Source organism: Pseudomonas sp. KH_040, from assembly GCF_057839305.1.
Genome location: NZ_CM174487.1, coordinates 5,259,183 through 5,489,868, shown reverse-complemented (window position 1 = coordinate 5,489,868; position 230,686 = coordinate 5,259,183). Strand labels below are relative to the sequence as shown.

The following is a 230,686-nucleotide window of genomic DNA, read 5'->3' as shown; positions in this document are numbered from 1 at the left end:
TTGTTGATCTCTTCGGCTACATCAAACTCATTTCGTATGATCTCTATAACTTTTGTGATGTCATTGTTATAAAGGCAAACTACTCTGGCACCAGCAAAGTCATCAATCTGATTGAAAGGATCTGGATAGCTTTTGCGAGTCAACTTTTCAAGAAAGCTGTTGAGCGTCTTAGCTCTCGATCCTAAAAACGAAGTTTCTATGGACGCTTGAGTCACCTTCTTTTTCAAGATGTATTCAACTTCGGCGCAGAGTTGTTCGAACTCAGGCTTCGCATCTAGAAAGCTTTTGATGAGGGCTGGATTCTTCGTCCACATGTCGTCTGTGTGGTTCGAAAGCGTTGACGAAATTGTTTTCTCCGCTTTGGCGCTAGCGGGGGCCTTCCTTGCCATGATCATTCTCCTCAACAGCATCAAATGACGCAGGTTGGCGTGGATACGCCATTTTTACGTCAGACGAAAAAAAAGGCCTTGCTAAGCAAGACCTTTCTTAATTTTGGTGCCCCGAGGGAGACTCGAACTCCCACTCCTTTCGAAAACGGATTTTGAATCCGCCGCGTCTACCAATTCCGCCATCAGGGCTCAATGGCGGCGAAGTATAGAGATGAGATTACCGTCGGTCAATCAGGTACATAGAGAATTTTCGATATTTCCGCTAGACTTTCCGGCCCTGCTAGACGAACCCCATCATGCGTGTTGCTGACTTTACTTTCGAACTCCCTGATTCGCTGATCGCCCGCCACCCTTTGGCCGAGCGTCGCGGTAGTCGCCTGCTGACCCTTGACGGGCCGAGCGGCGCCCTCGCACACCGTCAATTCACTGATTTGCTTGAGCATTTGCACCCGGGCGATTTGATGGTGTTCAACAATACCCGGGTGATTCCGGCGCGGCTGTTCGGGCAGAAAGCGTCCGGCGGCAAGCTGGAAATCCTCGTTGAGCGGGTGCTCGATACGCACCGCGTGCTGGCCCATGTGCGCTCCAGCAAGTCGCCGAAGCCGGGTTCGAAGATTCTTATCGACGGCGGTGGCGAAGCCGAAATGCTCGCGCGTCACGATGCGTTGTTCGAGCTGGGCTTCGCTGAAGAAGTACTGCCGCTGCTCGATCGCGTCGGGCACATGCCGTTGCCTCCTTATATAGACCGCCCGGACGAAGGCTCGGATCGCGAGCGTTATCAGACCGTGTACGCCGAGAAACTCGGTGCGGTGGCGGCGCCGACGGCCGGGCTGCATTTCGATCAGTCGCTGATGGAAGCGATTGCGGCCAAGGGCGTCGAGACCGCGTTTGTCACGTTGCACGTGGGCGCGGGGACGTTCCAGCCGGTGCGCGTCGAGAAGCTTGAAGATCACCACATGCACACCGAGTGGCTGGAAGTCGGCCAGGATGTGGTCGATGCAGTCGCAGCGTGCCGTGCGCGCGGTGGTCGGGTGATTGCGGTCGGTACTACCAGCGTGCGCTCGCTGGAAAGCGCCGCGCGCGATGGCGTGCTCAAGCCGTTCAGTGGCGACACCGATATCTTTATCTTCCCGGGCCGGCCGTTCCATGTGGTCGACGCCCTGGTGACCAATTTCCATTTGCCGGAATCGACGCTGCTGATGCTGGTTTCGGCATTTGCCGGTTATCCCGAGACCATGGCTGCCTACAAGGCTGCCGTCGACAACGGTTACCGCTTTTTCAGCTACGGTGATGCGATGTTCATCACCCGTAATCCCGCACCTACTGCCCCTAAAGAAACCGGCCCAGAGGAAACAGAATGAGTCGCGAATGTCGCATGTCCTTTGAACTTCTGGCCACCGATGGCAAGGCCCGACGTGGTCGTCTGACCTTCCCGCGTGGCACCGTCGAGACCCCGGCGTTCATGCCGGTGGGCACTTACGGCACGGTCAAGGGCATGTTGCCGCGTGACATCGTTGCCACCGGCGCAGAAATCATTCTCGGCAACACCTTCCACCTGTGGCTGCGTCCTGGCACTCAAGTGATCAAGGAACACGGCGACCTGCACGATTTCATGCAGTGGAAAGGCCCGATCCTCACCGACTCCGGTGGCTTCCAGGTGTTCAGCCTCGGCGCGATGCGCAAAATCAAGGAGGAGGGCGTGACCTTCGCCTCCCCGGTCGACGGCGCCAAAGTGTTCATGGGCCCGGAAGAATCGATGCAGGTGCAGCGCGATCTCGGTTCCGACATCGTGATGATTTTCGATGAATGCACGCCGTATCCTGCTGATGAAGACGTCGCGCGCGTATCGATGGAATTGTCGCTGCGCTGGGCTCAGCGCTCGAAAAATGCTCACGGTGAAAACACCGCTGCATTGTTCGGCATCGTTCAGGGCGGCATGCACCAGGATCTGCGCATGCGCTCGCTGGAAGGCCTCGACAAAATCGGCTTCGATGGCCTGGCCATTGGCGGTCTGTCGGTGGGCGAGCCGAAGCACGAGATGATCAAAGTGCTGGATTATCTGCCGGGCATGATGCCGGCTGACAAACCTCGTTACCTTATGGGCGTTGGCAAACCGGAAGATCTGGTTGAGGGTGTGCGCCGCGGTGTGGACATGTTCGATTGCGTGATGCCAACCCGTAATGCCCGCAATGGGCATCTGTTCATTGATACAGGCGTGCTGAAGATCCGTAACGCGTTCCATCGCCATGATGAATCGCCGCTGGATCCGACCTGCGATTGCTATACCTGCCAGAACTTCTCCCGCGCTTATCTGCATCACCTGGACAAGTGCGGCGAAATGCTGGGAAGCATGCTCAATACCATCCATAACTTGCGCCATTATCAGGTGCTGATGGCTGGTTTGCGCGAGGCTATTCAACAGGGTACATTGGCCGCCTTTGTCGATGCCTTCTACGCCAAACGCGGGCTCCCCGTTCCGCCTTTGGACTGAGTTTTCTGACCCCAAGATTCAACATTTGCAACTGGAGTGCTAAATGAGCTTTTTTATCTCTAACGCCATGGCTGACGCGGCTGCACCGGCTGCTGCCGGCCCAATGGGCGGCGGTTTCGAGTGGATTTTCCTGGTCGGCTTCCTGGTCATCTTCTACCTGATGATCTGGCGTCCACAGGCCAAGCGCGCCAAAGAGCAGAAGAACCTGCTGAGCAGCCTGCAGAAGGGCGACGAAGTGGTCACCACCGGCGGCATCGCTGGCAAGATCACCAAAGTGGCCGATGACTTCGTGGTTCTGGAAGTTTCCGACACCGTGGAAATGAAGTTCCAGAAAGGCGCCATCGCCGCCACGCTGCCAAAAGGCACGCTGAAAGCGATCTGAAGCAACAACTTCTACTCAATCGACGGGGCGCGCAAGGCGCCCCGCGTTTATAACGGGCGGCGTGATGCTGAACAAATATCCTCTGTGGAAATACATTCTGATCCTGGCGGTGCTGGCGATCGGTCTGATTTATTCCGCTCCGAATCTATACCCCGATGACCCGGCCATTCAGGTCAGCGGTGCAAGCACTGCGCTGCAAGTCAATCAGGCTGATCTGGATCGTGTGAGCACTGCGCTCAAGGAGTCCGGGATCAACGTCAAGGCAGCCACGCTGGCCGCCAACGGCAAGGGCGGTCTGATCCGTCTGAGCAAGGCTGAAGACCAGCTGCCGGCCAAAGACGTTGTGCGCAAGGCATTGGGTGATGACTACGTTGTCGCGCTGAACCTGGCACAGACCACCCCGCAATGGCTGCGCAACCTGGGCGCGCACCCGATGAAGCTGGGTCTGGACTTGTCCGGTGGTGTGCACTTCCTGCTGGAAGTGGACATGGACAAAGCCCTCGATGCACGCCTGAAAGTCTACGAAGGCGACGTCAAGAGCCTGCTGCGCAAAGAGAAGCTGCGCTATCGCAGTCTGCCGCAACTGGGCGGTGCCATTCAGTTGGGCTTCAGTGATGAAGACTCCCGCGAACAGGCCCGTGCACTGATCCGCAAGAACTTCAACGATTTCGACATTGTTCCGGCCGACCTCAACGGTCAACCGGTGCTGCGTCTGGCGATGACCCCGGCCAAGCTGGCGGAAATCCGTGAATACTCCATCAAGCAGAACTTGACCACGGTACGTAACCGCGTCAACGAGCTGGGTGTTGCCGAACCGATCGTTCAGCGTCAGGGCGCCAACCGCATCGTGGTTGAGCTGCCGGGCGTGCAGGACACTGCCGAAGCCAAGCGTATTCTCGGCAAGACGGCCAACCTTGAGTTCCGTCTGGCTGCTGAGCCGGGTGCTTCGAAAGCCACCTCCGAAACCTTTGAGTTCCGTGAAGGCAATCGTCCGCCAGCACAGATCGAACGTGGTCTGATCATCACCGGTGACCAGGTCACCGACGCCAAAGCCGGTTTCGGCGAGCACGGCACGCCTGAAGTGAACATCCGTCTGGATGGTCATGGTGGTGAGTTGATGAGCCGCGCTACTCGTTCGAACGTCGGTCGCAGCATGGCGGTGATCTTCATCGAACAGCGTCCGGTCACCACTTACACCAAGCAAGTGGTCGATGGCGTCGAGAAAGACGTTGCGGTGCAAACGTTCAAAGAAGAGAAGAAGATCATCAGCCTGGCGACCATTCAGTCGCCGCTGGGTGCTCAGTTCCGCATCACTGGCCTGAACGGTCAGGGCGAATCGTCCGAACTGGCGCTGCTGCTGCGTGCCGGTGGTCTGGCCGCACCGATGTACTTCGCTGAAGAGCGCACCATCGGCCCGAGCCTGGGTGCTGACAACATCACCAAAGGTATCGATGCGTCGCTGTGGGGCATGCTGTTCGTGTCGCTGTTCATCATCGCCATCTACCGCTTCTTCGGCATCATCGCTACCGTTGCTTTGGCGGTGAACATGGTGCTGCTGCTGGCCCTGATGTCGCTGCTGGGTGCAACGCTGACCCTGCCGGGTATCGCCGGTATCGTGCTGACCATGGGTATGGCGGTCGACGCCAACGTGCTGATCTTCTCGCGGATTCGTGAAGAGATCGCCGCCGGCATGACTGTGCAGCGTGCAATCAACGAAGGCTTCGGCCGGGCATTCACCGCGATTCTCGACGCCAACCTGACCACCTTGTTGGTCGGCGGGATTCTCTTTGCCATGGGCACAGGCCCGGTCAAAGGTTTCGCAGTGACCATGTCCCTCGGGATCTTTACCTCGATGTTCACGGCCATCATGGTGACCCGCGCAATGGTCAACCTGATCTTCGGCGGACGTGACTTCAAGAAGTTGTGGATTTAAGGGGCTGCCATGTTACGTACAATCAACTTCATGGGCGTTCGCAACTTCGCGTTCGGCGTCACAGTGTTTCTCACGTTGCTGGCTATGTTCAGTGTCGCTACCAAGGGCATGAACTGGGGTCTGGACTTCACCGGCGGTACGCTCATCGAGCTGACCTACGAGCGTCCGGCCGACGTTACCAAGGTGCGTGAGCAGCTGGCGACGTCGGGTTACCACGAAGCAATCGTGCAGAGCTTCGGTGCGACTACCGATCTGCTGGTGCGCATGCCGGGTGAAGACCCGCAACTGGGCCATCAGGTGGCGGAAGCGCTGCTGAAGGTCGGCGGCGACAACCCGGCAACGGTCAAGCGTGTCGAGTTCGTCGGCCCGCAGGTCGGTGAAGAGCTGCGCGACCAGGGCGGCCTCGGCATGTTGCTGGCGCTCGGCGGCATCCTGATCTACCTGGCTTTCCGCTTTCAGTGGAAGTTCGCGGTCGGCGCCATCGTTTCGCTGATCCACGACGTGATCGTGACCATTGGTATCCTGTCGTACTTCCAGATCACTTTCGATCTGACTGTACTGGCGGCGGTGCTGGCGATCATCGGTTACTCGCTGAACGACACCATCGTGGTATTCGACCGGGTTCGTGAGAACTTCCGTGTCCTGCGCAAGGCAACGCTGATCGAGAACATCAACATCTCGACCACGCAAACCCTGCTGCGCACCATGGCGACGTCAATCTCCACCTTGCTGGCGATTGCGGCGCTGCTGTTCTTCGGCGGTGACAACCTGTTCGGCTTCTCGATCGCGCTGTTTATCGGCGTACTGGCGGGTACCTACTCGTCGATCTACATCGCTAACGTGGTGCTGATCTGGCTGAACCTGACCACTGAGGATCTGATTCCTCCGGCCAACACCGAGAAGGAAGTCGACGACCGTCCATAACGGCCATCGTTTTCCCGGCTGTCAGCCCAAGAAAGGCGCGAGTTGAACTCGCGCCTTTTTTTATGCTCCAAGGCTGGGAGAAGCGCGGGCGCGTCCCGCATGTGATGGTCAGGAGGTTCATGTGAACAAGTCGTTGCTGGTTGGTGCGGTATTGGGTGCTGTCGGTGTGACTGCCGGGGGTGCTGTTGCCACCTACAGCCTGGTTAAAAGCGGCCCTGAGTATGCGCAAGTATTGGCCGTTGAACCGGTTAAAACACAGATCAAGACTCCACGTGAAGTGTGCAAGGACGTGACAGTGACTCGTCAGGCACCGGTAAAAGATCAACACCAGATTGCCGGTACCGTCGTCGGTGCGCTGGCAGGTGGTTTGCTGGGTAATCAGATTGGCGGCGGCACCGGCAAGAAAATTGCCACGGTAGCCGGCGCGGTCGGTGGCGGTTATGCGGGTAACAAGGTGCAGGAAGGCATGCAGGAGCGTGACACCTACACCACCACGCAAACCCGCTGCAACACAGTCAATGACATCAGCGACAAAGTCGTCGGTTACGACGTGCGTTACTCGCTCGATGGCAAGGAAGGCAAAGTGCGGATGGATCGCGATCCGGGCAACCAGATTCCGGTCGACAAGGAAGGCAAGCTGATTCTGTCGCAGAATGAGCCGGCTCAGTAAAGAGCGACTGTTTTAAAAAGAAGCACCCTGCGGGGTGCTTTTTTGTGCCCGCCATTTAGGCTGCACAACAAATCGCCTGTAGGAGGGAGCCTGCATTGGTCCCGTGGTGTGGCAGGTGACGAATTCCAGGCATAAAAAAAGCACCCCGACGGGTGCTTTTTTCGTTTCGCGTGAAGCTTAGCGCTTCAGCGAAGCCGGCAGGTGCGGCTGGATCGCCGTCAGGACTGCCTTGAAGCATTTGGTGTTGCCGGCAACGATATGACCTTTTTCAAGGAAGTCGTGACCGCCGGTGAAGTCGCTCACCAGGCCGCCAGCTTCTTGAATCAGCAGGGCGCCTGCAGCCATGTCCCACTCGGACAGACCCGATTCCCAGAAGGCGTCGAAACGACCGGCAGCAACATACGCCAGATCCAGGCTCGCCGAGCCGGCGCGGCGGATGCCGGCAGTCTGGCCAACCAGGGCGCGGAACATGCCCAGGTAGTTGTCGAGGTTGTCCATCTGATCGTCACGGAACGGGAAACCGGTACCCAGCAGGGCGCCGTCGAGGCTGGTGCGACCGCTGACGCGCAGGCGACGACCGTTCAGTTGAGCGCCGCGACCACGGCTGGCGGTGAATTCTTCCTGACGAACCGGGTCCAGAACCACTGCGTGTTCCAGGCGACCGCGGTATTTGCAGGCGATGCTGACGGCGAAGTGCGGAATGCCACGCAGGAAGTTGGTGGTGCCGTCCAGTGGATCGATGATCCACAGGTACTCTTCGCCTTCGATGCCGGTACCGGCGTGCAGGCCGGTCTCTTCACCCTGGATCGAGTGATTCGGGTAAGCCTTGCGCAGGGCGTCGATGATTTTCTGTTCAGCGGCGCGATCGACCTCGGATACATAATCCTTGGCGTCTTTTTCGTCGACCTTGATGGTATCCAGGCGCTCGATGGAGCGGAAGATCAGTTCACTGGCGCTGCGGGCGGCGCGCAGCGCGATATTCAGCATGGGCTGCATGGATGTGTCACCTAAGGTTGTTAAAGAAAGCCGCGCATTCTATCAGAACTTTTCTTCAGGTGAAGGACGCTGTTCGCTTTCATAGCTTAACGGTAGGCTGTTCTGTAAGATTTGCACCCCTTTCCTGTGTCCGAGAGCGCCTCCCTTGCTGCAGAACATTCGTGTCGTCCTGGTCAATACCAGCCACCCCGGCAACATCGGCGGGGCCGCGCGCGCCATGAAAAACATGGGTCTGTCGCGACTGGTGCTGGTCGAACCGCGGGTCTTCCCGCACCACGAAGCCGACGCTCGTGCTTCCGGTGCCGGTGACATCCTTGAAAATGCGCAAGTCGTCGCCACTTTGGAAGACGCCTTGGTCGGCTGCAATCTGGTGCTCGGCACCAGCGCCCGTGACCGGCGTATTCCTTGGCCGCTGCTGGATCCGCGCGAGTGCGGCACCAAAGTGGTCGAGGAAGCCGGGCAGGGCGCTGAAATCGCCCTGGTGTTCGGTCGCGAAGATTCCGGCCTGACCAATGAGGAGCTGCAGCGATGTCACTTTCACGTGCACATCCCCTCCGACCCTGAGTTCAGTTCGCTGAACCTTGGCGCGGCGGTGCAGGTGTTGAGCTACGAAGTGCGCATGGCTTGGCTGGCCGCCCAAGGTCAGCCGAGCAAGATCGAGAAAGAAGAAGTGGCTTCGGTGAAAAGTGCCGAGCTGGCGACCATGGATGAGCTGGAGCGATTCTATGAGCATCTGGAGCAGACGCTGGTCGCCATCGAATTTCTCGATCCGGAAAAACCACGGCACTTGATGGCGCGCCTGCGCCGGTTGTACGGACGCAGCTCGGTGAGCCGGGCGGAAATGAATATTTTGCGTGGCATTCTCACGGAAACCCAGAAGGCGGCCCGTGGCGAGCTTCTTAAGCGGAAGGACTAAATGATGTTTGAGCGTTTGCGTGAAGATATCCAGAGCGTATTCCATCGAGACCCGGCGGCGCGTAACGCTTTTGAAGTCCTGACCTGCTACCCCGGCATGCATGCGATCTGGATTCATCGATTGGCCGGCATGCTGTGGCGCAACGAACTGAAATGGCTGGCGCGGCTGGTGTCGAACTTCGGTCGCTGGTTGACCGGGATCGAGATTCATCCGGGCGCCAAGGTCGGTCGACGCTTCTTTATCGACCACGGCATGGGCATCGTTATTGGTGAAACCGCCGAGATTGGCGATGACGTGACCATTTATCAGGGCGTGACCCTGGGTGGCACAAGCTGGAACAAAGGCAAACGCCACCCGACGTTGGGTGATGGTGTGGTTGTCGGTGCGGGCGCCAAGGTGCTTGGTCCGTTCACCGTCGGCGCCGGTGCCAAGGTTGGTTCCAATGCCGTGGTGACCAAGGAAGTACCGCCGGGCGCCACTGTTGTCGGTATTCCTGGACGCATCATCGTCAAGTCCGACGAAGAGCAGGATGCCAAGCGCAAGGCCATGGCCGAGAAGATCGGTTTCGATGCCTACGGCGTCAGCGAAGACATGCCTGACCCGGTGGCGCGCGCCATCGGTCAGTTGCTCGATCACCTGCAAGCGGTGGACGGACGGCTGGAAGGGATGTGCGGCGCGCTGAAGGATCTGGGCAGCAATTACTGTGCGAAAGATCTGCCTGAGCTGCGTGACGAAGACTTCGCCTGCGTCAAAGGCAAAGACGAGTCCAAGGCCAGCTAACGCCCCCTGTAGGAGCTGCCGAAGGCTGCGATCTTCTGATCTTGCCTTTCATAAGATCAAAAGATCGCAGCCTTCGGCAGCTCCTACACAGGCATCCGTCAACCGGTGTGCCATTAGGCCGCAGAGCCTGCTATCATTCGCGCGCTCTTTTGCGGGTAATCCTGACTAAAGTACTAGGTCTTAAAGTTGACTTAAATACTCGGGAATTGCATACTCGCCCCATTCTGAACTCCGTGGTAACTGTCCATGCGACTGACTACAAAAGGCCGATACGCCGTGACCGCCATGCTTGACCTGGCGTTGCACGCGCAGCACGGGCCCGTGTCCCTGGCCGATATCTCCGAGCGCCAAGGCATCTCCCTGTCCTACCTCGAACAGCTGTTCGCCAAGCTGCGCCGCAGCAACCTGGTTTCCAGCGTTCGCGGCCCGGGTGGCGGCTACCAATTGTCCCGCGACATGCAGGGCATTCAGGTCGCCCAGGTGATCGATGCAGTAAACGAATCGGTCGATGCCACCAAATGCCAGGGCCAAGGCGATTGCCATTCCGGCGACACGTGCCTGACCCATCATCTGTGGTGCGATTTGAGCCTGCAGATTCACGAATTTCTAAGTGGTATCAGCTTGGCTGATCTTGTGACTCGCCGTGAGGTGCAAGAAGTAGCCCAGCGTCAGGACCAGCGCCGTTGCAACAGCAAGGCGCCACGCCTGGACAAGATTGAAGCGTCCGCCGTCGAATGACAGCCAAAGAGCTAGCGGCACGCCAGCCCTGATTTAGGAGATAGTCCATGAAATTGCCGATTTACCTTGATTACTCTGCGACCACCCCGGTTGATCCGCGTGTTGCGCAAAAAATGAGTGAATGCCTGCTGGTCGACGGAAACTTCGGTAACCCGGCGTCCCGTTCCCACGTGTTCGGCTGGAAGGCTGAAGAATCGGTCGAAAACGCCCGTCGTCAGGTGGCTGATCTGGTCAACGCCGACCCGCGCGAAATCGTCTGGACTTCCGGTGCCACCGAATCCGACAACCTGGCAATCAAGGGTGCGGCGCATTTCTACGGTTCCAAGGGCAAGCACCTGATCACCTCCAAGATCGAGCACAAGGCTGTCCTCGACACCATGCGCCAACTGGAGCGTGAAGGTTTCGAGGTCACCTACCTCGAGCCGACCGAAGACGGTCTGATCACCCCGGCCATGATTGAAGCGGCATTGCGCGAAGACACCATTCTGGTCTCCGTGATGCACGTGAACAACGAAATCGGCACCGTCAACGACATCGCAGCGATCGGCGAAATGCTCCGCGCCAAGGGCGTTCTGTTCCACGTCGACGCCGCTCAGTCCACTGGCAAGGTCGAGATCGACCTGCAGAAGCTGAAAGTCGACATGATGTCGTTCTCCGCCCATAAAACCTACGGCCCTAAAGGCATCGGCGCGCTGTACGTCAGCCGCAAGCCGCGTGTGCGCATCGAAGCGACCATGCACGGCGGCGGTCACGAGCGTGGCATGCGTTCCGGTACCCTGGCGACCCACCAGATCGTCGGCATGGGTGAAGCGTTCCGCGTAGCCAAAGAAGACATGGCGGCCGAAAACGTCCGTATCAAAGCCTTGAGCGACCGTTTCTACAAGCAGGTCGAGCATCTGGAAGAGCTGTACGTCAACGGCAGCCTGACCGCCCGCGTTCCGCACAACCTGAACCTGAGCTTCAACTACGTTGAAGGCGAGTCGCTGATCATGGCGCTCAAGGATCTCGCGGTATCGTCCGGTTCGGCGTGCACCTCGGCGTCGCTGGAGCCTTCGTACGTACTGCGCGCCCTGGGCCGCAACGACGAACTGGCACACAGCTCGATCCGCTTCACCTTCGGCCGTTTCACCACCGAAGAAGAAATCGACTACGCCGCGCAGAAAGTCTGCGAGGCCGTTACCAAGCTGCGCGCTCTGTCGCCGCTGTGGGACATGTACAAAGACGGCGTCGATATCTCGAAAATCGAGTGGGCGGCACACTAAATATAGAAGCCGCCAGATACAGATCCTGTAGCGACGCGGCAGTTTACGCAGCGCAGTTGCAGGGTCTCAAGAGCGGCCCTGATGAGTGAGGATTGAGAATCATGGCTTACAGCGAAAAGGTCATCGACCACTACGAAAACCCGCGCAACGTCGGCAAGATGAACGCGGAAGATCCTGATGTCGGCACCGGCATGGTCGGCGCTCCGGCGTGCGGCGACGTGATGCGTCTGCAAATCAAGGTCAACGACGCCGGCATCATCGAAGATGCCAAGTTCAAGACCTACGGCTGCGGTTCGGCTATCGCTTCCAGCTCCCTCGCCACCGAGTGGATGAAGGGCAAGACCCTGGACGAAGCAGAAACCATCAAGAACACTCAGCTGGCCGAAGAACTGGCCCTGCCGCCAGTGAAGATTCACTGCTCGGTACTGGCTGAAGACGCTATCAAAGCGGCTGTTCGCGATTACAAGCAGAAGAAAGGCTTGATCTGACTTTCTGGATTTGGCGACGAGTAAGGAGTCACCGATGGCTATCAGCATGACAGAAGCGGCTGCTCGACACGTGCGGCGCTCCCTCGACGGGCGCGGCAAAGGTGAAGGGATTCGTCTGGGTGTTCGCACCACAGGCTGTTCCGGCCTTGCCTACGTGCTGGAGTTTGTCGACGAGGTGGTTGCAGAGGATCAGGTGTTCGAGAGTCACGGCGAAAAAGTGATCATCGACCCGAAAAGCCTGGCTTACCTGGACGGCACCGAGCTCGATTTCGTCAAGGAAGGGTTGAACGAAGGCTTCAAGTTCAACAACCCCAACGTACGCGGTGAATGTGGCTGCGGCGAAAGCTTCAACATCTGAGGCTTGTCGTGGGTATTCCTTGTCATTTCGCTTTATTCGAGCTGCAACCGGGTTTCCGTCTGGATCTCGAGCAGTTGGCCACGCGCTATCGTGAGTTGGCGCGCGGCGTTCATCCTGACCGCTTTGCCGACGCTTCCGAGCGTGAGCAGCGGTCGGCACTCGAGCAGTCTGCGCGGCTCAACGACGCCTATCAGACGCTCAAGAGTCCGGCCCAGCGCGCACGCTACCTGCTGACCATCAGCGGGCATGAAGTGCCAATGGAAGTCACGGTCCACGACCCCGAGTTTCTTCTGCAGCAGATGCAATGGCGCGAAGAGCTCGAAGACCTCCAGGACAGTGCCGATCTCGACGGCGTCGCAGTGTTCAAGCGGCGCCTGAAAGTGGCTCAGGAAGAACTCAATGAAAGCTTCGCAGCCTGTTGGGATGATGCAGCGCAACGTGAGCAGGCCGAGCGCCTGATGCGGCGCATGCAGTTCCTCGACAAGCTCACCTACGAAGTGCGCCAGTTAGAAGAGCGCCTCGACGATTAACCCAGTGCCGCTCCGGTCGCACGCCTGATATACAGATAAGTCCTGATCACGATGGCCCTACTGCAGATCGCCGAACCCGGCCAAAGTCCTCAACCGCACCAGCGTCGTCTGGCTGTGGGGATCGACTTGGGCACTACCAATTCGCTGGTCGCTGCGTTGCGCAGTGGTCTTTCCGAGCCGTTGGCTGACGCAAACGGGCAGGTCATCCTGCCGTCCGCTGTGCGTTACCACGCCGATCGCGTCGAAGTCGGTGAGTCGGCCAAACTGGCTGCCGCTTCCGATCCTTTGAACACCGTGCTGTCGGTCAAGCGCTTGATGGGTCGTGGTCTGTCCGACGTCAAGCAATTGGGCGAGCAACTGCCATACCGCTTTGTCGGTGGCGAATCGCATATGCCGTTCATCGACACCGTGCAAGGCCCGAAAAGCCCGGTCGAAGTCTCCGCCGATATCCTCAAGGTCCTGCGTCAGCGCGCTGAAGCAACCTTGGGTGGCGAGTTGGTGGGTGCGGTGATCACCGTTCCTGCTTACTTCGACGATGCTCAGCGCCAAGCCACCAAGGATGCGGCGAAACTCGCCGGTCTGAACGTGCTGCGTCTGCTCAATGAGCCGACCGCTGCCGCTGTGGCGTACGGTCTGGATCAACACGCTGAAGGCCTGGTCGCTATTTATGACCTGGGCGGCGGCACCTTCGATATTTCCATTCTGCGTCTGACTGGCGGTGTTTTTGAAGTGCTGGCCACTGGCGGCGACAGCGCGCTGGGCGGCGATGACTTCGATCACGCGATTGCCGGATGGATCATCGAGAACGCGGGCTTGTCCGCCGATCTCGATCCGGGCGCACAACGCAATCTGCTGCAAACCGCTTGCGCGGCCAAAGAAGCCCTGACCGATGCGTCCAGCGTTGAAGTGGCCTATGGCGACTGGAAAGCACCGCTGACCCGCGAAGCCTTCGATGCGCTGATCGAGCCAATGGTCGCGCGCAGTCTGAAAGCCTGCCGCCGCGCCGTTCGCGACTCCGGCATCGAGCTGGAAGACGTGCACGCCGTGGTCATGGTCGGTGGTTCGACTCGCGTGCCGCGTGTTCGCGAAGCCGTTGCCGAAGCCTTCGGTCGTCAGCCTTTGACCGAAATCGATCCGGATCAAGTGGTGGCCATCGGTGCCGCGATCCAGGCCGATACCCTGGCTGGCAACAAGCGCGATGGCGGTGAACTGCTGCTGCTCGACGTGATTCCGCTGTCCCTGGGGTTGGAAACCATGGGCGGTCTGATGGAAAAGGTGATTCCACGTAACACCACCATTCCCGTCGCTCGCGCACAAGATTTTACGACTTATAAAGACGGCCAGTCGGCCATGGCGATCCACGTCCTGCAGGGTGAGCGCGAGCTGATCAGCGACTGCCGCTCGCTGGCGCGCTTCGAATTGCGCGGTATCCCGGCGATGGTCGCCGGTGCAGCGAAGATTCGCGTGACCTTCCAGGTCGATGCCGACGGTCTGCTCAGCGTTTCCGCCCGTGAACTGGGTTCAGGCGTTGAGGCAAGCATTCAGGTCAAACCGTCCTACGGTCTGACCGACGGCGAAATCGCCAAAATGCTCAAGGATTCGTTCCAGCACGCCAATGACGACAAGGTCGCCCGCGTTCTGCGTGAGCAGCAGGTCGATGCCCAGCGTCTGATCGAAGCGGTGCAGGGCGCTCTGGAGGCGGATGGCGAGCGTTTGCTCGACGCCGAAGAGCGCATGGTTATCGACCTGCAGCTGCAGGAATTGGCCGAACTGATGAAAGGTACCGATGGTTATGCCATCGAGCAGCAGACCAAGCGTCTGTCGCAAGTGACCGATGCTTTTGCTGCCCGCCGCATGGATCTGACGGTGAAAGCCGCTCTGTCGGGGCGCAATCTGAATGAAATCGAGGATATCTGATGCCGCAGGTCATTTTTCTGCCCCACGAGAAGTTCTGCCCTGAAGGCATGGTTGTAGAGGCTGCGCCCGGCACATCGATTCTCGAACTGGCCCACGAACACCACATCGAGATGGAAAGCGCTTGCGGCGGTGTCTGCGCTTGCACCACCTGCCACTGCATCATCCGCGAGGGTTTCGACTCGATGGAAGAGGCCGACGAGCTGGAAGAAGACTTCCTCGATCGCGCCTGGGGTCTGGAAGCGCAATCGCGTCTGGCTTGCCAGGCTATCGTTGGTGAAGAAGACATCACCGTCGAAATTCCGAAATATTCGCTTAACCATGCGGCCGAAGCGCCGCACTGACTGGTAAGACTGTCATGAGCTACGGTTGGAATGATGTTCAACGTATTGCAGAAGAATTGGCCGAGGCCTATGACGGCGTCGATCCGTATTCTGTAGGTTTTGTCCGTCTGCAGCAGATGATCCTGGATCTGCCTGACTTCGATAGCACTTCTGGCCGTGTCGGCGAGAAGGTGCTGGAAGCGGTTCAGGAGCTCTGGGCCAAAGAATTGGACTGATCGTCTCGCAGGTTAGGCAATACCCAAGAACCCGCGTATAATTCGCGGGTTTAATTTTTCGCAAATTACCGTTTCTGGAGTTACACCATGGCTGTTCAACGCACTTTCTCCATCATCAAGCCTGACGCTGTTGCAAAAAACGTCATCGGCGAAATCACCACTCGTTTCGAAAAAGCCGGCCTGCGCGTTGTAGCTTCGAAACTGAAGCAACTGTCCAAAGCTGAAGCTGAAGGCTTCTACGCTGAGCACAGCGCTCGTGGTTTCTTCGGCGACCTGGTTGCTTTCATGATCTCCGGTCCTGTTGTTGTTCAGGTTCTGGAAGGCGAAAACGCTATCGCTCTGAACCGTGAGCTGATGGGCGCTACCAACCCTAAAGAAGCTGCTGCCGGCACCATCCGCGCTGACTTCGCTGATTCCATCGACGCCAACGCTGTTCACGGTTCGGACTCCGAAGCCGCAGCTGCTCGTGAAATCTCGTACTTCTTCGCAGCTACTGAAGTAACCACTCGCTAAGCATTGGCTTAAGAGTGAAGGTGAATCCATGACTACATCGACTGTAAAAACCAACCTGCTGGGTCTGACTCAACAGGAAATGGAAAAATTCTTCGACTCAATCGGGGAGAAGCGTTTCCGTGCCGGTCAGGTAATGAAATGGATTCACCATTTTGGTGTCGATGATTTCGACGCCATGACGAACGTCAGCAAGGCCTTGCGCGACAAGCTCAAGGTTATTGCTGAGGTCCGTGGTCCGGAAGTGGTCAGCGAGGACATCTCCAGCGACGGCACCCGTAAGTGGGTGGTGCGCGTGGCGTCCGGCAGCTGCGTCGAGACCGTGTACATTCCCCAGGGCAAACGCGGCACTTTGTGCGTTTCGTCCCAGGCAGGCTGTGCCCTGGATTGCAGTTTCTGCTCCACCGGCAAGCAAGGCTTCAATAGCAACCTCACCGCCGCCGAAGTCATCGGCCAGGTGTGGATTGCCAACAAATCCTTTGGCAGTGTCCCGGCAACCGTCGACCGTGCCATCACCAACGTGGTGATGATGGGCATGGGTGAGCCATTGCTGAACTTCGACAACGTCGTCGCCGCCATGCATCTGATGATGGATGACCTCGGCTACGGGATCTCCAAGCGCCGCGTGACCCTGTCCACGTCGGGTGTGGTGCCGATGATCGATGAGCTGGCCAAGCACATCGACGTGTCCCTGGCGTTGTCCCTGCACGCACCAAATGACGCATTGCGTAACCAATTGGTGCCGATCAACAAGAAATATCCGCTTAAGATGCTGCTCGAGTCGTGCCAGCGCTACATGTCGTCTCTGGGCGAGAAACGTGTGCTGACCATCGAGTACACCTTGCTCAAGGACATCAACGACAAGGTCGAGCACGCGGTGGAAATGATCGCGCTGCTGAAAGATATCCCGTGCAAGATCAACCTGATTCCGTTCAACCCGTTCCCGCATTCCGGGTACGAGCGGCCGAGCAACAACGCGATCCGTCGTTTCCAGGATCAGTTGCATCAGGCCGGTTTCAACGTCACTGTGCGCACCACCCGTGGTGAAGACATCGACGCTGCATGTGGTCAATTGGTAGGGCAGGTGCTGGATCGCACCCGTCGCAGCGAACGTTACATCGCCGTGCGTGAGTTGAGCGCCGACAGCGATCTGGCACAGAACGCCGCGAATACTAACTAAGAGAGGATCTCTATGTCCCTGCGCTTTGCGCTGCTGTTGCTGTTGGCCAGCCTGTGTGCTGGTTGTGTCCTTTCGGGTGACTACAACCCGATGAAGACCAGCAAGGGCCGCGATGAAGCGCGGGCTGCCTACGTGCAGCTGGGGCTGGGATACTTGCAGCAAGGTATGACTGAACGGGCCAAGGTGCCGCTGAAAAAGGCGCTGGAAATCGACGGCTCCGATCCGGATGCCAATGCGGCCCTCGGTTTGGTGTTTCAGTCCGAAATGGAACCTGAGCTGGCCGACGAACACTTCCGCAAGGCCTTGTCCTCCCGTCCCGCCGATGCGCGCATCCTCAACAACTACGGCAGTTTTCTCTACGAACAACAGCGTTATAAAGAAGCCTACGAGCGTTTTGAACAGGCTGCGGCCGATACCCTGTATCCTGAGCGTTCGCGTGTGTTCGAAAACCTCGGCATGACGGCCGCAAAGCTCGGTCAGCGTGATCTGGCGCAGCAGCAACTGGAAAAGGCGCTGCGTTTGAACCGCCAACAACCGCGTGCATTGCTGGAAATGGCTGAGTTGTCCTTCGAAGACAGGCATTATGTGCCCGCGCGTGACTATTACGACCGATTCAGCCTGCTGACCGAACAAAATGCACGTAGTCTATTGCTCGGCGTTCGGCTGGCAAAAGTGTTTGAAGATCGCGACAAGGCCGCCAGTTATGGCCTGCAATTAAAACGACTCTATCCCGGTACGCCGGAATATCAGCAATACCTGTCGGAGCAATGATGAAAGCGGCGCATCCCGAAGTTGTAGCAGCGAATCGCGTTAACCCCGGTGAGACCCTGCGCCAGGCCCGCGAAAGCAATGGCTGGTCGCTGGCCGAAGTGGCCCTCAAGCTCAACCTCACCGTGACTTCCCTGAGCAATCTTGAAGCCGGCGCTTTCGACAAGCTGCCGGGGCATACCTTCGCTCGCGGTTACATTCGCGCCTATGCCAAATTGCTCGGCATGGACCAGACCGTGCTGGTTCAGCAATTCGACCAGTCCACTGGCACCGACTCCCAGGGCAGCAACGTTCACGCCCTTGGTCGTATCGAAGAGCCTGTACGGGTTTCCCACACTATTTTGCGTATTGTCAGCCTGCTGTTGCTGATTGCGGTCATCGGCGGCGGTTTCGTCTGGTGGCAGGATCAGACGTCGCTGCGCACCAAGGACCTGACGTCCCTGGCGCCTGAGCACGTTGAAGTCGAGGGCGCTGACGGTACGACCCAGATTCACCCGATCGACGAGCCGGAAGATCAGGCTGTCGAGGAGAACCAGTCCGACAGCTCGACTGCGCTGGCATTGCCTCAGTCTGAAACCACTGCTGAATCGACTGGCGCAGAAGCTGCTGCCCCGGCAACTGCTCCAGCGGCACCGGTTGCACCGGCTGTAACGCCGACCGCTCCGGTTCATACGCCAGCCCCGGTTGTCGCCAATCCGGCCACTCCTGCGCCAACCGTTCCAGCTACCCCAGCACCAACCGTTACCGCTCCAGTCGTTGCTGCTACACCGGCACCAGCCGCAGAAGCGGCCGCTCCGGTGGCCGGCGATGGTCAGGTACAACTGCAGTTCAGCGCCGATTGCTGGGCGCAAGTCACCGATGGCCGTGGCAAAGTACTGTTCAGTGGTCTGAAGCATAAAGGCGATAATGTGACCGTCAGCGGCAAGCCGCCGCTCGCCGTGCGTCTGGGCGTTGCCCGTGCTGCACAGGTCAGCTACAACGGCCAGCCGGTCGATATCGCTCCGTTCACCAGTGGCGAGACTGCTCGCCTGAAGTTGGGTCAATAAGTCATGCACGGCGAATCTCCAATCAAACGTCGCGTTTCGCGCAAGATCTGGGTCGGCAACGTACCGGTGGGCGGCGACGCGCCGATCGCGGTGCAGAGCATGACCAACAGCGACACCAATGACGTCGCCGCCACTGTTGCGCAAATCAACCGTCTGGAAGCTGCTGGCGTCGACATCGTCCGCGTCTCGGTGCCGGACATGGACGCCGCCGAGGCGTTCGGCAAGATCAAGCAACTGGTCAAAGTGCCGCTGGTTGCCGACATCCACTTCGATTACAAGATCGCCTTGCGCGTAGCCGAGTTGGGCGTGGACTGCCTGCGCATCAACCCGGGCAACATCGGTCGTGAAGACCGTGTTCGCGCGGTCGTCGATGCAGCGCGTGATCGCGGCATTCCGATCCGCATCGGCGTCAACGCCGGTTCCCTGGAAAAAGACCTGCAAAAGAAATACGGCGAGCCGACCCCGGCTGCGCTGGTCGAATCTGCTTTGCGTCACGTTGAACACCTCGAACGCCTGAATTTCCAGGACTTCAAGGTCAGCGTGAAAGCCTCCGACGTGTTCATGGCCGTCGAAGCCTACCGCTTGCTGGCGAAAGAAATCGTTCAACCGCTGCACCTGGGCATCACCGAAGCCGGTGGATTGCGTTCGGGCACAGTGAAATCCGCCGTGGGCCTAGGTATGCTGCTCGCCGAGGGGATTGGCGATACTATCCGCATCTCGCTGGCGGCCGACCCGGTCGAGGAAGTGAAGGTCGGTTACGACATTCTCAAGTCTTTGCATCTGCGTTCCCGTGGCATCAACTTCATCGCCTGCCCGAGCTGCTCGCGGCAGAACTTCGATGTGGTGAAAACCATGAACGAGCTGGAAGGGCGTCTTGAAGACCTGCTGGTGCCGCTGGATGTCGCGGTGATCGGTTGTGTGGTCAACGGCCCCGGCGAAGCCAAGGAAGCCCATATCGGCTTGACCGGCGGCACGCCAAACCTGATTTACATCGACGGCAAGCCGTCGCAGAAACTGACGAATGACAATCTGGTGGACGAGCTGGAAAAGCTGATCCGCCAGAAAGCGGCCGAAAAGGTCGAAGCTGACGCTGCGGTTATTGCGCGCGGCTGAGCCTGACTGAAGCGCCGAACGAATTTAAGGATTTAAAGTGAGCAAGTCTCTGCAAGCCATTCGTGGCATGAACGACATCCTGCCCGAACAGACCCCGCTGTGGCGTTATTTCGAGGGCACTGTTGCGCGTCTGCTGGATAACTACGGTTACAAGCAGATCCGCATGCCGATCGTCGAGTTCACCGAGCTGTTCAAGCGCTCGATCGGTGAAGTGACCGATATCGTCGAAAAAGAGATGTACACCTTCGAAGACCGCAACGGCGACTCTCTGACCTTGCGTCCGGAAGGCACCGCTGCATGCGTGCGTGCAGTGCTTGAGCACGGCATCACCGGCGGTGGCCAGGTGCAGAAACTCTGGTACATCGGCCCGATGTTCCGCCACGAGCGTCCGCAGAAAGGTCGTTATCGCCAGTTCCACCAGATCGGCCTGGAGGTGTTCAACCTCGACGGTCCGGACATCGACGCCGAGCTGATCATCATGACCTGGCGCCTGTGGGGCGAGCTGGGTATTCGTGATGCGGTCAAACTCGAACTCAACAGTCTGGGCACCAGCGAGTCCCGTGGGCGTTATCGTGAAGCGCTGGTCGAGTACCTCTCGGCGCATCATGACAAGCTCGATGAAGACAGCCAGCGTCGCCTGAAAACCAACCCGCTGCGCGTGCTCGACACGAAAAATGCCGACACTCAAGCGGTACTGGTCGATGCGCCGAAGATGGCCGACTACCTCGATGACGAATCCCGTACGCACTTCGAAGGTTTGAAAGCGCGTCTGGATGCTGTCGGCATTCCATATGTGCTCAACCCGAAGCTGGTGCGTGGCCTCGACTACTACAGCAAAACCGTTTTCGAATGGGTCACCGACAAGCTCGGCGCCCAGGGCACTGTCTGCGCTGGCGGCCGTTACGACGGGCTGGTCGAGCAGATGGGCGGCAAGCCGACCACCGGCGTTGGTTTCGCCATGGGCATCGAGCGTCTGGTGCTGATGCTGGAAACCCTGGAGCAGATCCCGGAAGAAATCTCCCGTCAGGTTGATGTCTATCTGTGTGCCTTCGGTGAAGAAGCCGAGCTGGCTGGTCTGGCTCTGGCTGAACGTGTTCGCGATCAACTTCCAAACCTGCGTCTGCAAGTCAATGCCGGCGCTGGCAGCTTCAAAAGCCAATTCAAGAAGGCCGACAAGAGCGGTGCGCTGTACGCACTGATCCTCGGTGACGACGAAATGGCCCAGCAAGTGGTAGGTTTCAAACCCCTGCGTGGCCAGGGCGAACAACAAAGCATTGCCTGGGATGCGCTCGCCGCTCACCTGGCCACCTGCGTCGTGCAGGGTTGAAGCTGTCCAAACAGCCGATTTAGCGATTAAGGAGTATTGGGGTGTCGAGTACCGAAGACGAACAGTTGGCGGATTTGAAGGACTGGTGGACACGCAACGGCAAACCTCTGGTCACCGGCGGCCTGTTGGCGCTGGTCATCGTGTTCGGCTGGCAGGCTTATCACAAGTATCAGAGCAACCAGTCGCAAGGCGCCTCGGTGCTCTATCAGCAACTGCTGGAAACCACGCTGACGCCTGACGGCAAGCCTGATGCCGCCCGCGTTGCGGACCTGGCCGGTAAGCTCAACAGCGAATTCGGCGGTTCTGCCTACGCGCAGTACGGCAGCCTGTTCGTCGCCAAAGTGGCGGTCGACAGCGGCAAGCTGGACGACGCCGCGACCGAACTGAAAGCCATCGTCGACAAACCGGCCAACCCGGCGCTGGGCGAGATCGCCCGTCAGCGTCTGGCGCAGGTACTCGGCGCGCAAAACAAGGCTGAAGACGGCCTGAAACTGCTCGACGGCGATGCCGACAAAGCATTCCTGGCCACTCGCGAAGAACTCAAGGGCGACCTGCTGGTGCAGCTGGGCCGCACCGATGACGCGAACAAGGCGTATCAAAAAGCCAAGGCGGCACTGTCGGATGAAGCGGCGGTCGGTGGCCTTCAAATCAAGCTCGACGACCTGGCCAAAGGGGATGCGTGACGTGATCCGTTGGAAGCATGCAGCATTGCTGGCTCTGGCCCTTCTGGCCGCGGGTTGCAGCAGCAACAGCAAAAAAGAATTGCCACCGGCTGAACTGACCGACTTCAAAGAAGAAGTGGTCCTGCACAAGCAGTGGAGTCGTTCGATCGGTGACGGTCAGGGCGAAACCTACAACATGCTGGTGCCGGCGATCGACGGTGACACCATCTACGCCGCCGATGTAACTGGCGTGGTGATGGCCATGGATCGCGGCAATGGCGATGTGAAGTGGAAGCAGGATCTTGAGCTGCCCGTCTCCGGCGCCGTGGGCGTGGGTTACGGTCTGGTTCTGATCGGTACGCTGCGCGGCGAAGTCGTTGCTCTGGACACCAGCAACGGTGAAGAGAAGTGGCGTGCTCGCGTCAACAGCGAGGTTCTCGCGCCGCCGGCCAACAATGGCGACGTCGTGGTCGTGCAGACTCAGGACGATCGTCTGATCGGTCTGGATGCATCGACCGGTACTCAGCGCTGGGTGTATGACAGCACGCCGGCCGTACTGACCCTGCGTGGCACCAGTGCTCCGCTGGTCACCAACCGCCTCGCGGTGGCTGGCCTGTCGACCGGTAAAGTGGTCGCTCTGGACATTTCCAACGGCGTGCCGGTCTGGGAACAACGCATTGCGATTCCACAAGGTCGTTCGGAGCTGGAGCGCGTAGTCGACATCGACGGCGGTCTGCTGCTGTCCGGCGGTACGCTGTACGTTGCCAGCTACCAGGGTCGCGTGGCGGCACTGGACCTGGAAAGCGGTCGTCAACTCTGGCAGCGCGATGCGTCGAGCTACGCCGGTATCGCTCAGGGTTTCGGCAGCGTTTACGTAAGCCTGTCCTCGGGCACCGTTGAAGGCGTCGACGAACGTTCGACCACAGCATTGTGGAGCAACGATTCGCTGGCCCGCCGTCAACTGTCGGCTCCGGAAGTGTTCTCCAGCTATGTTGCAGTGGGTGACCTGGAAGGTTATCTGCACCTGCTGAGTCAGGTTGACGGTCGTTTCGTCGGCCGCGAGCGCATCGACAGCGACGGCCTGCGTGCCCGTCCGCTGGTGGTGGGTGACACGATTTATGTATATGGCAACAGCGGCAAACTGGAAGCCCTGACCATCAAGTAACAACTATGCTTGGGGTTAAACCCCCAGGCGGCCCCGGATTCATGGGGCTTGCAGCGCTAACAGGCGTTGCCCCGAGCACCAGCCGCTGCCTCGCAGCGGCTTTTGTATTTTCTGAAATAACGAAGTGGAGAGCCGCATGGTTCCCGTAATCGCCCTGGTGGGCCGACCGAACGTCGGCAAGTCCACCTTGTTCAACCGCCTGACCAGGACTCGTGACGCCATCGTCGGCGACTTGTCCGGTCTGACCCGTGATCGCCAGTACGGTGAGGCCAAGTGGCAAGGGCGTTCCTACATTCTGGTCGACACCGGCGGTATCTCCGGTGACGAGCACGGTATGGACGAAAAAATGGCCGAGCAGTCGCTGCTGGCCATTGAAGAAGCAGACGTTGTGCTGTTCCTGGTAGATGCCAAGGCCGGCTTCACCGCCGCCGACCAGATGATCGCCGAACACCTGCGCAAACGTAACAAGCGTTCCTACGTGGTTGCCAACAAGGTCGACAACATCGACCCGGAAATGGCCCGCGCTGAATTCGCTCCGCTGGGTATGGGCCACGCGATCCCGATCGCCGGTGCTCACGGCCGTGGCATCACCCAGATGCTGGAAATCGCCCTGGGTGATTTCCCGAGAGACGAAGAAGAGCCGGAAGAAGGCGAGGAAGAGATCGTTGCCGAAGGCGAGGAAGCCAAGCGCATTCCTGGCCCAAGCGAAAAAGACGGGATCAAGATCGCCATCATCGGTCGTCCGAACGTCGGCAAGTCGACCTTGGTCAACCGCATGCTCGGTGAAGACCGGGTTATCGTTTATGACCAGCCCGGCACCACGCGTGACAGTATCTACATTCCGTTCGAGCGCAATGAAGAGAAGTACACGCTGATCGACACCGCTGGTGTGCGCAAGCGCGGCAAGATCCACGAAGAAGTCGAAAAATTCTCCGTGGTCAAAACCCTGCAAGCGATCAAAGACGCCAACGTAGTGATCTTCGTGATGGACGCCCGCGAAGGTGTGGTCGATCACGACCTCAACCTGCTCGGTTTTGCCATCGAATCGGGTCGCGCGCTGGTGATCGCGATCAACAAGTGGGACGGCATGACGCCGAGCGAGCGCGACTACGTCAAGGTCGAGCTGCAGCGTCGTCTGTTCTTTGTTGACTACGCCGACATCCACTTCATCTCGGCCCTGCACGGCACTGGCGTGGGCAACCTCTACGCTTCGGTGCAGAACTCGTTCAAGTCGGCGGTCACCCGCTGGCCGACCAACCGTCTGACCCAGATTCTCGAAGACGCGGTTGGCGAGCACGCGCCGCCGATGGTCAACAACCGCCGGATCAAGCTGCGTTACGCTCACTTGGGTGGTGCGAACCCGCCGATCATCGTGATCCACGGTAACCAGATCGAGAAAGTGCCGAAGTCGTATGTGCGTTATCTCGAGAACACCTACCGTCGTGTGCTGAAGCTGGTCGGTACGCCGATCCGCATCGAGTTCAAGGGCGGCGAGAACCCGTACGAAGGCAACAAGACCACGCTGACCGACCGCCAGGTCAACAAGAAGCGTCGCTTGATGTCGCACCACAAAAAAGCTGACAAGAAGCGCCGCGACAAGAAATAAGGTCGCTGGCTGTTGATCGTTCCCATGCTTCGCGTGGGAATGTATTCCGTGACGCTCTGCGTCACATAAGCGGCGGACGCAGAGCGTCCAAGGCTGCATTCCCACGCAGAGCGTGGGAACGATCAACGTGAGAGAAGGGTGCCATCCGGCGCCCTTTTTTTATGGGCGCCGGATGGGCTATCCTCGGGCTCTCCCGCGCCGTCGTCAGAGCCGGGTGTTGAGCAGGGAACCCCCGATGATCACCAGTAAGCTGCCGAATGTCGGCATCACGATTTTCACGCAGATGTCTCAGCTCGCCGCGCAAACCGGCGCGATCAACCTGTCTCAGGGTTTTCCTGATTTTGACGGCCCGCAGGCGTTGCGTGATGCGGTCGGTCGACACATCGCCAGTGGTCACAACCAGTATTCGCCGATGACTGGCCTGCCGGCGCTGCGCGAGCAGATTGCGGCGAAAATCGCTCGCAGCTATGGCGTGCAGGTCAATGCCGACAGCGAAGTGACCGTGACACCGGGCGCGACCCAGGCGATCTTCTGTGCGATTCAGGCGGTTATCCACAGCGGCGACGAAGTCATCGTGTTCGATCCGTGCTACGACAGCTACGAGCCGGCCACAGAGTTGGCGGGCGGTCGTTGCGTGCATGTGCAGTTGAACCCGGACGACTTCTCTATCGATTTCGACAAACTTGCAGCGGCCCTGAGCCCGCGCACGAAAATGATCGTCATCAACACCCCGCACAACCCGAGCGGCGCATTGATCAGCCGTGCCGAGCTGGATCAACTGGCGGCATTGATCCGTGGTCGCGACATTTATCTGATCAGCGACGAAGTCTACGAACACCTGGTATTTGACGGCGTACCCCACGTTAGCGTGCTCGCCCATGAAGAGTTGTATCAACGCGCCTTCGTGGTCAGTTCGTTCGGCAAGACCTACCACGTCACTGGCTGGAAAACCGGTTACGTCGTCGCGCCGCCAGCGCTGACGGCCGAGCTGCGCAAGGTGCACCAGTACGTCAGTTTCTGCGGCGTTACGCCGTTGCAATACGCGCTAGCCGATTACATGGCTGAACACCCGGAGCACGTCGAAGAGTTGCCGGGTTTCTATCAGGCCAAGCGCGATCTGTTCTGCGATCTGCTGGCGCCGTCGCGCTTCAGTTTTACCCGAGTCACCGGCACCTATTTTCAACTGGTCGATTATTCGCAGATTCGCCCCGACCTGAACGACGTCGAGATGGCCATGTGGATGACCCGCGAGCACGGCGTGGCGAGTATTCCGGTGTCGGTCTTCTATCAGAATCCACCCGAAGGCCAGCGCCTGGTGCGTCTGTGCTTCGCCAAACGCGAGGAGACGCTGCGTGAAGCGGCGGCGAAACTATGCGTGATCTGAGTGCGTTACCCGATCTCAACCTGGCGCTGATCCAGACCAGCCTGGCCTGGCATGACCGCCAGGCCAACCTCGAGCATTTCGAGCTGTTGCTGGAGCAGGCGCGCGGGGCGGATCTGATCATCCTGCCGGAAATGTTCACCACCGGATTCTCCATGGAATCCGAAACCCTCGCGGAAGCTGAGAACGGCCCGACCAGCAAATGGCTGCGGGTTCAGGCGGCGAAGCTTAATGCAGTCATTACCGGCAGCGTGATCATTCAGGCCGGCGACGGCAGCCATCGCAATCGCCTGCTGTGGGCGCGGCCGGACGGTGAAGTGCTGCATTACGACAAACGTCACCTGTTCCGCATGGCCGGCGAGCACAACCATTACACCCCTGGCGAACGTCAGGTGCAGTTCGAACTCAAGGGCTGGCGTATCCGTCCGCTGATTTGTTACGACCTGCGCTTTCCGGTGTGGAGCCGCGATGCGCAGGACACTGATCTATTGCTGTACACCGCCAACTGGCCGGGGGCGCGACGGTTGCACTGGAACCGACTGTTGCCTGCTCGGGCGATCGAGAACCTCTGCTATGTGGTGGCGGTGAACCGCGTTGGCACCGACGGCAAGGGCTTCGCGTATACCGGAGACAGTCAGGTGCTGGATTTCCAGGGGGAAACCTTGCTGGCGGCGGGGGAGGCGGATGGTGTGTTCAAGGCTGTGCTGGAAGCGGCTCCGCTCGCGGCGTATCGCGAGCGTTTCCCGGCGAATCTGGATGCCGACACCTTCGAGTTCACCTGAAAAGCAAAAGATCGCAGCCTTCGGCAGCTCCTACATGGCGTACGACATCACAATGTAGGAGCTGCCGAAGGCTGCGATCTTTTGCTCTTCAACAAAAAGGCCCCGGAGTTCGCACTCCGGGGCCTTTTGCATTTCAGCGGTCAATTACGCCGCTTTCGCCTCAGGCTGGCTCAGCGAACGGTTCAGCGCGCTGAACAGCGCCTTGAAGCTGGCCGTGGTGATGTTTTCATCGATACCCACGCCGTGCACTGCACGTTCGCCGTTCACACGCAGTTCGATGTACGCCGCTGCCTTGGCGTTGGTGCCCGCGCCGATGGCGTGCTCGTTGTAGTCCATGATCTCCACCGGAATCGGCAGGCCGGCGACCAGTGCTTCCAGCGCACCGTTGCCTTTGCCGCGCCAGTGCAGGTTGGTTTCGCCCTGACCTTTGCTGGCCACTTCCACTTCGACGGCGCTGTTGCCGTTTTCTTCCTGCAGGCGATGGCTGACCAGCGCGTAAGGGGTGTTGGCTTGCAGGTATTCGCTGATCAACAGCGAGTGGATCTGCTTGGCGGTCATCTCCAGACCGAGACGGTCGGTTTCACGCTGCACGACCTGGCTGAATTCGATCTGCATGCGACGTGGCAGGCTGATGCCGTATTCCTGCTCCAGCAAGTAGGCGATGCCCCCCTTGCCCGATTGGCTGTTGACGCGAATCACTGCCTCGTAGCTGCGACCGATATCGGCCGGGTCGATCGGCAAGTACGGGACTTCCCAAAGCGCGTCTGGTTTCTGCTGGGAGAAGCCCTTGCGGATCGCATCCTGGTGCGAGCCGGAGAACGCGGTGTGCACCAGGTCGCCAACGTACGGGTGACGCGGGTGAACCTGAATCTGGTTGCACTCCTCGACCACTTTGCGCACGCCGTCGATGTCGGAGAAGTCCAGCTGCGGGTCGAGACCCTGGGTGTACATGTTCAGTGCGACGGTGACGAGGTCGACGTTACCGGTACGCTCGCCGTTGCCGAACAGGCAGCCTTCGACGCGATCGGCGCCGGCCATCAGGCCCAGTTCGGTAGCCGCAACGCCAGTGCCACGGTCGTTGTGGGTGTGCAGGCTGATGATCACGCTGTCACGACGGTTGATGTTGCGGCCGAACCACTCGATCTGGTCGGCATAGACGTTCGGGGTTGCGCACTCAACGGTGGCGGGCAGGTTGAGGATCATCTTGTGCTCAGGCGTCGGGTTCCACACCTCGATCACCGCGTCACAGACTTCCTTGGCGAATTCCAGCTCGGTGGCGCTGAAAGTTTCCGGCGAGTATTCGAAGGTCCACTCGGTGTCCGGCTGCATCGCCGCGTATTTGACGAACAGCTTGGCCGCGTTCACCGCGATGGCCTTGATGCCGTCCTTGTCCTGGTTGAAGACGATGCGACGGAAAGAAGGTGAAGTGGCGTTGTAAAGGTGAACGATGGCTTTCTTCGCGCCGCGCAGCGATTCGAAGGTGCGCTCGATCAAGTCTTCACGGCCCTGGGTCAGCACCTGAATGGTGGTGTCGTCCGGGATGTGGCCTTCTTCGATCAGGGTACGCACGAAGTCGAAGTCGGTTTGCGAAGCGGCCGGGAACGACGCTTCGATTTCCTTCACGCCGACTTGCACGAGGGTTTTCCAGAAGCGCAGCTTCTTCACCGCGTCCATCGGTTCGATCAGCGACTGGTTGCCGTCGCGCAGGTCGGAGCTGCACCAGATCGGCGCGGTGTCGATGGTTTTCGACGGCCAGGTGCGATCTGGCAGGTTGATGACAGGAAACGCGCGGTATTTCGAAGACGGATCTTTGAGCATGCTCATCGGGAAATTCCTTATTGTCTGGGCCGAAAAGAGGCGGCCTGCCGGTGTTACGAATGTTCTGGGAAAAGCGTGGGACGAGACGCAGCGATTCAGCCTGGCAGTCGTGCGCTGACAAGGCACAGGCTGCGGTGCTGGCGAAGCTGAATGAGGGTGTGAGAGGTTTTCATGCCTTCAACCCTAACCGCGAGGGGAGAGGATGGCAAGCAGTCGGAAAAAATTGAGAGGAATACTCGGAAAGAGAGTTTTGGCGGGATTTTATTGCGCTGGAGATCGCTGATCGTTGTGATATTTGCGCGAGGTTTGATTGGGGCGCAATCGGGGGTGATGGGGTCTCAGGGGTGTTTGAATACAGCATAAGCCGCCATCGCGAGCAGGCTCACTCCTACAGTTGATCGTGTTCACAACACCAGTCCAATGTAGGAGTGAGCCTGCTCGCGATGAGGCCTTAAGCTTCGCTCTATTTTTTAAGGTTGAAACGCACCAATGAAAATCGCCGGATCCACCCGCGCATCATTCAGGCTGACATTCCAGTGCATGTGCGGCCCGGTCGCGCGGCCGGTCATGCCAACTTTGCCCACCACAGCGCCCCGCGCCAATTGATCGCCAACCTTCACATCAATCTTCGACATGTGGCAGAACATGCTGATAAAGCCTTGCCCATGGTCGACAAACACTGTGTTGCCGTTGAAGAAGTAATTGCCGGTGAGGATCACCTTGCCCGCCGCCGGGGTCTTGATCGGCGTGCCCGCCGGCACCGCGAAGTCGAGGCCGGCATGCGGATTGCGCTCTTCACCATTGAAGAAACGACGCACGCCAAACTTGCTCGACAGCGGCCCGTTGACCGGTTTGTCCAGCAACAGATTGCTCGGCGTGTTCGGGCTGAAGCTGCGGTAGGCCTTGATCTGCTCGGCCAGTTCACCTTCGATACGCTTGAGGTTCGACTGGTCCGGATTGACTTGCTGCTTGTTCTTCAGGGTGATGCGCTGTTCCGGGTATTTCTTGTTGCCCACGGTGAACGGCAGATTGCGCCCGCCGCTGCTGATCTGTTGCGCGCCCGGCTTCACAGTCAACGGCACGCCGACAATCGCCAGCCAGTTGTTCTGCTCTTTCACCACCAGCACCGGTTTGCCTTGATACGTGGCTTTCGGTGCCTGCGCGGCTGAGCCGAGATCAACCACTGCCACGCCACCCGGCACCGGTTTGTTCAGCAGCCGGGTGATGTAACTGTCAGCGTGGGCATTGAAAGTCAGGCAGAGCAGAAACAGTGGAGCCAGAAAACGCGACATTGATCAGTCCAGTAAAGAGAGGGTGACAGGCGTCAGGTGATTGTCCTCGACGCGCACTTGCAGTTCGCCTTCGCCGAGTTTGGCTTTGAGACGCTGGCCGGTGTGGGTTTGCGCGGCGTTGCGGATCGCCTGGCCGCGCTCATCCAGCAGAATGCTGTAACCACGCCCGAGCGTTGCCAGCGGGCTGACCACATGCAGCGTCTGCATTTGGCTGTGCAGTTGCAGGCGACGGTTTTTCAGGCCTTCGCGCATGGCCCGGGGCAGACGTTCGGCGAGGCTGTCGAGGCGCTGACGCAACATCGCCAGTTGCCGTCCCGGATGTTGCCCGGCGAGGCGGGTTTCCAGGCGGATCAAGCGTTCGCGGCGAGTGTTGAGATGACGCTCGAAAGCGCGGCGCATGCGCATGTCCAGATCATCCAGACGCTGAGCCTGCTGGCGCAGACGTTCGCCGGGATGACGCAAGCGACGGGCCATACCTTCCAGGCGCAGGCGATCACGCATCAAGCGATCGCGCATACGCATCACCAAGCGGCGATGCAGGCTTTCGACCTGACGGATCAAGTGACTGGAATCGGGCGCGAGCAACTCAGCGGCGGCGGACGGCGTCGGTGCGCGCACGTCAGCGACAAAGTCACTGATCGACACATCGGTTTCGTGACCGACGGCGCTGACAATTGGCGTCACGCAGGCATCGACGGCGCGGGCCACGGCTTCTTCGTTGAAGCACCAGAGGTCCTCCAACGAGCCGCCGCCACGGGCGAGGATCAGCGCGTCGAAGCCACGGGCATCGGCCATTTTCAACGCACGGACGATTTGCGCGGTAGCTTCGCGGCCCTGTACGGCAGTCGGAATCAGCGTCAGTTGCACCTGCGGCGCACGCCGGCGGAACACGCTGATGATGTCGCGAATCACCGCGCCAGTGGGTGAACTGATGATACCGATGCGCTGCGGATGCGCCGGCAGCGGCACTTTGCGTTCGGCACTGAACAGACCTTCGGCGCTGAGCTTTTCCTTCAACGCATCGAAAGCCAGGCGCAGCGCGCCGTCACCGGCCGGTTCGACGGTGTCGAGGATCAGTTGATAGTCGCCACGGCCTTCAAACAACGAAACCTTGCCACGCACCTTCACCGCCAGGCCGTCCTTCAATGCCTGACGCACTCGCGCGGCGTTCTGCCGGAACAGCGCGCAACGCACCTGCGCGCCGCTGTCCTTGAGGGTGAAGTAGATGTGACCGGACGCCGGGCGGGCGAGGTTGGAAATTTCGCCTTCGACCCAGATGTTGCTGAACACGTCTTCGAGCAACACCCGCGCGCGGCCGTTGAGTTGGCTGACGGTCAGGACTTCACGGTCCAGGCCAAGTCTTGCAAAGGGATCTTTAATCATGGGGCGCAGTTTAAAGCTAATTTCCAATGCAATACACGATCCCCTGTAGGAGTTGCCGAAGGCTGCGATCTTTTGATCTTTCTTTTGGCGGTCAAGATCAAAAGATCGCAGCCTCGTTTCACTCATCAGCTCCTACAGGGGATTGGTGAACGCCTTGATAAAGTGTTGGATCAGCGGGGTGGGATCCTGTCGATAGGCGAGGGCGACGGTGCTGTGGCAGTCGGGATCGGCCAGTGGCAGAAAGCGTACACCGCTCGGGGCGATGTCCTGCATCGATTCCGGCAGCAGGGCGATGCCGAAACCGGCCTGGATCAACTGCAATTGCGTGGTCTTGCGCGACATCACCCGCGCCGCTTTCGGGAAGAAACCCTGACGCATACACAGGTCGGCACACAGGTAACTCAAGCCACCGCGTTGCGGGTGCGGAATGGAGATGAACGCTTCGTCCTTCAGTTGTGCCAAATCGACACGTTCAGCGTCGGCCAATCGATGATCCATCGGTACCGCCAGCAGCAACCGTTCAGTAAACAGCGGGACAATCTGAATACCTTCGCGCTGGCGCAACACGGGCAGGCGCAGCAGGCCGATATCGAGGCGTCCTTCGGCCAACTCTTCCAGTTGCGCCTCGGAAGACAACTTGCCGATATCCAGTGACACGCCAGGCTGTTGCTGCAGATACGCACCGATTTCACCGAGCAAACGTCCGCTGATCGACACGGTGCTGGAGTGGCTGAGGCGCAATGTGCCGAGCTGACCGTTACCGACTTCAGTGGCCATGGCACTGGCCTTGCTCAACTCATTGAGCAGATTTCTGGCGCGCGGCAAAAACGCCTCGCCTGCCGCTGTCAGGCGAGGCTGGCGCGCGGTTCGTTCGAACAGTGGTGTTTGCAGCCGCGTCTCCATGTCCTTGATCTGCCGGCTCAGCGCCGATTGCGCAACAAACAACCGTTCGGCTGCCGAACTGAAGCTGCCGCACTCAGCGATTTCGACGAAGTAACGCAGTTGACGGGTTGAAAGCATCAGGCATGCCTTTTTGAGATGGGTGAGCGACTTTTAAGATATTAGTCGCAACCCTCGGCGCTGGCTAAAGTCATCTCAGGCTTATTAAGGAAGCAGATCAATGAGCGTGGCCGGGTTGTTGAGTGAGTGGACATGGGGCACCGGCGGCTGGGCGGTGATCGGGCTGGGGATCGCCCTGGCCTATATCGTGTTCGGCATTGCCGGGTTTGGCACGGCGCTGGTGGCGGGGCCGATTCTGATTCTGTTCATGCCGTTGTCGAAAATCGTGCCGTTGCTGGTGCTGCTGGATTTTGTTGCGGCGTTCGGCAATCTGCTGCCGTCGCGGCGGGATGTGGCCAAACCCGAGTTGCTGCGGCTGCTGCCGTGTATGGCAGTCGGTTGCACGCTGGGGGTGATTTTTCTGCTCAACCTCAAATCCGATGTATTGCTGTTGTTGATGGGGCTGTTTATCAGCGCCTATGCGATTTACAGCTTGTGGGTGAAGGCGCGGCCAACGCAATTGTCGGCGGCATGGGCGGTGCCGATGGGGACGGTGGGCGGGTTGTTTGGGGCGCTGTTTGGCAGTGGCGGGTTTCTTTATGCGATCTATCTGAATAGTCGGCTGCCGAAGGATGCGGCGCGGGCTACGCAAAGTGCGTTGATCAGTTGCAGCACGGTGGTGCGTTTGAGCCTGTTTGCTATCGCCGGTGTATATGCCGAGCTACCCTTGTTGATGCTGGCGCTGTGTCTGTTGCCGGCCATGGCGCTGGGGTTGTGGATCGGGCGGCGATTGACCATGCGCCTGTCGCGCGAGGCGTTTGTGCGATTGGTGACGTGGCTGGTGCTGGCGAGCGGGCTCGCATTGATCGGACGCTACCTCAGCACTTGACCGGATTTCGTCAGGGATTAAGCTGCCGGCCGCACTGACGCCATCGCGGGCAAGCCCGCTCCCACAGGTTTCTCTGGTGTACACAACATTTGTGACCGAACGAGATCCCTGTGGGAGCGGGCTTGCCCGCGATGGCGGCGGAGTGAGCACCGCAGAATTTCCATTTGACGTCGCAGGCTGCACCATGAATTCGCAAAGCATCATCGTCCCGAAAATCTCCACCCTGCCGGTCCACGAACCCCGGGCGCGGGCGATCGTGCGCTGGCTGGTGCGCAAGAACATCATCAAGGAAGAGCTGACCACCTGTGGCCGCACCGGTAACCGCATGGCTTACGCGATTGCCGATGGCGCCCGTGCTGTGGTCCTGCACCCGCAAGCCTTGCCATTCGGTGAGCCGATCAACGGGCTGGAGATCGTCACCAAGCGCTGCATCTACACGCCGGCCAAGGGCTTCCTCGAAGAAGCTGGTTGCGCCGAGTGCCGTCGTGAAGTCGGCGAAGCACTGTTCGAAAGCCTTGAAGACTGGTTCCCGGGCCGCACCGACAACTTCACTTGCCCGGAATGCGGGCACGAAGATGACATCAACGGTTTTCTGTTTTTGCAGGAATGCGCGTTCTCCAACCTTGGTTTCATCTTCAATAACTGGCTGGAGGCGGGCTTCAAGCAAAGCTTTATCGATGAGTTCGCCGATTGGCTCGATCAACCTGTCTCTTGGGTCAAGGTGGAGCTGTAGGGGCGGGGATTTCCCGTACATCAGCAACATTGATATTAAGCTGAGTTTTACATTGAACAGCAGGGGGTGTCTGACTATAATGGCGCGCTTCCATTTTCCCGCTCGGGAGCCCCCGCGATGCTGCGTATCAGCCAAGAAGCTCTGACATTCGACGACATTCTCTTAGTGCCTGGTTATTCCGAGGTACTTCCTAACGAAGTCAGTCTCAAGACCCGCCTTACCCGTGGCATCGAGCTGAACATTCCTCTGGTTTCTGCTGCAATGGACACCGTCACTGAAGCCCGTCTGGCAATCGCCATGGCTCAGGAAGGTGGCATCGGCATTATCCACAAGAACATGACCATCGAGCAGCAAGCTGCCGAAGTGCGTAAGGTCAAGAAGTTCGAAGCCGGCGTCGTCAAGGATCCGATCACCATCGAGGCTGATGCCACGGTTCGTGATCTGTTCGAATTGACCCGCATGCACAACATTTCCGGCGTTCCGGTTCTGCACGATGGCGACCTGGTCGGCATCGTCACTTCCCGTGACGTACGTTTCGAAAGCCGTCTGGAAGCCACCGTCCGTGAAGTGATGACGCCCAAAGAGCGTCTGGTCACGATCAAGGAAGGCGCGAGCAAGGACGAAGCACGCGAACTGCTGCACAAGCACCGCATCGAGCGCGTGCTGATCGTCGACGACAAATTCGCCCTCAAAGGCATGATGACCGTCAACGATATCGAAAAAGCCAAAGCCTACCCGCTGGCCAGCAAGGACGATCAAGGTCGTCTGCGCGTGGGCGCTGCTGTCGGTACCGGTAAAGACACCGGTGACCGCGTCGCAGCCCTGGTCAACGCTGGTGTGGACGTCGTGGTAGTCGATACCGCACACGGTCACTCCAAAGGCGTGATCGACCGTGTTCGCTGGGTCAAAGAGAACTTCCCTGAAGTGCAGGTGATCGGCGGCAACATCGCCACCGGCGCCGCTGCCAAGGCTCTGGCCGAAGCAGGCGCTGACGCAGTCAAGGTCGGTATCGGCCCTGGCTCGATCTGCACCACCCGTATCGTCGCCGGTGTCGGCGTCCCACAAATCAGTGCTATCGCCAACGTTGCCGCTGCCCTTGAAGGCACTGGCGTTCCGTTGATCGCCGACGGCGGCATCCGTTTCTCCGGTGACCTGTCCAAGGCCATCGTCGCCGGTGCTTCCTGCGTGATGATGGGCTCGATGTTCGCCGGTACTGAAGAAGCGCCGGGCGAGATCGAACTGTTCCAGGGCCGTTCGTACAAGGCGTATCGCGGCATGGGTTCGCTGGGCGCCATGTCCCAGGCTCAAGGCTCCTCCGACCGTTACTTCCAGGACTCCTCGGCAGGCGCCGAGAAACTCGTTCCGGAAGGCATCGAAGGCCGTGTTCCTTACAAAGGCACCCTGAGCGCGATCATTCACCAGTTGATGGGCGGTCTGCGTTCCTCGATGGGTTACACCGGCAGCGCCAACATCGAAGAAATGCGCACCAAGCCTGAATTCGTGCGGATCACCGGCGCTGGCATGGCCGAATCCCACGTTCACGACGTGCAGATCACCAAAGAAGCGCCAAACTACCGCGTAGGTTGAGCCTTCAAGCAATAAAGTAAGCAACCGGGGCTGTTTGATTCAGCCCCGAGTTGTTTCTGAATCACGACTGTTTCTGAACGACTTAAACGAGACTGAATCATGGCCCTCGATATTCACGCTCACCGCATCCTGATCCTCGACTTCGGTTCGCAATACACCCAACTGATTGCCCGCCGCGTGCGTGAAATCGGTGTGTACTGCGAACTGCACCCGTTCGACATGGACGAAGATGCGATCCGCGAATTCGCTCCTAAAGGCGTCATCCTCGCCGGCGGCCCCGAGTCCGTGCACGTCGCCGACAGCCCGCGTTGCCCACAGGCCGTGTTTGACCTGGGCGTACCGGTTTTCGGTATCTGCTACGGCATGCAGACCATGGCCGAGCAACTGGGCGGCAAGGTTGAAGGTTCCGAACTGCGTGAGTTCGGTTACGCCCGCGTTGACGTGGTTGGCAAGAGCCGCCTGCTCGACGGCATCGAAGACCACATCGACGCTGACGGCCTGTTCGGCCTCGACGTGTGGATGAGCCACGGTGACAAGGTCACCAAGATGCCGCAAGACTTCCACATCCTCGCCAGCACCCCAAGCTGCCCGATCGCCGGTATGTTCAACGACGACCGTGGCTACTACGGCGTGCAGTTCCACCCGGAAGTGACCCACACCAAACAGGGCGGTCGTATCCTGTCGCGCTTCGTCCTCGACATCTGCGGCTGTGAAGCCCTGTGGACGCCGTCGAAGATCGCTGAAGACGCCATCGCCAACATCCGCGCACAAGTCGGCACCGACAACGTGCTGCTGGGTCTGTCCGGCGGCGTTGACTCCTCGGTTGTTGCTGCGCTGCTGCACAAAGCCATCGGCGACCAACTGACCTGCGTCTTCGTCGACAACGGCCTGCTGCGTCTGCACGAAGGCGAGCAAGTGATGGCCATGTTCGCCGAGAACATGGGCGTCAAAGTGATCCGCGCCAACGCTGAAGAGCAGTTCCTCAACAACCTGGCCGGCGAAGCCGACCCGGAGAAGAAGCGCAAAATCATCGGTCGCACCTTCATCGACGTCTTTGATGCCCAGTCGAACAAACTGGAAAACATCAAGTACCTCGCTCAGGGCACCATCTACCCGGACGTGATCGAGTCGGCTGGCGCGAAAAGCGGCAAGGCCCACGTGATCAAGTCGCACCACAATGTGGGCGGCCTGCCGGAAGAGATGAACCTGAAACTGGTCGAGCCACTGCGCGAACTGTTCAAGGACGAAGTCCGTCGTCTGGGCCTGGAACTGGGCCTGCCGTACGACATGGTCTACCGTCACCCGTTCCCGGGCCCGGGCCTGGGCGTGCGCATCCTCGGTGAAGTGAAGAAGGAATACGCCGACCTGCTGCGTCGTGCCGACCACATCTTCATCGAAGAACTGCGCAAAGCCGACTGGTACCACAAAGTCAGCCAGGCGTTCGTGGTGTTCCAGCCAGTGAAATCGGTTGGCGTTGTTGGCGATGGCCGTCGTTACGCTTGGGTGGTTGCCCTGCGTGCCGTGGAAACCATCGACTTCATGACCGCGCGTTGGGCTCACCTGCCTTACGAACTGCTGGAAACCGTCTCCGGCCGCATCATCAATGAAATCGAAGGCATCTCCCGCGTCACTTACGACGTGTCGAGCAAGCCGCCGGCGACCATTGAGTGGGAGTGATCCCGCTGCAGGTTGATTAACGAAAAACCCTTGGCCTGAAGCCAAGGGTTTTTTCGTTTCATACCCTGAAAACAGTCAGCTGGGCAAGCGACTTTGCAGGGTCAAGCCGATCTCTATCAAGCGCTGGGATAACGCGCCGAGGTCACGGAACATGATGCCGCTGATCCGCGGCATCGTCTGTGCCCAGATGTAAACCTGACCGTCCCTTCTGCGATTCACCATTGTTCGAACAATATTGCTGGCACTGTCGCGACGCACGAGTGTGTATGCATTTTGCGTTTTCTCGAACATGAACATGCCGTTGCGATTCAGCAGTGTGTTCACTGTTGCCTCAGTCCATTGCGGCACAGGTGCTGCGATCTGCAAGCGCAGATCAGCGTATAAGACGTCGGAGGAGTTGCGCGTCGTTGCCCCGTTATCAAACGGACCTCGAGCGACTTCCAGTCCCGGGTCGACTCTGATGTCCACCACTTCGGTGGACGCCACTTCTTCGATCCGTAAACCGATGCCGCCTCTGAGTTCGCTGATGCCTGGCAGATTTCTGAAGGTATTGGTGTTCGTTGCGTCGACCAGGGCAACCCATTTCCCTGGTTTGTTGAGGAGATCGTCACCCCACATGATTTGATTGGCGAGCCGGGCGTGGATCATCTGCTCTTCGATCGAAGTCAGCGGTACCTTCAACTTGTAACTGTGCGCGACTTCAAGCCCATGGGGCCGGATGCCATTGGCCTGAGCAGCCTTGATCAGTTCAAGGATGTTGAATCGTTCATCAGGGTCGGTACCCAGGCTGGACAAGTAGCCTCGAAGATCCTCTGACATCTCTCCCGAGCGGTAAAAGTCATTGAGATCTTCCTGGGCAAAATCACTCAGCAAGCCACGTACGTATAGTGTGCGGATATGCCGTGAAAACGTCGGCATGTTTTCGATCATGAAACGCATACTGGCGATGCGATCAAGTGTTTCGCCGACGACCAGCCCATCGGTATTGGCAAAGATGCGATCAATCAACTCAGCGGCCTGCATCTCGGCGTCGATTTGCGGGATGACTGGTCGTGCGGGCAGGTTGGTCCAGTTCAGTTCTGAGTAATACTCTTTGGCCTCGTTTAGCATGGACGTGCGTCTGTCGCGGAAATAGGCTGCATACGTATCGGTAGTTGATGATTTACCCTGGTTTGCACTGGCAAGCTCGACGGAAGTCTCGGGCAAGTTCATTGCCCATCTTTTCATTTTCGCCAAGTCCATTCCGATGATGTCGTTGAGAGGAGTAACCAGGCGCAACGGCCGCGCAACCGGTGAAACCGGTTCGACGAGGGGAAGCTCCGCGGACGGCGTGGCCGGATCCGGGGCCGAGGACGAGGTCAGGTCAGTGTCCAGGAAACACGCCTTGCCCACGCATTGGCCTCCTCCCCTGAGACGCAGCGCGGGTATGCGTTCCCACTTGCCGCTACTACCGAAGCGTACGGGTAACGAGTACGCGAATTGATTGGGGCGTTCGGGATTGACAATGGCCCAGTTGCCACTGTCTTCAGAGTCGGCAAAGTAGCGCACGTAGTACGTGGCACCCTCCATTTCGATGGCATGGCCCGGCTCCTTGTCCAGGCGGTAAATACCCTCATATTTGCCTGGCGCTGCTTCTACAGAACGCTGTGCCAGTAACTCGTTGCATCGATATTTGGCAGGAGTCTTTGGAAAAGACGAACCCTGGCGCGCAGCAGCCGTGGCCAACTGCTGGCTGGATGCGAGGGTCGTCTCGATGGGGATTTCGTTTGCCAGCTCAACGGCCGCCTCTGGATCAACCGCCGTGACTGGCGGTAGATCCCGAGGCGGCAAGAATGGTGGTTCAGGCGAAGTGAGCTCGATCAACCCGCGCATTTCTTCAGCTTCAGCAAACTCCACCTGTGGGCCCACTTCAAGTTGTGGGCCAGTGCTGATCAGAAACGGAATGTTGAACACAATGTCGATCGCGTTGAGCACTGCGCCAGTAACACCGGCCTTGCGTTCGGTTGGCGTAGTGCCGTTGATGGCCTGATCGATGTTCAATCCCATGTTCGCGATGCTCGCGCCAATCAAAGGCAACGCCACAGGCCAGCCCACTGCTGCCATCGGACCGAATACTTTCAGACCGGCACTCAAATAACCGATCCAGAGTTTTTTGCGCAGGGCACTGTTGGAAGTGAGCGCCAGATGCGCCTCGGCAACCATGCTCGTGCGTGTCGACTCGCTCAACCAAGTGAATGCGTCACCGCTGATCGCGACGTTGCTGCGATTGATCATTCGGTGATCGCTGTGGCCCCAGGTGCTCACCAGACGGTTCATCAGGTCGGTGAGGTTTTCGGTCATGTGATTGCGCTCAGCCAGCGGGAAATGCTTGAGAAAGGCCGTGCGCTTGTCCTCTGAATTCATCTGCTCAAGCATCCACCAGTGCAGATCCGTTTCATTGTCCATCAAGAGGAATGACTGGGCTTCGCCTGGCAAGTAAAGGGTCTGCCTGCCACTGTCTTCCACCAGACGCAGCGCATTGGAGGCTACCTGGCCATCGAGATCCAGTGCCCGCACTTCAGCACCGACCGGGTGTAGCGCTTGCAGCATTTGCAAGGTGACGGGCCAGGTGACGGGCCCGATAACCGAGGCGACGACGCGTTGGAAATCAGTTCCGTCAAGGTCACCTTGTTGCAGCGCCTGCACCGCCAGGCTGAGAAAGTTGCACTTTGCCAAGGCGCGGAAGTTATCCGACGAGGTTTGCCAGAATGTCGTCAGTTGACCTGTGTAGCGCGCGCTGAAGTCGACGTCCCAGAACGCTTTCAGAACATCGCTGCCAAGCAACCGTACTTCATTGCTCTGATTGAAGTTTTCCGCCTCCGGGCCATCCGAATAGAAGCCGCAGTAAAGGCCAAGCAGGTCTGCGTTGTCTTGATCAGTCGCACGAAAGCGATGGATCACCAACTGCGTGAGGGTGAGCGTTTCGTAAGGCTTTTCGAGCAAATGTTCCCAACCCGTGAAGGTCAGCGCGCTGCTCTGCGCCGTTTTGAAACGGTGGAAGTAAACCCGGTCGGGATCGAGGCCGGACAGGCCTTTGTCCGCCAGGAGTTCGTTGGCGACTTGCCGGGCTGCGTCGAGCAGACTCGGGCAAGTCTGCACGATCGTCGTGGCAATCGCTTTGAGGGCAGTTTTGTCCGCTGCGTTTGGCAGGAGACGTCGTTCGGGGGAGGTCATGCGTTCTTCATCCTTGAGAAACAAAAACCGAGCATGACCGATTGGTGCAAGGGCAGTGCACTACCCGGCTATCGCATATTGCCCACTATTGATAATGGAGTCGGAGTGATGGAGGAGGACTGTCTGCAGGGCGTCCTCCAGGCGTTAGCTGGCTTCACGAACGCATGGAAGGTTGATGAAAAATGCCAGTCAGTTCTGCTGACTGGCATTTTTTGTTGTCGGGCCTTCCATGCTCAGTTTTAACCGGAGAGCCTCAATCAGGAATCCGGCTACGCAATATCAGCCCGGTATCGGACAACCGTTGCGACATGTCTTTAAGGTCGGCGAACTCAATGTCATTCACCCGCTGCCACGCAGGTCGGTGGAGAGAGACCTTGCCGTCACTCAATCGAGATATCGGAGTGCGCTGGAGCATGCCCTGTTTGCTGCGGTGGATCAGGGTGTAGCTGTCGCCCGCTTTTTCGAACAGATACATGCCGCGCCGGTACAAAAGATTCTCCAGCGTCTCCTCGCTCCAGACCAGCTCGGGTGCCAGAACTTTCAAGCGCAAGTCGGCGCGAAGCAGATCCGGATTTCCTTGCCTGACAGTGCCACCGGGCGAGCTGCCGCGTGGCACTTCAATACCCGGATCGACATCCACACCCAGCTCTTCACCAATGCCGACTTCATCGATTCGCAGACCGATTGCTCCTTTCAATTCACTGATGCCCAGCAGTCCTCTGAAGGTATTGGTGTTGTGAGCATCCGTCACTACGATCCATTTTCCCGGGCTGTTGAGGTAGACGTCGCCGGTCATGATGTCGTTTGTCAGATAGGTGCTCATCATCTGCTCGTCGACGGAGGGCAGCGGGGTTTTCATTTTGTAGCTGGCGGCGCAGTCGATCGCCTGGACCCGAACGCCGTTCGCTCGCGCGACCTGGACCAGTTCCAGTGGGTTGAATCGACTGGCGGGATCGGTGCCCAGGCTGCTCAGGTAAGTGCGCAAATCAACGGTCATGTTGCCGCTGGTGAAGTAGCGGTTCAGCTCAACCTGAGCGAAGTCACTGAGCAGCCCGCGCATGTAGAGGGTTTTCGCGTGGCGGGCCAGTGCCGGCATGCTTTCAATCAGAAAACGCAGGCTGGCGATGCGATCAAGGGTTTCTCCCACCACTAGCCCTGAAGCACTTTCAAAAATGCCATCGACAAGATCGGCCAGCGGCATCAGACGGCTGATTTCGGGGATTGCCGGACGCGCAGGCTGGATGATCCACGGCAGATTCTTGAAAAAGCCTCGGGCCGAACTTTGCAGCAGCTTGCGTTTGCCGGCGGCATACAATTCGAACGGGTCATCCATGCCAAAACCGCCTTCTCCGTCGGGCTGCAACTGGGCATGGGTTTCGTTGAGGTTCAACGCCCAGCTTTTAATGGAACGGCGCACCGGCGGATCGATGTCGTAGGCGCTGGTTACAGGACGCGGGGGGCGCGATGTCGAGGGTTGCAGTTCTTCCGCCGGTGGAGCGGCCGCCTCGGGTGATACAGGTTCGAAGGTGTCGAGTTCGAGATCCGGGGTGCATTGTTTGCCCATGCACTGGCCGCCACCTTTGAGGCCCAGGGCTGGCATCCGCTCCCACTGCCCTTCGCCATTGAGGCGGATCGGCAAGGCGTGAACAAGCTGGTTGGGACGCTCCGGGTCAACGATTGCCCAGTCGCCACCGCCGCGAGAGTTGGCGAAGTAGCGGACATAGTACGGAGTGTCATTCATCAGAACGGCATAGGGCGGATCAGAGTCGAGACGGTACACGCCGTGGAATTTCCCGTATCCCTCGCCGAGTGCCGCGCCATCGAGCAGCTCGTTGCATTGATAGCGTTCGGGCACCGGGGGCGGTGGGGCGTTCTGCGCCGGAATCAGCGTCGTTTCATCGATATTTGGCACGGTGATGTCGAGATCGTCCGGCACCATGATCTGCAATGGGGGGGCGGCTTCGGCGGAGGGATTCAAGGCTTCGCTGTACTCGGCCATTTCTGCGGCCTCTGCCGCTTCTACCTCGGCGCCCACCTCCAGCATCGGCCCGGTGCCGATCAGCAATGGAAGATTGAATAACAGATTGATGCCACTCAATACCGCACCCAATACGCCCGCCTTGCGTTCGGCGTTGCTCTTGCCGTTCTGCGCCTGATCGATATTCAGGCCCATGCTGGCGATGGTCGCGCCTATGACCGGCAACGCCAGCGGCCAACCGACAGTGGCCATCGGTCCAAACACCTTGAGGCCTGCACTCAAGTAGCCGATCCACAGTTTTTTGCGCAGATCACCATTGGACGTCAGCGACAGGTGAGCTTCAGCAAACATCGCCTGACGTGTGGTGTCGCGCAGCCAGCTGAATGCATCATCGCTCAGCACCTGGTTTGTGCGGTTGATCAGGTGATGGTCGGCCCGGCCCCAGGTGGCCACCAGGCGATTCATCAGATCGGTAATGTTCTCGCTCATGTGCTGACGATCGGCGAGGGCAAAATGATTCAGGAAGGTCGCGCGGCGTTTTGCGTCGTTCAGCTGATCCAGAACCCACCAATGCAGGTCCGCCGGCGTTTCCTTGACCACGAAGGCTTCGGCTTCACTGGGCAGATAGATAATCTGCCGGCCGGCGGGGTCGACGATGCGCAGCAGCTGCGTGGCGACGTGCCCGTCAATGTCGAAGGCGCATACCTCCCCCGTTGCGGTGTGGCTCGTGTGCAGCATGCTCAGGGTGACCGGCCAGCTTACAGGCCCCACCACCGAGTCCATCAGCCATTGAAAGTCACTGCCGGTGAGCTGCCCAAGATCCAGGGCCTGCACCGCACGGCTAAGGAAATTGCACTTGGCCAATGTGCGGAAGTCGTCAGCGTGGCTGTTCCAGAAGTCCGTCAGAGTGGCGGTGTAGTGACCACTGAAATCGAGGCTCCAGAACGCGTTCAAGACCTCGTTGCCGTGCAGGCGCACCTGATTTTTCTCGTCGAAATTCTCGCCCTGCGGACCTTCGGTGTAGAAGCCGCCGTACAGATCGAGAAGATCAGCGTTGTCCTGGTCGGTGGTGCGAAAACGATGAATCACCAACTGTGTCAGGGTCATCGATTCGTAGGGTTTTTCGCGGATGTGCTCCCAGCCGGTAAACGAGCGGGTGCTGCTTTGGGCGGTCTTGAAACGGTGGAAATAAACCTGATCCGGATCAAGGCTCGACAAGCCTTTGGCTTCCAGCAGATCACGGGCCGCTTGATGGGCGGCGTCCTGCAGACCGGGGCAGTTCTGCACGACGGTATAGGCGATTCGCTTCAGCGCCGCTTTGTCTGCCGCGTTTGGCAGAGGACGTGGTTGGGTGGCGTACATGCTTTCTCCATCCTTGAGAAATGAGAGCCGAGCATGGCCGATTCGCTCAAGGGGAGTGCACTACATATGTACCGCACACGATCGTTGGAAATGTGTCGGGGTCAGCGCCGAGCCACGTCGGAAAAGTAGAACTTGTCGAGGGTGTGCCGCGATTCGGTGTACTCGAACTGCCGACCGTCCTGAAGAAAGGTCTGGTTGCTGACCACGATCACATGGCTCTGGCCGTCGAGGTCCAGGTGCAGTTGATCGTCCTTGCTGCGCGGCACGGCTTCGATGGTGCGTTGGGCGTAGGCAATCTGTAACTGCAATGTCTGTTCGATATGCGCATAGATCGACTGTTCGGCAATGTCGAGGGACAGGCCGGGAATCACTTCGCTGACAAAGTGGTTGATGTCGAGGATGACCCGTTTGCCGTCAATGCGCCGCACACGCTTGATACGGGTGATGAGGCTGCCGGGTTCGGCGTGGATGTGCTCGAGCAGGGCGCCTTCGAGCGGGATCTGGCTCAGCTCGACCACTTCGGTGCTGACGTCGTTGCCCAAGCGCGGGTAGGTCTCTTGAAAGCTGACGATGCCGCCGAGTTGAAACTCGATCGGGTTGGTCGAAAGCACGAAGGTGCCTTTGCCGTGGATTTTCTGCGCAAAGCCACGCTCTTGAAGTAATTCGATGGCCTTGCGCACCGTGCCACGGCTGGCCTGATAGCTGTCCATCAGTTCGGTTTCGGAAGGCAGGCGGGCGCCGCGCTCCAGGCGTTCAGTCGTGATGTTGGCCAGCAGATCGCTATAGATCTGGTTGTATTTGCTCATGGGTAGGCTCGGTGCCGACTGTGCTCAAAGCTTCGAACCTTAAGGCCAGGGTAGGGCTTTGTCCATGTGGACGATGGAAATCACCTTAGGGCTGAGTAGGAAAATTCGTCTTCGGTCTGGCAGGAACATACATAAACAAACTCGTCTGTACGAGTTGTTGCATTAACTCGTACAGACGAGTATTTTTCGCTTCGGCGTGCTGCCAATAACAACAATCCATAGCGGAAGAACTAGCATGAGCCACGACTACCCGAATATCGCCAGGCAATTGCTGCAAAGCCTCGGCGGCAGCGACAACCTCGAACAGGCCGCCCATTGCGTCACGCGGTTGCGACTGGCCCTGAAGGACCCGAGCCTGGTCGACACTGCCACGCTCAATCAGATCGATCTGGTCAAGGGCTCGTTCTTCACCGGTGGTTTGTATCAGGTGGTGATCGGTCCGGGCGAAGTGGAAAAGGTCTATGCCGAACTGCGTCGCCAGACCGGTCTCGCGGCGTCGACCATCGCTGACGTCAAACAGAAAAGCGCCGAAAAGATCAACGCCATGCAGCGTCTGGTGCGGGTGTTTTCCGATGTATTCATGCCGATCCTGCCAGCACTGATCATTGCCGGCCTGCTGATGGGCATCAACAATCTGCTCGGTGCCAAAGGCATGTTCATTGACGGGCAGACCCTGCTCGATGCCTACCCGAAACTCGACGGGTTGTGGAGCCTGATCAATCTGATGGCCAACACCTCGTTCGTGTTTTTGCCGGCGCTGGTGGGCTGGTCGGCGGCCAAACGTTTTGGCGGCAGCGAGATCCTCGGCATCGTGCTCGGCCTGATGCTGGTGCATCCGGATCTGCTCAACGCCTGGAACTATGGCAAGGCCGTGGCCGGGCTCGACGGGCAGCAGTTGCCGTACTTCGACATTCTCGGGCTGTTTCAGGTGGAAAAAGTCGGTTATCAGGGGCAGATCCTGCCGATTCTGCTGGCCGCCTACGTGATGAGCGTCATCGAAAAATGGCTGCGGGCGCGCGTGCCCAACGCCATTCAATTGCTCGTGGTGCCGATCACCACCATCGTCGTTACGGGCGTGCTGGCGCTGGCAGTGATCGGCCCGGTGACCCGCCACATCGGCATCTTCATCACCGAAGGGCTGGTCATGCTGTTTGATCTGGCCCCGATGGTCGGAGGCGCGATTTTCGGTCTGCTGTATGCGCCGCTGGTGATCACCGGCATGCACCACATGTTTCTCGCGGTCGATCTGCAATTGATCTCGACCCAGGGCGGCACCTTCATCTGGCCGATGATCGTCATGTCCAATCTCGCCCAAGGCAGCGCCGCCCTAGCGGTGTTCTGGATGACCCGTAATGCGCGGGACAAGAGCATGGCGTCGACCTCGGCGATTTCCGCCTACTTCGGGATCACCGAGCCGGCGATGTTCGGCGTAAACCTGCGCTACAAGTTTCCGTTCTACGCCGCGCTCACCGGCTCGGCGCTGGGCTGTGTGTTCCTGTCGCTGAACAAGGTTCAGGCCTCGGCCATCGGCGTCGGTGGTCTGCCGGGTTTCATCTCGATCATTCCGCAGTACATCCCGATGTTTGTGCTCGGGATGCTGATTGCCATGCTCGTGCCGTTTGTTCTGACCTGTGCATTGAGCATGAAGATTGTCCGCCCCGGTTATCGGGTTGCCTGAATCGATCTGTAGGAGCTGCCGAAGGCTGCGATCTTTTGATCTTGCCTCTCAAAATCAAAAGATCGCAGCCTTCGGCAGCTCCTACAGAGCTCGTAAAATTCAAGAGGGAAATGTGCCATGCAAGACTGGCAACGTTCGGTGATCTACCAGATCTATCCGAAGAGCTTTCATAGCCACGCCGGCAACCCGACAGGTGATCTGCTCGGTATCGTCGCCAAGCTCGATTACCTGCAGTGGCTGGGTGTCGACTGTTTGTGGATCACGCCATTTCTGCGTTCGCCGCAACGCGACAACGGCTATGACATCAGCGATTACTACGCCATCGATCCGAGCTACGGCAGCATGGCCGACTGCGAATTGCTGATCGCCGAAGCGGGCAAGCGCGGAATCAAGCTGATGCTCGACATCGTGGTCAATCACACCTCGATCGAACACGTATGGTTCCAGCAGGCGCGCAGCAGCCTCGACAACCCTTACCGTGATTTCTACATCTGGCGCGATCAGCCGAACAATTGGGAATCCAAATTCGGCGGTTCGGCCTGGGAGTACGAAGCCCAGACCGGTCAGTATTACTTGCACCTGTTCGACCACACCCAGGCCGACCTCAATTGGGACAACCCCAAGGTGCGCGCTGAAGTGTTCCGGATGATGCAGTTCTGGCGGGACAAGGGCGTGGGTGGTTTTCGTCTGGACGTGATCAATCTGATCTCCAAGCCGGAGGACTTTCCCGAAGACCGCAGCGATGGCCGGCGCTTTTATACCGACGGGCCGAATGTCCACGCGTACTTGCAGCAGATGCACCGCGAAGTCTTCGAGGGGCACGACCTGATCAATGTCGGCGAGATGTCATCGACCAGCCTCGAACACTGCATTCGTTATTCGAATCCGCAGTCTAAAGAGCTGTCGATGACCTTCAACTTTCATCACCTGAAAGTCGATTATCCGAACCTGCAGAAGTGGGTGCGCGCCGATTTCGATTTCCTCCAGCTCAAGGGGATTCTGTCCGACTGGCAGACCGGCATGCAGGCCGGTGGCGGCTGGAACGCGCTGTTCTGGTGTAACCACGATCAACCGCGAGTGGTCTCGCGTTTCGGCAATGACGGCGAGTATCGCGAACGCTCGGCGAAGATGCTCGGCACCGCGCTGCATTTTCTCCAGGGCACGCCGTTCGTGTATCAGGGCGAAGAGTTGGGCATGACCAATCCGGGGTTCGAATCGATCGAGCATTATCGCGACGTCGAGACGCTGAACATTTTTCGCCTCAAGCGCGAAGCCGGCAGCAGTGATGCCGACAACATGGCGGCAATCAAGCAGAAATCCCGTGATAACGGCCGTACGCCGATGCACTGGGACGCCGGGCCGAACGCCGGTTTCAGCAGTGTCGAGCCATGGATCGGAGTGCCGGCCAATGCCGCGCAGATCAACGTCGCCAGGCAGCTCGATGACCCCGATTCGGTACTCCATCACTACCGCAATCTGATCGCACTGCGTCGCCGCGAATCGTTGATGACCGAGGGGGTGTACCGACAATTACTGCCCGAACATCCACAAGTCTGGGCCTATGTACGTGAAGGCAGCGCCGAGCGTTTGTTGGTGGTGAACAACTTCTACGGGACAACCTGTGAAGTGGAATTGCCGGCGACGATCATCAGCGAGTCAATGAGCCAGCGCCCGTTGATCAGCAACTATCCGGACGGGCCGTTGCGCAAACGCCAGGTGACGTTACGGCCTTACGAGTCCTTCGTTCTGCACCTGATCGATCCCTGATCCTTAACTAAAAAAACAGCTTTCAAAAAAACACGCAGAGCATTGCGCGGGGGATTTCTGCGCGCCGAATTCATGCAACCAGACAATAAAAACAATGGGGTGGCTTATGAAAACAACAATAAATCGCAGCCTTGCAGTCGCAGGTTTTTGCCTGGCCTTACCGCCGACTTCACAAGCGCTGGAGTTTGGCGGCTATTTGCGCAGCGGCGTCGGCACGTCGGTCAACAGCAGCGGTCAGTCGTGCTTCCAGTTACCGGGGGCGCAGACCAAATATCGTCTGGGTAACGAATGCGAGCAATACGGTGAGTTGGAGTTGCGTCAGGATCTGTACACCCTCGACGACGGTTCGGTCCTGAGTGTCGATGGCATGGCTTCGCTGTATAACCGTTACGACCGCAGTCCCACATTCAAAGATGACAACGGCTCGATACGCTTGCCGCAGGCCTACGCACAGTGGTCGGCGATGCCCGCGCTCAATGGCGGTTCTCTGTGGGCCGGGCGCCGTTACTACAAGCGCAATGACATCCATATTTCCGACTTCTACTACTGGAACCAGAGCGCCACCGGGGGCGGGATCGAGGACGTATTGATCGGCGACCTGAAGTACAGCTACGCCTTTTCGCGCAAGGACAACCTGTACCAAAAGGACTACATCAATCGGCACGACTTCAACGTCGCCGGGTTCAAGACCAACCCTGGCGGTGAGCTGGAGTTCGGCTTGAGTTATATCGACAAACCCGACAGCCGCGATGCCCACCGGGGCTGGGCGATCACCACGCAACATGTGCAGACGGATTTCCTCGGCGGCAAGAACAAACTCGCGCTGCAATACGGTGAGGGGCCGGGCACCGGGCTGGGTTATACCGGCAACGTCAAACTGGACGACAGCAACAAAAGCTACCGGATCGTCGAATTTTTCGACTGGCAAGTGACGCCGCGTTTCGGTGGCCAGATTGCGGCGGTGTACCAGAAAGACATTCGTCCGGACGGTGTCGACCAGAACTGGATCTCTCTGGGTGTGCGTCCCGCCTACGCGCTCAGCGAACACTTCAAACTGGTCACCGAACTGGGCCACGATCAAGTTGAAGCCCCGGGTGGCACGCGCAAACTGAGCAAGTTCACGTTTGCCCCGACCTGGTCGCCCAAAGGCCCGGAGTTCTGGGCGCGACCCGAGGTGCGTCTGTATTACACGTACGCCACCTGGAACGAGGCGGCGAAACGTGCGGCCAACCAACTGGCCAAAGGCTCGGCACTCTCCGATACCGGCGCCTTCGGCAGTGCTCGTCACGGTGCGAATGTCGGATTTCAGGTCGAATACTGGTGGAAATAAGCGATGCTGATGGAGCGTCGCGCTCCATGGGCACTTCAAAGCATAAAAACTGCAGGTGACGTCATGGCCACACCCCAACCATTGCAACTGCTGGCTCCCTTGTCCGGTGTCCTGATGGCGCTTGAGCAAGTGCCCGATCCAGTGTTTTCCGGGCGCGTGATCGGCGACGGTCTGTGCATCGATCCGACCTCATCGACCTTGTGCGCGCCTTTGGCCGGGGTCATCAGCAACGTGCAGGTCAGCGGGCATGCGGTGAGCATCACCGATGAGCATGGCGTACAGGTGTTGATGCATATCGGCCTGGATACGGTGAACCTCGGCGGGCAAGGCTTCACCCGTCTGGTCGAAGAGGGGCAACGGGTTGCCGCCGGGCAGGCGCTGATCGAGTTCGACGCCGACTACATTGCCCGACATGCGCGCAGCCTGATGACGTTGATGTTGGTGGTCAGCGGTGAGCCGTTTACCTGGCTGGTCGCGTCGAGCGGGCGGGTCGAAACAGGTCAGCCGTTGCTTGAGCTTGTCAGCGCACAGGCGATCAGTGAAGAGACAGTCGCGGCAGACAGTCCAGCGCGGTTTTCACAGCCGTTGAAACTGCCCAATCCCAACGGTCTGCATGCGCGCCCGGCAGCGGTGTTCGCGCAAGCGGCAAAGGCTTTCGCGGCAAAGATTTACCTGCATAAACAGCAGGCTCAGGCCAACGCCAAGTCTCTGGTGGCGATCATGGCGTTGCAGACCGCGTTCGGCGACAGCGTGCAGCTCAGTGCGGTGGGCGAAGACGCTGACGCGGCAATCGATGCGCTGACCCGGTTGTTGGCCGAAGGCTGCGGTGAAACGGTGACGGCGGCGGCGCCTGTCGAGGTGGTGGAAACCGAGGTTCTGACTCTTCTGCGTGGCGTCTGTGCGTCACCCGGTTCGGCGTTGGGCCAAGTGGTGCAGATCAGCGAACCGGTGTTCGACGTCAGCGAGTTCGGCGGCGGAGCAGACCTGGAGCGTGTGGCTCTCGCCAATGCCCTGATCGAAGCGGATCTGGCCTTGCAGCATTTGCGCGACACCGCGACGGGTGAGGCTGAAGCCGAGATCTTCAAGGCGCATCAGGAACTGCTCGAAGACCCGGGCCTGCTCGATCAGGCCCAGGCATTGATCAGTGAGGGCAAAAGTGCGGCGTTCGCCTGGCGCGCGGCCACTGAAGAAACTGCGGCGATGTTTCGCCAACTGGGCAGTGCGTTGCTGGCCGAACGGGCGGCGGACCTGACCGATGTCGGACGTCGCGTCCTCAAGTTGCTACTGGGTATTGGCGAGCAGGCGCTGGAGTTGCCGCAAGGATGCATTCTGATCGCCGATCAACTGACGCCGTCGCAGACCGCCGGCATCGATACCAGCAAGGTGCTGGGCTTCGCTACGGTCGGGGGCGGCGCGACCAGTCACGTGGCGATTCTCGCCCGTGCCTGTGGTCTGCCATCGATCTGCGGGGTGCCGGTGCAGATGCTCGCGCTGAGTAACGGCACTCCAATATTGCTCGATGCCGACAAGGGTGAATTACATATACATCCCGACCCTGGGGTCGTCGGGCAGTGGCAGGCTCGATACGCACAACAGCGTCAACGCCATGAGCATGAACTGGCCAGCGCAACGCTTGCGGCACGGACCTGTGACGGCCATCACGTCGAGGTGTCGGCCAACGTCGCCTCGTTATTGGAAACCGAGCAGGCCATGGCCCTCGGCGGTGCGGGCGTCGGCCTGCTGCGTTCGGAGTTTCTCTATCTGGGCCGCAACCACGCGCCGAGCCACGACGAACAGGTCGCCACTTACAGCGCTATCGCTCGCTGTGTCGGGCCTGCGCACAATCTGGTGGTGCGCACCCTCGATGTCGGCGGCGACAAACCGCTGGCCTATGTGCCGATGGACAGCGAAACCAACCCTTTCCTTGGCGTGCGCGGCATTCGTTTGTGTCTGCAGCGTCCGCAGCTACTGCGGGAGCAGTTCCGGGCCATGCTCGGCTGCTGCGATCTGACGCGTTTGCACATCATGTTGCCGATGGTCACGCAACTGTCGGAGCTGCGTCTGGCGCGGCAGATGCTCGACGAGGAAATCCTCGCGCTAGGCCTGACGCAACGGCCGAAACTGGGGATCATGATCGAAGTGCCGGCGGCGGCGTTGATGGCGGATCTGTTTGCACCGCTGGTGGATTTCTTCTCGATTGGCACCAATGACCTGACGCAGTACACCCTGGCGATGGATCGCGATCACCCGCGTCTGGCCAGTCAGGCGGACAGTTTTCATCCCTCGATATTGCGCCTGATCGCCACGACCGTGAAGGCCGCACACGCCCATGGCAAATGGGTCGGCGTGTGCGGGGCGATGGCTTCGGAACGTCTGGCGGTGCCGCTGTTGCTGGGGTTGGGTGTGGATGAACTGTCGGTGAGTGTGCCGATGATTGCACCGGTCAAGGCAACGGTGCGCGAGCTGGAACTGGCGGATTGTCAGCTCATCGCGCAGCAGGTGCTCGGTCTGGAAAGTGCCGGGCAGGTGCGTGAGGCGTTGCAGCTGTTTCATGAGGCAACCGTCGATACTTTACGGGTTCTGGAGAACTGAACATGTTCGATCAATTGCAGAAGGCATTCTGGAAAGCCCTGACCCCGGATCTGGTGGTGGATACCCCCGCAGCGGCGGCCGAGCCGAGCGACGGATTGAGCAGCGACATTGTCGCGGCGCTGGGGGGTGTGGATAACCTCCAGTCCCAGCAACCGCTGGCGTTGACGCGGGTACGGGTGGTGTTGCGTGATGTGTCGCACATGGACCCGAACGCGTTGAGCGCCGCCGGTGTCGCGGGCGTGATGCCTTTGGCGGACGGCGTGGTGCACCTGATTACCGGGCTGCGATCTTAAGCCGGCAGGTGATGTGCGGCCTCAGGTCGCCCTTACTGTTTCTCAACCGCAGGTGTATCGTATTCGCCTTTTGCAGGCTTTCAGGGCCTGCTGCTGATACGTGAGGTAGTTGAGTTCATGTCCTTTACCCGTCGCCAAATCCTCGGTGGCCTGGCCGGTCTTGTTGTCGTTGGTGTCGGGGCGGGGGGCGCGTCGCGTTATTGGCTCGGCAAAATGGCCGACGCCGAGGCGGGCCATGACTATGAACTGATCGCCGCACCGCTGGACGTCGAATTGGTGCCGGGGCACAAGACCGAGGCCTGGGCATTCGGCCCGTCGGCGCCTGGCACCGAGTTGCGTGTACGCCAGGGTGAATGGCTGCGGGTACGTTTCATCAACCACTTGCCGGTGGCGACGACCATTCACTGGCACGGCATTCGTCTGCCGCTGGAAATGGACGGCGTGCCGTACGTGTCGCAGCTGCCGGTGTTGCCGGGCGAGTACTTCGACTATAAGTTCCGCGTGCCGGATGCCGGCAGTTACTGGTATCACCCGCACGTCAGCAGCAGCGAAGAGCTCGGGCGCGGGCTGGTCGGGCCGTTGATCATCGAAGAGCGCGAGCCGACCGGTTTCAAGTACGAAAAGACCTTGAGCCTGAAGAACTGGCACATCGATGACGAAGGCAATTTTGTCGAATTCAGTATTCCCCGTGAAGCGGCGCGTGGCGGTACGGCGGGGCGCTTGTCGACCATCAACGGTGTGCCGACCCCGGTGATCGAACTGCCGGCCGGGCAGATCACCCGGGTGCGTTTGCTCAACCTCGACAACACGCTGACTTATCGCATCAACATTCCCGGCGTCGAAGCGCAGATCTATGCGCTGGACGGCAACCCGATCGAACCGCGCCCGTTGGGCAAGGAATACTGGCTCGGCCCGGGGATGCGTATTTGTCTGGCGATCAAGGCGCCGGCGGCGGGCGAAGAATTGTCGCTGCGCAACGGTCCGGTACGTCTGGGCACCCTGCGTTCGGTGGCCAATACCGACGCGCCGAGCGACTGGCCAAAAGCGCTGCCGGCCAACCCGGTGGCAGAGCCGGACCTGGCCAATGCCGAGAAACTCAACTTCAATTTCGAATGGGTCGGCTCAGTGTCGGTCAACGTCGACAATGGCCGGCCGCCGAGCCTGTGGCAGATCAACGGCAAGGCCTGGGACATCACCGACAAGACCTGCGCTGACCGACCGATTGCCAGCCTGAAACTGGGGCAGAGTTACATCTTCGAATTGAAGAACATGACCCAGTATCAGCACCCGATCCACCTGCACGGCATGAGTTTCAAGGTGATCGCGTCGAACCGGCACAAGATTATTCCGTACTTCACCGACACCTATCTGCTGGGCAAGAACGAGCGCGCGCAAGTGGCGCTGGTGGCCGATAATCCGGGGGTGTGGATGTTCCATTGCCACGTGATCGACCACATGGAAACCGGCCTGATGGCCGCCATCGAGGTGAAGTGATGCGCCAGATTCGCCCCGCGGCCATCATCGACCGCAGCCGTGACCAAGACTTCATGCGTGAAGCGCTGACCCTCGCTGCACAAGGCGCAGCCCTCGGCGAAGTGCCGGTGGGGGCAGTGTTGGTGCAGGACGGCGAGATTATCGGGCGCGGCTTCAATTGCCCGATCAGCACCAGCGACCCGAGTGCCCATGCAGAAATGGTCGCCATCCGTGCGGCGGCGCAGGCGGTGGATAACTATCGCCTGCCGGGTAGCACGCTGTATGTGACGCTGGAGCCGTGCAGTATGTGCGCAGGCTTGATCGTGCATTCGCGGGTGGCGCGGGTGGTGTATGGCGCGCTGGAGCCGAAGGCGGGGATTGTGCAGAGTCAGGGGCAGTTTTTTACCCAGGGTTTTCTCAACCATCGAGTGCTATATGAAGGCGGGGTTTTGGCCGAAGAGTGTGGCGCCGTGCTGACCGAATTCTTCCGTGCTCGCCGAGCAAAAAGCCCCTCACCCTAACCCTCTCCCAGAGGGAGAGGGGACTGACCGAGCTGGATGGGCGAGGTCCGTCGACCTGAGACTCCGAGTCGAACTCAAGTCTTGAAAAGCTCAACGATCAGCCCCCTCTCCTTGGGGAGAGGGGACTGACCGAGCTGGATGGGCGAGGTCCGTCGACCTGAGATTCCGAGTCGAACTCAAGTGTTGAAAAGCTCAATGATCAGCTCCCTCTCCTTGGGGAGAGGGCTGGGGTGAGGGGTGGGCTCACCGCGGTGATTGGTCGGATTACTTCTTCGCGACAATCACCGCGCGCATCGGCGCCGGCAATCCTTCGATGGTTTTGCTGTGGTCCTCGGGATCAAGGAAATCACTCAGCGACTGATACTTCATCCACTCAGTCCCGCGCTGTTCTTCCACCGTTGTCGTGCTCACATCCACGCAGCGAATATCGCTGAACCCGGCACGACGCAACCACAACTCCAGCGCCGGCACCGACGGCAGGAACCACACGTTACGCATCTGCGCGTAACGGTCTTCCGGCACCAGCACTTGATGCTTGTCGCCTTCCACCACCAACGTTTCCAGCACCAGTTCACCGCCCTTGACCAGGCAATCCTTCAGCGCCAGCAAGTGCTCGATCGGCGAGCGACGGTGATAGAACACGCCCATCGAAAACACGGTGTCGAAGCCTTCCAGGTTCGGCGGCAGGTCTTCGAACGGGAACGGCAGGTGCCAGGCATTCGGCTCGGACAGGTAACGCTGCACCGCCTGGAACTGGCAGAAGAACAGCCAGTTCGGGTCGACACCGATCACGCTGTTCGCGCCGGCGCCGAGCATGCGCCACATGTAGTAGCCGTTGCCGCAGCCGACATCGAGGATGCGTTTGCCTTTCAAATCCAGATGCGGGGCGACGCGCGACCATTTCCAGTCCGAGCGCCATTCAGTGTCGACGTGCACGCCGAACAGATCGAACGGCCCTTTGCGCCACGGCGACAAACCCATCAATGCAGTACGCATCTGCGCACGGGTTTCGTCGTCGCAATCGGTGTCGAGTTTCAGGCCATTGAGCAGATCGATTTCGCTCGGCTGAATTTTCGGCAAGGCATCCAGCGCACTTTGCCAGCGCTCCAGGTCGCCGTGACCTTTCTCCATTTTCTTGTCGAGTTGCGCCTGCAGGGTGTTGGCCCATTCGGCCAGCGGCGTGCCGGCCAGACGACGGGCGAGGGGGGACAGATCAATCATGGCAAGGCAATCAACGAGGCAAAGTTAAGACACTGGAACCACGGCACGACTTTCGAGAACCCGGCGGCCAACAGGCGTTCGCGGTGTTCTTCGAGGCTGTCGGGCTTCATGACGTTTTCGATGGCGCTGCGTTTCTGGGCAATCTCCAGTTCGCTGTAGCCGTTGGCGCGTTTGAAGGCGACGTGCAGATCGGTGAGCAGCGCGTGTTCTTCGGCATCGTTGAAGCGCAGCTTCTCCGAGAGGATCAGCGCGCCGCCCGGCAGCAGCGATTGGCGAATGCGCGAGAGCAACGCGGTACGCTGATCCGGGGCGATAAATTGCAGGGTGAAGTTCAGTGCCACCACCGAAGCAGGCTGAAAGTCGAGGGCGAGGATGTCGCCTTCAATCACTTCGACCGGCAGCAACTCCTGGAACATCGAATCCTGACCGTTGAGGTATTCGCGGCAGCGTTCGACCATCGCGGCAGAGTTATCCACAGCGATCACCCGGCAGCCGTCGGTGCGCACGTGACGACGCAAGGCCTGAGTCACTGCACCCAGCGATGAACCGAGGTCGTAGAGCACGCTGTTCGGCTGGGCGAACTGTGCGGCGAGCACACCGAGGTTTTCGACGATGGTCGGGTAACCCGGCACCGAGCGCTTGATCATGTCCGGGAACACCCGCACCACGTCTTCATTGAAGGCGAAGTCAGGCACCTGGGCCAAAGGCTTGGCGAAAATACGATCGGGTTCTTTGCTCACGGCGGTTCCGGCGGTGTAAATGGAAAGGCCGGCATTTTAGCCAAAAGGGCGCGGGGATGCTTGGGTTGTCTGATAAAGCGTTTTTTTTGCCAGTGATCGTTCCCACGCTCTGCGTGGGAATGCCGCCCCGGACGCTCCGCGTCCCTGCGCAAATGACGCAGAGCGTCACAGGATGCATTCCCACGCGGAGCGTGGGAACGATCAGATCCGTTTGGTCTGGGAGAAAGCGGAGGCCGCAATGCCCCACTGGCCCAGCCAGTAGCTGAGGATGATGACGTATGGCGCGGCGTGGAATGGCGATACGAAGCGATCAATACCGATCACGCTGTCCGAGAACACAAACGCCAGCGCACCGCCCGCCGCTAGCAACGCCGAGCGTTTCGGCACATCGGTGCCCAAACGGGCCAGTGCGCGCCAGAGCATCGCGCTGATCGCCGTGCCATAAACAATCACCGGCACCAGCAATGGCCCAAGACCGCTGGAAATCAGAAGACCTAGCAGCATCGCGCCAACACCGAGGGCGAGCACCAGCGGCAACACCGCCAGACGCTTGCAGTCACTCAGATAAGCCTTCAGATAAGCCAGATGCGCAACCAGAAACGCGCCGAGGCCAAACACGAACAGATCGCCCGGCCACGCCAGCAACACATCACCCAGCAACGAGAAAATCAGACCGAGACTGATCCAGCGCCGATAGTCACTGGGTGGCGCGTCGTGCAGCCAGCCGAGCAATGCCAGCACCGGCAACGGTTTGACCAACAAGCACAGCAACGCCGCATGGGTGCTGACACCGTAGAGAAACGTCACCGCGCCCATCAGCGCCAGAATCAGCCAGCCCACGATCAATTTACCGAAATGGCGCAGTCAAAGGTTTCCACTGGCAGCACTTCCGGTGCCCACGGTTGTTGTGAAGTCAGGCGCAGGCGCCCGGTGCCGGGGGCGAAGGCCTGGAAGCGCCAGGTCGATAAACCCGCTGCGCCGACCACGCCAGCGTCTTCCGGATTGCTGTAGACCTCGGGGCTAAGTGCACGCAGTACACCGCCAGCGGAATCCTGAATCGCCCAGCGATAACCCGTGGTCGGGTTGCTTGGCAGCATGATGATGAGGTTTTGCCCGTTAGTGAGCCGCACCGGGCATTCGCTTTGTTTTTCCACGGTCACGTTGTGTTTCGGTTGCGTGGCGCACGCGGCCAGCAATGAAAGGGCGAGGGGGAGAAACAGGCGAGTGGGGGACATAAGGTCAGTGGCTCCGGGTGTTCACGACGAACGGCGAGCATAACTGAAGATGAGACAAAGTGTGACAGTGCCAAGCCCTCGCCCTAGCCCTCTCCCAAAGGGAGAGGGGACTGACCGGGGGATATTGGTGAGGTACGCCGACCTGAACGTGCGTCAGCGAATCCATAATCGACCCGGTGTTTCAGGTCGGCGCATAGCGCAAGACCGCTCGGTTGGCTCCCTCTCCTGGGGGAGAGGGCTGGGGTGAGGGGCTACAGGCTACCGGTCAGAACAGGATCTTCGCCACATCGGCAAACTTCTTCGCAAAGTGCACCGTAATCCCTTCCTTCAGATAATCCGGCAATTCCTCAAAATTCCCCCGATTCGGCTCCGGCAAAATCAATTCGAAAATCTTCTGCCGCCGCGCCGCAATCACCTTCTCACGCACCCCGCCAATCGGCAGCACATGCCCGGTCAGGGTCAATTCGCCAGTCATCGCCACGCCTTTCTTCGGCGGTTGATTACGTGCAAGCGAGAGCAGGGCGCTGGCCATGGTCACGCCGGCGCTCGGGCCGTCCTTCGGTGTCGCGCCTTCCGGTACGTGCAGGTGGACGAAGGCTTCGTCGAAGAACTTCGCGTCACCGCCGAATTGCTTCAGATGCGAACTGACGTAGCTGTAGGCGATCTCTGCCGATTCCTTCATCACATCACCCAGTTGCCCGGTGAGCTTGAAGCCACGGTTAAGCGTGTGAATCCGCGTCGCTTCGATCGGCAAGGTCGCGCCGCCCATGCTGGTCCACGCCAGACCGGTAATCACGCCGGTGCCGGACAGCACTTGCTCGTTGCGGAACACCGGATGGCCGAGTGACGCTTCAAGGTCTTTCGGCCCGAGTTTGATCACCGCTTTCGGCTCGTCAATCAGCTTCATCACTGCTTTGCGCACCAGTTTGCCCATTTGCTTCTCGAGCTGGCGCACCCCGGCTTCACGGGCGTAACCGTCGATCAAGGCTTTGAGCGCGCTGTCGCTGATGCTCAGGCTGCCCTTGGACACGCCGGCCTTTTCCAGCAGTTTTGGCCACAGGTGACGCTTGGCGATGGCGACTTTTTCTTCGGTGATGTAGCCCGACAGACGAATCACTTCCATGCGGTCGAGCAACGGGCCGGGGATCGAATCGAGGGTGTTGGCGGTGCAGACGAACAGGACTTTCGACAGGTCCATGCGCAGGTCGAGGTAGTGGTCGAGGAATTCGACGTTCTGCTCCGGGTCGAGGGTTTCCAGCAGTGCCGAGGCCGGGTCGCCCTGGTAGCTCTGGCCCATCTTGTCGATCTCGTCGAGCATGATCACCGGGTTCATCACTTCGACGTCTTTCAACGCCTGCACCAGTTTGCCCGGCTGCGCGCCGATGTAGGTGCGACGGTGTCCCTTGATCTCGGCTTCGTCGCGCATACCGCCGAGGCTGAAGCGGTAGAACGGCCGGCCGAGGGATTCGGCGATGGATTTGCCGACGCTGGTTTTACCTACGCCCGGCGGGCCGACCAGCAGCACGATGGAACCGCTGATCTCGCCTTTATAAGCACCGACGGCGAGGAATTCGAGGATGCGGTCCTTGATGTCGTCCAGGCCCGCGTGGTGTTTGTCGAGAATTTTGCGCGCGTGCTTGAGGTCGAGTTTGTCCTCGCCGTACACGCCCCACGGCACCGAGGTCGCCCAGTCGAGGTAGTTGCGGGTGACCGCGTATTCCGGCGAACCGGTCTCAAGGATCGACAGCTTGTTCATTTCTTCTTCGAGGCGCTTCTGCACCTGCGCCGGCAGGACTTTGCCTTCGAGGCGTTGCTCGAACTGTTCGAGGTCGGCGCTGCGGTCGTCCTTGGTCAGGCCGAGTTCCTGCTGGATAACCTTGAGTTGTTCCTTGAGGAAGAACTCGCGCTGATGCTCGCCGATCTTGCGGTTAACTTCTGCCGAGATCTCTTTTTGCAGGCGCGCGACTTCGACTTCCTTGCGCAGCATCGGCAGGACTTTTTCCATGCGCTTGAGCATCGGCACGCAGTCGAGCACGCCTTGCAGTTCGGGGCCGGTGGCGGAGGTCAGGGCGGCGGCGAAGTCGGTCAGCGGCGACGGGTCGTTGGGGCTGAAGCGGTTGAGGTAGTTTTTCAGCTCTTCGCTGTACAGCGGGTTGAGCGGCAACAGCTCTTTGATCGCGTTGATCAGCGCCATGCCGTAGGCCTTGACCTCGTCGGTCGGCTCGGTGGGCTGGTGCGGGTATTCGACTTCGACCAGATACGGTGGGCGATGGTGTTTCAGCCAGGTCTTGATGCGTACGCGGCTGAGGCCTTGGGCGACGAATTGCAGTTTGCCGTTCTCGCGGCTGGCGTGGTGGACTTTGACCAGGGTGCCGTATTGCGGCAGGGCGCCGGTGTCGAAGTGGCGCGGGTCTTCCTGGGGCGTGTCCATGAAGAACAGGGCCAGGGAATGGTGTTCGGATTTACTGACCAGTTCGAGGGTTTCGGCCCAGGGTTCTTCGTTGACGATGACCGGCAGGACTTGGGCCGGGAAGAACGGGCGGTTGTGGATCGGGATGATGTAGACCTTGTCCGGCAGGTTCTGGCCGGGCAGGGCGAGGCCTTTGCCGCTGGAGGTGTGTTCGATGTGTTCGGCTTCGGTGTAGTCGTCGGGGTTTTCCGGGAATTCTTGCTGGTCGCTCATGGGGCACCTGCGCAATGGGGTATGGGTCTTAGATGGGGCAGGGTTTGGGTGGTTTCAATGGCGGGGGATGTTTCTGCTTGTGTGTTCAGGGTTTTGACAGGGTTCACGCTTTTGACTTGGCGGCCTTTGGGCCGACCATGCTCTTTGGGGTTTTGGGTGTATATCCGTTTCTTCGGTAACGGCGGCTTAGGGTTTCGCCCTGACGGCGACTCACTTTTTTGACAAACGCCTCAAAAAAGTAAGCAAAAAAACGCTTGCTCCTACGTGCGGCCCGCTCGCTGGGGCTCGGGGTTCCTTCGCTCCGGGATCGATCCGGGCGCAGCGCCTACGGTTTGCTTCGCTGCACCTCCTCTCGCTGTGTTTGGCTGCGCCAAACGGTCGCTGCGCTCCCACGCCCGGATCAATCCCGCCGCTCAGCCTTCCGACGTCGCCTGTGGATCAAGATCAAGATCAAGAGCAGGCGAGCTGACACTCGGCCTATTGAGTGGTGAAGAGCACGGCGCGCATGGCTTTGGTTTTTGTGGTGCTCTTGCCCCTCACCCCAGCCCTCTCCCTGTATGTACCGGAGACATGGTGGACAGGTGTTCGGAGACATGGTGGACACATTTTAATAGACACATTGCTTATCGCGAAGGAGATGGCCTGTGTCTTGGGAAGAGGTGTCCACCGTGCAGCTTCGTTCAGAATTCGTGCTGTTGGCTCGGCAAGAAGGGGCCAATGTTCGGCAGCTTTGCCGTCGATTCAATATCAGCCCAAGCACTGCCTACAAATGGCTCAACAGGTTTGAAAACCTCGGTGCTCAAGGGTTGATCGATCAGTCTCGACGACCGAAGACGTCACCCAAACGCTGCGCTGATGAGGTTGAGCAGCAGATTTTGACCGTGAGTCAGGAGTACGCCGCTTGGGGCGCTCGCAAGCTCAAGCGCGTGTTGGAAGACGACGGCAAAGTGATGCCCTCTGTCAGCACCGTGCATGCGGTTTTACAGCGTCATTCGCGCGTTGATCCAAAGGCTGCCGAGGTCAAACCGTTTATCCGGTTCGAGCACGAGGCGCCCAACGATCTTTGGCAGATCGACTTCAAAGGCCATATCAGCCTGAAACACGGACGTTGCCATCCGCTGACGATACTGGACGATCACTCACGGTTCTCACTGTGCATCGCTGCGTGCGCCAATGAGCAGCGCCGAACCGTCCAGGAGCAACTAATGCGGGCCTTTCGGCGCTACGGTCTGCCTCTGCGCATGACGATGGACAACGGTTCGCCATGGGGTGACCAGACCGGCGTTTATACCGCGCTGGAGGTCTGGCTGATGAGCCAGGGCATCAAGGTCGGCCACTCCCGACCTTATCACCCGCAAACCCAGGGAAAGCTGGAGCGCTTCCACCGCAGTCTGAAAAGGGAAGTCCTGCAAGGCCAACTCTTCATCGATCTGGACGATGCACAACGGGCGTTTGATATCTGGCGTGATATCTACAACCAGAAGCGCCCGCATCAAGCGCTGGACATGCAGGTTCCTGCTACTCGCTACAGCAGCAGCCCACGGGAATACCAGGAGCAACCAGCGGCACCTGAGTACGACGATGGGGATGTGGTCAGGAAGGTTCAGGTGAAAGGAGAGATCTACTGGAGGAACCGTGAATACTCAGTTGGAAAGGCTTTTCACGGGAGGTCAGTAGCTATCCGGGAAACGACGGAGGACGGCATCCACGATGTCTACTGGAGTAGACATCGTATCGCCCGAATCGACTTGAACTTGCAGATCGTGACGGCAGGTAAGAAGATCTAAAACCGTCCACTATGTCTCCGAACATGTGTCCACCATGTCTCCGGTACATACACTCCCGAGGGAGAGGGGGCCGATTTGTGGGCATTTCAGAATCTGAGTTCGACTCGATATTTCACGTCGGCGTAGCTCGCCCAAACACCTCCGTCAGTCCCCTCTCCCTCCGGGAGAGGGTTAGGGGAGGGGCTTTTGATTTTACGTTCTGCATTTGGGTACGGGGTTACCTGACCAAGGTCGTTACAAAGGCCAGGTCAGTTCCTGGAGCAGAAAGAACCCGTTGCAGGTGAGTTCACGTGTGTCATCCGTGTAGCGTGCCTTGCCGAAAAGTTCGAAGTCTTTGAAGTCATATCGGTAGAGGTTGGGGTTGAGCTTGGTGACTGCGATAGTTGAAGAGGACTCTGTTTTAAATTCATAAAACTGGATACCCCGGCCTGTAACGACTCTTTCAGAGTAGGCAGGTGTAGATGGCTTTAGCAGGTCGCGAAGTGAAACGGAAAAAGTTCGTTCGCTCGATAAGCCTTTTTTGTGACCGAAATCAAAGTAATACCCCCCTAACGGGTTGAATGACACAGAAGTGGCTTTGGTCCTGTAGCTGGTCAGATCTAAATACGTACCGCTGATAGTGCCTTTCACATCAATATCAAGAACACCGACGGCGAAGACTGCTGGGAATGCTTTTGAAGTTGTCATAGGGGGCTTCCTCGATTGATTGAGTTGGAGAAGGAAGTCTGAGAGAAACGGCATAACCTGTTAACTGTCATATCTGACAGGTTTTTATGCCTATTCGTGATGATGCCCTATGAGACGAGTTATATAGGACGCGCAAGATAATCCGGTGGCGGGGAGGGCCGCTTGCGAATGTGACCTGACAGCCGACCGTTTTCTAGCTAAATGCGCTCAATCCGACTATGGGCGAGCCTGCTCGCGGACGCGGTGTGTCAGGCACCGTAGATGTTGAATATGCTGACGCCTTCGCGAGCAAGCTCGCTCCCACAGGTTATTTCGGGTGCTTCTGAAATAGCGTGCACAAATAAGGCGATGCCTCTCGACAGTCATCTGCAATCTGACGGTTAACTCATAGATCAAAATTCATTGCGGTTTATTTCGAAGCGGTCTTGGGCCCCTGTAATTTCTGACAGTAGACACGTTGCCCGGTCGATCCGAGATTAACCAGGCGTCTTCAGGCAGGGCGGCGCATGCCGATTTACGGACTTAAAGGAATCCAGCCATGAGTTATACCGATACGAGTTACGAGGGCTGCACTATTCGCGAATACTCCCCTGACACCCCGGGTCTGCGTTATCGGGTGATCTATAGCGCGACGGATGAGAGTTTGTTGCTTGAGACTCGCAAACAGGCCGAGCAATTGATCATTGAGCGATTGCGGTTGATGAAAAACGGAGGGAAAGCTTCTTGAGTCAGCCGGGCTAACGCTCACCTGTGCAGGAGCAGCCTGCGGCAGCTCCTGCACCGGGTGGTTTGTCAGGTATTTGCGGGGATTTCGTGGTTATCCAGCACGCGGTTCACCGCCAGTTCGGCGAGCATGATGATCTGCTGAATGACCAGGATCGTGCGCCGCTGTGGCAGGTCGATGTAGGCGGCGATGTCGCTGGTCATGAGGCTGGCCTGGGCCAGTGATTCGCAGGCGTGGACCAGCAGGCTTTCGCTGTCCTGCTCGGGGGCGACCTGGAACATGGTGCTGGGTTTGTGGAAGCGCAGGGTTAAGGCGTTGGGTTTGAGGTAGTGGTCTAGGGCGCGTTCGGCGGCTTCGTGGAATTTCTTGGAATCGGGGGATTCGTAGGGCGAGGTGTCATCGGTTTCTGGCGGATTGGGTGTTGGCTTTTTCATGGTGACGCTCCGAATGATAAGTGGGGCTGTCACTCTCAATCACCGCGACGCGACGGAGGGTGGCAGCTGTACGCAGGTTCGCGGACCGAGCCATTCGGCAATCTCGGCATACCCAAAGGTATCCCGCGCACAGCCACCATCAAACCAAACTAAAAGCACCTGAGCGCTCCAGTTTGGGCCGGCGATTATGCATCAAATCGAATGAACTGCTCGGGCCGCGACGCCCGTTCGCTGAATTTGCAGCGACCCCCCGAGCCTATCCAGCCGATTTCCGAGGCACAACCGACGCGACTTGTCGGAAAACTCCGCGCCACTTTCAACGTCTGTAGGACGAGTACCTTTCCCACAGATCAACGCATTTCAACCTGTAGGAGCTGCCGAAGGCTGCGATCTTTTGATCTGGCTTTTAAAAAACGAAGTCAAAAGATCGCAGCCTTCGGCAGCTCCTACATGGGTGTTTGGCGTGCACAAAAAAGGCGATGCCCCTTGCGGGACATCGCCTTTATTTTTACCGCCGCTAAATCTTATTCCGGCAGTTTGTACGCAATCACGTAGTCACCCATTTTGGTGCCCAGCGAGCCGTGACCGCCGACAACCAGCAGCACGTATTGCTTGCCGTCCTTGCCGGTGTAGGTCATCGGAGTCGCTTGGCCACCTGCCGGCAGACGCGATTTCCACAGCTCTTTACCGCTGTTCACGTCGTACGCGCGCAGGTACTGGTCGAGGGTGCCGCTGAGGAAGCCGACGCCGCCAGCGGTGACCATCGAGCCACCCATGCTAGGCACGCCCAAGGTGAAGCCGATCGGAATTGGCGAGCTGTCGCGGCTGGTGCCGTTTTTGCGTTTCCACACGACTTTGCTGGTGGTCAGGTCGATACCGGCAACGTAACCCCAGGCCGGGGCCTGGCACGGTACGCCGAACGGCGACATGAACGGGTGCATGATCACCGCGTAAGGGGCGCCGGTATTTGGCTGCACGCCAGCGGTCTCGCTTTCGCGTTTGCTGCCGGCGGCGACTTGCTCGCGTGGCACCATTTTCGAAACGAAAGCCATGTAGTTCGGGCTGGTGAACAGCATTTGGCGAACCGGGTCGACCGAGACGCCGCCCCAGTTGAACACACCAACGTTACCCGGATAGATCAGGCTGCCCTGTTCCGATGGCGGGGTGTACTGGCCTTCATAACGCAGTTCCTTGAACTGGATGCGGCACAGCATCTGGTCGAACGGGCTCGCGCCCCACATGGCTTTTTCGGTCAGTTCCGGGGCCAGCAGGTTGAGGTCCGAACGGGCCTGGGTCGGTGCGGTGTGGTCGCCTTTCACGGCGCCTTGCGGTACCGGGATTTCCTTGATCGGAATGATCGGCGTGCCGTCACGACGGTCGAGGACGTACAGGCTGCCCTGCTTGGTCGGGGCGATCAGCGCAGGTTTCACGCCATCGGCGGTTTTCATGTCGAGCAGGGTTGGCTGGCTGCCAACGTCCATGTCCCACAGGTCGTGGTGAGTGAACTGGTAGTTCCAGCGCACTTTACCGGTGGCCAGGTCCAGGGCTACAACGCCGGCGCTGAATTTCTCGGCGCCCGGGGTGCGGTCAGCGCCCCACTGGTCTGGGGTCTGGTTGCCCAGTGGCAGGTAAACCATGCCGAGTTTTTCGTCGACACTGGCCAGCGACCACATGTTCGCCGAGTTGCGGCTGTAGGTTTCACCCGGTGCCAAAGGCTCGGTGGCGTCTGGCTTGTCGCTGTCCCAGTTCCATACGAGGTGACCGTCGCGCACGTCGAAAGCGCGGATCACGCCCGATGGCTCGTTGGTCGATTCGTTGTCGGTCACGTGACCGCCCATGATCACCAGATCACGAGTGATCGCGGCCGGCGAGGTGGAGTAGTAGCCGCCAGCGGTGAACGGGCCGATGCCTTGGGTCAGGTCAACCACGCCTTTGTTGCCGAAGCCTTCGCAGATTTTGCCGGTGTCGGCATTCAGTGCGATCAGGCGAGCATCAGCGGTTGGCAGGTACAGACGACGCGGGCAGGCCTGAGCAACGGCTTTGCCGGCTTCGGAAATCACCGCCGAGGCGGCGTTTTCAGTTTTCGCATAAGCAGCTTCGTCGTAGTACGACACGCCACGGCAAGTCATGTGGGCGAAGCCTTTGAAGCCGACCGGGCTCTTGATCTGCGGGTCGAAGCGCCACAGTTCTTTGCCGGTGTCCGGGTCCAGGGCCAACACTTTGCTGTGCGCGGTGCAGGCGTAGATCATGCCGTTGGCTTTCAGCGGGGTGTTTTCGTTGGTCAGCTCGACCGGGTCATCCGCGGTCGGCAGGTCGCCGGTCTGGATGCGCCAGGCTTCTTGCAGCTTGCCGACGTTGGCCGGGGTGATCTGCTTCAGCGGCGAGTAACGGTCACCGAACTCGGTACGGCCATAGGCCTGCCAGTCGCCATCAGGCATGGCTGGCGCAGTGCTGGTGGTGTCCGCCGTGTCGCGGCCCAGTTCGCCGAAGGTTTCGCCCGGGTGGGTGAACAGGCTGGCCAGAGCGGTAACGCCGGCCAGCACCACAGCGACGGTCAGACCGCCAGTGCCCATTGGCGCCGGGCCGTTCAGCAGCAGTGGACGACGGAACCACGGCAGCAACATCACGAAGCCGAGGACGAACCACAGGGCCAGACGTGGCACCAGCTGCCACCAGTCCAGACCGACTTCCCACAGCGCCCAAACGGTGCTGGCGAACAGAACGATGGCGTACAGGCCCAGCGCCGCGCGACGGCGCATCAGCATCAAAATGCCGGACAGCGCGATGCCGATACCGGCCAGCAGGTAGTACAGCGAGCCGCCGAGCATGCTCAGCTTGACCCCACCGGCCAACATGGCCAGGCCCATCAGTAGAAGCAGAATGCCGAGCAGGCTCGGTAGCAAACGGCCCCGACTCGAAGCACTTTCGGTGCTCATAGTGTGATTCTCCGTGACGTTTTATGTAGTCCCGCGCTGTAGTCACTTTAGATGACGATTTGGCACAGGCATGGTTCAGATAAAAACTTGTCTAGCTAACGAATTTTTCCGGATCCTTGTGGGAGCTGCGGTGCGACGATTCGACTTGCCAGCGATCGCGGTGCATCAGGCGACGTTGGTGTCGAATGTGAAATCGCTATCGCTGGCAAGCCAGCTCCCACAGGTTTCTTCAGTGTTTTCTAGAACGAGGACTGGATCTTGATCCCGCCGATCAGGGCGTCGTCGACGTCGTTCACGCCACCGGGGTGGCGGATGTATTGCAGGTTCGGGCGCACGGTCAGCCAGTTGGCTACGTGCACGCCGTAATACAGTTCGGCGCTGTATTCGGTGTCTTGCGGCGGCAGGAATGACGGATCGTCGTAGTCGTACACGGCGTTGGCGCGGTTGCTGGCTTCAGCATTTTTGCGGAAGGCCGGGTTGACGTGTACGCGGGCGAGGGCGAAACCGATGTCGTCCTTGGCGCGCGCATCGAACGGGCCTTTGTAGGTGATGCCGGCCTGGACGTAGTTGTCGATCGCGTTGGTTTTCTTGTCGTGCATCGTGCCGTTGGCGAACACGCTCAGGCCGCGCGAGTTGTCGCTGGCGACGCTGGTGATCTGCTGCTGAATACCCAGCCACACGCCGTGTTTGCTTGAGGCGCTGCGATAGGCTTCACCGCTCAGCGCTGCCGGCTGGCCTTGGCTGTCTTTATAGACGTCGCTGGCCTTGGCGTTGCTGTAGTAATAACCGGCGCGGTATTCGCCCGGCAGGCCGTTGAGTTTCGGCGTCCACACCAGTTCGATCGGCAGGATTGCGCCCTGGGTGCCGCTGCCGCTGAGTTTGAAGCCGTTGCCGCGATCGAGGTTCGACGGGTTCTGCTCGTAGGCGCCGACCTGTGCGTACAGCTCCGGGGTCAGGTGATATTTGACGCGCAGCGCCCATTGGCTGACCGGCCAGTTGTACCAGATGCCGCCGACCCAGTTGCCGACCTGCGAGCCGCAGAACGCCAGGTTCTGGAAGTCGCACGGAAAGCTGTTGAAGTCTTCGCCTTCGCCGAAACGGCCGACCTTGATGTCGAGTTTCTGATCGAAGAACTTCTGCTGGTACCACATCTGCGTCAGGCGTGTGGTCTGGCCACGGCCCCAGACTTCCTGGGCCGAGGTGAAACCACCGACGCGCGGATCGTTGATGCGGTCGTTGCTGATGTTGTTGCCGCTGCGTTTGGTGATGGTCAGTTGAAACTCGGCATCGTCCCAGCCGAGGATCTTTTGCAGGTCCAGGTGTGTGCCCAGGCCAAACTGATCGCTGTAACGCGCGGTGCGGTCATGGTCGTAGCCACCGTGCAGGTTGCTGCCCATTTCGCCGGTGTAATCGAGCTTGAAATCGTAGCCTTTTTCCGAGAGTTCGGTGCGCGTGCCGTTCCAGTCACCGAGCATGTACGGTGATTCACTGTCGAACGCGGGCGCCGCTTGCACGCAGCTGGCGAGGCCGAGGGCGGTACAGCCGCCAAGGGTGCGCAGGGTTAAGATAGCGCTGTCTCGGGAGAAGGAAAAATCGGGCATGGCTAAGTCTTTTTTTGGTGTTTTCGGGGTGCGAGCTGAGTGCTTCAATAAGTCGCAGGCAGTGAAGCGATTCAGCGGAAGGGCGGCAGGATAATGATCTGTTACAAAAACACAAAGGCCTTTTGTGAACATGCAGCGTTTCAGATTCGGTAACAGTGCGGCAAACGGGCGCATTGTCGGCCGGTTCGCAGCCTGCGATCTTTTCAGGTTGGCCTACATTTGAAGGTAGGCCTTCCACCCGATCACCCCCTCGGCTAAGGTGCGCGGCTTCTGCATTTTCACTTCGCCCAAAGGCCTGGCATGAACGAACAAACCCCCGATCCGCTGCACGGCGTCACCCTTGAACAGATTCTCAATGCGCTGGTGAGCCATTACGAATGGTCGGGGCTGGCCGAGCGCATTGATATTCGCTGCTTCAAGAGTGATCCGAGCATCAAGTCGAGCCTGACGTTTCTGCGCAAAACCCCGTGGGCGCGGGAGAAGGTCGAGCGCCTGTACGTTAAGTTGATGCGCACCAAGCGACCGCTCTGAAATGGACGCCGGTTGTTGGCGTCGTCGCCTGATCACCTGCGCAGCCGTGTTGGGCTGGGTGGGATTGGGCATTCAGCTTTACCTGATTTTCTTCGCGCGTTTAAGCGTTGGCGCGAGCCTGTTGGGCGGCGTGGTGAGCTTTTTCAGCTATTTCACGATTTTGACCAATACGCTGGTGGCGACGGTGCTGACCTGCGCGGTGACCGCTCGCGAATCCGCTGCGCGCCGCTGGTTTTTGCTGCCGTGGGTCAGCAGTGGGATTGCCGTGAGCATTGCTGTGGTCGGACTGGCCTACAGCATTCTGCTGCGGCATTTGTGGCATCCCGAAGGTTGGCAATTTATTGCCGATGAACTGCTGCACGACGTGATGCCGCTGCTGTTTCTGGGATATTGGTGGTTGTGTGTACCGAAAGGTACCTTGCGGTTGTGGCATCTGCCGGTGTGGCTGATTTATCCGCTGGTGTATTTCATCTACGCGCTGCTGCGCGGGCATTTGCTCGGCGCGTATGCGTATCCGTTCATTGATGTGGCGGTGTTGGGTTATCCACAGGTGCTGATCAATGCCGGGGGGATTTTGGTGGGATTTGTGCTGATTGGGTTGTTGGTCATTGGCATGGACCGATTACGGCGATGAAAATCAAAAGATCGCAGCCTTCGGCAGCTCCTACAGGTGTACGCATTCCAATGTAGGAGCTGCCGAAGGCTGCGATCTTTTGATCTGGGAATTTACTCCTCTTCGGAGGTGCCTTCGGCGCGCCAGTAGCCGACGGCTTTGATCAGTTGCTCATCCAGCCCGTGCTCATCGATCAGCACCCGGCGGATCTGCCGTGAAACTTTCGTTTCTGTGGCTACCCACGCATACAGATTGCCCTTGGGCACCTGCAACTGCTTCACCGTACTCAGCAGGTTGTCCTTGCCACCTTCACGCAACACCCAGATCACATTGACCTGCGCTGCGCTTTCCAGCACTTGCTGCTCGGCGCCGTTTTCCACTTCGATCACCACCAACGCCTTGCGATTGGCCGCCAGGCCTTCGAGGCGGCGGGCGATGGCGGGCAGGGCGGTTTCATCGCCGATCAGCAGGTAGCTGTCGAAAATGTCCGGCACGATCATCGAGCCGCGCGGCCCGCCGATGTGCAGGAACTGCCCCGGTGTGGCTTGCTCCGCCCAGGTCGACGCAGGGCCGTCACCGTGCAGAACGAAATCGATGTCCAACTCCAGCGTGTCGAGATCATAGCGACGCGGTGTGTAGTCGCGCATTTGCGGTTTCGGCCCATCGTCCTTGCCGGCGCCGAGCACCATCGTCTCCAGCGCGGCGGCTTGTTCGGCGTTCTGCGGGAACAGCAGTTTGACGTGATCGTCGGTGCCCAGGCTGATGAACCCGGCCAGCTCCGGTCCGCCGAGGGTGATGCGGCGCATACGCGGCGTCAGGTCGACCACGCGCAGGACTTCCAGCTTGCGGCGTTTGATTTCGTGCATCACGCGGTGAATGGTTTGGGTATCGACTGCAGTCATTCGGCTTTCTCCGGGGCAGGTTGAACGGCAGGGCCGTCGACGATGGCTTTGGCGGTGTCGTTGAGCAGGTCACGCACGCGCAGGACTTCTTCGGCGCTCCAGCGGCCGTGGTGCATCTGCAGGGCATGGCGCAGGTTGTGCACGGCTTCATGGATTTCCGGCGGCCGATCATGGCCGCGCAGCGAGCGTTTGCTCACATCGATGCGCATACGCACACCGTCCAGCGCCACGGCTTGCTCGCTTAAAGACAAACGACCGGCGTCGGTGGCGCTGTAGCGTTTTTTGCCGCCCTCGGCGTCGCCGGTGATCAACTCGCTTTCTTCGAGAAAGGTCAGGGTCGGGTAGATCACGCCGGGACTGGGGCTGTAGGCGCCGTCGAACATGCCTTCGATCTGGCGGATCAGGTCGTAGCCGTGGCACGGCTGTTCGGCGACCAGCGCCAGCAGCAGCAATTTCAGGTCACCGGGGGCGAACACCCGAGGGCCTCGGCCGCCGCGCTCGCGCCCGGGGCGCTTTTCGAAGCCGTCACGGCCGTCGCCGTGTTCGCGATGGGGGGAATGATGGTCTCTCATTTCTTTCTTCTCTCGTCGTGTTTAGATACAACTTAAGATATATCTTGGAGAGTGTGCAAGACGTTTTTCCCCGAGAAAGGGCGTCGCCTGACGAGCGGCAGATCCGATTCGGGCGCAAGCAGCGAATCTCGGCCGGTTGTCGGAAACGATAACTTGAAAGTTAAAGTCATCGCTCTATTGTGTGTAGAGTATATGTTATAAATTGCACTAAGTTGCCGTGCTGTCAGGGTAAAGTTGCTGTATGGTTTTTTTACTGAAACTGTCTGTAGGGTGAAACTTACAGTCAATGTTTTGAATATCTGTTTTATGTTCTTTTTTCTTGCGGGTCATGGGGTTGTTTAACTACGCGGTTGTCGGAAGTTGCCTGCTTACTTCCAAGAGTTAACAGTCGATGATGCTTCGGCATTGAAAGTTCAAGTTGACCTGGCTCAACTCGGGCAGCGACTCGGGCAGTGATTGTCTTGAACTTTCAATGTTCATCCCCCTATCAAGAAAACAGGTACATAACGATGTTCAAGAAACTCGCAATCGCCGCTCCACTGGCTCTCCTGGCACTGGGTTCGACTGGCGCATTCGCCGCTGGTGAAGCGTCGCACTCGATCAGCCTTGTCGCGCATGTGCCGACCAACGGTTTCTATGTAGTGCCGACCGATCCGGACCTGGTCAACAAAGACCAGGACATGAGCTACCAGCCGAGCACCGGGAAAATGCGCGACGTCAATGGGTTCTTCGATGTGCGCAACAACAACGGTTCGGTACACGCCAGCCTGGAAAGCCAGCCGAAGCTGGTCGCTGGCAATACCTCGATCGACCTGCAAGTCATGCTTAACAACAAGGAACTGACCCTCACCCCGCAAATGGTTGTGGGTGAATCGGAGTCGGACGTCAACTACCGCGCACCGCTGAAAATCAGCGCGGTGGGCAGCAACTTCGTGCCGGGGGATTACACCGGCTCCGTGGCGATGATCTTTGATGCCGTGCCACCGGTTGCTGGCAACTGATCGCATTGATCAGGCACTAAGGCGCGCTTTTAACAGTGGCGCTAACCGACGGGGCAGATAGCAGTGTTTGTCCCGTCGGACTTTCCTTGTTTGTAAATCAGAGTACGAGTTCATGTTCCCGATGACACCCATCGCGGCTGCGCTTGCGCTGTTGTTTTGTGCCAGCGCAGCCGTGGCGTCCAACTCCACCGGTACCACGCCCCGCAGTCTGCTGGCGCAGGCCAAGGGTTTGCCGGCGGATTTCGAAGAGCATTTCTTTGATGTGCCTCTGGCGGTACGGGTCGAAGTCGATCAGCAACCGCTGGGTGAGGCCATGGTGGTGTTGTCGCACGATGATCGCATCACCCTGCTCGAATTCACTGACACCAGCGATAACCGTCTCGGCCCGGCCGAGCGGGAAAAATGGGCGAGCTATCTCAAGCCCGGCGTGCCCTTGGGCGCGTGCAGCGGTTCCTGTCCGGACCAGTTTCTGGCGGTGCATTACAACCTGGAAAACTCCCTGGTCTCGATCCTTACCGAAAATGCCGAGCGCGACGTTGAGGCCAAGCGCTATTACGAGCAGCCCGACAGTGGCAGTCACGGCCTGATGGTGCGTAACCAGCTCAACCTCAACGGTGGTCAGGAGCAGGATCTGGGCGGACGCTTCGGCCTCGAAGCCAGTTCAAGCCTGGGCAACTGGAGCCAGACGCTGAACCTGCAAGTTGCCCGTCTTGGTGGCCCGGACGACAAGCTTTATCACGCCATCCAGGAGCTGCACACCCAGCGCGAACTGCAAGGCAGTTTTTTCCGTCTGGGCTATTTCACCCCCAATTCCGAAGGGCTGATGCGCCAGCCGCGCACGTTCGGCACCAGCCCCGACACCGCCGTTGGTGTGATGTACGGCAGCTCCGACAGCCTGGCCATCAACAGCGCGATGCCCAGCGTTTATCCGATCTATGTCACCGCCAACCGTCAGGGCTCGGTGGAGATTTGGCGCGATGGTCTGCTGATCAATACCCAATCGGTGCCGGCCGGCTTGCAGACCCTCGATACCCGACCGCTGCCCGGCGGCATTTATGAAGTGGAAGTACGGCTGATCGAAGACGGTCAGATCACCTCCACCACCCAGGAGCTGGTGTACAAGCCCAACAACTGGCGCAACCTCGATGAGCGCTGGCGCTACAACGTCTTTGCCGGCGAAGAACAGAAACTGCTGAGCAACTGGGACACCCAGGCCAGCGGCAATCCGACGGCGGGCGCGTCAGTGAATTACCTGCTGCATCCGCGGGTGATCCTCGGGCTGTCGGCGCGGCAGATTCGCGAAAAACTGCAATACGGTACGTCCATCGACTGGACCCTGGCCAATCACCTCAGCCTCTACGCCAACGTCTACAAGACCGAGGATTACGGCACTGGTCTCGACTTGCAAAGCCTCTACAACTATGGCGCCGGCAGCATCGTCGTCAGTCACAGTCGTAGTTGGCTCGACACCACCTATACCTACGACACCCTGCCCGATGGCACTCGGGTTCGTCCGCGCAACGTGTTCATCGGCCAGACCAGCAATTCTTCGCTGGCGCTCAACCATCGCGTCAGCAGCAAGAGTTCAGTCAATGCGCGGGTGTCGCACAGCGAAGGCAATGTCGAAGGCATGGGTATGGATCTGGGCTGGACGCAGCGCACCACCCTGCTGGGCAGTGACGCCAGTTGGCGGCTTTCGTTGTTTGATCGGCCCGGCAGTTACAGCAGTGGTGATGCGCGCAATCGCGGGGTCGACCTGAGCATCAACATGGCGCTTGGCGCACCCGGCCAGCAGATCACCGGCAGCATCGGCTCACGCACGGCCCGCGACGGCACACGTGACAACAACGCCTCCCTCGGCTGGCGCAAGGATTTTCAGGATCACGTCCTGCAAAACGTGTCGCTCACGGCACTCACCGATACTTACGGGGTGGGCGTCGCCAGCCTCGCCAACTTCCGCACTGATGCGGTCAATGGCGATGGCTTCATTCAGCGCTCCTCCTACAACGGCAACTTCACCGGCGGCCTCAACGTTGACAGCACCTTGGTGGTCGGCGGGCAACAGATGCTCATGACCAGCCAGAGCGATGTGCGCGGCGCCGGGATGATCGTCGATGTCGAGTCGGATATCGAGGACATCGTCCTGCGCGCTGACGATTACAGCGGTGGCGGGGCGGCGTTGAAGCCGGGGCGCAACTTCATCCCGATCACCGCGTACCGGAACAGCTCGGTGAGTTTTGATTTCGAGGGTACCCACGTGCCGGCGGCGAGCATTGAACCGGCACGCACCCGTTATCACCTGAACAAGGGCGGGGTCGAGTACCGCAAAGTCCGCGTGATGAAAACCCTGACCGTGCTCGGTCGACTGGTGGACGCACAAGGACGGCCGCTCAAGGGCCATCACGTGATCAACCACGCCAGCCGCGGTGTAACGGAAGTCGACGGCTTCTTCTCGATGGAAATGAACGCCGGCTCACCGACCCTCGAAGTGCGTCAGGGCAACCAGTTGCTGTGCCAGTTCCGCCTCGATGCCGGCAGCCATCGCAGCGAAAACGATGTGTTGATGATCGGCGACCTGCGTTGCACGCCGGACACGCTGGCCGACGTTACGTTCACCGAACAGAAGGCAGGTTGATCCGATGAAGATAATCACAAGTGGATGTGTATTGGCGCTGGCGCTGAGCATGTCGCCGGCACAAGCCATCAATCAGGAGATCCGCGCGCTGTTTCAACCGGATGCTTCTCAGCCGGGCAAGAACCTGTTCGTCAACCAGACACCCAATAGTGGCTATTGCGTGAACTTCCCCGCGCAATGCGCCAGCAACAACATGTTCAGCATCGAGTTGCCCGTCCGCTACAGCTCAGGCGAGCTTAGGCCGGGTGACGATGTCTCAGTGCAGGTTCCGGCTGGCTGGAGACGGTTGACGGTCACCAATCAGGATACTCAGGAAACGGAAACCGTAGAGGTGCGTATCACCGGCATCGGTTCCCGATTTGTCCTCAGCGATAGCGTGGATAACCTGACCGGAGTGGCAGCCCCCACAGGCCATGACATCCTCTGGACGTCCCTTAGCGGTTGGCTTTATGCCCCGGCGCCTTGCCAAGGCACTAGTGTGGCCGGGTACAGCGATCGCACCTATCGCTTTTTCTGGCAGACGCCTGTGCAAGCGCCCTGTACCAAAACCGCCGCTTTTCGCATCCCCTCTATGTACTTCGAGAGGATTGATTTTGCGTATGAGCTGAAAACCCCAAACCCGTTGAACATGTCGAGCGGTCTGTACACCGGATCCATCTCCTACAGCATGGGTCCCAACGGTGATTTCGATATGGGCGCGACATTTCAACCGGATGACGGCAACCTCACCCTGGACTTTGTGCTGGACGTACAGCACACCCTCAAGGTCGATCTGCCGCCGGGTGGCAACCAGGTGTCGCTGGAACCCCAAGGTGGCTGGGCGCGCTGGATCGACAGCGGGCGCAAGCCGACACGGATTTTTCGCGATCAGCTGTTTTACCTGTCCGCCTCGTCGCGCTTCAAAGTCAAGATGGTGTGCAATTCCACTGGCGGCCCGGCGTGCAAGCTCGGCAGCCCCAAGGGCAATACCACCGAGGTCGAAGTATCCCTCAGCTTGCCGACGGGGATTACCGGTCCCAGCGGCAATGTCACCCGGCATCCGTTAAAACACGACGAGTGGGCGGGGCCGTTCCTGCCAAGCCTGTACGTGGATCGCAAGCCCGGCACGCTGCATTTCGACATGACCCCGTTTGCCATCGAATTCCTGTTGCGCCCCGGCCTGAGTGACCGGCTGCGCGGCAACATCACCATTATCTGGGACTCGGAAGCATGAGCGGTCCCGCCTGGCCATTCTCGACATTCATGGAGTTGAAAACGATGAACCGTGGTTTTCTGCTGGGCCTGCTCAGCGTGTTTTGCCTGACGGCGCAGGCCGGTCCGCAGATCAATGTCGGCACCGTTTACGACTATCTCGACGCCGATAAAAGTACCTATCTGAAACGCGTGTTCAATAGCGGCGACGCGACGGCATTCGTCAAGATCAATGTGCTGGAAATCATCTACGACAGCGATGGCAAGCCGCAGGAAATTGCAGTCGAGAACGCTGCCGACGGCGCCTCACGCAATGGTTTGATGGCCAGTCCGGCGCGGCTGATCGTCCCGGCTCAGGGCATGCAAGGCACGCGTTTGCTGTACATGGGCGAGCGTGATCGTGAGCGTTATTTTCGCGTGCGTTTTGTCCCGGTAGTCCCGGAAAAGGAAGACGACTTTGTGGTCAGTGGCGAAGAGCGGGATGAGTACAAAAAATCGCTTTCGGCCGGGGTCAATGTCATGACCGGATTCGGCACGATCTTTTTCGTGCGGCCCAAGGACGTTCGTTTCGCCACCGTGGTCAATGAAACCGAGAGCCGCTATGAGCTGCGCAATGACGGTAACACCGTAGTGATTGTCGATGAGTTCAAGAGCTGTTCGCTGAGCAAGGAAACCGACTGTGGTGCGACCACCAAGCACCATGTGCTGGCGGGCAAGAGTTTCGCGTTCGACAAGGACAAGGGGCGCGAGTACCGCTTCTTCCTGATCGAGGGCAGCGCCAGAAAAACCATAAAGACCGCCAGTCGCTAGGTCTGTTTTCCAATGACGCATCGGGTAAACCACATGATCAAGCAATGCATCCTCGGCACGCTGATGGCCACTGCCGTGTTGGCCAGCGTTGGGGCCTGGGCCGCTCGCGAAGAACACACCTTTGAAGTGTCCCTGACCATTCCCAGCCGGCCGTTCTACATTATTCCCGCAGAGCCGGACTGGATTCACCGGACCCAGCGGCTTGCCTGGGATTACCCGCGTGCGACGCTTGGTGGCCTGGAGAAAAATTTCGACCTGCGCCACGACAGCGGCGCGATCGAGGCGCGCCTTGGCTCCGATCCTTATCTGGAAAACGGCCGCCCCGGCGAGGTGATCGAGTTACAGGTCACGTTCAATGCCGTGGAGTTGAGTTCACACATCACGCCGCGCCAGGTGCTGTCTCAGGAAGAGGCGGCGGCCGGCAAACGCGTGGCCCTGAAGATCAGCCCTGTCGAACCGGCGGGCGGGTATCGCTCCGGCGATTACAGCGGCAACGTCGTGTTGCTGTTCAACGCCAGGGCGCCGGGTGTCGAATGAGGCTGTTGCGTAGTCATCTTCGCGCCTGGCCCGATCCTGTGGCGGTCTGTTGCTGGCGCTCAACGTCAGCGCCGCAGCGGCCGAAGTGCATCACATCGAAGCCCGGCGTGGCGTGAAGTTACTCAGGCCACGTCACCGTGATTCGGGATTCGGAAGTGGCGCAGGCGCGATGAAGCTCTGCCAGCTTTGACCGGGCTGGCAGAGCAACAGCGTTGTCGTCAGAAACCCGCTCTGGCCAATGCTTCACGAGTCAACTGCCTGGACAGTTCATCGCGCTCATAGCCAATGTTGTCCGACAGCCGTCTGTGGCGTGCGGCGCTCATGGCTTCGCCGCTGAAGACCTCTGCCTGCGGTATGCCCAGTTGATCGGCAAGGCTTTCCATTTTTCGCGCCAGTTGATTGAGCGGCGTTTGTGGCGTGGCGTTGGCCCATTCAGCCTGCGCATCACGCAGCTCATCGAGCCGTCCCAGTTTTTCCGCGTAAAAATCATCATTGGTTTCATAGCGGTCCGGGTGGTTCTTGCGCAAATGAGTCTCCCAGAACTTCTTCGAATAGAGGTGGATCATTCCGTTGACCAGACCATCGCCCTGTTCGCGTTTGATGATCGTGTTATAGGCCGCGTCGAGTTGTTCGGTACTGACGCCGGAGCGAGGTCGGTAGAGCATACCCTCGGCCTGCCAGGGCAGCCCCAGTCTTTCGGCCAGCCCGGTCTCATAGGCCAGATGGATTTCTACCTCATCGGGAGCGGGGATGCTGTTATCGATCTTGTTTTGCTGTTTCTGACGCTGGTATTCAAAATCTGCCTCATCGGTCACTCGGTTCAGTCGGGCGGCACTGCGGGCGAGGCGTACGAGTCTGTCATCCAGAGCGCTGGCTGATGTCGACTCTTCGTAGGCTTTGGATACCAGTACTTTCATCCCCAGTGAATTGAACAACTGAGTACCCAGATCGCCGCAATCGTCGGGGGACACAATCTGTTTGAACAGTTCTGCGCGCAGTTGTGAATCGATTGCCGCCGCTTCGACCATTTCCCATACGCGCCGGGTCAAATTCTGTCGACCGCGACTCGTCCGGTAATCCGCGCTTTCCCTTTGCTTGCGGATAACGCTGAAAAAACCGGCGGAGTCTGGTTCGGCCATCAGGTCATGCCAGGATTCTTCGCGATATTTTTGCAACGCTGCGGACGGTCCGAACCCGCCAGGCTCAACGGGAAACATTTGCCAATGGCTGAGCTCGTTGCTGGCTGCCGGCAAATAGCTTTGCACCAGACCCAGGCCTGAAGATTGCCGATACAGGCCATAACGCACCCTGTCCTCATTGGTCAGTTTTGCCAGGTCAAAGCGCGCGCGGCTGAGGACAAACGCCTGATCGGAGCCGGGCGTGACCTGGGGCAGGGTATTGATCGGCGCCCGCCGCATGTCGAGCATGAAACCGCGCCGTCGCGGCCAGTCGCCGCTGCCGGGTTCGAACAACCCCTCGGGCCAGGTTTTAATGTCGGTATTGGCCAGGCCCAGTTCATACAACTGGGACATCCGCCCGACATCGGGTGGCACGCCCAATGGATTACCGTTCAGGTTCAGCGTGCGCAGACGCACCAGTGCGTTGAGGTGTTCGCCGGACTGTGGCGTCAAGTGAATCCGGTTGTCGCTCAGATCCAGATACTCGAGCCGGCGCATTTGGCCGAGGGTGGAAGGTATCTCTTTCAGACCGCACTGGCGGGCGCTCAATTGCCGCAGCCGCGGCAGGCTGCCGAGTAGTCCTTCGGCGGTAGGCGAGAGGGGCATTTTGTTGACTCTCAGCGAGGTGATCTGCTCAAGGTGTTTCTGCAGGTCAGGTTGTTCGCGTAAATCTTTCCACCACCTTTCGAGCTCAAAGCTCAGGAAATCGGACGTCAGGTCCAGCGTATAGCCTTGTTCGGGATGATTGCTGCCACCTTCGAACAGATCGCTTTTACGCTCGAAACATTCAATCAACTTGTCTTCGATGTGCCTGCCGCCGTTGTGCATGTAATCCAGGGATGCTCCGTAGGCCGGATCTCCCGAGTCGTCCATGCCGGCGGGGTAATTGTCACGCCATTTCTGCAGTGCCTGGTGCAGATCCTCGCGTTCGTTTTCCAGCTGTTTGATCGCGTTTTCGGGGTTATCACCCTTGCGCTTCAACACTTCGATGAAGGTGGTCACCTCGCTTTCCTTCATGTACGGGTAGAGCTGCCTGATTCGTTGTTCCGGTGTCTGTTTGGCAAACGGCCACGGCCAGCCGCGCAGCAGCGTTTCGGTTTCAATCGTTGCCACCGGGCGGATGGGTGGCTCTGCCAGCGCGGTTCGGCGCTGTGCAGGGGACGTGGCCTGTTCCATGATCCATAGCTTCAGCGGGCGTCCCTGACCGCGTTGATAACCCACTTCAGGCAAGGTCTGGACAGGCACCGCATGAAGAATCGACTCGTAGAAATCATCGCCTTCATGCAGTTGGCGGTTATTGGCGTCGAGCACTTCATAACGCCCCCGTTCGTCGCGGATCAGACGTCTGACGGTGGATGCGTCAGCCGGCCCGACACTGCAGCGCAGCGGTCCGTCAAAGCTGCCATCGCGAACCTCCAGGCGCAGGTCGGCGAAGGTGTCGGTATTGACTCTGAGGGTGTTGAGCGCGAGGCGTTCAGTCTCCGCAGTGATCAACTCATCGTGATAAAAACCATCGTAAGCCCGGGTAGCGGACGCTTCGAAATCCAGTTCTCGGGCTTGGTTCTTGAGGCGCAGCGGCAGGCGTTGTTCATCGGCGATGCGTTGCAGTTCGGCGGGTTTGGCCTGCGCCACGACTTTTTCTGCAAGCTCGAGTGGAAGATCCGGAAACGTCTGTCGGACGCGCTGGATATCGGCTTTGCCTGATCGTTCCCCGGCTTGATAAACATGCCGGGATACGGCGCCGCTGCGTTTGTCGACGTCATCGGCGAGCTGATTGCGCAAGGCCGCAACACGCTCGCCAGGGGGAACCTCGCGCCCCAGCAGACTGTTGAACTCTGCCTCGGTAAGAAAACCCGCCACCCGATCCGGCAACTTGCCCGCGTTCAGATCGGCGAGACTGATGCTCAAGGTATCGGCCTCCAACGCTTGGGGGTTGCCGTACTTGCGCGAATAGCCGGCCAGGTCGGTGTCGGCAAACACCTCCAGCGCCCGGTTGTACGGCCAGCCTGGCAGGCTGGTCAGCACCGGTTCCAGCCACACCGATTCAGCGGCAATCGGCTGCCCGTTACGGATGTTGGCGGTGGCGATGCGAATATCGTCGTAGGCACTGAACCGCTTGACCGTGTCGGCCAGCAGCGGTGGTGGTGGACGGGTGTCCACATACATCTGGCGCAGAGCGTTGTGGTCGGTACCGCTGCTGATGCGGATCTGCTCCAGTTCCCTGGGGGAAAATCGCTCGACGCGATGGCCCAGGCGCCGCATCAGTGCTTCATTTGGCCAGTCTTGCGGGGTTTCCGCTTCATGCACCCAGGCGCCGTGGCCATTGTGTTCGATCCGTGGCTGGTAGGCGTTGGCGCGGTTCGGGTGCTTGATGCGGTGGGTGGTGGACGTCGCGTCAGTCGAGGCTTTTTCGACGAAGTACAGCTTGCCCTCCAGTGGCAGGACGTTTTCGTTGCCGTACTGATGCAGTCCCTGGTGGTCAGGTTTGGCGTCTGCCGAGAGCATCAGTTCATTGCGTGCGTAAGGGCTCAGATCCGGGTGCCATAAACTGTTTTTGCCATCGGGCAGCTTGACCGGTTTCATAGCGTCGACCAACGGCGACAGCTTCACGCGAAAGGCTTCGCCGATCTGCGCGCCCGCAGTGAAGGCGGCCAACTGGATGATGTCGGTCACCACGCTGATGACATGCCCGGCGGCTTCCTGCCAAAGCCCTTCGGCCAGATCGACGATGCCTTCGATGACGTCGCTGGTCAGTTGGTAAGCGGTGTAGGCCATCATCAGTTCGCCCAGACCCGGGACGAAAGGAGTGGCGATCAACAAGGCGACATTGGCAATGTCCGAGAGGATTTTCTTGAAGTTGTCCCACCACGCCCAGCGCGCCTTGCTGTCGGTGTCGGCGGTGGAGACGGCGATTTCCCGGGCATCGTTGAGAATCTTGTTGAGCTTTTGCTGATAGGCGTGGCGCCAGTAATCACCCTGTAATTTCAACCGGCTGAATTGCAGGTTGGGATTGTCCACCGGATCCTTGCGCCACGCCGGTCGCTGGTCGGCCGGATCCTGACGCGGGTGATACCTGACGATGAACAGTCGCTGTTCGAGTTCAGCGAAGAAGTGTCCGCGCTGCTGCTGGTCGACAAACTGGCTGAAGAATTGACGATAGGTCTGTTGGCTTGAGGCACTGAATCGGTCTTCGCGAAACTGCCGCGTCAATTCATCGCGCAATGCTGTCAGAGAGTCGTACTCCTTGAGCGGGTGATCCGGATCGTGAGGAATGTAGGCGATCACCCGTCGAACACCGCGGTTGTCCGATACCGCATGCGTCAGTAGCAGGATCCCGGTCAGGCGGGTGCCGAGCAGCGACAGGTCAGAGCACTGCATTGAACGGCCATTGAGCCGCAGTTGCGGTTTGCCTTCGGCCAGGGTCAGCAGCATTTTGTAAGCGTCGTACTGGATATCGTCCTTGATCAGTGCCAGGTGCGCCGCGACGGCGAGGGCGTCTTTCTGACTCTCGTTCACCTTGTGTTGCAGCACGCCTTCAGCCAGCGGTTCACCCGGTAGCAGGTAGCTTTCCAGATGCTTTTTATACTGGGCGCCGATATCCAGGTCGCGGCACAGCGTCTGGAACTGGCTGATGGGCATGGCGCTTTTGATCGGCACGACATCGAACAGACCGCGTTCATCGGGTTGGCTGATGTAGTCCGAGCCAGGACCGACCGTTTCGCTGTTGGCGAAGTTGTGCAGGGCGGCGTCCAGCAAGGAGACAGTGCGGGTCACGACACCTGCGGAGAAATCGATGGCGTACCACGGTTTTTCTTTCGGCAGGTACAGGCGTAGAAAGGTGCTTTTGACGTCCGGCTCGATGCCGTGACGTTCTTTGATTTTTGCCTTGAGCAGCGGTTCGGCGAAAGCGTACAGATCGGTTTTCGCCAGCAGGTGGTCAACCTGGTTCTGCGAACCCCAGGCCTTGAGGTTGGCGTCGGCGAGTTTGTTCAGATAGGCGGCGGGCGCGGTGGTGTACCAAACTTCATTCTTCAGTGGCGAGGCTGCCAGGGCGAGGCCCCGGCTGACGGTAGCGGTCTTGAAATTGTCGTCGACGGCGGATTTGATGAATTCGTAGTGCCGTCCTTTGTCCGTGTTTTCCGCAGGCTGGGGAGAGAGAGACATGGCCAATCATCCTTGATTGTTGAGGAGTGATCAGCCTACTCAGGGCAGGGCAAAACAAAAGTTCAAAGATCGGGAGGCAAACGGCGTTGCGCAGCACCAACCCGACGAAAATTCGAATCTGAAAAATACATGAATACCACCCGCCGAATCGAAAATTCGTCACTCTGATGCAGAAAAAACCGACACGATTTGTTACCTCGCTGTAGGGCGCGGCGCTTCGAGCATCGCCACGCTGGCGGTTTTCGTTGGCGTGCATTGCGAGTCGCTGCCCGGTTGCAGATACGGCGTCAGAATCGGCGCCATGCCCTTGAGCACCTGCACTGGCAGGGCCGAGGTGAACTTGAAGTTCTCCGCCGAGCGCCCCGGGACGAACGCGGTGAGGGTGCCGAAATGGTGATCGCCGATGTAGAACACGAACGTCGCCGTGCGGTTGATCGACTTCGAACTGAGGATGCGCCCGCCCGAACCGATGGCTTCGATGCGGTTGTCACCGGTCCCCGTTTTGCCACCCATGGCCAGTGGGCTGCCATCAGCCAGTTTGAAACTGCCGGAAACACGTTTTGCCGTACCGGCGTCGACCACTTGCGACAGCGCCTCGCGCATGGCCGTGGCGACTTCGGACGGCATCACCCGTTTGCCGACATGCGGGTCATTGACCAGTTGCGTTTCGTAGGGTGTGCCGGCGGCGAAATGCAGGCTGTCGATGCGCAGAGTCGGCATGCGCACGCCGTCATTGAGGATGGTGCCGATCAGCTCGGCCAGTGCGGCCGGGCGGTCACCGGAACTGCCAATGGCGGTGGCCAGCGAAGGCACCAGATGGTCGAACGGGTAGCCGACTTTCTGCCAGCGCTGGTGAATTTCCAGGAACGCTTCGATCTCGAGCATGGTGCGAATACGGCTGTCACGAGCGCCCTTGTGCTTGCTCTTGAACAGCCAGCTATAGACTTCCTGACGTTCGAAATGGCTGGCCTTGACGATCTCGCTGAAGGTCGCGTCCGGGTGGTTCAACAGGTAGCCCATCATCCACAGGTCCAGCGGATGCACCTTGGCGATGAAGCCTTGATCGGGCAAATCGTAACTGCCGGGGCCATAGGAATCGTAGAGGCGGATCAGGCGATCATCGGTGAGTTTTTCGCTGAGCTTGGCGCCTTTGAGGTGTGAGCGCACGAAGGTATTGAAGTCTTCCTGACTCGCCTCCGGCAGCAAGTAACGATGCACGGCGGCCATGCGAATCGGCGTCGGGCGCATGCTGTCGAGAAAGGTGTCGAGGCGCGCTTGAGTGTCTTTGTTTTTGTACTTTTTCCAGAACTTGAGCTGGAACGAGGTGCCTTCGCGGTCGGCGAAGCTCGCCAGGTATTCCTGCCGGCGCGGGTCACGATCATCCTTGAGCAACTCGGCACTGCTGTTGGGCCCCGAATAAGTGACATAACGCACCACGTCGCGCATCAGCCGAATGAACGGCAGGTTGATCGACTCGCGCAGGGAATCGCGCAAGGTCGGCAGGCGGCCGTTGTCTTCCTTGCGAAAGTTATGGAACGTGTGCAGGCCGCCGCCGGTGAAAAACGCCTCGCCGGGGCTGGCCGAGTATTTGCGGTCGAGGGCTGCGCCGAGCATCTTTGAAAGGTCGTGGTCTTTGTTCTGGATCAGGTAGTCGATGACCCACTGGCTCAAGCGGTCCTGATCGGGGACTTCGACTTTCTTCAGTTCCGGCACGCCCATTGCGCCGTACTTGTCGTGGAGTTCGGCGATGATTTGCAGGTAAGTGGTGAGCACGCGCATTTTCGCCGTTGAGCCGAGTTCGAGTTTGCTGCCTTCGTTGATGTCGAACGGCTGGTCGGTGCTGTCGGTCTGTACCCGCACGCGGGAACCGTCCGGGGTCAGCTCGAAGAGGGTGAAGCTGTAGCGCACTTGGGTGGTGCTGGTCGGCGTCAGCAAGCGTTCACCGAGCAGGCCGATTTCGGCGGCGTAGGCCGGGTCGGCGAGTTTTTTCAGGTAGGCGGTGGCCTGGGTTTGCAGGTCGCCTTGCAGCGTGCTGGTGGCGGACAGATCCAGGCGATCGAGATCGTACAGTGGCCGGTTGAGCATGCTCGCCAGACGACTGCGGGCGACGCTGATGCCTTTGTTGGTTTCGATCGGTTGCATGGTCGGCTGGGTCTGCCAGTCGCGGTAGGTGACCTTGCTGGCGAGGGCGGCATCGGCCAACGCGCTGTCGATCACCGCGTTCTGCTTGAGCAGGCGCAAGTGGCTGTCGGTGAGGTTGGCGAGTTCCTCGCGGCCCTTGGTCAGATAATGCGAAGGGCGACGCTGGGCGATCATCAACGAAAGCATTTCACGCAGGACCAAGCCTTTGGCCGCCATGGTTTTCGGATCCGTGGCCGGACTGTTCAGCTGTGCATTGGCCTGGTTGAAATCACTGCCGTACCAGACGCGCAACCCCTCCGCCATGCCATGCACTTCACCATGCCCCGGCACCGCCGAGAGCGGCACGCTGTTGAGGTAATCGCGCACGATGTTCTGCCGTGCCCCCAGAGTTTGCGGGCCGGGCTGATAGGCGCGCACGCTGGCGGACATCATCTGCCGCAGCTTTTCGGCACCGGAGACTGTCAGGCCATCCGGTGAGTGCCGGTACTTTTCCAATTGCGTCGCCAGCGTACTGCCGCCTGCCGATTGGCCCGGCAATCGCAGCAGTTTCGCCACTTGCGACCAGGCGGCCATGCCGAAGCGCGGCCAGTCCACTGCCGGGTTGGCCAGCGGCTGTTTCGGGTCGAGCAGGAAGCGGTTTTCGATAAACAACAGGCTGCTGACCACCACTGGCGGCATGGATTCGAAGCTTGAATACAGCTGCTGCGGGTAGTTGTACTTGTACAGCGGCGCAGCCCGGCAATCAGTGATCGACAGCCCGGCCTGGATCTTTTCCGAATACGGCACGAACAGGCCTTTGTCGGTGTAGCTGAGCAGCGCCGGGGAAAAACGCGTCTGCTCGGTGATGACGTAATTGCGTTTGAGCAGGCGTGGCAGAAATTCATCCAGCGAGCTGTAGCCCAGGCGCAAATCGAATGGCCCATTGCCCGGATAGCGAATCGCTTCGCTGGGGCCGGGTTCGAGATGGTAAGTCAGCGACGCGGCGTACTGGCTGAGCTCGCGCGACTGGAAGCGCGAGGTGCGCATTTCCTTGGACGCGGCCAGTCCCACGACAATCGCGATAATCACCAGCAACAACCAGAAAGCCTTCCACCCATGCCGGTTGCGGCGGGGTTTTTCAGGGACAGGCGCTTCATCCACACGGTCAGTCGGAACCACGGCTTTACTCGAATCGGTTTGCCACAAAGCGCCCATAGTCGATTGATCCATTCACGCAGATTGATCGGACTTGTCTGAAGCTTAGACGGTGGTTGGCGAGGGGCGAGGGAATTGTGAGCGGGATGCGCCTCGAAGCACTGAGCCGTCTCGACCACTCGATGAGTGGCCGGGGCTTTATCGGTTTCTACCACGTGATCGTCACCCGCCACACGATCACGCGGTTCGCTCGAACTTCGGTTGCCGGGGTGGCTGGTCTGATCGTTTTGACAGGCTCCTGACGGCTAAAAAGCATGACTGCCTGTATATGTTTTACAGCGAGCGAAGAGAGCGGGAACAAAACTTGATAAGGCTTTTATCGACTTGTGTTTTCCGGCTGTTTTTTTCTTCGAATGATTTGTTTTCATGATGTTGAGTGTGATTGCGCATTGTTTGTTAGAAGGAGTCGTTGGTTGGATTTTACATGCAGTTGGTAAAACACTTAATTGGTAATGGTTGTCGGCTTTTTCTTTAAGTGTTTTGGAGGTTTAATTTTTCCTTGTTTTAATCCTGAAGGAAAAGTGTATGTCTGAGTTTGAAAGTTCTACTTCGAATGTTGTTTCGGTAACTGACAGTGATACAAATAATATTGATTCCATAAAGCGTGAAGCCGAAAAGGTTTTGCCTTGCGCACTGGCAGATTTTGCCGGCGCTTTATCCTGGCAAATTCCTTTAAGTGTCGAGCAGAAGAAACAGGTGTTGGAAGCCGTTCGGCTTTTTATCGCCGGTCTTGATGACACGCCGCAGCCGGATCAAGGGCTGCTGGAACTAATGAACATAGAGCAACCGCTCGCCGCCGACGCCTTGCGCGATCCAGCCAGGGCACTGGAAACCCTGATTGCCGGAACTCGCGGTCAGGCATTGGGGCTGGCAGTGCAAACTCACTTGAAAGGTTTTGCCTCGGATGTAAGCGTCAACGACTACGCGCTGGCCGCACTTCAACTTGACCTTGATCCGCAGTCGATTGAAAACCATCAACGCAATAATGTCGCCGGGTTCGATCTGGACAGTAAGCAACATTGGGGGGAACCGGTTGCAGCAGTATTCAACAAACTGCGCGAACACCTGATCAAAGACCGTGTCTGCAACTCCGAAATGGCTGGGTTGGGCGCTTACTTGTTGCTGGCCAGGCATGCTCCATTATTTCTGATCAAAGACCTGCCGACCGCAGTTAAATACGGTGGGCCGGCATGGTTCAACCTGTCCGTTGCCGCTGCGACCATCGAAGCTGAATCGCCGGGCAAGGTTGCAAAGATGAAGTTCGCACAGGTCATGGTCTGCGCCGAAAGTGCAGCGTTGATCGACCCGGCCGTTACTCAGTACGCGCAGACCGTTACGCTGATTGATTGGGGCGTTGTCCACGGGCTGGTGGAAAGGAAAAACGATGGACATTACACCCCGGCTGAACTGGATGTACTCAAAACACGTTTCAATGAAGCCTTGGCCGACCGGCTCAACACGCCAATTCTGTTGAGCAGTGTGTTCCCGATTCGCAAGGAAATAGCTCGGGCTGGCCTTAAGAAGGAGTTTGGCGAGAACTATCCGATTGAAGAACACGTCCTTGAATGGGACCGCTCGGTGGGGGCGAAAATAGTCGGCGCACTCTCCCCGGTACCCAGTGCAATCCAGGGGCCGGTCGGGATGCACACGTTGCTGGACGTTGCAATGATGGACGGGACGTACAAGTGGAAAACCATCCATCCACAGGTTAAATACCGTATTCACGACATCAACGAACTGGATCTGCGTGTACGAAGGGTCTTCAACCGTGAGTTTGAAACGACGCTCAATCACCTCAAGGAAGGTACCCGGTTAACCATACGCCATCTGATTTCCGAGTTACCGCTGGAAGACCGAGAGAACATTGAATACGGCAAGATCGATTTTTATCAGGACAAGACCATCAAAGCCGGTTTGCAGTTTCATGACAAGTTTGTGCGTGCCGGCAACCAAAATTTGACCCTGAGAGTGGAGCAGGGCATCGATAAAAAAGTCTCGGTGTATTACATCGATCTGAAAGCGGGCTCAATCACCAAAAAAGACGTTGATCCCGTCACACAGACAGACAGGGTCAGCGTGCATATCCCCAGCGTTTCGTATGGTGTGAGGCCGTTCTATCTTGCTGACAGGGACATCGCCAAAAAACTCAAGCGAAGACCCTCCCCGTCATGGACATTTCCCGTTCCCGACAGTTATTCCAGCGAGAGAACCCGCATCATTGCCGATGCCTTTGTCGAACATCTTGATTACGACAGTGAGGATATTCTCAAAGCCGCTGAAGGCCTGACCACGTGGGATCAGGAAGTGGAGGTGCTGGAGAGGAGTGTGAAGTTTCTGCTTAATCTGATTCCCTTCAAATCGGCCATCAGCAATTTTATCGACGGCAAATACCTGGACGGTGCAATTGACCTGTTTCTCGACGTGTTGGGATTCGTTACCGCTGGCGTGAGTGCCACGGCAAAGTTGGCACAATTGGGCGCCAGGACGGCATCGGCACTCAGCAAGGCGCTCAAGGCCGCGAAAATCATCGGCGCACTGGTTATCGGCGAACTCAATCCGTTCAGCGGGTTGCACGGTCTCGCAACGGGAGGCGCGCGGCTCGCAGGCAACGGAGTCAAGTTCCTTGCGAACCGCGGCCTGGGAAATATCGCCAGATTGCGCGGCGGGGCTGCGGGTAGCTACGAGCTGTTGCAGGCGGTGGGGAAACAACACGGGACTGCATTGCCTGGTACTTGGAAGGTAGGCGAGCAGAATATCGCTGGGATAGGCGTTTTGAAGAATGATCAGTGGTATCCCTACAATCCTGTAAACAACAGGATCTATGGCGCCCCTGGCAACTTTCAGCCCAGACAAGGCCGTTTGGGCAGCCTTTCTGGAGTGGATGCCGGCTATGCCGATCGCTATGCGGGTTTTAGCGCCAATATCGCGGCTGCCCGCACGCCACTCAACTTTCCAGCCTTTAGAAAAGCTTATGACGACGGGCTGGATATTCTGGAGGCCATCACTGATTACAGCTTCCGAATGGACACGCAGCAATTGGTCGAGTTGGCGGCCCAACCCGGCCGCCGCCCTGAAGAAATGGGGGCTCTGGTAAGGGAGATAGAAGACAGCCTGTTTGACGACGCCACGTTTTATACAAATCTTCTCCGTCAGGACATGCCCAAAGGCGTAACAGTGGAGCCGTTCTCGCAGTGTTATTTTCTGGCACGGGTCGATATGGCTTCCAATGGCAGATGCGCCGCCCTGTCGTACGCCATGGCGTATGCCTATCTTCATCGGCGAGAAGGCACTCTTTTGAGCAATGTCTTGAAGGCCGCCGAGAAGCAAACTCATCCGCAAGCGGCGCGATTTATTTCCGCTCTGGAAAAGAGTCAACAGAGACTGGGTCCCAAGTATTCGTTTCATACAGGTGGGGCGCCTAAAAAAATGGATGCCCAGAACATCATTGATGAACTCGTCGCTTCTCGTGATTCAAAAATCCTCATGATCGGTACTAAAAGTCACGGAATGGTCGCCGGCACCCGATTCACAGGCGGCAAGCAGGAATGGTTTTTTTTCGACCCTAACTCTGGCATGGCGATATTTGAAACCAGACAAACCTTACAGCAAGGTTTGTCTAAAGCGTTCGGGAACGGGTCCTTGGCGAGCACCTTCAAGACCTATGGAAAAAAACGCGGCGGCGCTGATTATGCTGTCAACGAGTTCCGGCCTGGCGATGTCGAATTGACCGACGTCCGTGACACTCTCGAAAAATTTTCCGCCATGCCCCTGAGCGTGTGATCCGCCCTGAAGGGGCAACTCCTCGAACCTCGTCCGTACGGGGGGCGCGGAAGCGCCGGTAACGCGTTACCGAGAGCGGTAAAAAGCAGGGCGAAGCAGAACGGCTTGCTCTTTTTGTGAATTACTCGCCGCTGTTTTCAGTGGCGAGTTTTCCTACTGGTGCCAGTTGATCCAACGGGTCTGCTGGCCTTCTCGCGACAACTCCCGCCTCAGGCTTTTTGCCGGTCTCAAGTACAAGATGTGGCTGTGCCCGGTCAGCTCGTACTTTGCGCTGGCGTTTCTGGTCCTGCTGACCGTTTTGTTCTACGTGTTCAAACTGCAGCCGAATAATCTGCCGCAAAGTGCCGCGCGTTCGGTGCTGTAAGGTTTCAAGCGTTCAAGGCCATCAACAAAGATCGCTGCCTGCAGCAATACCTACATCGTTCAATCATGTAGATATTGTTTCAGGAAGCGATTTTTTTTGTTGTAACAGTAATCTCAAGATTTTCATTTGTTATGTTGAGAAGCATTTTTGGATGCGCGTCTGGGCGCGTCAAATGAATGTCTGTCTTTGCTGTGCGCCAAGTTATGGCGATCGGTGTCTGTTGTTTATAATGTTCTGTGACATTCACTAAGTAACAGTTTTTTCATGGTTGTTGATTAAATTGTTGTCTGTCGGTGTTGGCGCGCTATATCGGTAATGGTTCTTCGGTTTATGTTCTGCCGAATTCATTATCTACTTTGGATTCTATTAATCCCGTCAAGGAACAACAGATGTCTGAATCCAATGTAGACGTTGTTGCTGAAGTATCGTTATCCGAAAGTGATCAGCTGGAAAAAATCGCAACTTTTCTGCAAGTCGAAAAAGTCACTGCCCATCCGTTTGCTGACTTTGCCGGAGCATTATCCTGGCCGATTCCACTGACGGTCGCGCAGCAAAAAGAGGCCTTGCACGCCACGAGTGTTTATCTGGACAGCCTCGATATTGTGTCGATACCCGGTGCCGGAGTACTGGACTACCTGGACGCTGACGAGCCGCTTTCAAATGCGGCACTGAGTGATCCGCACTCGGCATTGGCTCGCCTTATTACCAGTCCTCGCGGGCAGGCGCTGGGGCAGGCGATCCAGACCCGCTTGAACGGAATCGCCACGGATGTCAGCGCCAGGGAATACGCAATGGCTGGCATCCATTTGAGCCTGCATGAGGGGGATATTGATCAACCGTCGCCTCGCAAAGTTGCCGGTTTCGACCTGGCCGGGGAGAAACTTTGGGGCAGACCTGTTTCGGCGGTTTTTGGCAATCTGACTGATTACCTGATCAAGGAACGTCTTAGTAGCCGGAAACTGGCTGGATTGACGGCGGCACTGTTGCTGCTTCGCAAGGCGCCCGAGTTTCTCGTCAAGCAGTTGCCTGCCAGTTTGAAATACGGCACGACGGCATGGTTCAACCTGAGAGTCGCTGCGCGAACGATTGAGGCTCACACACCCGGAAAAGTGGCGTATATGACGTTTGCCCAAGTCATGGCCAGTGCAGAAAGCGCTGCGCGGATCGACTCGCAAGTTGCGCCGCAAGTCAATGCCGCCGCCCTGGCAGATTGGGGCGTGGTCAGCGGCGTATTGCAGAAGAATAATGATGAACATTACCCCCAGGACGAGTTGGAAAACGTCAAGACACACTACAACCGGCAACTCGCTGACCGCCTCAATGCTTCGATCCTGTTGAACAGCGAACTTCCGAGCCGCAAAGCCATCGCGAAGCACAGACTCAAGCAAAAATTCAAAGGCGACATTCCTTTTGAAGAGCGGCTGCTGCAACAGCCCACTGTGGCCGCTGTTGACGGTGCCTTCTTGTACCCGACCCTGAACGGTCGATATTCGCTGCTCGACATCGCCATGATGGGAGGCCCTCCCTACTATCAATGGACGACCCGCGATCCTCGCTTGCAGCCGCTGCTTGACCAGATCAATGCGCCGCTGGAACTCGGTGTAGTCGACGCCTTCCAGACTCAATTCGAGAGTGCCGTCAGTAACATCAAGCAAGGTTCCCGGCTGCTGGTTAAACATCTGCTCGCCGAGTTGCCTCTGGAGGACAGGAGAAATCTCGAATACGGCCAAGTCTCTTTTTACCAATACAAGACTTACCGTTTGAGTATGGGCTTTTTCGGCAAAAACCTGACATCCACACACGGCACCCTGCGAGTGAAAGTTGATCTGGGCCATGAGTCGAAGCTTTATGAGATCGATCTCAAGCAAGGCGTTATTCATACCCGCAGCTACGATCCAGAGGAGGTGACGGAACGCACCGATGCTTTTGTTCCGAGCATCCAGTACACCATCGAGCCGTTCAAGCTGGCTGACGAGTCGAAGGCCGGGAAGCTCCTGCCACAGACCGCAAACAGAACTTCGGTGCCCGCCAGTTACTCGAGCGAGAGGACCGAGCTGATTGCCGACGCCTTTGTTGAACATCTCGATCTGGACAGCGAGGCCATTCTGAAGGCCGCCAGTGGCCAGACTACGCAAGACCGGGAAAACGCAGCGGTGCAGAAGGTTATTGATTTCGTGGTCGACCTGATCCCGTTCAAGTCGGCGATCACCAATTTCGTCAAAGGCAACTATTTCGACGGTGCGATGGATCTGTTTTTCGATGTATTGGGATTCGTGACTGCCGGTGCGAGTGTTGCCGCGAAATTGGCCAGGATAGGCGTTTCCACGGCATCAGCCATCAGCAAGACACTCAAGGCTGCGAGAATAATTGGCGCGGTGGTGATTACCGAACTCAACCCGTTGACCGCTCTGCGCGACGTGGGGGTGGGAGTTACCCGGCTTGTCGGTCACGGGCTCCAATTCATCGGAAGGCACGGTCTGCAGCAAATCATGAAATTACGCAAGGCGATGGACCTCAGCGAATTGGTGCAGATGTTGCGTAAAGAACACGGGCCGACGCTGATCGGTGCCTGGAAAATAAACGGACTAAGTGTCGACGGCCTCGGTGTGCTGAAAAACGAGCAGTGGTATCACTACAATCCGCTGAGCAATCGTCTTTATGGCTCGCCGGGTGATTTCCGGCCCAAGCCTGGCCGCTTCGCACTGGGCGGATTCGACAATAACGACTTCAAGCGCTTCACTTTTAAGCCAGCGGAACTCAGTGGACTTGAAGCCAATGCCCACGGTATTTATCGCAGTGCCGATGGCCAGCGCTTCTATATCCGCAACATCGATGCAACCGGCAAGGAAGCGGTGTATGGCATCAGGAATGATTTCAATCTGAAAGTTGATTTAACGGACGTGGTGATTGTTGATCCTTTGAACAATCGTCCCCACGGTCCCCGACTCTGGCAAGTCGCGCCGGATCAATGGCAGCCAGTTTCACTGCGCGGCGGCGATCTTCCGCCGGGGGCGGCAGACGTCCCGGCTGGCGAGATTGTTGATGAAAGTGCCAGTGTCAGCCATCAGCTCGTATACACCTCAAGCAATCCGCTGCGTCCGGACCCGGCATTTGTGCGCGAGCGGCTGCCCAACGGTTTATGGGAGCCCGTTATCGAAGCCGTCACTAAAAGTGAAGTTGAGCACTTGGCGTACGATTGGGGTGAGTCTTCCCTGATGCAATATTCGTTTCAGCTCACCAGCATCAATGAAGCGTTGTCGCCAGCGCAGTTGAGCCGGTTTACGGTGGCAACAGGGTTGTTGCAGCCGGTTCGAGTCAACTACAGCGACGAGATCACGAAACGACTGGTCAACAAGCAGGGCGGTTCGAGTTTCGCCTTTGTCATGGAACGCATTCAGCCCGTCAATTCGCCCCGGGCTGAATTCAATGCACTGAAAATTCATGACCCCAAATTCGGCAAACTTCCGCAACCATCGAATGCCGTGGTGGGTTATTGGGCAGCGCAGGGAGGCTATGTCGATATCCCGATCCATCCCAAGTGGGGCGAGCCCGATCATGTATTTACGCCAGGCTTCGGTGGCTGTTCGTTGGTGGTCGATCAGTTGGACGCCAGTCGCCTGCGGGTACGGCATGTCGAGGGAGGAAAGGAACTCGCTCAATACAACGGCCTCGCCACTCATGAACATGGCTTGGGTCTCAGCGCGTCCATGGAATATCCGGACTATGGATTGCGCGTGAATGCAAGCGGACAGGTAGACTCGAGGATGGTGGGTTTCGCCTTCATGAAGTACGACCATTCGGCGCGGTCCTGGAAGTTGCATTTCCAGATCAGCGAAGGCGCTGCAACAATCGTAAAATATTCCTCGGCGAAACCTGGCTGGATAACGCGGCCGGACACATTGGTCGGCGTCCACCCCAATTCCAGAGTTACCAAAGTGGTGACCAGACCGGTGCTGATCATTGATACGGTGGGCGCCGGGTAATGTGACGCTGCACCATCCTTGTGCAATACTCGCCGCCATTTTCGGTGGCGAGTTTTCCTACTTGTGCCAGTTGATCCAACGGGTCTGCTGGCCTTCTCGCGACAACTCCCGCTGAATCTTGTGGTTTATAGAGTGAAAAATCCTGCCTCAGGCTTTTTATACTGCACGCCCCGCTGATCTTGCAGGTTCTCTTGCAGGACGCGTCTGCCCACGAGGCAGGCGCGGTTTCACAGCAGCCAAGGCTTATCGGCCGACGCTTCGACACTCGGTGGTCATATCCAATAACAAGACGAGGTTGTCCCCCTATGCCAACTGGCAATCACCTGCCTCACGGCGACACCGCTCAGGGCGGTCCGCTCAAACGCGAACTTGGCGAACGGCATATTCGCCTGATGGCACTCGGTGCCTGTATTGGCGTCGGTCTGTTTTTAGGTTCCGCCAAGGCCATCGAAATGGCCGGTCCGGCGATCATGCTGTCTTACATTCTGGGTGGTCTGGCGATCCTGGTGATCATGCGCGCCCTCGGCGAGATGGCCGTGCACAATCCGGTCGCCGGCTCGTTCAGTCGCTACGCCCAAGACTACCTCGGCCCATTGGCGGGCTTCCTCACGGGCTGGAACTACTGGTTCCTGTGGCTGGTGACCTGCGTCGCGGAAATCACCGCGGTGGCCGTGTACATGGGCATCTGGTTTCCCGACGTGCCGCGCTGGATCTGGGCCCTCGCGGCGCTGATCAGCATGGGCTCGGTCAACCTGATCGCGGTCAAAGCCTTCGGTGAATTCGAGTTCTGGTTCGCCCTGATCAAGATCGTCACCATCATCGCCATGGTCATCGGTGGCGTCGGCATCATCGCCTTCGGTTTCGGTAATGACGGTGTGGCGCTGGGGATTTCCAACTTGTGGGCCCACGGCGGCTTCATGCCCAACGGCGTGACCGGCGTGCTGATGTCGCTGCAAATGGTCATGTTCGCCTACCTCGGTGTCGAGATGATCGGCTTGACCGCCGGTGAGGCGAAGAACCCGCAAAAGACCATTCCTGATGCGATCGGCTCGGTGTTCTGGCGGATTCTGCTGTTTTACGTCGGCGCGTTGTTCGTGATTCTGTCGATCTACCCGTGGAACGAAATCGGCACGCAAGGCAGTCCGTTCGTGATGACCTTCGAGCGTCTGGGCATCAAGACCGCCGCCGGCATCATCAACTTCGTGGTAATCACCGCCGCGCTGTCGTCGTGCAACGGTGGCATCTTCAGCACTGGGCGCATGCTCTACAGCCTGGCGCAAAATGGCCAGGCCCCGGCCGGTTTTGCCAAAACGTCGAATAACGGTGTACCGCGTCGTGCGCTGTTGCTGTCGATTGCGGTGCTGCTCTTGGGCGTAATGCTCAACTATCTGGTGCCGGAGAAAGTCTTCGTCTGGGTGACCTCGATTGCCACCTTCGGCGCGATCTGGACCTGGGTGATGATCCTGCTGGCCCAGCTGAAATTCCGCAAAGGCCTGAGCGCCAGCGAACGTGCCGGCCTCAAGTACAAGATGTGGCTGTACCCGGTCAGCTCGTACTTCGCGCTGGCTTTCCTGGTGCTGGTGGTCGGCCTGATGGCGTACTTCCCGGACACTCGCGTGGCGCTGTATGTGGGACCTGCGTTCCTGGTGCTGCTGACGGTGTTGTTCTACGTGTTCAAGTTGCAACCAAGTAACGTGACACAAGGTGCTGCGCGTTCGGCGTCTTAAGTAAAAAACGCTGATACAGCCAAGCCCCGATCGCGAGATCGGGGCTTTTTTGTGGGGGCTGGTGCCCCCCGACCACTGGTCTGAAACAGCGATACAAAACCGCCGTGGCCGCTCAAAGCTTTATCACACACCGCTCCCCGCGCAGTCGTGAACAGAGGCGCCGCCATGAGGATCAGCGATTTTGTCGTTCGCGAGCTCGGTCGTCGCCAGGTTCTGCTGTTCTTTGTGCTGGCGACCGGGTTGTATGTTCTGCCGTTGATCCTCGCCGACTTTCCTTACATCGACGACAACTGGCGCGCACTGGCCGCCGGTAATGCGTGGGCCGGTTACGGGCGGCTGTTTGCCGACTGGCTGTATCAGGCGTTGACGTTCACCGGCGCTGCGCCGGATGTCTTCCCTTTGCCTTTGCTGCTCGCCACCTTGGCGATGAGTCTGGCACTGACCCGGCTGACGTTTCACTACTTTGTCGAGCCGACGCTGGCCTGTTGTCTGGTGCCATTGCCGCTCTGGTACAACCCGTTCCTGCTGCAGAATCTCTCCTATCAGTACGACGGGCCAAGTATGGCATTGAGTCTTGTCGCGATGATCTACGCGATCACCTTTCACGGCGCGACTCGGTTGCAGCGCTGGCTGATACCGGCGTTACTGATTGCACTGGGCACAGGGTTGTACCAGATCAGCGTCAACGTCTTTCTTGGCTTGTGTTGTGTGGAGTTGCTCAGGGCGTTGCACCGGCAAGTATCGTGGACTGAGGTCTGGGGTTTGCTTGGCGGCAAGCTTGCGCAGCTCGGTCTGGGCATCGCGATCTATGGCGTCACCGCGTATCCGTTCATGACAGCCGGGCGCTATTCAGAAGGGCTCGATGGGGCAGGGCATCCATTCCTGCAGATCGGCACGAACATGGGCCGCGTGCTGGAAAAAACCACGCTGTTGTTTCACGGCGGATATCTTTGGGTGTTTGCCGCTTTGGTGCTTTGTGCGTTCTTGGGGCTGGCCCGTCTCGGTCGTCTGGATCGGCGCGCAAGTCATGTGATCCTGGGCCTGACGGTTTTTGCTGTATTGGTGCTACTGGTGCCAGGTATCACGCTGCTGTTTCGCGACTTCAACGAGGGCGCGCGCACGTTGATGGGGTTTGGCGTGCTTCTGGTGTGTTTGTTTTATCTCAGCCGTCTGGCGCTGGCGGCGCATAACCGTTGGTTGCCCTTGCTGCTGATCATCCCGCTGCTGGCGACGTTGTCGCTGTCGTTTGCCTACGGCCGCGTGTTGAGCATGCAGAAAACCTTCGCCACTGCAGCCCTGTACAGCCTCGGTCACGACATCGCCACCCATCGCGAACTGCGAGAAGCCAAGCGTATATACCTGTCGATCAACTACTCCGATCGCTGGCTGGCCAGCGCCGAGGGATCGTTCAGGCAACTGCCGGTTTTGCGTTATCTGCTCAATGTCGACTACTACATGCTCGCGGAAAACCTGCCTTCGGTGGGCATCACCAACGTGGTTGCCGAACGTGAGCGCCGCAATGCCACGCACGTTGGCTATCTGCAATATCCAGCGCTGGTGGAAAGCCTGTATTACCGCATTTATCTGCTCGGCGATTACGGGTTTATCGTCATGAAGGAGCCGCCGCACGGGCGGTTGTTGCAATGGTGAGTGCTGATTATTCGTCGGGAGGAACGCGCCAGTCTGCGGTGCAGACCGGCGCTTTTGCCGTTATGCCGCGGCCACTTCCTGCGGCTCGAAACTGTCCGCCCGCGCCATCTGCCACATCCGCGAGTAAAACTCGCCATTCACTTCCCCGGTAAGCAATTCCCCCGGTTTCAAGAACACGTGCAACTGCGAGAACAACTTGATCTCGGTCGCCGACATGCGCCGCACCAGATGTTTGGCCGACAGTTGTGATGGATGTTCAAGCCCGGCCGCTGCGAGCATTTCCGCCAGAGCCTTCAAGGTGTTGCGGTGGAAGTTGAATACACGCTGGGCCTTGTCCGGCACCACCAGCGCACGTTGGCGCAAGGCATCCTGAGTCGCTACGCCGGTCGGGCATTTGTTGGTGTGGCAGCTTTGCGACTGGATGCAGCCGATGGCGAACATGAAACCGCGCGCGGAGTTGGCCCAGTCGGCGCCGATGGCCAGCACGCTGGCGATGTCGAAGGCGCTGACGATCTTGCCGCTGGCGCCGAGTTTGATCTTGTCGCGCAGGTTTAAACCGACCAGGGTGTTGTGCACAAACAGCAGGCCTTCGCGCATCGGCACGCCGATGTGGTCGGTAAATTCCACCGGTGCGGCGCCGGTGCCGCCCTCCTTGCCGTCGACGACGATGAAGTCCGGGAGGATGCCGGTTTCCAGCATGGCTTTGGCGATGCCCATGAATTCCCACGGGTGGCCGAGGCAGAACTTGAAACCGACCGGTTTGCCGCCGGACAGCTCTCGCAGTTGCTGAATGAACTGCATCATTTCGATCGGCGTGGAAAACGCGCTGTGGCGTGACGGCGAGACACAATCTTCGCCCATCAGGATGCCACGGGTTTCGGCGATTTCCTTGGTGACTTTGTGCTTGGGCAGGATGCCGCCGTGGCCGGGTTTGGCGCCTTGGCTCATCTTGATTTCGATCATTCGCACTTGCGGGTTCTGCGCTTGGGCGGCGAAGCGTTCCGGGTCGAAACGGCCGTCGCTGGTGCGGCAACCGAAATAGCCACTGCCCAGTTCCCAAGTCAGGTCGCCGCCATGTTCGCGGTGATAGGGGCTGATGCTGCCTTCACCGGTGTCGTGGGCGAAGTTGCCGAGTTTCGCGCCTTGGTTGAGTGCGCGAATGGCGTTGGCGCTGAGCGAACCGAAGCTCATCGCCGAGATGTTGAACACCGAGGCTGAATAAGGCTGGCTGCACTGCGGGCCGCCAACGGTGACGCGGAAACTGCTCGGGTCGCTCAGCGGTGCCGGACGCATCGAGTGGCCGATGAATTCAAAACCGGATTGATAGACATCGATCAGCGTGCCGAACGGTTTGTCGGCGGTTTCGTTTTTCGCTCGCGAGTAGACCAGCGAACGTTGCGCGCGGGAGAAGGGCAGGGCGTCGCTGTCGGACTCCAGCAAGTACTGGCGGATCTCCGGGCGGATGCCTTCGACCAAATAGCGGATGTTGCCGAGGATCGGGTAGTTGCGACGCACCGCGTGCGGGCTTTGCAGCAGGTCGAACAGACCGATCAGGCTCAGTACGCCGGTGACGGCGGTGATTGGCCATAGCCAGTCATGTTCGAGGAACGGCAGGCTGGCGAGGGTGAACATCACACAGACGGCAAAGAAGGCGTAGCGGCTCAGGAGTGACAGGCTCATACGGTTTCCTTGGTTCGGACTCGGAATAATCAGCGAAGATTGAGGGATAGACACATTCCCTTGTAGGAGTGAGCCTGCTCGCGATAGCGGTATATCAGCTACGAATGATTTGACTGACCCGACGTCATCGCGAGCAGGCTCGCTCCCACAAAAAGCAACTTCACCAAACGATCAGGCGTTTTGTGCCTGAAGAAATATCGAAAACAGCTCGGACTGGGATTTGATCCCCAGCTTGCTGTACATGTGTTTCTTATGGACTTTCACGGTTTCTACGGAGATTTCCAGCTTACGGGCGATTTCTTTGCTGGAGCAACCGCTGAGCATCAAACGTCCGACATCCAGTTCCCGGGCGGTCAACTGCGCGCCCTTGAGTTGCTGCACCGACGCCTCCAGTTGCACCCGCCAATCGGTCGGCGCGGGGGCGGTGGCGAGGGCCACGGTCTCGTTGATTTCATAAGGCAGGCGCTGACGCAACAAGCCCAGCACCCAAGGATGGATCAATGACAGCAAGGCGATCTGTTCGCCAGTGAAACGTTTTTCACTGCCCAGCGACAGACACAACGTGCGCTCACCTTCGAGCTGACAATTGAACTGGATTTCGTCCGCCACGACATTCAGACGAAAGTATCGCTGGTAATACTCGGTCAGTTCGAAATGCTCCGGCGCCACTTCTGACAGGCGATACAGACCGGTGCGCGTTTGCTCACGGCAGGCGATGTAGAACGGGTCAAGCAGGTACAGGCCACGCAGATAATCCTGAAACAACGGATCAGGGCTGCCGTCTGCGCCGGGGCATTCGGCGAAGACTTGCGGGTGTTGATCGGCGCTGAACAGCAACGCCACCCAGCTATCGAACGGCACGTACTGGTCGAGCAACCGCACCAGTTGCGCCCAGAAATTCGGCTTGTCGAGCGCGTCGATCAGTTGCCCGACGGCGCGGTGCCAGGTGATGTCGTCAAACGAAAGTGTCATCGATCTACCCCTATCGGGTTACCCCGGCCGCGTAATTCCCTGGCCGCTCGCTTGCTGCGCATACTGGCCCACAGACAGCCACCGGGCAATCTTTCCGCGCCCGTCGCTCAGCACAAGGAATTCCCATGAAAGTCGAACTCGCCCAACTGGCGGGCCGTGACAATGCCACGGCCTACAACCTCGAACGCGCCCTGGCGGCGATTGCCGCGTGCGCGGCCGACACGCAATTGATGGTGTTCCCGGAAACCCACCTGATGGGCTTCCCGACAGCCGAAACCGTGGCGCAAACCGCCGAATCCGTCGACGGCCCGACCGTCAGTGCGGTGCTGGCCGCTGCGCGCGAACGCAACATCGCCGTGGTGATCGGCATGGCCGAGAACGACAACGGCCATTTCTACAACACCACGCTGCTGATCACCCCTCAAGGCATCGCCCTGAAATATCGCAAGACCCATCTGTGGGCGTCGGATCGCGGCGTGTTCGAGGCCGGCGACCGCTATGCCACGTGCGAGTGGAACGGTGTGCGTATTGGCCTGTTGATTTGCTACGACATCGAGTTTCCGGAGTCGGCCCGTGCCTTGGCGCAAATCGGTGCCGAACTGTTGATCGTGACCAACGGCAATATGGATCCGTACGCGCCGACACACCGCACCGCGATCATGGCCCGCGCGCAGGAGAATCAGGCCTTTGCGTTGATGGTCAATCGCGTGGAGGCGGGGGATGACGGTTTGATGTTTGCCGGTGGCAGTGCGTTGGTCGATCCGCTGGGGACGCTGCTGTTCGAGGCCGGGCGTGAGGAAGGGACGTTCTGCGTTGAACTGGATTTCGCGCGGTTGGAGATTGCGCGCAGGGACTACCGCTATCTGGATGATCAGCGTTTGAAGTTGCCGGGGGAGGTGCTGGAGCGTGGCGATGGTGTTCGCGAATTGTTGATTCCACGTCGTTGACCGCTGCCCTCACCCTAGCCCTCTCCCAGGGGGAGAGGGGACTGACCGAGTTGATTATCCGAGGTACGCCGACCTGCAATACCGAGTCGCACTGAGGATTTGAAACTGCGAATCAAACTCAGGATTTGAAACTGCGAATTCAAGTCGAGCTCAGGATCTGAAACCCCTGGAGATCGGCTCCCTTTCCCCCTCTACCCCTTGGGGGCGGTCCGACGTTTCGGGAGGGCTGGGGTGAGGGGGAAAAACTTCAAGTCGAACAAAAAAACCAGGCAACACCAGAACAATAAAACCAACCCGAAAACATTCGCCGAACCCGGCTCTGCCATAAATCCAATAACATTCGGAGTAAGTCGCCCATGGCTCGTTTGCAACGCACCCTTTCATTAGGGTCGGTGGTGCTGTTCGGCATCGCCTACATGACGCCGATCATTGTCCTCGGCACCTTCGGCATCCTCGCTCAATCCACCGCTGGCATGGTGCCCGCCGCGTATCTGGCGGCGCTGGTGGCGATGTTCTTCACCGCCATGAGCTACGGGCGCATGGCCGCCGCGTTTCCAGTGGCCGGTTCCGCTTACAGCTACGTGCGCAAGGCGATCAGCCCGAAACTGGGCTTTATCGCCGGTTGGGCGGTGTTGCTCGATTACCTGTTTCTGCCGATGGCGATCTGGTTGATCGGCGCGGCTTATCTGGCCTCGGCGTTCCCGTCGATCCCGCAATGGCTCTGGGTGCTGGCGTTCATCGGCATCACCAGCGCAATCAACATCATTGGCCTGAAACTGGCCAACGGCATCAACGCCTTGCTGATGCTGGTGCAGTTTCTGGTGCTGATTGCTTTCGTCGCGCTGTGCGTGCACTACATCGGCGGCGATGCGAGCACGCCGTTGTGGTCGATCAAACCGTTCTTCAACGACGACATGCAGATGCCGCTGATCATGAGCGGCGCGGCGATTGCCTGCTATTCGTTCCTCGGTTTCGATGCGGTCAGCACCCTGACCGAAGAGACCCGCGACCCACGCCGCACCATTCCAAGGGCGATCATGTTGATCACCTTGATCGGCGGACTGATCTTCGTCGGTGTTTCGTATTTCGTGCAGATCGCGCACCCGTCGTTCCAGTTCGACAGTGTCGATTCGGCCGCCTATGAAATCGCCCGCAATATCGGCGGCGATCTATTCGTGTCGATTTTCCTCATCGGTCTGATTGTCGGCCAGTTCGCCTCGGGACTGTCGGCGCAGGCCAGCGGCTCGCGACTGCTGTTCGCCATGGGCCGCGACGGCGTGCTGCCCAAGTCATTTTTCGGCACCTTGCACGCGCGCTTCGGCACACCGGTCAACAGCATCCTGCTCTGTGCCGTGGTGGCGTTGCTGGCGCTGAAACTCGACGTGACCACTTCGACCTCGTTCATCAACTTCGGCGCTTTCCTGGCGTTCAGTCTGGTCAACCTGTCGGTGATCTTTCATTACTGGATCGGCGGCGAGAAAAAAGGTCCGCGCGAGTGCCTGCTGTTTCTGGTTTTCCCGTTTATCGGGCTGGTGGCGGACTTGTGGCTGATGGTCAGCCTTGATCATCTGGCGGTGTATCTGGGGCTGAGCTGGCTGGCGATCGGCGTGGTGTACCTGGCGGTGCTCACTGGTGGTTTCCGTCGGCAGCCGCCGGAGATGGACTTTCAGGAAACCACCTGAAGCGCCCTCAGGCAGCGGGCCGGTTCTGGCGCATCGGCAATTCGACGCGAAAGGTCGTGCCGACGCCCGGTTCGCTGCGTACGGAAATGTCGCCACCGTGCTTTTTGACGATGCCGTAGGACAGGGACAGGCCCAGCCCGGTGCCTTGGCCGACGGGTTTGGTGGTGAAAAACGGATCGAAGATTTTCTGCAGGATGTCCGGCGCAATCCCCGCGCCGGTGTCCGCGACTTCCACCCAGGCCGTGTCTTGTTGCTGCCCGGTGCGCAGGGTGATGGTGCCGCGCTCGGGGCCCATGGCCTGCGCCGCATTGACCACCAGGTTCATGATCACTTGATTGATTTGCGACGGCAGGCACTCGATGTCCGGCAGGGGCTGGTACTCCTTGATCAGGTCGGCCTTGTACTTGAGTTCGCTGGCGACGATGTTCAGGGTCGACTCGATGCCTTGTTGCAGATTGGCCCACTGCCATTGCTGCTGGGTATCGACCCGGGAGAAATCCTTCAGGTCCTTGACGATCTGCCCGACCCGGCCAATGCCTTCCTTGGATTCGCGGATCAGCACCGGGATGTCCTCGAGCAGAAAATCCAGGTCGGCGTCTTTGCGCAATTGCTCAAGCCGCGCCACGGACTCACTGTCTGGCATTGGCCCAAGCGTCTGCCAGGCGTCGAGTACGCTGAGCAATTGTTTGAAGTAGCCGTCCAGCGTGCCGAGGTTGGAGGAGATAAAGCCGATCGGGTTATTGATTTCATGGGCCACGCCCGCCGCCATTTGCCCCAGTGAGGCAAGTTTTTCCGACTGCACCAACTGACTTTCCAGTTGCTTGCGCTCATCGATTTCCCGCTGCAATTCTTCGCTGGCCTGCTTGAACTGGGCCGTGCGTTGATCGACCAGATGTTCCAGGTGATGCATTTGCAATGACGCGCGTTCGGTCATCTGCCATTTGGTCAGCAGGGTGTTGGCCATCTGCTGCACTTCGATGTTGTCGAACGGCTTCTTCAGAATCAGCAAGCGGTCATGCGCCTGCAGACGCTCCAGCAGTTCATCCCAGGAATAATCCGAGTAGGCGGTACAGACCACCACTTGCAACTGCGGATCCTGCTGCCACAGATGCTCGATGGTTTTCGCGCCGTCCCAGCCGTCGGGCATGCGCATGTCGACAAAGGCCAGCGAGTAGGGGCGTTGTTCTGCCAGGGCCTGCATCAGTTTGCCCAGGCCCTCTTCGCCGCCATAGGCGGAATCGAGTTCGAACAGTGGGCGCTGGGGGCGTGTCTGGGCACCGAACAGTGCCGCTTCCATCTCGTCCAGTTCCACGGACTGCGCCGCCGGCGGCGCGAGAATCTTGCGAAAGTCTTCATGAATCGACGGCATGTCGTCGATCAGCAGAATGCGGCGGTTCGACAGCTCGCTCATGCGTTCTCCGTGACGCTGATCAGGGGGATCTGCAAGGTGAACAGCGCACCCTGGCCAGGGCCGTCGCTGTGCGCGGTGAGGTGGCCATTCATCTCGATAGCCGCCAGGGCGCAACTGTGCAGGCCGAAGCCGTGGCCTTCCTTGCGGGTGGTGAAACCGTGGGCAAAGATTCGCGTCATGTTTTCCGGCGCAATGCCTTCGCCGTCATCCTTGACGCTGATCTCAAGGAAATTGTTATCGACGATCCTGACCGCCAGGGTCATGGTGCGGGGGCGGTTGCTGAGGTCGGACATGGCGTATTTGGCGTTGCTGATGAGGTTGATCAGGATCAGCAGCAATCGGTGTTTGTCGCCCATCACCTGCGGCACTTCGGCGTACTCCCGGACCACCGTGACGTGGTGGCGGGTCAGGGCACCGGCGTTCATGCGCAACGCGTCTTCGAGCAATTCGTTGATGAACAGCGGTTCGGTCATGCTGTTGGCGCCTGCATAGGATTGCTGGGTGGCGACGATGTCCTTGATGTGATCGACGCTTTTGTTCATCTGATTCAATTCGTCGAGCATTTCCTGTTGTTCCTGGGCAATCGCGACCACCAGTTGGTTGAGGTAACCGGGGAGCAATTTGCCTTTGGCGTCTTCGCTGAGGAACGCGCCGAGGTCATCCGGGTGTTCATTGATCAGTTGCATGGCCTTGCCCAGGCCTTGGCTCTTGCTGTTGCGCAGCTTGCGCGTGATCAGGTCGCTGGAGATGTTCACGCTGTTGAGCACGTTGCCGACGTTGTGCAGCACATTGGTGGCGATTTCCGCCATGCCGGCCTGACGTGCCGCGTCGAGCAGTTCGCTCTGGGCGTCCTTGAGTTCGCGGGTGCGTTCTTCGACCCGTTGTTCCAGCGCATCGTTGGCCGTTTGAAGCGCATTATTGACCCGGTTGATTTCGGCGAAGCTGCCGATCAGGCGGATGGCCAGCCACACCAGCGACAACATCAACAGCACCGAAAACAGCAGCAGGTAGAAGTGGTATTGCCGGTCGACCTGATCGGCGCGCTGCTGATCGTGATCGAGCATGGTGGTGATGTTGTCGAGGCTGTCAGCCACGGGGATGTTTTCGATGTTTTCGAGCAACTGGTTGACCAGTGGCTGTTCGCGAGCAATCAGTGAGATATGGCTGCTCAGGATTTTGATCGGGGTCTGAAACGCCGGCGGCAGGCGTTGTGCATTGACCTTCAGCTTGTTCAGGCCGACCTCGATGTCGGCGGCCCGGTCGTCGGAGGTGACCTGGGCGAACTCAAGGGCGCTGAGCAGCAAGTCGTAGGTATCGGTGATGATGTTTTGCAGCTGCAATTTATCGAAGTCCGACAGGCTCGCCAGTTGCTGCTGGATGTCGTCTTCAGCGGTGGGTAAAAAAGCCAGGGAGTTACGCAACAGCGCGTTGTGCGATTTGAACTGTTCGACCAGACGGGTCTTTTCCTGCATCGCCTGCAGGAAACGCTCGTGAGCTTCGTTCCATTGCGCCGAGTCTTTACGCCCGTGCCCGGACTCGATCGCTTCGAAGCGCGCCCAGAGCCGGTTCATTTCGTTCATCGGCGACACCAGCGGATCGTAGTTGTGGGTGAGCGCCACTCGCGCCTTGAGAATTTCGTTTTCCCACAGCGAGTTCTGCTGTTTGATCTGCCGGATCAGATCCCGTGATTCGGTGTACGTCATGCTCTGGTCAGAGCTGGATTTCAAGTACAGAAACAGCAGAGTCGAGGCCAGCGCCAGGGCGACCAGGGTCAGCAACAACAGGCTGCGTCGCCGCGAGATGTTGATCATGGCTTGTCTCTCCCTTGGCCGGTGAGGGTGGTGAGAAACAGAATGATCAGTGTTTTGTCCTCTTCACTCGGTAAGCGCCCCAACTGGTACCGGAACATCACATCCACAGCATCTTCGAGGGTGAGCGCCGAACCGTCGTGAAAGTACGGCGCGGTGATCGCGACATTGCGCAGGCTCGGCACCTTGAACACGGCCCGGTCCGCTTCGTCGCCGGTCACGTTGAAACGTCCCTGATCGGCCACGGTCGGGTTGCCGCGATCGACTATGTAATCGCCGAACACGCCGAACTTCTGGAACATGTTGCCGCCGATGTTCACCCCTTGATGGCAGGCAATGCAGCCGTATTCCTTGAAGCGCTGGTAACCGTACTTTTCCTCCAGAGTGAGGATGTCGGTGTTGCCGAGCAGGTATTGATCGAAGCGTGAGTTGGGCGTCAGCAGGGTGCGTTCAAAACTGGCCAGCGCCTGCTGGACATTGGCCTGGGTCACGCCGTCCGGGTAGGTGGCGGCGAAATCACGACGATAGTCGGGGTCGTTGCCGATGCGTTCGATCACGGTGCGCCAGTCGCTGCCCATTTCATGGGGGCTGGTGATAACGACATTGCTTTGTTCCTCCAGCGTTTTGACGCGGCCATCCCAGAACTGACGAAAGTTGAGGGCCGCGTTGAACACGGTCGGTGTGTTGACCGCTACCGGTTTACCGTCGAAGCCCAGTGACAAGGCGCGGCTGTCGGCCCCGTTCTTGTCGAGTTGGTGGCAGCTGGCGCAGGACAGCGTGTTGTTGATCGACAAGCGTGGCTCGTGGAATAACCGTCGACCGAGTTCCACGCGCCGGGCATCCTGCTGCGGCACTGCGGGCAACGGTTTGAGCGGCTCGTCCAGTGGCTCGGCACTGGCGCCGACGCAGAGTCCGCACAGCAGCAACGCCATGGCGTGGTGGAACAGGCTCATCGGCAAATGTCTCCCTGACTCAAGGCCGTTTTCACAGTGATCATTCAATCGCCCAGGGCGTGGGTTGCGTACCAGCGAGCAACTGCGCAAACGTGTCTGCCGGCAGCGCCTTGCTGAAAAAGTAGCCCTGGCCCTCTTCGCAGTGGTGGGCCTTGAGAAACGCCAGTTGTTCGGCGGTTTCGATGCCCTCGGCGATGACGTTCAGGCCCAGGCTCTTGCCCAGGTTGATGATCGCGCTCACCAGCGCAGCATCGCTGCGGTCGTTGCACAGGTTGCGAATGAACGATTGGTCGATCTTCAGCACATCGATGGGAAACCGCCGCAGGTAGCTCAGGCTGGAATAACCGGTGCCGAAGTCGTCGATGGCCAGCCGCGTGCCCAGCGTTTTCAGGTGGTTAAGTGCTGTCATCGTCGCTTCGACGTTTTGCATCAGCACGCCTTCGGTGATTTCCAGTTCCAGCCACTCGGGCGCCAGACCAGTCTGTTGCAGTACGCGTTCGATGCCGGCGACGAAGTCACGCTGGCGAAAATCGATGGGTGAAGTGTTGACCGACATGCGGATTGGCGGCAGTCCGGCCAGTTGCCAGGCACGGGTCTGCCGACAGGCTTCAGCCAGCACCCATTTGCTCAACGGCACGATCAGGCCACTGTCCTCGGCCACCGGGATGAAGTCCGCCGGATAGACCCAGCCATGCCCGGGTTTTTGCCAGCGCAGCAGTGCTTCGGCACCCACCACGGCGGCCGTGCGCAGGTCGATTTTCGGCTGATAGTGCAGGACGAATTCATGTTCCTGCAGGGCGCGGCGAATGCCCGACTCGATGCTGTGCTGTTCCCGGGCGTGCTGGTTCATGGCTTCGATAAAGAAGCCGATGTTGTCAGGCCCCAGTTCCTTGACGTTGCGCATCGCGGTCTCGGCCTTCTTGATCAGCTCGGTGGCTTCGAGGCCGTCATCGGGGTAGACGCTGATGCCGACGCTGGCAGTGACGCTGACATCGTGACCGGCAATCGTCTGCGGCAAGCGAATGGCCGTGAGGAGTTTTTCCGCGACGGCGTGGGTTTGCTGAGGGTGGTTGATGTCGCCGAGGATCACTACGAACTCGTCTGAGCCGTAGCGAAACACCGAGTCCGAATCACGCACACAGGTCAGCAGTTGTCGGGCGACCCGTTTGAGCATCTCGTCGCCCGCCGGATGGCCCAGCGCATTGTTGATGCGCTTGAAGCGATCCAGGCCGAGAAACATCACCACCAGTTGTTTGTCATGCCGTCGGCACACCGCTATGGCCTGGCTCAGGCGATCACCGAGCAGGGTGCTGTTGGGCAGTTCAGTGAGGCTGTCGTATTGCAGCAGGTGCGAAACCTTGAGCAGTTCGTGCACCCGCGCCTCGATGGTTCGCTCAAGGCTGAGCATCTTCAGCGCCGCGTCTTGCGCCAGTTGCCATTTCCACGTCAGGGCGTTGGCCATCTGGCGGATTTCCAGACTGTCGAACGGCTTTTTCAGGATCAGCAACTGGTCGCCAAACTCCAGCCGTTCGGCCATCGCCTCCCAGCTGTAGTCGCTGTAGGCGGTGCACAAGGCGATTTGCAAATTCGGGTCGACTCGCCACAGTTGCTCAATGGTTTCCAGGCCGTCCCAGCCGGGCGGCATGCGCATGTCGATAAAGGCGAGGGCGTAGGGATTGCCACTGGCCAGTGCCCGGTTGACCAGCGCCAGCGCTTCCTGGCCCTGATAGGCGGAGTCGAGCTGGAAGCTCAGGTGCGGCGTCTGCTGAGTGCCGAACAACGTTTGCTCCAGTTGCTGCAAATCCGCTGCGTCTGAAACCTGTGGCGCAAGGATCTTGCGAAAGTCATCGTGGATCGCCGGCGTGTCGTCGATGATCAGGATGCGCCGGTTGGTCTGGGGAAAAGGCGCTTTCATGCCTCGTCCTCCTTCGGTGCGAGGAGGGAACTGTCTTTGAGCAAATGCCCGGCCTGTTCGGCGCTGACCGCCGCGCTGAAATACAGGCCCCGGGCTCTGGGCAGCGCGGCTGCGGCAGAGGGTGCGCGCGGCTGCTCCGGCGATGGCTGGCCTTCAGCGATGATGCCGATGCCCAAGTCCCGGGCGAAGTTGACGATCGCGCGCAGGGCATTGGCGCCGGCGACATCGTGGGCGGCACTGTCGACGAAACTCTGCGCCAGTTTGAGGTGATTGACCCGGTAGGTTTTCAGATAGTCGAACGATGAGTATTCGGTGCCGAAATCATCGATGGCGATGGCCACGCCCAGTTCACGCAGGCGCGGCAGCGCATCGTTGTGCGTCCACTTGGTCTGGGCCAGCGTGGCCTCGGTGACATCGAAGCGCAGCTCCCAAGGGGCGAGCTCCCAGCGGGCGGTGGTGCGTAGCACGTTGTAGATCAGTTCCGGGCCGCTCTTGAGTTGCGCCAGCGAGAGTTTGATCGCCATCACCGGCGGCGCGACGCCTTCGTTACGCCACAGATGCATCTGCTGGCAGGCGTGATCCAGCACCCAGCGTCCGAGCGGAATGATCGCGCCGGTTTTCTCCGCAATCGGCACGAAGTCGGCGGCCGCCAGCAGACCGCGACGGGGATGCTGCCAGAGGACTTGCGCCTCCATGCCGAGAATTCGGCCGCTGTGCAGATCGATTTCCGGCGCATACCGCAGCATCAGTTCATTGCTCTCGAGGGCGGTCATCAATTCGCTGACGAGGGTCATGCGTTCGGCCACTTCCCGGGAGATTTCCTCGGAGTGGAAGTGGTACTGGTTGCGGCCCATTTCCTTGGCGCGGTACAGCGCCATGTCGGCCTGCCCGAGCAGCGCGTCGGCATCGAGGCTGAGGTCGCTGTAACTACTGATGCCGATGCTCACCGAAATATGCAACGCATTACCGGCCAGGTGGTAGGGCGCCAGCAGCGTGTCGCGGATGTTGGCAGCCATCGTGGCCGATTGGGTCGGGTCGCTGACGTCCAGTTGCAGGATCGCGAATTCATCGCCGCCCAGGCGCGCCACTACGTCACTTTCGCGGACGCCGAACTTGATACGCCGGGCGACCTCCTGCAGCAGCAGATCGCCCACCGGGTGGCCCAGGGTGTCATTGATCCGTTTGAAATGGTCGAGGTCCAGGTAGAACACCGCGAACGGCATGGCGCCCCGTCGCGCGGCAGCAAACGCCTGATGCAGGCGTTCGATCAACGTGGCGCGATTGGCCAGGCCCGTCAGGCCATCGGAGCGCGCGAGCAAGGCCAGTTTTTCCTCGGCCAGGCGGCGTTCGGTGATGTCGAGGATGATGCCTTCGACTTCCAGCAGGCGGCCGTCCTGATCGCGCACCGGAATGTAGCGGTTCTCCACCCAGCGCCAGGTGCCCTGGCCGGTGCGCATGCGGAATTCGATGGACGCGCCCGACGCATGCCGATCCAGCACCCGGGCCATGGCCGCATCGACGTTCGCCTGATCGTCCGGATGAATCAGTGCCTGCGCCCAGTCGGGCGACCCCACCAGATCGGCGGCGACATGACCGTAACGGGTGATGTTGTGGGAGATATACATCAGCGCAAACGAGGGTTCGCCGCGCAAACGGTAAAGAATGGTCGGGCTGTTCTGCACGATCATATTGGCATCGGACAGCTCGCGGGTGCGCTCCTGCACCGCAGCTTCCAGCAGGGTCATCTTCAGCTCGGCGTCTTCGGTCATCTGCCATTTGACCGTGAGGGCGCTGGCCATCTGCCGTATCTCGATGGCGTCGAAGGGCTTTTTCAGGATCAGCAACCGGTCGTTGAGCGCCAGACGTCGGTCGATGTCCTCCCAGGAATAATCGGAATAGGCCGTGCACAGCGCAACTTGCAGCTTGGGGTCGATCTGCCACAGCCGTTCGATGGTCTCCAGGCCATCCCAGCCCGGCGGCATGCGCATGTCGATGAAGGCCATGGCGTAGGGACGGTTTTGCGCCAGTGCGGCCTGGAGTTTTTCCAGGGCTTCGCGGCCCTGAAACGCCGAATCCAGTTCGAAATGTTGGGATTGCTGTACTGAAGGGGTGCCGAACAGCAGGCTCTCGGTTTCGCCCAGACCATCGTCGCCGGGGATGACCGGACAGAGAATCTTGGCAAAATCGCCATGGATTGCCGGGCTGTCGTCAACGATCAGCACACGGCGATTGATGTGCACGGTTGCTGCTGTCATGCCGCGCCGCCCGTGGGGAGGCATGCTGTGATCATCCGGGGCATCCTTTTCCCTCGCCATTTGCCTGCTTGTATCAGCCGATGGTGTCTTGCGCTGTCTTCAGCATAGTCGGCTCCTCGGTACTACGCTTTCGGCCCCGGACAAAGATCGGCGTGAATGCCGGCGAAAATCATCTAGCCTTGGACTCAGGCGCGGACCGGCGCAGTGTTGGCTCGGTGCGTCGTAATTTCCCTGTTTGCTTGAGGCCATGCCATGGAAGAGCCATCCGCGCCGATGCCGGCGCATCGACCCACAGTGCTGCTGGTCGACGACGAGGAGTCGATCCTCAATAGTCTGCGTCGCCTATTGCGCGGCCAACCCTACGATCTGCTGTTGGCCACCAGCGGCGCCCAGGCGCTGGAGCTTCTCGCGCAGCAGCCGGTAAATCTGGTGATGAGCGATGCGCGCATGCCGGGCATGGATGGAGCTTCGTTACTGGCGCATGTCCGTGAGCGTTATCCGGCGACTGCGCGGATCATGCTCACCGGCTATGCCGATCCGGCGGCGATCATCAAAGCCATCAATGACGGGCAGATTCACCGTTACATCAGCAAGCCGTGGAATGACGAGGAGCTGCTGCTGATTCTGCGCCAGTCCCTCGAACACCAGCATTCCGAGCAGGAGCGCCAGCGTCTGGAACGCTTGAACCGGGTGCAGAACGACCAGTTGAAACTGCTCAACAGCACCCTGGAAAAGCATGTCGCGGCGCGCACCGCCGAACTGCAGCAGACCGCCGACATGCTTGATCTGGCGTACGAAGAGCTCAAGCACAGCTACGTCACCGGCACTGAAGTGTTCTCGCTGCTGGCCAATCTGCGCTTGCCACCTGCCAAGCAGACCAACCGGCAGATCATCGAACTGGTGCGCAGCTACTGCAAACAGCACGGGCTGGACGAGGCCACCAGCCGCGATCTGACCATGGCTGCGGCGCTGTACAACATCGGCAAACTGAGCTGGACCGACGCGATGATGACCACGCCCTCGGATCTGCTGCGCCATACCGAACGCGAGCGCTATCGCAGTTATCCGAAGCAGAGCGAATCGTTGCTCATGACCCTGGATCCGATGAAGGATGCGGCGCGTCTGATCCTGCATCATCAGGAGCGCTGGGACGGCAGCGGTTTCCCCGACCGGCTCAAGGGCGAGGGCATTCCGTTCGGTTCACGCTTGCTGAAACTGGCGGTGGATTTCGTCGAGTTGCAGCGCGGTCTGATCCTTGAGCGGCAGATGAACAGCGATGAAGCGCTGCTGTACCTGCGCCAGTACGCCGGACGTTTGTACGATCCCGATCTGGTCGAAGACTTCATTCAGGTGTGCGCGGCGTTCCTCAGCGACGTGACGCTGGCCGATCCGTCGGTCAAGGTGCTGTCTACTCGGGATCTGGCGGCGGGGATGATTCTGGCGCGCAATCTGAATGCCGATAACGGCATGCTGCTGCTCAACGCCGGCAAGGTGCTCAGCGCGCTGCTGGTGGAAAAGCTGATTGCGTTCGAAGCCATGGAGGGCGGCAAGTACACGATTTTCGTCAAGGTGCCGGAGGAGGTTGAAGCTACGCTCAAGGCTCAGGGTGAATGATTTACGGGGTGACCTCAGCGGCGCTCGCATGGGATCCTTGGGGTTTTTCACGCTGGTGGCTGCCCCATGACTTCTGTATCCCTTGTTTCTGCAAACCTGATTCGTATAGCCGCCGCGCTGTTGCTCAATCCCGAAGGCCAGACCCTGCTGGTGCGCAAGCGTGGCACCACGGCATTCATGCAACCGGGCGGCAAGATCGAGGCGCATGAGTTGCCGGTGCACGCGCTGGCCCGCGAGCTGGAAGAAGAGTTGGGGCTGCAGATCGATCCTGCGCAGGCCAGGTTTCTCGGCCAGTTCTCGGCGCCTGCAGCCAACGAGCCGGGGTGTGTCGTTCAGGCCGAGATCTTCCAACTGACCATCGACGCTGAAGTCACGCCGGCCGCAGAAATCGAAGAAGTGATCTGGGTCGATCCGACCACTGATCCTGCTGTCGTTCTGGCGCCATTGACACGCGACCTGATCCTGCCGTTTTATCGCAACTCGCTGAGCGCAATCGCCTGATCATCCACGCAAAGGACTTTGCCATGATCCCGCTGCAAGACCTGCTGATTTTTGCCGCCGCTGCCCTGCTGATGGTGCTGACGCCGGGGCCGAACATGATCTACCTGATCTCGCGTTCGATCTGTCAGGGACGCAAGGCCGGGGTGACGTCGTTGCTCGGCGTGGTGGCGGGGTTCTTTGTGCATCTGTTTGCGGCGGCGGCCGGTTTGACCGCTGTGTTTCTGGCGGTGCCGATGGCCTACGAAGTGCTGAAATGGGCCGGCGCGCTGTACCTGCTGTGGCTGGCCTGGCAAGCGGTGAAGCCTGGCGCACGCTCGCCGTTCCAAGCGCAGCAATTGCCGGCGGACTCGTCGCGCAAGCTGATCACCATGGGCTTTCTCACCAGCGCGCTGAACCCGAAAATCGCCGTGTTCTATCTCTCGGTATTTCCGCAGTTCATCACCCCTGAACACGGCTCGGTGTTCACCCAAAGCATCATTCTCGGCCTGACCCAGATCAGCGTGAGTTTCTGCGTCAATCTGCTGATCGCGCTGTTCGCGGCGGGCATCGCCTCATGGTTTGTGCGCAACCCGACGTGGCTGGCGCTGCAACGTTATTTCATGGGCTTCGTCCTCGGCGGCCTCGCTGTGCGGCTGATGCTTGAGCAACGCAGGACGGCTTGAACATGTGGATCGAACGGCTGGACGCCAGTCATGCTCTGGCTTACCGCGAACTGATGCTCGAAGCCTATGACCGCCATCCGCAGGCCTTCACCTCAAGCGTGCGCGAACGCGCGGTGATGCCATTGAGCTGGTGGGAAGGGCGCCTGACCAGCAAGCTCGACGTGGTGCTTGGCGCGTTTGAAACCGGCACGCTCGCCGGTATCGTTGGTCTGGCCTTCGAACCACGCGAAAAGGCTCGCCATAAAGCCACGTTGTTCGGCATGTACGTCTCGGCGGATTTTCGTCAGCACGGCCTGGGGTATGAGCTGGTGCAAGCGGCCATTGCCGAAGCGCAAAACCACCCGGCGCTGAAACTGCTCCAGCTCACCGTGACCGCCGGCAATGACGCGGCATTCAAGCTCTATCAGCGCTGCGGCTTCATCCAGTTCGGCCTCGAACCACTGGCGGTGCGGGTGGGCGAGGACTATTTCGACAAGATCCATATGTGGCGCGAGATCTGAGTTCACACTGGTCCCTGTGGGAGCGAGCCTGCTCGCGAAGGCAATCTGACAGTCACTATTTGTGTGTCTGATACATCGCTTTCGCGAGCAGGCTCGCTCCCACAAGTGACTCAGCGCACGGCGCTGACCCCGTCCAGGGTCGAGAACGACGTGTCCTTGGCCGTCAGCAGAAAATCACGCATGTACGGCGCATCGAGCATGTCGGTACGAATCGCCGCGTACAACGTCGCGAACAAGCCTTTTTCCCCCAGCCGTTTGCCCTTCACGTAACCGCGCGAGCTGTATTCATGCAACGCCCAGTGCGGCATGCCGCAGACGCCACGGCCGCTGGCAACCAGTTGCATCATCATCACTGTCAGCTCTGAAGTGCGCACTTGGGCTGGCTCGATGTCGGCCGGTTCCAGGAAGCGCGTGAAGATGTCGAGGCGGTCGCGTTCCACCGGGTAGGTGATCAGCGTTTCCGTCAGCAAGTCTTCGGGGACGATGTACGGTTTGCTCGCCAGCGCATGCTGATTGGCCACCGCGAGCATGGCTTCGTAGGTGAACAGTGGCACATAAGTGATCCCGGCGATTTCCAGTGGATCAGACGTCACCACCAGATCCAGATCGCCACGGGCCAGCGCCGGCAACGGAGCGAAAGCGAAACCCGAGGCGAGGTCGAGTTCGACTTCCGGCCAGGCATCGCGGAACTGGTCGATGGTCGGCATCAGCCACTGAAAGCAGCTGTGGCATTCGATGGCCATATGCAAACGCCCGGCGGTGCCACCGGCCAGCCGACCGATATCCCGTTCAGCGGCGCGTAACAGCGGCAGGGTCGCATCGGCCAGTTGTAGCAGGCGCAAACCGGCACTGGTGAAGCGCACCGGTTTGGTCTTGCGCACGAAAAGAGCCATGCCCAAGCGCTCCTCAAGCTCCTTGAACTGGTGCGACAGCGCTGACTGCGTCAGGTGCAAACGGTCGGCGGCATCGACCAGACTGTCGGCTTCGCGCAAGGCATGCAGGGTTTTCAGGTGGCGGATTTCAAGCACCGATGGCTCCATGAGGAAAACTTGTGATTAACGCAAAGAGGGTGAGTTTGTCTCAAGTTGAGAGCGCTGTCGACGATTACACCTTTTTACGCGTGCAGTCTCGAAGTCGCCTGCCATTCCCTGATCGTTTCAACGGCTCAACGTGGGTTCCGTTGTCGAACCATTGGCTGCGCGAACACCTCTCCGCGCTACTGTCAGATCTGACAGTAGCGACGGGCGGTAGCACGTGTGGATTCAAATCCCTTCGAAATGCTGCAAAACAATCGACTGTGCGGTGATTCTGGAATCGAGCAGGGTCGGGTCGTCAGCGTGAGTCAGGTGGCGATGCGCCGGCAGTTTCAGATGAGCCCTTTCGAATTTGCGCAAAGGTCGGGTCGCCGAGCGGTAATGGAAATGTGCGTACCAGAGCAGTTGCTCAGGTTCGCGCGTGATGTTCCAGATCTCATATTCCTGCAGGTAGTCGGGTTGCCCCTGATGGTCGGTGATGCGCCGGATCGCAAGGGGTCTGCGGATCACTACGGCGTTCTGTCCGATGAGGTCATCAAGCATACCGTCGGTGGGCTTCTGACTGGTCAGTGAGTATTGGGTGCGCAGGGCACGACCTTCGACGATCAGCTCAGCGGCCTGATCGCGCAATTGCTGAATGATCGGCTGCTCTGGCGACTTGGCGGCGATGCGATTGGCGCGGGTATTGAGCTCGCCTGCCTGGCTGGTCATCATGTGTTCCAGGTTGACAGGGAGCATGTCCCGGTCGGCGTTGCTCTGCACTTTGGCGCGGTAAGCTGCCACGTTATCCAGACGCTGCTGTGCTTCGGTGAGCAGTTTGGCCAGACTCAATGCGGCGGGCGAACGGGTTGCGATGTTTTGCGGATTGGTCAGGCGTAATCTGCCATCGGCGCCTTGTTCCCAGATCTCTTCATGGCCACCAGGCCCGGTACTTTTATATTGTCGGGTCTGGGTCGCACTGTCCCATTGCTCGACGCCATGGCGCAGTTGATTGTCTTCCGTGATGAACACACGCTGTTGCGGTTGTCCTGCAACGCTTGGCCCGGGCGGTTTGTTGATCCCGGCGCGCGCCCGATCGGCCAGTCGGTCAACGCCTTCAAGCAATGGCTCGACCACTTCCAGATGAAAGAATTGCGGATAGCTGGCGGTCCAGGCGGCCATCTCGCGACGGTACTCGACACAGACGTCGACGCACTCCTGAAGAATCCGGTTACGTTGGGCGACCGTGCCAAGAATGTTCGGCAGGTCGTACTGGCTGTACAGGACACGGTCGATGTTATTTCGAAGTGGCTCCGCCAGTTCCAGCAGATAGAGCCACGACGCATCATCGGGACTGCCGGCTTTCTTGACGATCTCAAGGCGTTGAGAGGTTTTCAGGTACAGCAGGGATGTATCGCTGTGCAGAACGTTGATGTTGTCGACGAGTGCGGACATCTTCGGCCGGTCTTTGGCAAGCATACGTTCATACCATTGATTGACCTGCTCCTTGAACCCTTCCATATGGTCGAGCTTTTTCACGATCTCGACACGCAAGACACGTATCTCTTCCATGATTTCCAGGCGCCGGGCCAGTGTGCCGTCTGGCAGAGCATCGCGTACCTGCTTGAGCTCCTTGATCTTCAGTGTCATGGCGTGAACATTGTGCGATGCGTGAACTGCGCGCCGCCGATAGCGATCGGTCAATAACCATGCGGTCTTGCTTTGCATATCGGCGACTTCCCTGCGCTTTCTGCGATGGGCCACCTCAGTCAGCTCGGTCAACGTCTGGTAACGCTGTTGGGCTAATTGGATATCGCCGACGCAGGCGGCTTCGACCGCCGGCCACATGGCGGGGCGTTCCGCTACAGAGGCGGCGCGGTAGGCGTTCAGTACCAGGTCGCTTTTTGCACCTCGGGCCTGCAGTTGATCAGCCAGTTCGTCAGCGGCGGCGGTCAGTTGATGGTGACGGCGAAAGTTTCGATCCACCAGCCAGCGCGGCAGGCGCTGCCGAATCGCCGGTGGCCAGTAAGCATCCAGCGTATCGGCGACACGCCCGGCAATATTGCCGCCACCGGCCAAGCCGCTTTCAAGGGGCTCCCCGTAGACGCCGAACCAGGTGTCCCATTGCCCGTTTTCATCCAGTGCGATCGGCTGCTTGTAAGTTTTTCGCGAGTTACCGGACAGACGCCAGCTGCGCGAATCCCGGCTCAGCTCCACTGGGTAGAGGCGACCCTGACGTTCAATGAAATCACCGTCGGCATGCCGGTAGATCCCGCGGTAGAGGCCATGGCTGGCGGGTTCTGTGCCTGTCAGGGAAATCGGCTTTTCATATTCGTAATCCTTGAAGCGCGCCAGCACATGCCGGGCGTGACGCTGCGTTTTGATCTGCAATGCCGCCACGTTGCGGACCACCGCGTGAAGTTGGCGCGCCCGAGTCAACGCGCGGGTCGTGCGCGAGAGAGTCGAGGCGGCTGCTTCGCCCGGGAGCAAATCCATGAAAGCGTCGACCAACGACAGCAACATCGACTCGATTTCCACCAGACCGTCAGCCACGTCGCCACGCAGAAATGCAGCGACGGCCTGATTGGCAGCGGTCCAGGCCTGATAAAGCGCCAGCACACTGCCGACGAAGGGCACCATCCCCAGCGCCATTTTTATGTAGTTGAAAGCGCGCGGACCTTTCAGGGCATAGCGCTCGAAGAACAGTTCATCGTTGGAGCGCGACGTGCCGCGATGGGCTTCGATCAACCGGCCCATGTGAGCATCGAGCAGGTGCGCTGCCAGCGAGGTACTTGCCGGCCAGCGCACGCCCACTTCAATAATGGCGTCGAAGTTTTTTTCCACGGCCTGGCCGATACGGCTGATATGAGCCCTGACGTTGCCCTGCAACGTCCTGCCCGCCAGATACTCGATCCACTTGTCACTCCCGCACAACCGGAACAGCCCTTTGCGCGCCGCTTCAAGATTGTCGTAGCGGCGGAAAAACTGCCCGTCCTGGCTGTCTGGCAGATACAGCAAAGTGACGCCGCTGATCTGTTCTTCGATCAGGCTGACGCCGGACAGGGTTACCGGCCCTTCGCCGGGGGTATCCTTGCCGCCCGCTTTCAGAGCGACCGGCAGCAGGACCAAGCGCTTGCCGTTGGCTTGCCACGCGTCTACGGTGCTGGCATCGATGGCGATGTTCAGCAAGGCGGACTCATCACGGCTGAGATGTTTTTGCAGGCGGGCAGTCTCGCTTTGTATTTTGAGCATCAGCCGCCATGGCTCGATCAGGCTTTCCCGGCGATGCTGTTTGACGAAGAGCGACTCGCTGCTTGCGCCCCTGAATGCTTCATTGATCTTCTGTTCATACGCCTTGGGCAGATCCAGTTCCGGCAGCACCTTGCGCAGATACCTCAGGTTGATGCCGTTGAGCAGGCGGGAGCGATCCGTTTTATGCGTCGCGGTGACCTCCAGGCGCAGGAAGACCAGGCGTTGCGACAGCGAGTCATTGAGCACTGATTGCACATTATCGATATTCAGCTGGGCCAGATCCTCAAGTGACATTTTGCTGCGGGACTTGCCAGGGACAATGACGGTGGTTTTGCGAATGCCACCGGGCCCTGCCTCAGGAACCTGTTCGGTAGTGGTCGAGTCGGGCAACTCGACTTGTATGGAAAAATGGCCTTCAAGGGAAAAATCCTTGCGCAGTCGGGCGTACAGGTGTCGGCGGGTGAAGTCGTCACGCGGTTCCAGCGCGAGCGTCATAAGGGCGTGGCTTGTGCGCATCGCTGCGATATACGCCTCGATGTTGTGTTTCAGCCCGTTACGCTCATTCTCGTTGAGTCTGGTCAACCAGCCTGGCCGATGGCCGGCGAGGGTGGCGGTGCGTTCCTGCTCTTGCAGGTGAGCAAAGGCCAGGCTTCGGGCGTCGTGCAGCGGAACCTGCACAGTGGCGAGACAGCCTTGGCGCAGAATTTCCAGGGCGTCCGCCTGCTCGGGCTGACCGCGCAGAAGGGTGGCTTTTGATTCGAAGTCGGTTATCAGCTCATTGAGGCAGTGATGCAGCGGGTCTGTGGTGAGCGGGCTCAGTTGCAGGGTCAGATCGCTGGCGTGGTCCGCAATCCTGAACACCTCGTGCTCCAGTGTCTGGCGATCAGCAAAGCGCTGCAGGCCCCCACCGGTGCCTGGCCAGTAGAGCAGCAGACTGGACGTCGATGCCCGGTCCGTGAGCATCACCTGGCGTCCGATCACCAGCACGCCTTTGAGCCGTTCACTCTGCGTCGTACGTATCTCGTCCTTGGTTTCGGTCAGTGACAAGGTCAGGCTCGCTGCCGTGATGTCCGGGTCGCGTTCGGCGGCAACAGGGTTGTCCAGCACGGCTTTGAGCAGATCGTGATCGGCGCTGTCGAGTTGGCCCAACGCCGCTTGCAGATTGCCTTCGGCATACAAGCCATCCCGGTGCGCCTGACGCAGGGCCGTGAGCGCCGTGTTGAAAGTGCTGACGTCGAGCGGATTGTCGCGGTACAGCAGGGATGAGGCGGCGGTCTCGCCGGCTTGCTCAGCGGTTTCCAGCGTTTTGAGGGCTTCCTTGCATTGCCGATATCGAGCACCGTCGCCATCGTTGCTCTGCAAGCGTTCAAGCGCATCGCGTTCGCGTTTGAGCGCTGCTTGTCGCGCGGCCAGTGGAATGCCGGCCGACAGGCTGCCGAACAGCGATTCGTCCTCCATCTCGCTATCACTGCCGGGCGTGAGCGGTTTTGGCGGGGCCGCCACAATGATCGCGCTGCTGCGTTGATGATCGATCAGGTCGACATGTATCAGTGATCGCGCGCCGTGCTCTTTGATCCCGGGAGTGTCTTTGTTGGTATTGCTCAACGCATCGAGTTGCGCGTGGTGTCGACCTGCGAACAGATCGCTTGCCCCGGTGACCATCGGGTCGAGCGCTGCGCTGTAGTCAACGCGCAGTATTTCCTTGGGCAGTCCCGTGGGGATCGGTACCTGACGGGTCAGCCACGTCTGCATTGCTGCGCGTGAATTGAAGGCCTGGATCGATGTGGCGTTGCAGGGCAGATAAAGCAATGGTGCCGCTGTGGACACATCGCCGACGCAGACGACCCATGCACCGGGGAGTTTGACCTTGCTGTCGTTGCTCAGCACCAGCGCCAGTTTTTCCGTATGAATGGGCTGACCATCGACCGTTAGCGCGTCAGCACCTGAATCAATGATCAGTTGCAGCGTTTTGAGTTGCGCCGCGGTAATCGTCTGATGAGCGAGAGCCATGTGCGCAGTGGCTTCGAAATGCGCACGGTAAAGCTGCGTGGCTCGGGTACGGCGCGACACAGGCGTGCGCGGCGCTCGCGCGTCCCAGAACTGTGCCCAGCGAGTCTCGTGACTTTTGCGTGGGTCGAGGGCTTTGAGTTTTTCCAGGAGTTGCAGGGGCTTCAAGGCATACAACGGATGATCTGCGCCGATACCGGTGAGGTCACAGCGCTGATCCAGGTCGGTTTCCAGCGTCGGCTGTTGAACGACAAAGGCACAGGCATCGGTGAGGCTGACGATATGTTCCGGCTGGTCATCGGTGGCAGCAAAGCGCAGTCCGGTTTTTTCGCCATCCAGTTGCAGTTGTTGGCGCAGCAGTTCATTGACGCTGTCGCGCAGGGCTGGGCTGGCGGCAAACAAGTCGCGCAAACCCTCACTGCTGGTGCGCCAGCGTTGGTTGGCCTGCAGCAGCAGACTGTGATCAATCGTTTTCGGCAGGTGCTCGACGGTCTCTGGCAACGGTGACGGTGCGGGGAGCTCATCCAGAATAAGGCGATCGGGCATGGTGGCGTGACTCGCATTGGCGGGGCGGGGAATCCGTCCCTGAGCGGGTCATTCAAGAGAAATCGCGCAAGGCGATGGCGGTACATAGATATTCTTTGCGACCAGCGTCCATGACCGCTCGGCACTCTTCATCAAACTGTCATGGAAGTGTGGCAGCGCGCTTGAACAAACTTCATCAGACTCGCGCTCTACTGGGGTTCTGCGTTTCGGTGTTTTTCATGGTTAAGGCTTTTTTATCGGTCGCGGCTGTTTTGGTCGCGATTTTTTTCGGACCGTCGTCCTGGGCGGCGGCGCGTTGCGACGTCAATGTGCCGACAGAGCACGTTGATCTGCAGCAGGTGAGCCTGGCTTACCAGAGCGTTGGTCGCGCGTCGGATCCGGCGTTGTTGCTGGTCATGGGCCTGGGCGGACAGTTGATCCACTGGCCGGACGAAGTGGTGGTCGCGCTGTGTCAGCAGGGCTTTCGGGTGATTCGCTATGACAACCGCGACGTCGGTCTGTCGACCTGGCGTCAGGCGCCGGCCGAAGCCAATCTGACCTTCGAAGTACTGCGCTACAAGCTCGGTCTGCCGGTGTCGGCGCCCTACAGTTTGACCGACATGGCTGACGATGCGCTGGGCTTGATGGACGCGCTGCACGTTGAGCAATTCCACGTGCTGGGCGCGAGCATGGGCGGGATGATTGCCCAGCACATGGCGGCAATGGCCCCGCAGCGGGTCGAGAGCCTGACCTTGATCATGACCACTTCGGGCGCCGAAGGATTGCCGGCACCGAGTGCCGCGCTGGTTCAGTTGTTGTCGCGTCGCGGCGCACCGAATCGTCAGGTGGCACTGGAGCAACAGGCTGATTTGCTGGCGGCACTGGGTAGCCCGGCGGTCGCGGATGACCGGCAGGCCTTGCTGCATCAAGCCGCGCTGTCGTATGACCGTGCGTTCAACCCCGAGGGCGTGAAGCGGCAGATCATGGCGATCCTTGCCGAGCCGAGCCGGGTGGCATTGCTCAATCAATTGCGGGTGCCGACGCTGGTGGTGCATGGCACTGCGGATCCGCTGTTGCCGGTGATGCACGGGGTTCATCTGGCGGCGCATATTCGCGGCAGTCAGTTGAAGCTGATTCCGGGGCTGGCGCATCGTTTTCAGGAGGCGTTCAAGGCGCCGTTGCTGGCGGCGGTGCTGCCGTATTTGCAGGCGCATCGTGAAGACACCTCGCACTGGGCGCAGATTGAACCGGTGGTGGGCGCGAATATGCTCTAAACAAAAGTGGGCGGTGTTGGTATGGCCCCTTCGCGACCTCATTTGGAATGCGTATCCCTGTGGGAGCGAGCCTGCTCGCGAAGGGGCCGTTACGGTCACCACAAAATCCGGAGCAGGTGTATCGTGCAAACTTTCCCGCACGATTTCCCCTGCGAGGTGTTTGATGAATTCCGCTCTGAAAATCGACTTTGTCAGCGACGTGTCCTGCCCTTGGTGCGTCGTCGGTTTGTATGGCCTGTTACAGGCACTGGAAATTCTGCGCAACGAAGTGCTGGCCGAGATCCGATTTCAGCCATTCGAACTGAATCCGAAAATGGCCGCCGACGGGCAGAACATTGCCGAGCACATTCAAGAGAAATACGGCTCGACCCCGGAGCAATCGCAGAAGAATCGCGAAGCCATTCGCGCCCGTGGCGCCGAGCTGGGGTTTGTCTTTCGCACTGATGGCAACAGCCGCATCTACAACACCTTCGATGCGCATCGCCTGTTGCACTGGGCCGGTCTTGAAGGTGTGCAGTTGGCCTTGAAAGAGGCACTGTTCAAGGCCTATTTCAGCGATGGCGGCAATCCGTCCGATCACCGGCAACTGGTGCAGATTGCTGAAAGTGTCGGGCTGGATCGTCAGCGAGCCGAGGCTGTACTGGCGTCGGACGAGTTTGCCGATGAGGTGCGTGAAGAAGAGCAGTTGTGGCTGCAGCGCGGGGTGAGTTCGGTGCCGACCGTGGTGTTCAACGGGCAGTACGCGGTGACGGGTGGACAGCCGGTGGAGACGTTTGTTGGCGCGATCCGGCAGATCATGGCGGAGTCCAAGGGCGGGACGGTCAGCTGATATCGGTAGGAGCCAAAAGCCCCTCACCCTAACCCTCTCCCGGAGGGAGAGGGGACTGACCGCGTTGTATTTGGCTATCCGCCGACCTGATGCATTGAGTCGATTATGGATTCGGTACTGCACTTTCACGTCGGCGGAGATCTTCAATATTCAGCGGTCGGCCCCCTCTCCCTCTGGGAGAGGGCTGGGGTGAGGGTCAGCTGTGTAACCGAACCCAAACCGTCACCAACACCGTAGCAGCCATCAACCACGCCACCGCCGCCACGGCCAACGAAGCCTCCAGTCGCAGCCGATCCACCATCACATACAACGTCGCCAGATACACAAAGTACGGAATGATCGACCACATGCCGAACACGATCGTGGTCTTCAGATCTTCAATCGAACGCCCCTTGCCGACGATGTAATGCGCAATCAATGCAAACGTCGGAAACAGCGGCACCAGCCCGGCGATGTAGTAGTTTTTGGTCTTCGACAGCGCCGCGATGATCAGCACCACCGCTGCGCCCAGCAAGGCTTTGAAAAAAAGATCCACATCGTTCTCGCTTAATGGCTCAGGCCGTATTTTTTTACTTTGTCGAACAGCGTGGTCTTGGCCATGCCCAGCTCAAGACTGGCCTGAGTCAGGTTGCCGCCGCTGCGTTGCAGGGCGTCGCTGAGCAGGTTGCGTTCGAACGCTTCCACCGCTTCGGCAAACGCCAGGCCTTGTCCACCGCTGCTGGCGCCGGATTTTTTGAACGCTGGCAGGCCGAGGGCAAAACGCTCGGCGACGTTGCGCAGCTCGCGCACATTGCCTGGCCAGTCGTGGCTCATCAGGTTCGACAGGGTCTGGTTGTCCAGCTCCGGCAGCGCGCGGTCGAAACGCAGGGCCGACTGCTGGGTGAAGTGTTCGAACAGTTGCAGGATGTCTTCGCGGCGCTCGCGCAGGGGCGGCAGCTCCAGGGTCACGACGTTGAGACGGTAATACAGGTCGCTGCGGAACTCACCGGCCTTGCTCGATTCGTCGAGGTCGGATTTGGTCGCCGCGATGACCCGGCAATCCACGGCCACGCTCTGGTTCGAGCCGAGGCGTTCGAGGGTGCGTTCCTGCAACACGCGCAGCAGCTTGATCTGCAACGGCAACGGCATGCTTTCCACTTCGTCGAGGAACAGCGTGCCGCCGTCGGCGTGTTCGATCTTGCCGATACGCCGCTTGCCGGCACCGGTGAAGGCATTGGCCTCGTGGCCGAAAATCTCGCTTTCGAAAAGGTTTTCCGGCAGGCCGCCGCAGTTGAGTGCGACGAATTGTTTGCTGTGGCGACGACTGAAATCATGCAGACAGCGCGCGACAAGTTCCTTGCCGGTACCGGTCTCTCCTTCGATCAATACGTTGGCCGAGGTGTCGGCGACGTTGGCGATCAGTTCGCGCAGATTCTGCATCGCCGGCGAGCGGCCGATGATCCGCCCCTCGAGGGAATCGCGTTCGGCCAGTTGGCGGCGCAGCGAAGAGACCTCGCGGGCGAGGCTGCGTTGCTCCAGCGCACGCCGCGCGACGTCGACCAGACGCTCCGGCGAGAACGGTTTTTCCATGAAGTCATAGGCGCCTTTCTGCATCGCGCCAACGGCCATGGAAATGTCGCCGTGGCCGGTGATCAACACCACCGGCAAGCTGCGATCGCGTTGTTTGAGGCGGGTCAGCAATTCCAGGCCATCGATGCCCGGCAGGCGAATGTCGCTGATGACGATGCCGGCAAAGTTGTCGCCGACACGCTCCAGCGCTTCTTCGGCGCTGCCAACGCCGACACAGGGGATGTCTTCCAGCGTCAGCGCCTGTTGGCAGCCGAGCAACACATGGGGGTCGTCTTCGACGATCAGCACACTAAGGTCGTGGTTCATATTGGCTCGGCAGGAGTAGGGCTTACCAACGGTAAACTGAGGACGAAGGTGGTGCCACCGCTGGCGGGGTGTTCGACACCCAGATGCCCGCCGGTGGCGGCCGCGAGGCTGGCGGAAAGGGTCAGACCAAGGCCCAGGCCTTGTTCGCCGGGCTTGGTGGTGAAGAAGGGTTCGAACAGATGCTTGCGCGCTTCGGCGTCGATGCCATGGCCGTTGTCACGCACGCGCAGACGATATTTGCCGTTGAACTCTTCGCCCTCCAACCACAGCTCGGGCAGGGGTTGCGCCTGCATGGCGTCGAGGGCGTTGCCGATCAGGTTGACCAGAATCTGTTCGAGGCGGGTCTGGTCGATCTGCACCTGGACATCAATGAACTGGCGGTGAATGTTGACCGCCGAACTCTCCAGGCGTGCCCCGAGCAATTGCAGCGCTGCCTCCACGGCTTTGCCGAGGCTGGCCTGGCCCTGGTTGTCACCGCGCCGGGCGAACGAACGCAGGCTGGCGGTGATCCGGCCCATGCGGTCGATCAGCTCGTTGATGGTTTTCAGATTGGTGCTGGCGACATCCAGTTGACCCCGTTCGAGGAAGCGCACGGTGTTGCCCGACAGCGTACGCATCGCTGCCAGCGGCTGGTTCAATTCGTGGGCGATGCTGGTCGACATCTGGCCAATGGCAGCGAGTTTTCCGGCCTGCACCAGCTCATCCTGCGCACGGCGCAGGGTCTCTTCGGCCTGACGGCGTTCGCGGATCTGGCTCTTCAGACGCTCGTTGCTGGCGCGCAGGTCGGTGGTGCGTTCGGTAATCCGACGCTCCAGTTGATTGTTGGCTTCCTGCAAGGCTTCGCGGGCCGCGAGGCGAGTGGCGATGACCTTGCGCCGCTCGTTCCAGGCGATCAACAGGAACGCCACCAGCGCAAACGCGACCGCCACCAGAACCCCTTGGTTGATGGCTTCGCGACGCAGGTCCTGCAACGGCGTGAGCAGGGTGAAATTCCACGGCGTGTCGGTCAGTGGCCGGGTCTGCGCCAGATAGCTGATGTCGTCATCGTCGGAGCGCACTTCGCTGTTGGCGGGGAAGGTGAGTTTTTCCACACCTTCGGACAGGGTTTCCCGAGCCAGCGGTTGCAGCTCGTTGAGCGGGAACCAGTAGTACTGCAGGCTGCGCGCGAGTTTTTCTTTGATTTCGTCACTCAGCGGAATCACTGATTTAAGGCGACGTGCCGGATCACTGGAAAGAATGATGATGCCGTTCTCATCGCTGACAAAGGCTTCGAGACGTGCGCGTTGCCAGCGTTCTTCCATGGCTTCCAGGCGCACCTTGACCACAGCGACGCCGATGATCTTGCCGTGCTCTTCGAGGCCGTGGGCGAGGTAATAACCGGGCTCGCCGTTGGTGCTGCCGATGCCGTAGAAACGGCCTGGCTCGCCGCGTACGGCTTTTTGGAAATAGGCGCGGAAAGACAGGTCTTCACCGAGGTAACTGTCGACATCGCGCCAGTTGCTGGTGGCCATGACACGGCCAGTGGTGTCCATCACGTAGATGGCCCGACTGCGGCTGCGCCGGTTCAGGCCTTCAAGGTAATCGTTGACCGCTTGCCGGTTTTCCGGAGTCGGGTCGGCCAGCAGCTGCGACACACTCGTTTCGAGTTCCAGCAGGCTGGGCAGGTAGGTGTATTTGCTGATTTCGCTTTCGACGGCGCGTGCGTTCAGTTCGAGCTGGCGCTGGCCGTTTTCGCTGAGGCTGCGAATGCCAAAATGCTCACTGGTCCAGAAGCCGACGTAACCCAGACCGATCATCAGGATGATGACCAGCGGCGGCAGGAACAGATGACGAATCAGACGGGGTTTCACGGCAAGTGATGGCGGCGCGGCGCGATAGAGATTGGGGTCGCATTTCATCACAGTTGCCTTGGGTCAACCACCACAACAAACTTCACCAATCCCCTGTAGGAGCTGCCGCAGGCTGCGATCTTTTGATCTTTAAAAACAAAGTCAAAAGATCGCAGCCTGCGGCAGCTCCTGCAGGGGGAGGCGGTGTGGCTTTTAGTGCTGCAGGATTTTCTCGAGGAAATGCTGCGCGCGTTCGGAGCGGGCGCTGATATCGCCGAAGAACTCCTCTTTCGGGCAGTCTTCGATGATCTTGCCGGCGTCCATGAAGATCACGCGGTCGGCCACTTTGCGCGCAAAGCCCATTTCGTGGGTCACGCACATCATGGTCATGCCTTCGTGGGCCAGTTGCACCATCACGTCGAGCACTTCGTTGACCATTTCCGGGTCAAGCGCCGAGGTCGGTTCGTCGAACAGCATGACGATCGGGTCCATCGCCAGCGCACGGGCAATCGCCACGCGCTGTTGCTGACCACCGGACAGTTGCCCCGGATGCTTGTGGGCGTGTGCAGACAAACCGACGCGCTCAAGCAGTTGCAGACCTTTCTTGGTCGCCTCTTCCTTGCTGCGACCCAACACCTTGATCTGCGCGATGGTCAGGTTTTCGGTGATGGTCAGGTGCGGGAACAGTTCGAAATGCTGGAACACCATACCGACGCGCGAGCGCAGTTTCGGCAGATTGGTCTTCGGGTCGGCAATCGAGGTGCCATCGACAACGATGTCGCCCTTCTGGAACGGCTCCAGCGCGTTGACGCATTTGATCAGGGTCGATTTGCCGGAACCCGACGGACCGCAGACCACGATCACTTCGCCTTTTTTGACCTCGGTGCTGCAATCAGTCAGCACCTGGAAGTCGCCATACCACTTGTTGATGTTCTTGATAGAGATCATACGGCAAACCTTTTTTGCAGACGCTTGACCAGCAGCGAGGCGGCAAAGCTGATGATGAAGTAGACGACACCGGCGAAGATCAGGAACTCGTTGGAACGACCAATGATGTCGCCACTGGCGCGGGATGCGTTAAGGAAGTCAACCAGACCCACGGTGTAAACCAGCGAAGTGTCCTGGAACAGAATGATGCTCTGTTGCAGTAACAGCGGGGTCATTTTGCGGAACGCCTGGGGCAGGATGATCAGGCGCATCATCTGGCCGTAGCTCATGCCCAGCGCTTGTGCCGCGCCCATCTGGCCTTTCGGGATCGACTGTACGCCGGCCCGAACGATTTCGCAGAAGTACGCCGCTTCGAACATCATGAACGCCACGATGCACGAGGTGAACGCGCCGATCGGGGTGTCTTCGCCGGTGATCCAGCGCAGCACGAATGGCACTGCCAGATAGAACCAGGTAATTACCAGCAGCAGCGGGATCGAGCGGAAATAGTTAACGTACGCGCCAGCAATGTTCGACAGCAGTTTGTTGTGCGACAGCCGGCAGAGCGCGAGGATCGTGCCGAGAATGATCCCGCCGACCACACCCATGGCCATCAGCTTGAGGGTCATCACCATGCCGTTCCACAAACCGGGAATGGCCGGGACGATGCCACTGAAATCGAATTCCATTATTTACCCCCCACGGAAATCAGGCCGGGCACGGAGACTTTCTTCTCAACCATGCGCATCACTAGCATCAGGCTCATGTTCAGGGTGAAGTAGATCAGGGTCGCCAGGGTGAACGCTTCGAACAGGTTGGCCGAGAACTCGGCGGTCTGTTTGGTTTGCGCGAGCAGCTCCATCAGGCCGATCAGCGAGGCCACGGAGGAGTTCTTGAAGACGTTGAGGAATTCCGAGGTAAGCGGCGGAATGATGATGCGGTAGGCCTGGGGCAGCAGCACATTCCAGTAGATCTGTGGCAGCTTGAAGCCCATGGCGCGGGCGGCGGATTCCTGGCCACGCGGCAGCGCCTGGATACCGGTGCGCACTTGTTCGCAGACACGGGCGGCGGTGAACAGGCCCAGGCACACGACTACGCTGAGGTAAGCCGAGGTGGTCGGGTTGAGGTCCTGCTTGTACCACTCCTGCAGATCCGCCGGCAGCAGGTCGGGCACCAGAAAGTACCAGATGAACAGCTGAACCAGCAGCGGCACGTTACGGAACAGCTCGACGTAGCACGTCGCGATGCCCGACACGATACGGTTCGGCACGGTGCGCATGACGCCCAGTATCGAGCCCAGCAGCAGGGCGATGATCCAGGCCACGATGGCGATGGCGATGGTCCAGCCCAGACCGGAGATGAACCAGTCGAGATAGGTCTCGCTGCCCACGCCGGTGGACTTGAAGAACACGCCCCAGTCCCAGTTGTAATTCATTAGGGTCTCCCCTCGATTCGATCGATGTACAAGTGCCCGCCTGGGGAAACTCCGTTCCCTCCCTGACCTTGACGGTCAGGCACACGCGATCGGCTCGACAGCCACCGGTTCGAGTGTTTCCAGAAAATGCCAGCAGGGAGTGACCATCCCCTGAAAAGGCAGAAGCCTCCTCAGGGGATAAGGTTAGTCAGAAATCAGGATTTCTTGTCGTCAGCCGCTTTGTCGGTCGGATTGGCGATCAGGGCCTTGAGCTCGTCGCTCATCGGGAAGTTCAGATTCAGGCCTTTTGGCGGAATCGGCTGCATGAACCACTTCTCGTAGATCTTGTTGATCGCGCCCGAAGCGTAAGTGGCCTTGATGGCGTCATCCACAGCCTTTTTGAACGGCTCGTCGCCTTTGCGCATCATGCAGCCGTAGATTTCGTACGACTGTGGAGTGCCGGTTACGGCCCAGTCAGTCGCCTTTTTGGCCTTGGCGGCTTCACCGGCCAGCAGCGCGTCGTCCATCATGAACGCAACGGCTCGACCCGATTCCAGCATCTGGAAGGATTCACCGTGGTCTTTGGCGGAGATGACGTTCATGCCCATCTGCTTGTCGGCGTTCATCGCCTTGAGGATGCGCTCGGAGGTAGTGCCAGCGGTGGTCACGACGTTCTTGCCTTTCAGATCGTCGAAATCCTTGTACTTGGAGTCAGCCTTGGACAGCAGACGGGTACCGATTTCGAAGATGCCGACGGAGAAGTCAACCTGCTGCTGACGCTCGACGTTGTTGGTGGTGGAGCCACACTCGACGTCCACGGTGCCGTTCTGCACCAGCGGGATACGGGTCTGCGAGGTCACCAGATTGTATTTGACTTGCAGGTTTGGCAGGTCGAGGTCTTTCTTGATCGCTTCGACGATGGCCAGCTGGATATCGTGGGAGTAGCCAACCGGCTTGCCGGAAGCGTCAGCGATGTAGGAAAACGGGATGGAGGCGTCGCGGTGGCCCAGGGTGATCACACCGGACTCTTTGATTTTCTTCAGGGTGCCGGTGAGTTCGGCGGCGAAAACTGGCGTGCTGATCAGAGCGGCCGCAATGGCTGCGCCCAGGATATGGGGAACGATGCGCATCAAATTTTCCTCGACATTGTTTTTTTTATGGAGCCAGTTTGTCGGCCCTTTTGTGCTTCGAATGCCTGACGGCTCCTGAAGTGTTGGCGCAACAGGCATTCGTCGAGAGAGTGTAGAGCATGACTCGTGCCAGACCAGTCGCAGATAGATAACGTGTTGTTTTATAACGTTATTAAACTTTTGTGGCGGTATTTTTTAACGTAACTGATCCGGTTAACCGAATCGACCGTAAGGTCGCGTTCGGAAAACCGAACGAGAAGCCTCAGCGCCACACAGGCAGACAATCAAATACGAACAGCAAATGGGACACCGCGCAGATCGCCCCGAAAAACAGCACAAGCACGATCATCGGCGTCCCCCCCCACACCTGATAGCGTGGACTGCCAAAGCGCTTGCGCGAAGCCCGAGCCAGTAGCGCCGGAGTAATCACCGCCCACAATGTCGCCGCCAATCCGGCAAAACCGATGGCATGCAGAAAGCCTTCCGGCCAGAGCAATCCGCAGAGCGTCGGTGGCGCGAAAGTGATGGCGGCGGTCTGCAGGCGGCCGATGGGGCTGTCGTCGAAACCCAGCACATCGGCCAGGTAATCGAACAAACCCAGGGTCACCCCGAGAAATGAACAGGCCACGGCGAAATTGGAGAAGAACGTCAACAGCAGATCGACGTTGGCGCTGTTGAGCTGTGAACCCAGGGCGCTGATCAGCGCATCGATATTGCCACCGCGCTGAGCGATGTCCTTGAATGCGTCGCGGGGGATGTTGCCCATGCTGCAGAGCATCCACACCAGATACAGCGCCAGAGCGATCAACGTGCCGCCGACCAGGCAAGCGCGAATCCGCTGCGGGTCCTTGCCGTAATGCTTCATCAGGCTCGGCACATTGCCGTGAAAACCGAACGAAGTCAGGCAGAAGGGCAGGGTCACCAGCAGATAAGGCCAGTAATGGTTGTCACCGCTGTTCAGGTTGAGCAGCGTGGTGCTTTGCACATGGCCGAGCAGACCGCCAAAGGTTAGAAAGAACGCGAGGATTTTTGCCCCGAACACCAACGTGGTCATGCGGCTCACCGCCGTGGTGCTGAGCCAGACAATGAACGCCACCAGCAGCGTGAACCCCAAACCGCCCGCGCGCGATGACAACTCAAGCCCGAAGGTTTGCGCGGTGTGATGAAGCACTGAGCCGCTGGCGGAAATGTAGGCGTACGTCAGGGTGTACAGGACAAAGACAATGCTCAAACCATTCAAACGGCTCCAGCCACGCCCGAGCAGATCGCCGGTGATCGTGGCGAAACTCGCGCCTTCACGGTAATTGAGATTGGCTTCAAGAATCATCAGGCCCGAGTGCAACGTGCAGAACCAGGCAAACAGCAGCACGGCAACCGAGCCGTAGAACCACAGCCCGGACATGATCACCGGCAGCGAAAACATGCCGGCACCGACGATGGTGCCGCCGATGATCATGGCGCCGCCAAGGATCGACGGCGAGCGTTCGACAGCGGGAACGGAGGATATTGAGGTGACGCGCATGGCAAGGCCCGCAATTTGAATTGTTATAGGTGCATCGACGCAGAGCCCCTGTAGGGGCGAGCCGGCTCGTGATAGCGATGTGGCAGACGAAGTTGATGTCGACTGACACGACGCCTTCGCGAGCAGGCTCGCTCCCACAGGGATCGTGGTTTAACCGATGTCGAGCAGGTGCTTCAGGTGCCGCACATTGGCCAATAGAAAGTCGTCCTGCCCTGGTAGTGCATCGAACGACAGGCCCACCGGCAACGCACTCGCCGCCGCTACCGGCACACTGATGCTTGGCGCCGCCAGATTGCTCGCCGGGTCGGTATTGCGCACGAACGTTTCAAAGTTGCTTTCATCCGCGCAAGCGCTGAGCAGCGGCGCGCTGCACGTGACGGTCGGGTAAGCCAGCAGGTCCAGTTGATGGCGGCTGAAGAGGGCGCGGTATTCCTTCTCCAGACGCAGTTTGCTCATCAATGCCTGCACGTAGTCGGTGTAGGAAATCGCTGGGCTTTCCAGTTGGGCGGTGAGGATTTTCTTGATCGCGGGATCGCGAATCTGCGCGAGGATGTCGAGGAACTGCTCACCGCGTCCGGCTTTCATCAGGAACCGTGGAAAATCGATGAAGAACTCGTAGATCGGTAGCGGAAACTGAATGCTCTCGTTGATCTCGCCAATCACGGCATCGTCGACCGGCACGATGATCACACCGCGATCGGCCAAGGTATCGATGGCCGTGCGGCAAGCGCGTTGCACGTTGTCAGCGAGGTCGGTCCAGAGAAACCGCTCGGGAATGCCAATGCGCAACGGCCGGGTTTCTGCCTGATGCAGGCAGCCGGTCAATTGCCCGTGAACGAACTGACAATCCTCCACGGTGCGGGTCAACAAGCCCGGAGTGTCTTTGGTTTGCGACACCGGGACGATGCCGTCGACCGGATAAACGCCGGTGGTGGGGCGAAACCCGACAATCCCGCAGAACGCCGCCGGTATCCGTACCGACCCCCCAGTGTCGGTGCCGACCGCACACGCCACCAGTCCGGCAGCGACGGCGGCAGCACAGCCGCCGCTGCTGCCACCGGCACTGTGGCGTTCGTTGACTGGGTTGATCACCGCGCCATGGGAATGGTTGGCCGAGGTCACGCCGAACGACAATTCGTGCATGTTGTTCTTGCCGACAATTTGCGCGCCCAATTGCCGAAAGCGCTCGACGATGCCGGCATCGGTTTGCGGCACATAGTCGGCCAGCCCGGGCGTACCGGCGGTGGTCGGCATGCCGCTGACGTTGATGTTGTCCTTGAACGACACCGGCAGGCCATACAGTGCGCTGTCGCGCCCAGCGGCATTTGCCTTGGACGCTGACGGGTCGAAGGTGATGAAACTGTTCAGGTGTTGCATCTGCACATGACGCTCGCGCAAGGCATGCTGCCAGGTGTCCGGGCAGTGTTGGCCACTGCGCAAGCCGTTGACGAGCTGTTCAATTGAAAGCTGGCTGTACATGGATGATTCTCGGCGTGGAAAGGGACTGGGTCAGCAGTAGCGGTACTGCGAGTGCAAGTCGTCGAGCGGGTTGCCGGCAAGCAGATCGCCGCCCAGGCTGCTGATCACCGCGCACGCACCGTTAAGTGCGGTTTGAATCGCGCCTTCGGCCCAGCCACCGGTGAACGAGGCGCCGCAACCGGCCAGGTACAAACCGGTATCCTGTTGCGGATCGAGTGCGGTACGGAACTGATAGAACAGGCGCTCGGAGTAGATGTCGTCGCCGGGGAAATTCAGCTTGAAAGCGCCGAGTGCGTGCTTGTCGGTCAGCCAGTCGTATTCCAGAACGTAGCGCTGGTAGTCACCGTCCAGCGGCAGCAGATGGCTGGCAAATTCCGGTGCGCTCATCGCCAATTCGTCGACCAGACGCAGGCAGCGCTGCACCTTGTCGGTCATCGAAACCATCTTGTGCGAGTCGTCTTCCCAGGTGTAACTGATCAACACCACGCCCCAGGAATCCGGATCGTGCGGCGCGTAATCGAGGCAATACACGCCCTTGACCAGGGTGTCGGTCTGAATGTTTTGCGCCAGGCCATGTTTGAGCCAGAACTTGTCCTTGGTCAGGATGAACAGCTTGGATGAGCCGACCATGTGCGTTTCGTTGATCGCCCGCGCGACGTCGCGATTGACGAAGGCCTGGTTCTGCGTGAGCTTGAGGTTCACTTGCAGGGCGCGGGTCGTGGTGGTGGTGATTACCCGGTCGCAGGCGTAGGTTTCGCCGTTGCTGCCGGCCAGCAGAATCTCGCCGTGCGCACCTTTGTTGATCGACTCGATGCGCGTGCGGCAAATCATGTCGCGCACCTGAATACCGTTGAATTCGGTGTCGGCAATCCGCTCGGCCAGCGAGGAAATACCGTTGGGCACCAGACGCTGATTGACCTCCAGTGCATTGACCACCAGGCGCAGGATTTCGGTGAACGACGCGCGGTACACCGACTGGAAACCGCCCGAGCCAATGCCCAGCGAGCCGAACAGGTGGAAGTCTTCAGGCTTGCGCCACGGTTTGCCGCCCGGTGGTTTTTTGCCGGTGAAGATGCGCACCATCGCCGAGTAAAACGAGCTGTCACCGAAGCAGTCCAGGTAGCGTTGCCACTCGGGCTGCACTTCGCAGTAACTATGCTGCTTGAGCAATTCGGTGATCAGCAGCGGTGGCGCCAGGCACGTGCCGTCATCGAGGGTCACGCCTTCGCTGAGAAAGGCGATCCAGCCTTGGTGCACGGTGCTGAACAGCGCCGGCGGTGGTTGCATGGCTGCCCAGTGATGGGCTTCGCCACGGTAGTGGATTTCGGTGTCGACCACGCCCGGGTCGGGAAACGCCTCGGTGGTCTGGATGCCGAAGCGATTGAGGTAATGAAACAGCCCGACTTCACTCGGCGGAAAACGCATGGCGCCCATTTCCGCGATGAACTGCGGCTGTTCCTCATCAAAACACTGCGTCAGCAGACGCCCGCCGACATGCTCGGGTTCCGCTTCAAACAGCGTCACGCGACGCGCACCGGCGCGCAGCAGTTCGTAAGCGGCGACCAGCCCGCTGAGGCCAGCGCCGACGATGCCGATGTGTTTCTCGGCAGTTTCCGCCGGCAGGTAACCAATGGCTTCATCGGCACTGCGCAGGAACTGGCCATAGTCATACAGCAGATCGACGTAGGGAAAAGACAGGCACGCGGACGCCTGACTGGAATCATGGGAAATAGCTTTCACAGGGAGACTTCTCGATCGATCAGATAATGAGCTGCAGGCTTTCAAGGGCGCGTGCGGGGTTGAGCAACAGGATCTTCTTGCCGTGAATCTTCCACGTGCCATCGATGTTGATCAGTTGATGTTCGACGGTCACCGGGTAGTGCCATTCGTTGTCGCCGCGCGCTTCGCAATAGAGCATGTTGGAGCTGGCGCACGCGCTGAACGAGGCTGCGTCGAGCGTGATGCGCGGGCGCTGGGCGATGTGCAGGCTGCGGCTCTTGGGCTGTTGGGAGAAGTTGCGCGCATTGGCCAGTCGGTTGATCCGCAGCGTGGTCAGAAAACGGTCTTCGTACACCAGCGATGATTCGTGCAACGGACTGACCTGCTCACGGGTCATGGGAATCCAGTAGTGGTAGTCATCGCTGAGCAGCTGTTGCCAGGCGTCGAAATCCTGCTGGTCGAGCAAGTGCAGTTCGGTCTCGATCAGTTGCTCGATGGCGTGGTGATTAGATTGATCGTGTTGCATGGTCGTCCCGCATCAAGTGCTGCCAACTGTTATAGAAATTACGCATGGCCATTTCGCTGGTGCCGGACACCACTTGGGTCTGCGCATAGGATTCGTTCGGGCTGAACAGGCGGGCGACGTTGACCCATTCGTTGGCGTCGCTGCCCAGGCCTTCCATGGCCCGTTCGTACATTTCCACGTCGTCGTGGGCGACCATCGAACACGGCGAGTTGATCAGGTTGTTGTACTGCACAGTCCTTTCCAGCAACTGCACGGGGGCGCCCTGCAGTTCGAAGATCCACGACTCGACGATGGTTTCGCGCGCGCTGAGCGGTTTGATCACGCGCAAGGTCTGGATCGGTCCCTTGACCATCAGGTTGGGGAAATACACGGTGTTGTGGCGGGTGTCGTCGAGGATCGCCCGGGCCTGCTCTTCACCGTAGCTTTCCACCATCAAGTCCCAGTAACCGGGGATGTCGGTGTAGGCCTTGTGGATCGAATTGCTGACCCCGGTGTGCCCGTGGCCATTGGGCCAGACGCGAATGCCCATGCCGGCGAAAAACTCGTAGGAGGCCATGAACGGCGAGAACAGTTCGACGGCCATCGGTGGCTTGCCCTGATCACCGGTTTCCTGCCACAGGCGGATGGCTTCGCCGGCCGAAGATTCGTGGGCGATCATCGGGTGGCAGGTGTCGGTCTGGTTGTCGACGACCATTTTCCAGTTGCAGCGATGGCGGTGCAGCAATGGCTGGCCGATTACTTTCAGCTGGCCCTGCGGCGAGCGCATGACCATGTTGTCGAGTGTCGACAGCGACTCGCCAAAGAACTCCTCGAAGCCGATGCCTTCTTCCGTCAGGCGGACAAAGACGAAGCCGCGATAGTTGTGCACCGCGTTCACCGGGCGCATGCCTTTGTGCGCGGAACAACTGCTCAGGTCGCAGTCGTCGTACTCCTTTTTCACCGGAATGCTCAGCAGCTCGCCGTCCGTCTTGAACGTCCACGCGTGGTACGGGCAACGCATGAAGCGGCCGACATTGCCGCGCGCTTCGGCCAGCACTTTCACGCCTTTGTGCGGGCAACGGTTATGCAGCACGACGATGGCGCCGTTCTTCTGCCGAACCATGGCCAGCGGCTGTTGTGCAAGGGTGGTGGTGAAGTAGTCGCCGGTCTCGGGGATCAGGCTGTCGTGACCCAGGTAGCACCAGCTCGCGGCGAATACGCGCTGCTGTTCCTGTTCGAAAAGCGCCTGATCAAGGAACAGAGATTTATGCACTTCTCTGCCATTGAAATAGTTGTCCAACGGAGTGTCCTCTCTCAGATCGCCAGTTTCAGGCGCGGGCTTTTGGCGCGGGAGACGCAGGGGTAGATTCGCGCACTGCACGCCGCTTCCTGTTCGCTCATGATGAAATCGCGGTGGTCGACTTCGCCTTCGAGGACGTCCAGCGCGCAAACGCCGCATTCACCACGACGACAGTCGTACAGCGGGTCGAGCCCGGCCGCTTCCAACGCTTCGAGCAACGACTGTTGCGGGCCGACATTGATGCTGACGCCGGAGTCGGCCGCCTCGATGACGAAGCCTTGCGCGGTGGTTTCGCGGGCAACGTTGAACACTTCCAGATGGATCTGTTCACGCGCCAGGCCAACGCTTTCGGCGTGACTGAGCACTGCGTTGAGCATCGCTGCCGGGCCGCAGACATACAGGCGGTCATCGGCGCGCAGATCGGCGAGCACTTCGCTGATCGCCGGGCGACTGCCGGAGAGGTGCAGTTGCAGGCGTTCTTGCAGGTGTTCTTGCAGGTGCCGGGCGTAGACCGCGTCGTCGGCGCTCTTGGCGAAGTAATGCAGGTGCGCAGGGCGATCCAGCGCAGTCAGGTGGCGCAGGATGCCGGTCAGCGGGGTGATGCCGATGCCGCCGGCAATCGCGATATCACGCCCGCTGTCAACGTCGAGCGGGTAGTTGAAAGTGTTCAACGGACCTTCCAGTTCCACGCTGTCATTGACCGCCAGGGTGCGGATGTACTGGCTGCTGACGGAGTCTGGCGAGAGGCGAATGGCGAAGGTGAACTGGCCATCCTCAACCTCCTTTACATGCACCGTCGAGTAGTGACGACAGTCATCCAGCCCCGGGATCTGCCATTTGAAATGTGCCCCGGCGTGGCTCATGTCGATCAGGGAAGGCGGGCCGCTGACGGTGACTTCCTTGATCGACGCCGAGAGCATCCGGCAGTGGGTGACGGTGTATTTCATGCAGGTTTTTCCTGGCTCAACGGTGTTTCGTGCAAGTACAACCACTGGACGTCGTGGTGCTGGACGCGAAGGATCGCCAGCGAAATACGCGAGGTTTCGCTTTGGTTCAGGCGATGGGTTTCCTTGTAGCGCAGGGCCACGGTCGAACCTTCGTGCCAGACCGTGTGCAGGTCGCTGATCAGAATCTCCAGACCTTTGCGGGCACCGACGGCGCCGTTGAACAGTTGCTCGACTTGCGCCCGACCGACCACGGCGGCCGAGGTGGTGACCATGCTGAAGTGCTCGGCAAACACCTCCATCAGCGGCGCGATGGCGTCTGCGCCGGCCCCGTCGGCGTCGGTAAAGACGCGGTGAATCAGTTCGTGCACGTGGTGAATACTGTGTTGCGCTCGTTCAACCAGGTTGTTGTTCATGGCATTCCTTTGGAGGGTTCAATTGACTCATCTGAAACAGCGGGAACAGCCCGACCAGCGCGGCAATCGCGAACGTCGCGTGGTAGGCCTGCGTGGTGTCGAACTGCTTGAGCAGCACATTGAAAATCATCAGAAACAACGCCGCACCGAGGCTGAACGACATCTGCCGATTGATGTTCCAGATCACACTCGCCTTGTGCGTATCGCCGCCGGCAAAATCCATCAATGAGGTGGTTTGCGCGGTGTTGGCACCGATGCCACCGCCGATGCCCATCAAGCTGTAAGCGATGACGATCACCCACAGGTCCGTTGGCGCGTTGACCAGCATCAGCGTGGCGATGCCGGCGCTGTGCAGCAGCATGCCGAGGGTGAACAGGCGTTTCGCGCCGACCCGGTTGTAGACCCGGCCGCAAATCGTCATCGCAATGAACGCGCCGATGGCGTAGAGGATCATGAACATCCCGGTCAGCCGGGCGCTGAAGTGCAGCGTGTTCTGCAGGAAGAAAATGCTCATCAGATTGACCCCGGTGAACACGCCGGGAATCGCGTAATAGATGAAGATCGAGGTGCTGAGCTTTTTACTTTTGAGCAGGCTCAATTCGATGATCGCGTTGCTGCAGCGGCGGTAGTGCCGCAGGTACAGCACGATGAACAGCAAACCCGCCGCGACACAGCTCAACGCGGCCAGCGCCGGGTAGTCGCCGCCGTACAGCGACATGCCCATCAGCAGGCTGGCGAGCGCGGCACTGACCAGTAGCAGGCCTTTGATGTCCGGGCGCGGCAGATCGGTCGATTTGCTTTCCTTGATCCAGAACCATGACAGCCCGGCCGCGATCAACGAAAACGGGATGTTGCTGTAGAACACCCAGCGCCAGGAGCTGCTGTCGACAATGATGCCGCCGACCGTCGGTGAAATCGCCGGGGCAATCAGCGCGACGGCCATCACCAGTGTGGATATTTTCGCCCGTTGCTCGCCCTGAAACAGATTGAAGGTCAGCGCCTGACCGACCGGAATCAGCAGCCCGCCACCGACGCCCTGAACGAACCGCCAGATCACCAGTTCGTGGAAACTGTCGGCCATGCCGCACATCCACACAGAGCCGGTGAACACCAGCATCGAAGCGGTGAGAATCTCGCGACTGCCAAAACGCCCGGCCAGCCAGGTGCTGACCGGAATAATCAGGGTCAGGCCAAGAATATAAGCATTGGCGACCCACGCCACCGATGAAGTACTGACCTGTAAAGTTGCCGATATACTCGGCAGTGCCACCGCCGACATAAATATGTTTATACAGTCAATAAAAAAGCCGATCAGAAAGATCAGCGCGATCTTATAGCGATAGTTCATGTTGAATCCCCTTTGCCGCGCAGCATAGGGGCGATGGACTTGAAGTGTCGATACGACTATGCTTAAAACAATGTTTGACAGGATTTAACAGTGAGCCATAGCGCCATGCACTCTCATCTTAATCGGGTTCAGACGTTCCTCGCGGTGGTGGATTTTGGTTCTTATACCAAAGCTGCAAACTACCTGAGTATCAGCAAAGCCATGGCCAGCCTGCATGTCAAGGCGCTGGAGGAGGTTTTGTCGGCGACGCTGTTGATCCGCAACACCCGCAATATATCGCTGACCGAAATAGGTCAGGAGTTTTATGAAGAGTTCAAGGGGATTGTCGCGGACATCGACAATGCCTTTGATAATGTCCTGAAAGGTAATAATCGGGTATCCGGAAAGTTACGGATTAGTTCAACCAGTGAATACGGTGAAAAGTATATTCTGCCGTTGATTCCACTGTTCTCCGAGCGTTATCCGGAAATCCGCTTGTGCTACAACTTCAACTCTTCGTTGAATGATCTGGTCGCGGAAAAACTGGATCTGGTGATCCGTCTGGGTAACTTGGCGGATTCGGCATTCAAGAGCCGCAAGTTGGCCGATTATGAAATCGTGCTGGTGGCCACCGAGCAATTCCTCTCCCGACATCCGGTGCGGCAACCGCAGGATCTGAACAGCGTGCCGTGGATTGCCAACAGCAATTTGCAGGCGCCGACCCAGTGGACATTGCGTCATGGGTCAGGGCAGGGCGTCGAGGTTGGCGGTACCAGCCACTTCGAGTCGAACTCGTCGACGGCGATTCGCTCGATGACGTTGTCTTCACTGGGCGTATCGGTTCTGCCTGCCTGGGTGGTGGCAGATGACATTGCCGCCGGGCGTCTGGTGCGCTTGCTGCCGGAGTATTCGCTGCCCTCGCAGTCGATCAATGTGGTGTTTCCCAACACCCCGCATCTGCCGCACAAGTCGCGGGCGTTTATTGATTTTCTGTTGTTGCATTTGGCGCAGTGATCCCGGCCCCAAAGCCCCTCACCCTAGCCCTCTCCCAGAGGGAGAGGGGACTTGATCGCGTGGTCCTTGCGAGTTACGCCGACCTGAAATATCGAGTCGAACTCAGGATTGAAAAAGCCCTCGATCGGCTCCTTTTTCCCAGCGCGGTATTTGAGCGAGCCCCGATCTGCTCCCTTTCCCCCTCGCCCCCTTGGGGGGAGAGGGCTGGGGTGAGGGGGGCTGGATTTCATTGGCACAACAAAAAGCCCCTGAATCTCTCAATTCAGGGGCTTTCGTTCAAGCGACGTTCCGAAGATCAGGCCGCTTCGATCTTGCGGTTCTGTTCAACCTTACCCAGATAGCTCGCCAGTTTTTCCTGCTCTGCCGGCGTGGTGAACAAACCGAGTTTGCTGCGGCGCCACAGAATGTCGTGGGCAGTGGTTGCCCACTCTTCGCTGCACAGGTAATCGACTTCACGGGTGTAGAGTCCGCCGCCGAGGTGCTCGCCCATGTCGGCCAGGGTTTCCACGCCTTCGAGCATGCGCCAGGTGCGGCTGCCGTAAGTGGTGGACCAGCGACGGGCGATCTCGGTCGGCACGAAGTCGAACTTGTCGCGAATCTGCGCGCACAGAGCCTGTGGCGTGGTCATGTCTTCGCCACCGGGCAGGGTGGCGGTGGCCGTCCAGCTCGGGCGCATCTGGGTGAAAAATGGCAGCAATTGCGCCATCGCCGACTCAGCGAGTTTGCGGTAGGTGGTCAGCTTGCCGCCGAACACCGAAAGCAGTGGCGCTTCTTCGCCGCCAGCCGACAAGGCCAGGGTGTAATCGCGGGTGACGGCCGACGGGTTGTCGGATTCGTCGTTGCATAGTGGTCGTACGCCCGAGTAGCTGTGCTGGATGTCGTCGCGGCTGATCTGCTGCTTGAAGTGTGCGTTGACCACTTTCAGCAGGTAATCGGTTTCGGCATCGGTAATCGCCACTTTTGCCGGATCGCCAGTGTATTCACGGTCGGTGGTGCCGATCAGGGTGAAGTGGTTGTTCAGGTACGGAATGGTGAAAACGATGCGCTGATCTTCGTTTTGCAGAATGTGCGCGTGATCGCCTTCATACAGCTTCGGCACGATGATGTGGCTGCCCTGAATCAGACGGATGCCGTACGGCGACTCCATCTTCAGGTCATCACGAATGAACTTGGCGACCCACGGGCCAGCGGCGTTCACCAGCGCTTTGGCAGTGATCGAAAACAGGCTGCCGTCGGCACGTTCCAGGTTCAGGTGCCACAGGCCCTTGGCGCGGCGAGCGCTGACGCAGCGAGTCTGGGTGTGCACGTGGGCACCTTTTTCCCGGGCGGCCATTGCGTTCAGAACCACGAGGCGGGCGTCGTCGACCCAGCAGTCGGAGTATTCGAAGCCTTTCTTGATTTCGCTTTTCAGCGCGCTGTCGGCGCCGAACTTCAGGCTTTTCGAACCTGGCAGTTTTTCGCGCTTGCCGAGGTTGTCATAGAGGAACAGGCCCGCACGAATCATCCACGCCGGACGCAGGTGCGGACGGTGCGGCAGCACAAAGCGCATCGGTTTGACGATGTGCGGCGCTTTGGCCAGCAGTACTTCGCGTTCAGCCAGCGCCTCGCGCACCAGGCGGAATTCGTAATGTTCGAGGTAGCGCAGGCCACCGTGGATCAGCTTGCTGCTGGCCGACGAGGTGTGGCTGGCCAGATCGTCTTTTTCACAAAGGAACACCGAAAGCCCGCGACCGGCGGCATCCGCTGCGATCCCCACGCCATTGATCCCGCCGCCGATAACGGCGATGTCGTAGATCTCGGAGATTGGGGGCGTACGCAAGGTAGAGGTGGACATCGGCTGGCCTCGGGTTCTTTTGATTTTCTATATTGGAAATCGAACATTAATGTTCATTTGCGAAAATGGTAGCCCATAAAGACGCGCGCAGCCAGTCACGTTCGATTGAAAAAACTCATCGAAGGGCGATTAAAAGAAAATTTTCGAACATTAAAAGCAAAAGATCGCAGCCTGCGGCAGTACCTACAGGTCAAGTGAACTCATGTAGGAGCTGCCGTAGGCTGCGATCTTTTGATCTTGCGGGAGTTAGACGACTTCGAGGCGAATCTTGTGCTGACTCAACAATTGCGCGAGCGCAGGCACCGGCTGCTGATCGGTTACCAGACAATCGATCAGGCTGATCGGGCCGAGGCGAATCATTGCATTGCGGCCGAACTTGCTCGAGTCCGCCGCCAGAATCACCTGCCGCGCATTGGCAATGATCGCCTGGGAAACCCGCACTTCCTGATAATCGAAATCCAGCAAACTGCCGTCTTCATCAATACCGCTGATCCCGACCAGCGCGAAATCAACCTTGAACTGATTGATGAAATCCACACTGGCCTGGCCGACCACACCGCCGTCACGACGGACATTACCGCCGGTCAGCAGCACATCAAAATCATCCTTGGCACTGAGCATCGACGCTACGTGCAGGTTGTTGGTGATGATCTTCAGATGATTGTGATTGAGCAGAGCGCGGGCAATCGATTCGGTCGTGGTACCGATATTGATAAACAGCGAGGCGTGATCGGGAATCTGGGCGGCGATGGCTTCACCGATGCGTTGTTTTTCATCGCGCATCTGATCGGCGCGCATCGCATAGGCAGTGTTTTCGACGCTGGAATCATAAGCGGCACCGCCATGATAGCGACGCAGCAGATTGGCTTCCGCGAGCTGATTGATGTCGCGGCGGATGGTTTGCGGGGTAACAACGAACAGCGTGGCCATTTCCTCGATGCTCACATAGCCGCGTTCGCGGACCAGCTCGAGGATTTGCTGCTGACGGGGAGGCAGATTCATGGGGCTTCCTTTGGGCTGCCGTGCAAAATTTGCCCATGATGACGCAGGAATCCGCTCCCTACCAGTTTCCAAACAACGTGAAAGCTACTTCGTGCTGGGCGCCTACGGCGTTACGCAAGCCATCCTGCGTTAAAAACAGGCTCGGACTGCTCATTTACAAACCCGTAAAGTCGAGTGCGACCCCAGCCGGTCCTCGCCTGTTTTTGCCTTGGCTTGCCTTCGCTCGCTACGCTTTCACGCTGTTTGGACCGTTTTAGCCAGTCCTAAGGTTGGCTTATTCAGCGTCTTCACGCGCCCAGTCACGGGTGCGGCTGACGGCTTTTTTCCAGCCTTTGTACAGCTTCTCTTTGTCAACTTCATCCAGGCTCGGCTCGAACTCGCGCTCGATCACCGCTTTACCGCGCAGTTCTTCCAGGCTGCCCCAGAAGCCGCACGCCAGACCGGCCAGATACGCCGCACCAAGTGCGGTGGTTTCGCGCATTTGCGGGCGCTCGACCTGCGTGCCGAGGATGTCGGCCTGGAACTGCATGAGGAAGTTGTTCGCCACCGCGCCGCCGTCAACACGCAGAGCCTTGAGGCGTTCGCCGGAGTCCTGTTGCATGGCGTCGAGCACGTCGCGGGTCTGGTAGGCGATCGATTCCAGCGCAGCGCGGATGATGTGATCCACACGTACGCCGCGCGTCAGGCCGAACAGCGCACCGCGGGCATACGGGTCCCAGTACGGCGCGCCGAGACCGGTGAAGGCCGGCACCAGGTACACACCATTGCTGTCCTTCACTTTATTGGCGAAGTATTCGGTGTCGTGGGCGTCGTTGATAATTTTCAGTTCATCACGCAGCCACTGCACCGTGGAACCGCCGTTGAACACCGCGCCTTCCAGTGCGTAAGCAACTTCACCACGCGGGCCGCAGGCGATGGTGGTGAGCATGCCGTGTTGGGATTTCACCGCTTTGTCGCCGGTGTTCATCAGCAGGAAGCAGCCGGTGCCGTAGGTGTTTTTCGCCTGGCCTGGCTCGACGCACATCTGGCCGAACAGTGCCGCTTGCTGGTCACCGGCGATACCGCCGATGGCGATGCCGCTCTTGGTGCGACCGTAGATTTCCGAAGAAGCCTTCACTTCCGGAAGCATCTCGCGCGGGATATCGAGGATCTCCAGCATCTTCGAATCCCACTCCAGCGAGTGGATGTTGAAGAGCATGGTGCGCGAAGCGTTGGTGTAGTCGGTGACGTGCACCTTGCCGCCGGTGAATTTCCAGATCAGCCAGCTATCGACGGTGCCGAACAACAGTTCGCCATTGCGCGCACGTTCGCGGCTGCCTTCGACGTTGTCGAGGATCCACTTCAGTTTGGTGCCGGAGAAGTACGGGTCGGTGACCAGACCAGTGTTGTCGCGGATATATTCTTCGTGGCCATCGCGCTTGAGCTGCTGGCAGATCTCGGTGCTGCGGCGGCACTGCCAGACGATGGCGTTGTACACCGGGCGGCCGGTGGTCTTGTCCCAGACCACGGTGGTTTCGCGCTGGTTGGTGATGCCGATGGCAGCGACCTGGTCGTGGTGCAGACCGGCCTGGGCCAGCGCTTCAACCATTACCGCGCTCTGGGTGGCGAAGATTTCCATCGGATCGTGTTCGACCCAACCGGCCTGCGGGTAATGCTGAGCGAATTCGCGCTGCGCGGTGCAGACCACGTTCGCATCGCGGTCGAAAATGATCGCGCGGGAGCTGGTCGTACCCTGATCGAGGGCAATGATGTAGTTCTTATTCTGAATGTCGGTCATGTCGATTGCCTTGGACGAAATAAGGGAGAGTGGGCCGTGGCGCAGGCTCTATCGGGCAGGAGCCGGCGCCGACTGTTTCAAGAAGTTCTTGGTTTGCCGTCAATGGCCGGTTCTGCATCCTTTGTAGCAGGTGTGGCGCCGGTCAGGTGACGGGCGATGAGCCCGCGATACCCGGCAGCGCCGAGGCAGGCACCGACAATCGGTGCAAAAATCGGAATCAGGAAGTACGGAATATCGCGGCCGCCAGTGAAGGAAATTTCACCCCAGCCGGCGAAGAAAGTCATCAGTTTCGGACCGAAGTCACGCGCCGGGTTCATCGCGAAACCGGTCAGCGGACCCATCGAGCTGCCGATCACCGCGATCAGCAAACCGATCAGCAGCGGTGCCAGCGGGCCTTTCGGCAGGCCGTTGTTGTCGTCGGTCAGGGACATGATCACGCCCATCAGGATGGCGGTGATGATCATCTCCACCAGGAATGCCTGAGCAGTCGACAGCACTGGATTGGGGAACGTCGAGAACACTGAGGCCAACTCGAGGCTGGCAGCCGAGCCGCGAACCATTTGGTGAGTTTGTTCGTAATCGAAGAATAGATTGCTGTACAGCGTGTAAACCAGCAGCGCTCCGCAGAAGGCGCCGGCGATCTGGGCAAGAATGTAGAACGGCAGTTTGCGCTTTTCGAAGTCAGCGAAGATCGCGAGCGCAATGCTCACCGCTGGGTTCAAGTGTGCGCCGGAAACCCCGGCAGTGAGGTAGATCGCCATGCTCACGCCGACGCCCCAAATGATGCTGATTTCCCACAGGCCGAAGCTGGCGCCCGCGACTTTGAGCGCGGCGACGCAACCGGTGCCGAAAAAGATCAGCAGTGCAGTACCCAGAAATTCGGCCATGCATTGGCTCGAGAGCGATGGTTGCTGTAAAGCAGTTGTCATTGAAAACCTCGGTTTTTGTTGTTGTCTGGCGTCATGCCGATAGGGCAGGGCGCGATTTTCCCCGGTCAGGAATCCCCATTCCTTTCCCGGTTTACTGCTGAGTGCTGCGATGACGATAATTCTTACATTATTCAGATTCGAAAAAATATAGACAAGAAACAAACCTGTCAAAGGTCGAAAGTGAACCATCGGTCACAATAAAACTATTCGCTGTGTGAATGATCCTTCGCCGGCGAGGCGGAACGGCGCGCTCAGAATGTCTGCAAGTCACGGGAATCACGGCTTGGGATAGAGCCTTTTAGGGGCTGATCACCTAGAATCCGGCACAGTGTTTTTCCGTCACTGCCGAGCCCGGAGCTGCCATGACCCCTGCGTTGGACTTGTTGAAAAAAGTTCGTGCCGAACATCGCGTGCACAGTTACGAGCATGACCCCAAAGCCGCCTCCTATGGGCTGGAGGCCGCAGAAAAACTGGCACTTGAGCCGGCACAGGTGTTCAAGACCTTGCTTGCAGCCAGCGAAAAAGGTGAATTGCTGGTCGCAGTAGTGCCGGTCGTCGGAAGCCTCGACCTCAAGGGCCTGGCGCATGCTGCCGGGGTGAAAAAAGTCGAGATGGCTGACCCGGCAGCGGCCCAGCGCTCCACCGGTTATCTGCTGGGTGGCATCAGCCCGTTGGGGCAGAAGAAGCGCTTGCGCACCTTCATCGATAACTCCGCTCAGGGTTTTGCGACTATTTATGTCAGCGCCGGCCGGCGCGGCCTTGAAGTGGAATTGGCGCCCGCCGTGCTTGCTGAACATACCCAAGCGAAGTTTGCCGATATCGGCCGCACGTAGCCGTTATCGCTGTATGCAGAAAATTGGCCGGTTCTGTCACTGGCGCTGATTGCCTCGTGGTTGCATGCTCGGCGGACTGACTTAGGGAGAAGGTTATGCAGCTCGAGTTTCATCAGGTCGACGCGTTCAGTGATCGGCCGTTCAGTGGCAATCCGGCGATGGTTTATCGGCTGGAGGCGTGGCTAGCGGATGAGTTGATGCAAAAGATCGCTGCCGAACACAATCTGGCGGAAACCGCGTTTCTGGTGCGCGAAGGTCAGGCCTGGCATATCCGCTGGTTTACCCCGACCACTGAAGTGCCGTTGTGCGGGCACGCCACGTTGGCCAGTGCTTATGTGCTGTTCGACATCTACAAGGAAAGCGCTGAGCGTATCGACTTCACTTGTAAGTCCGGCGCGCTGAGCGTCACTCGAGAAGGTGATCGGTTGTGGCTGGATTTTCCGTCGATCATGCCGTCAGAGATCGGCGTTACCCTGGATGTTGAGCGGGCGCTGGGTGTCGAAGCGGTTGATGTCCTTGGCTCAAACGAACTGTTTGTGGTGCTGGAGTCAGAGCAGGCGGTGCTCGATTGCAAGCCGGACATGGTTGCACTCGCCAAACTGCCGTGGCTGGGCGCGATCGTTACGGCGCGGGGCAATCAGCACGATTTCGTTTCGCGCTATTTTGCACCGGCGATCGGCATCAATGAAGACCCGGTGACCGGCTCGACGCATTGCAGCCTGATTCCGTATTGGTCGAAACGTCTGGGCAAGTCGAGCCTGACCGCGTGCCAGCGCTCGGCGCGGGGCGGGGAGTTGTTCTGTCGTCTGGAAGGTGAGCGCGCGAAGATCGGCGGCAATGCGACGCTGGTTGCCAGTGGCACCCTGATCCTCGGTTAAAAGCTGAAAGATCGCAGCCTTCGGCAGCTCCTACATTGATCCCTGTAGGAGCTGCCGAAGGCTGCGATCTTTTGATCTTTAAAGCGCGGTGCTGTAGCGGCGGACGCCGTTTTCCACTGCCGGGATTTGTGCAGCGGTACTGCCCGATGCCTGGAACAGCACCAGATGTTCAGCAGCTACGCGAATCCCCACCTCTGCCCCAACCTGATGATCGGCATGGCTGGGGAAAATCGATTCCAGCTGCGCACCCGTCGGCAATTGCAGGCGATACAACGTTGAAGCACCAAGGAACGTCTTGCCGACAATCCGCGCTTTCAACGCACTGTCCGGCGCATAAACAATGTCATCCGGACGCAACAAAACATCCACCGCGCCGCCAATCGGCCAAGTGTAAGCACGATTGCCGCGCAGCTCACCCAGCTCAGTCTGCACCGATTCCGGGCTGTCGAGCTGGCCGCGAATGAAGTAACCCTGCCCGATAAAACTGGCCACATAGGGCGTCGCCGGTTCGTGATAGAGGTTGTACGGCGTGTCCCACTGTTCGAGTCGACCTTCCTTGAACACTCCGACGTGATCGCTGACGGCGAAGGCTTCTTCCTGGTCGTGGGTCACCAGAATCGCACTGGTGCCACGGGCCTTGAGGATGTCGCGCACTTCATGACTGAGCTTGCGGCGCAGTTCGCCATCGAGGTTGGAGAACGGCTCGTCGAGCAACAGCAATTGCGGCTCCGGTGCCAAGGCGCGGGCGAGGGCGACGCGTTGTTGCTGGCCGCCGGACAACTCGTGCGGAAAGCGTTTGCCAAGGTTTTTCAGGTTGACCAGTTCGAGCAGCTCTTCGGTGACGCGCTCCTTGTTCGGGTGCTTGCGAATACCGAAGGCAATGTTGTCGGCGACGCTCAGGTGCGGGAACAGCGCGTAATCCTGGAACACCATGCCGATCCGGCGTTTTTCCGGCGCCAGGGTGAAACCGGCGCTGGAGATGGTTTCGCCACCGAGGGTGATTTCACCTTCGTGCACCGGTTCGAATCCGGCGATGGCGCGCAGGGTGGTGGTCTTGCCGCAGCCGGACGAGCCGAGCAGGCAGCCAATGTCACCGGCGTTGAGGTGCAGATTGAGGTTCTGCACCACGCGTTGGTCTTGATAGCCGCAAGCGAGGTTGCGCAGGTTCAGCAGTAATTCATGGCTCATGCGTGGTGATATGCCGGTTCGACGAGGAACTCGAGCAGGGCCTTTTGTGCGTGGAGACGGTTTTCTGCCTGATCCCAGGCGACGGAGCGCGGGTCATCAAGCAGGTCGAGGCTGATTTCTTCGCCACGGTGCGCAGGCAAACAGTGCATGAACAGCACGTCCTCGGCAGCGAGGTCGAGCAGGGCGCGGTTGACCTGGAACGGGGCGAACAGCTTGAGGCGCTTGGCAGTTTCCTCTTCCTGACCCATCGAAGTCCAGACATCGGTGCTCACCAGATGCGCGCCGCGCACGGCGTCGGCCGGATCGCGAACGATGGTCACGCGATCGCCAGCCTTGGCCACGAACTCCGGGTTAGGCTCGTAGCCTTCCGGGCAGGCGACGCGCAACTGGAAGTCGAACTGGATCGCCGCCTCTATATAGCTGTTGCACATGTTATTGCCGTCGCCGATCCAGGCCACGGTCTTGCCCTGAATCGAGCCACGGTGTTCAAGGAAGGTCTGCATGTCGGCCAGCAACTGGCAAGGGTGCAGGTCATCGGACAGGCCGTTGATCACCGGCACGCGCGAGTTGGCCGCGAATTCGGTCAGAGTGCTGTGGGCGAAGGTGCGGATCATCACCGCATCGAGCATGCTCGACATGACGATGGCGCAGTCACCGATCGGCTCGCCACGGCCCAGTTGGGTGTCACGCGGGGACAGGAAGATTGCCTGGCCACCGAGCTGGATCATGCCGGCCTCGAACGAGATCCGGGTGCGGGTCGAGGATTTCTCGAAGATCATCCCCAGCACGCGGTTTTTCAGAGGCTCGAACAGTACGCCGCGGTTACGCAGGTCCTTGAGCTCAACGCCTCGACGGATCACGCTGACCAGCTCTTCGGGCGTGCAATCCATCAGGGAGAGAAAGTGCCTTGCGCTCATCATTGACTACCTTTTTGCTACAAACCGCAGATGCTCAAAGCCTTGTTTAACGGAACAACGGGCGAGACCTGCGGCGTAAGCCGCACGGGGCGACGAAATAGGGGAAGGCGCGATATTGACACTAAATGTCGCGTTTTTCCAATAGGCTACGGTTTTTGCGGAAATCGAAGGGCGCACTGGATGTAGCAGTCACGCATTTGAAGTCGGGTTCAGGACAGCAGCGAGCCTCTTTGTACACTGGCCTCGCGGGGCTTGGCAATGCGCCGTGACGGGGATTGGGTCAACTGGGTCGGTTTACGACCGTGGCGCCATGCCATCACTTGGTCGGATGCTTGGGCTGAAACATTTGCTAAAGCAAAGTGCTGGGTTATAAATAAGTTTCGAGCGACGCAGGAAGCCTCCGCATGGAATCGAAAGAAAAACTGTTAATGGAACTGTTGGGCCACACGGCTCGCTCTCTGACTCATCTCACCGCGTCAGTCACTTCAATGTCATTCGAACTGCTGCGCAGCGAAGACGAAGTGGTGAAGAGTGCCGGCCGCCACATGATTGATCGCATGGCGACTATCAGCGCCGGGCTCGACGAGCATTGGCGGTTGATTGGCGAACTGACCGGCGTCCATGTCGCCCACGAGCAGATCGAAACCATTCAGGAAATCCAGTTGGCGGCACCGCCTCAGCTCCCTTCCAGTTAAACGTGGCGATCTATCGGCTCTCCTGATAGTCGTCGATTCACAAGACGAACGTCGCTGGCGCCTGGACGGCGCCGGGGCCATAGTTTTGTTCCCGCGGGCGTGATTGTCCGCCCAGAACAAGACAGAGACTGGCCATGACCAAGACTCTCCATCACCGTGCCTGCCACCTGTGCGAAGCCATTTGTGGGCTGACCATCGAGACCACCGAAACCGATGGCCATGTTGCGATCACCTCGATCAAGGGTGATGCCCTCGACACCTTCAGCCGTGGCCACATCTGCCCCAAAGCCGTGGCCCTGCAAGACATCCAGAATGATCCGGACCGCCTGCGCCAGCCAATGCGTCGCGTTGGTAGCGAGTGGCTGCCGATCGAGTGGGACGAAGCGTTTGCGCTGGTGGCCGAGAAACTGGCGGCGATTCAGGAACGTCATGGCCAGAACGCTGTGGCGGTCTATCAAGGCAACCCGAGCGTGCATAACTACGGGCTGATGACCCACAGCAATTATTTCCTCGGTTTGCTGAAGACGCGCAATCGCTTCTCGGCGACCTCGGTCGATCAGTTGCCGCACCACTTGAGCAGTTACTTGATGTACGGCCACGGCTTGCTGCTGCCGATTCCGGACATCGATCACACCGACTTCATGCTGATCCTCGGCGGCAATCCGCTGGCCTCCAACGGCAGCATCATGACCGTGCCAGATGTTGAGAAACGTTTAAAGGCAATCCAGGCGCGCGGCGGTAAAGTCGTTGTGGTTGATCCACGACGCAGTGAGACGGCGGCGATGGCTGATCAGCATTTGTTCGTGCGTCCGGGGGGCGATGCGGCGCTGTTGTTTGGTGTGCTCAACACCTTGTTCAGCGAAGGGCTGACCCGCGACAGTCATTTGCCGATTGATGGTCTGGACGACGTACGCGCGGCGGTGGCGGCGTTCACGGCGGAGGCGATGAGTCCGTTGTGCGCCGTGCCAGCCGAGCAGATCCGCCAATTGGCACGTGACTTCGCTGCTGCGCCGAGTGCGGTTTGCTATGGGCGCATGGGTGTTTCAACCCAAGCCTTTGGCACCTTGTGTCACTGGGTCGTGCAATTGATCAATCTGGTCACTGGCAACCTCGACCGGGTTGGCGGCGCGTTGTGCACCGAGCCGGCCGTGGATCTGGTGGCGTCGACCTCGGGCGGGCATTTCAACAAATGGCAGAGCCGTGTCTCGGGTCGTCCTGAATACGGCGGCGAGTTGCCGGTCTCGGCGCTGGCCGAAGAAATGCTCACTGAAGGCGACGGCCAGATCCGTGCGCTGATCACTGTGGCCGGCAATCCGGTGTTGTCGACGCCGAACGGGCGGCAACTGGAGCAAGCGCTGGACGGCCTGGAGTTCATGGTCAGCATTGACCTCTACATCAACGAAACCACGCGCTACGCCGATCTGATCCTGCCGTCGACCTCGGCGCTGGAGAATGATCACTACGACACCACCTTCAATCTGTTCGCGGTGCGCAACGTCACCCGCTTCAACCGCGCGATCCTCGCCAAGCCTGAGGGTGCTTTGCATGACTGGGAGATCTTCGTCGGTCTGGCCAAGGCCTTCGCCGAGAAGACCGGTAAAGAACTAAAACCGACCATGCCGCCGGCGAAGATGATCGACATGGGCCTGCGCATGGGCCTGTACGGTGACGCCTCTGAGCAGAAACTCTCGTTGGCGACATTGTTCGATCATCCGCACGGGATCGATCTGGGGGCGCTGAAAGCGAATCTGGCGTCGCGGCTGAAAACGCCGAATCAGCGAGTGCAGGCCGCTCCGCCAGAGATTCTCGCTGACCTTGCACGTTTCGCTGCCTTGCAGGCGCCAGCCGCCGATGAGCTGTTGATGATCGGCCGCCGCCACGTACGCAGCAACAATTCGTGGATGCACAACTATCACCGTCTGGTGAAGGGCAAGCCGCGCCATCAACTGCTGATGCACCCGGATGACCTTGCCAGTCGTGGGCTCAACGATGGTCAGTTGGTGCGCGTCAGTTCACGGGTTGGCCAGATCGAGGTGGAAGTGCTCGGCAGTCTGGACATGATGAAAGGCGTGGTCAGCCTGCCGCACGGCTGGGGCCATGCGCGGCCGGGTGTGCAGATGGCGATTGCCAGTGGTCAGCCGGGCTCGAGTGCCAATGATCTGACCGATGAATGCCAGCTTGATGAATTGTCGGGTAATGCGGCCCTTAATGGTGTGCCGGTGACGGTGGCGGCGGCCTGAATGTGACCGTCGGGGAGACCGAGCATGGCGCTCGGGATTCCGTTACAATGCGTCACCGTGCCGACCCATGAGTCGGAAAGTTCAGCCGAGGTGCTCCATGGATATCATCGAAACGATTAAAGAGCAGATTGCCAACAACACCATTCTGCTTTACATGAAAGGCTCGCCGAATGCCCCACAGTGTGGCTTCTCCGCGAAAGCTGCGCAGGCTGTCATGGCTTGCGGCGAAAAGTTTGCGTACGTGGACATCCTGCAGAACCCGGAAATCCGCGCCAACCTGCCTAAATACGCCAACTGGCCGACTTTCCCGCAACTGTGGGTCGGCGGTGAGCTGGTCGGCGGTAGCGACATCATGACCGAGATGGCTGCAGACGGTTCGTTGCAAACCACCATCAAGTCGGCTGTTGAAGCGGCAGCGGCGAACAAGTCCGAAGCCTGATCGGCCAGGTCTCATGCGACAGCTGCTGCTTCTGTAGGAGCTGTCGAGTGAAACGAGGCTGCGATCTTCTGATCTTCAGCCAATAAAAAGCCCCGCCACTCGAAAGAGGGCGGGGCTTTTTAGTGCGTTCGAAAAGTTACTGCAAGTTGCCGGTGCAATCTGAAAAGATCGCAGCCTGCGGCAGCTCCTACTCTTCGCCCATCTGCGATTGCAGATAGTTCTCAAGACCGACTTTATCGATCAGGCCCAGTTGGGTTTCCAGCCAGTCGATATGTTCTTCTTCGGATTCGAGAATGTCTTCCAGCAGTTCACGGCTGCCGAAGTCGCCAACGGTTTCGCAATGCGCGATCGCGGTCTTCAGGTCAGCATGGCCGGTCTTCTCGATACGCAGGTCGCACTCCAGCATTTCCTTGGTGTGCTCGCCGATGTGCAGCTTGCCCAGGTCCTGCACGTTCGGCAGGCCTTCGAGGAACAGGATGCGCTTGATCAGCTTGTCCGCGTGCTTCATCTCGTCGATGGATTCTTTGTATTCGTGCTTGCCGAGCTTGTTCAGACCCCAATCTTCGTACATGCGCGCATGCAGGAAGTACTGATTGATCGCGACCAGCTCATTGGCAAGGATCTTGTTGAGATGCTGGATGACTGTAATGTCGCCTTTCATGATCGGAGTCCTGCCCTGTAATAGCTGTATATACGGCAGAGTTTGAGCTTCGCACTTATAAGTGTCAAACCTAAGTTATTGAATAATATATGAAAATTAATCGGAATAAGAATGTTTGTGTTCCGCGTCTGGACGCTAAGCAATTGATTTACAGGCATAAAAAAACCGGACATAAGTCCGGTTCTTTGAAATGGGGTGTTATTACGCAGCAGTAAATTCTACCGGATAGGGGATCGCGGCCTGAGCGGTTTGCAGCTTGGTCAGGGTTTCGCGGACCACTTCCTTGGCAAGGCAGGCACATTTGCCGCATTGGCTGGCGACGCCGGTGGCCTGGCGAACTTCTTTATAGCTGCAGCAACCTTCATAGATCGCTTCGCGGATCTGTCCGTCGGTGACGCCAGTGCAGAGACAAACATACATAAGTGAGAACCGTCGCTGGTTGTGACTCAATTGCGATGGATCTTAATGTTAACGAGAATGATTGTCAAAGTGCTTTCGGAACGCTTCAGCCGATTAACAGCCATGACTGACGAACGGTATTTACTGGCGATTTGCCTGGCCCCGTAAATGCAGCGCCGTTCTGCGCCTGCTTTGAAAAACCGTTAAGGACAGGCCAAATTCGCAGTGTATGATGGTCGGCCCTTGCGAAGGGGGTTCGTGTCACAGGGCTGTCGCCTGAGGGTGGCAGGCTGGCGCGGACCCTGAACTTCAAGTTTTTACACCAGGAGATATCAATGAGCGTACTCGTAGGCAAACAAGCCCCTGACTTCACCGTCCCGGCCGTACTCGGCAATGGCGAGATCGTTGACAGCTTCACCCTGTCCTCGGCCATCAAAGGCAAATACGGCCTGGTGTTCTTCTACCCACTGGACTTCACCTTCGTCTGCCCGTCCGAGCTGATCGCTCTGGACAACCGCATGGCCGACTTCAAGGCGCGCAACGTTGAAGTGATCGCTGTGTCGATCGACTCGCACTTCACTCACAACGCATGGCGCAACACGCCTGTGAACAATGGCGGCATCGGCCAGGTGAAATACACCATGGCTGCCGACATGAAGCACGACATCGCCAAGGCCTATGACGTTGAATCCGAAGGCGGCGTAGCTTTCCGTGGCGCGTTCCTGATCGACGACAAAGGCGTTGTCCGCTCGCAGATCATCAACGACCTGCCGCTGGGCCGTAACATGGAAGAGCTGATCCGTCTGGTCGACGCTCTGCAATTCCACGAAGAGCACGGCGAAGTCTGCCCTGCCAACTGGAAAAAAGGCGACAAAGGCATGAACGCTTCGCCAGAAGGCGTTGCTGCATACCTGACCGAGAACGCTGCTGCCCTGTAAGGCGCAACGTCGAGGTACAAAAAAACCGGCCCAAGTGGCCGGTTTTTTTATGCTCGGGATTGTGGGCAGCAATCTCTTGGCATTATTTGTTTCAAATGCCCGGGAAAAAATACTGGATGACTGAACAGTGGTTGGATAGGGTGATGGTCGAGCGATAACGGGTGAAGAGGGCGATTACCCTGGCCTGAATCGCGCCTCACTTCAGTAAGGACGGTGCAATGGATTGCATGATGCAGAAGGGGATTCAAATGCCGAGTAGCTTGGACGTTGCGGATTATTTCCTCTGCCTGGAAGGGCATGAGGGCGAGATCTCCAATCTCAAGATTCAAAAAATGGTTTATTACGCGCAAGGGTTCAGTCTGGCAGTCCATGGCGAGGCTCTCTTCCCTGAGAAGCTGGAAGCGTGGATGCACGGGCCAGTGGTTCCGGATCTGTATCGAAGATTCAGCCAATTTGGATCGAGTGCCATTCCTCCTCCAAGTGATTTCAATCCCGATGTTTTCAGTACCAAACAACAAACTCTGCTCAACGAAGTGTTCGACGTTTATGGCCAATTCTCGGCGTGGAAACTGCGTCAGTTGACGCATGAAGAGGCTCCATGGCGTAGAAACTTCAAGGAAGGGGAGTTCAGCCGAGAAATTCCCGCCTGCGAGATGCAGGAGTATTTCCGGGAGCATTTGGTGAACTGAAAAATGGCCAAGTTCAAACGCAGGGAACGCGATGCGGCGGTGATAGTAACGGCACGGACGTCCACAATCGAAATGGACTCATCGGAAGCCCGACCTCCGGTTTTCTCATTTGAGTATTTGCAGAATGGCTGGTGCATTCAGGATTGTGAGGCCGTCGAACGGTCGAAAATGCTTGAGCGTCTCAGGATCCTGGGAAAGATGCCTTGGAGAGAATTGCGCAAGGAGCATAGGCATCGGTATGGATGTGAAACAATTGCGAGAAACAGCCTGAAAGTGGGAATACCTGCTTTTTTAACAGGTGATGTCAGGTTGTTGGTGTTTCGGGCTTTCGAGCGTGTAGCGATGGTGGGTTACAAGAACCATCGGGTGTTTTACGTCGTGTGGATTGATCGAGAATTTAAGCTCTATAAGCATTAACAAAAAAACCGGCCCAAGTGGCCGGTTTTTTTTATGCGAGGGATTTACTCAACGAGGATCAGTCGTCGAAATCTTCCCAGCCGCCCATCTGTTTCCAGCGGTTGACGATGCCGCAGAACAGCTCAGCGGTTTTCTCGGTGTCGTAACGCGCTGAGTGCGCCTCACGGCCGTCGAAATCGATGTCGGCAGCCTGACAGGCTTTCGCCAGTACGGTTTGACCGTATGCCAGACCGGCCAGCGTCGCGGTGTCGAAGCTGGAGAACGGGTGGAACGGGTTGCGCTTCATGTCCAGCCGCGCAACGGCCGCGTTGAGGAAGCCAAGGTCGAAGCTGCTGTTGTGGCCGACCAGAATCGCGCGCTTGCAGCCATTGGCCTTCAACGCTTTGCGAATGCCACGGAAGATGTCGGTCAACGCGGTTTCTTCGCTGACGGCCATGCGCAGTGGGTGATCGAGCTTGATTCCGGTGAACTCCAGCGCCGCTGCTTCGATGTTGGCGCCTTCGAACGGCTCAACGCGGAAGAAGTAAGTGTGATCCGGGTAAACAAAACCCTTTTCATCCATGGCGATGGTGGTCGCGGCAATCTCCAGCAACGCATCGGTGGCCGAGTTGAAGCCGCCGGTTTCTACGTCGACGACAACCGGCAGGTAGCCGCGAAAGCGTGCTGCCATCGGGTGACGGGAACCGCCACCGCCACTTTGACCGTCCAGTTCGTCGTCGAAATGGTCTTCACTCACGCGTGTTCCTCCAGCAGGCGCCAGCGCAGTTTTTCACCGGCGCGCAGCGGGATAACGGTCAGCTCGCCGAATGGCAGGCTGGTCGGGGCGGTCCATTCTTCACGGACCAGGGTGATGCGATCGGTGTTTGCCGGCAGGCCGTAGAAACGCGGACCGTTGAGGCTGGCGAAGGCCTCGAGCTTGTCCAGCGCGTTACGCTGTTCAAAGGCTTCGGCGTACATCTCGATGGCGGCGTACGCGGTGTAGCAGCCGGCGCAGCCGCAAGCGGCTTCCTTGGCGTGCTGCGCGTGCGGCGCCGAGTCGGTACCGAGGAAGAACTTCGCGCTGCCGCTGGTGGCGGCATCGAGCAAGGCTTCCTGATGCGTGTTGCGCTTGAGGATCGGCAAGCAATAGAAGTGCGGCCGAATCCCGCCCACCAGCATGTGGTTGCGGTTGTACAGCAGGTGATGCGCAGTGATAGTCGCGCCAACGTTGGCCGAAGCCTCGTTGACGAACTGCACGGCATCGCCGGTGGTGATGTGTTCGAACACCACTTTCAGCGTCGGAAAACGCTCGACCACGCGGCGCATGTGCTCATCGATGAAAATCTTTTCGCGGTCGAACACATCGACGTCGCCACGGGTGACTTCACCGTGGATCAGCAGCGGCATGCCAACTTCGGCCATGGCCTCGATCGCCGGCAGAATCTTGTCGATGCTGGTCACGCCGGAGTCGGAATTGGTGGTTGCGCCGGCCGGGTACAGCTTGGCGGCGTAGACAAAACCACTGGCCTTGGCTTCACGAATTTCTTCGGGCTGGGTGCGGTCGGTGAGGTACAGCACCATCAGCGGCTCAAAGCGACTGCCGGCCGGGCGGGCAGCGAGAATCCGCTGGCGATAGCCGTCGGCTTCAGCGGCGTTGCGCACCGGAGGTACCAGGTTGGGCATGATGATCGCGCGGCCAAAAGTGCGCGCAACATCGGCAACGGTATTGGTCAACACGGCACCATCGCGAAGATGAATGTGCCAGTCGTCGGGACGCAGCAGGGTCAGGCGGTCGGACATGAGGGGATTCCAGGCGGGTCAAACTGAGGCGAATGCTACCGGAAAAGACTCTTGCAGGCACTCGCTATCAAGTTTTGCGGGAACCTTCCGATATCCCGTAGGTATGCCGTAAACATAGTGTGAATCGGTCTTTGTGTTTCAGAAGCCAATGGAGCCTCCCGTGCGCCAGCGTTATTTAGCCTTGCTCAGTGTGTTTGCCAGCTTTCCCGCGATGGCGCTCACGTACCAGACCCGTCTGGAGAACATTGAGTGGACGGTCGCCGGCGACAAGTTCGAATGTCGTCTGACCCAGCCGATCACCGATTTCGGTTCGGGTGAGTTCGTGCGCAAGGCCGGCGAGCAGGCGATATTTCGTCTGAATGCCTACAACGCCATGCTTGGCGGCGGTTCGGCGACGTTGCTGGCGGCGGCTGCGCCTTGGCAGCCGGGTCGTGGTGACATCAATCTCGGCTCTGTGAGGCTTGGCAGTGGCAACGTGCTGTTCAGCAGTTCGCAGTCGCAGGCCGGCGGTTTGATCAGCGGCCTGCTGGACGGACGGAGCCCGGTCGTGCGTCGCGCGTCTGGCGATGGCCGTGTCTCGGAAGTGCGTTTATTGCCGGTGAAATTCAGCAAGGCGTTTAACGACTATCAGACCTGTGTAGCGAAATTGCTGCCGCAGAATTTCGACCAGATCAAGCAATCGCAGATCGGCTTCCCCGGCGAAGGCGTTGATCTGGACGCCGCCGCCAAGGCCAAGCTGCAAGTGATGCTCGAATTCATGAAGGCCGATCCGACGGTCAATCACATCGAACTCGATGGCCATTCCGACAACAGCGGTAATCGTCTGACCAACCGTGAACTGTCGCGCCGCCGAGCGCTGGCAGTGGTCGACTTCTTCAAGGCCAATGGCATCGCCGAATCGCAGATCACAGTACGTTTCCATGGTGAACAATACCCATTGGTTCCGAACACCAATGCGGCCAACCGGGCGAAGAACCGTCGGGTTGCGGTGAAGCTTGCACGCGTGGCGCCAACCACCGCTCCAGCGCCTCAGGCGAGCACCCCAGCCAGCACTGCAGCGACTTCCTGACCCGCCGGTCATCGTCGCGCTGTCGACAGATTCTGTCGCTTTGTCGTCTTAAGCTGTCGCGCCTCTGTAAATTATCGCGTTTGAGCGGTAGACTCCTCGGCTTTCCGTAGAACCCCGTGGAGTGATGGCATGGCGGACGTAAACAAGGTCGTTCTGGCGTATTCCGGCGGCCTGGACACTTCGGTGATCCTCAAGTGGCTGCAGGATACTTATAACTGTGAAGTGGTGACCTTCACCGCTGATCTCGGTCAAGGCGAAGAGGTCGAGCCGGCCCGCGCCAAGGCTCAGGCCATGGGCGTCAAAGAAATCTACATCGACGATCTGCGCGAAGAATTCGTGCGTGATTTCGTGTTCCCGATGTTCCGCGCCAACACCGTTTACGAAGGCGAGTACCTGCTGGGTACTTCCATCGCACGTCCGCTGATCGCCAAGCGTCTGATCGAAATCGCCAACGAAACCGGCGCTGACGCCATTTCCCATGGCGCTACCGGTAAAGGCAACGACCAGGTGCGTTTCGAACTGGGTGCCTACGCACTCAAGCCTGGCGTTAAAGTGATTGCCCCTTGGCGTGAGTGGGACCTGCTGTCCCGCGAGAAGCTGATGGACTACGCCGAGAAGCACGCGATCCCGATCGAGCGTCACGGCAAGAAGAAGTCTCCGTACTCGATGGACGCCAACCTGCTGCACATCTCCTATGAAGGCGGCGTGCTGGAAGACACCTGGACCGAGCACGAAGAAGACATGTGGAAATGGACCGTCTCCCCGGAGAACGCTCCTGACAAAGCGCAATACCTGGAACTGACCTACCGCAACGGCGACATCGTTGCACTGGACGGCGTCGAAATGACTCCGGCCACCGTGCTGGCGACACTGAACAAAATCGGTGGTGCCCACGGTATCGGCCGTCTCGACATCGTCGAGAACCGTTACGTCGGCATGAAGTCCCGTGGTTGCTACGAAACCCCGGGCGGCACCATCATGCTGCGCGCTCACCGCGCCATCGAATCGATCACCCTGGACCGCGAAGTCGCTCACCTCAAAGACGAGCTGATGCCGAAATACGCCAGCCTGATCTACACCGGTTACTGGTGGAGCCCAGAGCGTCTGATGCTGCAGCAGATGATCGACGCTTCGCAGGTCAACGTGAACGGCGTTGTGCGCCTGAAGTTGTACAAAGGCAACGTGATCGTCACTGGCCGCAAGTCCGACGATTCGCTGTTCGATTCCAACATCGCGACCTTCGAAGAAGATGGCGGTGCTTACAATCAGGCTGACGCTGCGGGCTTCATCAAGCTCAACGCGCTGCGCATGCGCATTGCTGCCAACAAGGGCCGCAAGCTGTTCTAAGCGTTGCAGACTGACGTGCAATGAAAAGGGCGGCCTTGTCATCGAGACAAGGCCGCCCTTTTTGCTTGATTCTTTGGCGGTTTCTGTTCGGGTCATGTTCAGGTTTTCGCACGTGTGGCAACGACTCTGCCTTCATGCTCGCCCCAGTAGTGTCACCGCTTGTGAGCAAAGGTTATAAACAATACACAGCGTGTTGCCAGAGCCTTTTTTTATGTGCCTGATTTGCAGCAGTGCATTTTGCGTCAGTAAAACATCGGACACATGATTGGAAAGAAAGACGACCACACGGGCAGTTTTCCTGTCCAGGTTGCGGATATTTTCCACTATCGTGGCTAACTCTCTCGATGCATCGACATCCCTGGCGTCTATGAGATGGAGATTGCTGATCGACGCGGGCAACTGAATGTTGTGCTGAACAATCAGGCTCGGTTTTGCGTTGATGTCCGCAGGCGGGTCAGGTGCGTTGTGTACTTTGCACGAGTCTTTGCATTCGACAGTGCCCGATTCGCTCGGCACGATACAACTGGAGAATCCGAATGTACCTGGTGTGACAGGTTCTTGCATCGAGGTGTTTCGTTTGTTCTCGCGGTCACTGATATCGATTACTTTCAGGAAGTTCTTGTCTTTACCGAAATCGGAAGGTGAATAGAGGGAGCGGTAGTTGAAGTTCAAAGTGATAAAGAAAAGAAATAACAAGTAAAATGGAAAGCTGATCAAGAACCACACATAAATTTCCCTGTCCTCGTTGTCAAGGAAAGGCAGAGACACGGCGGCTGATGTTTCAGAGATGGCCGCAAATATGGCAATGACGGTCATTGGATTGCTAATCTTCTTTTTGATTTTTAGCATGTTTGTACTCTTTGGTCTGGTCTTGCTCATGGTTAATAAGTTCGTATTGTCTGGATGTAGTTAGTGGTGTTTCAGTGTTTATTTTTATAGCAAAATTATAGGGCTTGGTATAAATATCTTGTTTCAGGTGTTTATGTTTTTCTCGACGTTATAATGCCGATGCGACCGCTGTTGCCAGGTGTTTCCAATATCCCGATATTTTTCAGTCGCGCGCATATGCCCCGGCGCCAATGCCGTTCAGGCACAATGAACTGCAGCGACGAGGCGTGTGTTTTTTACCGGTAGTCGTAGTCCGTAACAGGTTGAAAGAGAAATTTTTCCTCCGGCAAAAGCAGATGCGGCGTCGGATGTTTAGAGGGGTAGAGGTTTTTTGTAGGATTAATCCGCGATGGATGTAGGGCATGTCTCTCGATGCAAGTGCGTGTTAACACTGGCATGCCATAGAGCAAGTGACTGGGCTATTGTGCGTGTTCTAAAAATTCGAACAGCGAAACTGGACTTGCCCATGAATAAAGTGCTGATCGTGGATGATCACCCTGTCATTCGTCTTGCGGTACGTATGCTGATGGAGCGTCATGGCTACGAAGTCATCGCAGAAACTGATAACGGTGTGGACGCGTTACAACTTGCTAGAGAACAAATGCCGGATATTGTCATTCTGGACATTGGAATACCAAAACTTGATGGTCTGGAAGTTATCGCACGCCTGACCTCAACGGCCATGCCTATTAAAGTACTGGTTCTGACTTCCCAGGCTCCCGGGCACTTTTCCATGCGCTGCATGCAATCGGGTGCGGCCGGCTATGTGTGCAAACAGCAGGACTTGACCGAGTTACTCAGCGCAATCAAGGCCGTATTGTCCGGCTACAGTTATTTTCCCAATCAGGCTCTGCATACCGTGCGTACCAGTCTGGGCAATGCAAGTGAAGCCGATATGGTGGATCGTCTGTCCGGTCGGGAGATGATGGTGCTGCAGCAGTTGGCGCGGGGCAAAACCAACAAGGAAATTGCCGATGGCATGTTTTTGAGCAACAAAACCGTGAGCACCTACAAGACGCGCTTGTTGTTGAAGCTCAATGCGCGTTCTCTGGTTGATCTGATCGAATTGGCGCAGCGTAATGGTCTGGTCTGAATCCATCGATGGCTGACAGGGTCATGGGCCGATCAAGCTCAGCTAGCCGCACAAAGAGAAAAGCCTCCGGTTCGGGAGGCTTTCAAGTATCAGTCATCAAAATCGTAATCGGCCAATTGCTTTTGCAGTCGGCGCTCCTCAAGCAGGTTGTCGATCGTACGGCGCTTGCTGAGATTGGTCTTGGCGACTTCGACCACAGGTTCGGCGTCATCAGTTTCTGCAGCGATATCGTCATCTACATCCAGTGGCTCTTTGTCGCTACTCATAAGCTAACTCCCGGCTAAGAATGCCTTTGGCGCCCCTTATATCGACATTCCTGCAGCGGGTAAAAAAGATTTTTTCAATCGACTTATCAATTATTCCAATAGCCGGTCAATCGTCAGAAGTTTTGTCTTTGTACTCGCACAAGTCTTCGATCCGGCAACTCCCACACCGTGGCTTGCGGGCCAGACACACGTAGCGACCGTGAAGAATCAGCCAGTGATGAGAGTCGAGCAGGAATTCCTTGGGTACAAACTTCATCAGCTTGTTTTCCACTTCGACCACATTTTTGCCCGGTGCAATGCCGGTGCGGTTGCTGACGCGAAAGATGTGGGTGTCGACGGCCATGGTCAGTTGGCGGAACGCTGTGTTGAGTACGACGTTGGCGGTCTTGCGGCCTACTCCCGGCAAGGCTTCGAGCTCTTCACGAGTTTGTGGAACCACACTGCCATGGCGTTCGACCAGCAGGCGGCAGGTTTCGATGACGTTCTTGGCCTTGCTGTTGTAGAGACCGATCGTTTTAATGTATTCCGATAGACCTTCGACCCCTAAAGCATGGATCGCCGCCGGCGTATTGGCCACCGGAAACAGCTTCGCCGTGGCTTTGTTGACGCCGACGTCAGTTGACTGCGCCGAAAGAATCACCGCGATCAACAGCTCGAACGGCGAGGAGTAGGCCAGTTCGGTCTTTGGCTCCGGATTGTCTTCGTGCAGGCGGCGGAAAATCTCCAGACGTTTTGCTGCATTCATGGGCGATGCGTTTCCTTGGATATCGAGTTCGGGCGATTCCACGCCTGACGGGCCGCGAGCAGCAGACCCAATACAATAAAGGCGCCGGGCAACAGCGTTGTCAGATGCAGCCCAGCGCCGAATAAAACAAGACCGGAGTCATGCTCGAACAGCCCCCGGCCAAGGCTGCCCTGACCGATGAGTTCACGCAGCGCCGCGAGCCCCAGCATCAAACTGCCAAACAATGCGCAAAGTTTGAAGCGCTGGGCCAGCGGTCGGTCGAAGAAACCGTGGTGCTCCAGCACCACGCACTGCAAGGCGATCAATCCGCCATAGAGACCGAACGACTGATGCCACGCCAAAAACCAGCGTTGCGCCAGAAGATCTGCACAACTGCTTAACGTTGCAGCAAGCATGACAGAGGCCAGCAAGGCACTGGCCTCTGTCATGCGCGGGCGCAACGGTGACATGCCCAACGCATAAATGCCCACCACAAGGACAAACATCAAGATCGTCCCCAATGCGCCGGCCAGAGAAACGGTGGTGCCCAGCAATAGCACCAGCATCAGTGAGTTGGACAGGTTCATGCTCCGCTCCCCAATAATGCCGTTCGATGCTCGTCAAAGTAACGCAACGCATCGTGGATCGCGTTGATGGCCGCGCGCGAAGTAATGGTTGCCCCGGCCATTTGATCGAATTGCCCCTGATCTTTTTTCAGTGCCCAGCCAGTGTCATTCGGTTCACCGCGTGATTTACCGGTGAAAACCTGAAGCCAGCGGTTCGGCCAGTCGCCAATCGGCCCGCCGAGTGCCGGGGTTTCGTTTTGCTTGAGGGGTTTCACGCCGAGCAACTTGCCGTTGGCATCGATCGCAATCAGCAATTCAATGGCCCCGGCGTAGCCCTCGGTCTGGTTACGCAGCAACACTGCAACGGTTTGACCATGCTTGGTTGCACGATAACCAGCCGCGAGCGTGCTATGGCTCAGACCTGTATCGGTCAGTGTAATCGGCTGGTCCAGCGGTTGGTTGTCGTAGCTGTCAGCGGGAAGCACGTCGAGCAGTTTACGACTGTCGGCCCAGCGCTGCTCTGCAGCGATTTGCGGTGCACTGCTGCGTTGCAGCAGGTACGTCGCGCCAATGCCGACCACCGCCAACAACAATAACGTCAGTGCGCTGACCGCGCGGTTCATGTGCTCACCTGTGACTGACGACTCGCGGCAAACCGCTCCAGCGCTGGCACGCACAGGTTCATCAGCAGCACCGCAAACGCCACGCCATCCGGGTAACCCCCCCAGGTGCGAATCGCATAAGTCAGCAGTCCGACGCCGACACCGAACAGCAGGCGGGCGAGCGTGGTTTTAGCGCCGGAGACCGGTTCAGTGATGATGAAAAACGCGCCCAGCATGGTCGCGCCACTGAGCAGGTGGAGCAGCGGCGAACCCTGAGAGTCTGACCCGGAGCCATTCCAGAACAGCAGGCTGACAACAAACAGACTGCCGAGCATGCCTGCTGGTGCATGCCAACCGAAGACCCGGCGCTGCAGCAAAAACAACCCGCCGGCGAGAAACGCCAGATTCACCCATTCCCCACCGTGTCCGCCAAAGCGACCGAAGGCCGGATTACTGGTGAACAATTCGTCCATGGTCAGGCTATTGTTGGTGCGCAGGCTGTCCAGCACCGTGGCCTGCGCCCAAGCGTCCGGCGCCTGACCTGCGCCGAATACCTGTTGAAACGTTGCCGTCAGATCCAGGCCATGGGCCGGCCAGTGGGTCATCGGTTGCGGGAACATCACCATGATCAGGGCAAACCCGAGCATCGCCGGATTGAACGGATTTCTACCGACGCCGCCGTAAATGTGCTTGCCGAACAGCAGTCCCGAAGCAACCGCCATCACCGTCAGCCACCAGGGGCAATAAGGTGGCAGGGCGGCCGCCAGCAATGTTGCGCTGACCAACGCACTGCCGTCGCTCAACGCTGGCTGGATGGGCTGTTGACGCAGACGTGCGACGCCGGCCTCGACCATCAGCGCGGCGACGATCGCCAGCAGCAGATTGATCAGCACGCCCCAGCCGTACCACCAGAACAGCGCCAGCAACCCCGGCAAGGCGGCCAGCAGCACCAGCTTCATCGCCTGTTGCAGGCGATTGTCCGGTGTCTCAAGGGGCGACATGATCTTGTACCTGGCGCTCGGCGATTTGCAGGCGGACGCGGGCCTTGTCGAGGATTTCGGTGGGCGTGTCGGCGCGTCGTTCGAGTTTGTTGAGGTCCGCACGGGCGTAGGCCAATTCGGTTTTCAACTGACGAAGCTGGCTGTCGATCGGACGTTTTTCGACGCGCACCAAGTCAGGCAACGGCTGATCGCTTGTGGCTTCGGCGGCGTGCAGGGCCTGTTCGGCGTCGCGCAATGCCTGCTCAAGCGCGGCGATCTGCTCGGGCGCCGCTTCGGCGGTCTGGGCTTCTTTCAGTTCAGCACGACGCATGGCCAACTGGATCTTGGCCCGTTTCAGATCGGCGTCTTTGGCGGGGGCAGGCACGATGGGCGCTGGCGCCGGGTTGCTTTCAAGTTTCGCCAGAGCCTGTTCGGCTGCTTCGAACTGCTGCTGCAACACGATCAGTTGCGTCTGCTGCTCAAATGTCGGCGGATGGCCGAAGGCTTTCAACGATTTGTGCAATTGCGCACGGCTCATCGCCACATCGATCTTGGCTTTCTTCAGCGCCGCATCGGCGGTCGCCGCTTTCTGCGCACGCACCCGTTCCAGTGCCGCCTGTACCGGATCGGTTGCGGCCACTTCAGGTTGCACCGTCCGTTTCGCCCGCGCTTCACGCTCAGCCTGCTTCTGTTGTTCTTCGCGTTGCAAGCGCTGGTTTCGGCGCTCGAAGCGTTGACGCGCGTGATCGCGTTTGGCCGCGCGCGCGCGCTGTTCTTCAAGACTGAAGGCCAGACCGCCCACGACCGGCAATGTGCCGAGCGGCAGCGGGTGCATTTCGATGCAATCGACCGGGCATGGTGCGACACACAGATCGCAACCGGTGCACTCGTCAATGATCACCGTGTGCATCAGTTTCGCCGCGCCGACAATCGCGTCGATCGGGCAGGCCTGAATGCACTTGGTGCAGCCAATGCATTCGGCCTCACGGATGAACGCCACTTGCGGCGGCGCCGAACCGCGACTGATGTCCAGTTCCAGCACCGGTACTTTCAACAGTTCAGCCAGCGCGGCGATGGTTTCGTCACCGCCCGGCGGGCACTTGTTGATCGGCTCGCCCTCGGCGATACCTTGTGCATAGGGCTTGCATCCGGGATGGCCGCACTTGCCGCATTGAGTCTGCGGCAGAAGGGCATCGATGCGTTGAATCAGACTCATGTTTTGATCAGTCCACTGAATCCGAGAAAAATCACTGCGATCAATCCGGCGCTGATCAGATCGATCGGCAAGCCGCGAAAGGGCAGGGGAATATCGTTGTCGGTCGTGCGTTCACGCAAATCCTGAAACAGGCTCAGCACCAGCCAGAAACCCAGTCCGGCACCGAGGCTCAGCGCTGTCGTCTGCAGCAGACCGCGATCGTTTTGCGCGTTGATCAGCGCCAGCCCCAGTACACCGGCATTGCCCAGCAACAGCGGCCATAACCCGTCAAAAGGCAACTTTGGCAGCCAGCGCGCCAGCAGCTTTAACAGCGGCGTGATCAGCAATACGCTCAGCGGCAGAAACACGAACAGGCGCAGGAACTCAAGTTGCAGCGGCACCAGCAGCCAATGCCAGATCGCGTAACCCACTACGCCTGTGATCAACATCAGACACAACGTCGCCAGCCCCAACGCATGCACCTGACGACGACTGCCCGCCAACAGCGGATCGACGCCCAGCGGCCAGTGCAACACGAAGTTGTTGAGCAGTGCAGCACTGATGAGCGTAAGCACAAGTTCGGTCATGGTTCTGCCAGCGAAACGGGCGGGTGTCTCTAAAGGTTAGGCATTATCCGGCCAGATATGAAAAATCCCACAGGCATGCCGGGCACGCCTGTGGGATCAATTGACCGCCAACTGTTACTTGATGCGCTGACCTGGCTTGGCGCCGCTGTCCGGGCTCAGCAGGTAAATCTCTTCACCGCCAGGGCCGGCCGCCATCACCATGCCTTCGGAGATACCGAACTTCATTTTCCGTGGCTTGAGGTTGGCGATCATCATGGTCAGGCGACCGTCGAGTTTGGACGGATCCGGATAAGCGCTCTTGATCCCGGAGAACACGTTGCGCTGCTCGTCACCGATGTCCAGCGTCAGGCGCAGCAGCTTGTCAGCACCTTCGACGTGTTCGGCTTTGACGATCAGCGCGACGCGCAGGTCGATGGCAGCAAAAGCATCGAAGTCGATTTCCGGCGACAGCGGGTCCTTGGCCAGTTCGCCATTGCCCGCTGGGGCCGCGGCACCGGTGTCGGTCTGGCTGGCGGTGAGGTCTTCTTTCGAGGCGTCGCTCATGGCTTGTACTTTTACCGGGTCGATGCGGGTCATCAACGGTTTGAATTCGTTCAACTGGTGGTTGGCCAGCAGCGTGGTGTGGTCGTTCCAGGTCAGCGGGGCGACGTTGAGGAACGCCTCGGCATCGGCGGCCAACAGCGGCAGCACCGGTTTGAGGAAGATCACCAGTTGGCGGAACAGGTTGATGGCGGTGGCGCAGATCGCCTGGACTTCATCCTGTTTGCCTTCCTGTTTGTTCAACGACCACGGCGCCTTGTCGGCGATCCAGGCGTTGGCGCGGTCGGCCAGAGCCATGGTTTCACGCATGGCACGGGCGAAGTCGCGGGCCTCGTAGGCGTCGGCAATGCTTGGCGCAGCAGCGAGGAAAGCCTCGGTCAGCTCTGGCGCGGCATTGGTGCCGACCAGCAGGCCGGCGTTGCCTTTCTGGATGAAACCGGCGCAACGGCTGGCGATGTTGACCACTTTGCCGACCAGGTCGGAGTTGACCTTCTGCACGAAATCTTCGAGGTTCAAGTCGAGGTCATCGACGCCACGGCCCAGTTTGGCCGCGTAGTAATAGCGCAGGTATTCCGGCGACAGGTGATCCAGGTACGTACGCGCCTTGATGAAGGTGCCGCGCGACTTGGACATCTTCTGGCCGTTGACGGTCAGATAGCCGTGCACATTGATGCCGGTCGGCTTGCGGTAGCCCGCGCCTTCGAGCATCGCTGGCCAGAACAGCGCGTGGAAATTGACGATGTCCTTGCCGATGAAGTGGTACAGCTCGGCGGTGGAATCCTTGGCCCAGAACGCATCGAAGTCCAGCTCCGGCGTACGGTCGCAAAGGTTCTTGAAGCTGGCCATGTAGCCGATCGGGGCGTCCAGCCACACGTAGAAATATTTGCCCGGCTCGCCCGGGATCTCGAAACCGAAATACGGCGCATCGCGGGAGATGTCCCACTGTTGCAGGCCGGCGTCCAGCCATTCAGCGATCTTGTTGGCGACGGCGTCTTGCAAGGTGCCGCTGCGGGTCCAGGTTTGCAGCATTTCCTGGAAGTCTGGCAGTTTGAAGAAGAAGTGCTGGGAATCCTTGAGCACCGGGGTGGCGCCGGAGATGGCCGACTTCGGATCCTTCAGATCGGTCGGGGCGTAGGTCGCACCGCATTTTTCGCAGTTATCGCCGTACTGGTCTTCGGTACCGCATTTCGGACAGGTGCCCTTGATGAAGCGGTCGGCCAGGAACATTTTCTTTTCCGGGTCGAAGTACTGGGTGATCGAGCGCTGGGCGATGTGCCCGGCGTCACGCAGCTTGATGTAGATCTGGCTCGACAACTCACGGTTTTCTTCGGCGTGAGTGGAGTGGAAGTTGTCGAAATCAACCAGGAACTCGGCAAAGTCGGCGCTGTGTTCAGCCTGCACGTTGGCGATCAGTTGTTCCGGGGTGATGCCTTCCTTTTCCGCGCGCAGCATGATCGCCGAACCGTGGGCGTCGTCGGCGCAGACGTAAATGCATTGATTGCCGCGATGCTTCTGGAAGCGCACCCACATATCGGTCTGGATATATTCCAGCATATGGCCAAGGTGAATCGAACCGTTGGCGTAGGGCAGGGCGCTGGTGACGAGGATCTTGCGTGGTTCGGACATGTGGGGCTTCGCTACTTGATGAAACGGAGGTCGGCCACTATAAAGCGCCGGGCAAGATATTTCACCCCTGCAAATCGTTGCCGGGCATGCCGTCCGGAGGATAGAAGGGGTAGGATACCCGCCATCTTTTCCCAGTCTTGTTATCGGAGTTGCCCATGAGCGCCATCACTCGCGCAGCGGTGGAAGCCGTCCTCAGCCAATACACCGACCCTTACCTGAACCAGGACCCGGTCAGCGCCGGTTGCGTGAAGCACATCGAGATCGTCGGTGATCGCGTCAACGTGCAGCTGGAAATCGGTTATGCCGCTGGCCTGTTCAAAAGCGGATGGGCGCAAATGCTGCAATTGGCCATCGAGAACCTCGACGGTGTCGCGGCCGCGAAAGTAGAAATCAATACAGTTATCGCTGCGCACAAGGCGCAGGCGCAGATTCCGGGGCTGGCCAACGTCAAGAACGTGGTCGCCGTGGCCTCCGGCAAGGGCGGTGTGGGCAAGTCGACCACCGCCGCCAACCTCGCACTGGCCCTGGCCCGCGAAGGCGCCAAGGTCGGGATTCTCGACGCCGATATCTACGGCCCGAGCCAAGGCATCATGTTCGGCATCCCCGAGCGCACCCGCCCGGAGGTCAAGGATCAGAAGTGGTTCGTGCCGCTCAAGGCTCACGGTGTAGAAGTCATGTCGATGGCGTTTCTGACCGACGACAACACGCCGATGGTCTGGCGCGGGCCGATGGTCTCCGGCGCGCTGCTGCAACTGGTTACGCAAACCGCGTGGGGCGATCTGGATTATCTGGTCATCGACATGCCGCCAGGCACCGGCGACATTCAACTGACTTTGGCGCAAAAAGTCCCGGTGGCCGGCGCGGTGATCGTTACCACACCACAGGATCTGGCCTTGCTCGACGCGCGCAAAGGCGTGGAAATGTTCCGCAAGGTCAACATTCCGGTGCTGGGCGTGGTGGAAAACATGGCCGTGCACATTTGCTCGAACTGCGGGCATGCCGAGCATCTGTTCGGTGAGGGCGGTGGTGAAAAACTGGCGACCCAGTACGGCGTTGAACTGCTGGCTTCGCTGCCTCTGTCGATGCTGATCCGTGAACAGGCCGACGGCGGCAAGCCAACGGTGATCGCCGAGCCGGACAGCCAGATTGCCATGGTCTATCAGGAACTCGCCCGCCACGTCGGTGCGCGGATTGTGTTGCAGGAAGCGGCGACACCGGCGATGCCGAACATCACCATCAGCGACGATTGATACATCAGCAACACCGATAACCCTGTAGGAGTGAGCCTGCTCGCGATAGCGGAATAACATTCAACAGATTTGTTGAATGAATGACCGCAATCGCGAGCAGGCTCACTCCTACATTTGTTTTGTGTTGGCAGTTAGATACGCAAGCCGCCATCCATCTCCAGAATCCGCCCGGTGTAGTAGTCGTTCTCGAAGATATACGCCGCCGAGTGTGCAATCTCTTCCGGCTTGCCCATGCGCTTGAGCGGGATCCCCGCGGTCATCTTCTCCAGCGCTTCCGGTTTCATGCCCAGGGTCATCTCGGTCTCGATGAAGCCCGGCGCGATACCCGCCACCCGAATGCCGTAACGCGCCAGCTCTTTGGCCCAGGTCACTGTCGCTGCAGCAACACCGGCCTTGGCTGCCGAATAGTTGGTCTGGCCAACGTTGCCTGCTCGAGAAATCGACGAGATGTTGATGATCGCGCCAGTGTTCTTCAGCTCGACCATTTTTGCCGCCACCTCACGGGTGCAGAGGAATACGCCGGTCAGATTGACGTCGATGACGGCCTGCCACTGGGCCAGGCTCATCTTGGTCATTTCGCCGTCCTTGACCTTGAGCAGCAGGCCATCACGGAGGATCCCGGCGTTGTTGATCAGGCCGTGGATCGCGCCGAAATCAGCGGCGACCTGAGCGACCATGTTTTCGACCTGCTCTTCATCGGCCACGTTGCACAGATAGCTGCGCGCCTCCACGCCCTTGGCCTTGCAAGCCGCGACCGCGTCGTCGAGTTTTTCCTGATTGAGGTCGACCAGGGCGAGCTTCGCGCCTTTGCCGGCGAAATACTCGGCCATCGAACGGCCCAAACCCTGGCAACCGCCAGTGATAATGATTACTTTGTCGTTGAGTTGCATTCGCATGCCCCGATAGCAGGTCTGAGTAGTTGTTGTTTTCAGCGACTCCCGATCTGCACCGGCCGTAGCTGGTTTGCACATGAGAATTGCCCGCTGGCGTGACGGGGACTTGATCCCGTGCGCCCGTCCGTTTTTTCGACGGATTCTATTTAAGGAGTCATAAATTGAGCGTTGAAGTGGCGAAGAATGCCCGAGAATTGCTTCTCAAGGAATACCGTGGAGTGCTGTCGACCCACTCCAAATCGATGCCCGGTTTTCCTTTTGGCTCCGTGGTGCCGTACTGCCTGGACGAGCAGGGCCGGCCGCTGATCCTGATCAGCCGCATTGCCCAGCACACCCACAACCTGCAAAAAGACCCGAAATGCTCAATGCTCGTCGGCGAGCGCGAGGCCGATGATGTGCAAGCCGTTGGTCGCCTGACCTACCTGGCCGAAGCGCAAAAGCTCGAAGACGCGGCTGCCATCGAAGCGGCCGCCGAGCGTTACTACCGTTATTTCCCCGATTCGCAGAACTACCACAAGGCCCACGATTTCGACTTCTGGGTGCTGACCCCGGTGCGTCATCGCTACATCGGTGGTTTTGGTGCGATTCACTGGGTCGATCAACTGACCCTGGCCAATCCGTTCGCCGGCAAGGCCGAGATCAGCATGGTCGAGCACATGAACAGCGACCACGGCAAAGCCATCGCGCACTACGTCGACCTCGCCGGTCTGCCGAAAACTGCGCCGGCGCAACTGGCCGGGATCGACACAGAAGGCATGCACCTGCGCATCGGTCAGGCGCTGTACTGGCTGCCGTTCCCAGCACCTTGTAATACGCCGACACAAGTGCGCGAAGCCCTGGTTTCATTGGCTCATGCCGAGGTCTGGCCAAAAAATGCTGTGGCCGACGCTTGAATTCACGAAAGGGCGACGTCATCTAAGGCTTACTGCAAGGCATTTCTTGCGTTGAGGAAACTTTGATGCGCCCTTTTCTGTTGCTCTTTCTGCTGTTTCCAGTGCTGGAGCTGTTCGTATTCGTCAAAGTGGCAGGGGCTATCGGGTTTTTCCCGGCCCTGCTGCTGATCATTCTCGGCTCGATGTTCGGTGTGTTTGTGCTGCGCGTCGCCGGTCTGGCCACTGCATTGCGTGCCCGTGAAAGCCTGAACCGCGGCGAACTGCCCGCACAAACCATGCTGGAAGGTTTGATGCTGGCATTGGCCGGTGGCCTGTTGATCCTGCCTGGCTTCATCAGCGACGTGGTCGGTCTGGTCATGCTGCTGCCAATCAGCCGTCGACTGCTGGCGAACAAAATGCGCCAGCGCGCCGAAGAACAGGCCATGCGTCAGCGTGCGTTCGCCGACGACCTGCAACCCCGTGGCGGTCCTGCACCGCGTCAGCCACTGGGCCGCGAGGGTGATGTGATCGAAGGCGAGTTCGAACATCGCGACTCCAAGTAACATCTGCATTGACACGGCACCTTCGGGTGCCGTGTTCGTTTATGGGCTGCTTTTGTGCAACATATCGGTGAAAAATTTTTAGCCGCGCCCTTGTAATAAGCTTATGCGCCCTTATGTATCGGTCACCGAAAGGTTTCTGGCATTTGCGCCAGTCAGTCTTCCGCGTCTCGCTCGACGAGGCGCAACCGGCGAAGGCCGGATTTGTTAAACCCGCCGGGACTACACCGGCCGATGAAAACCACAATTAGGAGAGATCGACAATGAAGCTTCGTCCTCTGCATGACCGCGTCGTAATCCGTCGCAGCGAAGAAGAAAAGAAAACCGCTGGCGGTATCGTCCTGCCAGGTTCGGCTGCTGAAAAAGCCAACCACGGTGTGATTCTCGCTGTAGGCCCGGGCAAAGCTCTGGAAAACGGCGAAGTGCGCGCACTGTCCGTGAAGGAAGGCGACAAGGTTGTGTTCGGTCCTTACTCCGGCAGCAACACTGTGAAAGTCGACGGCGAAGACCTGTTGGTAATGAGCGAGAACGAAATCCTCGCTGTTATCGAAGGCTGATACCCCCGTTCATTTTCCCGCTACTACAAAGTATTTAAGGAATATCGATCATGGCTGCTAAAGAAGTTCTGTTTGGCGATTCCGCCCGTAAAAAAATGCTCAAGGGCGTCAACGTCCTGGCTGACGCAGTAAAAGCGACCCTGGGCCCGAAAGGCCGTAACGTGATCATCGAGAAGAGCTTCGGCGCTCCGACCATCACCAAGGACGGCGTTTCCGTCGCCAAAGAAATCGAACTCGAAGATCGCTTCGAAAACATGGGCGCGCAGCTGGTCAAAGACGTTGCCTCCCGTGCCAACGATGACGCTGGTGACGGTACTACTACCGCTACCGTTCTGGCTCAGTCGATCGTCAACGAAGGCCTGAAAGCCGTCGCTGCCGGCATGAACCCGATGGACCTGAAGCGTGGTATCGACAAAGCGACCATCGCGATCGTCAAAGAGCTGAAGAACCTGTCCAAGCCATGCGCTGACACCAAGGCCATCGCTCAGGTCGGCACCATCTCCGCCAACTCCGACAGCTCCATCGGCGACATCATTGCCGAAGCCATGGAAAAAGTCGGCAAAGAAGGCGTGATCACCGTTGAAGAAGGCACTGGCCTGGAAAACGAACTGTCGGTTGTAGAAGGCATGCAGTTCGACCGTGGCTACCTGTCCCCGTACTTCGTCAACAAGCCAGAGACCATGGTTGCCGAGCTGGACAGCCCGCTGATCCTGCTGGTCGACAAAAAGATCTCGAACATCCGCGAAATGCTGCCAGTGCTGGAAGCCGTTGCCAAAGCCGGCCGTCCACTGCTGATCGTTTCCGAAGACGTTGAAGGCGAAGCCCTGGCGACTCTGGTTGTGAACAACATGCGTGGCATCGTTAAAGTCGCAGCCGTCAAGGCGCCAGGCTTCGGCGACCGTCGCAAGGCCATGCTGCAGGACATCGCTGTTCTGACCGGCGGTACCGTTATCTCCGAAGAGATCGGCCTGAGCCTGGAAGCCGCTACCCTGGAAAACCTCGGTAGCGCCAAGCGTGTGACCATCTCCAAGGAAAACACCATCATCGTTGACGGTGCTGGCTTAGAAGCTGACATCCAGGCGCGTATCACTCAGATCCGTGCCCAGGCTGCTGAAACTTCCTCGGACTACGACCGTGAAAAACTGCAAGAGCGTCTGGCCAAGCTGTCCGGCGGCGTTGCAGTGATCAAGGTTGGCGCTGGTTCCGAAGTAGAAATGAAAGAGAAGAAGGCCCGCGTTGAAGACGCCCTGCACGCAACTCGTGCAGCCGTTGAAGAAGGCGTGGTACCTGGCGGTGGCGTTGCGCTGATCCGTGCTCTGCAAACCCTGGTTGACCTGAAAGGCGACAACGCTGATCAGGACGTCGGTATCGCTGTTCTGCGCCGCGCTGTTGAAGCTCCGCTGCGTCAGATCGCTGCCAACAGCGGCGACGAGCCAAGCGTTGTGGTCAACGAAGTCAAGAACGGCAAAGGTAACTTCGGTTACAACGCTGCAACTGGCGAATACGGCGACATGATCGAAATGGGCATCCTGGACCCAACCAAGGTGACTCGTTCCGCTCTGCAAGCTGCATCGTCGATCGGCGGTCTGATCCTGACCACCGAAGCGGCAGTAGCTGACGCGCCGAAGAAAGACGGCGCTGCTGGCGGCGGTATGCCAGACATGGGCGGCATGGGTGGCATGGGCGGCATGATGTAAGCCAGCCTTACCCCGTAACGCAAAACCCCGCTGACGCGAGTCAGCGGGGTTTTTTATTGCCTTTGATTTAGTGTTGGCGCAAGTCCGAGTAATCGTTCATCGCTGGCAAGCCAGCTCCCACAGTGATTCGAGCGTTCACAAAATGTGTGCTCGGCACCAACCCTGTGGGAGCTGGCTTGCCAGCGATGGCGTCAGATCAGGCGCTGACCGGTTGCGCCTCGACCACGGCCTCGGCTTTCACCGCCGGGCGATACAGCACCCAATAATAAGATCCCAGACAAATCAGCCAGCAGAAAATCGCCGTCCACACGTTGTGCGAAAAGAAGTGCGCGCCCTGCATCATCCGGCTGATGGAAAACACCGACCCCAATGCGAAGGCAAAGATAAACGCCTGTCTGGCCAGACGCGGACGGCGATCACGCAGGACAAAGAACAGCGCAAACAAGGTGAAGCCCGTTGCTGCATGACCACCGGGCCAGCAGCGCCCGGGCTTGTCGGTCTGTGGGCGATGCTCCATCAACTTGCTATAGGTTTCATGGCCACCGAATTGCTCCAGGCTCCACGGGCACTGCACGGCAGTCACGGCTTTGACCGGAGTGACGAACGATGTCGCCAGGCCCAGCGAAAGTACCAGGCAACCCAGTTCACGCTTGAACGGTTTCAGCCTGGCGAGAAAAAACGAGCCGATAAAGCCGAGGATGGCCAACACCGAGAACGCAATGACCACCTGTTTGGCACGATCATGGAGGATGTCTTCAAGGAAAAAACTGTGGCGCCCGATAAAGTCGCCTGCGACCGGGTCGTAGAACAGTCTGGCCAGATCCATGTCCAGATCGGTCAGTTCGAGCAACACCAGAATGATTGCCGCGACGGTGGGTATTCCCAGGCAAAGCCAGAAGTTCAGCGGTCTGGAAACGGGGCGGGCAGAAGTCGACACCATGGGCAATTCCTTGGGTGTAAGTAGGATCTGAGGAGCGCAACCGCGCGGAGTCTGCGCGTCTATGCGTCGCTGATTTGTTAATCGAAAGTGAAAAAAACGTTGGCTGGAACAATGAACGTTTTTCTCGCGCAACAACCCAACGCACGCCTAGCCGTGAGCCACACTTGGCCGTAAGCTGCGCGGGCCAAGACGGCCGTTACCCCGTACGGAGGAGGTGCCCATGCGAATTCTATTGGTCGAAGACAACCGCGACATCCTGGCCAATCTGGCCGATTATCTGGGCCTCAAGGGCTATACCGTCGATTGCGCCCAGGACGGTCTGTCGGGCCTGCATCTGGCCGCCACCGAGCATTACGACCTGATCGTGCTCGACATCATGTTGCCCGGCATCGATGGTTACACTCTGTGCAAACGCCTGCGTGAGGACGCCCGTCGGGACACACCGGTGATCATGCTCACCGCCCGCGATCAACTCGACGACCGCTTGCAGGGTTTCAAGGCCGGGGCCGACGATTACCTGATCAAGCCATTTGCCTTGTCCGAGCTGGCTGCGCGGGTCGAAGCGGTGATGCGCCGTGCGCAAGGTGGTGGTCGCCGTGCGCTGCAGGTCGCCGATCTGAGCTACGACCTCGACACGCTGGAAGTGACCCGCGACGGCAAACTGCTGAAGCTCAACCCGGTCGGCCTCAAATTGCTCGCGGTGTTGATGCAGAAGAGCCCGCACGTCCTGCGTCGGGAAATTCTCGAAGAAGCGCTGTGGGGCGATGATTGCCCGGACAGCGACAGCCTGCGCAGTCACGTTCACCAACTGCGTCAGGTGATCGATAAACCTTTTGCCAAACCACTGCTGCACACTGTGCACGGCGTGGGTTACCGGCTGGCCGACGTGTAATGGAGTTCAGGCAAAGTCTTTCCCAGCGGATCATCATTGCTTTTGCCTTGATGAGTGCACTGGTGGCCGGCGCCTTCGCAATGGGCATTGTCGCGACCGTGCACCTGGTGGAAGAAAAACTGATTTCGGCGGGGCTGGGCGGCGACTTGCAGCGTCTGCTGCTGATGGACAATGTTTCGGACTGGAGCCATCGCCCGGAACCCGACCAGTTGTTCTATTTCAGTGGCGGACCGGGCGATTTCGAGCTGCCCAAGGACCTGCGCCACCTCGATTCGGGTTTCCATGAAGTCTTCCGCGAGCAGCTGTCGTATCACGCGATGGTCGAGATCGTCGACGGTCGCCGTTACGTCTTGCTGCAAGATCAAAGCGATTTTGAAGAGCGCGAGCGCGTGCTGTTTGCCGTGGTCCTGGTGGGTTTTGTGCTCAGCCTGGCACTGGCGGTGTTCCTCGGCTGGGTGCTGGCGCGCAAGGTGATGGCGCCGGTGGTCCGACTGGCCCGGCAGGTGCGTCACCGTGACCAGTTACTCGGGTTGGCGCCGCCGTTGGCGCCGGATTACGCGGCAGACGAAGTCGGCGAGCTGGCGGTGGCCTTCGATGCCACATTGGGGCGTTTGCGTCAGGCGCTGACACGCGAACGCTTGTTCACCAGCGACGTCAGCCATGAATTGCGCACGCCGCTTATGGTATTGGCCAGTTCCTGCGAACTGCTGCTGGAAAACCCGGGGATCGACCAGCGTGGTCGTTCACAGGTCGAGCGAATTGCCCGCGCCAGTGAAGAAATGCGCGAATTGGTGCAAACCTTCCTGATGCTGGCGCGCGCCCAGCATGAAGATGCCGGCATGGCACTTCAGCAAAACCTCTCGCAAGTGGCCGAAGGCCTGTTGTGTCTGTGGCGCGGGCCGATCGAGAGCAAGGGCCTGAAACTGATCTTCGAACCTGGCAGTCCATCAGACATTCGCTACAACGCGACCCTGTTGAATGCCGTGATGGGCAACCTGTTGCGCAACGCGCTGCATTACACCGAAAGCGGCTTCATTCGCCTGACACTCACTGCCAACGGCTTCGCGGTGGAAGACTCCGGTGTCGGCATTCCGGAAGAAAAGCGCGAAGCCATGTTCGAGCCTTTCGTACGTGGCAGCGAAAAGCGTGGCGAAGGCCTGGGGCTGGGATTGTCGCTGGTGCAGCGGATCTGCGAGAACCAGGGCTGGACCGTCAGCTTGAGCACGATGGAACCCAATGGCTGCCGCTTCGAGGTAGATCTGGGCAAAATCTGACGCACGGAGTGGCTCAATGCTACTCCCTCCTTCCTGTCTAAATCCTGTATAACGCTGTAATAATTTGTCTGTTTACCGGACATTTTTTTCACAAATGGATGACCTGACGCTGACACGCCGCTCCTTAAGGTGGTGACATCAGCAATTCAGGAGTCCAGGTGATGTCCGGTCCGATCAAACTCGATTTTTCCGAGAAGTACGACGATCAACACGCGCAGAAATATCTGCGCAAGCACAAAGAAAGTCTTGGACGGCGTCTCTCCCATTGGCGTGACGAACAGATGGCCCGCAAGGCGCTGGCGCTGGTTGGCGAGCCAGGGCTGGTGCTGGATCTGCCTTGCGGTGCCGGGCGTTTCTGGCCCTTGTTGGGCGAAAAGGCCAACCGGGTGATTATCGGTGCGGACAATTCCGAGTCGATGATCAAGACGGCCATGCAGTCGCAACCGGCCGATGTGGTGAAACGGGTACAACCCTTGCACACATCTGCCTTCGACATTGCCTTGCCTGACAACGCCGTCGACAGCATTTTCTGCATGCGTCTGCTCCACCACATCGGTGAAGCCGAGCATCGCCGGGCGATTCTGCGCGAATTCGAGCGCGTCACCCGCGACAGTGTGATCGTTTCGCTGTGGGTTGATGGCAACTTCAAAGCCTGGAAACGCCAGCGAGCCGAGCGCAACCGTGACAAACGCGAGTATCAGAATCGCTTTGTGTTACCGGCCGCTACGGTGGAAAAGGAATTCGAGGAGGCAGGTTTTCGGATTCAGGAACAACTGGACTTTATTCCGCTCTACGCCATGTGGCGGGTTTACGTATTACGCAAGAGGTAACAGGATGGCAGTGCAATTTGCAGCAGAAACGGATGTCGCTCCGCAAGATCGCTTTGACTTTTACTGGAACCAGCGCGGCGAGTGGGTGGAAGAGCCCAATGTTCGACGTGGCGGGGAAAGTGGTGTGCAAAGGGTCGTGGGGCGCGATGGTCAACTGCTGTATGCCAAGCGCCAGACCGGTCATATCTACCGCAGCTGGCTGCACCCTTTCGGCCGTCCTACTGTTCTGCGTGAACTTGACGCGCTGACTGGCGTGAGCAAGCTCGGTGTGCGCGTGCCCGAGATCGTCTTTTGCGGTGCCCAGCCTGATCCGCAACACAAGTGGCGTGCACTTTTGGTCACCAAGTCCCTGGACGGTTTCCAGGAACTGGAACACTGGCTGGCGGCTGCCGGCGGTCGCGATCAGTGTGGCGATGTGGTTTACGAGCGTGTGCTCAAGGACCTCGCCGAGAATCTGGCGCGTATGCACAAGGGCCGTTGGCAGCACAGCTGCATCTACATCAAACACGTGTTTGTGCGTGTGACGGGCGAAGGCGAGTCGGCCAAGGTCGAGGTCGCTTTGATCGATCTGGAGAAATGCCGCCAGCGTCTGACCGCCTATCGCGCCGCCTCCCATGACATGAAGCAATTGCGCCGCCATTCGTCGTTCCGCGACGCGGACTGGAAAAAACTCGTCTACTTTTATGAGACGGCGTTTGGCAGCGCTATCAAAGGTTTATAGCGATGAAACTAGAAATTGCACGAGGTTTGTTTTTGGTTGGAGCCTTGGCAGTTGCGTCATTGGCGGTGGCTGCCTGGGAGCAGCCCCGCATGCAGGTGGTTGGCGCGTCCGTAGACGACGCCCACTGCGCAGTCCCACGGGTGGCAAAAGCCTCCGTGGCGACCAAACCCGATCATGATCTGTTGTTGTTCATGTTCGGACTTTCTCAAGGGATGAGGCCGCAAAGTTGAACCGATTGAAGCCCACATAAAAGGCCTCGCAGTTGCGAGGCCTTTTTTTATGCAGGCAAGATCAAAAGATCGCAGCCTTCGGCAGCTCCTACATGGATCGGTGTAGGAGCTGCCGAAGGCTGCGATCTTTTGCTTTCAAGGCTTATCGGGTTTCGCCAGCAAGGTGTAAACGCACGGCAGGACAAACAGCGTAAACAACGTACCAATCGACATTCCCGTGGCAATCACCATGCCGATATCAAAACGGCTCACCGCACCGGCGCCCGTGGCCAGAATCAGCGGCACCATGCCAAACACCATCGCCGCCGTGGTCATCAACACCGGCCGCAAGCGAATCGCCGCCGCTTCCTCAACGGCTTCGCGCGCCGTCAGGCCCTTGTCCTTGCTCAACTGGTTGGCGAACTCGACGATCAGGATGCCGTGCTTGCTGATCAGCCCGATCAGCGTCACCAGCCCGACCTGGGTGTAGATGTTCATGCTCGACCAGCCGAGGAACAGCGGAATCAGCGCCCCGCAGATCGACAATGGCACTGTCACCAGAATCACCAGCGGATCGCGGAAGCTTTCGAATTGCGCCGCCAGCACCAGAAAGATAATCGCCAGCGCCAAGGCGAACGTTACCCACAACGCGCTGCCTTCCTGGACGAACTGACGTGACGCGCCGCCATAGTCGAAGGCGAACCCGGCCGGCGCTTCTTCGCGAGCGATCTGCAAGACCGTGTCGATGGCTTCGCCCATGCTCACCAGCGGGAAACCGGAAATCTTCGCCGCGTTGAGCTGCTGGAACTGGTTGAGCTGGCGCGGTCGGGCGCGGTCGCTGACCTTGATCAGCGTCGACAGTGGCAGCAACTCGCCCTGAGTGTTTTTCACGTAGTAGTTGTTCAGCCAGTCCGGGTTATCGCGGTACGGCCGTTCAACCTGAGCAATCACCTTGTAGCTGCGCCCATCAATGGTGAAACGGTTGATTTCTGCCTCGCCCAGCAGGGTGGCGAGGGTGCCACCGAGGTCCTGCATCGACACGCCCATCTGCGCCGCTTTGGCGCGGTCGATATCGACAACCACTTCAGGTTTGTCGAACGCCAGATCGAGGTCGACGAAGGCGAACTTGCCCGATTCCATGGCGCGTTTCTTGATCCGGTCGGCGACCTGCAACAGTAGTTCGTAGTCGTTGGCGGTGTTGACTACAAACTCGAACGGCAAGCCTTCGCCGGTGCCGGGCAGGGAGGGCAGGTTGAAACCGAAGATCTGCAAGCCCGGGATGCCTTCGAGTTTGCCCTGCACCTCCGGGAGGATCTGCATTTGCGTGCGGCTGCGCTCGTTCCACGGCTTAAGCAGGAAACCGCCGATGCCGGCCTGCACACCGTTGTAGCCGTTGATCTGGAACGAGGAGTAGTACTCGGGGAATTCCTTGAAGATTTTGATGAATTCGTCGGTGTAGGTGCTCAGGTAATCAAGGTTGGTCGGCTGTGGCGCAGTGGCCATCATGAAAATGATGCCCTGATCTTCGTCCGGGGCCAGTTCCGATTTGGTGAACTTGAGGAACACCGGGATCAGGCACAACACGATCACCGCGAATACCAACACCACAGGGCGCGTGTTCAGCGTGCCGTGCAACATGCTCTGGTAGCGGCGCTTGAGGCCGTCGAAGATACGGTCGAGGCGATGCGCCAGACCACTGGGGTTTTCCTCGTGGCGCAGCAAAAACGCGCACATCATCGGTGACAGAGTCAGGGCGACGATCCCGGAAATCACCACCGCACCGGCCAAGGTCAGCGCAAACTCCTTGAACAGCGCCCCGGTCAGCCCGGTGAGAAAACCGATCGGCGCATACACCGCCGCCAGGGTGATGGTCATCGACACCACCGGCATGGCAATTTCCCGCGCGCCTTCCAGCGCCGCATCAAACGGCGTCTTGCCTTCCTCGATGTGCCGGTGGATGTTCTCCACGACGACAATCGCATCGTCGACCACCAGACCGATGGCCAGCACCATCGCCAGCAGCGTCAGCAGGTTCATCGAGTAGCCCATCATCTGCATGAAGAACATCACGCCGATCATCGACAGCGGAATGGTCACCACCGGGATCACTACCGAACGCAATGCGCCGAGGAACAGGAACACCACAACGATGACGATCAGCACCGCTTCGAACAGGGTTTTCACTACTTCATCGATCGAGGCCTGAATGAACAGCGTGGCGTCGTAAGCGATCTCGCTTTTCAGGTTTGGCGGCAGTTGCGCTTCCAGCTCCGGCATCAGCTTGCGCACTTCCTTGATCACGTCCAGCGGGTTGGCGCCCGGTGTGGCTTTGATGCCGATGTACACCGACGGCGTGCCGCCGAACGAGCTGATCGAGTCGTAGTTTTCCGCGCCCATTTCCACCCGCGCGACATCGCTGAGCAGCACGCGGCTGTCGCCACTGACCTTGAGCGGAATCGCCGCAAAAGCCTCGGCCGATTTCAGCTCGGTATTGGCGTTGATGCTGGTGACCACGTATTCGCCTTTCACTTCGCCGGCAGCGGAGAGGAAGTTGTACTGGCGCACGGCGTTGGTCACATCGCTGGCGCTGAGGCCGAAACCGGCGAGTTTTACCGGGTCGAGCCACAGGCGCATGGCGAACACCTGATTGCCGAGAATTTCCGCTTCGGCCATACCCGGCAGGGTTGCCAGTTTTGGCTGGATCACCCGTGACAGGTAGTCGGTGATCTGCGGGTTGCTCAAGTCCTTGCTGAAGAAGCTGATGTACATCAGCGCCGAAGCGTCGGCGGATTCCTTGCTCAGCACCGGGTCTTCGGCGTCCTGCGGCAACTTGTTTTTCACCTCGTTGGCCTTGGCCAGCAGTTCGGTGAACAAACGGTCGGTGTTGGAGCCGATGCGCGCGTAGATCGAGATTACCGAGAAGTTCTGCCGACTGACCGAGGTCATGTAATCGATGCCCTCGGCGCTGGCCAGACTTTGCTGCATTGGCTGCGTGATGTAGCCCTGAATGGTTTCGGCGTTGGCCCCGGGGTAAGCGGTGGTCACCGTGATCAGGGCGTTTTCCATTTGCGGGTATTGGCGCAGCGGCAGCTTGCTCCAGGCCTGAAAGCCGAGCAACACAATCAACAGGCTGACCACAGTGGCGAGCACCGGGCGGCGGATGAACGGATCGGTAAAAGCCATGGGAATTCCTTGATCAGTCGGCGCGGGGCGGACTGTTCTGCTCGCCGAGGGTCTTGTCGTCGCTGATGGCGATGTGGGCACCGTTGTCCAGTTTGATCTGGCCAGCCGTCACCACTTGTTCGCCGCTCTGCACGCCCTTGTTGATCATCACCAGGCCATCGCGGCGCTCACCGGTTTCGATGAAGCGGCGTTCGGCGATCAGCACCGGTTGACCCTTGTCATCCTTTTCGACACTACCGTCCTCGGCTTTCTTCTGCCCGACCACGTAGATCGAGTTGCCGTAGAGGGTGTAAGTGATCGCACTTTCCGGCACCACGATATGTTTTTGCGGATCGGGCAGCAGCACTTCGAGGCTGGTAAACATCCCCGGCAGCAGTTTGCCGTCGGGGTTGGCCAAAGTGGCGCGGATCAGAATGTTGCGCGTAGTGCTTTCGACGATCGGGTTGATCGCGCTGATCTTGCCGGCGAAGTTTTGCCCCGGGTAAGCAGAGACCGAGATCTGCACCGGTTGACCGATGGCCAGTTTCGGCACCGATTGCTCGGGCAGATAGAAGTCGGCGTAGAGGCTGCTCAAATCCTGCAACGTCGCAATTTTGGTGCCGCTGGCGAGGTAGTCGCCGACGTCGACCTGACGGATGCCGATGGTGCCGCTGAACGGCGCGAGGATGCGTTTTTTTGCCAGCGAGGCGTTGAGCTGATTGACCGTGGCCTTGTTCTTTTGCAGAACGGCGGAAAGGCGGTCGTACTCGCCTTTGGAGATGGCGCGACTGTCGACCAGTTGCGCGCCACGGCCGAAGTCCAGTTGCGCCAGACCGAGATCAGCCTTGGCGGTTTCCAGCAGGGCGGTTTCAACGGCGCTGTCGAGTTGCAGCAACGGCTGTCCGGCCTTGACCTTCTGTCCGGATTCAAACTTGAGTTCGGTGACGGTGCCGGCGACTTCCAGACTCAGCTCGACACCTTGCAGCGCCTTCAGCGTGCCGACGGTCGGCAGGCGCAGCTGCCACGGCTGCTCGCTGGCGTTGGCCACGGCGACGCTGATCGGCGGTTTCGGCTTGGAAAAGCCCTGGATCATCGTGTAGATCGAAAAGGCTTTATACCCGCCCAGCACCAGGACGATCAGCAAAACAACACCCAACATGATCAGCATGCGGCGACGCAGCATATTTCCAGTTCCTTGGATAAATCAGGTGAGACAGGCGGGCACATTACTCCGAGTACAGGGGGGATTCCAACTGGCAGTTCTTACAGGGGGGGGCAAAAAGATCGCAGCCTGCGGCGGCTCCTACAGAGGAGTGCATTCCAAATGTAGGAGCTGCCGCAGGCTGCGATCTGTTAAGGCTGTTTCAGGCCATCAGATGAAGATGGTTGTCCCAGAGCCCCGCCGGCAATTCCAGCGGCTTGGCCAACAGCTCATCCTGGCGGCAATCGTAGTAACGGCAACGCCCTTGCCCGGAGGTCACGACAAAACCGTCCTTCACCGCACCGACACCGGCGCAATCGGGCAATGGTGCATCAAGGCGTACTTCGCCGCTGTCCAGATCCCAGATAAAGAAGCGGTTGCCACGCGGCGCCGTCAACGCAACCAGACGCAAATCACTGTGCACTGCGACGCTGGCGGTGTAATGCCCCATCGATTGCAACTGATGCTCTGGCACCGGGAACGCCACGAACGGCTGCCCCGGCCGCTTGATCGCCAACAGTTCCGAACGCTCATGCGACGCGCCCATGAATTGCTGACCGGCAACGATGGTGCCGTCGCTGGCGATGCCCAGATGGCGCACGCTGTTCATCTGGTGGGCGAGGGTTTCCTTGCTCAGCAGGGTGCCATCGCGCTGCATCAGCACCAGGCTCGGCTCCATGGCGTTGAGGTTCATGTCGACGCGGCTTTCCGCCTCGGTACGAATCCCGCCATTGGCCACCACCAGCGTCTCGCCGTCGGGCATCCACGACACCTGATGCGGGCCGAGGCCATGGGTAGAAATCTCCCCCGTGTGCACCAGTCGCTCGCCTTCGAACTTGTACACGCCCAGCAAGCCGCGACCGGGATCGGTGGTGTCGTTCTCGGTGGCGTACAGGTATTCGCCGTCCTTGTGCACCACAGCGTGGCCGTAGAAGTGCCGGTTCGGCTGCGAGGTCACCGTCTGCAGCAATTTACCGTCGCGCAGGTCGATCAGATAGCTCTCGGTGCCCGGACGACGGGCGACAAACAGCGCAATCGGCTGCGTCGGGTGGTTGATGATGTCGTGGCAACGCTGGCCGACTTCGGTGGCGAATACGCGCGTGCCATCCAGCCGATAGCCGACGGCGTAGTGCTTGCCGTCGGTGTCGTCGCGCGCCGACAGCAACAGCGGGCTCTGATCCTTGCGTTTGAACAGCGTCCAGCCGCCCAGCGTCACTGCTCCCAGCAGCGTACTAGCTAAAGTCAGAACCTGACGTCGCAGCATGGCACTTGCCCTCATCAGTCACCGTCGTTGGCGTTGAAGCCCAGTTGGATACCCAGCGCCTTGGCCAGTTCGCCTTCGTGCAGGCGATGGACGACGTTGAGGCTGTCGTAGATGTCGTTCAGTTGCTGACGACCGGCGTCGTCTTCAAGCATTTCGCCGAGCGAACGCTGGGTGCTGTCGAACAGTTTCAGCGAAGCGGCGTAAGCAGCATCGATCTTGTCGGCCAGTGGCTTTTGCTCAGCCGGCAACAGACCACGCAGGCCTTTGTTGTCGACGCCTTCCCACACGGTTTTCGCCGCCGCGAGGCTGGCTTCCAGTGCGGTCAGCGAAGACTGGCTGCGCCATGCATCGGCCTGGAATGGTTGTGGTACGCCCTTGCTCTGGCGGCCCATTGGCGTGCCGAGTTTTTTCTTCAGGGTGTCCAGCGCGGTGACTTGCACACGCAGCAGATCGGCGATCGCTTCGTGGGAATCGGCGTAGCGCTGGTTCGGGAACTTGGTCATCTGCGCAAGCATGCCGTCGGTGTTGTTCCAGTTCTGCAGAATCTCTTCGGCCAGCTGCTTCTGACGCTCGCCGATGGCGATCAGCAGTGGGCAGTACTTGGCTTTCTGCTCGGCGTTGGCGACGTCAGGCTTGGCGTCGAACAGGATGTACTCGTAAGCCGACAGGCCTTGTACCACCACGCTCGATTTGGCGAGTGCGGCGGCATCGATCTGCGGCTGGGCGACGACCAGTTGCTCGACCTGACGGCCGACGAGGTTCTTCTTGTCCGGCCAGAACTGCACCTGCCACGAACGGTTGCCCTCGGCCAGCGGGCCGATCAGCAGCGGTTGCAGCTCGGCCCAGGCCTTCTGTGCATGGAGGAAGTCGGCGCGGGCGGTCTCCAGGGTTTCTTTGCCCTGGCAGTAGGCGAGGGCGCTGACCGCCAGTTGCTTGTCGGCTTCGACCCAACGGGTGTAGGTCGGCAGGATCACCGATTTGGCGATGGCCGCCGAGGTGACCGCTTGCGGATCCTGCGGCGAGCAGGCGCCGAGGGCGAGCGCGGCAAGGCTGGTGAACAGTAGCTTGGGACGGAACATGTCGGGCTCCCGATTCTTTATCAGTGTTTAAAGTGAGTTCAAAAACGCCAGCAACGCAGCGCGCTGCTCGGCATTGAAAGACAAAACCTGTTGCTGCGCCGCTTGCGCTTCGCCGCCATGCCATAGCACCGCTTCGAGCAGATTGCGTGCGCGACCGTCATGCAAAAACTGCGTGTGGCCACTGACTGCTTGCGTCAGGCCAATCCCCCACAACGGCGGCGTGCGCCAGTCGCGGCCGGAGGCCTGGAATTCCGTGCGGTTGTCGGCCAGACCGTCGCCCATGTCATGCAGCAGCAGATCGCTGTACGGGCGAATCACTTGATTGGCCAGTTCAGGTTCGGCGGCGTTGGCGGCGGTGGTGTATTTCGGCGTGTGGCAGGAATCGCAGCCGGCCTGGAAAAACAGGTTCTTGCCGGCCAGCACTTCTGCATCGTTGACGCCACGGCGTGCCGGCACAGCGAGATTGCGGCTGTAGAACAACACCAGACGCAGGATGTTGTCGCTGACTTCCGGCTCGCCGTCCGGGCCGTTGCCGTTCGGTGCCTGTTTGCAGGCCGTTTGCGCGTCGGTGCAGTCATCGAAGGGGCGCAGGCTGGTCGTGAGGCCCATGTCACCGGAAAACGCGTGAACATTCTGTTGATTGAGGTTCGGTTGCCCGGCTTTCCAGCCAAATCTGCCCATGACGGTCTTCTGCAAAGCGTCATCCCAGACCTGGTTGGGACGGCCGCTGATGCCTTTGTTGTCTTTGGCTTGCGCGGCGGCATTGGCCAGAATCGCATCTTCGGGGATCGCTTCGAGCAGGCCCAGCCCAATCATCGGCGGCGCAACCCGTGCGGAAAAACGCGTGTCCGGGTGCATCGGGCCGTAGCCGAGTTGGGTAATCTGCAACACCGGTTTACGCAGTTCGACTTCGGTGCCGTCCTTGAAGCGTACAGGCACTGGCGTGTAGGTAACGCGGACTTTGCCCTCGGGAGCGACGCCGGGCACGGCCATGTCCTGAAACTGACCGCCGTACACCGGCTCCGGCACCACGCCGACCTGTTCAATGACTTTGGCAAATTCCGGTGTATCGGGAATCGACAGGCGCACGAGCATGGACACCGCGTTAGGTGCATCCGGTGGCGGCGGATGACCGCGCCCGTCCTTGATGTGGCAGCCCTGACAGGCATTGGTATTGAACAGCGGCCCAAGACCATCGCGGGCGGTGGTGGTCGACGGGGCGATCACCCACGGGCTGCGGAAGAAGCTGTTGCCGACGCTGAAATCCACTCGCCGTGACGGCGGCAGGTTGGCCGAGGGCAGGGAGAACGCATTCTGATCGGTCTTGCGCACGGTCGCGGCACCGCCCGAGCGTGCTTCACCGGGCTCGGCCTTGGTGAAACGCGGGGCGTCATCGCAGGCACTCAGGCCCAGGGCCAGCAACAGTGCGGACAAGCGAAGAGGCAGCGAGGGCATCAGACATCCTGCGGACGGGCGAAAACAAAGGCGCAAAGTCTAACAGGGCGAAGGAGTTTGAATAAGAGGAATTATCGTTTGCTTGATATGACGCAGGGTTTCACTCGAGACCGAGGTGCGGCCATCGCTGGCAAGCCAGCTCCCACAGGTACAGCGGCGTTCGCAATATCTGTGTACACCAGCAATCCCTGTGGGAGCTGGCTTGCCAGCGATGGGGCCATCAGCATCACCACAGAAAGCAGGCATGAAAAAGGCGACCCGAAGGTCGCCTTTTTTTGACGCAGACGCTGTTGATCAGAACTCGTGATCAGCGTTGTCCGGGTTCAGGTCGCTGATGCCCAGCTTGCCGGCAGCGGCTTCGATCGAACCGGTCTGCTTGACCAGAGACGCGATGGCGTCGCGAACAATCTGGTTGCCAGCGGTGTTACCCGCAGCGATCAACTGGTCGTAGTGCTCACCCTTGTTGGCGTGATCGACCATGACCTGGATCTTGGCTTCGGTAGCGGCCAGATCGGCTTTCAGTGCGGTGTCGGCAGCCGGGTCAGCCTTGGCCACCAGCGACGACAGGCTGGCGCCGGTCATCTTGGTGCCGTCAACACGGGTGTACTCGCCCAAATACACGTTACGAATGCCTTTGGCATCGTAGAAGTGCGAGTTGTGGGTGTTGTCGCTGAAGCAATCCTGCTCGTCTTCAGGGGAGTTGGCTTCCAGGGACACCTTCATGCGCTCGCCCGCCAGCTCGCCCAGGGACAGGCTGCCCATGCCGAAGAGCATTTTGCGCAGACCGGTTTCGCCCGGCTCGGCTTCGAGGGTGGCGCGGTAGTTGTCAGCCACGTTCGGCTTCCAGTTACCGACCATTTCCTCCAGGTCGCTGACCAGCAGTTGAGTCACCGACTTCAGGTAGGCACGACGACGATCGTTGTGACCGCCAGTAGCGCCGGCGCCTTCCAGATAGTCGGAGGCCGGACGGTTGCCAGCGCCAGGGCCGGTACCGTTCAGGTCCTGGCCCCAGAGCAGGAATTCGATGGCGTGGTAGCCAGTGGCAACGTTGGCCTCGGAACCGCCCAGCTCGTTGAGGCTGGCGAGTTTTTCCGGGGTGATGTCTTTGACGTCGACCTTGTCTTCGCCGACCTGAACTTCGGTGTTGGCGATGATGTTGGCGGTAGCGCCCGGGTTACCCAGTGCGTGCTCGTAGGATTTGTCGACGTAGTCGATCAGACCCTCGTCCAGTGGCCAGGCGTTAACCTGACCTTCCCAATCGTCGATGATGGTGTTGCCGAAGCGGAACACTTCACTCTGCAGGTACGGAACGCGCGCGGCGACCCAGGCAGCCTTGGCGGCTTTCAGGGTGTCGGCGTTCGGTTTGGCGAGGAAAGCATCGACAGCGGTCTGCAGGGTTTTCGCGGTGGATTCGGCATCGCTGTAAACGGCGAAGACCATGTCGGCGTAGTGCGCGACCACAGCCTTGGCGGCGGCTTCGTCGACTTTACCGGCAGCGGCAGGCGCCGCCGCAGGTGCGGTGGTGCTGGCGGCTGGCGTCGGTGCGGCCGGAGCGGCGGCCTTGTCTTTACCTTCGCCGCAACCGGCGAGGGAAATAGCGATGGCCAGCAGACTGGCGGTAGCCAGAGGCATACGAATCATGGCGAACATCCTGCTTCGATAGTTGAGTGGACTCGCGCTGGGGGTGCGCAAAACTGCGACATAATGCAAATCTTTCGCATTATGTGTAAAGGGTTGTGGCTGGAAATATTTCTTATTTACGTCGGTGTGATGGCACAGATCAAAAGATCGCAGCCTCGTTGCACTCGACAGCTCCTACAGGGGAATGCGATTCATGTAGGAGCTGCCGCAGGCTGCGATCTTTGCTTTTATAAAATAGCCGCGTTAGTGCGTTGCGCTTGCTTGAGATAGGCACCCAGCTCGCGGGCCGGCAATGGCTTACTGTAGTGATAGCCCTGACCTTCGTGGCAGCCTTCGGAAATGATGTAGCTTTCCTGCTCGGCCGTTTCCACGCCCTCGGCAATCACCTGCATGCCCAGACTTTTGCCCAGTTGAATGATCGCGCGAACGATGGTCGCATCATCGTCGTCATCCAGCAGATCCTGCACGAAGCTCTTGTCGATCTTGATCTTGTCCAGCGGCAGACTTTTCAGATAGCTGAGCGATGAATAACCGGTGCCGAAGTCATCGATGGCGATCAACGCGCCGGAGCGACGCAGGCTGAGCAAATGTTGGGCGGCGGTGCTGATGTCTTCCATCAGGCCGGTTTCGGTGACTTCCAGCTCCAGGCTGCGCGGCGGCAGGCGGTACATCTGCAACAGGTTGTTCACCACTCGCGGCAGCTCGGCGTGGTGCAGCTGCACGGTGGACAGGTTCACGGCCATGCGCAGGTCGGCGAAACCCTGATCGTGCCATTCGCGCAATTGCTTGCAGGCCTGGTCGAGTACCCATTCGCCGATGGCGATGATCGTGCCGTTCTGCTCGGCCAGCGGAATGAAAAGGTCCGGCGGCACCAGACCGTGTTCCGGATGCTGCCAGCGAATCAGTGCTTCAACGCCGACCACGCGGTGATCGCGATAGCTGATCTGCGGCTGATAAACCAGATAGAACTGATCGCGCAACAGGGCATCGCGCAGGTCTTTTTCCAGCTCGCGGCGACGACGCATCTCGCTGTCGACGCTGGCGATGTAAAACTGATAACGGTTGCGCGAGCGGGTTTTGGCCAGGGTCATGGTCTGTTCGGCCTTCTGCAACAGCTTCTCGGTGCTGTCGCCATCCTCCGGGAACAGGGTGATGCCGATGGTCGCGCGCAGGCGGATTTCCTGATGGTCGAGGGCGAACGCCGCTTCCAGATCATCAAGGATGCTTTGCGCCAGTTCCGCTGCTTCGTAAGGTTGTTCGATGTCGGCCTGTACCAGCGCAAACTGGTCACCACCCAGGCGGGCGAGGGCGCCGAGGCGGCCGCTGTGGGCACGCAAGCGATCGGCCAGAGCCAGCAACAATTGGTCGCCGGTCTGGTAGCTGAACTGCTCGTTGATGCCTTTGAAATCGTCCAGCCCCACGCACAACACTGCGACCCGGCGTTGCAGCTTGCCGGCGTCGACCAGAATCTTGTCCAGTTGCTGCTGGAGTTGCTGGCGATTCGGCAGGCCGGTGAGGAAGTCGTACTGGGCCATGCGCAGCAGACTGTTTTCGGCTTCGTGGCGCAGATGGGTGTTGCGTTCGATCGACTCAAGCAACTGATTGGCGGTGTTGATCCAGATGCCCAATTCGTTTTTTTCGTGGCCCTTGAGCTGCGGGATCTTGTGCTCGCTGGGGCGATCCGGGTTGATCTCGGTGAGGTGCTCGATGATCCGCGACAGCGGTTTGGTCAGCAGCCAGTGATAGACCAGGTACAGCACCAGACCCATCGCCAGTGCGCGCAACACGCCGGAGATGAAGATGATTACCGAACTGACGATAAAGCCTTCGCCATAGGTGGCGGTATCGAGGGTGATGCTCAGGTCGCCGTAATACTCACTGTACGGGCCACGCCCCACCAACTGCGTGGTAAAGGTGCGCTCCTGGCCGAGGATAAGGTCGGTCAGCCAGCGGCTGTTGGACTGCTGCAGGTCGCGGGATTTCTGCGCGAGCATGGCTTCGTTGGGATGGCCGATGGAGGCCTGACGCACGGCATCGTCCTGGAACAGGCCTTCGATCACCTGCATGCCCATCTCCCGGTCCAGGCTGTAAACGGCCTGGGTCGACGGGTCGCGGAACATGTCGAGGATGCGTTCGGCGTCGCCGGCAACGGCCTGACGGGTTTTATAGGCATCGAAAACGATCTGCGCGCAGCTCAAGACTACGCCGACGATCAATGCCGACAGGAGCACGACCCGGAGCAACTTCACCGACAAGCTGTTCTTGAGTTCCAGCTTCAAAGGGTTATTCCTTGTTCCGTGCGGGTAGCGTCAAGTTGCCATGAGTATTGGCAATCCCGTGTTTGCAGTCAAAGGGACAATCAGACCGGGGATGATTTGCCCGTGGCCTTGGCCGAAATGCTGCTGTTTGGAGTATTAGCCCTATTTGTACTGTGTCGGTAGTTTCGGCCCTCAACTTGAGCGGTTCGCAGCATTTTTTCCTCTTTTTGATGGTAGTCCGCTGTGGCACGGCGGCAAGCAGCGGCAGACCGCTTTCAGCGTGAGAAGAACGCTATTGATCGTTCCCATGCTCAGCGTGGGAATGCCTCTAGGGACGCTCTGCGTCCAGTGACGCGGAGCGTCACGGTCTGCATGCCCACGCGGAGCGTGGGAACGATCATCGTACGGGGTCTATCCGGGCATAAAAAAACCCGGCAAAAGCCGGGTTTTTGACTGGCGCGCAGCTTAAGCGGTGAAGGTTTTGCCTTCGAACTGCTCAGCAACGAACTTCCAGTTGACCAGGTTCCAGAACGCTTCGACATACTTCGGACGAACGTTGCGGTAGTCGATGTAGTAAGCGTGTTCCCAGACGTCGCAGGTCAGCAGCGGGGTGTCGCCGCTGGTCAGCGGGTTGCCGGCGCCGATGGTGCTGGCCAGGGCCAGGGAACCGTCAGCCTTTTTCACCAGCCAGCCCCAGCCGGAACCGAAGGTGCCGATCGAGGTTTTGCTGAACTCTTCCTTGAACTTGTCGAACGAACCGAAGGCTGCGTTGATGGCTTCAGCCAGCGCGCCGGTTGGTTGACCGCCGGCGTTTGGCGCCAGGCAGTTCCAGTAGAAAGTGTGGTTCCAGACCTGAGCGGCGTTGTTGAAGATACCGCCCGAGGAAGTCTTGACGATTTCTTCCAGGGTCTTGCCTTCGAACTCGGTGCCTGGCACCAGGTTGTTCAGGTTCACGACATAGGTGTTGTGGTGCTTGTCGTGGTGGTATTCCAGGGTTTCCTTGGAAATGTGCGGCTGCAGGGCATCGTGTGCGTAAGGCAGCGGCGGCAATTCGAAAGCCATGATGATTCTCCTAATCAGGTCTGTTGCGGTGAGCGCAAGGCCGATCACGGGCGGCCAGAAATGCACCGGCGAGTTTTTACTCTTTGCGGCGCAGGGTTTCGATCATAGCACCGGGGTTGCGGCATAACCACGCAACAACTGTGTGGGATAGAGGTTCCAGAGCTGTTTGGAATAAATCAGCTCGCGAGAACTAGTTGCCCGGCAACCGTGAACATCATCAACGCCACTACCAGATCAAGGATCCGCCAGGTACTCGGACGTGCCAGCCACGGCGCCAGCCATGCCGCACCCAGCGCCAAGGTGAAAAACCACAGCAGCGAAGCGCTCGCCGCCCCCACTACATAAGCCCCTGGCACTGATTGCTGTGCGCCGAGCGAGCCAATCAACAACACCGTATCCAGATAAACGTGCGGGTTGAGCAGCGTGACCGCCAAAGCGCTGAGCATCACCGCCCGCAGCGAACGCACCGTCTGGTTCTCACCCTGCTCCAGGCTCTGTTTCGAACAGGCCCGGCGCAACGCCTGGCTGCCGTACCAGATCAAAAACGTCGCACCACCCCAGCGGGCGATCGCCAACAGCGTCGGGTTTTGCGCCAGAACTGTCGCCAGCCCGAACACCCCGGCCGCCACCAGCAGTGCATCACACACCACGCACAGCGCCGCCACCGGCAAATGATGTTCACGTCGCAGGCTTTGCGCCAATACAAACGCGTTCTGCGTGCCGATCGCCATGATCAGCCCGAACGCCACCAGCAGGCCGTTCACATAGCTTTGCCACATGAGATTTACTCCGCGTTGGCTGCGAGATCGCGCAGCACTTGCATGGCGCGTTCGGCGTCGGCCTGGCCGACAAACAAATGGTCGTGGTAGTAACCGGCGATCACGTTGCAACTGATCCCGGCCTTGCCCAGTGCTGTGGCAAACGCGGCGGTGAGGCCAACGGCTTCCAGCGCCGAATGCACGTTCAAGGTGATCCACGCGGCGACATAGCCGAAGCTGAAGCCGGCCTGTTCGGCATGGGCGCGTTGCAGAATCACGGTCAGGCCTTCCTTTTCACGGAAGCTGCCGACAATCTCCAGACCGCTCGGCAACACACCGTCGCGCAGGGTGCAGAACACGTATTCGCCGGCGTTGAGTTGCGGGCTCATGCTGCGCAACAACGTCGAGAGTGAAGTTTCGCCAGCCATCAGTGTGGTCCTTGAGAAAGAGTGCTTGCTGGCTATTCTCCGGTCGAAACCTGTATAAGAAAAACCAATAGTGCTGATCGCTCATTAGGAAAACTGATGTTCGACTATAAATTGCTTTCTGCTCTGGCCGCCGTGGTCGAGCAGGCCGGTTTCGAACGGGCCGCGCAGGTGCTCGGTTTGTCGCAATCGGCGATTTCGCAGCGGATCAAGCTGCTCGAAGCGCGGGTCGGCCAACCGGTGCTGATTCGCGGGACGCCACCGTCACCGACCGAGATTGGCCGGCGCCTGCTCAACCATGTGCAACAGGTACGTTTGCTTGAACGCGACCTGCAAACGCTGGTCCCGGCGCTGGATGAAGAGGGCCTGCCGGAACGTCTGCGCATCGCGTTGAATGCCGACAGCCTCGCCACCTGGTGGGCCGAAGCGGTAGGCGATTTTTGTGCCGAACAACATTTGCTGCTCGATCTGATCGTCGAAGACCAGACCGTCGGCCTCAAACGCATGCGCGCCGGCGAAGTCGCCGCGTGCCTTTGCGCCAGCGAACGGCCGGTGGCCGGTGCGCGCAGTGTGTTGCTCGGCGCCATGCGTTATCGCGCGCTGGCCAGCCCGGCGTTCATCGAACGGCATTTCCCTGATGGCGTACGCGCCGAACAATTGCCGCGCACCCCGGCGCTGGTGTTCGGGCCTGACGATTTTCTCCAGCATCGCTATCTCGCTTCGCTGGGCGTGGATGGCGGATTCGAACACCATTTGTGCCCATCCTCGGAAGGTTTTATCCGCCTGACCGAAGTCGGACTGGGCTGGGGCCTGGTGCCGGAACTGCAAGTGCGCGAACAATTGCAACGCGGGTTATTGCGCGAACTGTTGCCAGATAAACCGATCGACGTGCCGTTGTACTGGCATCATTGGCGCAATGGCGGTCAGCTGCTGGGTTTGCTGACCGAGCAATTGGTGCGTTCATCGGCGCAATGGCTGGTGCCCTGGAAGCAGCCATGAGCGTCAAGCTGCAAGCGGCAAGTTAAAGCGCTTGCACACTGTTTTAATTTTGCAGCTCGAAGCTTGAAGCTCGCAGCTGGTTTCATTGGAGCTTTGCATGAAAATTCTGGTCACCGGCGCAAGCGGCTTCATTGGCGGACGCTTTGCGCGTTTCGCCTTGGAGCAGGGCCTGGACGTGCGGGTCAACGGTCGCCGGGCCGAGAGCGTCGAGCATCTGGTGCGCCGTGGTGCCGAGTTTGTCCCCGGCGATCTGACCGATGCCGATCTGGTTCGTGAGCTGTGTTCCGATGTTGAAGCCGTGGTGCACTGCGCTGGCGCTGTTGGACTGTGGGGACGCTATCAAGAATTCCATCAAGGTAACGTGCAGGTCACCGAAAACGTCGTCGAAGCCTGTCTGAAGCAGCGCGTCCGGCGTCTGGTGCATCTGTCGTCGCCATCGATCTATTTCGATGGCCGCGATCATTTCAACCTGACCGAAGAGCAAGTGCCCAAGCGCTTCAAACATCACTACGCCGCAACCAAGTACCTGGCCGAACAAAAGGTCTTTGGCGCGCAGGAATTCGGTCTGGAAACCATCGCCCTGCGCCCGCGTTTCGTCACCGGCGCCGGCGACATGAGCATCTTCCCGCGCCTGCTCAACATGCAGCGCAAGGGCCGCCTGGCGATCATCGGCAATGGCCTGAACAAGGTCGATTTCACCAGTGTGCACAACCTCAACGAAGCGCTGCTCAGCAGTTTGCTGGCCGCCGGTTCCGCGCTGGGCAAGGCCTACAACATCAGCAACGGCGCGCCGGTGCCGTTGTGGGATGTGGTCAATTACGTGATGCGCAAGATGGAGGTGCCGCAGGTCACCAAGTACCGTTCGTATGGTCTGGCCTACAGCGTCGCGGCGCTCAACGAAGGGGCGTGCAAGCTCTGGCCCGGACGTCCGGAGCCAACCCTGTCGCGCTTGGGCATGCAGGTGATGAAAAAAAATTTCACCCTCGACATCAGCCGCGCCCGGCATTATCTGGACTACGATCCGAAAGTCAGCCTGTGGTCGGCGCTGGATGAGTTCTGTGCGTGGTGGAGAGCTCAGGACATCCGTTGAAACGATTCGGCCGGGCGGCAATGAACCGTGTAGCCGCTTGGGGGTCAATCCCTGCGGCTGCGGCGGTTATACTTCGCAGCATTTAGCCATCACCGCGTTTCACAAAGGTTGCCTCAATGTCCATGCGTAATGATGCCCACGACGATTTCGATGATGTCCCGAGCCTGCGTGCCGACACCTTCGACGACGATGACATTCCAACCACCGCCCGCACCTCCGTGCACTCGCGCACGCCGCCGGTGATCAAGGTCAAGGCCGCGAGCACCGGGCCGTTGTGGGCCTTGGTCGGCGCATTGTTTTTCGCCTTCGTCGGTCTGGCTTGGTGGAGCTTTCAGCAGATTTCGCTGATGGAGCAGCAACTGGTCGCGACCCAGGAAAGCTTTGCGCGGATCAGCGAAGAAGCGGCCGGACGTCTGCAGGACATTTCCGGTAAGGTCGTCGCCAGCCAGTCCAACGTCACCAGCGACAGCGAAGCCCTCAAGCTGCAAATCAAACAGCTCGAAGGCAAGCTGCTCGATCAGAGCAAACAGCAGCAAGGCGTAGCGGGGCAGGCCAGCGATCTGGACAAACGCCTGGCACAGATGACCGCGCAGACCACCGAACAGCAGAACGCCAACACCCAGTTGCAAGCGCAGGTCAAAGCCTTGACTGCGGAACTGGCGACGCTGAAAAGCACACCGGCCGACACCAGCAAGGTCGACACGCAGTTGAAGGCCTTCGATGCACAGTTCAAAAGCCTTGGCGCCGATATTGCTGCACTGAAAAAGCAGGGCAATCCAAGCGCGGCGATCGATCGTCTTGAGCAGGAAATCGTCGTGCTCAAAAGCGAACAGGACAATCGCCCGGCGGCACCGCAGGGTGGCGGCAATACCGCCGAGTTCGACGCCTTCCGTGGGCAGATGACCCGCAACATCAACACCCTTCAGGCGCAGATTCAGAATTTGCAGCAGCAGATCAACGCCCGCCCGTAAGGCCTGAACAACGCTGGTGGGGCTTGCCTCACCAGCGTATCCGCGACACGTTCAGAAACCGTCTGAATATCCATACATCACCCCAAGCCGTCTACGCTCTTGAAACACCAACAAGAACGAGGGATGCGCTATGGGGTTTTTGCATAAAGTGGCCTGGCTCGGCGTGATGTTACTGGCCGGTTTCGGCCAGGCCAGCGCCGCCACGACCGCCAAGGATGACAGTCAGGCCGCCATCGCCTTGCTGGAAAAAGCCCTGGCCTATTACCACGACAACGGCGACAAGGCGTTCGCCGCGTTCAGCCGTCAGGGCGAGTTTGTCGATAAGGATCGCTATGTATTCGTGGTCGATACCAAGGGCGTGATGCTTGCCAGTGGCGGACCTTCGTCGGCGTTGATCGGTCGGGACGTCAGCGAAGTACTCGGCCCGGATTTGCAGAAAACCTTCAAGGACGCGTTGAAAGTGCCGGAAGGTAATGGCATTCAGCAGGCCGAATACCGTTGGCAGAACTGGTCGGACGGCAAGGTCGAGCGCAAGCATGTGTATTACCAGCGCATTGGTCAGCGAATTCTGGCGGTCGGTTACTACTTGCCGCGAGCGTCACCGGAGCAGGCCAAGGCATTGCTCGACAAAGCGGCGACTGATCTGGGCAAAGACGAGAAGGGCACGCTGAGCGCGATCAACTCGCTCAAGGGCGGCTATTTGCAGGATGACCTGTATGTCTTCGTCGTCGACCTGAACACCCAGCGATATGTTGCCCATGGCACCAATCTGCGCTTGATCAATACCGACTTCGGCAAGGTCAAGGACCCGGAAGGCAAACCGGTGGGCGAGCCGATTCTGGCGCTGATCGGCAAGCAGGATGAGGGTGAATATGAATACCGCTGGAAAAACCCGGTGACCGGCAAGGTCGAGGACAAGCATGCCTACCTGAAGAAGGCCGGGCATTTCCTTGTCGCCGTAGGTTACTACAGCCCCTGAGTGAAACACCGGCTTCCTGTAGGAGTGAGCCTGCTCGCGATGCGGTGTGTCATTTAACGATGATGTCGACTGACATACCGCATCGCGAGCAGGCTCACTCCTACAAGGGGTCTGCGTTGTTTGAATTATTTGGCGCCATGCTCGCGCCCGCGCAGCAGGTTGTTCGGCATCGCAATCGCCGCTGCCAACCCCAGCAACGACACCGCCGCACTCACCCACAACAAATGCCGGAACGTCAGCAGCAATTCCGCCCGCAAGGCGTTCTGCGCATCCCCCGGCGCGGCGTTCAAACCATCCAGCAGAACGTTGCCCGAATGCCCTTCGCTCATCAGCGAACTGCTCGCCAGATGGGCGAAATTCGAATCCTGCAGCAACGCCAGCAACAGTGCCGACATCAACGCCACGCCCACTGCGCCGCCGAGAGAGCGAAACAGGTTGGTGGTGCTGGTGGCTACGCCGATGTCGCGTTGTTCCACCGAATTTTGTGTACCGACCAACGAGGTCGGGAACTGCATGCCGCTGGAAATACCACAGAGCAACATGAACAGTGCGCTGAGCAGCGTCGCCTCCGGTGGGCTGAACGCCATGCCGAGAATCGCGATCGGCATCAGCAGAGCGCCGCTCAGAATCTGTGGTTTGTATCGCCCGGTGATCGACGTGCGCCGGCCAGCGAAAAATGCACCAATCGGCAACCCCATTGCCAACGGCAACAAGTGCAAAGCGGCGCTGTCAGCCCCGGCACCGGTGACGCTCTGAAAGCGCAGCGGCATCAGCACGATGAGCGAAATCGCCTGGAAACTGGTAAAGAAAATCGTGCACCAGCACAGCAGGGCGTTGCGGTTGGCGAACAGGTGCATCGGCAGCAACGGTTCCTTGGTCCGACGCTCATGCCAGACAAACACCGCCAACACCACCACCGCACAAGCGAACAGGCCAAGCACTTCACCGCTGCGCCACGAATGACCCTGACCAACCTGAGTAATGCCCAGCAGCAGGGCAGTGAGGCCGATGATCATCAGCACGGTGCCGAGGTAGTCGATGATTGGTTTGCGCTGGGGAATCGGCAGTCCGCGCAAGTTGCGCCGCGCCACCCACCAGGCACCGAGGCCCAGCGGCAGGTTGATCAGAAATACCCAGCGCCATGACAGGTACTCGGTCATGTAACCACCGAGTACCGGGCCGGCGACACTGGCCACTGCGTACATGCTGCTGAAGTAACCCTGATAACGCCCACGCTCACGCGGCGGCACGATGTCGCCGATGATCGCCTGACTCACCGAGATCATCCCGCCGGCGCCGATGCCCTGAAGGATTCGCGCCAGCACCAGTTGCTCCATGCTCTGCGCCATGCCACAAAACAGAGAGGCGAGGGTGAACAGGCCCATGCCGAACAGCATCAGTTTGCGCCGTCCGTACAAGTCCCCGAGCTTGCCGTAGATCGGCACCGCCACCGTCATCGCGACCATGTACCCGGAAATCACCCAGGCGAGCAGGCTGACATCCTTGAACTGAGCAGAGATGGCCGGCATCGACACGGCGACGATGGTCTGGTCCAGCGCACCGAGAAAGATCGCCATCATCAGCGCGACCAGCACGCTGCGAATGGCCGGTTTGGGCGTTTCGGGGTGATTGAGATTGGTCACGGGCAAAACCTGCGGGCAGTGAGAGTCCCGCAGATCGTCAGGCGAGCGGGGATGCTCGCCAGTGTAAGTCGGTAGCAGGCTATTCGATAGCCTCGTACGGAAGTCCGACGTAATTTTCTGCAATGGTTTTTCGCCCCGCTTCTGAACTGACAAAGTAGTCCAGTTCCGAGGCGCTGATGCGCTGGCTGAAAGCGTCGTGATCATCGAAACGGTGCAGCATCGAGGTCATCCACCAGGAAAAGCGTTCCGCTTTCCAGACGCGGCGCAGGCAGATTTCCGAGTACTTCTCGAGCAGATCGGTGCGCCCGTCGCGGTAAACCTTCAGCAGAATATTGAACAGCGTGCTGACGTCACTCGCCGCCAGATTCAAACCCTTGGCGCCAGTGGGCGGGACGATGTGCGCGGCGTCACCGACCAGAAACATCCGCCCGTATTGCATCGGCTCCACGACAAAACTGCGCAGAGGCGCGATGCTTTTTTCGATCGAAGGGCCGGTAACCAGTTTCTCGGCAAGCTCTACTGGCAGACGATTTTTCAATTCATCCCAAAAGCGCTGATCGCTCCAGTCATCGACGTTTTCATCCGCCGGTACTTGCAGGTAATAACGAGTGCGCGTTGCCGAACGCATGCTGCACAAGGCAAAGCCGCGTTCGTGGCGGGCGTAGACCAACTCGTCATGCACCGGCGGCGTGTCAGCCAGAATCCCCAGCCAGCCAAACGGATAAACCCGCTCGAAGACTTTCAGACTATCGGCCGGAATCGACTGCCGCGCGACGCCGTGGAAACCGTCGCAACCGGCGATGTAATCGCAATCGACGCGAAAGATTTCACCGTCCTTTTCAAAGGTGACAAAAGCTTCATCGCTTTTCATGCCGTGAGGAACGACATCGCGCGCCTGGTAAATCGTCGGCGCGCCAGCGTCCCGACGAGCGGCCATCAGGTCGCGGGTGACTTCGGTCTGGCCGTAGATCATCACCGTCTTGCCGCCGGTCAACGCGTGCAGATCGATGTGCACCTGACGCCCGTCCAGCGCCAGATCGAAACCGCCATGCACCAGTCCTTCGGCGTCCATCCGCCGACTCACGCCAGCCTGACGCAACAGCTCTACCATGCCCTGTTCGAGCACACCGGCGCGGATGCGCCCGAGGACATAATCGGGCGTCTGGCGTTCGAGGATAAGGGTGTCGATGCCAGCGTTGTGCAACAACTGGCCGAGGAGTAAACCGGACGGACCGGCGCCAATAATGGCGACTTGGGTTTTCAGCATTTTCATTGTTTTTATGACTCGCAAGCTTCACGCGGCCAAGACCGGTGAATGATTTTTATGGATCGAGTGCTTGCATTTTTCCCTTGCGGGTCTGTCAATTGAAGGTGAAAACTGAGCCGATACCTGTACATTCTGCCAATCGGTGCGATTATCGCCCACAACCCCGAGGCCTGGATTGAAGTGATGAACAAGCCTGAGCTGCCTTCGATTCCAGTGTTCAAGCTCTACGGTGAAAGCCTGGACTGGCCGACCCCTGACTTGCTGCACTGTGAAACCATTTCCTCCCGCAGTCGCGAACATGAGTGGGAAATCAAACCCCACCGCCATGCTGATTTGTGCCAATTACTCTTCGTCTTCAAAGGTCAGGCAGAGCTTGAGATCGAAGGGCAACGCACGCAACTCCACACCCCGGCCATTCAAGTGCTGCCACCGCTGTCGGTGCACGGCTTTCGTTTTTCCGAAGACGTCGAAGGGTTCATCGTTACCCTCGCCACACCGCTGATCAACCACTTGCAGGCGCAACTGGGCGATTCGGTACATGCGCTGGCCAGCGCAGAACACTATCCGGCCGGCCACGACGGCGATTACCTCAACAGTCTGTTCTCGGCGCTGCAGGCCGAGTACAACGGCCACCAACCGGCGCGGGAAATGCTCATGCATTCGCTGGTCAGCGTGATCATGGTCTGGGTCAGCCGTCAGGCAATCGTGCGGCACAAAGCCAGTCAGCGGCCGCAACGTCAGCGCGAATACCTCAATGGCTTCATACAGTTGGTGGAGGAGACTTACCGCCAGCACGTGAAGGTCGAGGACCTGGCGCATCGCCTGGGGATTTCGGTGTCGCACCTCAATGGCACGTGTCGAGAACTGGCGGGGCAACCGGCCTTGCAGATCATGCATGAACGGCAGTTGCTGGAGGCCAAGCGCTTGCTGACCTACACCAGCATGACGATTTACGAGATGTCGGAGTTGTTGGGTTTTTCCGATCCGACCAACTTCACGCGGCTGTTTCGGCGGCGGGTGGGGATATCGCCAAAGGCTTTCCGCGACAGCCTGAAGGCCGAGCATTAATCTCATAAACGCCGCAAAAACCTGTGGGAGCTGGCAAGCCAGCTCCCACAGGTAATGAGTCAACCTCAGGCTCAGCGCAATGCGTTCAGCGTGGCATTGTGCGGAATACAGCGCTCGAAGTTGCAGCTCGCGTACTCGCGCGGCAACTGTCGCAGCTGTTCGACCCGCCAGGCAGCGGTGCCGTACAGCGCCAGCGTGGCGGCGCAGGTGATGAAAATCGCGACGTACCTTCTTGTTTTGATGTTCATGGCGTAGACCTCTGAACGACATACCCTGCGGTATTACTTTCAGCATAGGTCAGCGGTGGGGAGTTGCCAGCGAGTGCGCTTGAGCTTGTAACTGGCCATTCAGCATATCGATAGCCACAGTGGATCGGGTTTACAGGCCGATATCCCATTCGGGGTTTTCGGGAAATCTGAGCACCAGAAAATCCAGCATGCTGCGCAGCGCCGCCGGCATGTGTTTGCGCGAGGCATATACAGCGTAGATGCTCATCTGTCGCGGCTCCGCATGGGGCAGCAGTCGCACCAGTTCACCGCTGTGAATATGCACCCCGGCCTGATAGGTCGGCAGCATCGCCACCCCCGCGCCAGCCAATGTTGCGCGCAATAACGTACTGGCTTCGTTGGCGCTGATATTGCCCTGCACCGGCACCGAAACCGGTTCGCCATCCTCCTCGAAGTGCCACAGGCTTTTGCCGAAATACGAGTGCGTCAGGCAGTTGTGTCGACTCAGTTCCTCGACCCGCAGAGGCGCCGGCTGTTCTTGCAGATACGCCGGCGCGGCGCAGACCACCGAACGACAAACGGTCAGGCGCCGGGCGATCAGGTTGGGGTCGAGATCGTTACTGGTACGAATCGCCAGATCGATGCGCTCATCCACCAGATTCACCGTGCGATCGAGCATTTGCAGGTCGATGCTCACACCGGGATAGCGTTTCACGTACGCCGCCATTGCATCCGCCAGTTGGGCCTGGCCGAACGAAGTACTGACGCTGATCCTTAGCAGCCCGCGCGGTGCGTCGTGGGGTTCGCTGACGGCGGCCTGCATGTCGGTCGACAGTTCGATCATCTGTCGGCAACGCGGCAGAATTTCACTGCCGGCAGCGGTCAGGCTCAACTTGCGCGTGGTGCGGTGCATCAGGCGTGCGCCGACCCAGTCCTCAAGCTCCGCCAGATAACGTGAAACCACCGGCCGCGACAGGTCCAGATGATCGGCTGCGGCCGACTGGCTGCCCAGATCCACCACGGTGACAAACACCCGCATTGCTTGGAGACGATCCATGATTTGCCCGCTTTCAGAAACAAACTATGTTCAAGCATCGCATTTTTTGTACTGAGTCAGGCAACTAAGCTCTGTTCCATCGCCAAACACGGCATTCGGACACCGGAGCAACAGATGATCGGCTTCACCACACTCAAACGCGTTCTGCTCGCCACCGCTTCCCTGGGTTTCGCCGCGCATGCCGCCGCAGCCAACCTGACCCTCGACGTCTACAACCCGGGAACCAGCGCGATTTTTCCGGTGACCTCGGTACTGGTCAGCGGCGAGAAAGACGCGATCCTTGTCGATGCGCAATTCGGCAAATCCCAGGCTGAACAGGTCGTGGAAAAGATCCGCGCCAGTGGCAAACACCTGACCACTATCTACATCAGCCACGGTGACCCGGATTACTACTTCGGCCTCGATACCCTGACTCAAGCATTCCCGGAAGCCAAGGTAGTGGCCTCGCAGCCGACGGTTGATCACATCAACCAAACCGTCGCCGGCAAACTGGCCTTCTGGGGGCCGAAAATGGGCGCCGACGTTCCGGCGAAAACCATCGTGCCGGGCGTGCTCAAGGGCGACAGCCTGATGCTCGAAGGGCAGAAGTTGCAGGTGGTCGGCCTTGAGGGCAAACAGCCGGATCGCAGCTTTGTGTGGATTCCGTCGCTCAAGGCCGTGGTCGGTGGCGTCGTCGTTGCCGAGAACATTCACGTATGGATGGCCGATACCCAGAGCGCGCAATCCCACGCCGATTGGCTGGAAACATTGCACGCGATCGAAACCCTCAAGCCGAACACCGTGGTGCCAGGCCATTACCTCGGCAACAGCAGCCGTTCGCTGGCCAGCGTGAAATTCACCGCCGACTACATTAAGGCGTTCGACGCGGAAACCGCCAAGGCCAAAGACTCCACCGCACTGATCAAGGCGATGAAAAAACGCTACCCGAAACTGGGTGAGGAAAGCTCGCTGGAGCTGAGCGCGAAAGTCGCCAAGGGCGAAATGCAGTGGTAAGCCGATTCTGAAAAACGCAGCACTCTCAAGCCAACTGGAGAATGTCATGAGCAAGATCGCAATCATTGGTGCCACCGGCCGCGCCGGTAGCCAATTGCTGGAAGAAGCCCTGCGTCGTGGCCATAGCGTGACCGCTATCGCCCGCGACACCTCGAAGATCGGCGCCCGTGCCGGTGTGGTCAGCAAGAATGTCGATGTGCTGGATGCCGCAGCGCTGCAAGACGCGGTGGCCGGTCATGATGTGGTGATCACCGCCGCGCATTTCGCCACCGTGCCGGCGGCGGCGATTGTCGGGCCGGTGAAACAGGCGGGCGTGCAGCGCTTGCTGGTGGTCGGCGGTGCTGGTTCGTTGTTGCTGCCGGACGACACTCGGGTGATCGACAGTGCGGGTTTCCCGGCGGAGTACAAAGCTGAAGCCAGTGCCGGTGCGGCGTTTCTTGAGGCGTTGCGTCAGGAGAAAGATCTGCACTGGACCTTTCTGTCGCCGTCGGCGGAGTTTGTTGAAGGTGAGCGCACGGGGAGTTTCCGCGTCGGCCAGGATCACTTGCTGGTGAGCGCCGAGGGGCGTAGCTGGATCACTTTTGCTGATTATGCGATTGCGCTGATCGACGAGGTGGAAACGCCGAAGCATTCGCGTCAGCGGTTTACTGTCGGGTACTGAGTGAATCCTTGCCCCTCACCCCAGCCCTCTCCCGAGGGAGAGGGCTGGGGTGAGGTGTCTGGCGTTGTACATCGACCTGAGTGATCGAGTCGATTATGGATTCAACGCAGTAATTTCACGTCGGCGTATTTCTAGAGCATCCCCTAATCAGTCCCCTCTCCCTCTGGGCGGTCCGACGTTTCGGGAGGGTTAAGGTGAGGGGAAATAGCCTCACCGCAAATGAGCCTGCTCAACCAGCCAGATCATCAATTCCTCCAACTGCGGCGAAGGCTCGGTTCCCGCAGGCACCACCACGTAATACGCCAGCCCCGTCTTCACCTTCAACGCAAACGGCATCACCAGCCGTCCCGCGCGCAAGTCATCACCAATCAACGACCAATCCCCGATCGCCACCCCCGTCCCATGCGACGCCATCGACATCGCCTGATCCAGCGTTTCGAAATGTTGGCCCAGGTTCACGTTGTTCAATTGCAACTCGGCCGCTGTCAGCCAGACCTTCCAGTCCTGAGTGTCGGAAGTCGGATGCAGCAACAAGTGCTGTTGCAGATCCGCCGGCTCGAACAACGTTGGCGGGCCTTTCAACAGTGCCGGTGAACAGACCGGGGTCAGTTGCTCATCGAACAGGTGCAGGGCCGTCGAGGAGTTGTCCGGCGGCGTTCCATAGATCACCGCCGCGTCAAATTGCTCGCGCTGAAAGTCCACGCCATGGGCCAGGGTGGTGGTCAGTTTGACCGGCACATCCGGGCGTTCCTTTTGCCATTGCAGCAGGCGTGGCACCAGCCAGCGCATCACACAACTGGGGGCCTTGAGTTGCAGGGTTTCGCGCTTGAGACCGATCTGCTCGGTGGCCTCAGTGATCAGACCGAAAACCTTCTCCACTCGCGGCAACCATTCCCTTCCTTCAGCCGTCAGCTCCAGCCCTCGGGCCAGGCGGATGAACAATTCATACCCCAGATGATCTTCCAGTCCGGCGATCTGCCGGCTCACCGCGCCCTGGGTGATGTGCAACTGCTCGGCGGCCCGGGTGAAGTTGCAGCACTGCGCGGTGATCAGAAACGTATGCAGGGCGGGCAGGGGGGGCAGTCGTTTCATGTGGATCCAAGGTATGACGTGAGGACATGGCTAGTATGACTTTTAATCGATTGTTGCCGCTACCTGCCGACCGTTCAATGAGCCCATGAAGGGCCCTCTGTAGGAGTGAGCCTGCTCGCGATAGCGGTGAGTCAGTCACCGCAGTGTTGAATGTGAAGACGCTATCGCGAGCAGGCTCACTCCTACAGAAAGGCCCTGTGTTTTTAGCTGACAAAAGGGCAATGACATGGCGACGTGTGGCGAAGTACTGGTCAAGTTACTCGAAGATTACGGGGTCGAGCAGGTGTTCGGCATTCCCGGCGTGCACACCGTGGAGCTGTATCGCGGGCTGGCCCGTTCGAGCATCAACCACGTCACCCCACGGCATGAGCAGGGCGCCGGTTTCATGGCCGACGGTTATGCGCGCACCAGCGGTAAACCGGGGGTGTGCTTCATCATCACCGGCCCGGGCATGACCAACATCACCACCGCCATGGGCCAGGCTTACGCCGATTCGATCCCGATGCTGGTGATCTCCAGCGTGCAGAGCCGCAACCAGTTGGGCGGTGGGCGCGGCAAGCTGCATGAGTTGCCGAACCAGAGCGCACTGGTCGCTGGCGTCGCAGCGTTCTCCCACACGCTGATGTCGGCGTCGGAGTTGCCGGGCGTGCTCGCTCGCGCATTCGCCTTGTTCCAGGCCGGCCGTCCGCGTCCGGTGCACATCGAAATCCCGCTGGACGTGCTGGTAGAAGACGCCGATGACTTGCTCGCCAGCGTTCCGGTCAACATCGATCGCGCCGGCGCCGCGCCCGCCGCTGTGAGCCGTATGAGCGAGTTGCTCGCCGGCGCTCAGCGTCCCTTGATCCTCGCCGGTGGCGGTGCGATTGATGCCGCTGCCGAACTCACCGAACTGGCCGAACTGCTCGATGCACCGGTGGCGCTGACCATCAATGCCAAGGGCATGTTGCCGTCGACGCATCCGCTGCTGATCGGTTCGACGCAAAGCCTGGTCGCCACCCGCGCGCTGGTCGCCGACGCCGATGTGGTGCTGGCGATCGGCACCGAACTGGCCGAAACCGATTACGACGTGACCTTCGCCGGTGGTTTCGAGATTCCCGGCAAACTGCTGCGCATTGATATCGATGCCGACCAGACCGTGCGTCACTATCCGCCACACGTGGCATTGGTTGCCGATTCACGCAATGCCGCGCAGGCGCTGCTCAGCGCCTTGTCGCAAAAAGCGCTGGCTGAGCGCCGCAACGATTGGGGCCAGGTGCGCGCCGCGCGTCTGCGTGAAGATCTCGCCGCAACCTGGGATGCCCCGACCCTGGCGCAAACCCGCTTCCTCGAAACCGTGCTGCATGAATTGCCCGACGCGGTGTTCGTCGGCGACTCCACGCAACCGGTGTACACCGGCAACCTCACGTTCAATCCGGAGCGTCCGCGCCGCTGGTTCAACTCGTCGACCGGTTACGGCACCCTCGGCTATGCGTTGCCGGCCGCGATTGGCGCATGGCTCGGTGGCCAACTCGACAAAGGTGCACGGCCACCGGTGGTGTGCCTGATCGGCGATGGCGGTTTGCAATTCACCCTGCCGGAACTGGCCAGCGCCGTCGAAGCGCGCACGCCGGTGATTGTCCTGTTGTGGAATAACCAGGGCTACGAAGAGATCAAGAAATACATGGTCAACCGCGCCATCGAACCGGTCGGCGTCGATATCTACACCCCGGACTTTATCGGCGTGGCCAAGGCCCTCGGTTGCGCTGCCGAAGCGATCAGCTCGGTGGAACAACTGCGCAGTGCGCTACGTGCGGCGACCGATCGCCAAGGCCCGACCGTGATCGAAATCGACCAGCACCAGTGGATGCAGGCGGTGGCCCAATGATCAGTTTTCCAACCACACTCGATGGCCTCTACATCAACGGTCAATGGTCGGCCGGCCGCGAACATCTGCGCGTGATCAACCCGGCCACCGAGGCGTTGCTGACCACGGTCAATGGCGGTGACGAGCACGCGGTCGAGCAAGCGGTCGCCGCTGCCACTGCCGCGTTCAAGGATTGGTCACAAACCAGCGGTGCCGAGCGCGGCGCAATCCTGCGCAACATCGCCAATGGCGTGCGCAACGGTCGCGATCACTTGATGAACCTGCAGTCGAGCAACAACGGTAAACCGCAGTTCGAAGCGGCCATCGACGTCGATGACGTGATCGCCACGTTCGAGTACTACGCCGAACTCGCCGAAGGCCTCGACGCCAGACAGGACAGCAACGTGCCGCTGCCCAGCGATGATTTCAGCGCCCGCCTGCGCCGCGAGCCGTGCGGTGTGGTCGGGCTGATCGTGCCGTGGAATTTCCCGATGGTCACCACCGCGTGGAAACTCGCCCCGGCGCTGGCCGCCGGGTGCTGCGTGGTGCTGAAGCCATCGGAAGTCACGCCGCTGCCAGAGCTGGAGCTGGCGGCGATCATCGCCGAAGCCGGCCTGCCCACAGGCGTGTTCAACGTCGTTTGCGGTACTGGTCTGGCGGTCGGTGCACCACTGTCGGCGGATCCGCGCATCGCCAAGATTTCCTTCACCGGTAGCAACGCCGTCGGTGTCCAGGTGATGCAGCGCGCCGCTGAAACAGTGAAGGGCGTGAGTCTGGAGCTGGGCGGCAAATCTTCGCTGCTGGTGCTCGAAGATGCTGATCTGGAACTGGCGGTCGAGCTGGCTTGCGGTGGCGGTTTCTTCAATGCCGGACAGATGTGCTCGGCCACCAGCCGCGTATTGGTCGCCGATGAGCTGGCAGACGAATTCCTCGAACGTTTGCACAAGCGTGCGCAAGCAATTCGCGTCGCCGACCCGTTCGACCCGGACGTGGAGATGGGCGCACTGGTCAATCAGGCGCAATACCAGCGTGTGCTTGGTCACATCGACCGCGGTCTCAGTGCTGGCGCGAAGCTGCTTTGCGGCGGCAATCGTCCGGCAGATTTGCCGCGTGGCTATTTTTTGCAGCCAACCGTGTTCACCGACGTGCCCCTCGACAGTGCGCTGTGGTGCGAAGAGATTTTTGGCCCGGTGCTGTGCGTGCGCCGTTTCAGCAGCGAAGCCGAGGCAATTGCCTTGGCCAACGACAGCCAATTCGGCCTGGTCGCCAGTGTGGTGACGCGTAACGCCGAGACCGCCGAGCGGGTCGCCAACGCCCTGCAGGCGGGGCTGGTGTGGCTCAACGCACCGCAAGTGATCTTCCCGCAAACGGCGTGGGGCGGTTACAAGCAGAGCAGTATCGGCCGCGAGTTGGGGCCATGGGGCCTGGCCGCTTTTCAGGAAATCAAACACGTGATCCGGGCGCTCTGAACGCCCGAAAAAGGTCAGCGCATGCCTCGCAACGAGGCATGCGTCGGCGTCATGGCTTCAATGAGTTTTTATCGATAGTCAGGTGTTTTGCACGACCTCAGGATGAACCCGTCGGCAGCGCTAAAGCCCTTGTAAAACGGGGCTTGGCGCGGATCCGGCCGCGCGGATGCAACGGTTGCGACCAACCTCATACTTAAAAGAACAAAGGGAGTCCGTCATGGGCGAGCACGATCTGAACAGGCGTCAATTCATTAAAACCGTCGGCGTCGCCTCGGTGGCGGCGGCCGCCCTGAGCATGCCCTTCATCCGGGCGAGCGCCAGCGATACGCGTTTTGCCGGCAAGACCCTGCGTTTGCTGACCTGGTCGGATGACACCGGCCTCGCCGCACTGCGTAACATCGCCGCCACGTTCGAAGCCAAGACCGGTGCCAAGGTCATCGCCGACCGCACTGGCAGCACCTCGGAAATGGTCGCCAAACTCAAGGCCGGCGGTGACCGTCCGCAGTACGACATCATCACCCTGGCCGGTGTCGGTGCCGAGGGTCTGGCCGCCGCCGGGCTGCTGGAAAAACCTGATTTAAACCGCATTCCCAACCTGGTCGACGTCCCGGAACAATACCGCACCGGCGCCAATGGCCACGGCATCGGTTATCTGTTGTGGTGCAACAGTCTGGTCTACAGCACCCGCACACAAAAAGACGCGCCAAGCAGTTACGCCGCGTTGTGGGATGCCGATCTGGCGCCGAACATTTTCCTGCCGCCGCCGAACTGGACCGAAGCGATGGACCTGATCATCATCGCCGCGAAACTGGCCGGCGGTGACGAACACAACATCGAACCAGGTTTCAAGAAGCTCGCCGAACTCAAGGATCGCGTGGTGACTTTGGGTGAAAACCCGAACCAGATCGCCGAACTGTTCCGCACCGGATCGCTGGACATGGGCGGCCTCTATGCGCCGGCATTTTTCCCCAAGCAGATCCGCGATCCGAACTACGGCCTCGGTGCTACCTTCGGCATGAAGGAAGGTTTTTACACCGACCTGATGCTTTCGGTGATGCCGAAGAATCGTCCGGGCGACACCGATCTGGCTTACGCGTTTATCGATCACTCCCTCGACCCGCTGGTGCAGGGCAAGATGGCCGAAGACATCTTCAACGGCCCGGTCAACGCCAAGGCGATCATCTCCGCCGAAGCGCGCAAGAGCCCGTTCATCCTCACGCCGGAGCAGATTGCCGAGAAGGCGATCATGCACGACAACGCCTTCCTGGCCACCGTGCATGACCAATGGATTCGTCGCTATACGGAAATTTTTTCTTCCTGACGCCGAACTCCCACTGTAGGAGCTGCCGAAGGCTGCGATCTTTTGCCTTTGATCTTCTCTGAGCAGATGAGGATCAACAGCAAGATCAAAAGATCGCAGCCTTCGGCAGCTCCTACAGGGATGTGTTGTTTGGCTTTCCATTGACGAGATCATTGCTATGGAACATCAATCCCTGACCCAAGCGGTCGGCGCCGCTGACGTGCGCCCGACGCGCGCTGTTTCACCGACTGCGCGGGCGTGGCTTTTCCTCACGCCGTCGATGCTGTTTCTCGGCGTGCTGATCGCCGCCAGCCTGCTGGTGCTGCGCATGAGCGTCGGCACCAAAGGCGCGGAGTGGAGCGGTTTCAGCCTGGCCAGTTACGCCCAGTTGCTCGAACCGTACTACCTGAAATCCTTGTTGCTGACCTTGCGTCTGGCGTTGATCAGCGCGGTGATTGCCGTGGTGTTGGCGATCCCGGTGGCGTACACCATGTCGCGGCTGACCTCGCCGTTTCTGCGACGGATTTTCCTCGCGGCGGTACTGCTGCCGTTGCTGGTCAATCTGCTGCTGCAAAGCTATGGCTGGCTGGTGATTCTCGGCCCGGCCGGCATGCTCAATCAGGCGCTGATGGGGCTCGGCCTGATCAAGCGGCCGATCATGTTGCTGTACAACCAGAACGGCGTATTGATGGGGCTGGTGCAAACCGCGTTTCCGCTCGCCGTGCTGCCGATCGCCAGTGCCATGCGCGGCGTCGCCCGCACTTATGAGGAAGCCGCCGCGACCCTCGGCGCCAGCCGTTTTCAGGTGTTCCGCCAAGTGGTGTTACCGATGAGTTTGCCCGGGATCATCACTGGCGCAACGCTGGTGTTCGCTTACAACGCCAGCAGCTTCGTCGTGCCGTTGCTGCTCGGCGGTCGTCGCGTGCCGATGCTGGCGGTGATGGTGCATGACCAGATCGCGCCGCTGATGAACTGGCCTGCCGCGTCCGCTGCCGGTGTCGTACTGATTGTCACCACGCTGGCGATCATGACCTTGTCCGAATACATCACTGGCCGTCGTCGGCGTCTGCTGGAGGCTTCGCAATGAGTGCCCTGACCAAGAAGCGCATGGCGCTGCTGCCCGGCGAAACCGGCAAGTTCGCCGGCATCCTCTCCGGCTTCATTCTGCTGCTGGCGGTGTTGCCGATCCTGACCATGATCGTCATGTCGTTCAGCGGTGCGTCGAACCTCGACTTCCCGCCGAGCAGCTACAGCCTGCAATGGTACAAAGCGGCCTGGCACACCTTCGTTTCGCCGGACGCCAGCGATGTGCTGAGCCTCGGTCAGGCGATGGCCACCAGTCTGCTGGTGTCGTGCCTGACGATGATCTTCGCCACGCTGATCGCCGTGCCCGCGGCTTACGCGCTGACCCGTTGCGAGTTCCGTGGCAAAGCCGTGGCGCTGCAACTGATGTCGCTGCCGCTGGTGTTTCCGATGGTGGTGTTGGGTCTGGCATTGCTGCTGGTGTTCGACAGCCTGCCGTTCCACATGACCACCTCGCGATTGGTGATCGCCCACGTGATTCTGGCCTTGCCATTTGTGGTGAAAAACTGCACGGCGGCGATGCTTTCCATCGGCAACGAAGTCGAGGAAGCGGCGCGGATGCTCGGCGCCTCGCCATTGCGCGCGATTGTCGATGTGGTGGTGCCGTTGATGAAGTCGGGGATTCTGGCGGGCATGCTGCTGGCGTTCATCGTCTCGTTCAACGAGTTCACCGTGACCTATTTCCTCTACACCATCGACGTCATGACCGTGCCGATCTGGATGTACAGCCGCACCGTGTCATCGCTTGACCCTACCGTGTTCTCGTTTGCCGTGCTGATCGTGCTGATCGACTTCGTCCTGATCTGGGCGCTGGAGAAGCTGGTGGGCGAGGGCGGCGTTTCCTTTTGATTTGAGGTGCAACATGACTGGTCTGATTCTGGAAAACGTCGAGAAATTCTACGGCTCGGCGTGCGCGGTACAAGACGTCAACCTGCATTTGCCGGAAGGCAAACTGGTGTGTTTCCTCGGCCCTTCCGGCTGCGGCAAAACCACCCTGTTGCGGATGATCGCCGGGCTGGAAACCCTCACTGGCGGCGAGATTCGCCTGGACGGCGAGGACATCGGCCAGACCCCGGCGCACCTGCGCAACTTCGGCATGGTGTTCCAGTCGCTGGCGCTGTTCCCGCACATGACCGTCGGCGAGAACATCGCCTACCCGTTGAAACTGCGCGGCGTCAGCAAGGCTGATCAGCGCAAGCGGGTGGTCGAGTTGCTGGAGCTGATCCAGTTGCAGGCGATGATCGATCGCCCGGTGGCGAAACTTTCCGGCGGTCAGCGGCAGCGCGTGGCGATTGCCCGGGCGATTGCCTCGCACCCGAAAATCCTCCTGCTCGATGAGCCGCTGTCGGCGCTCGACGCCAAGCTGCGCGAATCGATGCAGGTGGAAATCCGCCAACTGCAACAGCGCCTGAACATCACCACAATCATGGTCACCCACGATCAGCGCGAAGCGATGACCATGGCGGATATCGTCGTTGTGCTGGGCGAGCACAAGGTGCAGCAGGTCGGCACGCCGATCGAAATCTACCGGCATCCGGCCAACGAGTTTGTCGCTGACTTCATCGGCTCGGGCAATATTTTCCCGGCTACCGCATTGGGTGATGGCAAGGTCAGCCTGCCCGGCGGTGATGCGCTGCAAGTGCCGATCTGCAGCAGCATTGTCGTGGGGCAGAAAGTGAAGATGCTGATTCGTCCGGAAGACCTGCAACTGTCTGCGCCGCAAGCGACGGCGGGCAATCGATTGCTCGGCAAGGTGACGTTTGTGCGCGATATCGGCGCGACCATCGAGACCACGGTGGAGTGTTCCGGGGTGACGTTTACGGCGTTGAGCACGCCGTGTCAGGGAATCGGATTGGGGATTGGCCATCCGGTGTCGGTGACGTTGCCGGTGGAGGCTTGTCGGGTGTTGGGGGCGTAGAGCGAGTTCTGACTCCGAATCGCCCCTCACCCCAGCCCTCCCGAAACGTCGGACCGCCCGGAGGGAGAGGGAGCCAACCGAGGTGTCTGGCGTTATCCATCGACCTGAGATATCGATTCGATTATGGATTCGGCAAAGCAAGCGCTATTCATCGACTTGAAAAATCCAGTTGATTATGGATTCGGCAAAGCACTTTCAGGTCGGTGAACCTCTCCAATATTCCCCATTCAGTCCCCTCTCCCTTTGGGCGGTCCGACGTTTCGGGAGGGCTAGGGTGAGGGGCTTCTAAACGGTCACACCGAAAGCCGCAACCGCGCCAAATCCCTTAACGGCGGCGCACCAAACAGCCGGCTGTACTCGCGGCTGAACTGCGACGGACTTTCATACCCCACCCGATACCCCGCCGCCGAAGCCTCCAGCCCCTCGGCCAGCATCAGGCGCCGCGCCTCTTGCAGGCGCAATTGCTTCTGATACTGCAGCGGGCTCATCGCCGTCATCGCCTTGAAACGGTGATGCAAGGTCGAGACGCTGAGGTTCACTTCCTTGGCCAGATCATCAATGCGCAACGGCTGCTCGAAGTTGCCGTTAAGCCATTTGATCGCCTGGCTGATGCGATGGCTCTGACTGTTGGCAATCGCGATTTCATACAAGCGATGCCCCTGCGGACTGCGCAGCAGGCGATAAAGAATCTCCCGGCGAATCAGCGGTGCGAGCATGGCGATGTCTTTCGGCGCATCGAGCAAACGTGCCAGACGCAGCACGGCATCGAGCATCGAACTGTCGATCTGCTCGACATACAAACCACGCCCGGTCGGCCGAGTCGGTACGCCCATGGGGCCGGCGTCAGCGATCAGCGCGGTGATTTCTGTCGGGTCGATATCCAGGCGCACAGCGAGGATCGGTTCCTCCGGCGAGACATTGACCACGCGCCCGCTCAGCGGCATCGAAACCGACACCACCAGATAATTCAGCGGGTCGTAGTTGAAGAACTCGTCGGCCAGGCGCACCTCTTTGCGCCCCTGCGCCATGATGCACAGCGCCGGTTGCGCGAGCACCGGGGCAAAGTCGTGGGATTTTGTGTGGCGCGACATGAACAGCGAGCCGATGGCGGTCTCGTAGCTGCCATCGTCGGTGGTGTTGCGGCGGATGATCGCCGCCAGTTCCGCACGCTGTTTTTCCATGTCAGCGCTGGGTTCGGCTTGAAAACGATCGAATGACGTCATGCACGGCATCCTCGGCAGGGGAGGTGGAATGGAGCAGAGCATATGTTTGTGCAAGCGCCAGCGGTAGACACATCCTGCGAAATGCTTGCCTGATTCTGCCCGGAGCTGTTTTCGCGCCTGTCGCGATTCAACCCTGTAGGAGCTGCCGAAGGCTGCGATCTGTTGATCTTTAAAGCAAAACCAAAAGATCGCAGCCTTCGGCAGCTCCTACACAAAACGCGTATGACAACCGTGTGACGCCGTTTTACAGGTTGTTACAGCTTCTGGATGCAGTCTCGCAGGATTGTGCAACGCGGCGGCAGGAATCGACTAACGGCGCCTGGCGCTCGGCCCTTAACCTTTGATCCTGTCGCAGCCCGTCCCCCGGCTGCCACGCGACTCCCTGGGAGGGTTGAACATGTCCAAGCAGATTCCCGTCAGTCATATGGCCTTCGTTCGAGCGCGCGCCGGGCGTTCGGCGGAACTCGGTGTACGCCTGAGCGCGTTGATCGATCCGTCCCGCGCCGCCCCCGGTTGCCTGAGCTTTGCCTTGCAGCATTCGCAGTGTGATCCGGAGTTGTGGCTGGTCTCCGGGTTCTGGAGCAGTCAGCAAATGATGACCAACTATTTCAACAGCCCGTCGATGGAAATCTTCGCCGAGCTGGTGCAGGAGCTGGTGGTCAACAGCCTCGACTTCCACACTTTCAAGGACGTGTCGGCGGCGCAAGCCCTCGGCCAATGCCCGGCGCCGGTACACAAACTCGTCGGTTGAGGGTTTAATGTCCGGCTTAATTTGTCTGAGCCGGGATGTGTGACATGGCACGTAAAGAGTTCGAGCACTTCGAAGCAGTTTCCGCAGTCGTCCCCGTCGAGTTGGGCGGCAACAAGGGCTATCACGCGGCAATCGCGGTCAAGGCCCTGGTCGATGGCGGCGCACCACGCTTTCACAAACTGCTGAATGATCAAGTCTTCCCCGGCGCGATTGCTGCCGATGAAGCAGCCATCAATGAGCTGGATAACCTCAAGGGCGTCACTGAAGACGCCGACTTGATCTGGTAACGCGTTACTTGCTGGCGCCCGGACGCCACATCTTGAACAGGGCCTCAGGCCCCAGCTGGAAGTAATCCGCCGGCCCGCCGCCGCGCAGAATCGGTTCTGCCGCGGCGGTGTCGTAGATGCCATCCTTCAACAGCCACTTGGCGATGTGCACGGCGACCACTTCGCCGAGGATCAGCCAGCTCGGCACCGTCTCGCCATCAGCGCGCTGCAATTGAATGATCTGCGTGACCTTGCACTCGAAGGACACCGGACTTTCGGCCACCCGTGGCACCGAAATCACCTTTGACGCGACGGTCGTCAATCCCGCCAACTCAAACTCGTTGACCTCAGGCGCGACCATCGCGCAGCTCTGATTCATCTGTTCGGCCAGCGGGCGGGTGGCGAGGTTCCAGACGAACTCGCCGGTCTGCTCGATGTTGTTCAGGCTGTCTTTGCGCCCGACGCTGGAAAAACCGATGATCGGCGGAATGTAGTTGAAGGCGTTGAAGAAACTGTACGGCGCCAGGTTCAACCGGCCGTTGGCATCCTGTGAAGAAATCCAGCCGATAGGCCGTGGACCGACGATGGCGTTGAACGGATCGTGGGGCAGACCGTGGCCGTTGGCGGGTTCGTAGAAGTGGATGTCATCGGGCATGGAGGGTGAGTTCCTGAGGCTGCGTTTCGGATGCAGCCATAGTGCAAGGACGCCCGGCATATTTCCAGCCAGACGCAAAACCCCGTGTAGGAGCTGCCGAAGGCTGCGATCTTTTGATTTTGCTTTTAAAGATCAAGATCAAAAGATCGCAGCCTTCGGCAGCTCCTACAGGGGATTTGTGTATTTGAGGAAATTATCATGCCCCAGAAATGACTAAGCCCGGCCAAGGCCGGGCTGTGAGAGGACTGCTGATACTTAGCTGATGGCAGCGGCGGTGCCGGTTTTGTCGAAGCCGTCAGCAGCAACTGTTTTACCCAGATTGGTCTTGTCGAAACCATCGGCAGCCACAGCTCTACCAATGTTGGTTTTATCAAAACCGTCAGCGGCGTAAGTACCCGAGTGGCTGGTTTCAATGGCCGCGCTGGCGCCGCTGATGAAGTCGGCAGATTTGGTTTTGTCCGAGCCGTCGGCAGCGAAAGTGTTGGCGGCCAGTACGGACAGGGTCACGGCGAGGATCAGTTTGGTTTTCATGTCGGTTACTCCAGATTCGTTGGCGATGTGTCTTGCATGGGTTTAATGCTACGCCAACTAAATTGATTAAAAAGCGCAAAATAATGCTAAAAACAATCGATTAACTTGATATTAAGGGCGGCGCGTTGAATTCGCTTTCGTCGTCGGAGCGAGCGTCGCGCAGGTCATCGATCAGGTGATTGCAGAATGAGCGGGCAGCATTAATTAGCGATTAATCGCGTTGCGGCGTGTGTGAGGATTTTTTCATGCAGGTCTGGATAACGCGGTGACCCCATTCGCGAGCAGGCTCGCTCCCACAGGAAAAATGCATTCCAAATGTGGGAGCGAGCCTGCTCGCGAAGAGTCCATCACAGTCACCGTTGCAGTGGCTGTGAAAACCCGATCAGTCAGTCACGATTCGCGAATGTTTCTGGGTGTCCTTCATGGTGATGTACACCAGCAACGACACTGCGATGCACGCGGTCACGTACCAGTAGTAACCGGTTTCCATGCCGATGCTCTTGAACCACAGCGCGATGTATTCGGCGGTGCCGCCGAAGATCGATACGGTCAGTGCGTACGGTAGGCCGACGCCCAGGGCGCGGATTTCAGTCGGGAACAATTCAGCTTTGACCACCGCGTTGATCGAGGTGTAGCCGCTAACGATGATCAGCGCCGCCATGATCAGGAAGAACGCGCCCCACCAGGTTTGAATGGTGTGCAGGGTCATCAGGATCGGCACGGTGAAGATCGTCCCCAGCACGCCGAAAGCGATCAGGATCGGACGACGACCGATCTTGTCCGAGAGGCCACCGATGATCGGTTGCAGGCACATGAACAGGAACAGCGTGGCGGCAGAAATGGTGGTCGAGTCGGAGATGCTCATGCCGACCGTGTTCACCAGGTATTTCTGCATGTAGGTGGTGTAGGTGTAGAACGCCAGGGTGCCGCCCATGGTCAGGCCGACTACGGTCAACAACTCTTTGGGGTGGCGCATCAAGGTGCGCATGGCGCTTTCCTTGGACTTCTCTTTCTTGGTGAACGACTCGGTTTCTTCCATGCCGCGACGCAGGTACAGCGCCACGACCGCACACAGCGCGCCGATGGCGAACGGAATACGCCAGCCCCACGCGTACAGCTGTTCAGTGGTCAGCACGTTCTGCAGCACGATCAGTACGCCCAGCGCGATGAGCTGGCCGGAGATCAGGGTCACGTACTGGAAGCTGGAGAAGAAGCCGCGACGTTCCTTGGTCGCCATCTCCGAGAGATAGGTCGCCGAGGTGCCGTATTCGCCACCGACCGACAGGCCTTGCAGCAGTCGCGCGAACACCAGCAGGATCGGCGCGCCGATGCCGATGGTTTCGTAGTTCGGGCTGAGGGCGATCAGCAGCGAGCCGAAGCACATCAGGTAGACCGAGGCCATCAGGGCTTTTTTACGTCCGACCTTGTCGGCGTACATGCCCATCAGCCAGCCACCGATCGGACGCATCAGAAAGCCGACGGCGAAGATCGCAGCGGTGTTCATCAGTTGGGCGGTGGTGGAACCGGCAGGGAAAAAGGTTTTCGCGAAGTACAGGGAGAAGGCGGCATACACATACCAGTCGTACCACTCGACCATGTTGCCGACGGAACCGCTGAAGATCGATTTGATCCGGCTGGCGGTGGTTCTTTCTTTGGCCGGCACGGCAGCCGACCCAAGTGGCAGGGCGTTGGAGTTATCCATTGAAGGATCCTTCGTTTAATTGTTTTTGTGGAGCGCGTTGGAACGCAGCCTGCGAGGGCTATAGCAGGAGGTGTGCCAACGGGGGGAGGGCCGGTTTAGAGGGCCGAGCGGGTTGGGGTGAGCGGGATATCGCCGAAGGATTTGGTTTGATGAGCGGATTTCCGCTTATTGGGGCGAAGATCAAAAGCCCCTCACCCTAACCCTCTCCCAGGGGGAGAGGGGACTGACCGAGTGGATTGTTCGAGTTACACCGACCTGAGATACCGAGTCGAACTCAGGTTTCGAACAGCATGAAGATCGGCTCCCGTCCCCCTCGCCCCCTGGGGGAGAGAGCTGGGGTGACCGAGTGGATTGTTCGAGTTACACCGACCTGAGATACCGAGTCGAACTCAGGTTTTGAACAGCATAAAGATCGGCTCCCTTCCCCCTCGCCCCCTGGGGGAGAGAGCTGGGGTGACCGAGTGGATTGTTCGAGTTACACCGACCTGAGATACCGAGTCGAACTCAGGTTTCGAACAGCATAAAGATCGGCTCCCTTCCCCCTCGCCCCCTTGGGGAGAGAGCTGGGGTGACCGAGTGGATTGTTCGAGTTACACCGACCTGAGATACCGAGTCGAACTCAGGTTTTGAACAGCATGAAGATCGGCTCCCTTCCCCCTCGCCCCCTTGGGGGAGAGGGCTGGGGTGAGGGGGAAAGATCTCAGCCACACCGAAAATCCCAAGCCCGACTCACTCGCTCAGAAACATCTCCCGACTCAACCCATGCCGCTGCATCTTTTCATTGAACGTACGGCGCGGCAGTTGCAACTCTTCCAGCACCGCTTTCACATCGCCCTTGTGCCGGGTCAGCGCCGCGCGCAAACACTGCGCCTCAAACGCCTCCTGCTGCGCCGCCAGCGATTGCCCCGGATCGATCCCCGGCGCCGGTTCATCCAGCCCCAACACCTGGCGTTCGGCAACGTTCGCCAGTTCTCGCACGTTGCCCGGCCAGTCATGGCTGAGCAGGTGACTCAACTGTGCGCCGCTCAAGGGTGGAAAGGTACGCCCCAGGCGTTCAGCGGCATTGTGGGCGAAGGTTTCGAACAGCAGCGGAATGTCTTCACGACGATCGCGCAGCGGCGGCAAACGCAGTTCGGCGACGTTCAGGCGATAGGCCAGATCCTCGCGAAAACGTCCGGCCCGGGCTTCATCGAGCAGATCCGGTTTGGTCGCCGCAACAATGCGCAGATCGACGCGAATGCTCTGGTTCGAACCCAGCCGTTCAAGCTTTTGCTCCTGCAATACGCGCAGCAGTTTCACCTGTTGCGCCAGCGGCATGCTTTCGATTTCATCGAGAAACAAGGTGCCGCCATCGGCGTATTCCAGCTTGCCGATGCGCTTGCCCGAGGCGCCGGTGAACGCGCCGCTCTCGTGACCGAACAACTCCGCCTCGAACAACTGCTCAGGAATCGCCGCGCAGTTCAGCGCCACGAACGGCTTGGCCGCGCGCGGGCCGAAATCATGCAGGCAACGCGCGACAAGTTCCTTGCCGCTGCCGGTTTCGCCACGGATCAACACGTTGACCGGCAACGCCGCCAGATCCAGCACCTGTCGACGCAACGTCTGCAAGCCACGGGACACGCCGAGCAACGTCGCATCAAGTTTGGCGCGGTTGTCGGCCTGCTCGTGCAGGGCACGGTTTTCCAGAATCAGACGGCGTTTGTCCAGCGCCCGGCGCAAGCTGCCGAGCAGGGTTTCCGGGCTGAACGGTTTTTCCAGAAAGTCGTAGGCGCCGTCGCGCATCGCCTCGACCGCCATCGGTACATCGCCATGACCAGTGAGCAGAATCACCGGCAGGTCAGCGTCGCGTTTCTGCACTTCGGCCAACAACGCCAGGCCGCCCATGCCGGGCATGCGCACGTCGCTGAGGATCACCCCGGCAAAGTGCGCGGGCAGGGCGGCGAGGCAGTCTTCGGCGCGGCTGAACAACTGCACCTCGAAGCCCGACAGGCTCAGCCACTGTTCAACGGCGCTGCGAATGCTGCTTTCGTCATCGACCACCATCACTGAGTTGAGCATCAGATGTGTGCCTCCAGATCGATCGGCAAAGTCAGGCTGAACACCGCGCCGCTGTCGCCATTTTCAGCACTCAGGCGGCCGCCGGATTCATGCACGATGGCGAAGGATACCGCCAGGCCGAGACCCAGGCCGTCGCCCACCGGTTTAGTGGTGAAGAACGGGTCGAAGACCTGGCCCAAATGGTCCTCGGCGATGCCGCCGCCATTGTCGCTGACGCTCAGGCGCCACAGTTGCTCATCGGCTTCCAGACGGATTTCCAGGCGCTTGCAGGGTTTACCCTGCATCGCATCAAGGGCATTGCGCAACAGGTTGATCAGCACCTGTTCGAGACGAATCGCATCACCGCGCACCCACGCCGGACGGGTCAGGTGCAGCACCAGACTGACCTGCTCATCGCGCAGCCGCGCATCGAGCAACTGCAGCGATTGATCAACCACCGTCGCCAGATCCAGTCGTTCGCGCAAGCCGCTGGGACTTTTACGCGCGAAGGTCTTGAGGTGGCCGGTGAGGGCGGCCATGCGCGTGAGCATTTCGTCCACCGGTTTCAGGGCTTTATAGGCATCGTCGACACGGCCATGGTCGAGCAACAGGCGCAGGGTCGCCAGTTGCATGCGCTGAGCGGTCAGCGGCTGATTGATTTCATGGGCCAGCGCGGCGGACATCTGCCCCAGCGCGGCGAGTTTGGCTGATTGCACCAGACCGTCCTGCGCGGTGCGCAAGTCGCGGGTGCGTTCTTCCACCAGTTGTTCCAGCTCTTGGCGATTGCGCTGACGAATCTTCGACAGGCGCCAGCGCTGGTTGAGAAACAGCAACAGAAACACCAGCGCCAGCCACACCCCGGCGGCGGCCAGCCCGGCGTTGCGCAGGTCTTCGAACGCCACTTGCGGATGGCGCAGCAGGTGCAGGGTCCAGCCTTCGGCGCTCAGGGGCAGCGATTCCCACAGATAATCCGCCGTGCCTTGCGGGCCTTCGACGCGACGCAGATCGCTGTTGTCATCGAAGCGGCGCAGCGATAAATGAGTCAAGGGCAGCAGCGATTGCTTGTCGTACTGCCGGGTGGCTTTGATCTCATCCATGTCGCGGGCGCTCAACGGCCGCAGCGCGCGATAACGCCAGCCGGGCTGATTGGCGATGAAGATAATCCCGCGCGCATCGCTGACCAGCAGCGTGTCATTGCCCTGACTCCACTCCCGTTCCAGTTCGGGGAATTCCAGCTTGACCACCATCGCGCCAAGGAACTCGTCGTTGTCACCCAGCACCGCGCTGGAGAGAAAGTAGCCGGGAATTCCGCTGGTCACGCCCACGGCATAAAAGCGCCCGGTGCCCTGGGTGCGGGTCTGGCTGAAGTAGGGACGAAAACCGTAATTGTGGCCGACGTAACTGCTCGGCAGACGCCAGTTGCTCGCCGCCACGGCGAGGCCCGTGCGGTCGAGCAGTTCAAGGGTCGAGGATTGTGCCGCGCCGTTGATCTTTTCGAGCTTCAGGTTCAGCGCTGCCTGTTCGGCGGCATCGACCGGCCCGGCCAGCGCCGAACGCAATTGCGGGTCCAGCGCCAGCACGGCGGGCAGGGCACGGTAGCGGTCGATCAGGGTGTGCAGGGAATTGGCGTACAACGCCAGTTGCTGGTTGGCACGGGCGGCGTCTTCCTCCAGCGCCTGACGTTCGGCGTGGCGGATCGCAAGTGTGGCGGCAAGCGCCGCGCCGGCAATGATCAGCAGGGTATACAACGACAGACGCAAGGTACGGGAAGTCGGCAGCATGCTGGGCAAACGGATGGCAGTCGGGCGGGCACGATAGCATGTCGGCAGGCGGGAACATTGTCCCCGCTCAGAAAGCCGCCCATTTACGCGGCGGCGTTGTGAGCAGTTCTATGCTTTTGCACCGTTAACGCCAGACCGTGGAGCATGTCGGTGATTCGGGCTGTTTCCTGGTCTAGATCGTTGAGGTCGACGCCGTTCATGCTTGTCCTGCCAAGTGCGTGAGCATACTCATGGACCGTGTTGTTACTCGCCTCGATAGCCTGTGCAAGTCCGAGAATTTTCCCTTCGAATGCAAGCATTTTTTCGCTGGATTTTCCAGCGATGGCCTTAGCCGTTTCATTGACAATTTCCGGCAACGCCCATAACGCCGCGGCTCCGCTAGCGATGGCGCCGGCCGCTGCGGGAGGTAGTGAATTGAGAGTTCCCTTCACGCCCACCGCCGTTAGTTGAGCGCCCGCCTCCTTCACCAACTTGAGTCCGGATTTTTTGTCGCGGGGAATCAAGCCCTGGAGTTTGGCGTTTAAGTACTCAAGCGGCTGCATTTGTTTGTGTTGGGCTTTCTCAATAATAGTGTCCGCTGACACTTTGGAGGTTTTCAAATTGACCGACGCGCTCAGTCCGGTTCTTTCGGCCGCATAGTCGATGAGCGCGCTGACCCCGATTTTTGCGCCGTAGCCCATCCCTGCGCCTATCACATTGCCGACACCGGGTGCCGCTGCGCCGAGTGCCTGAGCACCGACACCGACCGTTAGACCGACGCCATAACTGAGGGCTTTGCTTGCGACCAATACCAGCGTTCTGCGTGTTGTCGCCAAGGCAATGTCGCTGCCTGAACCCATTCTGTCGAGTTGCTTTGCGGCATCGCTTGTGCGGCGCTGGGTGATCCCCAGGATTTCAATGTGTTGCATCATCTGATCATTCATTTGGCGGGCCATACGTTTTTCTGCAAGGCGTTGTCCATTTCTGGCATGGCTCGCATTTTGCGAAGCAATGATCCGATCCACTCCGGCATTCAGAGCATCCAGAGTGGGCCATTTTATTTCACCGTTGAAGTCGACATGGCCGATCGGATCGTTGCCCACGAACACATACAGATTCAGCCCATCCACATCCCCCGCCGGATCGGCACTGGCCCAGCGTTGCAACCACGCTGCGTAATAGCGCTCACCGTAGTAGTACAAACCACTGACATCCATCTCCTTGCCCGAATAACGGATGAATTTGTAGCGCACTTCCACTTCATGTCGTGCGGCCATCCACGCCGTTTCGCCGAAGGGGTAATAGCCTTCCTCGCTGATCACATCGGCCTGTTGATCAAGCTCCATGACACAGGAACCGAGGTGATCTTTCAGGCTGTAGCGCAGTTGATTGTTTTCGATGCCGCCGGGGCGTCCGCTGACCCAGTGCAGGCAACGTGCATTGCCGAGGGTGATGACGTGCAGCTCTTCGCCGTTGTCTTTGGTGCGGATTTCCAGGCCGGGCAGGTATCGCACCTGATGAAAGTGGCGGGTCGTGTCGGTAAACCATTCATGGCATTTGAAGACGCGCTGGCCTTGGCTGTAACGGTAATGCTCGGCGTCGCTGTTGCTGTTTTTTCGAGTCACCAGCGCTACGCTTTCCAGTTCGTCGCGCGCGTTCCAGTGCAACGTCGACCCTTGCTTGAGATCCAGTTGATTGCCGTGGCGATCAAACAGGGTGTCGAAATCCGGCAGATCGTCGCCGGTTTTCCAGCGCACGCTGCGGTTGCTGTTCGGGTCGACGCACATTTGGCGGGTAAAGGGATTGCCGTCTCGTACGTGACGCAGTTCGATCAGATTACCGCCGTTGTCGTACCGATAGGTCTGGGTGTAATTGAGGCGATTGTTCGGGTCGCCCGATTGCGGCAGGCCGGGAATGTCCGGCGGCGGGGCGTCGTCGTAGCCGGTGGTGCTGGTCAGCCGATAGAGCGAGTCGTAGGTGAAGTCGCGGTGGCCGTCGATCAACTGGTTGGCGAAGTAGCGTGGCTGAAAGACGTGGTCTTCGATGCGGGTGATGTTGCCGACAGGGTCGTAAAAATATTCGAAATCGTGAAGAACAGCGCCACTGTCCTTGCGACTGGACTGGGTGTGCAAACGGCCGTCCATCGGGTCGTAGGTCCACTGACTGCGCACCTGATTGCCGGCCAGTTGTTCGATGATCTGGTCGGCGGCGTTGTACTGCGCATCCAGCAGCACCGCTTGCCAATCGGTCTTGCCGTTGATTTGCAGGCGTGTTTGCTTGAGCTGTCCGCCCAGACCGTAGCGCGACTGTTGTCGATGACCGCCGGCGTCAGTCTGTTCCAGTACCGCGCCGAGGGGGCTGAATCGCCGTTGGTTGGTGAACGCCTGGCCATCTCTAAAGGTGCGTGTTTCTGTCAGCGACTGGCCGGCGAGAGCGAAGCTGTCGGTGCGCAATAAACCCGAACGGTCTTGCTGTTCCAGCAACTGGCCGCGCTGGTTATGCCCCGCGTCAGCCGTGGCATCGGCGTAGCTGAAAGTGTCGACATCCTCTCCGTTTTCCTTGACCTCCACCACGCGCAGTTGCTTATCGAAGGTCGTGCGCCAATGCGTGTCGCGCGCGTCCCAGCGTTGCAACGGCTCAGCGGCCAGCCCAGGCAGGTTGAGACGCCAGCCAGCGTCGACGCTGTCGATTCTCAATACCTTGCCGTCCAGACGATAAGCCGTGGTCAGACACGGGACAGACAGACGCGGATCCCATTGTTCAACCAGTCGTCCTGCGTGGTCGTGATGTTGCCGGGTAACCAGGGCAGTGAATGCGTCATTGGTCACAGTGTGCAAGTAACCCACTGTTCTGACCGGCAGCTTGCGCGGATCCCAGCTATGGAGGGTCGGGGTGCCTGAATGCAATGAGTCCATGTGCGTCCTCATGGCCTCAGGCTGCCCGCTTCACAGCCTTTTCCGCTGCGTAGACTCGATATCTGGCGAGTACGGCTTTGGTTTGGTCTACGCTGCGCAGTGCACTTTCTGTTGAAAGCCTGATTGCCGAGAGTTCAATCATCCTTGAATTCGAAGCGGCGACCCGTCCTTGTCCAAGGTCTCTCAGGTAATCTATAGAGTTCGTATATACCTGCTCGACCCCCAGTTCGTTGAACGCGACATTAATGGCCTCTGATGAACGGACAATGCCCTCGCGCAGGCTGTCGAGCATTGAGTCATACACATCTAATTCGAATTTGCTCAGTAGTTGCTCGGCTTTGGTCGTGTCCTTCGATAGTTGGAAAAGCTCAGCGAGTTCTGAGACTCCGGGAATCAGGGCTCCGCCAACCGAATCACGTCCAAGACTGAACAATGCTCTAATATTTTCAGATCTTTCCTGCCAGGTCGTTGGCGCTACAGAGTATCTATCCAAGGGGCTGGCGGACTTTCCAGAGCTTTGATCGTGTAGTAATTGCACATCCAGATCCGAGTGTCGCGGAAGAATAGATGCGTTCAGTTGTGATGTGATGTTTGAGTAGGCCCTACTCGCGTAGTCGGCGGTCTCGTTGCCTACGGTCAAGCCTTGTAGTTCTCCTGGCATATTTGATGGAAGCATACCGGTCGTACCATAACCGCTGAAGAAACCTACAGTCGCTCGTCCTGCAAGATAGATGAAGTTTTTTATAAGTTTTATTCGAAAGGTTTTAGGAGAGGTCAAGTCCGCCAACGTACTCTGTACTTCACTCATTCCGCCTGGAATATGAGCAAGAAATTTCGACTCTTCGGCGATAACATCTTTGAGCTGCGATGGTGTTCTTGTCGTACCACCAGTATCGATGTAGCTCATTGGATTGTTGCCTACAAATCCATAGAGATTCAGCCCGTCCACATCCCCCGCCGGGTCCGCACTGATCCAGCGCTGCAACCACGGCGCGTAGTAGCGCTCGCCGTAGTAGTACAAGCCACTGACATCCATCTCCTTGCCCGAATAACGGATGAATTTGTAGCGCACTTCCACTTCGTGTCGTGCGGCCATCCACGCCGTTTCGCCGAAGGGGTAATAACCTTCCTCGCTGATCACGTCGGCCTGTTGATCGATCTCCATGACGCAGGAACCGAGGTGATCTTCGAGGGTGTAGCGCAGTTGATTGTTTTCGATGCCGCCGGGGCGTCCGCTGACCCAGTGCAGACAACGCGCATTACCGAGGGTGATGACGTGCAGCTCTTCGCCGTTGTCTTTGCTGCGGATTTCCAGGCCGGGCAGGTAACGCACCTGATGAAAGTGGCGGGTCGTGTCGGTGAACCATTCATGGCATTTGAAGACGCGCTGGCCCTGGCTGTAATGGTAATGCTCGGCGTCGCTGTTGCTGTTTTTTCGAGTCACCAGCGGCACGCTTTCCAGCTCGTCGCGCGCGTTCCATTGCAACGTCGACCCTTGCTTGAGCTCCAGCTGATTGCCGTGGCGATCAAACAACGTGTCAAAGTCCGGCAGATCGTCGCCGGTTTTCCAGCGCACGCCGCGGTTGCTGTTCGGGTCGATGCACATTTGTCGAGTAAAGCTATTACCGTCTCGTACGTGACACAGTTCGATCAGATTACCGCCGTTGTCGTATTGATAGGTCTGGGTGTAATTGAGTCGATTGTTCGGATCGCCCGGTTGCGGCAGGCCGGGAATGTCCGGTGGAGGGGCGTCGTCGTAGCCGGTGGCGCTGGTCAGTCGATAAAGCGAGTCGTAGGTGAAATCGCGGTGGCCGTCGATCAACTGGTTGGCGAAGTAGCGTGGCTGAAAGGCGTGGTCTTCGATGCGAGTGATATTGCCGACACGGTCGTAGAAGTATTCGACGTTTTGCAGGACGCCCCCGCCGTCCTTGCGACTTGATTGAGTGTGCAAACGAGCGTCCGCCGGGTCGTAGGTCCACTGACTGCGCACCTGATTGCCGGCCAGTTGCTCGATGATCTGGTCGTTGGCGTTGTACTGCGTATCCAGCAGCACCGCTTGCCAGTCCGGCGTGCCGCTGATCCACAGATCCGCTCGCTTGAGGTGCCCGGCCAGACCGTAACAAGAGCGGCGCCGATGGCCGCCGGCGTCGGTCTGTTCCAGCACTGCGCCCATCGGGCTGAACACCGAGTGGCTGGTGAACGCTGCCTCATCCTGGAAGGTGCGCGTCTCGCTCAGCGGCTGGCCACTGAGGGCAAAACTGTCGGTGCGCAGCGAACTCGAGCGATCTTTCTGCTCCCGCAACTGGCCACGCTGGTTGTGCCTCGCATCGGCCGAGGCGTCGGAATAGGTGAACACATCGACATTGACCTCGCCATTTTCCTCGACCGCGATCACTCGTAATTGCTTGTCGAACGTCGTGCGCCAATGGCTGCCGCGCTCGTCCCAACGCTCCAAAGGCTCACCGGCCCGCCCGGGCAGGGTCAGGCGCCAACCGGCGTCGACGCTGTCGGATTTCAACACCGTACCGTCCAGACTGTAGACCGTGGTCAGGGCAGGTGCCGACAGGCGTGGGTCCCACTGCTCGATCAGACGTTCGGCGTGGTCATGTTGCTGGTGGCTGACAAGGGCAGCAGGTGTGTCATCGGCCACGTTACGCAGGTAAGCAACTTGCCGTACCGGCAGGCCCCGGGCATCGCTCACCGCCAGCGCGGGTGTACGCCGGTGCACATTGGCAGTCATGACCGCGATGCCTTGGCTGGCGGGGACGGCTCGGCGGTGTCATTGAAGTCTTCGCTAGTGTGAAACCAGGGGTGGTACGTTTCTCGAGAGCAATCGCCCTTGGCGTTGACCACTTTGATCTGTCGGCCAAGGGCGTCATAGAACACCTGATCGAAGAAGCCCATTTCGCGCAGCGACTGATCGTTGACGTAACCGTGGGTATCGGCGAAAAACGGCCGAAACTGACGGACCGGCAACCCCTTGTTGTTGTATTCGACCCGCTCGCTGATGCGCCAGCGCGAGTCAGTATCGACCTCTTTGAACTGGCCATCTTCGACGATCAATGAACCGTCGTCGCCCACGGCATATGCCTTGCCCGGATCGACCCGTTGCTGGGTTTGCAGAGCCCTGCCAAAGCCGTCGACACAGGCTTTGACGATCTGGACCTGCCTTAACGGATCATCGGGGTAGCGGTCGGCACTGAGGATCACGCTGTGCACCGGTTCTCGGCGCACCGCACCGATCGCCTGGTGCAATGCCCGCTCTTCAGGCGTCAAGGCTCCCTGGCGCCGGGCGAGTTTTTGCCGCGCACTGGCCCTGATGTGGCCGCTGGGCAGGAGATAGCCTTGGGCAATCCATGCGCTGGCGCCGTTGGCGATCTGCCCCATCCAGCTGAACAGATCCTTGCGCAGGGTACTGGCGGCTTTTTGCACGGCGGCGGGCGGATCGGCAATCGCCGTAGCCGGGCGCCGATCCTGCGGAGGCAAGTAGTCGCTCAGCGGGTTAAAACCCGCAGCCTTGTCGTTTTCGGTGCCGTAAAAACTGCTGGCCAAGGGCTGGCCGGAAGGTTCATGGAGCGCTTCGTGAGTGTTGTCGTTGGCATCGATGATGCGCAGCGGTTGCAGCGCGTGGTAGTCGTATTCAATGCGCGTGGTGCAGCCATCCGGCAGTTCCACGAGGATCACGGCCAGCGCATGAGCGTCATATTCGGCTCGGGTGTGGCCATGGCTGAGGGTTTCGCGATAGCGCAGTACCTTGTAGAAACCGTCGAGGCTGGCGTATTCGGCGTAGCCGAAATTTGCCGACCACAGGTCATGCTCCGTGCTGCCCAAGGGATTTACCCAGAACAGAAACGGCATGGGCAGATAGCCAATCTTCTCCAGTTCGTCACGCACATTGAAGGGCGCAGGCAACACGCTGTAAGCATCCAGCGCAGTCTTGTCCAGTTGTGCCAATTCCAGTGGACCGGCCAGGGCCTCGAATCCGGCAACGCCGTCGTCCAGCAGTTGGCCATCGGTGCTCAAGTAGCGCTGTACAGATTGCGTGATCAGCATCCGTTCAGCGTTCCAGTGCGCCGAATCCTCATGTTTCTTCAGGCACTCATAGGACACTTGCTCAGGCGTAAGCCCGGTGGGCAGTGTGCCTTTGGACAAGACCAGCGCATTGCCACGCTGCTGATAGGGCAAGCCGAGGCGCCAACGCAGCAGGTCTCTGATCAGATCGATAAACGTTGCACGGCTTTCATTCAGGTAAAACGACTGTTGCGCCAGGTCATGGGCGTCGCGCCACCATCGCTGTTCATCAGGATCCTTGAACGGTGGCGTATCCTTTTCTGTGAGTCGCCGGCCGTAGCTCACTGTGATGGAATGCGTCGGCTGACCGTGGACGTTGTGGCGCAGGGTCACCTCATTGCGACAGCGTGGATCATCGATAAAACCGTCGTACTGGTAACTGATCTTCTCCACCACAAGGGGCAGCAGAACGGCGGCAGCATAAGGACCTTGCTCGCGCACTTCACGTACCAGGTAACGCAGCTCCTCGACGGTATAAAGCGTCGCAGTTTCGCCGCTGTCCACAGCGGTATCGGCATAGGTCTCGATGCGTG

General features: G+C 59.1%; 189 protein-coding genes and 1 tRNA gene (2 of these 190 only partly in view). 98 read left to right on the top strand and 92 right to left on the bottom strand.

What is annotated here, in order from left to right:
* Window positions 1-389, bottom strand: the 5' portion of a protein-coding gene (locus AC3IUF_RS24335) for a GTP pyrophosphokinase (RefSeq protein ID WP_160041724.1). Its footprint begins 691 nt before the window's first position; 389 of the gene's 1,080 nt are visible here — the first part of the coding sequence; it begins with the start codon at window positions 387-389; the stop codon falls past the left edge of the window.
* A 104-nt stretch (window positions 390-493) separates the two neighbouring features.
* Window positions 494-578 (bottom strand) — tRNA-Leu (locus AC3IUF_RS24330).
* 107 nt (window positions 579-685) lie between these two features.
* Between AC3IUF_RS24330 and queA the strand changes: the two genes are divergently transcribed.
* From queA to AC3IUF_RS24300, 6 genes are all read left to right on the top strand, one after another.
* Window positions 686-1,750: a tRNA preQ1(34) S-adenosylmethionine ribosyltransferase-isomerase QueA gene (gene queA / locus AC3IUF_RS24325; RefSeq protein ID WP_489279533.1), complete on the top strand. Its 1,065-nt coding sequence runs from the start codon at window positions 686-688 to the stop codon at window positions 1,748-1,750.
* A 14-nt stretch (window positions 1,751-1,764) separates the two neighbouring features.
* Complete coding sequence (gene tgt, locus AC3IUF_RS24320; RefSeq protein ID WP_163004798.1) at window positions 1,765-2,880, top strand: tRNA guanosine(34) transglycosylase Tgt; 1,116 nt, start codon at window positions 1,765-1,767, stop codon at window positions 2,878-2,880.
* A 43-nt stretch (window positions 2,881-2,923) separates the two neighbouring features.
* Window positions 2,924-3,262: a preprotein translocase subunit YajC gene (yajC, locus tag AC3IUF_RS24315; protein WP_007916913.1), complete on the top strand. Its 339-nt coding sequence runs from the start codon at window positions 2,924-2,926 to the stop codon at window positions 3,260-3,262.
* Window positions 3,263-3,326: 64 nt separating this feature from the next.
* Complete coding sequence (gene secD, locus AC3IUF_RS24310; protein ID WP_007916911.1) at window positions 3,327-5,195, top strand: protein translocase subunit SecD; 1,869 nt, start codon at window positions 3,327-3,329, stop codon at window positions 5,193-5,195.
* Between the two features lie 9 nt (window positions 5,196-5,204).
* A complete protein-coding gene (secF, locus tag AC3IUF_RS24305) occupies window positions 5,205-6,119 on the top strand; it encodes a protein translocase subunit SecF (protein WP_007916909.1) in 915 nt (304 codons plus the stop codon).
* 121 nt (window positions 6,120-6,240) lie between these two features.
* Window positions 6,241-6,789: a glycine zipper 2TM domain-containing protein gene (locus AC3IUF_RS24300; RefSeq protein WP_007916907.1), complete on the top strand. Its 549-nt coding sequence runs from the start codon at window positions 6,241-6,243 to the stop codon at window positions 6,787-6,789.
* A 177-nt stretch (window positions 6,790-6,966) separates the two neighbouring features.
* Here the strand turns inward: AC3IUF_RS24300 and suhB are convergent, their stop codons facing one another.
* Window positions 6,967-7,785, bottom strand: coding sequence for a type III secretion system regulator SuhB (suhB, locus tag AC3IUF_RS24295; protein ID WP_016773320.1), 819 nt, complete (start codon window positions 7,783-7,785; stop codon window positions 6,967-6,969).
* A gap of 145 nt (window positions 7,786-7,930) precedes the next feature.
* On the opposite strand from suhB, the gene trmJ reads away from it, so the two are divergent.
* The 21 genes from trmJ to AC3IUF_RS24190 all read left to right on the top strand — a co-directional run bounded on the left by trmJ (window position 7,931) and on the right by AC3IUF_RS24190 (window position 26,870).
* Window positions 7,931-8,701 carry a tRNA (cytosine(32)/uridine(32)-2'-O)-methyltransferase TrmJ gene (trmJ, locus tag AC3IUF_RS24290; RefSeq protein ID WP_007916903.1) on the top strand — a complete coding sequence of 257 codons (771 nt, stop codon included), beginning with the start codon at window positions 7,931-7,933 and terminating at the stop codon, window positions 8,699-8,701.
* 3 nt (window positions 8,702-8,704) lie between these two features.
* Window positions 8,705-9,481, top strand: a complete 777-nt coding sequence (gene cysE, locus AC3IUF_RS24285) for a serine O-acetyltransferase (RefSeq protein WP_489279531.1) — start codon at window positions 8,705-8,707, stop codon at window positions 9,479-9,481.
* 246 nt (window positions 9,482-9,727) lie between these two features.
* Complete coding sequence (iscR, locus tag AC3IUF_RS24280; protein ID WP_003227911.1) at window positions 9,728-10,219, top strand: Fe-S cluster assembly transcriptional regulator IscR; 492 nt, start codon at window positions 9,728-9,730, stop codon at window positions 10,217-10,219.
* A 47-nt stretch (window positions 10,220-10,266) separates the two neighbouring features.
* On the top strand, window positions 10,267-11,481 hold the full coding sequence (locus tag AC3IUF_RS24275; protein ID WP_007916899.1) for an IscS subfamily cysteine desulfurase: 1,215 nt from the start codon (window positions 10,267-10,269) through the stop codon (window positions 11,479-11,481).
* Window positions 11,482-11,582: 101 nt separating this feature from the next.
* Entirely contained in the window at window positions 11,583-11,969 is a 387-nt protein-coding gene (gene iscU, locus AC3IUF_RS24270; RefSeq protein WP_007916892.1) for a Fe-S cluster assembly scaffold IscU, read from the top strand.
* 34 nt (window positions 11,970-12,003) lie between these two features.
* Window positions 12,004-12,327: an iron-sulfur cluster assembly protein IscA gene (iscA, locus tag AC3IUF_RS24265; protein WP_003227904.1), complete on the top strand. Its 324-nt coding sequence runs from the start codon at window positions 12,004-12,006 to the stop codon at window positions 12,325-12,327.
* A gap of 8 nt (window positions 12,328-12,335) precedes the next feature.
* Window positions 12,336-12,857 (top strand): co-chaperone HscB, encoded by a 522-nt coding sequence (gene hscB, locus AC3IUF_RS24260; RefSeq protein ID WP_007916889.1) that lies wholly within the window; start codon window positions 12,336-12,338, stop codon window positions 12,855-12,857.
* A 51-nt stretch (window positions 12,858-12,908) separates the two neighbouring features.
* Window positions 12,909-14,774, top strand: coding sequence for a Fe-S protein assembly chaperone HscA (hscA, locus tag AC3IUF_RS24255; RefSeq protein ID WP_489279529.1), 1,866 nt, complete (start codon window positions 12,909-12,911; stop codon window positions 14,772-14,774).
* Window positions 14,774-15,115, top strand: a complete 342-nt coding sequence (fdx, locus tag AC3IUF_RS24250; protein ID WP_007916885.1) for an ISC system 2Fe-2S type ferredoxin — start codon at window positions 14,774-14,776, stop codon at window positions 15,113-15,115. Before hscA ends, fdx begins: the two co-directional genes overlap by 1 nt.
* A gap of 14 nt (window positions 15,116-15,129) precedes the next feature.
* Complete coding sequence (gene iscX / locus AC3IUF_RS24245) at window positions 15,130-15,330, top strand: Fe-S cluster assembly protein IscX (protein ID WP_489279528.1); 201 nt, start codon at window positions 15,130-15,132, stop codon at window positions 15,328-15,330.
* A gap of 87 nt (window positions 15,331-15,417) precedes the next feature.
* On the top strand, window positions 15,418-15,843 hold the full coding sequence (gene ndk / locus AC3IUF_RS24240; protein WP_007916882.1) for a nucleoside-diphosphate kinase: 426 nt from the start codon (window positions 15,418-15,420) through the stop codon (window positions 15,841-15,843).
* A 28-nt stretch (window positions 15,844-15,871) separates the two neighbouring features.
* Window positions 15,872-17,020, top strand: a complete 1,149-nt coding sequence (gene rlmN / locus AC3IUF_RS24235; protein ID WP_007916881.1) for a dual-specificity RNA methyltransferase RlmN — start codon at window positions 15,872-15,874, stop codon at window positions 17,018-17,020.
* A 12-nt stretch (window positions 17,021-17,032) separates the two neighbouring features.
* The gene (gene pilW, locus AC3IUF_RS24230; protein ID WP_007916880.1) at window positions 17,033-17,791 is read left to right on the top strand and encodes a type IV pilus biogenesis/stability protein PilW; all 759 of its coding nucleotides are present in this window, start codon (window positions 17,033-17,035) and stop codon (window positions 17,789-17,791) included.
* Entirely contained in the window at window positions 17,791-18,834 is a 1,044-nt protein-coding gene (locus AC3IUF_RS24225; protein WP_007916871.1) for a RodZ domain-containing protein, read from the top strand. The genes pilW and AC3IUF_RS24225 overlap by 1 nt, the downstream gene beginning before the upstream one ends.
* A gap of 3 nt (window positions 18,835-18,837) precedes the next feature.
* On the top strand, window positions 18,838-19,947 hold the full coding sequence (ispG, locus tag AC3IUF_RS24220; protein WP_003227888.1) for a flavodoxin-dependent (E)-4-hydroxy-3-methylbut-2-enyl-diphosphate synthase: 1,110 nt from the start codon (window positions 18,838-18,840) through the stop codon (window positions 19,945-19,947).
* A gap of 37 nt (window positions 19,948-19,984) precedes the next feature.
* Window positions 19,985-21,274: a histidine--tRNA ligase gene (hisS, locus tag AC3IUF_RS24215; RefSeq protein WP_007916867.1), complete on the top strand. Its 1,290-nt coding sequence runs from the start codon at window positions 19,985-19,987 to the stop codon at window positions 21,272-21,274.
* Between the two features lie 41 nt (window positions 21,275-21,315).
* Entirely contained in the window at window positions 21,316-21,957 is a 642-nt protein-coding gene (locus tag AC3IUF_RS24210; RefSeq protein WP_007916865.1) for a YfgM family protein, read from the top strand.
* The gene (gene bamB / locus AC3IUF_RS24205) at window positions 21,950-23,101 is read left to right on the top strand and encodes an outer membrane protein assembly factor BamB (protein ID WP_038362973.1); all 1,152 of its coding nucleotides are present in this window, start codon (window positions 21,950-21,952) and stop codon (window positions 23,099-23,101) included. Before AC3IUF_RS24210 ends, bamB begins: the two co-directional genes overlap by 8 nt.
* A 136-nt stretch (window positions 23,102-23,237) precedes the next feature.
* Window positions 23,238-24,707 (top strand): ribosome biogenesis GTPase Der, encoded by a 1,470-nt coding sequence (gene der / locus AC3IUF_RS24200; RefSeq protein WP_007950048.1) that lies wholly within the window; start codon window positions 23,238-23,240, stop codon window positions 24,705-24,707.
* 235 nt (window positions 24,708-24,942) lie between these two features.
* Window positions 24,943-26,091: a pyridoxal phosphate-dependent aminotransferase gene (locus AC3IUF_RS24195; RefSeq protein ID WP_095112382.1), complete on the top strand. Its 1,149-nt coding sequence runs from the start codon at window positions 24,943-24,945 to the stop codon at window positions 26,089-26,091.
* On the top strand, window positions 26,079-26,870 hold the full coding sequence (locus AC3IUF_RS24190) for an amidohydrolase (protein WP_489279523.1): 792 nt from the start codon (window positions 26,079-26,081) through the stop codon (window positions 26,868-26,870). Before AC3IUF_RS24195 ends, AC3IUF_RS24190 begins: the two co-directional genes overlap by 13 nt.
* 144 nt (window positions 26,871-27,014) lie before the next feature.
* Here the strand turns inward: AC3IUF_RS24190 and leuA are convergent, their stop codons facing one another.
* The 4 genes from leuA to AC3IUF_RS24170 all read right to left on the bottom strand — a co-directional run bounded on the left by leuA (window position 27,015) and on the right by AC3IUF_RS24170 (window position 32,383).
* Window positions 27,015-28,694, bottom strand: a complete 1,680-nt coding sequence (leuA, locus tag AC3IUF_RS24185; protein ID WP_007916856.1) for a 2-isopropylmalate synthase — start codon at window positions 28,692-28,694, stop codon at window positions 27,015-27,017.
* Window positions 28,695-29,158: 464 nt separating this feature from the next.
* Entirely contained in the window at window positions 29,159-29,980 is an 822-nt protein-coding gene (locus AC3IUF_RS24180; protein WP_007916854.1) for a M23 family metallopeptidase, read from the bottom strand.
* Window positions 29,981-29,983: 3 nt separating this feature from the next.
* Entirely contained in the window at window positions 29,984-31,363 is a 1,380-nt protein-coding gene (gene xseA / locus AC3IUF_RS24175) for an exodeoxyribonuclease VII large subunit (protein WP_042704978.1), read from the bottom strand.
* Between the two features lie 132 nt (window positions 31,364-31,495).
* Window positions 31,496-32,383, bottom strand: coding sequence for a LysR family transcriptional regulator (locus AC3IUF_RS24170; RefSeq protein WP_463543640.1), 888 nt, complete (start codon window positions 32,381-32,383; stop codon window positions 31,496-31,498).
* Window positions 32,384-32,483: 100 nt separating this feature from the next.
* Here AC3IUF_RS24170 and AC3IUF_RS24165 point away from each other — a divergent pair, with 100 nt between their 5' ends.
* From AC3IUF_RS24165 to guaA, 4 genes are all read left to right on the top strand, one after another.
* Window positions 32,484-33,251, top strand: a complete 768-nt coding sequence (locus AC3IUF_RS24165) for a sulfite exporter TauE/SafE family protein (RefSeq protein ID WP_007916850.1) — start codon at window positions 32,484-32,486, stop codon at window positions 33,249-33,251.
* Window positions 33,252-33,435: 184 nt separating this feature from the next.
* Window positions 33,436-33,984: a sugar ABC transporter ATPase gene (locus AC3IUF_RS24160; RefSeq protein ID WP_038363001.1), complete on the top strand. Its 549-nt coding sequence runs from the start codon at window positions 33,436-33,438 to the stop codon at window positions 33,982-33,984.
* A 117-nt stretch (window positions 33,985-34,101) separates the two neighbouring features.
* Window positions 34,102-35,571 carry an IMP dehydrogenase gene (guaB, locus tag AC3IUF_RS24155; protein WP_007916845.1) on the top strand — a complete coding sequence of 490 codons (1,470 nt, stop codon included), beginning with the start codon at window positions 34,102-34,104 and terminating at the stop codon, window positions 35,569-35,571.
* Window positions 35,572-35,670: 99 nt separating this feature from the next.
* Window positions 35,671-37,248 carry a glutamine-hydrolyzing GMP synthase gene (gene guaA, locus AC3IUF_RS24150; RefSeq protein WP_064118940.1) on the top strand — a complete coding sequence of 526 codons (1,578 nt, stop codon included), beginning with the start codon at window positions 35,671-35,673 and terminating at the stop codon, window positions 37,246-37,248.
* A 75-nt stretch (window positions 37,249-37,323) separates the two neighbouring features.
* Here the strand turns inward: guaA and AC3IUF_RS24145 are convergent, their stop codons facing one another.
* The 3 genes from AC3IUF_RS24145 to treR form a co-directional block, all read right to left on the bottom strand.
* The gene (locus AC3IUF_RS24145) at window positions 37,324-40,461 is read right to left on the bottom strand and encodes a membrane-targeted effector domain-containing toxin (protein ID WP_489279520.1); all 3,138 of its coding nucleotides are present in this window, start codon (window positions 40,459-40,461) and stop codon (window positions 37,324-37,326) included.
* 253 nt (window positions 40,462-40,714) lie between these two features.
* The gene (locus AC3IUF_RS24140) at window positions 40,715-43,801 is read right to left on the bottom strand and encodes a membrane-targeted effector domain-containing toxin (RefSeq protein ID WP_489279519.1); all 3,087 of its coding nucleotides are present in this window, start codon (window positions 43,799-43,801) and stop codon (window positions 40,715-40,717) included.
* Window positions 43,802-43,902: 101 nt separating this feature from the next.
* A complete protein-coding gene (treR, locus tag AC3IUF_RS24135; protein WP_007916824.1) occupies window positions 43,903-44,607 on the bottom strand; it encodes a trehalose operon repressor in 705 nt (234 codons plus the stop codon).
* A 235-nt stretch (window positions 44,608-44,842) separates the two neighbouring features.
* Here treR and treP point away from each other — a divergent pair, with 235 nt between their 5' ends.
* The 7 genes from treP to tadA all read left to right on the top strand — a co-directional run bounded on the left by treP (window position 44,843) and on the right by tadA (window position 54,261).
* On the top strand, window positions 44,843-46,285 hold the full coding sequence (gene treP, locus AC3IUF_RS24130) for a PTS system trehalose-specific EIIBC component (RefSeq protein WP_007916823.1): 1,443 nt from the start codon (window positions 44,843-44,845) through the stop codon (window positions 46,283-46,285).
* Between the two features lie 117 nt (window positions 46,286-46,402).
* Window positions 46,403-48,052 (top strand): alpha,alpha-phosphotrehalase, encoded by a 1,650-nt coding sequence (gene treC, locus AC3IUF_RS24125; RefSeq protein WP_489279517.1) that lies wholly within the window; start codon window positions 46,403-46,405, stop codon window positions 48,050-48,052.
* Window positions 48,053-48,158: 106 nt separating this feature from the next.
* Window positions 48,159-49,382, top strand: coding sequence for a maltoporin (locus tag AC3IUF_RS24120; RefSeq protein ID WP_489279515.1), 1,224 nt, complete (start codon window positions 48,159-48,161; stop codon window positions 49,380-49,382).
* 63 nt (window positions 49,383-49,445) lie between these two features.
* Window positions 49,446-51,974, top strand: a complete 2,529-nt coding sequence (gene ptsP, locus AC3IUF_RS24115) for a phosphoenolpyruvate--protein phosphotransferase (protein WP_489279513.1) — start codon at window positions 49,446-49,448, stop codon at window positions 51,972-51,974.
* 2 nt (window positions 51,975-51,976) lie between these two features.
* On the top strand, window positions 51,977-52,267 hold the full coding sequence (locus tag AC3IUF_RS24110; RefSeq protein ID WP_007916817.1) for a PTS sugar transporter subunit IIB: 291 nt from the start codon (window positions 51,977-51,979) through the stop codon (window positions 52,265-52,267).
* A 117-nt stretch (window positions 52,268-52,384) separates the two neighbouring features.
* Window positions 52,385-53,761, top strand: a complete 1,377-nt coding sequence (locus AC3IUF_RS24105; protein ID WP_489279511.1) for a multicopper oxidase family protein — start codon at window positions 52,385-52,387, stop codon at window positions 53,759-53,761.
* The gene (tadA, locus tag AC3IUF_RS24100; protein ID WP_007916815.1) at window positions 53,761-54,261 is read left to right on the top strand and encodes a tRNA adenosine(34) deaminase TadA; all 501 of its coding nucleotides are present in this window, start codon (window positions 53,761-53,763) and stop codon (window positions 54,259-54,261) included. The genes AC3IUF_RS24105 and tadA overlap by 1 nt, the downstream gene beginning before the upstream one ends.
* A 264-nt stretch (window positions 54,262-54,525) precedes the next feature.
* On the opposite strand, the gene cmoB is transcribed toward tadA, so the two are convergent.
* From cmoB to lon, 5 genes are all read right to left on the bottom strand, one after another.
* Complete coding sequence (gene cmoB, locus AC3IUF_RS24095) at window positions 54,526-55,482, bottom strand: tRNA 5-methoxyuridine(34)/uridine 5-oxyacetic acid(34) synthase CmoB (RefSeq protein ID WP_122599061.1); 957 nt, start codon at window positions 55,480-55,482, stop codon at window positions 54,526-54,528.
* Complete coding sequence (gene cmoA, locus AC3IUF_RS24090; protein WP_007916813.1) at window positions 55,479-56,222, bottom strand: carboxy-S-adenosyl-L-methionine synthase CmoA; 744 nt, start codon at window positions 56,220-56,222, stop codon at window positions 55,479-55,481. The genes cmoB and cmoA overlap by 4 nt, the downstream gene beginning before the upstream one ends.
* A 201-nt stretch (window positions 56,223-56,423) precedes the next feature.
* Window positions 56,424-57,062, bottom strand: a complete 639-nt coding sequence (locus AC3IUF_RS24085; protein ID WP_177321078.1) for a lysoplasmalogenase — start codon at window positions 57,060-57,062, stop codon at window positions 56,424-56,426.
* Between the two features lie 2 nt (window positions 57,063-57,064).
* A complete protein-coding gene (locus AC3IUF_RS24080) occupies window positions 57,065-57,457 on the bottom strand; it encodes a protease inhibitor I42 family protein (protein WP_007916811.1) in 393 nt (130 codons plus the stop codon).
* A gap of 265 nt (window positions 57,458-57,722) precedes the next feature.
* A complete protein-coding gene (gene lon, locus AC3IUF_RS24075) occupies window positions 57,723-60,140 on the bottom strand; it encodes an endopeptidase La (RefSeq protein ID WP_007916809.1) in 2,418 nt (805 codons plus the stop codon).
* A 644-nt stretch (window positions 60,141-60,784) separates the two neighbouring features.
* Here lon and AC3IUF_RS24070 point away from each other — a divergent pair.
* Window positions 60,785-61,927, top strand: coding sequence for an IS481 family transposase (locus AC3IUF_RS24070; protein ID WP_489278862.1), 1,143 nt, complete (start codon window positions 60,785-60,787; stop codon window positions 61,925-61,927).
* Between the two features lie 234 nt (window positions 61,928-62,161).
* On the opposite strand, the gene AC3IUF_RS24065 is transcribed toward AC3IUF_RS24070, so the two are convergent.
* Window positions 62,162-62,614 (bottom strand): RNA-binding protein, encoded by a 453-nt coding sequence (locus AC3IUF_RS24065; RefSeq protein ID WP_007916808.1) that lies wholly within the window; start codon window positions 62,612-62,614, stop codon window positions 62,162-62,164.
* 538 nt (window positions 62,615-63,152) lie between these two features.
* Here AC3IUF_RS24065 and AC3IUF_RS24060 point away from each other — a divergent pair.
* Complete coding sequence (locus AC3IUF_RS24060) at window positions 63,153-63,341, top strand: hypothetical protein (protein ID WP_007916807.1); 189 nt, start codon at window positions 63,153-63,155, stop codon at window positions 63,339-63,341.
* A 65-nt stretch (window positions 63,342-63,406) separates the two neighbouring features.
* Here AC3IUF_RS24060 and AC3IUF_RS24055 read toward each other — a convergent pair whose 3' ends face one another.
* From AC3IUF_RS24055 to AC3IUF_RS24045, 3 genes are all read right to left on the bottom strand, one after another.
* Window positions 63,407-63,772, bottom strand: a complete 366-nt coding sequence (locus AC3IUF_RS24055; RefSeq protein ID WP_007916806.1) for a DUF6124 family protein — start codon at window positions 63,770-63,772, stop codon at window positions 63,407-63,409.
* A gap of 524 nt (window positions 63,773-64,296) precedes the next feature.
* A complete protein-coding gene (locus AC3IUF_RS24050) occupies window positions 64,297-66,708 on the bottom strand; it encodes a glucose/quinate/shikimate family membrane-bound PQQ-dependent dehydrogenase (RefSeq protein WP_123376526.1) in 2,412 nt (803 codons plus the stop codon).
* 239 nt (window positions 66,709-66,947) lie between these two features.
* On the bottom strand, window positions 66,948-68,309 hold the full coding sequence (locus AC3IUF_RS24045; protein ID WP_489279508.1) for a carbohydrate porin: 1,362 nt from the start codon (window positions 68,307-68,309) through the stop codon (window positions 66,948-66,950).
* A gap of 300 nt (window positions 68,310-68,609) precedes the next feature.
* Between AC3IUF_RS24045 and AC3IUF_RS24040 the strand changes: the two genes are divergently transcribed.
* Together AC3IUF_RS24040 and AC3IUF_RS24035 are read left to right on the top strand one after the other, a co-directional pair.
* Complete coding sequence (locus tag AC3IUF_RS24040) at window positions 68,610-68,840, top strand: VF530 family protein (protein WP_007916799.1); 231 nt, start codon at window positions 68,610-68,612, stop codon at window positions 68,838-68,840.
* Between the two features lies 1 nt (window position 68,841).
* The gene (locus AC3IUF_RS24035; protein ID WP_489279506.1) at window positions 68,842-69,474 is read left to right on the top strand and encodes a Pr6Pr family membrane protein; all 633 of its coding nucleotides are present in this window, start codon (window positions 68,842-68,844) and stop codon (window positions 69,472-69,474) included.
* 92 nt (window positions 69,475-69,566) lie between these two features.
* Here AC3IUF_RS24035 and AC3IUF_RS24030 read toward each other — a convergent pair whose 3' ends face one another.
* Complete coding sequence (locus AC3IUF_RS24030; protein ID WP_489279505.1) at window positions 69,567-70,355, bottom strand: siderophore-interacting protein; 789 nt, start codon at window positions 70,353-70,355, stop codon at window positions 69,567-69,569.
* Window positions 70,352-70,927, bottom strand: coding sequence for a PadR family transcriptional regulator (locus AC3IUF_RS24025; protein WP_123376522.1), 576 nt, complete (start codon window positions 70,925-70,927; stop codon window positions 70,352-70,354). The genes AC3IUF_RS24030 and AC3IUF_RS24025 overlap by 4 nt, the downstream gene beginning before the upstream one ends.
* Window positions 70,928-71,436: 509 nt before the next feature.
* Here AC3IUF_RS24025 and AC3IUF_RS24020 point away from each other — a divergent pair.
* The 5 genes from AC3IUF_RS24020 (at window position 71,437) to AC3IUF_RS24000 (ending at window position 77,101) form a co-directional block, all read left to right on the top strand.
* Window positions 71,437-71,928, top strand: coding sequence for a CS1 type fimbrial major subunit (locus tag AC3IUF_RS24020; RefSeq protein WP_007916792.1), 492 nt, complete (start codon window positions 71,437-71,439; stop codon window positions 71,926-71,928).
* A gap of 112 nt (window positions 71,929-72,040) precedes the next feature.
* Window positions 72,041-74,563 carry a CS1-pili formation C-terminal domain-containing protein gene (locus AC3IUF_RS24015; RefSeq protein WP_007916790.1) on the top strand — a complete coding sequence of 841 codons (2,523 nt, stop codon included), beginning with the start codon at window positions 72,041-72,043 and terminating at the stop codon, window positions 74,561-74,563.
* A 4-nt stretch (window positions 74,564-74,567) separates the two neighbouring features.
* Window positions 74,568-75,776 carry a hypothetical protein gene (locus AC3IUF_RS24010; RefSeq protein WP_007916788.1) on the top strand — a complete coding sequence of 403 codons (1,209 nt, stop codon included), beginning with the start codon at window positions 74,568-74,570 and terminating at the stop codon, window positions 75,774-75,776.
* A 44-nt stretch (window positions 75,777-75,820) separates the two neighbouring features.
* Window positions 75,821-76,564, top strand: a complete 744-nt coding sequence (locus AC3IUF_RS24005; protein WP_489281705.1) for a molecular chaperone — start codon at window positions 75,821-75,823, stop codon at window positions 76,562-76,564.
* A gap of 33 nt (window positions 76,565-76,597) precedes the next feature.
* Window positions 76,598-77,101: a CS1 type fimbrial major subunit gene (locus AC3IUF_RS24000; RefSeq protein WP_042704860.1), complete on the top strand. Its 504-nt coding sequence runs from the start codon at window positions 76,598-76,600 to the stop codon at window positions 77,099-77,101.
* A gap of 218 nt (window positions 77,102-77,319) precedes the next feature.
* Here AC3IUF_RS24000 and AC3IUF_RS23995 read toward each other — a convergent pair whose 3' ends face one another.
* The gene (locus AC3IUF_RS23995; protein WP_489279503.1) at window positions 77,320-82,443 is read right to left on the bottom strand and encodes a dermonecrotic toxin domain-containing protein; all 5,124 of its coding nucleotides are present in this window, start codon (window positions 82,441-82,443) and stop codon (window positions 77,320-77,322) included.
* Between the two features lie 192 nt (window positions 82,444-82,635).
* On the bottom strand, window positions 82,636-85,779 hold the full coding sequence (locus AC3IUF_RS23990) for a transglycosylase domain-containing protein (RefSeq protein ID WP_489279501.1): 3,144 nt from the start codon (window positions 85,777-85,779) through the stop codon (window positions 82,636-82,638).
* 86 nt (window positions 85,780-85,865) lie between these two features.
* On the opposite strand from AC3IUF_RS23990, the gene AC3IUF_RS23985 reads away from it, so the two are divergent.
* From AC3IUF_RS23985 to AC3IUF_RS23960, 6 genes are all read left to right on the top strand, one after another.
* Entirely contained in the window at window positions 85,866-86,021 is a 156-nt protein-coding gene (locus AC3IUF_RS23985) for a hypothetical protein (protein ID WP_185051997.1), read from the top strand.
* A gap of 283 nt (window positions 86,022-86,304) precedes the next feature.
* A complete protein-coding gene (locus AC3IUF_RS23980; RefSeq protein ID WP_489279500.1) occupies window positions 86,305-89,559 on the top strand; it encodes a hypothetical protein in 3,255 nt (1,084 codons plus the stop codon).
* A gap of 238 nt (window positions 89,560-89,797) precedes the next feature.
* Window positions 89,798-89,923 (top strand): hypothetical protein, encoded by a 126-nt coding sequence (locus AC3IUF_RS23975; protein WP_256588356.1) that lies wholly within the window; start codon window positions 89,798-89,800, stop codon window positions 89,921-89,923.
* Window positions 89,924-90,312: 389 nt separating this feature from the next.
* Entirely contained in the window at window positions 90,313-93,906 is a 3,594-nt protein-coding gene (locus AC3IUF_RS23970; protein WP_489279498.1) for a hypothetical protein, read from the top strand.
* Window positions 93,907-94,211: 305 nt separating this feature from the next.
* Complete coding sequence (locus AC3IUF_RS23965) at window positions 94,212-95,633, top strand: amino acid permease (RefSeq protein ID WP_007916772.1); 1,422 nt, start codon at window positions 94,212-94,214, stop codon at window positions 95,631-95,633.
* A gap of 165 nt (window positions 95,634-95,798) precedes the next feature.
* A complete protein-coding gene (locus AC3IUF_RS23960; protein ID WP_489279496.1) occupies window positions 95,799-97,283 on the top strand; it encodes a glucosyltransferase domain-containing protein in 1,485 nt (494 codons plus the stop codon).
* A gap of 60 nt (window positions 97,284-97,343) precedes the next feature.
* On the opposite strand, the gene AC3IUF_RS23955 is transcribed toward AC3IUF_RS23960, so the two are convergent.
* Both AC3IUF_RS23955 and AC3IUF_RS23950 read right to left on the bottom strand, forming a co-directional pair.
* Complete coding sequence (locus AC3IUF_RS23955) at window positions 97,344-98,963, bottom strand: FMN-binding glutamate synthase family protein (protein ID WP_007949595.1); 1,620 nt, start codon at window positions 98,961-98,963, stop codon at window positions 97,344-97,346.
* Between the two features lie 171 nt (window positions 98,964-99,134).
* Window positions 99,135-99,935 carry a helix-turn-helix transcriptional regulator gene (locus tag AC3IUF_RS23950; RefSeq protein ID WP_489279495.1) on the bottom strand — a complete coding sequence of 267 codons (801 nt, stop codon included), beginning with the start codon at window positions 99,933-99,935 and terminating at the stop codon, window positions 99,135-99,137.
* Window positions 99,936-100,060: 125 nt separating this feature from the next.
* Here AC3IUF_RS23950 and AC3IUF_RS23945 point away from each other — a divergent pair, with 125 nt between their 5' ends.
* The gene (locus tag AC3IUF_RS23945; protein WP_414917046.1) at window positions 100,061-100,882 is read left to right on the top strand and encodes a carbon-nitrogen hydrolase family protein; all 822 of its coding nucleotides are present in this window, start codon (window positions 100,061-100,063) and stop codon (window positions 100,880-100,882) included.
* Between the two features lie 356 nt (window positions 100,883-101,238).
* Entirely contained in the window at window positions 101,239-102,564 is a 1,326-nt protein-coding gene (locus AC3IUF_RS23940; protein ID WP_489279494.1) for an APC family permease, read from the top strand.
* Window positions 102,565-102,571: 7 nt separating this feature from the next.
* Here the strand turns inward: AC3IUF_RS23940 and AC3IUF_RS23935 are convergent, their stop codons facing one another.
* The 5 genes from AC3IUF_RS23935 to AC3IUF_RS23915 are packed head-to-tail and all read right to left on the bottom strand — an operon-like array spanning window position 102,572 to window position 110,906.
* Entirely contained in the window at window positions 102,572-103,975 is a 1,404-nt protein-coding gene (locus AC3IUF_RS23935) for an ATP-binding protein (RefSeq protein WP_489279492.1), read from the bottom strand.
* Complete coding sequence (locus AC3IUF_RS23930) at window positions 103,972-105,786, bottom strand: DAHL domain-containing protein (RefSeq protein ID WP_095112354.1); 1,815 nt, start codon at window positions 105,784-105,786, stop codon at window positions 103,972-103,974. Before AC3IUF_RS23930 ends, AC3IUF_RS23935 begins: the two co-directional genes overlap by 4 nt.
* The gene (locus AC3IUF_RS23925) at window positions 105,783-106,736 is read right to left on the bottom strand and encodes a cytochrome-c peroxidase (protein WP_007916758.1); all 954 of its coding nucleotides are present in this window, start codon (window positions 106,734-106,736) and stop codon (window positions 105,783-105,785) included. The genes AC3IUF_RS23930 and AC3IUF_RS23925 overlap by 4 nt, the downstream gene beginning before the upstream one ends.
* Before the next feature lie 40 nt (window positions 106,737-106,776).
* A complete protein-coding gene (locus AC3IUF_RS23920) occupies window positions 106,777-108,651 on the bottom strand; it encodes a putative bifunctional diguanylate cyclase/phosphodiesterase (RefSeq protein WP_489279490.1) in 1,875 nt (624 codons plus the stop codon).
* Complete coding sequence (locus AC3IUF_RS23915; RefSeq protein ID WP_489279489.1) at window positions 108,648-110,906, bottom strand: GGDEF/EAL domain-containing response regulator; 2,259 nt, start codon at window positions 110,904-110,906, stop codon at window positions 108,648-108,650. Before AC3IUF_RS23915 ends, AC3IUF_RS23920 begins: the two co-directional genes overlap by 4 nt.
* 252 nt (window positions 110,907-111,158) lie before the next feature.
* Here AC3IUF_RS23915 and nosR point away from each other — a divergent pair, with 252 nt between their 5' ends.
* From nosR to AC3IUF_RS23895, 4 genes are all read left to right on the top strand, one after another.
* Complete coding sequence (gene nosR / locus AC3IUF_RS23910; protein WP_007916752.1) at window positions 111,159-112,520, top strand: response regulator c-di-GMP phosphodiesterase, NosR family; 1,362 nt, start codon at window positions 111,159-111,161, stop codon at window positions 112,518-112,520.
* 66 nt (window positions 112,521-112,586) lie between these two features.
* On the top strand, window positions 112,587-113,021 hold the full coding sequence (locus AC3IUF_RS23905) for an NUDIX hydrolase (RefSeq protein ID WP_007916750.1): 435 nt from the start codon (window positions 112,587-112,589) through the stop codon (window positions 113,019-113,021).
* Window positions 113,022-113,044: 23 nt separating this feature from the next.
* Entirely contained in the window at window positions 113,045-113,683 is a 639-nt protein-coding gene (locus AC3IUF_RS23900) for a LysE family translocator (protein ID WP_123376510.1), read from the top strand.
* Between the two features lie 2 nt (window positions 113,684-113,685).
* Window positions 113,686-114,183, top strand: coding sequence for a GNAT family N-acetyltransferase (locus tag AC3IUF_RS23895; protein ID WP_489279488.1), 498 nt, complete (start codon window positions 113,686-113,688; stop codon window positions 114,181-114,183).
* A gap of 110 nt (window positions 114,184-114,293) precedes the next feature.
* Here the strand turns inward: AC3IUF_RS23895 and metR are convergent, their stop codons facing one another.
* Window positions 114,294-115,211: a transcriptional regulator MetR gene (gene metR, locus AC3IUF_RS23890; RefSeq protein WP_007916739.1), complete on the bottom strand. Its 918-nt coding sequence runs from the start codon at window positions 115,209-115,211 to the stop codon at window positions 114,294-114,296.
* Between the two features lie 234 nt (window positions 115,212-115,445).
* Window positions 115,446-121,001, bottom strand: a complete 5,556-nt coding sequence (locus AC3IUF_RS23885) for a dermonecrotic toxin domain-containing protein (protein WP_489279486.1) — start codon at window positions 120,999-121,001, stop codon at window positions 115,446-115,448.
* Between the two features lie 218 nt (window positions 121,002-121,219).
* Between AC3IUF_RS23885 and AC3IUF_RS23880 the strand changes: the two genes are divergently transcribed.
* Window positions 121,220-122,254 (top strand): alpha/beta fold hydrolase, encoded by a 1,035-nt coding sequence (locus AC3IUF_RS23880; RefSeq protein WP_489279485.1) that lies wholly within the window; start codon window positions 121,220-121,222, stop codon window positions 122,252-122,254.
* A gap of 163 nt (window positions 122,255-122,417) precedes the next feature.
* Window positions 122,418-123,083, top strand: coding sequence for a DsbA family oxidoreductase (locus AC3IUF_RS23875; protein WP_489279483.1), 666 nt, complete (start codon window positions 122,418-122,420; stop codon window positions 123,081-123,083).
* Window positions 123,084-123,279: 196 nt separating this feature from the next.
* On the opposite strand, the gene AC3IUF_RS23870 is transcribed toward AC3IUF_RS23875, so the two are convergent.
* The 15 genes from AC3IUF_RS23870 to AC3IUF_RS23800 all read right to left on the bottom strand — a co-directional run bounded on the left by AC3IUF_RS23870 (window position 123,280) and on the right by AC3IUF_RS23800 (window position 139,491).
* Complete coding sequence (locus AC3IUF_RS23870; RefSeq protein WP_007916734.1) at window positions 123,280-123,618, bottom strand: GlpM family protein; 339 nt, start codon at window positions 123,616-123,618, stop codon at window positions 123,280-123,282.
* A gap of 11 nt (window positions 123,619-123,629) precedes the next feature.
* The gene (gene aauR / locus AC3IUF_RS23865) at window positions 123,630-124,958 is read right to left on the bottom strand and encodes a two-component response regulator AauR (protein ID WP_123376507.1); all 1,329 of its coding nucleotides are present in this window, start codon (window positions 124,956-124,958) and stop codon (window positions 123,630-123,632) included.
* Window positions 124,955-126,856, bottom strand: coding sequence for a two-component sensor histidine kinase AauS (gene aauS, locus AC3IUF_RS23860; RefSeq protein ID WP_414917052.1), 1,902 nt, complete (start codon window positions 126,854-126,856; stop codon window positions 124,955-124,957). The genes aauR and aauS overlap by 4 nt, the downstream gene beginning before the upstream one ends.
* A 144-nt stretch (window positions 126,857-127,000) precedes the next feature.
* Complete coding sequence (locus tag AC3IUF_RS23855) at window positions 127,001-127,735, bottom strand: amino acid ABC transporter ATP-binding protein (RefSeq protein WP_007916729.1); 735 nt, start codon at window positions 127,733-127,735, stop codon at window positions 127,001-127,003.
* Entirely contained in the window at window positions 127,732-128,403 is a 672-nt protein-coding gene (locus tag AC3IUF_RS23850) for an amino acid ABC transporter permease (RefSeq protein WP_007916726.1), read from the bottom strand. Before AC3IUF_RS23850 ends, AC3IUF_RS23855 begins: the two co-directional genes overlap by 4 nt.
* Entirely contained in the window at window positions 128,403-129,149 is a 747-nt protein-coding gene (locus tag AC3IUF_RS23845) for an amino acid ABC transporter permease (RefSeq protein ID WP_007916723.1), read from the bottom strand. The genes AC3IUF_RS23850 and AC3IUF_RS23845 overlap by 1 nt, the downstream gene beginning before the upstream one ends.
* Before the next feature lie 194 nt (window positions 129,150-129,343).
* Entirely contained in the window at window positions 129,344-130,258 is a 915-nt protein-coding gene (locus AC3IUF_RS23840; RefSeq protein WP_095112346.1) for a glutamate/aspartate ABC transporter substrate-binding protein, read from the bottom strand.
* Between the two features lie 262 nt (window positions 130,259-130,520).
* Window positions 130,521-131,780, bottom strand: a complete 1,260-nt coding sequence (gene mtr, locus AC3IUF_RS23835; RefSeq protein WP_007916720.1) for a tryptophan permease — start codon at window positions 131,778-131,780, stop codon at window positions 130,521-130,523.
* Window positions 131,781-131,930: 150 nt separating this feature from the next.
* Window positions 131,931-133,259 (bottom strand): amidase family protein, encoded by a 1,329-nt coding sequence (locus AC3IUF_RS23830; protein ID WP_489279478.1) that lies wholly within the window; start codon window positions 133,257-133,259, stop codon window positions 131,931-131,933.
* A 30-nt stretch (window positions 133,260-133,289) separates the two neighbouring features.
* Window positions 133,290-134,999, bottom strand: coding sequence for an NAD(P)/FAD-dependent oxidoreductase (locus tag AC3IUF_RS23825; RefSeq protein WP_095112343.1), 1,710 nt, complete (start codon window positions 134,997-134,999; stop codon window positions 133,290-133,292).
* Between the two features lie 19 nt (window positions 135,000-135,018).
* A complete protein-coding gene (locus tag AC3IUF_RS23820) occupies window positions 135,019-135,504 on the bottom strand; it encodes an aromatic-ring-hydroxylating dioxygenase subunit beta (protein ID WP_414917054.1) in 486 nt (161 codons plus the stop codon).
* On the bottom strand, window positions 135,485-136,783 hold the full coding sequence (locus tag AC3IUF_RS23815) for a Rieske 2Fe-2S domain-containing protein (protein ID WP_007916713.1): 1,299 nt from the start codon (window positions 136,781-136,783) through the stop codon (window positions 135,485-135,487). Before AC3IUF_RS23815 ends, AC3IUF_RS23820 begins: the two co-directional genes overlap by 20 nt.
* A gap of 14 nt (window positions 136,784-136,797) precedes the next feature.
* Window positions 136,798-137,730 carry a flavin reductase family protein gene (locus AC3IUF_RS23810; RefSeq protein WP_095112340.1) on the bottom strand — a complete coding sequence of 311 codons (933 nt, stop codon included), beginning with the start codon at window positions 137,728-137,730 and terminating at the stop codon, window positions 136,798-136,800.
* The gene (locus AC3IUF_RS23805; protein ID WP_095112339.1) at window positions 137,727-138,143 is read right to left on the bottom strand and encodes a DUF4440 domain-containing protein; all 417 of its coding nucleotides are present in this window, start codon (window positions 138,141-138,143) and stop codon (window positions 137,727-137,729) included. The genes AC3IUF_RS23810 and AC3IUF_RS23805 overlap by 4 nt, the downstream gene beginning before the upstream one ends.
* Window positions 138,124-139,491, bottom strand: coding sequence for an MFS transporter (locus AC3IUF_RS23800; RefSeq protein WP_489279475.1), 1,368 nt, complete (start codon window positions 139,489-139,491; stop codon window positions 138,124-138,126). Before AC3IUF_RS23800 ends, AC3IUF_RS23805 begins: the two co-directional genes overlap by 20 nt.
* A gap of 105 nt (window positions 139,492-139,596) precedes the next feature.
* On the opposite strand from AC3IUF_RS23800, the gene AC3IUF_RS23795 reads away from it, so the two are divergent.
* Complete coding sequence (locus AC3IUF_RS23795) at window positions 139,597-140,484, top strand: LysR family transcriptional regulator (RefSeq protein WP_463543615.1); 888 nt, start codon at window positions 139,597-139,599, stop codon at window positions 140,482-140,484.
* Window positions 140,485-140,779: 295 nt separating this feature from the next.
* Here AC3IUF_RS23795 and glpD read toward each other — a convergent pair whose 3' ends face one another.
* The 4 genes from glpD to AC3IUF_RS23775 form a co-directional block, all read right to left on the bottom strand.
* Window positions 140,780-142,318: a glycerol-3-phosphate dehydrogenase gene (glpD, locus tag AC3IUF_RS23790; protein ID WP_489279473.1), complete on the bottom strand. Its 1,539-nt coding sequence runs from the start codon at window positions 142,316-142,318 to the stop codon at window positions 140,780-140,782.
* Between the two features lie 246 nt (window positions 142,319-142,564).
* On the bottom strand, window positions 142,565-143,320 hold the full coding sequence (locus AC3IUF_RS23785) for a DeoR/GlpR family transcriptional regulator (RefSeq protein WP_007916700.1): 756 nt from the start codon (window positions 143,318-143,320) through the stop codon (window positions 142,565-142,567).
* A gap of 274 nt (window positions 143,321-143,594) precedes the next feature.
* The gene (glpK, locus tag AC3IUF_RS23780; RefSeq protein ID WP_489279471.1) at window positions 143,595-145,097 is read right to left on the bottom strand and encodes a glycerol kinase GlpK; all 1,503 of its coding nucleotides are present in this window, start codon (window positions 145,095-145,097) and stop codon (window positions 143,595-143,597) included.
* A gap of 77 nt (window positions 145,098-145,174) precedes the next feature.
* The gene (locus tag AC3IUF_RS23775) at window positions 145,175-146,026 is read right to left on the bottom strand and encodes an MIP/aquaporin family protein (RefSeq protein WP_007916695.1); all 852 of its coding nucleotides are present in this window, start codon (window positions 146,024-146,026) and stop codon (window positions 145,175-145,177) included.
* Between the two features lie 362 nt (window positions 146,027-146,388).
* Between AC3IUF_RS23775 and ybaK the strand changes: the two genes are divergently transcribed.
* Window positions 146,389-146,859 carry a Cys-tRNA(Pro) deacylase gene (gene ybaK / locus AC3IUF_RS23770; RefSeq protein WP_007916692.1) on the top strand — a complete coding sequence of 157 codons (471 nt, stop codon included), beginning with the start codon at window positions 146,389-146,391 and terminating at the stop codon, window positions 146,857-146,859.
* Window positions 146,860-146,954: 95 nt separating this feature from the next.
* Complete coding sequence (locus tag AC3IUF_RS23765; RefSeq protein ID WP_489279469.1) at window positions 146,955-147,737, top strand: PhzF family phenazine biosynthesis protein; 783 nt, start codon at window positions 146,955-146,957, stop codon at window positions 147,735-147,737.
* Window positions 147,738-147,815: 78 nt separating this feature from the next.
* On the opposite strand, the gene AC3IUF_RS23760 is transcribed toward AC3IUF_RS23765, so the two are convergent.
* On the bottom strand, window positions 147,816-148,925 hold the full coding sequence (locus tag AC3IUF_RS23760) for an ABC transporter ATP-binding protein (RefSeq protein WP_007916688.1): 1,110 nt from the start codon (window positions 148,923-148,925) through the stop codon (window positions 147,816-147,818).
* Window positions 148,922-149,842 carry an ornithine carbamoyltransferase gene (gene argF, locus AC3IUF_RS23755; RefSeq protein WP_042704963.1) on the bottom strand — a complete coding sequence of 307 codons (921 nt, stop codon included), beginning with the start codon at window positions 149,840-149,842 and terminating at the stop codon, window positions 148,922-148,924. The genes AC3IUF_RS23760 and argF overlap by 4 nt, the downstream gene beginning before the upstream one ends.
* Before the next feature lie 404 nt (window positions 149,843-150,246).
* Here argF and AC3IUF_RS23750 point away from each other — a divergent pair, with 404 nt between their 5' ends.
* The 3 genes from AC3IUF_RS23750 (at window position 150,247) to grxD (ending at window position 153,216) form a co-directional block, all read left to right on the top strand.
* Complete coding sequence (locus AC3IUF_RS23750) at window positions 150,247-150,537, top strand: hypothetical protein (RefSeq protein ID WP_007916677.1); 291 nt, start codon at window positions 150,247-150,249, stop codon at window positions 150,535-150,537.
* A gap of 134 nt (window positions 150,538-150,671) precedes the next feature.
* Entirely contained in the window at window positions 150,672-152,777 is a 2,106-nt protein-coding gene (locus AC3IUF_RS23745) for a molybdopterin oxidoreductase family protein (protein WP_007916675.1), read from the top strand.
* A 97-nt stretch (window positions 152,778-152,874) separates the two neighbouring features.
* On the top strand, window positions 152,875-153,216 hold the full coding sequence (gene grxD, locus AC3IUF_RS23740; RefSeq protein ID WP_007916674.1) for a Grx4 family monothiol glutaredoxin: 342 nt from the start codon (window positions 152,875-152,877) through the stop codon (window positions 153,214-153,216).
* 187 nt (window positions 153,217-153,403) lie between these two features.
* On the opposite strand, the gene bfr is transcribed toward grxD, so the two are convergent.
* Both bfr and AC3IUF_RS23730 read right to left on the bottom strand, forming a co-directional pair.
* Entirely contained in the window at window positions 153,404-153,877 is a 474-nt protein-coding gene (gene bfr / locus AC3IUF_RS23735; protein ID WP_007916671.1) for a bacterioferritin, read from the bottom strand.
* A gap of 201 nt (window positions 153,878-154,078) precedes the next feature.
* Window positions 154,079-154,297 (bottom strand): bacterioferritin-associated ferredoxin, encoded by a 219-nt coding sequence (locus tag AC3IUF_RS23730; RefSeq protein ID WP_003227725.1) that lies wholly within the window; start codon window positions 154,295-154,297, stop codon window positions 154,079-154,081.
* 314 nt (window positions 154,298-154,611) lie between these two features.
* Between AC3IUF_RS23730 and AC3IUF_RS23725 the strand changes: the two genes are divergently transcribed.
* From AC3IUF_RS23725 to AC3IUF_RS23715, 3 genes are all read left to right on the top strand, one after another.
* Window positions 154,612-155,214 (top strand): peroxiredoxin, encoded by a 603-nt coding sequence (locus AC3IUF_RS23725; RefSeq protein WP_003227723.1) that lies wholly within the window; start codon window positions 154,612-154,614, stop codon window positions 155,212-155,214.
* A 218-nt stretch (window positions 155,215-155,432) separates the two neighbouring features.
* Entirely contained in the window at window positions 155,433-155,903 is a 471-nt protein-coding gene (locus AC3IUF_RS23720; protein WP_007916669.1) for a Panacea domain-containing protein, read from the top strand.
* Between the two features lie 3 nt (window positions 155,904-155,906).
* A complete protein-coding gene (locus tag AC3IUF_RS23715) occupies window positions 155,907-156,320 on the top strand; it encodes a hypothetical protein (RefSeq protein WP_414917060.1) in 414 nt (137 codons plus the stop codon).
* 58 nt (window positions 156,321-156,378) lie between these two features.
* Here AC3IUF_RS23715 and rnt read toward each other — a convergent pair whose 3' ends face one another.
* Together rnt and pyrC are read right to left on the bottom strand one after the other, a co-directional pair.
* Window positions 156,379-157,056 (bottom strand): ribonuclease T, encoded by a 678-nt coding sequence (rnt, locus tag AC3IUF_RS23710; protein WP_007916667.1) that lies wholly within the window; start codon window positions 157,054-157,056, stop codon window positions 156,379-156,381.
* Window positions 157,053-158,099, bottom strand: a complete 1,047-nt coding sequence (gene pyrC, locus AC3IUF_RS23705) for a dihydroorotase (protein ID WP_007916661.1) — start codon at window positions 158,097-158,099, stop codon at window positions 157,053-157,055. The genes rnt and pyrC overlap by 4 nt, the downstream gene beginning before the upstream one ends.
* A gap of 160 nt (window positions 158,100-158,259) precedes the next feature.
* Here pyrC and AC3IUF_RS23700 point away from each other — a divergent pair, with 160 nt between their 5' ends.
* Both AC3IUF_RS23700 and AC3IUF_RS23695 read left to right on the top strand, forming a co-directional pair.
* The gene (locus AC3IUF_RS23700; RefSeq protein ID WP_007916659.1) at window positions 158,260-159,168 is read left to right on the top strand and encodes a flagellar protein MotY; all 909 of its coding nucleotides are present in this window, start codon (window positions 158,260-158,262) and stop codon (window positions 159,166-159,168) included.
* Window positions 159,169-159,297: 129 nt separating this feature from the next.
* The gene (locus AC3IUF_RS23695) at window positions 159,298-160,515 is read left to right on the top strand and encodes an argininosuccinate synthase (protein ID WP_007916658.1); all 1,218 of its coding nucleotides are present in this window, start codon (window positions 159,298-159,300) and stop codon (window positions 160,513-160,515) included.
* Between the two features lie 132 nt (window positions 160,516-160,647).
* Here AC3IUF_RS23695 and AC3IUF_RS23690 read toward each other — a convergent pair whose 3' ends face one another.
* Window positions 160,648-161,364 carry a hypothetical protein gene (locus AC3IUF_RS23690; protein WP_007916657.1) on the bottom strand — a complete coding sequence of 239 codons (717 nt, stop codon included), beginning with the start codon at window positions 161,362-161,364 and terminating at the stop codon, window positions 160,648-160,650.
* A 505-nt stretch (window positions 161,365-161,869) separates the two neighbouring features.
* Here AC3IUF_RS23690 and AC3IUF_RS23685 point away from each other — a divergent pair.
* Complete coding sequence (locus AC3IUF_RS23685) at window positions 161,870-162,496, top strand: response regulator transcription factor (protein ID WP_007916656.1); 627 nt, start codon at window positions 161,870-161,872, stop codon at window positions 162,494-162,496.
* Window positions 162,497-162,585: 89 nt separating this feature from the next.
* On the opposite strand, the gene AC3IUF_RS23680 is transcribed toward AC3IUF_RS23685, so the two are convergent.
* The 8 genes from AC3IUF_RS23680 to metG all read right to left on the bottom strand — a co-directional run bounded on the left by AC3IUF_RS23680 (window position 162,586) and on the right by metG (window position 169,582).
* Window positions 162,586-162,762 carry a PA3496 family putative envelope integrity protein gene (locus tag AC3IUF_RS23680; protein ID WP_007916654.1) on the bottom strand — a complete coding sequence of 59 codons (177 nt, stop codon included), beginning with the start codon at window positions 162,760-162,762 and terminating at the stop codon, window positions 162,586-162,588.
* Window positions 162,763-162,868: 106 nt separating this feature from the next.
* Window positions 162,869-163,507, bottom strand: a complete 639-nt coding sequence (nth, locus tag AC3IUF_RS23675) for an endonuclease III (RefSeq protein ID WP_007916652.1) — start codon at window positions 163,505-163,507, stop codon at window positions 162,869-162,871.
* Entirely contained in the window at window positions 163,504-164,073 is a 570-nt protein-coding gene (locus AC3IUF_RS23670) for an Rnf-Nqr domain containing protein (RefSeq protein WP_489279462.1), read from the bottom strand. Before AC3IUF_RS23670 ends, nth begins: the two co-directional genes overlap by 4 nt.
* Window positions 164,070-164,675, bottom strand: coding sequence for an RnfABCDGE type electron transport complex subunit G (locus tag AC3IUF_RS23665; RefSeq protein ID WP_489279460.1), 606 nt, complete (start codon window positions 164,673-164,675; stop codon window positions 164,070-164,072). The genes AC3IUF_RS23670 and AC3IUF_RS23665 overlap by 4 nt, the downstream gene beginning before the upstream one ends.
* Complete coding sequence (locus AC3IUF_RS23660; protein ID WP_489279458.1) at window positions 164,672-165,655, bottom strand: RnfABCDGE type electron transport complex subunit D; 984 nt, start codon at window positions 165,653-165,655, stop codon at window positions 164,672-164,674. The genes AC3IUF_RS23665 and AC3IUF_RS23660 overlap by 4 nt, the downstream gene beginning before the upstream one ends.
* The gene (gene rsxB, locus AC3IUF_RS23655) at window positions 165,642-166,850 is read right to left on the bottom strand and encodes an electron transport complex subunit RsxB (protein WP_489279456.1); all 1,209 of its coding nucleotides are present in this window, start codon (window positions 166,848-166,850) and stop codon (window positions 165,642-165,644) included. Before rsxB ends, AC3IUF_RS23660 begins: the two co-directional genes overlap by 14 nt.
* A complete protein-coding gene (locus tag AC3IUF_RS23650; RefSeq protein ID WP_414893165.1) occupies window positions 166,847-167,416 on the bottom strand; it encodes an electron transport complex protein RnfA in 570 nt (189 codons plus the stop codon). The genes rsxB and AC3IUF_RS23650 overlap by 4 nt, the downstream gene beginning before the upstream one ends.
* Window positions 167,417-167,530: 114 nt before the next feature.
* The gene (gene metG, locus AC3IUF_RS23645) at window positions 167,531-169,582 is read right to left on the bottom strand and encodes a methionine--tRNA ligase (RefSeq protein ID WP_007916615.1); all 2,052 of its coding nucleotides are present in this window, start codon (window positions 169,580-169,582) and stop codon (window positions 167,531-167,533) included.
* A gap of 155 nt (window positions 169,583-169,737) precedes the next feature.
* On the opposite strand from metG, the gene apbC reads away from it, so the two are divergent.
* Window positions 169,738-170,832 (top strand): iron-sulfur cluster carrier protein ApbC, encoded by a 1,095-nt coding sequence (apbC, locus tag AC3IUF_RS23640; RefSeq protein WP_007916614.1) that lies wholly within the window; start codon window positions 169,738-169,740, stop codon window positions 170,830-170,832.
* 131 nt (window positions 170,833-170,963) lie between these two features.
* On the opposite strand, the gene AC3IUF_RS23635 is transcribed toward apbC, so the two are convergent.
* The gene (locus AC3IUF_RS23635) at window positions 170,964-171,722 is read right to left on the bottom strand and encodes an SDR family oxidoreductase (RefSeq protein ID WP_489279454.1); all 759 of its coding nucleotides are present in this window, start codon (window positions 171,720-171,722) and stop codon (window positions 170,964-170,966) included.
* A 164-nt stretch (window positions 171,723-171,886) separates the two neighbouring features.
* On the opposite strand from AC3IUF_RS23635, the gene AC3IUF_RS23630 reads away from it, so the two are divergent.
* The 4 genes from AC3IUF_RS23630 to groL all read left to right on the top strand — a co-directional run bounded on the left by AC3IUF_RS23630 (window position 171,887) and on the right by groL (window position 175,411).
* Window positions 171,887-172,618: a HugZ family pyridoxamine 5'-phosphate oxidase gene (locus tag AC3IUF_RS23630; RefSeq protein ID WP_489279452.1), complete on the top strand. Its 732-nt coding sequence runs from the start codon at window positions 171,887-171,889 to the stop codon at window positions 172,616-172,618.
* Between the two features lie 65 nt (window positions 172,619-172,683).
* Window positions 172,684-173,160 carry an FxsA family protein gene (locus AC3IUF_RS23625; RefSeq protein WP_095112323.1) on the top strand — a complete coding sequence of 159 codons (477 nt, stop codon included), beginning with the start codon at window positions 172,684-172,686 and terminating at the stop codon, window positions 173,158-173,160.
* A 260-nt stretch (window positions 173,161-173,420) separates the two neighbouring features.
* Window positions 173,421-173,714: a co-chaperone GroES gene (locus AC3IUF_RS23620; protein ID WP_007916610.1), complete on the top strand. Its 294-nt coding sequence runs from the start codon at window positions 173,421-173,423 to the stop codon at window positions 173,712-173,714.
* Between the two features lie 50 nt (window positions 173,715-173,764).
* Window positions 173,765-175,411 carry a chaperonin GroEL gene (groL, locus tag AC3IUF_RS23615; protein WP_489279449.1) on the top strand — a complete coding sequence of 549 codons (1,647 nt, stop codon included), beginning with the start codon at window positions 173,765-173,767 and terminating at the stop codon, window positions 175,409-175,411.
* A 196-nt stretch (window positions 175,412-175,607) separates the two neighbouring features.
* Here groL and AC3IUF_RS23610 read toward each other — a convergent pair whose 3' ends face one another.
* Window positions 175,608-176,351, bottom strand: coding sequence for a phosphatase PAP2 family protein (locus AC3IUF_RS23610; RefSeq protein WP_007916607.1), 744 nt, complete (start codon window positions 176,349-176,351; stop codon window positions 175,608-175,610).
* A 220-nt stretch (window positions 176,352-176,571) separates the two neighbouring features.
* On the opposite strand from AC3IUF_RS23610, the gene colR reads away from it, so the two are divergent.
* From colR to AC3IUF_RS23585, 5 genes are all read left to right on the top strand, one after another.
* Window positions 176,572-177,243 (top strand): two-component system response regulator ColR, encoded by a 672-nt coding sequence (gene colR, locus AC3IUF_RS23605; protein ID WP_007916604.1) that lies wholly within the window; start codon window positions 176,572-176,574, stop codon window positions 177,241-177,243.
* Entirely contained in the window at window positions 177,243-178,517 is a 1,275-nt protein-coding gene (locus AC3IUF_RS23600; protein ID WP_007916602.1) for a sensor histidine kinase, read from the top strand. The genes colR and AC3IUF_RS23600 overlap by 1 nt, the downstream gene beginning before the upstream one ends.
* A gap of 161 nt (window positions 178,518-178,678) precedes the next feature.
* Window positions 178,679-179,347 (top strand): class I SAM-dependent methyltransferase, encoded by a 669-nt coding sequence (locus tag AC3IUF_RS23595; protein ID WP_007916600.1) that lies wholly within the window; start codon window positions 178,679-178,681, stop codon window positions 179,345-179,347.
* Window positions 179,348-179,351: 4 nt separating this feature from the next.
* Entirely contained in the window at window positions 179,352-180,068 is a 717-nt protein-coding gene (locus AC3IUF_RS23590; protein WP_007916599.1) for a lipopolysaccharide kinase InaA family protein, read from the top strand.
* A 2-nt stretch (window positions 180,069-180,070) separates the two neighbouring features.
* Window positions 180,071-180,298 carry a hypothetical protein gene (locus AC3IUF_RS23585; RefSeq protein WP_034153490.1) on the top strand — a complete coding sequence of 76 codons (228 nt, stop codon included), beginning with the start codon at window positions 180,071-180,073 and terminating at the stop codon, window positions 180,296-180,298.
* Between the two features lie 135 nt (window positions 180,299-180,433).
* On the opposite strand, the gene AC3IUF_RS23580 is transcribed toward AC3IUF_RS23585, so the two are convergent.
* From AC3IUF_RS23580 to AC3IUF_RS23535, 10 genes are all read right to left on the bottom strand, one after another.
* Window positions 180,434-183,460, bottom strand: a complete 3,027-nt coding sequence (locus AC3IUF_RS23580) for a multidrug efflux RND transporter permease subunit (protein WP_489279446.1) — start codon at window positions 183,458-183,460, stop codon at window positions 180,434-180,436.
* A 13-nt stretch (window positions 183,461-183,473) separates the two neighbouring features.
* On the bottom strand, window positions 183,474-184,622 hold the full coding sequence (locus AC3IUF_RS23575; protein WP_007916593.1) for an efflux RND transporter periplasmic adaptor subunit: 1,149 nt from the start codon (window positions 184,620-184,622) through the stop codon (window positions 183,474-183,476).
* A gap of 181 nt (window positions 184,623-184,803) precedes the next feature.
* Complete coding sequence (locus AC3IUF_RS23570; protein WP_489279444.1) at window positions 184,804-185,904, bottom strand: DUF1513 domain-containing protein; 1,101 nt, start codon at window positions 185,902-185,904, stop codon at window positions 184,804-184,806.
* Window positions 185,905-185,918: 14 nt separating this feature from the next.
* The gene (locus AC3IUF_RS23565) at window positions 185,919-186,983 is read right to left on the bottom strand and encodes an imelysin family protein (RefSeq protein WP_007916589.1); all 1,065 of its coding nucleotides are present in this window, start codon (window positions 186,981-186,983) and stop codon (window positions 185,919-185,921) included.
* 27 nt (window positions 186,984-187,010) lie between these two features.
* A complete protein-coding gene (locus AC3IUF_RS23560; protein ID WP_123376489.1) occupies window positions 187,011-188,438 on the bottom strand; it encodes a di-heme oxidoreductase family protein in 1,428 nt (475 codons plus the stop codon).
* 294 nt (window positions 188,439-188,732) lie between these two features.
* Entirely contained in the window at window positions 188,733-190,079 is a 1,347-nt protein-coding gene (locus AC3IUF_RS23555) for an imelysin family protein (protein WP_007918935.1), read from the bottom strand.
* Between the two features lie 227 nt (window positions 190,080-190,306).
* Entirely contained in the window at window positions 190,307-192,358 is a 2,052-nt protein-coding gene (locus AC3IUF_RS23550; protein WP_007918934.1) for a putative bifunctional diguanylate cyclase/phosphodiesterase, read from the bottom strand.
* A gap of 444 nt (window positions 192,359-192,802) precedes the next feature.
* On the bottom strand, window positions 192,803-193,399 hold the full coding sequence (locus AC3IUF_RS23545; protein ID WP_007918933.1) for a superoxide dismutase: 597 nt from the start codon (window positions 193,397-193,399) through the stop codon (window positions 192,803-192,805).
* Between the two features lie 176 nt (window positions 193,400-193,575).
* Window positions 193,576-194,178, bottom strand: coding sequence for a LysE/ArgO family amino acid transporter (locus AC3IUF_RS23540; RefSeq protein WP_007918932.1), 603 nt, complete (start codon window positions 194,176-194,178; stop codon window positions 193,576-193,578).
* Window positions 194,179-194,183: 5 nt separating this feature from the next.
* The gene (locus AC3IUF_RS23535; RefSeq protein WP_007918931.1) at window positions 194,184-194,585 is read right to left on the bottom strand and encodes an ACT domain-containing protein; all 402 of its coding nucleotides are present in this window, start codon (window positions 194,583-194,585) and stop codon (window positions 194,184-194,186) included.
* A gap of 96 nt (window positions 194,586-194,681) precedes the next feature.
* Here AC3IUF_RS23535 and AC3IUF_RS23530 point away from each other — a divergent pair, with 96 nt between their 5' ends.
* The 4 genes from AC3IUF_RS23530 to AC3IUF_RS23515 all read left to right on the top strand — a co-directional run bounded on the left by AC3IUF_RS23530 (window position 194,682) and on the right by AC3IUF_RS23515 (window position 198,621).
* Window positions 194,682-195,581 (top strand): LysR family transcriptional regulator ArgP, encoded by a 900-nt coding sequence (locus AC3IUF_RS23530; protein ID WP_007918929.1) that lies wholly within the window; start codon window positions 194,682-194,684, stop codon window positions 195,579-195,581.
* A 97-nt stretch (window positions 195,582-195,678) separates the two neighbouring features.
* The gene (locus AC3IUF_RS23525; protein WP_489279440.1) at window positions 195,679-196,671 is read left to right on the top strand and encodes an NAD-dependent epimerase/dehydratase family protein; all 993 of its coding nucleotides are present in this window, start codon (window positions 195,679-195,681) and stop codon (window positions 196,669-196,671) included.
* A gap of 116 nt (window positions 196,672-196,787) precedes the next feature.
* The gene (locus AC3IUF_RS23520; RefSeq protein WP_123376484.1) at window positions 196,788-197,642 is read left to right on the top strand and encodes an ATPase; all 855 of its coding nucleotides are present in this window, start codon (window positions 196,788-196,790) and stop codon (window positions 197,640-197,642) included.
* Window positions 197,643-197,772: 130 nt separating this feature from the next.
* On the top strand, window positions 197,773-198,621 hold the full coding sequence (locus AC3IUF_RS23515) for a cache domain-containing protein (RefSeq protein ID WP_007918922.1): 849 nt from the start codon (window positions 197,773-197,775) through the stop codon (window positions 198,619-198,621).
* 125 nt (window positions 198,622-198,746) lie between these two features.
* Here AC3IUF_RS23515 and AC3IUF_RS23510 read toward each other — a convergent pair whose 3' ends face one another.
* Both AC3IUF_RS23510 and pobA read right to left on the bottom strand, forming a co-directional pair.
* Complete coding sequence (locus AC3IUF_RS23510; protein ID WP_414917075.1) at window positions 198,747-200,264, bottom strand: MDR family MFS transporter; 1,518 nt, start codon at window positions 200,262-200,264, stop codon at window positions 198,747-198,749.
* 79 nt (window positions 200,265-200,343) lie between these two features.
* A complete protein-coding gene (pobA, locus tag AC3IUF_RS23505) occupies window positions 200,344-201,528 on the bottom strand; it encodes a 4-hydroxybenzoate 3-monooxygenase (RefSeq protein ID WP_489281703.1) in 1,185 nt (394 codons plus the stop codon).
* Window positions 201,529-201,714: 186 nt separating this feature from the next.
* Here pobA and AC3IUF_RS23500 point away from each other — a divergent pair, with 186 nt between their 5' ends.
* Window positions 201,715-202,599, top strand: a complete 885-nt coding sequence (locus AC3IUF_RS23500) for a helix-turn-helix domain-containing protein (protein ID WP_007912638.1) — start codon at window positions 201,715-201,717, stop codon at window positions 202,597-202,599.
* Window positions 202,600-202,670: 71 nt separating this feature from the next.
* Here the strand turns inward: AC3IUF_RS23500 and AC3IUF_RS23495 are convergent, their stop codons facing one another.
* Entirely contained in the window at window positions 202,671-202,847 is a 177-nt protein-coding gene (locus tag AC3IUF_RS23495; RefSeq protein ID WP_007912636.1) for a hypothetical protein, read from the bottom strand.
* 130 nt (window positions 202,848-202,977) lie between these two features.
* A complete protein-coding gene (locus tag AC3IUF_RS23490; RefSeq protein ID WP_489279437.1) occupies window positions 202,978-203,883 on the bottom strand; it encodes a LysR family transcriptional regulator in 906 nt (301 codons plus the stop codon).
* 114 nt (window positions 203,884-203,997) lie between these two features.
* On the opposite strand from AC3IUF_RS23490, the gene AC3IUF_RS23485 reads away from it, so the two are divergent.
* On the top strand, window positions 203,998-204,876 hold the full coding sequence (locus AC3IUF_RS23485) for an MBL fold metallo-hydrolase (RefSeq protein WP_095112310.1): 879 nt from the start codon (window positions 203,998-204,000) through the stop codon (window positions 204,874-204,876).
* Between the two features lie 46 nt (window positions 204,877-204,922).
* Window positions 204,923-205,537 carry an NAD(P)-dependent oxidoreductase gene (locus AC3IUF_RS23480; RefSeq protein ID WP_489279436.1) on the top strand — a complete coding sequence of 205 codons (615 nt, stop codon included), beginning with the start codon at window positions 204,923-204,925 and terminating at the stop codon, window positions 205,535-205,537.
* A 210-nt stretch (window positions 205,538-205,747) separates the two neighbouring features.
* On the opposite strand, the gene AC3IUF_RS23475 is transcribed toward AC3IUF_RS23480, so the two are convergent.
* Window positions 205,748-206,629, bottom strand: a complete 882-nt coding sequence (locus AC3IUF_RS23475; protein ID WP_489279434.1) for a LysR substrate-binding domain-containing protein — start codon at window positions 206,627-206,629, stop codon at window positions 205,748-205,750.
* Window positions 206,630-206,855: 226 nt separating this feature from the next.
* On the opposite strand from AC3IUF_RS23475, the gene AC3IUF_RS23470 reads away from it, so the two are divergent.
* The 6 genes from AC3IUF_RS23470 to AC3IUF_RS23445 all read left to right on the top strand — a co-directional run bounded on the left by AC3IUF_RS23470 (window position 206,856) and on the right by AC3IUF_RS23445 (window position 214,242).
* Window positions 206,856-208,493: a 5-guanidino-2-oxopentanoate decarboxylase gene (locus AC3IUF_RS23470; RefSeq protein WP_489279433.1), complete on the top strand. Its 1,638-nt coding sequence runs from the start codon at window positions 206,856-206,858 to the stop codon at window positions 208,491-208,493.
* Entirely contained in the window at window positions 208,493-209,941 is a 1,449-nt protein-coding gene (locus tag AC3IUF_RS23465; protein ID WP_176472306.1) for an aldehyde dehydrogenase family protein, read from the top strand. Before AC3IUF_RS23470 ends, AC3IUF_RS23465 begins: the two co-directional genes overlap by 1 nt.
* 217 nt (window positions 209,942-210,158) lie before the next feature.
* On the top strand, window positions 210,159-211,262 hold the full coding sequence (locus AC3IUF_RS23460; protein ID WP_007912623.1) for an ABC transporter substrate-binding protein: 1,104 nt from the start codon (window positions 210,159-210,161) through the stop codon (window positions 211,260-211,262).
* A gap of 157 nt (window positions 211,263-211,419) precedes the next feature.
* Window positions 211,420-212,328, top strand: a complete 909-nt coding sequence (locus AC3IUF_RS23455) for an ABC transporter permease (RefSeq protein ID WP_007912621.1) — start codon at window positions 211,420-211,422, stop codon at window positions 212,326-212,328.
* Entirely contained in the window at window positions 212,325-213,173 is an 849-nt protein-coding gene (locus tag AC3IUF_RS23450; RefSeq protein ID WP_123376479.1) for an ABC transporter permease, read from the top strand. Before AC3IUF_RS23455 ends, AC3IUF_RS23450 begins: the two co-directional genes overlap by 4 nt.
* Before the next feature lie 13 nt (window positions 213,174-213,186).
* Entirely contained in the window at window positions 213,187-214,242 is a 1,056-nt protein-coding gene (locus AC3IUF_RS23445) for an ABC transporter ATP-binding protein (protein ID WP_123376478.1), read from the top strand.
* Window positions 214,243-214,535: 293 nt separating this feature from the next.
* Here AC3IUF_RS23445 and AC3IUF_RS23440 read toward each other — a convergent pair whose 3' ends face one another.
* A complete protein-coding gene (locus AC3IUF_RS23440; protein ID WP_007912614.1) occupies window positions 214,536-215,465 on the bottom strand; it encodes an AraC family transcriptional regulator in 930 nt (309 codons plus the stop codon).
* Between the two features lie 397 nt (window positions 215,466-215,862).
* Between AC3IUF_RS23440 and AC3IUF_RS23435 the strand changes: the two genes are divergently transcribed.
* Both AC3IUF_RS23435 and AC3IUF_RS23430 read left to right on the top strand, forming a co-directional pair.
* A complete protein-coding gene (locus AC3IUF_RS23435; protein WP_038366796.1) occupies window positions 215,863-216,216 on the top strand; it encodes a putative quinol monooxygenase in 354 nt (117 codons plus the stop codon).
* Window positions 216,217-216,260: 44 nt separating this feature from the next.
* Window positions 216,261-216,503, top strand: a complete 243-nt coding sequence (locus AC3IUF_RS23430) for a hypothetical protein (RefSeq protein WP_042704945.1) — start codon at window positions 216,261-216,263, stop codon at window positions 216,501-216,503.
* A 4-nt stretch (window positions 216,504-216,507) separates the two neighbouring features.
* Here the strand turns inward: AC3IUF_RS23430 and AC3IUF_RS23425 are convergent, their stop codons facing one another.
* From AC3IUF_RS23425 to AC3IUF_RS23390, 8 genes are all read right to left on the bottom strand, one after another.
* Entirely contained in the window at window positions 216,508-217,137 is a 630-nt protein-coding gene (locus AC3IUF_RS23425) for a flavin reductase family protein (RefSeq protein ID WP_123376476.1), read from the bottom strand.
* Between the two features lie 255 nt (window positions 217,138-217,392).
* A complete protein-coding gene (locus AC3IUF_RS23420) occupies window positions 217,393-217,668 on the bottom strand; it encodes a hypothetical protein (RefSeq protein WP_489279429.1) in 276 nt (91 codons plus the stop codon).
* 382 nt (window positions 217,669-218,050) lie between these two features.
* Window positions 218,051-219,370 carry an MFS transporter gene (locus AC3IUF_RS23415; protein ID WP_007912608.1) on the bottom strand — a complete coding sequence of 440 codons (1,320 nt, stop codon included), beginning with the start codon at window positions 219,368-219,370 and terminating at the stop codon, window positions 218,051-218,053.
* Between the two features lie 729 nt (window positions 219,371-220,099).
* The gene (locus AC3IUF_RS23410) at window positions 220,100-221,428 is read right to left on the bottom strand and encodes a sigma-54-dependent transcriptional regulator (protein ID WP_007916264.1); all 1,329 of its coding nucleotides are present in this window, start codon (window positions 221,426-221,428) and stop codon (window positions 220,100-220,102) included.
* Window positions 221,428-223,188 (bottom strand): ATP-binding protein, encoded by a 1,761-nt coding sequence (locus AC3IUF_RS23405; RefSeq protein WP_489279427.1) that lies wholly within the window; start codon window positions 223,186-223,188, stop codon window positions 221,428-221,430. The genes AC3IUF_RS23410 and AC3IUF_RS23405 overlap by 1 nt, the downstream gene beginning before the upstream one ends.
* An 83-nt stretch (window positions 223,189-223,271) precedes the next feature.
* Window positions 223,272-226,082, bottom strand: coding sequence for an RHS repeat domain-containing protein (locus AC3IUF_RS23400; protein ID WP_007916260.1), 2,811 nt, complete (start codon window positions 226,080-226,082; stop codon window positions 223,272-223,274).
* Between the two features lie 16 nt (window positions 226,083-226,098).
* The gene (locus AC3IUF_RS23395; protein WP_489279425.1) at window positions 226,099-228,822 is read right to left on the bottom strand and encodes an RHS repeat domain-containing protein; all 2,724 of its coding nucleotides are present in this window, start codon (window positions 228,820-228,822) and stop codon (window positions 226,099-226,101) included.
* Window positions 228,819-230,686: the 3' portion of a SpvB/TcaC N-terminal domain-containing protein gene (locus tag AC3IUF_RS23390; RefSeq protein WP_489279424.1), read on the bottom strand. 2,641 nt of this gene lie beyond the right edge of the window; 1,868 of the gene's 4,509 nt are visible here — the last part of the coding sequence; the start codon falls outside the window, past its right edge; the stop codon is at window positions 228,819-228,821. Before AC3IUF_RS23390 ends, AC3IUF_RS23395 begins: the two co-directional genes overlap by 4 nt.

Bases quoted from the DNA above. Each gene is read 5' to 3' on its own strand.
- queA (WP_489279533.1), top strand. From the start codon at position 686: ATGCGTGTTGCTGACTTTACTTTCGAACTCCCTGATTCGCTGATCGCC.
- tgt (WP_163004798.1), top strand. From the start codon at position 1,765: ATGTCCTTTGAACTTCTGGCCACCGATGGCAAGGCCCGACGTGGTCGT.
- yajC (WP_007916913.1), top strand. From the start codon at position 2,924: ATGAGCTTTTTTATCTCTAACGCCATGGCTGACGCGGCTGCACCGGCT.
- secD (WP_007916911.1), top strand. From the start codon at position 3,327: ATGCTGAACAAATATCCTCTGTGGAAATACATTCTGATCCTGGCGGTG.
- secF (WP_007916909.1), top strand. From the start codon at position 5,205: ATGTTACGTACAATCAACTTCATGGGCGTTCGCAACTTCGCGTTCGGC.
- suhB (WP_016773320.1), bottom strand. From the start codon at position 7,785: ATGCAGCCCATGCTGAATATCGCGCTGCGCGCCGCCCGCAGCGCCAGT.
- cysE (WP_489279531.1), top strand. From the start codon at position 8,705: ATGTTTGAGCGTTTGCGTGAAGATATCCAGAGCGTATTCCATCGAGAC.
- iscR (WP_003227911.1), top strand. From the start codon at position 9,728: ATGCGACTGACTACAAAAGGCCGATACGCCGTGACCGCCATGCTTGAC.
- AC3IUF_RS24275 (WP_007916899.1), top strand. From the start codon at position 10,267: ATGAAATTGCCGATTTACCTTGATTACTCTGCGACCACCCCGGTTGAT.
- iscU (WP_007916892.1), top strand. From the start codon at position 11,583: ATGGCTTACAGCGAAAAGGTCATCGACCACTACGAAAACCCGCGCAAC.
- iscA (WP_003227904.1), top strand. From the start codon at position 12,004: ATGGCTATCAGCATGACAGAAGCGGCTGCTCGACACGTGCGGCGCTCC.
- hscA (WP_489279529.1), top strand. From the start codon at position 12,909: ATGGCCCTACTGCAGATCGCCGAACCCGGCCAAAGTCCTCAACCGCAC.
- fdx (WP_007916885.1), top strand. From the start codon at position 14,774: ATGCCGCAGGTCATTTTTCTGCCCCACGAGAAGTTCTGCCCTGAAGGC.
- iscX (WP_489279528.1), top strand. From the start codon at position 15,130: ATGAGCTACGGTTGGAATGATGTTCAACGTATTGCAGAAGAATTGGCC.
- ndk (WP_007916882.1), top strand. From the start codon at position 15,418: ATGGCTGTTCAACGCACTTTCTCCATCATCAAGCCTGACGCTGTTGCA.
- rlmN (WP_007916881.1), top strand. From the start codon at position 15,872: ATGACTACATCGACTGTAAAAACCAACCTGCTGGGTCTGACTCAACAG.
- pilW (WP_007916880.1), top strand. From the start codon at position 17,033: ATGTCCCTGCGCTTTGCGCTGCTGTTGCTGTTGGCCAGCCTGTGTGCT.
- AC3IUF_RS24225 (WP_007916871.1), top strand. From the start codon at position 17,791: ATGAAAGCGGCGCATCCCGAAGTTGTAGCAGCGAATCGCGTTAACCCC.
- ispG (WP_003227888.1), top strand. From the start codon at position 18,838: ATGCACGGCGAATCTCCAATCAAACGTCGCGTTTCGCGCAAGATCTGG.
- bamB (WP_038362973.1), top strand. From the start codon at position 21,950: ATGCGTGACGTGATCCGTTGGAAGCATGCAGCATTGCTGGCTCTGGCC.
- der (WP_007950048.1), top strand. From the start codon at position 23,238: ATGGTTCCCGTAATCGCCCTGGTGGGCCGACCGAACGTCGGCAAGTCC.
- AC3IUF_RS24195 (WP_095112382.1), top strand. From the start codon at position 24,943: ATGATCACCAGTAAGCTGCCGAATGTCGGCATCACGATTTTCACGCAG.
- AC3IUF_RS24190 (WP_489279523.1), top strand. From the start codon at position 26,079: ATGCGTGATCTGAGTGCGTTACCCGATCTCAACCTGGCGCTGATCCAG.
- leuA (WP_007916856.1), bottom strand. From the start codon at position 28,694: ATGAGCATGCTCAAAGATCCGTCTTCGAAATACCGCGCGTTTCCTGTC.
- AC3IUF_RS24180 (WP_007916854.1), bottom strand. From the start codon at position 29,980: ATGTCGCGTTTTCTGGCTCCACTGTTTCTGCTCTGCCTGACTTTCAAT.
- xseA (WP_042704978.1), bottom strand. From the start codon at position 31,363: ATGATTAAAGATCCCTTTGCAAGACTTGGCCTGGACCGTGAAGTCCTG.
- AC3IUF_RS24170 (WP_463543640.1), bottom strand. From the start codon at position 32,383: ATGCTTTCAACCCGTCAACTGCGTTACTTCGTCGAAATCGCTGAGTGC.
- AC3IUF_RS24165 (WP_007916850.1), top strand. From the start codon at position 32,484: ATGAGCGTGGCCGGGTTGTTGAGTGAGTGGACATGGGGCACCGGCGGC.
- AC3IUF_RS24160 (WP_038363001.1), top strand. From the start codon at position 33,436: ATGAATTCGCAAAGCATCATCGTCCCGAAAATCTCCACCCTGCCGGTC.
- guaB (WP_007916845.1), top strand. From the start codon at position 34,102: ATGCTGCGTATCAGCCAAGAAGCTCTGACATTCGACGACATTCTCTTA.
- guaA (WP_064118940.1), top strand. From the start codon at position 35,671: ATGGCCCTCGATATTCACGCTCACCGCATCCTGATCCTCGACTTCGGT.
- AC3IUF_RS24145 (WP_489279520.1), bottom strand. From the start codon at position 40,461: ATGACCTCCCCCGAACGACGTCTCCTGCCAAACGCAGCGGACAAAACT.
- AC3IUF_RS24140 (WP_489279519.1), bottom strand. From the start codon at position 43,801: ATGTACGCCACCCAACCACGTCCTCTGCCAAACGCGGCAGACAAAGCG.
- treR (WP_007916824.1), bottom strand. From the start codon at position 44,607: ATGAGCAAATACAACCAGATCTATAGCGATCTGCTGGCCAACATCACG.
- treP (WP_007916823.1), top strand. From the start codon at position 44,843: ATGAGCCACGACTACCCGAATATCGCCAGGCAATTGCTGCAAAGCCTC.
- treC (WP_489279517.1), top strand. From the start codon at position 46,403: ATGCAAGACTGGCAACGTTCGGTGATCTACCAGATCTATCCGAAGAGC.
- AC3IUF_RS24120 (WP_489279515.1), top strand. From the start codon at position 48,159: ATGAAAACAACAATAAATCGCAGCCTTGCAGTCGCAGGTTTTTGCCTG.
- ptsP (WP_489279513.1), top strand. From the start codon at position 49,446: ATGGCCACACCCCAACCATTGCAACTGCTGGCTCCCTTGTCCGGTGTC.
- AC3IUF_RS24110 (WP_007916817.1), top strand. From the start codon at position 51,977: ATGTTCGATCAATTGCAGAAGGCATTCTGGAAAGCCCTGACCCCGGAT.
- AC3IUF_RS24105 (WP_489279511.1), top strand. From the start codon at position 52,385: ATGTCCTTTACCCGTCGCCAAATCCTCGGTGGCCTGGCCGGTCTTGTT.
- tadA (WP_007916815.1), top strand. From the start codon at position 53,761: ATGCGCCAGATTCGCCCCGCGGCCATCATCGACCGCAGCCGTGACCAA.
- cmoB (WP_122599061.1), bottom strand. From the start codon at position 55,482: ATGATTGATCTGTCCCCCCTCGCCCGTCGTCTGGCCGGCACGCCGCTG.
- AC3IUF_RS24080 (WP_007916811.1), bottom strand. From the start codon at position 57,457: ATGTCCCCCACTCGCCTGTTTCTCCCCCTCGCCCTTTCATTGCTGGCC.
- lon (WP_007916809.1), bottom strand. From the start codon at position 60,140: ATGAGCGACCAGCAAGAATTCCCGGAAAACCCCGACGACTACACCGAA.
- AC3IUF_RS24065 (WP_007916808.1), bottom strand. From the start codon at position 62,614: ATGACAACTTCAAAAGCATTCCCAGCAGTCTTCGCCGTCGGTGTTCTT.
- AC3IUF_RS24060 (WP_007916807.1), top strand. From the start codon at position 63,153: ATGAGTTATACCGATACGAGTTACGAGGGCTGCACTATTCGCGAATAC.
- AC3IUF_RS24055 (WP_007916806.1), bottom strand. From the start codon at position 63,772: ATGAAAAAGCCAACACCCAATCCGCCAGAAACCGATGACACCTCGCCC.
- AC3IUF_RS24050 (WP_123376526.1), bottom strand. From the start codon at position 66,708: ATGAGCACCGAAAGTGCTTCGAGTCGGGGCCGTTTGCTACCGAGCCTG.
- AC3IUF_RS24045 (WP_489279508.1), bottom strand. From the start codon at position 68,309: ATGCCCGATTTTTCCTTCTCCCGAGACAGCGCTATCTTAACCCTGCGC.
- AC3IUF_RS24040 (WP_007916799.1), top strand. From the start codon at position 68,610: ATGAACGAACAAACCCCCGATCCGCTGCACGGCGTCACCCTTGAACAG.
- AC3IUF_RS24035 (WP_489279506.1), top strand. From the start codon at position 68,842: ATGGACGCCGGTTGTTGGCGTCGTCGCCTGATCACCTGCGCAGCCGTG.
- AC3IUF_RS24030 (WP_489279505.1), bottom strand. From the start codon at position 70,355: ATGACTGCAGTCGATACCCAAACCATTCACCGCGTGATGCACGAAATC.
- AC3IUF_RS24025 (WP_123376522.1), bottom strand. From the start codon at position 70,927: ATGAGAGACCATCATTCCCCCCATCGCGAACACGGCGACGGCCGTGAC.
- AC3IUF_RS24020 (WP_007916792.1), top strand. From the start codon at position 71,437: ATGTTCAAGAAACTCGCAATCGCCGCTCCACTGGCTCTCCTGGCACTG.
- AC3IUF_RS24015 (WP_007916790.1), top strand. From the start codon at position 72,041: ATGTTCCCGATGACACCCATCGCGGCTGCGCTTGCGCTGTTGTTTTGT.
- AC3IUF_RS24010 (WP_007916788.1), top strand. From the start codon at position 74,568: ATGAAGATAATCACAAGTGGATGTGTATTGGCGCTGGCGCTGAGCATG.
- AC3IUF_RS24005 (WP_489281705.1), top strand. From the start codon at position 75,821: ATGAACCGTGGTTTTCTGCTGGGCCTGCTCAGCGTGTTTTGCCTGACG.
- AC3IUF_RS24000 (WP_042704860.1), top strand. From the start codon at position 76,598: ATGATCAAGCAATGCATCCTCGGCACGCTGATGGCCACTGCCGTGTTG.
- AC3IUF_RS23995 (WP_489279503.1), bottom strand. From the start codon at position 82,443: ATGTCTCTCTCTCCCCAGCCTGCGGAAAACACGGACAAAGGACGGCAC.
- AC3IUF_RS23990 (WP_489279501.1), bottom strand. From the start codon at position 85,779: ATGGGCGCTTTGTGGCAAACCGATTCGAGTAAAGCCGTGGTTCCGACT.
- AC3IUF_RS23985 (WP_185051997.1), top strand. From the start codon at position 85,866: ATGCGCCTCGAAGCACTGAGCCGTCTCGACCACTCGATGAGTGGCCGG.
- AC3IUF_RS23980 (WP_489279500.1), top strand. From the start codon at position 86,305: ATGTCTGAGTTTGAAAGTTCTACTTCGAATGTTGTTTCGGTAACTGAC.
- AC3IUF_RS23975 (WP_256588356.1), top strand. From the start codon at position 89,798: ATGTGGCTGTGCCCGGTCAGCTCGTACTTTGCGCTGGCGTTTCTGGTC.
- AC3IUF_RS23970 (WP_489279498.1), top strand. From the start codon at position 90,313: ATGTCTGAATCCAATGTAGACGTTGTTGCTGAAGTATCGTTATCCGAA.
- AC3IUF_RS23965 (WP_007916772.1), top strand. From the start codon at position 94,212: ATGCCAACTGGCAATCACCTGCCTCACGGCGACACCGCTCAGGGCGGT.
- AC3IUF_RS23960 (WP_489279496.1), top strand. From the start codon at position 95,799: ATGAGGATCAGCGATTTTGTCGTTCGCGAGCTCGGTCGTCGCCAGGTT.
- AC3IUF_RS23955 (WP_007949595.1), bottom strand. From the start codon at position 98,963: ATGAGCCTGTCACTCCTGAGCCGCTACGCCTTCTTTGCCGTCTGTGTG.
- AC3IUF_RS23950 (WP_489279495.1), bottom strand. From the start codon at position 99,935: ATGACACTTTCGTTTGACGACATCACCTGGCACCGCGCCGTCGGGCAA.
- AC3IUF_RS23945 (WP_414917046.1), top strand. From the start codon at position 100,061: ATGAAAGTCGAACTCGCCCAACTGGCGGGCCGTGACAATGCCACGGCC.
- AC3IUF_RS23940 (WP_489279494.1), top strand. From the start codon at position 101,239: ATGGCTCGTTTGCAACGCACCCTTTCATTAGGGTCGGTGGTGCTGTTC.
- AC3IUF_RS23935 (WP_489279492.1), bottom strand. From the start codon at position 103,975: ATGAGCGAGCTGTCGAACCGCCGCATTCTGCTGATCGACGACATGCCG.
- AC3IUF_RS23930 (WP_095112354.1), bottom strand. From the start codon at position 105,786: ATGATCAACATCTCGCGGCGACGCAGCCTGTTGTTGCTGACCCTGGTC.
- AC3IUF_RS23925 (WP_007916758.1), bottom strand. From the start codon at position 106,736: ATGAGCCTGTTCCACCACGCCATGGCGTTGCTGCTGTGCGGACTCTGC.
- AC3IUF_RS23920 (WP_489279490.1), bottom strand. From the start codon at position 108,651: ATGAAAGCGCCTTTTCCCCAGACCAACCGGCGCATCCTGATCATCGAC.
- AC3IUF_RS23915 (WP_489279489.1), bottom strand. From the start codon at position 110,906: ATGACAGCAGCAACCGTGCACATCAATCGCCGTGTGCTGATCGTTGAC.
- nosR (WP_007916752.1), top strand. From the start codon at position 111,159: ATGGAAGAGCCATCCGCGCCGATGCCGGCGCATCGACCCACAGTGCTG.
- AC3IUF_RS23905 (WP_007916750.1), top strand. From the start codon at position 112,587: ATGACTTCTGTATCCCTTGTTTCTGCAAACCTGATTCGTATAGCCGCC.
- AC3IUF_RS23900 (WP_123376510.1), top strand. From the start codon at position 113,045: ATGATCCCGCTGCAAGACCTGCTGATTTTTGCCGCCGCTGCCCTGCTG.
- AC3IUF_RS23895 (WP_489279488.1), top strand. From the start codon at position 113,686: ATGTGGATCGAACGGCTGGACGCCAGTCATGCTCTGGCTTACCGCGAA.
- AC3IUF_RS23885 (WP_489279486.1), bottom strand. From the start codon at position 121,001: ATGCCCGATCGCCTTATTCTGGATGAGCTCCCCGCACCGTCACCGTTG.
- AC3IUF_RS23880 (WP_489279485.1), top strand. From the start codon at position 121,220: ATGGTTAAGGCTTTTTTATCGGTCGCGGCTGTTTTGGTCGCGATTTTT.
- AC3IUF_RS23875 (WP_489279483.1), top strand. From the start codon at position 122,418: ATGAATTCCGCTCTGAAAATCGACTTTGTCAGCGACGTGTCCTGCCCT.
- aauR (WP_123376507.1), bottom strand. From the start codon at position 124,958: ATGAACCACGACCTTAGTGTGCTGATCGTCGAAGACGACCCCCATGTG.
- aauS (WP_414917052.1), bottom strand. From the start codon at position 126,856: ATGAAATGCGACCCCAATCTCTATCGCGCCGCGCCGCCATCACTTGCC.
- AC3IUF_RS23855 (WP_007916729.1), bottom strand. From the start codon at position 127,735: ATGATCTCTATCAAGAACATCAACAAGTGGTATGGCGACTTCCAGGTG.
- AC3IUF_RS23850 (WP_007916726.1), bottom strand. From the start codon at position 128,403: ATGGAATTCGATTTCAGTGGCATCGTCCCGGCCATTCCCGGTTTGTGG.
- AC3IUF_RS23845 (WP_007916723.1), bottom strand. From the start codon at position 129,149: ATGAATTACAACTGGGACTGGGGCGTGTTCTTCAAGTCCACCGGCGTG.
- AC3IUF_RS23840 (WP_095112346.1), bottom strand. From the start codon at position 130,258: ATGCGCATCGTTCCCCATATCCTGGGCGCAGCCATTGCGGCCGCTCTG.
- mtr (WP_007916720.1), bottom strand. From the start codon at position 131,780: ATGCGCGTCACCTCAATATCCTCCGTTCCCGCTGTCGAACGCTCGCCG.
- AC3IUF_RS23830 (WP_489279478.1), bottom strand. From the start codon at position 133,259: ATGTACAGCCAGCTTTCAATTGAACAGCTCGTCAACGGCTTGCGCAGT.
- AC3IUF_RS23820 (WP_414917054.1), bottom strand. From the start codon at position 135,504: ATGCAACACGATCAATCTAATCACCACGCCATCGAGCAACTGATCGAG.
- AC3IUF_RS23810 (WP_095112340.1), bottom strand. From the start codon at position 137,730: ATGAAATACACCGTCACCCACTGCCGGATGCTCTCGGCGTCGATCAAG.
- AC3IUF_RS23805 (WP_095112339.1), bottom strand. From the start codon at position 138,143: ATGAACAACAACCTGGTTGAACGAGCGCAACACAGTATTCACCACGTG.
- AC3IUF_RS23800 (WP_489279475.1), bottom strand. From the start codon at position 139,491: ATGAACTATCGCTATAAGATCGCGCTGATCTTTCTGATCGGCTTTTTT.
- AC3IUF_RS23795 (WP_463543615.1), top strand. From the start codon at position 139,597: ATGCACTCTCATCTTAATCGGGTTCAGACGTTCCTCGCGGTGGTGGAT.
- glpD (WP_489279473.1), bottom strand. From the start codon at position 142,318: ATGTCCACCTCTACCTTGCGTACGCCCCCAATCTCCGAGATCTACGAC.
- AC3IUF_RS23785 (WP_007916700.1), bottom strand. From the start codon at position 143,320: ATGAATCTGCCTCCCCGTCAGCAGCAAATCCTCGAGCTGGTCCGCGAA.
- glpK (WP_489279471.1), bottom strand. From the start codon at position 145,097: ATGACCGACATTCAGAATAAGAACTACATCATTGCCCTCGATCAGGGT.
- AC3IUF_RS23775 (WP_007916695.1), bottom strand. From the start codon at position 146,026: ATGACAACTGCTTTACAGCAACCATCGCTCTCGAGCCAATGCATGGCC.
- ybaK (WP_007916692.1), top strand. From the start codon at position 146,389: ATGACCCCTGCGTTGGACTTGTTGAAAAAAGTTCGTGCCGAACATCGC.
- AC3IUF_RS23765 (WP_489279469.1), top strand. From the start codon at position 146,955: ATGCAGCTCGAGTTTCATCAGGTCGACGCGTTCAGTGATCGGCCGTTC.
- AC3IUF_RS23760 (WP_007916688.1), bottom strand. From the start codon at position 148,925: ATGAGCCATGAATTACTGCTGAACCTGCGCAACCTCGCTTGCGGCTAT.
- argF (WP_042704963.1), bottom strand. From the start codon at position 149,842: ATGAGCGCAAGGCACTTTCTCTCCCTGATGGATTGCACGCCCGAAGAG.
- AC3IUF_RS23750 (WP_007916677.1), top strand. From the start codon at position 150,247: ATGGAATCGAAAGAAAAACTGTTAATGGAACTGTTGGGCCACACGGCT.
- AC3IUF_RS23745 (WP_007916675.1), top strand. From the start codon at position 150,672: ATGACCAAGACTCTCCATCACCGTGCCTGCCACCTGTGCGAAGCCATT.
- grxD (WP_007916674.1), top strand. From the start codon at position 152,875: ATGGATATCATCGAAACGATTAAAGAGCAGATTGCCAACAACACCATT.
- bfr (WP_007916671.1), bottom strand. From the start codon at position 153,877: ATGAAAGGCGACATTACAGTCATCCAGCATCTCAACAAGATCCTTGCC.
- AC3IUF_RS23730 (WP_003227725.1), bottom strand. From the start codon at position 154,297: ATGTATGTTTGTCTCTGCACTGGCGTCACCGACGGACAGATCCGCGAA.
- AC3IUF_RS23725 (WP_003227723.1), top strand. From the start codon at position 154,612: ATGAGCGTACTCGTAGGCAAACAAGCCCCTGACTTCACCGTCCCGGCC.
- AC3IUF_RS23720 (WP_007916669.1), top strand. From the start codon at position 155,433: ATGGATTGCATGATGCAGAAGGGGATTCAAATGCCGAGTAGCTTGGAC.
- AC3IUF_RS23715 (WP_414917060.1), top strand. From the start codon at position 155,907: ATGGCCAAGTTCAAACGCAGGGAACGCGATGCGGCGGTGATAGTAACG.
- pyrC (WP_007916661.1), bottom strand. From the start codon at position 158,099: ATGTCCGACCGCCTGACCCTGCTGCGTCCCGACGACTGGCACATTCAT.
- AC3IUF_RS23695 (WP_007916658.1), top strand. From the start codon at position 159,298: ATGGCGGACGTAAACAAGGTCGTTCTGGCGTATTCCGGCGGCCTGGAC.
- AC3IUF_RS23690 (WP_007916657.1), bottom strand. From the start codon at position 161,364: ATGCTAAAAATCAAAAAGAAGATTAGCAATCCAATGACCGTCATTGCC.
- AC3IUF_RS23685 (WP_007916656.1), top strand. From the start codon at position 161,870: ATGAATAAAGTGCTGATCGTGGATGATCACCCTGTCATTCGTCTTGCG.
- AC3IUF_RS23680 (WP_007916654.1), bottom strand. From the start codon at position 162,762: ATGAGTAGCGACAAAGAGCCACTGGATGTAGATGACGATATCGCTGCA.
- nth (WP_007916652.1), bottom strand. From the start codon at position 163,507: ATGAATGCAGCAAAACGTCTGGAGATTTTCCGCCGCCTGCACGAAGAC.
- AC3IUF_RS23670 (WP_489279462.1), bottom strand. From the start codon at position 164,073: ATGAACCTGTCCAACTCACTGATGCTGGTGCTATTGCTGGGCACCACC.
- AC3IUF_RS23665 (WP_489279460.1), bottom strand. From the start codon at position 164,675: ATGAACCGCGCGGTCAGCGCACTGACGTTATTGTTGTTGGCGGTGGTC.
- AC3IUF_RS23660 (WP_489279458.1), bottom strand. From the start codon at position 165,655: ATGTCGCCCCTTGAGACACCGGACAATCGCCTGCAACAGGCGATGAAG.
- rsxB (WP_489279456.1), bottom strand. From the start codon at position 166,850: ATGAGTCTGATTCAACGCATCGATGCCCTTCTGCCGCAGACTCAATGC.
- AC3IUF_RS23650 (WP_414893165.1), bottom strand. From the start codon at position 167,416: ATGACCGAACTTGTGCTTACGCTCATCAGTGCTGCACTGCTCAACAAC.
- metG (WP_007916615.1), bottom strand. From the start codon at position 169,582: ATGTCCGAACCACGCAAGATCCTCGTCACCAGCGCCCTGCCCTACGCC.
- apbC (WP_007916614.1), top strand. From the start codon at position 169,738: ATGAGCGCCATCACTCGCGCAGCGGTGGAAGCCGTCCTCAGCCAATAC.
- AC3IUF_RS23635 (WP_489279454.1), bottom strand. From the start codon at position 171,722: ATGCAACTCAACGACAAAGTAATCATTATCACTGGCGGTTGCCAGGGT.
- AC3IUF_RS23625 (WP_095112323.1), top strand. From the start codon at position 172,684: ATGCGCCCTTTTCTGTTGCTCTTTCTGCTGTTTCCAGTGCTGGAGCTG.
- AC3IUF_RS23620 (WP_007916610.1), top strand. From the start codon at position 173,421: ATGAAGCTTCGTCCTCTGCATGACCGCGTCGTAATCCGTCGCAGCGAA.
- groL (WP_489279449.1), top strand. From the start codon at position 173,765: ATGGCTGCTAAAGAAGTTCTGTTTGGCGATTCCGCCCGTAAAAAAATG.
- AC3IUF_RS23610 (WP_007916607.1), bottom strand. From the start codon at position 176,351: ATGGTGTCGACTTCTGCCCGCCCCGTTTCCAGACCGCTGAACTTCTGG.
- colR (WP_007916604.1), top strand. From the start codon at position 176,572: ATGCGAATTCTATTGGTCGAAGACAACCGCGACATCCTGGCCAATCTG.
- AC3IUF_RS23600 (WP_007916602.1), top strand. From the start codon at position 177,243: ATGGAGTTCAGGCAAAGTCTTTCCCAGCGGATCATCATTGCTTTTGCC.
- AC3IUF_RS23595 (WP_007916600.1), top strand. From the start codon at position 178,679: ATGTCCGGTCCGATCAAACTCGATTTTTCCGAGAAGTACGACGATCAA.
- AC3IUF_RS23590 (WP_007916599.1), top strand. From the start codon at position 179,352: ATGGCAGTGCAATTTGCAGCAGAAACGGATGTCGCTCCGCAAGATCGC.
- AC3IUF_RS23585 (WP_034153490.1), top strand. From the start codon at position 180,071: ATGAAACTAGAAATTGCACGAGGTTTGTTTTTGGTTGGAGCCTTGGCA.
- AC3IUF_RS23580 (WP_489279446.1), bottom strand. From the start codon at position 183,460: ATGGCTTTTACCGATCCGTTCATCCGCCGCCCGGTGCTCGCCACTGTG.
- AC3IUF_RS23575 (WP_007916593.1), bottom strand. From the start codon at position 184,622: ATGCTGCGTCGCCGCATGCTGATCATGTTGGGTGTTGTTTTGCTGATC.
- AC3IUF_RS23570 (WP_489279444.1), bottom strand. From the start codon at position 185,904: ATGCTGCGACGTCAGGTTCTGACTTTAGCTAGTACGCTGCTGGGAGCA.
- AC3IUF_RS23565 (WP_007916589.1), bottom strand. From the start codon at position 186,983: ATGTTCCGTCCCAAGCTACTGTTCACCAGCCTTGCCGCGCTCGCCCTC.
- AC3IUF_RS23560 (WP_123376489.1), bottom strand. From the start codon at position 188,438: ATGCCCTCGCTGCCTCTTCGCTTGTCCGCACTGTTGCTGGCCCTGGGC.
- AC3IUF_RS23555 (WP_007918935.1), bottom strand. From the start codon at position 190,079: ATGATTCGTATGCCTCTGGCTACCGCCAGTCTGCTGGCCATCGCTATT.
- AC3IUF_RS23545 (WP_007918933.1), bottom strand. From the start codon at position 193,399: ATGGCTTTCGAATTGCCGCCGCTGCCTTACGCACACGATGCCCTGCAG.
- AC3IUF_RS23540 (WP_007918932.1), bottom strand. From the start codon at position 194,178: ATGTGGCAAAGCTATGTGAACGGCCTGCTGGTGGCGTTCGGGCTGATC.
- AC3IUF_RS23535 (WP_007918931.1), bottom strand. From the start codon at position 194,585: ATGGCTGGCGAAACTTCACTCTCGACGTTGTTGCGCAGCATGAGCCCG.
- AC3IUF_RS23530 (WP_007918929.1), top strand. From the start codon at position 194,682: ATGTTCGACTATAAATTGCTTTCTGCTCTGGCCGCCGTGGTCGAGCAG.
- AC3IUF_RS23525 (WP_489279440.1), top strand. From the start codon at position 195,679: ATGAAAATTCTGGTCACCGGCGCAAGCGGCTTCATTGGCGGACGCTTT.
- AC3IUF_RS23520 (WP_123376484.1), top strand. From the start codon at position 196,788: ATGTCCATGCGTAATGATGCCCACGACGATTTCGATGATGTCCCGAGC.
- AC3IUF_RS23515 (WP_007918922.1), top strand. From the start codon at position 197,773: ATGGGGTTTTTGCATAAAGTGGCCTGGCTCGGCGTGATGTTACTGGCC.
- AC3IUF_RS23500 (WP_007912638.1), top strand. From the start codon at position 201,715: ATGAACAAGCCTGAGCTGCCTTCGATTCCAGTGTTCAAGCTCTACGGT.
- AC3IUF_RS23495 (WP_007912636.1), bottom strand. From the start codon at position 202,847: ATGAACATCAAAACAAGAAGGTACGTCGCGATTTTCATCACCTGCGCC.
- AC3IUF_RS23490 (WP_489279437.1), bottom strand. From the start codon at position 203,883: ATGGATCGTCTCCAAGCAATGCGGGTGTTTGTCACCGTGGTGGATCTG.
- AC3IUF_RS23485 (WP_095112310.1), top strand. From the start codon at position 203,998: ATGATCGGCTTCACCACACTCAAACGCGTTCTGCTCGCCACCGCTTCC.
- AC3IUF_RS23480 (WP_489279436.1), top strand. From the start codon at position 204,923: ATGAGCAAGATCGCAATCATTGGTGCCACCGGCCGCGCCGGTAGCCAA.
- AC3IUF_RS23475 (WP_489279434.1), bottom strand. From the start codon at position 206,629: ATGAAACGACTGCCCCCCCTGCCCGCCCTGCATACGTTTCTGATCACC.
- AC3IUF_RS23470 (WP_489279433.1), top strand. From the start codon at position 206,856: ATGGCGACGTGTGGCGAAGTACTGGTCAAGTTACTCGAAGATTACGGG.
- AC3IUF_RS23460 (WP_007912623.1), top strand. From the start codon at position 210,159: ATGGGCGAGCACGATCTGAACAGGCGTCAATTCATTAAAACCGTCGGC.
- AC3IUF_RS23455 (WP_007912621.1), top strand. From the start codon at position 211,420: ATGGAACATCAATCCCTGACCCAAGCGGTCGGCGCCGCTGACGTGCGC.
- AC3IUF_RS23450 (WP_123376479.1), top strand. From the start codon at position 212,325: ATGAGTGCCCTGACCAAGAAGCGCATGGCGCTGCTGCCCGGCGAAACC.
- AC3IUF_RS23445 (WP_123376478.1), top strand. From the start codon at position 213,187: ATGACTGGTCTGATTCTGGAAAACGTCGAGAAATTCTACGGCTCGGCG.
- AC3IUF_RS23440 (WP_007912614.1), bottom strand. From the start codon at position 215,465: ATGACGTCATTCGATCGTTTTCAAGCCGAACCCAGCGCTGACATGGAA.
- AC3IUF_RS23435 (WP_038366796.1), top strand. From the start codon at position 215,863: ATGTCCAAGCAGATTCCCGTCAGTCATATGGCCTTCGTTCGAGCGCGC.
- AC3IUF_RS23430 (WP_042704945.1), top strand. From the start codon at position 216,261: ATGGCACGTAAAGAGTTCGAGCACTTCGAAGCAGTTTCCGCAGTCGTC.
- AC3IUF_RS23425 (WP_123376476.1), bottom strand. From the start codon at position 217,137: ATGCCCGATGACATCCACTTCTACGAACCCGCCAACGGCCACGGTCTG.
- AC3IUF_RS23420 (WP_489279429.1), bottom strand. From the start codon at position 217,668: ATGAAAACCAAACTGATCCTCGCCGTGACCCTGTCCGTACTGGCCGCC.
- AC3IUF_RS23415 (WP_007912608.1), bottom strand. From the start codon at position 219,370: ATGGATAACTCCAACGCCCTGCCACTTGGGTCGGCTGCCGTGCCGGCC.
- AC3IUF_RS23410 (WP_007916264.1), bottom strand. From the start codon at position 221,428: ATGCTCAACTCAGTGATGGTGGTCGATGACGAAAGCAGCATTCGCAGC.
- AC3IUF_RS23405 (WP_489279427.1), bottom strand. From the start codon at position 223,188: ATGCTGCCGACTTCCCGTACCTTGCGTCTGTCGTTGTATACCCTGCTG.
- AC3IUF_RS23400 (WP_007916260.1), bottom strand. From the start codon at position 226,082: ATGGACTCATTGCATTCAGGCACCCCGACCCTCCATAGCTGGGATCCG.
- AC3IUF_RS23395 (WP_489279425.1), bottom strand. From the start codon at position 228,822: ATGACTGCCAATGTGCACCGGCGTACACCCGCGCTGGCGGTGAGCGAT.